This window comes from Mucilaginibacter sp. PPCGB 2223, from assembly GCF_001705515.1.
Classification (GTDB): domain Bacteria; phylum Bacteroidota; class Bacteroidia; order Sphingobacteriales; family Sphingobacteriaceae; genus Mucilaginibacter.
Genome location: NZ_MDJS01000001.1, coordinates 692,057 through 922,742, shown reverse-complemented (window position 1 = coordinate 922,742; position 230,686 = coordinate 692,057). Strand labels below are relative to the sequence as shown.

211 protein-coding genes and 3 tRNA genes (2 of these 214 cut by a window edge) are annotated in these 230,686 nt (G+C 45.0%); 91 read left to right on the top strand and 123 right to left on the bottom strand.

What is annotated here, in order from left to right:
* Positions 1–82: the beginning of a WbqC family protein gene (locus BEL04_RS03785; protein WP_066000374.1), read on the bottom strand. The gene continues 527 nt to the left of window position 1, outside the view; the window shows 82 of its 609 coding nt (coding positions 1–82); its start codon is at positions 80–82; its stop codon lies off the left edge, out of view.
* Between the two features lie 179 nt (positions 83–261).
* Here BEL04_RS03785 and BEL04_RS03780 point away from each other — a divergent pair, with 179 nt between their 5' ends.
* Positions 262–1,299, top strand: a complete 1,038-nt coding sequence (locus tag BEL04_RS03780) for a glycosyltransferase family 2 protein (protein ID WP_066000372.1) — start codon at positions 262–264, stop codon at positions 1,297–1,299.
* Here BEL04_RS03780 and BEL04_RS03775 read toward each other — a convergent pair.
* Positions 1,268–3,796, bottom strand: a complete 2,529-nt coding sequence (locus BEL04_RS03775; RefSeq protein ID WP_066000366.1) for a mechanosensitive ion channel family protein — start codon at positions 3,794–3,796, stop codon at positions 1,268–1,270. The two genes, BEL04_RS03780 and BEL04_RS03775, sit on opposite strands and share 32 nt — an antisense overlap.
* Positions 3,797–3,807: 11 nt before the next feature.
* Positions 3,808–4,227 (bottom strand): type II 3-dehydroquinate dehydratase, encoded by a 420-nt coding sequence (gene aroQ / locus BEL04_RS03770; protein WP_066003427.1) that lies wholly within the window; start codon positions 4,225–4,227, stop codon positions 3,808–3,810.
* 44 nt (positions 4,228–4,271) lie between these two features.
* Here aroQ and xerD point away from each other — a divergent pair, with 44 nt between their 5' ends.
* Complete coding sequence (gene xerD, locus BEL04_RS03765) at positions 4,272–5,195, top strand: site-specific tyrosine recombinase XerD (RefSeq protein WP_066000365.1); 924 nt, start codon at positions 4,272–4,274, stop codon at positions 5,193–5,195.
* Between the two features lie 5 nt (positions 5,196–5,200).
* On the opposite strand, the gene prmC is transcribed toward xerD, so the two are convergent.
* On the bottom strand, positions 5,201–6,091 hold the full coding sequence (gene prmC / locus BEL04_RS03760; protein WP_066000364.1) for a peptide chain release factor N(5)-glutamine methyltransferase: 891 nt from the start codon (positions 6,089–6,091) through the stop codon (positions 5,201–5,203).
* Between the two features lie 35 nt (positions 6,092–6,126).
* Between prmC and ribD the strand changes: the two genes are divergently transcribed.
* The 6 genes from ribD to cysC all read left to right on the top strand — a co-directional run bounded on the left by ribD (position 6,127) and on the right by cysC (position 11,384).
* A complete protein-coding gene (gene ribD / locus BEL04_RS03755) occupies positions 6,127–7,179 on the top strand; it encodes a bifunctional diaminohydroxyphosphoribosylaminopyrimidine deaminase/5-amino-6-(5-phosphoribosylamino)uracil reductase RibD (RefSeq protein WP_066000363.1) in 1,053 nt (350 codons plus the stop codon).
* The gene (locus tag BEL04_RS03750; RefSeq protein WP_066000362.1) at positions 7,169–7,783 is read left to right on the top strand and encodes a YigZ family protein; all 615 of its coding nucleotides are present in this window, start codon (positions 7,169–7,171) and stop codon (positions 7,781–7,783) included. The genes ribD and BEL04_RS03750 overlap by 11 nt, the downstream gene beginning before the upstream one ends.
* 69 nt (positions 7,784–7,852) lie before the next feature.
* Positions 7,853–8,137: a hypothetical protein gene (locus BEL04_RS03745; protein WP_066000361.1), complete on the top strand. Its 285-nt coding sequence runs from the start codon at positions 7,853–7,855 to the stop codon at positions 8,135–8,137.
* Between the two features lie 90 nt (positions 8,138–8,227).
* Entirely contained in the window at positions 8,228–9,577 is a 1,350-nt protein-coding gene (mgtE, locus tag BEL04_RS03740; RefSeq protein WP_066000360.1) for a magnesium transporter, read from the top strand.
* Between the two features lie 70 nt (positions 9,578–9,647).
* Positions 9,648–10,643: a biotin synthase BioB gene (gene bioB / locus BEL04_RS03735; RefSeq protein ID WP_066000355.1), complete on the top strand. Its 996-nt coding sequence runs from the start codon at positions 9,648–9,650 to the stop codon at positions 10,641–10,643.
* A gap of 222 nt (positions 10,644–10,865) precedes the next feature.
* A complete protein-coding gene (cysC, locus tag BEL04_RS03730; protein ID WP_066000353.1) occupies positions 10,866–11,384 on the top strand; it encodes an adenylyl-sulfate kinase in 519 nt (172 codons plus the stop codon).
* On the opposite strand, the gene BEL04_RS03725 is transcribed toward cysC, so the two are convergent.
* Genes BEL04_RS03725 through BEL04_RS03715 form a run of 3 tightly spaced genes read right to left on the bottom strand, consistent with a single transcriptional unit; the run spans position 11,385 to position 16,654 of the window.
* Positions 11,385–13,136: an OmpA family protein gene (locus BEL04_RS03725; RefSeq protein ID WP_066000351.1), complete on the bottom strand. Its 1,752-nt coding sequence runs from the start codon at positions 13,134–13,136 to the stop codon at positions 11,385–11,387.
* A gap of 9 nt (positions 13,137–13,145) precedes the next feature.
* Positions 13,146–14,120, bottom strand: a complete 975-nt coding sequence (locus BEL04_RS03720) for a type IX secretion system membrane protein PorP/SprF (RefSeq protein WP_066000348.1) — start codon at positions 14,118–14,120, stop codon at positions 13,146–13,148.
* Entirely contained in the window at positions 14,117–16,654 is a 2,538-nt protein-coding gene (locus BEL04_RS03715; protein ID WP_066000347.1) for a gliding motility-associated C-terminal domain-containing protein, read from the bottom strand. Before BEL04_RS03715 ends, BEL04_RS03720 begins: the two co-directional genes overlap by 4 nt.
* A gap of 167 nt (positions 16,655–16,821) precedes the next feature.
* On the opposite strand from BEL04_RS03715, the gene BEL04_RS03710 reads away from it, so the two are divergent.
* The 3 genes from BEL04_RS03710 to BEL04_RS03700 all read left to right on the top strand — a co-directional run bounded on the left by BEL04_RS03710 (position 16,822) and on the right by BEL04_RS03700 (position 21,164).
* Complete coding sequence (locus BEL04_RS03710) at positions 16,822–19,029, top strand: glycoside hydrolase family 3 C-terminal domain-containing protein (RefSeq protein ID WP_066003425.1); 2,208 nt, start codon at positions 16,822–16,824, stop codon at positions 19,027–19,029.
* Positions 19,030–19,118: 89 nt separating this feature from the next.
* Positions 19,119–21,068 (top strand): glycoside hydrolase family 127 protein, encoded by a 1,950-nt coding sequence (locus BEL04_RS03705; RefSeq protein WP_066000343.1) that lies wholly within the window; start codon positions 19,119–19,121, stop codon positions 21,066–21,068.
* Between the two features lie 23 nt (positions 21,069–21,091).
* Positions 21,092–21,164 (top strand) — tRNA-Thr (locus BEL04_RS03700).
* Between the two features lie 5 nt (positions 21,165–21,169).
* On the opposite strand, the gene BEL04_RS03695 is transcribed toward BEL04_RS03700, so the two are convergent.
* The 7 genes from BEL04_RS03695 to hemF form a co-directional block, all read right to left on the bottom strand.
* Positions 21,170–22,372: a DUF763 domain-containing protein gene (locus BEL04_RS03695; protein ID WP_066000342.1), complete on the bottom strand. Its 1,203-nt coding sequence runs from the start codon at positions 22,370–22,372 to the stop codon at positions 21,170–21,172.
* Positions 22,373–22,394: 22 nt separating this feature from the next.
* The gene (locus tag BEL04_RS03690) at positions 22,395–22,883 is read right to left on the bottom strand and encodes a hypothetical protein (RefSeq protein WP_066000341.1); all 489 of its coding nucleotides are present in this window, start codon (positions 22,881–22,883) and stop codon (positions 22,395–22,397) included.
* Between the two features lie 105 nt (positions 22,884–22,988).
* Positions 22,989–24,179, bottom strand: a complete 1,191-nt coding sequence (locus BEL04_RS03685) for a lipopolysaccharide assembly protein LapB (RefSeq protein WP_066000338.1) — start codon at positions 24,177–24,179, stop codon at positions 22,989–22,991.
* A gap of 2 nt (positions 24,180–24,181) precedes the next feature.
* Positions 24,182–25,225 (bottom strand): lipopolysaccharide assembly protein LapB, encoded by a 1,044-nt coding sequence (locus BEL04_RS03680; RefSeq protein ID WP_066000337.1) that lies wholly within the window; start codon positions 25,223–25,225, stop codon positions 24,182–24,184.
* A 92-nt stretch (positions 25,226–25,317) separates the two neighbouring features.
* The gene (gyrA, locus tag BEL04_RS03675) at positions 25,318–27,897 is read right to left on the bottom strand and encodes a DNA gyrase subunit A (RefSeq protein WP_066000336.1); all 2,580 of its coding nucleotides are present in this window, start codon (positions 27,895–27,897) and stop codon (positions 25,318–25,320) included.
* A 239-nt stretch (positions 27,898–28,136) separates the two neighbouring features.
* Positions 28,137–28,538, bottom strand: a complete 402-nt coding sequence (locus BEL04_RS03670; RefSeq protein WP_139112907.1) for a hypothetical protein — start codon at positions 28,536–28,538, stop codon at positions 28,137–28,139.
* A 4-nt stretch (positions 28,539–28,542) separates the two neighbouring features.
* On the bottom strand, positions 28,543–29,451 hold the full coding sequence (gene hemF, locus BEL04_RS03665; RefSeq protein ID WP_066000331.1) for an oxygen-dependent coproporphyrinogen oxidase: 909 nt from the start codon (positions 29,449–29,451) through the stop codon (positions 28,543–28,545).
* A gap of 126 nt (positions 29,452–29,577) precedes the next feature.
* Here hemF and BEL04_RS03660 point away from each other — a divergent pair, with 126 nt between their 5' ends.
* The 4 genes from BEL04_RS03660 to BEL04_RS03645 are packed head-to-tail and all read left to right on the top strand — an operon-like array spanning position 29,578 to position 32,380.
* Entirely contained in the window at positions 29,578–30,420 is an 843-nt protein-coding gene (locus BEL04_RS03660) for an ABC transporter ATP-binding protein (protein ID WP_066000330.1), read from the top strand.
* Complete coding sequence (locus BEL04_RS03655) at positions 30,417–31,226, top strand: hypothetical protein (protein ID WP_066000327.1); 810 nt, start codon at positions 30,417–30,419, stop codon at positions 31,224–31,226. Before BEL04_RS03660 ends, BEL04_RS03655 begins: the two co-directional genes overlap by 4 nt.
* Before the next feature lie 18 nt (positions 31,227–31,244).
* Entirely contained in the window at positions 31,245–31,628 is a 384-nt protein-coding gene (locus tag BEL04_RS03650) for a GntR family transcriptional regulator (protein WP_066000325.1), read from the top strand.
* Entirely contained in the window at positions 31,625–32,380 is a 756-nt protein-coding gene (locus BEL04_RS03645; protein ID WP_066000323.1) for a hypothetical protein, read from the top strand. The genes BEL04_RS03650 and BEL04_RS03645 overlap by 4 nt, the downstream gene beginning before the upstream one ends.
* A gap of 155 nt (positions 32,381–32,535) precedes the next feature.
* On the opposite strand, the gene BEL04_RS03640 is transcribed toward BEL04_RS03645, so the two are convergent.
* The 7 genes from BEL04_RS03640 to BEL04_RS03610 form a co-directional block, all read right to left on the bottom strand.
* Positions 32,536–33,804 (bottom strand): MFS transporter, encoded by a 1,269-nt coding sequence (locus tag BEL04_RS03640; protein WP_066000321.1) that lies wholly within the window; start codon positions 33,802–33,804, stop codon positions 32,536–32,538.
* A 104-nt stretch (positions 33,805–33,908) separates the two neighbouring features.
* On the bottom strand, positions 33,909–34,106 hold the full coding sequence (locus tag BEL04_RS03635; protein ID WP_066000319.1) for a cold-shock protein: 198 nt from the start codon (positions 34,104–34,106) through the stop codon (positions 33,909–33,911).
* A gap of 139 nt (positions 34,107–34,245) precedes the next feature.
* Positions 34,246–34,881 carry a peroxiredoxin gene (locus BEL04_RS03630; RefSeq protein WP_066000317.1) on the bottom strand — a complete coding sequence of 212 codons (636 nt, stop codon included), beginning with the start codon at positions 34,879–34,881 and terminating at the stop codon, positions 34,246–34,248.
* A 123-nt stretch (positions 34,882–35,004) separates the two neighbouring features.
* On the bottom strand, positions 35,005–35,496 hold the full coding sequence (locus BEL04_RS03625; protein WP_066000315.1) for a hypothetical protein: 492 nt from the start codon (positions 35,494–35,496) through the stop codon (positions 35,005–35,007).
* Between the two features lie 387 nt (positions 35,497–35,883).
* A complete protein-coding gene (locus tag BEL04_RS03620; protein ID WP_066000312.1) occupies positions 35,884–36,999 on the bottom strand; it encodes a hypothetical protein in 1,116 nt (371 codons plus the stop codon).
* On the bottom strand, positions 36,999–37,634 hold the full coding sequence (locus BEL04_RS03615; RefSeq protein WP_066000310.1) for an ATP-binding cassette domain-containing protein: 636 nt from the start codon (positions 37,632–37,634) through the stop codon (positions 36,999–37,001). Before BEL04_RS03615 ends, BEL04_RS03620 begins: the two co-directional genes overlap by 1 nt.
* A gap of 30 nt (positions 37,635–37,664) precedes the next feature.
* On the bottom strand, positions 37,665–38,660 hold the full coding sequence (locus BEL04_RS03610; protein ID WP_066000308.1) for a D-alanine--D-alanine ligase: 996 nt from the start codon (positions 38,658–38,660) through the stop codon (positions 37,665–37,667).
* A gap of 166 nt (positions 38,661–38,826) precedes the next feature.
* Here BEL04_RS03610 and BEL04_RS03605 point away from each other — a divergent pair, with 166 nt between their 5' ends.
* The 12 genes from BEL04_RS03605 to BEL04_RS03550 all read left to right on the top strand — a co-directional run bounded on the left by BEL04_RS03605 (position 38,827) and on the right by BEL04_RS03550 (position 47,879).
* Positions 38,827–39,591, top strand: a complete 765-nt coding sequence (locus BEL04_RS03605; protein ID WP_066000306.1) for a PASTA domain-containing protein — start codon at positions 38,827–38,829, stop codon at positions 39,589–39,591.
* Positions 39,592–39,593: 2 nt separating this feature from the next.
* Positions 39,594–39,899 carry a rhodanese-like domain-containing protein gene (locus tag BEL04_RS03600; protein ID WP_066000304.1) on the top strand — a complete coding sequence of 102 codons (306 nt, stop codon included), beginning with the start codon at positions 39,594–39,596 and terminating at the stop codon, positions 39,897–39,899.
* An 8-nt stretch (positions 39,900–39,907) separates the two neighbouring features.
* Positions 39,908–40,960, top strand: coding sequence for an endolytic transglycosylase MltG (gene mltG, locus BEL04_RS03595; RefSeq protein ID WP_066000301.1), 1,053 nt, complete (start codon positions 39,908–39,910; stop codon positions 40,958–40,960).
* Positions 40,960–41,367 carry a thioesterase family protein gene (locus BEL04_RS03590; RefSeq protein WP_066000300.1) on the top strand — a complete coding sequence of 136 codons (408 nt, stop codon included), beginning with the start codon at positions 40,960–40,962 and terminating at the stop codon, positions 41,365–41,367. Before mltG ends, BEL04_RS03590 begins: the two co-directional genes overlap by 1 nt.
* Before the next feature lie 10 nt (positions 41,368–41,377).
* Positions 41,378–42,343 (top strand): YihY/virulence factor BrkB family protein, encoded by a 966-nt coding sequence (locus BEL04_RS03585; protein ID WP_066000299.1) that lies wholly within the window; start codon positions 41,378–41,380, stop codon positions 42,341–42,343.
* 102 nt (positions 42,344–42,445) lie between these two features.
* Positions 42,446–42,530 (top strand) — tRNA-Ser (locus BEL04_RS03580).
* 318 nt (positions 42,531–42,848) lie between these two features.
* Positions 42,849–43,394 (top strand): RNA polymerase sigma factor, encoded by a 546-nt coding sequence (locus BEL04_RS03575; protein WP_066000297.1) that lies wholly within the window; start codon positions 42,849–42,851, stop codon positions 43,392–43,394.
* Complete coding sequence (locus tag BEL04_RS03570; RefSeq protein ID WP_066000295.1) at positions 43,384–44,169, top strand: HEAT repeat domain-containing protein; 786 nt, start codon at positions 43,384–43,386, stop codon at positions 44,167–44,169. The genes BEL04_RS03575 and BEL04_RS03570 overlap by 11 nt, the downstream gene beginning before the upstream one ends.
* On the top strand, positions 44,169–44,912 hold the full coding sequence (locus BEL04_RS03565; protein ID WP_066000293.1) for a hypothetical protein: 744 nt from the start codon (positions 44,169–44,171) through the stop codon (positions 44,910–44,912). Before BEL04_RS03570 ends, BEL04_RS03565 begins: the two co-directional genes overlap by 1 nt.
* A 46-nt stretch (positions 44,913–44,958) precedes the next feature.
* The gene (locus BEL04_RS03560) at positions 44,959–45,672 is read left to right on the top strand and encodes a hypothetical protein (RefSeq protein WP_066000292.1); all 714 of its coding nucleotides are present in this window, start codon (positions 44,959–44,961) and stop codon (positions 45,670–45,672) included.
* Position 45,673: 1 nt separating this feature from the next.
* Complete coding sequence (locus tag BEL04_RS03555) at positions 45,674–46,798, top strand: serine hydrolase (RefSeq protein ID WP_175403992.1); 1,125 nt, start codon at positions 45,674–45,676, stop codon at positions 46,796–46,798.
* A gap of 10 nt (positions 46,799–46,808) precedes the next feature.
* Entirely contained in the window at positions 46,809–47,879 is a 1,071-nt protein-coding gene (locus tag BEL04_RS03550; RefSeq protein WP_066000288.1) for a serine hydrolase, read from the top strand.
* Positions 47,880–48,098: 219 nt separating this feature from the next.
* On the opposite strand, the gene BEL04_RS03545 is transcribed toward BEL04_RS03550, so the two are convergent.
* From BEL04_RS03545 to BEL04_RS03535, 3 genes are read right to left on the bottom strand one after another with little or no spacing between them, the layout of a single operon-like run.
* Positions 48,099–48,914, bottom strand: coding sequence for an AraC family transcriptional regulator (locus tag BEL04_RS03545; RefSeq protein ID WP_066000286.1), 816 nt, complete (start codon positions 48,912–48,914; stop codon positions 48,099–48,101).
* A gap of 18 nt (positions 48,915–48,932) precedes the next feature.
* On the bottom strand, positions 48,933–49,661 hold the full coding sequence (locus tag BEL04_RS03540) for a glucose 1-dehydrogenase (RefSeq protein WP_066000284.1): 729 nt from the start codon (positions 49,659–49,661) through the stop codon (positions 48,933–48,935).
* A gap of 3 nt (positions 49,662–49,664) precedes the next feature.
* Complete coding sequence (locus BEL04_RS03535; RefSeq protein ID WP_066000282.1) at positions 49,665–50,657, bottom strand: SDR family NAD(P)-dependent oxidoreductase; 993 nt, start codon at positions 50,655–50,657, stop codon at positions 49,665–49,667.
* A gap of 397 nt (positions 50,658–51,054) precedes the next feature.
* Between BEL04_RS03535 and BEL04_RS03530 the strand changes: the two genes are divergently transcribed.
* The 8 genes from BEL04_RS03530 (at position 51,055) to BEL04_RS03495 (ending at position 55,909) form a co-directional block, all read left to right on the top strand.
* Positions 51,055–51,375 (top strand): helix-turn-helix transcriptional regulator, encoded by a 321-nt coding sequence (locus BEL04_RS03530; RefSeq protein WP_066003422.1) that lies wholly within the window; start codon positions 51,055–51,057, stop codon positions 51,373–51,375.
* On the top strand, positions 51,372–51,869 hold the full coding sequence (locus BEL04_RS03525; RefSeq protein ID WP_066000280.1) for an SRPBCC domain-containing protein: 498 nt from the start codon (positions 51,372–51,374) through the stop codon (positions 51,867–51,869). Before BEL04_RS03530 ends, BEL04_RS03525 begins: the two co-directional genes overlap by 4 nt.
* A gap of 34 nt (positions 51,870–51,903) precedes the next feature.
* Positions 51,904–52,338, top strand: coding sequence for a VOC family protein (locus BEL04_RS03520; RefSeq protein ID WP_066000278.1), 435 nt, complete (start codon positions 51,904–51,906; stop codon positions 52,336–52,338).
* A gap of 314 nt (positions 52,339–52,652) precedes the next feature.
* Positions 52,653–53,891 (top strand): hypothetical protein, encoded by a 1,239-nt coding sequence (locus BEL04_RS03515; protein WP_066000275.1) that lies wholly within the window; start codon positions 52,653–52,655, stop codon positions 53,889–53,891.
* Between the two features lie 267 nt (positions 53,892–54,158).
* A complete protein-coding gene (locus BEL04_RS03510) occupies positions 54,159–54,482 on the top strand; it encodes a helix-turn-helix transcriptional regulator (RefSeq protein ID WP_066000270.1) in 324 nt (107 codons plus the stop codon).
* A 1-nt stretch (position 54,483) separates the two neighbouring features.
* Positions 54,484–54,948: an SRPBCC domain-containing protein gene (locus tag BEL04_RS03505; RefSeq protein WP_066000267.1), complete on the top strand. Its 465-nt coding sequence runs from the start codon at positions 54,484–54,486 to the stop codon at positions 54,946–54,948.
* A gap of 6 nt (positions 54,949–54,954) precedes the next feature.
* Positions 54,955–55,341 (top strand): DoxX family protein, encoded by a 387-nt coding sequence (locus BEL04_RS03500; protein WP_066000265.1) that lies wholly within the window; start codon positions 54,955–54,957, stop codon positions 55,339–55,341.
* Positions 55,342–55,351: 10 nt separating this feature from the next.
* Positions 55,352–55,909: a DUF4256 domain-containing protein gene (locus BEL04_RS03495; RefSeq protein WP_066000259.1), complete on the top strand. Its 558-nt coding sequence runs from the start codon at positions 55,352–55,354 to the stop codon at positions 55,907–55,909.
* A 165-nt stretch (positions 55,910–56,074) separates the two neighbouring features.
* On the opposite strand, the gene BEL04_RS03490 is transcribed toward BEL04_RS03495, so the two are convergent.
* The 10 genes from BEL04_RS03490 to BEL04_RS03445 all read right to left on the bottom strand — a co-directional run bounded on the left by BEL04_RS03490 (position 56,075) and on the right by BEL04_RS03445 (position 81,864).
* The gene (locus tag BEL04_RS03490) at positions 56,075–56,932 is read right to left on the bottom strand and encodes a toxin-antitoxin system YwqK family antitoxin (RefSeq protein WP_175403991.1); all 858 of its coding nucleotides are present in this window, start codon (positions 56,930–56,932) and stop codon (positions 56,075–56,077) included.
* A 675-nt stretch (positions 56,933–57,607) separates the two neighbouring features.
* On the bottom strand, positions 57,608–58,009 hold the full coding sequence (locus BEL04_RS03485) for a lysozyme inhibitor LprI family protein (protein ID WP_066000251.1): 402 nt from the start codon (positions 58,007–58,009) through the stop codon (positions 57,608–57,610).
* Positions 58,010–58,020: 11 nt separating this feature from the next.
* Positions 58,021–66,798 carry a glycosyl hydrolase 108 family protein gene (locus BEL04_RS03480; RefSeq protein ID WP_139112906.1) on the bottom strand — a complete coding sequence of 2,926 codons (8,778 nt, stop codon included), beginning with the start codon at positions 66,796–66,798 and terminating at the stop codon, positions 58,021–58,023.
* Positions 66,799–66,965: 167 nt separating this feature from the next.
* Positions 66,966–67,766: a hypothetical protein gene (locus tag BEL04_RS03475; protein ID WP_066000244.1), complete on the bottom strand. Its 801-nt coding sequence runs from the start codon at positions 67,764–67,766 to the stop codon at positions 66,966–66,968.
* Between the two features lie 17 nt (positions 67,767–67,783).
* Positions 67,784–72,943 carry a hypothetical protein gene (locus tag BEL04_RS03470; protein WP_066000243.1) on the bottom strand — a complete coding sequence of 1,720 codons (5,160 nt, stop codon included), beginning with the start codon at positions 72,941–72,943 and terminating at the stop codon, positions 67,784–67,786.
* 80 nt (positions 72,944–73,023) lie between these two features.
* On the bottom strand, positions 73,024–74,559 hold the full coding sequence (locus BEL04_RS03465; protein ID WP_066000237.1) for a hypothetical protein: 1,536 nt from the start codon (positions 74,557–74,559) through the stop codon (positions 73,024–73,026).
* Between the two features lie 48 nt (positions 74,560–74,607).
* Positions 74,608–74,886, bottom strand: a complete 279-nt coding sequence (locus tag BEL04_RS23945; protein ID WP_139112905.1) for a hypothetical protein — start codon at positions 74,884–74,886, stop codon at positions 74,608–74,610.
* 155 nt (positions 74,887–75,041) lie between these two features.
* Positions 75,042–76,124 (bottom strand): DUF928 domain-containing protein, encoded by a 1,083-nt coding sequence (locus BEL04_RS03455; protein ID WP_066000235.1) that lies wholly within the window; start codon positions 76,122–76,124, stop codon positions 75,042–75,044.
* Between the two features lie 5 nt (positions 76,125–76,129).
* A complete protein-coding gene (locus BEL04_RS03450) occupies positions 76,130–79,042 on the bottom strand; it encodes a hypothetical protein (RefSeq protein WP_066000232.1) in 2,913 nt (970 codons plus the stop codon).
* 377 nt (positions 79,043–79,419) lie between these two features.
* Complete coding sequence (locus tag BEL04_RS03445) at positions 79,420–81,864, bottom strand: hypothetical protein (RefSeq protein ID WP_066000226.1); 2,445 nt, start codon at positions 81,862–81,864, stop codon at positions 79,420–79,422.
* A gap of 443 nt (positions 81,865–82,307) precedes the next feature.
* Between BEL04_RS03445 and BEL04_RS03440 the strand changes: the two genes are divergently transcribed.
* The 3 genes from BEL04_RS03440 (at position 82,308) to BEL04_RS03430 (ending at position 84,710) form a co-directional block, all read left to right on the top strand.
* A complete protein-coding gene (locus tag BEL04_RS03440) occupies positions 82,308–83,045 on the top strand; it encodes an SDR family NAD(P)-dependent oxidoreductase (protein WP_066000224.1) in 738 nt (245 codons plus the stop codon).
* A 153-nt stretch (positions 83,046–83,198) separates the two neighbouring features.
* The gene (locus BEL04_RS03435) at positions 83,199–83,615 is read left to right on the top strand and encodes a hypothetical protein (RefSeq protein ID WP_066000222.1); all 417 of its coding nucleotides are present in this window, start codon (positions 83,199–83,201) and stop codon (positions 83,613–83,615) included.
* Between the two features lie 3 nt (positions 83,616–83,618).
* Positions 83,619–84,710, top strand: a complete 1,092-nt coding sequence (locus BEL04_RS03430) for a serine hydrolase (RefSeq protein ID WP_066000220.1) — start codon at positions 83,619–83,621, stop codon at positions 84,708–84,710.
* A 259-nt stretch (positions 84,711–84,969) separates the two neighbouring features.
* Here BEL04_RS03430 and BEL04_RS03425 read toward each other — a convergent pair whose 3' ends face one another.
* On the bottom strand, positions 84,970–85,152 hold the full coding sequence (locus BEL04_RS03425; protein WP_066000218.1) for a hypothetical protein: 183 nt from the start codon (positions 85,150–85,152) through the stop codon (positions 84,970–84,972).
* A gap of 374 nt (positions 85,153–85,526) precedes the next feature.
* Between BEL04_RS03425 and BEL04_RS03420 the strand changes: the two genes are divergently transcribed.
* Complete coding sequence (locus tag BEL04_RS03420) at positions 85,527–85,736, top strand: hypothetical protein (RefSeq protein WP_066000217.1); 210 nt, start codon at positions 85,527–85,529, stop codon at positions 85,734–85,736.
* Here BEL04_RS03420 and BEL04_RS03415 read toward each other — a convergent pair.
* From BEL04_RS03415 to BEL04_RS03400, 4 genes are all read right to left on the bottom strand, one after another.
* Positions 85,733–86,581: a TIGR01459 family HAD-type hydrolase gene (locus BEL04_RS03415; RefSeq protein ID WP_066000213.1), complete on the bottom strand. Its 849-nt coding sequence runs from the start codon at positions 86,579–86,581 to the stop codon at positions 85,733–85,735. The two genes, BEL04_RS03420 and BEL04_RS03415, sit on opposite strands and share 4 nt — an antisense overlap.
* Before the next feature lie 9 nt (positions 86,582–86,590).
* Positions 86,591–87,628 (bottom strand): hypothetical protein, encoded by a 1,038-nt coding sequence (locus BEL04_RS03410; RefSeq protein WP_066000211.1) that lies wholly within the window; start codon positions 87,626–87,628, stop codon positions 86,591–86,593.
* A 95-nt stretch (positions 87,629–87,723) separates the two neighbouring features.
* Complete coding sequence (locus BEL04_RS03405; protein WP_066000210.1) at positions 87,724–89,082, bottom strand: glutamine synthetase family protein; 1,359 nt, start codon at positions 89,080–89,082, stop codon at positions 87,724–87,726.
* Positions 89,083–89,271: 189 nt separating this feature from the next.
* Positions 89,272–90,282: a glutamine synthetase beta-grasp domain-containing protein gene (locus tag BEL04_RS03400; RefSeq protein WP_066000208.1), complete on the bottom strand. Its 1,011-nt coding sequence runs from the start codon at positions 90,280–90,282 to the stop codon at positions 89,272–89,274.
* A gap of 479 nt (positions 90,283–90,761) precedes the next feature.
* Between BEL04_RS03400 and BEL04_RS03395 the strand changes: the two genes are divergently transcribed.
* On the top strand, positions 90,762–91,400 hold the full coding sequence (locus BEL04_RS03395; RefSeq protein ID WP_066000206.1) for a phosphatase PAP2 family protein: 639 nt from the start codon (positions 90,762–90,764) through the stop codon (positions 91,398–91,400).
* Here the strand turns inward: BEL04_RS03395 and BEL04_RS03390 are convergent.
* The 5 genes from BEL04_RS03390 to BEL04_RS03370 form a co-directional block, all read right to left on the bottom strand.
* On the bottom strand, positions 91,385–91,852 hold the full coding sequence (locus BEL04_RS03390) for a CYTH domain-containing protein (protein WP_066000205.1): 468 nt from the start codon (positions 91,850–91,852) through the stop codon (positions 91,385–91,387). The genes BEL04_RS03395 and BEL04_RS03390 overlap by 16 nt on opposite strands.
* Positions 91,853–91,863: 11 nt before the next feature.
* The gene (locus BEL04_RS03385; protein ID WP_066000204.1) at positions 91,864–92,781 is read right to left on the bottom strand and encodes a ribonuclease Z; all 918 of its coding nucleotides are present in this window, start codon (positions 92,779–92,781) and stop codon (positions 91,864–91,866) included.
* 24 nt (positions 92,782–92,805) lie between these two features.
* Positions 92,806–93,183 (bottom strand): STAS domain-containing protein, encoded by a 378-nt coding sequence (locus tag BEL04_RS03380; protein ID WP_066000203.1) that lies wholly within the window; start codon positions 93,181–93,183, stop codon positions 92,806–92,808.
* 62 nt (positions 93,184–93,245) lie between these two features.
* Positions 93,246–94,190 carry a phosphoribosylaminoimidazolesuccinocarboxamide synthase gene (locus BEL04_RS03375; RefSeq protein ID WP_066000202.1) on the bottom strand — a complete coding sequence of 315 codons (945 nt, stop codon included), beginning with the start codon at positions 94,188–94,190 and terminating at the stop codon, positions 93,246–93,248.
* A 92-nt stretch (positions 94,191–94,282) separates the two neighbouring features.
* Entirely contained in the window at positions 94,283–95,242 is a 960-nt protein-coding gene (locus tag BEL04_RS03370) for a PhoH family protein (protein ID WP_066000199.1), read from the bottom strand.
* Positions 95,243–95,433: 191 nt separating this feature from the next.
* Between BEL04_RS03370 and BEL04_RS03365 the strand changes: the two genes are divergently transcribed.
* The 3 genes from BEL04_RS03365 (at position 95,434) to BEL04_RS03355 (ending at position 98,071) form a co-directional block, all read left to right on the top strand.
* Positions 95,434–96,210 (top strand): S-adenosyl-l-methionine hydroxide adenosyltransferase family protein, encoded by a 777-nt coding sequence (locus tag BEL04_RS03365; RefSeq protein ID WP_066000191.1) that lies wholly within the window; start codon positions 95,434–95,436, stop codon positions 96,208–96,210.
* Positions 96,211–96,306: 96 nt separating this feature from the next.
* Positions 96,307–97,104, top strand: coding sequence for a S1/P1 nuclease (locus BEL04_RS03360; RefSeq protein WP_066000189.1), 798 nt, complete (start codon positions 96,307–96,309; stop codon positions 97,102–97,104).
* Positions 97,105–97,258: 154 nt separating this feature from the next.
* Entirely contained in the window at positions 97,259–98,071 is an 813-nt protein-coding gene (locus tag BEL04_RS03355) for a polysaccharide deacetylase family protein (protein WP_371327586.1), read from the top strand.
* A 91-nt stretch (positions 98,072–98,162) separates the two neighbouring features.
* Here the strand turns inward: BEL04_RS03355 and BEL04_RS03350 are convergent, their stop codons facing one another.
* From BEL04_RS03350 to BEL04_RS03340, 3 genes are read right to left on the bottom strand one after another with little or no spacing between them, the layout of a single operon-like run.
* Positions 98,163–101,276, bottom strand: coding sequence for an efflux RND transporter permease subunit (locus tag BEL04_RS03350; protein WP_066000184.1), 3,114 nt, complete (start codon positions 101,274–101,276; stop codon positions 98,163–98,165).
* Between the two features lie 20 nt (positions 101,277–101,296).
* A complete protein-coding gene (locus tag BEL04_RS03345; RefSeq protein ID WP_066000183.1) occupies positions 101,297–102,244 on the bottom strand; it encodes an efflux RND transporter periplasmic adaptor subunit in 948 nt (315 codons plus the stop codon).
* A gap of 1 nt (position 102,245) precedes the next feature.
* Positions 102,246–103,529 carry a TolC family protein gene (locus tag BEL04_RS03340; protein ID WP_256389275.1) on the bottom strand — a complete coding sequence of 428 codons (1,284 nt, stop codon included), beginning with the start codon at positions 103,527–103,529 and terminating at the stop codon, positions 102,246–102,248.
* 233 nt (positions 103,530–103,762) lie between these two features.
* Between BEL04_RS03340 and BEL04_RS03335 the strand changes: the two genes are divergently transcribed.
* The 5 genes from BEL04_RS03335 (at position 103,763) to BEL04_RS03315 (ending at position 108,348) form a co-directional block, all read left to right on the top strand.
* Positions 103,763–104,827, top strand: coding sequence for a M20 family metallo-hydrolase (locus BEL04_RS03335; RefSeq protein WP_066000179.1), 1,065 nt, complete (start codon positions 103,763–103,765; stop codon positions 104,825–104,827).
* 164 nt (positions 104,828–104,991) lie between these two features.
* Positions 104,992–105,174, top strand: coding sequence for a hypothetical protein (locus BEL04_RS03330; RefSeq protein ID WP_066000176.1), 183 nt, complete (start codon positions 104,992–104,994; stop codon positions 105,172–105,174).
* A 253-nt stretch (positions 105,175–105,427) separates the two neighbouring features.
* A complete protein-coding gene (locus BEL04_RS03325; RefSeq protein ID WP_139112992.1) occupies positions 105,428–106,015 on the top strand; it encodes a nucleotide exchange factor GrpE in 588 nt (195 codons plus the stop codon).
* Between the two features lie 129 nt (positions 106,016–106,144).
* Complete coding sequence (gene dnaJ, locus BEL04_RS03320; RefSeq protein ID WP_066000175.1) at positions 106,145–107,305, top strand: molecular chaperone DnaJ; 1,161 nt, start codon at positions 106,145–106,147, stop codon at positions 107,303–107,305.
* Between the two features lie 116 nt (positions 107,306–107,421).
* Positions 107,422–108,348 carry a hypothetical protein gene (locus BEL04_RS03315; RefSeq protein WP_066003418.1) on the top strand — a complete coding sequence of 309 codons (927 nt, stop codon included), beginning with the start codon at positions 107,422–107,424 and terminating at the stop codon, positions 108,346–108,348.
* 518 nt (positions 108,349–108,866) lie between these two features.
* Here BEL04_RS03315 and BEL04_RS03300 read toward each other — a convergent pair.
* From BEL04_RS03300 to BEL04_RS03260, 9 genes are all read right to left on the bottom strand, one after another.
* Positions 108,867–110,264, bottom strand: a complete 1,398-nt coding sequence (locus BEL04_RS03300) for a radical SAM protein (RefSeq protein ID WP_066000171.1) — start codon at positions 110,262–110,264, stop codon at positions 108,867–108,869.
* Positions 110,257–111,006, bottom strand: coding sequence for a prolipoprotein diacylglyceryl transferase (locus tag BEL04_RS03295; protein WP_066000170.1), 750 nt, complete (start codon positions 111,004–111,006; stop codon positions 110,257–110,259). Before BEL04_RS03295 ends, BEL04_RS03300 begins: the two co-directional genes overlap by 8 nt.
* Before the next feature lie 142 nt (positions 111,007–111,148).
* Positions 111,149–111,706, bottom strand: a complete 558-nt coding sequence (locus tag BEL04_RS03290) for a carboxypeptidase-like regulatory domain-containing protein (RefSeq protein ID WP_066000166.1) — start codon at positions 111,704–111,706, stop codon at positions 111,149–111,151.
* Between the two features lie 20 nt (positions 111,707–111,726).
* Positions 111,727–112,230, bottom strand: coding sequence for a hypothetical protein (locus BEL04_RS03285; RefSeq protein ID WP_139112904.1), 504 nt, complete (start codon positions 112,228–112,230; stop codon positions 111,727–111,729).
* 77 nt (positions 112,231–112,307) lie between these two features.
* Positions 112,308–112,892, bottom strand: coding sequence for a nucleoside triphosphate pyrophosphatase (locus BEL04_RS03280; RefSeq protein WP_254659522.1), 585 nt, complete (start codon positions 112,890–112,892; stop codon positions 112,308–112,310).
* A 75-nt stretch (positions 112,893–112,967) separates the two neighbouring features.
* A complete protein-coding gene (locus BEL04_RS03275; protein WP_066000159.1) occupies positions 112,968–113,480 on the bottom strand; it encodes an HAD family hydrolase in 513 nt (170 codons plus the stop codon).
* Between the two features lie 102 nt (positions 113,481–113,582).
* Positions 113,583–113,825, bottom strand: a complete 243-nt coding sequence (gene iscX, locus BEL04_RS03270; RefSeq protein ID WP_175403989.1) for a Fe-S cluster assembly protein IscX — start codon at positions 113,823–113,825, stop codon at positions 113,583–113,585.
* 21 nt (positions 113,826–113,846) lie between these two features.
* Positions 113,847–114,179 (bottom strand): 2Fe-2S iron-sulfur cluster-binding protein, encoded by a 333-nt coding sequence (locus BEL04_RS03265; RefSeq protein WP_066000157.1) that lies wholly within the window; start codon positions 114,177–114,179, stop codon positions 113,847–113,849.
* A gap of 20 nt (positions 114,180–114,199) precedes the next feature.
* Complete coding sequence (locus tag BEL04_RS03260; RefSeq protein WP_066000154.1) at positions 114,200–114,973, bottom strand: Rossmann-like and DUF2520 domain-containing protein; 774 nt, start codon at positions 114,971–114,973, stop codon at positions 114,200–114,202.
* 136 nt (positions 114,974–115,109) lie between these two features.
* On the opposite strand from BEL04_RS03260, the gene BEL04_RS03255 reads away from it, so the two are divergent.
* Genes BEL04_RS03255 through BEL04_RS03245 form a run of 3 tightly spaced genes read left to right on the top strand, consistent with a single transcriptional unit; the run spans position 115,110 to position 117,363 of the window.
* Positions 115,110–115,535, top strand: a complete 426-nt coding sequence (locus tag BEL04_RS03255; RefSeq protein ID WP_083227743.1) for a YciI family protein — start codon at positions 115,110–115,112, stop codon at positions 115,533–115,535.
* Positions 115,536–115,567: 32 nt separating this feature from the next.
* On the top strand, positions 115,568–116,593 hold the full coding sequence (locus tag BEL04_RS03250) for a N(4)-(beta-N-acetylglucosaminyl)-L-asparaginase (protein WP_066000147.1): 1,026 nt from the start codon (positions 115,568–115,570) through the stop codon (positions 116,591–116,593).
* Positions 116,594–116,622: 29 nt separating this feature from the next.
* Positions 116,623–117,363, top strand: a complete 741-nt coding sequence (locus BEL04_RS03245) for a copper homeostasis protein CutC (RefSeq protein WP_175403988.1) — start codon at positions 116,623–116,625, stop codon at positions 117,361–117,363.
* A gap of 5 nt (positions 117,364–117,368) precedes the next feature.
* Here BEL04_RS03245 and BEL04_RS03240 read toward each other — a convergent pair whose 3' ends face one another.
* Complete coding sequence (locus BEL04_RS03240; protein WP_066000141.1) at positions 117,369–118,001, bottom strand: MgtC/SapB family protein; 633 nt, start codon at positions 117,999–118,001, stop codon at positions 117,369–117,371.
* A gap of 90 nt (positions 118,002–118,091) precedes the next feature.
* Here BEL04_RS03240 and BEL04_RS03235 point away from each other — a divergent pair, with 90 nt between their 5' ends.
* Positions 118,092–120,137 carry a M13 family metallopeptidase gene (locus tag BEL04_RS03235; RefSeq protein ID WP_066000139.1) on the top strand — a complete coding sequence of 682 codons (2,046 nt, stop codon included), beginning with the start codon at positions 118,092–118,094 and terminating at the stop codon, positions 120,135–120,137.
* A gap of 129 nt (positions 120,138–120,266) precedes the next feature.
* Here the strand turns inward: BEL04_RS03235 and BEL04_RS03230 are convergent, their stop codons facing one another.
* The 12 genes from BEL04_RS03230 to BEL04_RS03175 all read right to left on the bottom strand — a co-directional run bounded on the left by BEL04_RS03230 (position 120,267) and on the right by BEL04_RS03175 (position 130,870).
* Complete coding sequence (locus BEL04_RS03230) at positions 120,267–120,947, bottom strand: lipid-binding SYLF domain-containing protein (protein ID WP_066000136.1); 681 nt, start codon at positions 120,945–120,947, stop codon at positions 120,267–120,269.
* 90 nt (positions 120,948–121,037) lie between these two features.
* On the bottom strand, positions 121,038–121,421 hold the full coding sequence (locus tag BEL04_RS03225; protein WP_066000133.1) for an SRPBCC domain-containing protein: 384 nt from the start codon (positions 121,419–121,421) through the stop codon (positions 121,038–121,040).
* A gap of 32 nt (positions 121,422–121,453) precedes the next feature.
* Positions 121,454–122,245, bottom strand: a complete 792-nt coding sequence (locus BEL04_RS03220) for a DUF4249 domain-containing protein (RefSeq protein WP_066000130.1) — start codon at positions 122,243–122,245, stop codon at positions 121,454–121,456.
* A 14-nt stretch (positions 122,246–122,259) separates the two neighbouring features.
* Positions 122,260–124,644, bottom strand: coding sequence for a TonB-dependent receptor (locus BEL04_RS03215; protein ID WP_083227742.1), 2,385 nt, complete (start codon positions 124,642–124,644; stop codon positions 122,260–122,262).
* A gap of 86 nt (positions 124,645–124,730) precedes the next feature.
* Positions 124,731–125,066: a SelT/SelW/SelH family protein gene (locus BEL04_RS03210; RefSeq protein WP_066000128.1), complete on the bottom strand. Its 336-nt coding sequence runs from the start codon at positions 125,064–125,066 to the stop codon at positions 124,731–124,733.
* A gap of 19 nt (positions 125,067–125,085) precedes the next feature.
* A complete protein-coding gene (locus BEL04_RS03205) occupies positions 125,086–125,559 on the bottom strand; it encodes a molybdenum cofactor biosynthesis protein MoaE (RefSeq protein ID WP_066000125.1) in 474 nt (157 codons plus the stop codon).
* On the bottom strand, positions 125,519–125,752 hold the full coding sequence (locus tag BEL04_RS03200) for a MoaD/ThiS family protein (RefSeq protein WP_066000123.1): 234 nt from the start codon (positions 125,750–125,752) through the stop codon (positions 125,519–125,521). The genes BEL04_RS03205 and BEL04_RS03200 overlap by 41 nt, the downstream gene beginning before the upstream one ends.
* A 9-nt stretch (positions 125,753–125,761) precedes the next feature.
* On the bottom strand, positions 125,762–126,715 hold the full coding sequence (locus BEL04_RS03195) for a GTP 3',8-cyclase MoaA (RefSeq protein WP_083227741.1): 954 nt from the start codon (positions 126,713–126,715) through the stop codon (positions 125,762–125,764).
* 90 nt (positions 126,716–126,805) lie between these two features.
* Positions 126,806–127,990 carry a molybdopterin molybdotransferase MoeA gene (locus tag BEL04_RS03190; RefSeq protein WP_066000120.1) on the bottom strand — a complete coding sequence of 395 codons (1,185 nt, stop codon included), beginning with the start codon at positions 127,988–127,990 and terminating at the stop codon, positions 126,806–126,808.
* A gap of 1 nt (position 127,991) precedes the next feature.
* Entirely contained in the window at positions 127,992–128,942 is a 951-nt protein-coding gene (moaCB, locus tag BEL04_RS03185) for a bifunctional molybdenum cofactor biosynthesis protein MoaC/MoaB (RefSeq protein WP_066000117.1), read from the bottom strand.
* Between the two features lie 2 nt (positions 128,943–128,944).
* Positions 128,945–129,781, bottom strand: a complete 837-nt coding sequence (locus BEL04_RS03180) for an MOSC domain-containing protein (protein ID WP_066000112.1) — start codon at positions 129,779–129,781, stop codon at positions 128,945–128,947.
* A gap of 33 nt (positions 129,782–129,814) precedes the next feature.
* A complete protein-coding gene (locus tag BEL04_RS03175) occupies positions 129,815–130,870 on the bottom strand; it encodes a HesA/MoeB/ThiF family protein (protein WP_066000103.1) in 1,056 nt (351 codons plus the stop codon).
* Positions 130,871–130,961: 91 nt separating this feature from the next.
* Between BEL04_RS03175 and cobA the strand changes: the two genes are divergently transcribed.
* Positions 130,962–131,693 carry a uroporphyrinogen-III C-methyltransferase gene (gene cobA, locus BEL04_RS03170; protein WP_066003405.1) on the top strand — a complete coding sequence of 244 codons (732 nt, stop codon included), beginning with the start codon at positions 130,962–130,964 and terminating at the stop codon, positions 131,691–131,693.
* A gap of 287 nt (positions 131,694–131,980) precedes the next feature.
* On the opposite strand, the gene BEL04_RS03165 is transcribed toward cobA, so the two are convergent.
* The 4 genes from BEL04_RS03165 to BEL04_RS03150 form a co-directional block, all read right to left on the bottom strand.
* On the bottom strand, positions 131,981–132,751 hold the full coding sequence (locus BEL04_RS03165) for a DUF4184 family protein (RefSeq protein WP_066000101.1): 771 nt from the start codon (positions 132,749–132,751) through the stop codon (positions 131,981–131,983).
* A 7-nt stretch (positions 132,752–132,758) separates the two neighbouring features.
* On the bottom strand, positions 132,759–133,103 hold the full coding sequence (locus BEL04_RS03160; RefSeq protein WP_066000098.1) for a DHCW motif cupin fold protein: 345 nt from the start codon (positions 133,101–133,103) through the stop codon (positions 132,759–132,761).
* Complete coding sequence (locus tag BEL04_RS03155; RefSeq protein ID WP_066000096.1) at positions 133,100–133,702, bottom strand: GNAT family N-acetyltransferase; 603 nt, start codon at positions 133,700–133,702, stop codon at positions 133,100–133,102. Before BEL04_RS03155 ends, BEL04_RS03160 begins: the two co-directional genes overlap by 4 nt.
* A 62-nt stretch (positions 133,703–133,764) precedes the next feature.
* Positions 133,765–134,388, bottom strand: coding sequence for a hypothetical protein (locus tag BEL04_RS03150; protein WP_066000094.1), 624 nt, complete (start codon positions 134,386–134,388; stop codon positions 133,765–133,767).
* A gap of 33 nt (positions 134,389–134,421) precedes the next feature.
* On the opposite strand from BEL04_RS03150, the gene BEL04_RS03145 reads away from it, so the two are divergent.
* Together BEL04_RS03145 and BEL04_RS03140 are read left to right on the top strand one after the other, a co-directional pair.
* Positions 134,422–134,643, top strand: coding sequence for a YdeI/OmpD-associated family protein (locus BEL04_RS03145; RefSeq protein ID WP_066000091.1), 222 nt, complete (start codon positions 134,422–134,424; stop codon positions 134,641–134,643).
* A gap of 5 nt (positions 134,644–134,648) precedes the next feature.
* Complete coding sequence (locus BEL04_RS03140; RefSeq protein ID WP_066000090.1) at positions 134,649–135,050, top strand: DUF1801 domain-containing protein; 402 nt, start codon at positions 134,649–134,651, stop codon at positions 135,048–135,050.
* Between the two features lie 38 nt (positions 135,051–135,088).
* Here BEL04_RS03140 and BEL04_RS03135 read toward each other — a convergent pair whose 3' ends face one another.
* From BEL04_RS03135 to BEL04_RS03105, 6 genes are all read right to left on the bottom strand, one after another.
* Positions 135,089–136,999, bottom strand: a complete 1,911-nt coding sequence (locus BEL04_RS03135) for a DUF294 nucleotidyltransferase-like domain-containing protein (protein ID WP_066000088.1) — start codon at positions 136,997–136,999, stop codon at positions 135,089–135,091.
* Entirely contained in the window at positions 136,996–137,694 is a 699-nt protein-coding gene (locus BEL04_RS03130) for a 3'-5' exonuclease (protein WP_066003399.1), read from the bottom strand. Before BEL04_RS03130 ends, BEL04_RS03135 begins: the two co-directional genes overlap by 4 nt.
* 98 nt (positions 137,695–137,792) lie before the next feature.
* A complete protein-coding gene (locus BEL04_RS03125) occupies positions 137,793–138,338 on the bottom strand; it encodes a hypothetical protein (RefSeq protein WP_066000085.1) in 546 nt (181 codons plus the stop codon).
* 285 nt (positions 138,339–138,623) lie between these two features.
* Complete coding sequence (locus BEL04_RS03115) at positions 138,624–139,166, bottom strand: DUF4142 domain-containing protein (protein WP_066000081.1); 543 nt, start codon at positions 139,164–139,166, stop codon at positions 138,624–138,626.
* A 61-nt stretch (positions 139,167–139,227) separates the two neighbouring features.
* Complete coding sequence (locus BEL04_RS03110) at positions 139,228–139,908, bottom strand: ThuA domain-containing protein (protein WP_254659521.1); 681 nt, start codon at positions 139,906–139,908, stop codon at positions 139,228–139,230.
* 175 nt (positions 139,909–140,083) lie between these two features.
* Positions 140,084–142,672, bottom strand: coding sequence for a phosphoenolpyruvate carboxylase (locus BEL04_RS03105; RefSeq protein WP_066000076.1), 2,589 nt, complete (start codon positions 142,670–142,672; stop codon positions 140,084–140,086).
* Positions 142,673–142,847: 175 nt separating this feature from the next.
* On the opposite strand from BEL04_RS03105, the gene BEL04_RS03100 reads away from it, so the two are divergent.
* From BEL04_RS03100 to BEL04_RS03085, 4 genes are all read left to right on the top strand, one after another.
* Positions 142,848–145,046, top strand: coding sequence for an FUSC family membrane protein (locus BEL04_RS03100; RefSeq protein WP_254659520.1), 2,199 nt, complete (start codon positions 142,848–142,850; stop codon positions 145,044–145,046).
* A gap of 73 nt (positions 145,047–145,119) precedes the next feature.
* On the top strand, positions 145,120–145,467 hold the full coding sequence (locus BEL04_RS03095) for a YciI family protein (RefSeq protein ID WP_066000069.1): 348 nt from the start codon (positions 145,120–145,122) through the stop codon (positions 145,465–145,467).
* Positions 145,468–145,549: 82 nt separating this feature from the next.
* The gene (locus BEL04_RS03090) at positions 145,550–145,909 is read left to right on the top strand and encodes a YciI family protein (protein ID WP_066003398.1); all 360 of its coding nucleotides are present in this window, start codon (positions 145,550–145,552) and stop codon (positions 145,907–145,909) included.
* Positions 145,910–145,959: 50 nt separating this feature from the next.
* Complete coding sequence (locus BEL04_RS03085; RefSeq protein ID WP_066000068.1) at positions 145,960–147,192, top strand: RNA polymerase sigma factor; 1,233 nt, start codon at positions 145,960–145,962, stop codon at positions 147,190–147,192.
* A gap of 456 nt (positions 147,193–147,648) precedes the next feature.
* Here the strand turns inward: BEL04_RS03085 and BEL04_RS03080 are convergent, their stop codons facing one another.
* Positions 147,649–149,001 (bottom strand): PhoH family protein, encoded by a 1,353-nt coding sequence (locus tag BEL04_RS03080; protein WP_066000067.1) that lies wholly within the window; start codon positions 148,999–149,001, stop codon positions 147,649–147,651.
* Positions 149,002–149,151: 150 nt separating this feature from the next.
* On the opposite strand from BEL04_RS03080, the gene BEL04_RS23940 reads away from it, so the two are divergent.
* Positions 149,152–150,009 (top strand): GH25 family lysozyme, encoded by an 858-nt coding sequence (locus BEL04_RS23940; protein WP_175403987.1) that lies wholly within the window; start codon positions 149,152–149,154, stop codon positions 150,007–150,009.
* Positions 150,010–150,054: 45 nt separating this feature from the next.
* Here the strand turns inward: BEL04_RS23940 and BEL04_RS03070 are convergent, their stop codons facing one another.
* Positions 150,055–150,267, bottom strand: coding sequence for a hypothetical protein (locus tag BEL04_RS03070; RefSeq protein WP_066000064.1), 213 nt, complete (start codon positions 150,265–150,267; stop codon positions 150,055–150,057).
* Between the two features lie 1,623 nt (positions 150,268–151,890).
* Here BEL04_RS03070 and BEL04_RS03060 point away from each other — a divergent pair.
* Positions 151,891–152,724 (top strand): oxidoreductase, encoded by an 834-nt coding sequence (locus BEL04_RS03060; RefSeq protein ID WP_066000062.1) that lies wholly within the window; start codon positions 151,891–151,893, stop codon positions 152,722–152,724.
* 73 nt (positions 152,725–152,797) lie between these two features.
* Here the strand turns inward: BEL04_RS03060 and BEL04_RS03055 are convergent, their stop codons facing one another.
* From BEL04_RS03055 to BEL04_RS03035, 5 genes are all read right to left on the bottom strand, one after another.
* Positions 152,798–156,538: a glycosyl hydrolase gene (locus BEL04_RS03055; RefSeq protein ID WP_254659519.1), complete on the bottom strand. Its 3,741-nt coding sequence runs from the start codon at positions 156,536–156,538 to the stop codon at positions 152,798–152,800.
* A gap of 71 nt (positions 156,539–156,609) precedes the next feature.
* Positions 156,610–159,318: a family 78 glycoside hydrolase catalytic domain gene (locus BEL04_RS03050; protein WP_066000057.1), complete on the bottom strand. Its 2,709-nt coding sequence runs from the start codon at positions 159,316–159,318 to the stop codon at positions 156,610–156,612.
* Positions 159,315–160,571: an acetylxylan esterase gene (locus tag BEL04_RS03045; RefSeq protein WP_066000055.1), complete on the bottom strand. Its 1,257-nt coding sequence runs from the start codon at positions 160,569–160,571 to the stop codon at positions 159,315–159,317. The genes BEL04_RS03050 and BEL04_RS03045 overlap by 4 nt, the downstream gene beginning before the upstream one ends.
* 161 nt (positions 160,572–160,732) lie before the next feature.
* Positions 160,733–161,767, bottom strand: coding sequence for a DUF6588 family protein (locus BEL04_RS03040; protein ID WP_066000052.1), 1,035 nt, complete (start codon positions 161,765–161,767; stop codon positions 160,733–160,735).
* Between the two features lie 171 nt (positions 161,768–161,938).
* Entirely contained in the window at positions 161,939–164,089 is a 2,151-nt protein-coding gene (locus BEL04_RS03035; RefSeq protein WP_066000051.1) for a gliding motility-associated C-terminal domain-containing protein, read from the bottom strand.
* A gap of 269 nt (positions 164,090–164,358) precedes the next feature.
* On the opposite strand from BEL04_RS03035, the gene BEL04_RS03030 reads away from it, so the two are divergent.
* Genes BEL04_RS03030 through BEL04_RS03020 form a run of 3 tightly spaced genes read left to right on the top strand, consistent with a single transcriptional unit; the run spans position 164,359 to position 171,162 of the window.
* Positions 164,359–167,052, top strand: a complete 2,694-nt coding sequence (locus BEL04_RS03030) for a Tat pathway signal sequence domain protein (RefSeq protein ID WP_139112902.1) — start codon at positions 164,359–164,361, stop codon at positions 167,050–167,052.
* A gap of 19 nt (positions 167,053–167,071) precedes the next feature.
* Entirely contained in the window at positions 167,072–167,872 is an 801-nt protein-coding gene (locus BEL04_RS03025; protein ID WP_254659518.1) for a rhamnogalacturonan acetylesterase, read from the top strand.
* Positions 167,869–171,162 (top strand): glycosyl hydrolase, encoded by a 3,294-nt coding sequence (locus tag BEL04_RS03020; protein WP_066000046.1) that lies wholly within the window; start codon positions 167,869–167,871, stop codon positions 171,160–171,162. Before BEL04_RS03025 ends, BEL04_RS03020 begins: the two co-directional genes overlap by 4 nt.
* 55 nt (positions 171,163–171,217) lie before the next feature.
* Here the strand turns inward: BEL04_RS03020 and BEL04_RS03015 are convergent, their stop codons facing one another.
* Both BEL04_RS03015 and BEL04_RS03010 read right to left on the bottom strand, forming a co-directional pair.
* Positions 171,218–171,601 (bottom strand): DUF3037 domain-containing protein, encoded by a 384-nt coding sequence (locus BEL04_RS03015; RefSeq protein WP_066000043.1) that lies wholly within the window; start codon positions 171,599–171,601, stop codon positions 171,218–171,220.
* Positions 171,579–172,376: a HipA family kinase gene (locus tag BEL04_RS03010; protein ID WP_066000038.1), complete on the bottom strand. Its 798-nt coding sequence runs from the start codon at positions 172,374–172,376 to the stop codon at positions 171,579–171,581. Before BEL04_RS03010 ends, BEL04_RS03015 begins: the two co-directional genes overlap by 23 nt.
* A 72-nt stretch (positions 172,377–172,448) precedes the next feature.
* Between BEL04_RS03010 and BEL04_RS03005 the strand changes: the two genes are divergently transcribed.
* Positions 172,449–173,213 (top strand): GDSL-type esterase/lipase family protein, encoded by a 765-nt coding sequence (locus BEL04_RS03005; RefSeq protein ID WP_066000036.1) that lies wholly within the window; start codon positions 172,449–172,451, stop codon positions 173,211–173,213.
* A gap of 57 nt (positions 173,214–173,270) precedes the next feature.
* On the opposite strand, the gene BEL04_RS03000 is transcribed toward BEL04_RS03005, so the two are convergent.
* From BEL04_RS03000 to BEL04_RS02990, 3 genes are all read right to left on the bottom strand, one after another.
* On the bottom strand, positions 173,271–173,597 hold the full coding sequence (locus BEL04_RS03000) for a hypothetical protein (protein WP_066000033.1): 327 nt from the start codon (positions 173,595–173,597) through the stop codon (positions 173,271–173,273).
* A gap of 78 nt (positions 173,598–173,675) precedes the next feature.
* A complete protein-coding gene (locus BEL04_RS02995; RefSeq protein ID WP_066000032.1) occupies positions 173,676–174,785 on the bottom strand; it encodes a bile acid:sodium symporter family protein in 1,110 nt (369 codons plus the stop codon).
* A gap of 66 nt (positions 174,786–174,851) precedes the next feature.
* Positions 174,852–175,199, bottom strand: a complete 348-nt coding sequence (locus BEL04_RS02990; protein WP_066000031.1) for an MmcQ/YjbR family DNA-binding protein — start codon at positions 175,197–175,199, stop codon at positions 174,852–174,854.
* Positions 175,200–175,223: 24 nt separating this feature from the next.
* Here BEL04_RS02990 and BEL04_RS02985 point away from each other — a divergent pair, with 24 nt between their 5' ends.
* Together BEL04_RS02985 and BEL04_RS02980 are read left to right on the top strand one after the other, a co-directional pair.
* Positions 175,224–175,550, top strand: coding sequence for a hypothetical protein (locus tag BEL04_RS02985; RefSeq protein ID WP_083227740.1), 327 nt, complete (start codon positions 175,224–175,226; stop codon positions 175,548–175,550).
* A 40-nt stretch (positions 175,551–175,590) separates the two neighbouring features.
* Complete coding sequence (locus BEL04_RS02980) at positions 175,591–177,255, top strand: beta-xylosidase (protein WP_066000029.1); 1,665 nt, start codon at positions 175,591–175,593, stop codon at positions 177,253–177,255.
* Here the strand turns inward: BEL04_RS02980 and BEL04_RS02975 are convergent, their stop codons facing one another.
* The 4 genes from BEL04_RS02975 to BEL04_RS02960 form a co-directional block, all read right to left on the bottom strand.
* Entirely contained in the window at positions 177,256–178,152 is an 897-nt protein-coding gene (locus BEL04_RS02975; RefSeq protein ID WP_066000027.1) for an AEC family transporter, read from the bottom strand.
* Positions 178,152–178,736: a TIGR00730 family Rossman fold protein gene (locus BEL04_RS02970; RefSeq protein ID WP_066000025.1), complete on the bottom strand. Its 585-nt coding sequence runs from the start codon at positions 178,734–178,736 to the stop codon at positions 178,152–178,154. Before BEL04_RS02970 ends, BEL04_RS02975 begins: the two co-directional genes overlap by 1 nt.
* A gap of 12 nt (positions 178,737–178,748) precedes the next feature.
* Positions 178,749–179,513 carry a hydroxypyruvate isomerase family protein gene (locus tag BEL04_RS02965; RefSeq protein ID WP_083227739.1) on the bottom strand — a complete coding sequence of 255 codons (765 nt, stop codon included), beginning with the start codon at positions 179,511–179,513 and terminating at the stop codon, positions 178,749–178,751.
* Positions 179,514–179,612: 99 nt separating this feature from the next.
* Positions 179,613–180,122 (bottom strand): YqgE/AlgH family protein, encoded by a 510-nt coding sequence (locus BEL04_RS02960; protein WP_371327577.1) that lies wholly within the window; start codon positions 180,120–180,122, stop codon positions 179,613–179,615.
* 182 nt (positions 180,123–180,304) lie between these two features.
* On the opposite strand from BEL04_RS02960, the gene pdxH reads away from it, so the two are divergent.
* Entirely contained in the window at positions 180,305–180,952 is a 648-nt protein-coding gene (gene pdxH / locus BEL04_RS02955) for a pyridoxamine 5'-phosphate oxidase (protein WP_066000015.1), read from the top strand.
* Complete coding sequence (locus tag BEL04_RS02950) at positions 180,949–181,446, top strand: NADH-quinone oxidoreductase subunit C (protein WP_066000013.1); 498 nt, start codon at positions 180,949–180,951, stop codon at positions 181,444–181,446. The genes pdxH and BEL04_RS02950 overlap by 4 nt, the downstream gene beginning before the upstream one ends.
* 17 nt (positions 181,447–181,463) lie before the next feature.
* Here BEL04_RS02950 and BEL04_RS02945 read toward each other — a convergent pair whose 3' ends face one another.
* The 5 genes from BEL04_RS02945 to BEL04_RS02925 are packed head-to-tail and all read right to left on the bottom strand — an operon-like array spanning position 181,464 to position 183,901.
* Positions 181,464–182,120 carry an aquaporin gene (locus BEL04_RS02945; RefSeq protein ID WP_066000012.1) on the bottom strand — a complete coding sequence of 219 codons (657 nt, stop codon included), beginning with the start codon at positions 182,118–182,120 and terminating at the stop codon, positions 181,464–181,466.
* A complete protein-coding gene (locus tag BEL04_RS02940) occupies positions 182,117–182,533 on the bottom strand; it encodes an arsenate reductase ArsC (RefSeq protein WP_066000011.1) in 417 nt (138 codons plus the stop codon). The genes BEL04_RS02945 and BEL04_RS02940 overlap by 4 nt, the downstream gene beginning before the upstream one ends.
* 3 nt (positions 182,534–182,536) lie before the next feature.
* The gene (arsN2, locus tag BEL04_RS02935; RefSeq protein WP_175403986.1) at positions 182,537–182,965 is read right to left on the bottom strand and encodes an arsenic resistance N-acetyltransferase ArsN2; all 429 of its coding nucleotides are present in this window, start codon (positions 182,963–182,965) and stop codon (positions 182,537–182,539) included.
* A 9-nt stretch (positions 182,966–182,974) separates the two neighbouring features.
* A complete protein-coding gene (locus BEL04_RS02930) occupies positions 182,975–183,547 on the bottom strand; it encodes a DUF6428 family protein (protein WP_066000007.1) in 573 nt (190 codons plus the stop codon).
* A gap of 15 nt (positions 183,548–183,562) precedes the next feature.
* Positions 183,563–183,901 carry a helix-turn-helix transcriptional regulator gene (locus BEL04_RS02925; protein ID WP_066000006.1) on the bottom strand — a complete coding sequence of 113 codons (339 nt, stop codon included), beginning with the start codon at positions 183,899–183,901 and terminating at the stop codon, positions 183,563–183,565.
* A gap of 151 nt (positions 183,902–184,052) precedes the next feature.
* On the opposite strand from BEL04_RS02925, the gene BEL04_RS02920 reads away from it, so the two are divergent.
* Complete coding sequence (locus BEL04_RS02920) at positions 184,053–184,853, top strand: hypothetical protein (RefSeq protein WP_066000004.1); 801 nt, start codon at positions 184,053–184,055, stop codon at positions 184,851–184,853.
* Here the strand turns inward: BEL04_RS02920 and BEL04_RS02915 are convergent, their stop codons facing one another.
* Together BEL04_RS02915 and pyrE are read right to left on the bottom strand one after the other, a co-directional pair.
* The gene (locus BEL04_RS02915) at positions 184,854–185,249 is read right to left on the bottom strand and encodes an orotate phosphoribosyltransferase (RefSeq protein ID WP_066000002.1); all 396 of its coding nucleotides are present in this window, start codon (positions 185,247–185,249) and stop codon (positions 184,854–184,856) included. It lies immediately after the preceding gene.
* Between the two features lie 15 nt (positions 185,250–185,264).
* A complete protein-coding gene (gene pyrE / locus BEL04_RS02910; protein ID WP_066000000.1) occupies positions 185,265–185,921 on the bottom strand; it encodes an orotate phosphoribosyltransferase in 657 nt (218 codons plus the stop codon).
* A 160-nt stretch (positions 185,922–186,081) separates the two neighbouring features.
* On the opposite strand from pyrE, the gene BEL04_RS02905 reads away from it, so the two are divergent.
* Entirely contained in the window at positions 186,082–186,561 is a 480-nt protein-coding gene (locus tag BEL04_RS02905; protein ID WP_254659517.1) for an NUDIX hydrolase, read from the top strand.
* Here the strand turns inward: BEL04_RS02905 and coaD are convergent.
* From coaD to BEL04_RS02890, 3 genes are all read right to left on the bottom strand, one after another.
* Positions 186,530–186,991: a pantetheine-phosphate adenylyltransferase gene (gene coaD, locus BEL04_RS02900; RefSeq protein WP_065999995.1), complete on the bottom strand. Its 462-nt coding sequence runs from the start codon at positions 186,989–186,991 to the stop codon at positions 186,530–186,532. The genes BEL04_RS02905 and coaD overlap by 32 nt on opposite strands.
* A 68-nt stretch (positions 186,992–187,059) precedes the next feature.
* Positions 187,060–187,605 carry a 16S rRNA (guanine(966)-N(2))-methyltransferase RsmD gene (gene rsmD / locus BEL04_RS02895; RefSeq protein WP_065999994.1) on the bottom strand — a complete coding sequence of 182 codons (546 nt, stop codon included), beginning with the start codon at positions 187,603–187,605 and terminating at the stop codon, positions 187,060–187,062.
* Positions 187,581–188,402, bottom strand: a complete 822-nt coding sequence (locus BEL04_RS02890; RefSeq protein ID WP_175403985.1) for a DUF3822 family protein — start codon at positions 188,400–188,402, stop codon at positions 187,581–187,583. The genes rsmD and BEL04_RS02890 overlap by 25 nt, the downstream gene beginning before the upstream one ends.
* Before the next feature lie 60 nt (positions 188,403–188,462).
* Between BEL04_RS02890 and BEL04_RS02885 the strand changes: the two genes are divergently transcribed.
* Positions 188,463–189,896, top strand: a complete 1,434-nt coding sequence (locus tag BEL04_RS02885; protein ID WP_065999990.1) for an ATP-dependent RecD-like DNA helicase — start codon at positions 188,463–188,465, stop codon at positions 189,894–189,896.
* Here the strand turns inward: BEL04_RS02885 and BEL04_RS02880 are convergent.
* The 3 genes from BEL04_RS02880 to BEL04_RS02870 form a co-directional block, all read right to left on the bottom strand.
* Complete coding sequence (locus BEL04_RS02880; RefSeq protein ID WP_065999988.1) at positions 189,878–191,215, bottom strand: sensor histidine kinase KdpD; 1,338 nt, start codon at positions 191,213–191,215, stop codon at positions 189,878–189,880. The two genes, BEL04_RS02885 and BEL04_RS02880, sit on opposite strands and share 19 nt — an antisense overlap.
* A 152-nt stretch (positions 191,216–191,367) precedes the next feature.
* Positions 191,368–193,425: a DUF1800 domain-containing protein gene (locus BEL04_RS02875; protein ID WP_065999985.1), complete on the bottom strand. Its 2,058-nt coding sequence runs from the start codon at positions 193,423–193,425 to the stop codon at positions 191,368–191,370.
* Positions 193,426–193,634: 209 nt separating this feature from the next.
* Positions 193,635–195,638, bottom strand: coding sequence for a DUF1800 domain-containing protein (locus BEL04_RS02870; protein ID WP_065999984.1), 2,004 nt, complete (start codon positions 195,636–195,638; stop codon positions 193,635–193,637).
* Positions 195,639–195,849: 211 nt separating this feature from the next.
* Here BEL04_RS02870 and clpB point away from each other — a divergent pair, with 211 nt between their 5' ends.
* The 6 genes from clpB (at position 195,850) to BEL04_RS02835 (ending at position 204,451) form a co-directional block, all read left to right on the top strand.
* On the top strand, positions 195,850–198,471 hold the full coding sequence (gene clpB / locus BEL04_RS02865) for an ATP-dependent chaperone ClpB (RefSeq protein WP_065999983.1): 2,622 nt from the start codon (positions 195,850–195,852) through the stop codon (positions 198,469–198,471).
* Between the two features lie 337 nt (positions 198,472–198,808).
* Positions 198,809–199,852 (top strand): NAD(P)-dependent alcohol dehydrogenase, encoded by a 1,044-nt coding sequence (locus BEL04_RS02855; protein WP_065999975.1) that lies wholly within the window; start codon positions 198,809–198,811, stop codon positions 199,850–199,852.
* A 287-nt stretch (positions 199,853–200,139) separates the two neighbouring features.
* On the top strand, positions 200,140–201,720 hold the full coding sequence (locus BEL04_RS02850) for a hypothetical protein (protein ID WP_065999973.1): 1,581 nt from the start codon (positions 200,140–200,142) through the stop codon (positions 201,718–201,720).
* Positions 201,721–201,956: 236 nt separating this feature from the next.
* On the top strand, positions 201,957–203,546 hold the full coding sequence (locus BEL04_RS02845; protein WP_065999971.1) for an FAD-dependent oxidoreductase: 1,590 nt from the start codon (positions 201,957–201,959) through the stop codon (positions 203,544–203,546).
* 129 nt (positions 203,547–203,675) lie between these two features.
* Positions 203,676–204,002: a phosphoribosylpyrophosphate synthetase gene (locus BEL04_RS02840; protein WP_065999969.1), complete on the top strand. Its 327-nt coding sequence runs from the start codon at positions 203,676–203,678 to the stop codon at positions 204,000–204,002.
* A 227-nt stretch (positions 204,003–204,229) separates the two neighbouring features.
* Positions 204,230–204,451 (top strand): (4Fe-4S)-binding protein, encoded by a 222-nt coding sequence (locus BEL04_RS02835; RefSeq protein ID WP_065999964.1) that lies wholly within the window; start codon positions 204,230–204,232, stop codon positions 204,449–204,451.
* On the opposite strand, the gene BEL04_RS02830 is transcribed toward BEL04_RS02835, so the two are convergent.
* Positions 204,452–205,042, bottom strand: coding sequence for a hypothetical protein (locus BEL04_RS02830; protein ID WP_065999962.1), 591 nt, complete (start codon positions 205,040–205,042; stop codon positions 204,452–204,454).
* 88 nt (positions 205,043–205,130) lie between these two features.
* Between BEL04_RS02830 and BEL04_RS02825 the strand changes: the two genes are divergently transcribed.
* Positions 205,131–206,759, top strand: a complete 1,629-nt coding sequence (locus BEL04_RS02825) for an ABC-F family ATP-binding cassette domain-containing protein (RefSeq protein ID WP_065999959.1) — start codon at positions 205,131–205,133, stop codon at positions 206,757–206,759.
* Positions 206,760–206,808: 49 nt separating this feature from the next.
* Here the strand turns inward: BEL04_RS02825 and bla are convergent, their stop codons facing one another.
* Entirely contained in the window at positions 206,809–207,687 is an 879-nt protein-coding gene (gene bla, locus BEL04_RS02820; protein WP_065999957.1) for a subclass B3 metallo-beta-lactamase, read from the bottom strand.
* Positions 207,688–207,799: 112 nt separating this feature from the next.
* On the opposite strand from bla, the gene BEL04_RS02815 reads away from it, so the two are divergent.
* Both BEL04_RS02815 and BEL04_RS02810 read left to right on the top strand, forming a co-directional pair.
* Positions 207,800–208,666, top strand: a complete 867-nt coding sequence (locus BEL04_RS02815) for an AraC family transcriptional regulator (protein WP_065999955.1) — start codon at positions 207,800–207,802, stop codon at positions 208,664–208,666.
* An 85-nt stretch (positions 208,667–208,751) separates the two neighbouring features.
* Entirely contained in the window at positions 208,752–209,171 is a 420-nt protein-coding gene (locus BEL04_RS02810) for an ester cyclase (protein ID WP_065999953.1), read from the top strand.
* Between the two features lie 57 nt (positions 209,172–209,228).
* Here BEL04_RS02810 and BEL04_RS02805 read toward each other — a convergent pair whose 3' ends face one another.
* The 4 genes from BEL04_RS02805 to BEL04_RS02790 form a co-directional block, all read right to left on the bottom strand.
* Positions 209,229–210,065, bottom strand: a complete 837-nt coding sequence (locus BEL04_RS02805; protein ID WP_065999952.1) for a polysaccharide deacetylase family protein — start codon at positions 210,063–210,065, stop codon at positions 209,229–209,231.
* A 64-nt stretch (positions 210,066–210,129) separates the two neighbouring features.
* Positions 210,130–210,480, bottom strand: a complete 351-nt coding sequence (locus BEL04_RS02800) for a DUF2200 domain-containing protein (protein ID WP_065999950.1) — start codon at positions 210,478–210,480, stop codon at positions 210,130–210,132.
* Positions 210,481–210,750: 270 nt separating this feature from the next.
* Positions 210,751–211,449, bottom strand: a complete 699-nt coding sequence (locus tag BEL04_RS02795) for a LytTR family DNA-binding domain-containing protein (RefSeq protein ID WP_083227737.1) — start codon at positions 211,447–211,449, stop codon at positions 210,751–210,753.
* Positions 211,450–212,469 carry a sensor histidine kinase gene (locus BEL04_RS02790; protein WP_065999948.1) on the bottom strand — a complete coding sequence of 340 codons (1,020 nt, stop codon included), beginning with the start codon at positions 212,467–212,469 and terminating at the stop codon, positions 211,450–211,452.
* 176 nt (positions 212,470–212,645) lie between these two features.
* On the opposite strand from BEL04_RS02790, the gene BEL04_RS02785 reads away from it, so the two are divergent.
* Both BEL04_RS02785 and BEL04_RS02780 read left to right on the top strand, forming a co-directional pair.
* Positions 212,646–213,962: a serine hydrolase gene (locus BEL04_RS02785; RefSeq protein ID WP_139112900.1), complete on the top strand. Its 1,317-nt coding sequence runs from the start codon at positions 212,646–212,648 to the stop codon at positions 213,960–213,962.
* A gap of 1 nt (position 213,963) precedes the next feature.
* Positions 213,964–215,187, top strand: coding sequence for a M28 family metallopeptidase (locus BEL04_RS02780; protein WP_065999940.1), 1,224 nt, complete (start codon positions 213,964–213,966; stop codon positions 215,185–215,187).
* A gap of 66 nt (positions 215,188–215,253) precedes the next feature.
* Here the strand turns inward: BEL04_RS02780 and BEL04_RS02775 are convergent.
* Positions 215,254–215,326 (bottom strand) — tRNA-Lys (locus BEL04_RS02775).
* 151 nt (positions 215,327–215,477) lie between these two features.
* Between BEL04_RS02775 and BEL04_RS02770 the strand changes: the two genes are divergently transcribed.
* The 4 genes from BEL04_RS02770 to BEL04_RS02755 all read left to right on the top strand — a co-directional run bounded on the left by BEL04_RS02770 (position 215,478) and on the right by BEL04_RS02755 (position 218,304).
* On the top strand, positions 215,478–216,038 hold the full coding sequence (locus tag BEL04_RS02770) for a hypothetical protein (RefSeq protein ID WP_065999937.1): 561 nt from the start codon (positions 215,478–215,480) through the stop codon (positions 216,036–216,038).
* Between the two features lie 80 nt (positions 216,039–216,118).
* Positions 216,119–216,967, top strand: coding sequence for a methylated-DNA--[protein]-cysteine S-methyltransferase (locus BEL04_RS02765; protein WP_065999936.1), 849 nt, complete (start codon positions 216,119–216,121; stop codon positions 216,965–216,967).
* A 5-nt stretch (positions 216,968–216,972) separates the two neighbouring features.
* On the top strand, positions 216,973–217,686 hold the full coding sequence (locus BEL04_RS02760) for a 2OG-Fe(II) oxygenase (protein WP_065999935.1): 714 nt from the start codon (positions 216,973–216,975) through the stop codon (positions 217,684–217,686).
* Between the two features lie 9 nt (positions 217,687–217,695).
* A complete protein-coding gene (locus tag BEL04_RS02755) occupies positions 217,696–218,304 on the top strand; it encodes an alpha-ketoglutarate-dependent dioxygenase AlkB (RefSeq protein WP_065999933.1) in 609 nt (202 codons plus the stop codon).
* Positions 218,305–218,308: 4 nt separating this feature from the next.
* Here BEL04_RS02755 and BEL04_RS02750 read toward each other — a convergent pair whose 3' ends face one another.
* Complete coding sequence (locus BEL04_RS02750; RefSeq protein WP_065999931.1) at positions 218,309–218,668, bottom strand: glyoxalase/bleomycin resistance/extradiol dioxygenase family protein; 360 nt, start codon at positions 218,666–218,668, stop codon at positions 218,309–218,311.
* A 111-nt stretch (positions 218,669–218,779) separates the two neighbouring features.
* Between BEL04_RS02750 and BEL04_RS02745 the strand changes: the two genes are divergently transcribed.
* On the top strand, positions 218,780–220,933 hold the full coding sequence (locus BEL04_RS02745; RefSeq protein ID WP_217493596.1) for a polysaccharide lyase family protein: 2,154 nt from the start codon (positions 218,780–218,782) through the stop codon (positions 220,931–220,933).
* Between the two features lie 71 nt (positions 220,934–221,004).
* Here BEL04_RS02745 and BEL04_RS02740 read toward each other — a convergent pair whose 3' ends face one another.
* The 3 genes from BEL04_RS02740 to BEL04_RS02730 are packed head-to-tail and all read right to left on the bottom strand — an operon-like array spanning position 221,005 to position 222,214.
* Positions 221,005–221,367, bottom strand: coding sequence for an iron chaperone (locus BEL04_RS02740; protein WP_065999929.1), 363 nt, complete (start codon positions 221,365–221,367; stop codon positions 221,005–221,007).
* Between the two features lie 19 nt (positions 221,368–221,386).
* Positions 221,387–221,662, bottom strand: coding sequence for a DUF1905 domain-containing protein (locus BEL04_RS02735; RefSeq protein WP_065999927.1), 276 nt, complete (start codon positions 221,660–221,662; stop codon positions 221,387–221,389).
* Between the two features lie 9 nt (positions 221,663–221,671).
* A complete protein-coding gene (locus BEL04_RS02730) occupies positions 221,672–222,214 on the bottom strand; it encodes a carboxymuconolactone decarboxylase family protein (protein ID WP_065999925.1) in 543 nt (180 codons plus the stop codon).
* A gap of 224 nt (positions 222,215–222,438) precedes the next feature.
* Here BEL04_RS02730 and BEL04_RS02725 point away from each other — a divergent pair, with 224 nt between their 5' ends.
* Positions 222,439–225,564, top strand: coding sequence for an AsmA family protein (locus BEL04_RS02725; RefSeq protein WP_065999922.1), 3,126 nt, complete (start codon positions 222,439–222,441; stop codon positions 225,562–225,564).
* A gap of 176 nt (positions 225,565–225,740) precedes the next feature.
* Positions 225,741–227,216 carry a hypothetical protein gene (locus tag BEL04_RS02720; protein ID WP_065999920.1) on the top strand — a complete coding sequence of 492 codons (1,476 nt, stop codon included), beginning with the start codon at positions 225,741–225,743 and terminating at the stop codon, positions 227,214–227,216.
* Between the two features lie 35 nt (positions 227,217–227,251).
* Here BEL04_RS02720 and BEL04_RS02715 read toward each other — a convergent pair whose 3' ends face one another.
* Genes BEL04_RS02715 through BEL04_RS02700 form a run of 4 tightly spaced genes read right to left on the bottom strand, consistent with a single transcriptional unit; the run spans position 227,252 to position 230,187 of the window.
* On the bottom strand, positions 227,252–228,556 hold the full coding sequence (locus BEL04_RS02715; RefSeq protein ID WP_065999918.1) for a DUF3570 domain-containing protein: 1,305 nt from the start codon (positions 228,554–228,556) through the stop codon (positions 227,252–227,254).
* Positions 228,557–228,573: 17 nt separating this feature from the next.
* Positions 228,574–228,795 (bottom strand): DUF4266 domain-containing protein, encoded by a 222-nt coding sequence (locus tag BEL04_RS02710; protein WP_065999916.1) that lies wholly within the window; start codon positions 228,793–228,795, stop codon positions 228,574–228,576.
* Position 228,796: 1 nt separating this feature from the next.
* Positions 228,797–229,756: an FAD:protein FMN transferase gene (locus BEL04_RS02705; RefSeq protein WP_065999914.1), complete on the bottom strand. Its 960-nt coding sequence runs from the start codon at positions 229,754–229,756 to the stop codon at positions 228,797–228,799.
* Positions 229,753–230,187: a thioredoxin family protein gene (locus BEL04_RS02700; RefSeq protein ID WP_065999911.1), complete on the bottom strand. Its 435-nt coding sequence runs from the start codon at positions 230,185–230,187 to the stop codon at positions 229,753–229,755. The genes BEL04_RS02705 and BEL04_RS02700 overlap by 4 nt, the downstream gene beginning before the upstream one ends.
* Positions 230,188–230,360: 173 nt before the next feature.
* On the opposite strand from BEL04_RS02700, the gene cls reads away from it, so the two are divergent.
* Positions 230,361–230,686, top strand: partial view of a cardiolipin synthase gene (gene cls, locus BEL04_RS02695; protein WP_065999910.1) — the 5' end (the start) only. It continues 1,144 nt past the right edge of the window; only the first 326 of its 1,470 coding nucleotides appear in the window; its start codon is at positions 230,361–230,363; its stop codon lies off the right edge, out of view.

Here is a 230,686-nt window from a genome sequence, read left to right as displayed (position 1 = left end):
CGGTTTTGCTTTTGTTCAGCTGTGAAAACCAGGCGACCGGCGGCAGGTAAAACATCGGCAAAATAGCTCCCTTATCGTGCATATATTTTTTTATGTTTGTAGACTAATTCGCAAAAATAGTCATTCAAAAAGGCTTTTATACTTAGGGTCGTTTTTTTGTTTGATGTTGCAATATAAAATACAAAAAATGATCGTTAAAGAAGCGCAATACAGGTTATGGCCGGGCCGCCGGCAAAGTGTTAAACCGGAGGTTACAATTCAATGAGCCTGAATTTACCAAGGGTTGCCGTAGTGATATTGAACTGGAACGGCAAAAATTATCTCCGCGATTTTTTACCATCAGTTCTGGCCTCAACGTATCCTAACCTTGAACTTGTGGTTGGCGACAATGCTTCTTCCGACGGTTCTGTCCGGTTTTTAAAAGATCATCACCCTTCAATTACCATTTTACAAAACGATCAGAATTATGGCTTTACAGGAGGATATAATCGCATATTAATCCATGTAGAAGCCGATTATTTCATCCTGCTCAACTCTGATATCGAAGTGGTTCCCGGCTGGATAGAGCCGGTGATTAAGTTAATGGAGAGCGATGAACTTATCGCCGCCGCTGCGCCAAAGATTAAATCCTTTAAAGAAAAAAACTATTTTGAGCATGCCGGCGCTGCCGGTGGCTTTATCGATAAGTTTGGTTACCCGTTTTGCGAGGGGCGTATCTTTTATGAGATAGAGGAAGACCGCGGGCAATACCAGCGCTCGAAAGAAATATTCTGGGCTTCGGGTGCTGCCTTGTTCATTAAAAAGAAACATTGGGATGATGTGGGTGGTTTTGACGAGCGCTTTTTCGCCCATATGGAAGAGATTGACCTTTGCTGGCGCCTAAAAAACATCGGTTTGAAGGTAATGTACTGCGCCGAATCGGAAGTGTATCATGTTGGCGGAGGCACACTCAATACTGAAAACCCCTTTAAAACCTACCTCAATTTCCGCAATAATCTCGTGCTGCTTAAAAAGAATTTACCCTTTTGGCGTGCACTCATTATTATTCCGATCAGGATCGTACTCGATTTTGTGGCCCTGCTGCGTTTTTTAAGCGAAGGCAAACGTAAGGACGCCTGGGCGGTAAGCCGTGCGCATCAAAACTTTGTGCGCAACCTGTTTAGTAAAAACGTAACCACGGTACGATCGCGTTACCGCAAGTATAACCTTACCGGCATGTACAAAAAGAGCATCATCATCGACTTTTTTGTACGTAAGAAAAAGCACTTTACTGATCTGTCGCCGGAGGATTTTTTGTAGGCCTCTGCAACTTTGCGATATTTTCAGGTGTACTGCTTTCAGGGAAATATACCTGGATGTCTCTTTTAGGATGCGGTATTTCTATGCCCTCTTTAGCAAATTCGGTATAGATCTGAGCCATGATATTGCTTTTCAGCCTTGCCCAGGTACTGATATCTGCTGCCCAGAATAATAATTTGAAATCGACCGCGCTGTCGCTAAAGTTGTGCAGGAATACCGCAGGTGCAGGGCTCGTCATAATATCGTCGTTGCCGGTTAATATCTTTTTAAGCAAGGCTTCAACTTTGGCCACGTCGCTTCCGTAAGCTACGCCTACAATAAGTTCGATCTGGCGGTTGTTATCGCTCAGTGTCCAGTTAACCACATGCTGCGATATCAGATCGCCGTTAGGTACAATCAGTTCAGAACCATCGCCACGGGATATTTTACTCGAACGGATGCCAATCTCGGTAATAGTGCCTGATTTGCCGCTTACCTCGATGATATCACCTACCTGAACCGGTTTCTCAAATGCGAGTATGATACCCGATACCAGGTTGTTTACAATGTTCTGCAAACCAAAACCGATACCAACGCCCAATGCGCCGATAACGATGGTCACCCTGTCCATAGGGATCCCGGCAGCTGTAATAGCCACAAAAAAACCGATAGTGAATATAGTGAGCCTGATGAGGAGGATAGATGAGCGTGTCTTTTTTGCTTTTGGGGTAAGCTTGGTTTGCTGCTGCCCGGTAAAATCGTAAAAATAGCTGATAACCCGCGCGAGAAGGCCAGATATCCAGATAACGATGATAAAGGTTAATATACTGCCGAAAGTAAATGCGGTACTGCTGAACTGATGTTTGTTACTTAAAAAATCATTGGCCTGATCATACAGATAATCGTCAATATTAAGGTTCTGCGCCAGTGCGATGAGCCACAGTATCACCGATACCTTTACCAGCACGTCTTTAAATTTCTTTTGTACTATTTTAAAGTCGAGATATGAGGTGAGGCTCTGGGTATCGGCCGATTTGTTGGCCTCCAGTTGCAGGAAAAGGCTTTCCATCAATATCTGTATCAAAATGTACATGCCCATAGCCAGGCAAAGATTAAATGCCGCAGTAGTACCGGTTATTTTGGCCAGGCTAAAACGACCAGTGATGTTCATGAGCGCCGAAATTGCGTTAAGCGCAATAAACACCTTCAAAACAACCTGCAGGTGTGGCGGATAGTCGTTTTTAATTTCCGCGTCATTCGTTGCGGTTTTCATTTCCTGCAGCAACCGATAGGCTGCATATATAGCGATACCTGACAGTATAAATAACAACCATCTGTCGGCATAAGGTATCAGTATCAGTAAATTGCTCAGGCTTAGTAAAACGGTTACAGGCATCAGTACTGCCCAGAACCTAAATAAAGGCTTCGGAAAGTTGTTGCTGATCAAAAAGCCCAGCGCGGCCAACATCAGCAATAAGGTGGTCTGTGCAAAAACCTGTGGCGGATGATCGTAAAAATATGTGCCGATAACCGCCGTTACTGCAATTGCTGAGGCAAAAGGATGTTTAACGATATAATGCGTCTGATCAAAAATAGTCTGGGCATTATCCTTTATTCGGGCGGTTCTTCGTTTGCTGGCAATGATCCAGCCTAAAAAGGCTATAAACAGGATAACAAAGCCCAGGTGCGGGTAGTAGTTTGCTTTGCTGGTAAAAAAGTATTTATACAATCGGAAATTAAGGCTGTACGAACGCGAAAGCGCTGTGTCGAGCCTATCCATTTTATGCATATCCCACAAAAAGCCATATTCATTCTCGGTAGCTTTAAGAGTAAACAAATGGATCTTAGTGTCTATACGATCGTCAAGATCGATGAGCAGGATAGAGAGTGTTGAGACACCGTTCTCTAAAAAACCGATCCTGATAATGGATCTTTTAGTGCAACTGTCAATTTTGGCCCACTTTTTTTCCAGTTCCTGCACCTGGAGGTAATATTTGACCTGTAGACTGCTATCGTCGGGCGCGGTGCGTAAAGCGGTATCTGCCTTGAACTTCGCCAGCGCTTCGCGCATTTTGTCGAGTTCATCACTGTACGTACCTAACTGTGTTTCCCAAACCGCCATCTGTTCGGTAATATGATCAATCATATCACGGATTGTAAAGAGGTAGCCCAGCGTAGTGGAATGATCGATGGTGCTCTTCATTAAGGCCATTCGTTTTTCCAGTTGGGGCAGGCGCTGGCTTATTTCGAGTGTATCAAACCCTTTCGAAAGATCGTTGCTGATCTGGTTGTATTGGGTGGTATAATCTTCAATCCGGCTTACTAAATCGTTTATCGAGCCATCCGTATGGCGGTATAAACGCGCCATCGAATCGCGTTGCAAAACCTTTTGCCTCAGCGAATCGCGAAGAGAATGTTTGTTGTGCCTTTTGGGCGTTTGCGTATAGCCATTGGTCGTGATACCTGCAAGCAGTATTACAATAATATTGACCGATATCAGCCTCAATAACGCGCGCATAATCAGTTAAATTAACTTTTGATAAAATTCTCTATTCCAAGCCGGTATGAATCTAAACCAAAGCCAGCTATCACACCTTTACAATTACTCGCCAGCATTGACGAATGCCTGAACTCTTCCCGTTTGTACACGTTAGATATATGCACTTCGATAACCGGCGTATTAATTGCGGCAATAGCGTCGGCAATGGCAATTGAGGTGTGGGTATAAGCCCCGGCGTTGATAACTATGCCGTCATAACTAAACCCAACCTGGTGCAGTTTGTTTATGAGTTCGCCCTCTACATTGCTTTGGTAATAACTGATCTCGACCTGGGGATATTGCTTGCGCAGATCAATTAAATAATCATCGAAACTGGCGCTGCCGTAAATAGATTTTTCGCGTACGCCAAGCAAGTTTAAATTAGGTCCGTTGATAATTTGTATCTTCATCTGCTCAAACATAGCTATAAAACATCAAATCTAAAACATCAATAGTGGACTGGCAGGCGGCAAAAAAGGGTTTTCGATCATATTTAAAACTGGAAAGGTCGCTTTCGCCTAACTCCATACAAGCGTATCTTGGTGATTTAGACAAGCTCATCCAGTTTGCTGACAGCAAGCCATCTAAGCTTTCGCCCCGGGCTATAAAACACAAGGACCTGGGCGAGTTTATTGCCTGGGTTAATGAATTGGGTATGATACCATCCACCCAGGCACGCATCATATCCGGAATTAAAGCGTTTTATCGTTATTTACTACTGGATAACCAGATCACCGACGACCCATCCGAACTTCTTGAAGGTCCTAAACTGAGCCGAAAACTGCCTGATACACTAAGCCTACATGATATAGACAACCTGATAGCCGCGGTTGATGTGTCGACCCCGGAAGGAATGCGTAATAAAACCATGATCGAGGTCCTGTACAGTTGCGGTTTGCGGGTTTCTGAATTGATTACTTTACGGATATCAAACCTCTATCTCGAAATCAACTTCATCAAAATAACGGGTAAGGGTGATAAGGAACGGTTAGTTCCTATAGGCTCGGAAGCTATAAAGTTTCTTAAAATATGGCTCGGCGAAATCAGACCGCATATCCCGGCACAGAATGGTGAAGAGGATATTGTATTCTTAAACCGCCGGGGCAAACGCCTTACACGTGTTTATGTGTTTATGATGATTAAAGATTTGGCTGCGAAGGTTGGGTTAAAGAAGAGTATCAGTCCGCACACCTTTCGCCACTCGTTCGCAACCCACCTTGTCGAGCGCGGCGCCGATCTGCGCGCCGTACAGGAGATGCTGGGCCATGAAAGTATTACCACTACCGAAATTTACACACACCTCGACAGGGAATATTTGAAGAGTGTGATTATTAGTCATCATCCAAGGAGTGGAGGGAAGAAGAAAAACGAGGAATAAAAGTTCTACTTTTGAGCCTTTATCATTCTATCCTTACCTCTCATATCTTTTCTTAACTCAATGTTTTTTAATAATTTATGATATAATATCTCAACTGTCTGTTTGCCTAAATTTTCATTGATCTCAAAAAATAACAAACCGCCCGGTTGTAATTTCTTCAAGGCAAAATCTGCAATTGCCGTATAAAACACCAGGGGATCGTTATCCGGAACAAATAACGCCAGGTGAGGCTCAAAACTAAGTACATTATCCTTCATTTCACCTTTTTCATGTTCAGTAACATAGGGCGGATTGCTTACAATAATGTCGTACAATTCAAAACCACCAGTTTTCGAGCTGTTCGATCTGGCCATATTAGGATTCAAAATATCGCCTTCGATAAATTTGACATCTACTTCGTTGAGTTGAGCGTTCAGTTGTGCGGTTTTAAGCGCTGCCGGCGAAATGTCCAGTCCGTTTACATCTGCATCGGGTAAATATTTCTTAAGGGTAATCGGAATACATCCACTTCCGGTTCCTATATCAAGTATATGCAGATCGTTTTGACTTTTGATCTTTAACTTTTTACTTTCCGAAAGAATCCACTCCACCAATTCTTCAGTTTCCGGCCTTGGTATCAGCACTGATGAGTTAACCTTAAAGGGCAAGCCATAAAACTCGGTATGTCCCAAAACATATTGTACAGGCTTGCCGGTTTTGAGTTCGGCTATGATTTGCTCCAGCAGTTGCCATTGTTCATTGTTTAATTCGCGATCGGTAAATGCGCGCAGCTGTGCTTTTGATAAATTAAATAAATCGCTTAAAACCAAATATTTAACAGTATTTAACTCATCTGCGTTATAAACAAATTTTAGCCTGTTCTCAAAAAAAGACAAAGCATTGGCAATGGTTTTCATACTGCAAAGAAACATAAAAGCATACCTTTGCAAAAATGACAGATCATAATAAATACATGCAGCGTGCGCTCGAACTGGCTAAACTGGGTAATGGTTTGGTGAGCCCGAACCCTATGGTTGGCGCCGTTGTCGTTTGCGATGATCAGATCATAGGTGAGGGCTACCATCAAAAATACGGGCAGGCACATGCCGAGGTAAATGCCGTTAACCAGGTTTTGAGCAATTTTGAAAATGCCGCCGATTTGCTTAAACGCAGTACCATATACGTCACGTTGGAACCCTGCGCACATTCCGGCAAAACACCTCCCTGCGCCGATCTGATCATTAGGGAGCAGATGCCAAACGTAGTAGTAGGCTGCCGCGACCCGTTCGACCAGGTGAACGGCAAAGGCATCGAAAAATTACTTGCAGCAGGTATAAATGTAACAGTGGGGGTGTTAGAAGCAGAATGCATCGACTTAAACAGGCGTTTTTTTACCCGTGTGCAAAAGCAACGTCCATACATTATACTCAAATGGGCACAAACCAGCGACGGGTACTTCGCACCATCAGATAACAGCCAGTTTTGGATAACCGGCGAAAGCTCGCGTAAACTGGTGCATCGATGGCGAAGCGAAGAGGACTCAATCCTGATCGGTAAAAACACTGCGTTAATTGATGATCCGCAACTAAACGTGCGGTACTCGCCCGGTAAATCCCCGAAAAGGGTAATTATAGATCGCAATCTCGAATTACCTTCCCACTTAAATATCTTTGACCAGTCTGTCGAAACTTTCGTTTTTAACACGATCAAAACTGATGTAGATGGTAATATCAAATATATTGCTCTTGAAGATTTCGACAATTTTGTACCACAATATATTTTATTCCAGCTTTATCTACAGGATATCCAGTCGGTTATTATCGAGGGCGGTGCTAAAACCCTGGAGAATTTTATCAGCGCTGGTCTGTGGGACGAAGCGCGTGTATTCACGGGTAAAAAAACTCTTAAATCGGGCATCAAAGCTCCTGATATTAAAGGGCATACAGTAAGTGTTGACCTGATAGGGGATGATGAACTCCGAATAATCAGACCTTATGCTGTTTGACGATACCTATCTCACCATTACCGCAGCTTGCGAAGGCACGTTTAAAGACAGGGGCAGCAAGTTTATCGCGTTTGCATATCCGATCAAATCAGAAGCAGAAGTAAAACCCATCTTAGCCAGGTTAAAAGCCGAACATACCAAAGCAAACCACCAGTGTTTTGCATTGCGCTTAACGCCAGATCGTTCGGTATTTCGGATAAATGATGATGGTGAACCATCTGGGACCGCCGGTCGTCCGATTTTAAATACATTGCTGTCTAAAAATCTAACCAATGTTTTAGTTGTTGTTGTAAGATATTTTGGCGGTACACTTCTGGGCGTGCCCGGATTGATCAATGCCTATCGTTCGGCAACCGAAGAAGCTTTAAAATCAGCAAAAATCGCCGAAAAAAACATAAATGATGTTTATGGCATCCGTTTTGACTATTCACAGATGAACGATGTGATGCGTATTGTCAAAAACGAAAACCTGGCAATCATCCATCAGCAATTTGATGCCGTTTGTGAGATCAGCGTAGAAGTACGAAAAAGCCTTACAGAGCGAGCCCTAACTTTGTTCAATGGCTTGCAGGGTATCAAAATTTCGTGGTTATATACTGCATAGGTATAAGGTCTCTGAAAATTTTTACTTATAGACATAACATTTACTACCTAACCTTTAAAAAATCATCCGATGAGCACGCTCCCGTTTGGCATTTACCTGGAGAAGGAAAAAAAATTTGAGTTTGATTTTGTTACTCACTTATTAAAGATCAGTTTTTTTAAAGAATCGAAATTGGCCAATACGATTGTTTCGCCCTTTCGAATGATTAAGAACGACGACAAAATGTTCCTGTTGATTCATGATTACGACCGTACCGGCGAACGTAAAATCATGATCGAATCAATAGATCAGGATGAATTGGTGATCAGCCACGACAATACATCGTACAAGCTGCAAAAAATCCGTACAAATTAATTGTTTATTTTTTAGTTGATTAGAGAATGAAGGGCGAATAATCGCCCTTTTTTATTGGTCTTTGGGGCATTATTCGTAACTTGGTCGGGTATGCAATCCTTTGAGATCAATAAGGCCGATCTGCTTCGTATTACCACTGCTTTGCAGGGTGACGATCAGGAGCTTAAAGAAGCTCTGGTGGATTATCATGCCTCGGAGATAGCCATCATCTTCGAGCAACTCTCAAAAGAAGAGCGGGAGCGTATTATCAATGTGTTGCCTGTTGAAACCGCGTCGGAGGTTATCTCCGAAATGGATGAGGAACATCACCCCGAAGACCTTTTATTCAATCTCGACCCTGAAAAACGTTCAGAGATCATCGAAGAACTGGAGTATGATGACGCAACCGACCTAATATCGCAATTAGAAGAGCATGAGCAGCATGAGATATTAAAGGACGTTGACCATGAGGATGCTACCGAGATCCGTTCGCTGTTAAGTTATCCCGAGGATACGGCCGGTGGACTGATGAACACCGACGTGATCTGCATCAATATCAACCTTGATAAAAAAGATGCGCTTGATGAGGTGATCCACCAGTCGGAAGAGATGGAGGAGTTTTACACCATCTACGTGGTTGATGATCACAAGATACTGAAAGGGATTATCTCGCTTAAAACCATTATCAAAGCCCGGCCCGAAACCAAAATCGCTTCCATTTATAACAACGATTACGTTTATGTTAAAGCCGATCTCGACCAGGAAGACGTAGCCAAGCTGATATCGCAATACAACCTGGCCAGTATACCGGTAGTGGATGACGATATGCGACTGCTCGGCCGCATTACAGTCGACGATATTATCGACGTAATGGAAGAGGAAAATACCGAAGACATCCTGAAGATTTCCGGTGTATCTGAAGATGAAGAACTGAGCGGTAACTGGAAGGACGCTGTACGCAGCCGTTTGCCCTGGCTCATCATCAATCTGGGCACCGCCTATCTTGCTGCATCGATCATCCGGAGCTTTGACAGCACGGTAGCCAAACTGCCTGTGATATCGGCATACATGACCATTATAGCCGGTATGGGCGGTAATGCAGCTACACAATCGCTTGCTGTGACTGTGAGGCGTATCTCGCTGAGCGACCTTTCGGATAAGCAAGCCTACCAAACCGTATTAAAAGAGTTTTTAGTAGGACTGATCAACGGTGCCAGCAATGGTTTTATCGTATTCCTCATCGCTTTATTTTACGATTCGAAGCCTATCCTCGGGCTGGTATTGTTTTTGGCCATGACCGGTAACCTCATTATCGCAGGGCTTACCGGAGCATCCATACCGCTGATCCTGAAACGTGTGGGTATCGACCCTGCAGTAGCTTCGTCGATCATTATCACAACATTTACCGATTGCGCAGGGTTTTTACTGCCGCTTTATCTCGCTACCAAGTTTTTGCTATAGAGACGTTACCGGCGCATTTGGAGATAGCGAACAAAATTTTATAAGTTTGACGCCATAAAAATATTTCACTATGACTGAAGTTAGACACGACTGGACGAAGGAAGAAATTACCGATATATACTATTCACCGCTGCTCGATCTTATCTATCGCGCAGCAACCATACACCGCGAGAATAAAGATTACTCAGAAGTTCAGATCAGCTCGCTGATATCGATCAAAACCGGCGGTTGCCCTGAGGATTGTGCGTACTGCCCGCAAGCTGCACGTTATAATACAGGTGTTGATGTGCATGCTTTAATGCCAAAAGATGAAGTATTGGCGGCTGCTCAAAAAGCCAAAAATGCCGGCGCATCTCGCTTGTGCATGGGCGCTGCCTGGCGCGAGGTACGCGATAACCGCGATTTTGATAAAGTGATCGATATGGTAAAAGCAGTTAACGGTCTGGATATGGAAGTTTGTTGTACCTTGGGTATGCTTACCGAAAACCAGGCTCAACGCTTAGCCGATGCCGGTTTATATGCTTATAACCACAACCTGGATACATCCGAAGATGATTACAAACGCATCATCACCACCCGTACCTATGACGAACGCCTCAAAACACTGGAAAATGTACGTAAAGCACATATCTCTGTTTGCAGCGGCGGCATTATAGGTTTAGGCGAAACTAATGAGGATCGTATATCGATGCTGCATACTTTAGCCAACCTGCCTCAACATCCTGAATCAGTGCCTATTAACGCTTTAGTTCCGGTTAAAGGTACGCCTTTGGCCGATCAGCCGCGTGTTTCGGTTTGGGATATGGTGCGAATGATCGCTACCACCAAGGTCATTATGCCTAAGTCGGTAGTGCGTTTATCTGCCGGCCGTACCGAGATGACTACTGTTGAACAGGCACTATGCTTTATGGCTGGAGCCAACTCGATATTTGCGGGAGATAAATTATTAACCACACCCAACCCAAGCTTTACCGACGACATTGCGATGCTCGAACTGCTGGGTTTAAAACCACGCGAAGCTTTCAAAAATGGCCGGCCAAAGCAAAAGGTAGAAGAAACAGTATAAATTTGTCAGATGATATAAAGAGGGTTTTGTTTTAATAGACGGAACCCTCTTTTAGTTAATCACTTTGTTTTTTGTTGCCTTTTACATGACAAATCTTATTGTCCTGCCAGCAACTGCATCTCCAAAAAAGATATCCGCAAAGAGGAAAGCAGCATCAAATAATTTCGGATTGTCGATTTTTTTGTATTTTTTTATTCTTTCCAATTATATCCGAACTTAACTATGATCATTCAGTTTTGTGGCTTATCCGGCAGTGGTAAAACAACTTTGGCAGAAAGGATAAACGCACTTTTAAAACAACAAAATATTAAATGTGAGATTATTGATGGGGATGTTTACCGCAAGGTACTTTGTGCCGACCTGGGTTTTTCTAAAGAAGACCGGAACGAGAACATCCGGCGCCTGGCATTTGTAGCAAGCAAACTATCTGCCCATGGTGTGATCACCATCATCTGCGCTATTAATCCTTATGATGATATCCGCCTGGAAATCACACAAAAATACCCGGATGTAAAAACGGTTTATATCGATTGCAACATCGATGAATTGGTTCGCCGCGATACCAAACAATTGTATCACAAAGCCCTATTGCCTGACGGGCATCCCGATAAGATCAATAACCTCACAGGTATAAATGACCCGTTCGACGTACCTTCAAAATGCGACCTGGTTATTAAAACGGATTTGGAAACGATAGAAGAGTCGGCCCAAAAGTTGCTTCAGTTTATTTTAGCACAGTAATTACTGGCTCAGTATCTTTACTTCGGTTCTTCGGTTTAGCTGGTGCTCCGCTTCGGTACAAGGCACGCCATTCGAGCATTTGTTCACCAGGCGCGTCTCGCCGTAACCTTTGGGTATCATACGGCTTTTATCGATACCCTTGCTCGCTAAATAGGCTACTGCTGATGCTGCCCGGCGTTGCGACAGTGCCATATTATACTCGTCAGAAGCGCGCGAATCGGTATGCGATGAAAGTTCGATACGCATAGTTGGGTGCTCTTTCAGTATTACGGCAAGTTTATCCAGTTCAACTGCGGCATCTGGCCGTATATTGCTTTTATCCAGGTCGTAATAAATATTGCTTAAAACAAAAATACTACCGGTTTCATAGGGCTTAGGTGGCGCAACGGTTTCGATTGTATCTGGTTCGGGATTTTTATTTGGTATCTTTTTGCGTTTAGGCGTTTTGTAACTAAAACTGTAAATGTCATCGTTCCCTTCGCCGTCTTCACGGTCGGATGAGAAGTAGCCGGTCAGCCCGTCTTTCGAAATATACCAGAAGTCGTCGCTGGTGCTGTTGATGGGATAGGATAGGTGTTCGGGCTTGCTCCATTGGGTCTTGCTGCCTTTTGCAAAAAAAATATCGTATCCGCCCATTCCGGGTAACCCTTTTGATGAATAATACAACACGTCGTCGCCGTTAACGGTCGGGAAAGCTTCCTCTTCTTTGGTATTGATGCCTTTGCCACAGTTAACGGGTTTTCCCCAAGTGCCATCGGCCTGCTTTTCGCAAAACCAGATGTCGGTTTTGCCGTAACCGCCATCCATATCTGATGTAAAATACATGAGCCTTCCATTATGCGATAATGCCGCGTGGCCAATGCTGTATTTGTTGATATTGTTGTAAGCGAAATTTTTAAAGTTGCCCCATTGGCCCGCTTTTCGGGTCGCCATGATCAATTGCAGACGCCGGGTATAGAGCCGTTGTTTTTGTGGCGAAAGTTTACCGTCGAGCAGTATGTCTTTCTTTTGGATTACCGTTGTGACCGTGATATACGCAGTATCTTGTGAGGCATTCAAGGCGATGGGTCCCACGTGATAATCGCCCGTAATGAGTTTGCTGCTTTTCAAATCGATAGGCAACTCTTTGAGTTTCGTGCCTTCGGTCTCGAACAATTTAAAATAGCTGTTGCCCGTCCATTGGTAAATGTACTTTTCGGCTTTGCTAAGGGTCGTCTTCCTGTCGGATGTAAAAATGAACGCGTTTGAGCCATAGTAGGTAAGCCCCCATTCGGAGTAAGAGCTATTCAGGCTTTGTTCGTTTTTCACGACCAGGTCGGTGGGCCTGGCAATCCACATTTTAGCCGAATCGCATGTAGCGAGTTTAAAAGGCAGGTCGGTAATATTGCCGATGGCCTCATAATATTTCTTGTAGATGTTCTTCGCGGCGTCGAAGTTTTTGTTGCGAAGTAATATCTCAGCATAATAATAGTTATCGATGGCAGGTGCTTTTTCGTCGGATACCACATCGGCATACCATTTCTCGGCTTGCTCGTATTGACCCATCTCGCGGTAGCAAGTGGCAATATGTTCGAGTAGAGACAGATCGTATTTCTTTTTAGATGATTCGATATCGAGATACAAATCCAGGCTTTTCGCGTATTCATATCGCTCAAAAAGCTTATCGGCCTGCTGGCGTTTGGTCAGTTGTTCCTGAGCGAAAACTCCGGTTATGATCAGTGAGCTGACAATGAATATAGTTATCTTTTTCATAGGCTCATCTTAAAAATAACGCGGACTTAGTATTCTGGGCTTTTTGCTCTTAAATGTAAGGCTGAGCGATAGCTCGTGCGTACCGCTTTGATAACCCGAGAGCTGACTGGTGGTAAAATCGTACGAATAACCAAACCTGAAAACATCATTCACTTTAAGTTCAAATATTGCAGCTATGGCGTCGCTTTTATCAAGCCCGTTTTGCAGATTAGTTTTATTCCAGATGGTGACGCCCGTACGGTAAGAGGCTCCGAGCCAGATAGTTTTATTTACCAACACAAACGCATTAAGGTCGAGGTTGGTCGGGCTTTTAAAATCTTCTTTAAACATCACAGATGGCTTCAAATCAATATTGTCTGAAAGCTCAAACAACACGCCGGCGGTTAAATAGGCATGCCTGGTTTCCCTGATCACGGCCGGGTTATCTACAAAACCCGCCGTGCCCGATAAAACATTTAATACCGATGCACCGAAGTAATAATTCGGGGTGTAGTAATAAATACCGATCCTGAAATCGGGTGTCAGCTTGCTTTCGTTACCCGAAGGAACCACACCGTCGCCCACATCTGTAGCATTAAATTTTGAACCATCCAAGCTATATTGTACCAGGCCTGTGGCAAGGCCAAAGCTTAATCGCCGGGTATCATTTTCATCCAATTTAAGGCGATAAGCATAATTAAAATACAATGACGAGGTGTTTTGCGGCCCCAGCCGATCCGAAGTAGCTATCGCACCCAGACCTATGTTGCTGTTATTAGTAAGGCCATCTGCTGAAACAGTGCTTGTTTTAGGCGCGCCATCAATTCCGGTCCACTGCAGGCGGCTGCTTAAATTCAGTGTCCAATCCTGCTTATAACCTGCATAGGCGGGGTTAACCGCCAGGCCGTTAAAAATATATTGACTAAACTGTACAGTTTGCTGCGCATAACTTTTAACAAGGCCAAAGGCCATGCAAGCAAGCAATATGTACCTTTTTACACTCATCGTTTTAAGTAAACCCAGCCTTTAAATGTGGTTATCGCACCAGATGGTTCTTTACGGTTCAGTATATAGTAGTAAGTACCCTCTGTCAGGCCGCTGCCATCCCAGTTGTTGATGTAATTATCGGCACGGTAAACTTCGTTACCCCATCGGTTAAAGATCAGCAACTGGCTGCCCGGGTAAAATTGCAGGTTTCCTATCACAAACTGATCATTTTTGCCATCGCCGTTCGGCGTAAAAACATTGGGGATATTGATAGAAGAGTTGATGACATGCACAAGTACCGTATCCGGGCAACCGTTACTGTTTGCAAACACAAAGGTATAAGTACCAACGGCGCTTAAACCGGTTACACTGGTTGTTGCGCTTGCAGGACTGGCTATGTTAGCTACGGATGGGACAGCGCCTACCTGCACCCAGTTACCGGTAGTATTTGCTGACAAGGTAACCGTGGTGTTTTGCAAAACCGTCTGATCGGCGCCTGCATTTGGGATAGCAGCGAAAATAGCGCTGTTGGTTTTGATGTTATTACAACCTGTGCCCGATGGAGCGGAATTACATTCGGCAGTTGGGTCGGTAGGCGGTGCGGCATCGGGATTGGTGGCGTCGGGATCGGTAAAATCGGCTGCTCTGAGCATACTTGCTGTAGTGTTCAGGCTTCCGCCGGATGGTATCCCGGTTACCTTACCGGTGATGGTAAAGGTACGAACGGCACCGTTGTTCATGTTTAAAACTGCATCGTAAGCTGTGTTTCCAACTGTACCCGATGTTAAAGATGACGTACCTGTAGTTGCAGTACTGATTACCGTTACGCCGGTAATCTCGGCCGGGAATGCAAAATGAAACTTAGCACTTGTGGCATCACTCGGCCCATTGTTGCGCACCACAACAGTATAAATTGCGTTCTGCCCGACGCAGCCTGAGTTAGATGTGATGCTTACAGTTTCGAGGTCGGTCTCCTGCAAAGTAAAATCTACCGTAGCTACAATTGGCGTACCTGCCGCATACGCCCAGGTATCCAAACTCTTTTCATTACCAAATTCGGTCGGACTGGAGCCTGGTGTTCCCCATTTATGGCCGTTCACCAAACTGCTGATACCCGTAGTATTTTTAACCGGGTTGGATGGTGTACCAACTACTGTGATAGGGCTATCGTCCCAATAAACCGTATAGTCGGGTGCCAGGTTGCCGTTTGTACGGGTCAGTAAAATGCCGTTAACATTCCGTTCTACATCAAAAAAAGGAAAATGAACCTCTGCTCCGTAAAGTGACAGTTTAATAGCGGCAGTATATTTTGCGGCGCTTGCAGGTACTTTATTGCCCAGGCCGTCAAGGCCATCCCAGTAAATAGTATTGGCACCGGCGCTCACTATGCCGCTTATTTGCCGGTCGATAGCATCGGTGAATACACCATTCCTGTTTACGTCGATAGCGACAATGTAAGTGCCGTTCGCGCCTGCGGTAAAACCGATATTACCGCCCATCGGGCTTGTACCCGCAACATTAGCCGTACCCTCAATACCTGTAAATGTCACATTACTTATTGTAGGTACAAAAGGCGGATTCAATAGCCAGGTTGTACCGCCGCCGGGTGTATTGGCTATGGTGGGTAGGTCGGCCGCCGGGTCGTTAAAAAATATCTTATGTGTAATATCTGTCTGTGTGTCGGCAATACGCGGGTCCTGCACGTTCGGGCTGGTTACATTATCGACACTTTTGTAGGATGCAGCGCCTGTGGCATCCCTGAAGCCTTTGTTATTTACAAAAAAGGCAAAACCATCACCAGCCTGGCCATTGTTATTCAATGTGTATTGATAACCGTCTTTAGTCAATATTTTTACGATGGCGTTAAACCCGATATCGTATGCGCCTAATAAGCCCGAAAAAATATTGGTATATACGCGACCGGTTAAAAACGATGTATTTGATGCATCACGTACCGAGATATCAAAAGCTGCAATATATTCGGCAAAGGGCTGTGTCCATGCGGCCGATGCCGGTAAGATGTTGGGTTGCACACCCGAAGGTGTACCATTGTTAGGCGAAACAAAATCAACTTCCCAAACACCTGCCTGGCCTGCCGCAACGGTGCGGGTATAAGGTGTATAACCGCCGGTGTTAGGTAACGGGCCTGCTAATTCCTGGGCGCGATTAGCTATCAAACCAACAGTAGCCGAGTTGCCGCTGGTATAAGTGGAGCCGTCGGGCGCGCGCAGATTGATGGTGCCTGAACCAATACCCTGTGCGCTCGAACCTATATTGAGCGTTTCGCCAACCTTAACGTAAACTTTTACCGTACCGATAGTAGGGAAGGGGAATGAGGGTGTTGCCGTATTACTTGAATACAGGTAGGCCCGGTTGCCTCCGTTTGCTGTAAGCTCTTTACTTCCTTCGGCAAAACAGAGCGTATTATTCAGTAAAACAAATAATACAATACATAGTAAAGGCCTTCCGTAAAAAGCAGACCTGTTTAATTTGCTTCCGCAATAAACTGATACACTGTTAATTAAATTCAGGGAGAGTAACAGTCTCGTCATGCGTAAATAGCTACAAATAAAAGTTGAAGATAAATAAAAACTATAAGAATTATTATTTACACACCAAATAGGTGTTTTTGTATGAAAAATCCATGAAAAAAATAAAATACAACCGATTGCATTATTCATTTTTTTATTTACCTTCAAATCACCAATCTGTAACCACCATGAAGACCACTCATTACAAAATTTTTTTATTATTTTTTTCAGTTGTTTGTGCGATATCGCTGTTGTCGCTCGTACCTAAAAAACGTTATGCTTACAATTTCCAGGATCCCTCGTTATCAGTAGAGACGCGGGTAAACGATTTGGTGTCCCGCCTCACACTTGAAGAGAAGGTGGCTCAGATGCTTAACTCGGCGCCTGCAGTCGACCGCCTGGACATACCTGCATACAACTGGTGGAATGAGTGCCTGCATGGCGTAGCGCGTACGCCTTTTAAAGTGACCGTATATCCGCAGGCCATCGGTATGGCGGCTACTTTCGATAAGAATTCCCTGCACACCATGGCCGATTATACTGCCGAAGAAGGTCGCGCCATCAATAATCAAAGCATTAAAGACGGCAAAAGAGGGATTTATTTAGGTTTAACTTACTGGACCCCAAATATCAATATCTTCCGCGACCCGCGTTGGGGCCGCGGGCAGGAAACCTATGGCGAAGACCCGTACCTTACCGGAGCAATGGGTAAGGCATTTGTAACCGGTTTACAAGGCGACGATCCTAAATATTTAAAAGCTGCGGCATGTGCCAAACATTATGCTATACACAGCGGCCCGGAGCCATCGCGACATGTATTTAACGTAGATGTAAGCGATTATGATCTGTGGGATACCTACCTGCCGGCTTTCCGCAATTTGGTTGTCAACGCTAAGGTAGCCGGCGTAATGTGCGCTTATAACGCCGTTAAAGGCCAGCCTTGCTGTGGCAGTGATTTATTAATGACCAGTATTTTGCGGAACGACTGGCACTTTACCGGCTATGTTACATCAGATTGTGGCGCTATTGATGATTTTTGGGAGCGGCATAAAACATCGCCCGACGCCGAAAGCGCCGCCTCAGACGCAGTACTACACGGCACCGATGTAGAATGTGGCAACCGCACTTACAAAACCCTGATAGCTGCTGTAAAAGATGGAAAATTACCCGAGAGCCAATTGGATATATCCTTAAAACGCCTGTTTACCATCCGTTTCCGTTTAGGTATGTTCGACCCGCCTGAAATGGTAAAATATGCGCAGATCGGTAATAATGTTTTGGAAAGCGCGGAGCATAAAGCTCATGCACTTAAAATGGCGCGGCAATCTGTTGTACTGCTAAAGAACGACAGCCATACGCTGCCGTTGAGCAAATCATTAAAGAAAATAGCAGTTATCGGGCCAAATGCCGATAACGCAAAAAGCGTGCTTGGTAATTACAATGGTACCCCGTCTGAACTGATAACTGCCCTGGCAGGTATCAAAGCTAAATTAGGCGCCAATACCGAAGTGGTTTACGAGCAGGGCACTGATTATGTAGGGTCGCCTGACGTTAAGCCTGATTTTGACGCAGTAGCCAACCGGGTTAAAGATGCAGATGCCATAATTTTTGTAGGCGGGATAGCACCGCAGTTGGAAGGAGAAGAAATGAGAGTAGCTAAGGCCGGGTTCAGCGGCGGGGACCGTACTTCCATTTTATTGCCGCAGGTACAGACGGACCTGTTAAAAGCTTTGAAAAAAACAGGCAAACCGGTTGTTTTTGTAATGATGACGGGGAGCGCCATAGCCGTACCATGGGAAGCGGAGAACCTGCCCGCTATCGTAAATGCCTGGTACGGTGGTCAATCTGCCGGTACGGCTATTGCCGATGTGTTATTTGGCGATTATAACCCTGCCGGACGTTTGCCTGTTACTTTTTATAAGAGCGATGACGACCTGCCAAAATTTGACGATTACTCCATGGCCAACCGTACGTACCGTTATTTCAAAGGGAAACCACTTTATGGTTTTGGCTACGGTTTAAGCTACACTAACTTTAAATATGATAACTTAACTGTTCCTGCAAGCATCAGTAAAAACGGCAAAGCTACAGTGAGTGTAAAGATCACCAATACCGGCAAAATGGATGGGGAAGAGGTAGCCGAGTTGTACCTCTCTCATTGGAATGTTAAAGCTCCTATACGCGCGCTAAAAGGTTTTGAACGCTTATTTTTAAAAGCTGGTGAAAGCAAAGTGGTTAAGTTCGAATTATCTGCACAAGATCTGTCGCTGATTGACGATAAAGGCCACGTGGTTACACCGGTAGGGAAGCTTAAGATCAGCATCGGCGGAAGCCAACCGGATGAGCAGACCGAAGCCAAAGGTAAAACCATTTCAAAGACAGTTACGTTGATTTAGAGGTGATTTCTGGTATGACGAGTTGCTTTATTTGTCTATATGACAATTATAGATATATTTGTTATAGCCAACCATAACCATTAAGCCCGATGTACAGATTACGCAGCGTTTTATTGCTCATTTGCGCCGGATGTGTGCACCTGGCTGTTGCCCAGAATAAGGACTATACCATTAAACCGGTATCGTTCACCAAAGTTAAGCTGGATGACGGTTTTTGGTCGCCACGGATAGAAACCAACCGCACGGTAACCATCCCGGCATCATTTGCGCGTTGCGAGAGCACCGGCAGGGTAAAAAACTTTGAAATGGCAGCGCAAAAGAGCGGCAAATTCTGCACCACGTACCCGTTCGATGATACAGACATCTATAAAACCGTCGAAGGCGCTTCGTTTTCGATGGCTGTACATCCCGATCCGAAACTTGATCATTATGTCGATTCGCTTATCGCGATAGTCGGTAAGGCCCAGGAGCCGGATGGTTATCTGTATACCGCGCGCACCATCGATCCGTTACATCCGCACCCATGGTCTGGACCGGAGCGTTGGATGAAAGAACACGAGTTGAGTCACGAATTGTATAACTCCGGACATCTGTTTGAGGCTGCGAGCGCGCATTACCAGGCAACAGGTAAGCGCAATTTTTTAAATATCGCCCTCAAAAATGCTGATCTGCTGGTACAAACTTTCGGCCCGGGTAAATTACATATGGAGCCGGGTCATGAGATCGTTGAAATGGGGTTGGTAAAACTTTACCGGATTACCGGCAAAAAAGATTATCTCGACCTGGCTAAATTCTTTATCGACGAGCGTGGAAAGCGAACTTACGATAAAAACAGTCGCGACGAGTGGAAAAACGGTATGTACTGGCAGGATGATGTACCGGTAATTAATCAGGACGAAGCCGAAGGTCATGCTGTAAGGGCCATGTACCTCTACTCGGGAATGGCGGATGTTGCTGCCTTAACTGGCGATAAGGAATATATAGCAGCCATTGATAAGATATGGGATAATATGGTCGGTAAAAAGATCTATGTGCAAGGGGGCATAGGCGCTGTACCGAGCGGCGAACGCTTTGGAGACGATTACCAGTTGCCAAATGCAACAGCCTATAACGAAACCTGCGCAGCGGTTGGCAACGTTTACTGGAACGAGCGGATGTTTTTACTGCATGGAGATGCGAAATACATCGATGTGATGGAAAAAGTCCTGTATAATGGTTTGATATCGGGTGTGGGTTTAAATGGTAATTCGTTTTTCTATACTAATGCTATGCAGGTAACCGGTACCCCGGGTAAAGGTGTTGAAACGGAGCGTTCGGGCTGGTTCGAGTGCTCGTGTTGCCCAACCAACCTGGCCAGGTTCCTGCCATCGCTTTCTGGCTATATGTATGCACAAAAAGATGACGATTTGTTCGTCAACCTATTCATACAAGGCGTGGCTAACCTCCAGATTAAAGACCAGGCTGTGAAGATCACACAGCAAAATAATTACCCATGGAGCGGTGCCTTAGCGTTTATTGTCGATCCGGCCAAAGAAGAGCAATTTAATGTGAAGATACGTATACCAGGTTGGGTACAGAACCAGGCTATTCCATCAGACCTGTACCAGTTCGAAAAATCAAAATCACAAAATGTTACTATCAAACTGAATGGTAAACCTGTAAAATATACCATGCAGAATGGTTACGCAGTGATCAGCAAAACCTGGCGTAAAAACGACAGGATAGAGGTTAATCTGCCGATGGAAGTTAAAAAAGTTGTTGCAAACCAATTGGTAAAAGATGATATCGGCAAAGTTGCACTGCAACGTGGCCCAGTTATGTATTGCGCCGAGTGGAAAGATAATACCACTAAAGTAAGCAGCATCAGCTTATCGATAAATACACCTTTTAAACCCGAATTTGACAAAACCTTATTCAACGGGGTTATGGTATTAAAAGGTGAGACCGACGCCGATAAATTAACCCTCATACCTTATTGCGATTGGGCAAACCGCGGGAAAGGGGAGATGCAGGTTTGGTTTTCGCAAAGCAATATGTAAATTAGTAACCTTTCCAGGCATTAGCCGACGTAGCTCAGCTGGTAGAGCAACGCATTCGTAATGCGTGGGTCGCAGGTTCAAGTCCCGTCGTCGGCTCTATATTAAAATAATTTGAGTTGCAATTCGGCAGGCGGTTTTGCTTTACCAAAAACGGTTCGGCCTCCGTATCGCCATGATTCGGCACGTTCTTTTTCAACCAACTTATCAAAATCCGCGTTGGGGATAAAATTCTTTTCGGCTTGCTGTGCTATTTGCGATAGCTTTTTGATGGCTTCCTGCTTGTCAGTCTGGCCGATTTTTGCCTTGCGTACTGCAGTTTGAAGCGTCGATATGGTTTCATCATAAGTTTTAACTGGTACCGGAAACGGATGCCCATCTTTACCGCCGTGAGCAAATGAAAACCTTGCCGGGTCGGTAAAGCGAGACGGGGTTCCATAAATCACTTCGCTCACCAAAGCCAGCGATTGTAAGGTTCTCGGGCCGAGTCCTTCAAGCAATAACAACTCCGAAAAATCTGCCGGTTTTTTTTCATGAGCCAGCCACAGTACCGAACCCAGGCGTTTCAGATCGACATCTTTTGAACGTACATCGTGATGAGCCGGCATCACCAGTTTTTTAATTTCATTAAGCATTATGTCCGGATATTCGCTGCTGATCTGCATAACCGAAGATCGGGCAGGAGCGGCCTGTTTATCGGCCATATTCAGGATCAAACCGGCATTTTTTCCGTAAATAGAGGTATGCGGATCATCGACAAACGACAGCAGATCCTGTGAGTGCCAGTGATAACGGCGTGCAGTCGAACTGGCGTCGCTCATGCCTTGTTGTATCACGGCCCATTGGCCTTCATCGCTCACGATAAAGTTGTGCAAATAAAGCTGAAAACCATCCTGAATCGCCGTGTTATCCACTTTAGCGGTGAGCTTGCTGCAACGTGCCAGGTATTCACCATCCAGACCCGTACGTTCACCAATGCTCATCAATTCGGCCGGGGTTTGTCTGCTGTATTTTCCCTTGCCGCCGCAGATGTAGATGCCCAATTCTTTTGAATGTGGGTTAACAGAACGTTTTAAGGCACCCATAACTGAGGTAGTTATGCCTGACGAATGCCAATCCATCCCCATAACAGCGCCCAGGCTTTGAAACCAGAAAGGATCGCTCAAACGGCTCAATACTTCGGCTTTTCCGTATTCGATGATTATTGCCTCAACGATAGCCAAACCTAATTTAGCCATACGCTCAGCAAGCCAGACAGGTACGTAGCCATAATGTAACGGCAGATCGCTATTACCGGAATACTTCATTTGCTAACAAAATTAGCAAATATTAATAAATAGAAAAATCAATATCCTGGTTAATTTTTACTTCGTATTGTACCAGCATTGCTACCGGGATAGTGTTTGTGCTAAAGTTCTTAAATGGTATTAGGTATAGCTTATCCGGGAAATGGCATGGGCCGCCGATACCGAGCATAATGTAAACGGGGATTTCTATCTCGTTTTTAAAGAATAAAAATTCCTTTTTGGTACAATATTCAATTTCGGTACGGTTAGTTTTGGTGTAATACTTTGGTTTAATGAAAAATTCATATTCGTTACCAAGTTGTGTAAAATTAAGTTCGTTGAATACGTTGTCGGCTGCAACTACGATATCGGGTACGGCTGTTAAGTAATATTTTTCACGAACAAAAAAATCAGTACAAACAAACTCTTCAAATAAGTCAGCCTCGGTAAACTCTGGCTTTTTGATTTGGCGTTTAATAGCTGGTATCAATGTCGGCAACATCACTAAAAGCATTATTAACAGTGCACCCATGGCATGAAAATACTAAAAATTGTAAATTTACTATTTCTTATAATTAATATTATGTTAAGTATAAAGAGAAAGAAATAGACCCGGCAAATATCCGGGTCTTCTCTTCTATTGTTTTAGTGCGTCTATTTTCTTTTGAGTCTCAGTGGCATCAGCCATTTTTCGTGTACCCAAATAGTATACTTTCAGGTTGTATAAAGCCTGATACGATTTAGGATCTAATTCGACAGCCTTCAAAATAACGGGTTTAGCCTTTTCAAAAAGAGCCGTTGCTTGCGCCATATCTGCATCATATTCTTTTTGTTTTGATACGGGGAGTTTTTGAGCAGCATTATATAATTTACTGCCTGGCTGCAATAACAATGCACCCAGGTTAAGGTTGGCTTCAAAATAGTTAGGATCGATCTCTATTGCTTTACGATACATTTCTTCGGCTTTTGCATCGTTATTGCTATTCGAATAAGTTAAGCCGGCATAGTAATACAAAGTTTTGTTTTTAGGATCCTTGTCGATAGCCTTCTGTATCTTATCTAAAACTTTTGCCTGGTTACCAGCCTGCAGATTTAATTCAATTTCCCTCCTCGACAGTTTGGTGTCATTAGGGAATTTCTCGGTTCCTTCGGTAATTATCTTAATTGCCGATGCAGTATCCTTTTTTTGTAGGTATATCAATGATAAATCCGCATATACATCGGGGTTTTTGGAGTACTTTGTCTTAATTAATTCACCGTAGTACTTAACAGACATGTCATACTTTTGCGCCGCTGCTGCAGACAGGCCTGTTAAATACAATGCAGTAGTATCGTCAGGTCGTGTCGAACGGAAATAATCAAACGCTGTGTAAGCGGCGTCATATTTACCTGCCTGATATTGTTTAATCCCGTCGTAGTATTTGTATTGACCAAGTAAATCGCTGGCTTCATCTATCGCCTTTTTATTTTCACCTTTGGTGTCTAATTCCTTGGCCTTCGCAACGGCCTCTTCCCCTGTCGCAAAAAGCGGGGTTGATACCGCCGGGTCTGTTTCGCGCAGCGCTAATGATGCGTATATCTCAGCCTTAACAGCGAAGGTAGCCGGAAGCGTGTTGGTTTTAGGATTTGCAGAAGCTTTATCAATTGAGGCTTTTGCGTTATTAAGGCTTGTTTTGGCTTTGTCGGCCAGCGGGCCGCTTTTCTGCCCGCGTAAAGCAGAATAATTACCGTATTCTTCGGTTGCGGTGTTCAACTCTCCTTTTTGAGCAAATGCTGTAGTTACTGTAACAAGGCCCAGTATACCAGTTGCCAGAAGTTTTATTTTCATGATTAATAATTAGTTAGCTGTTTTAATTTAATATTTACTTTGTTTAATTGGCTGTCGTTTCCTGTTTGCAAATATAACATTTGTAATGCTTTCAGGCACGCTTGGTTGTTCGGCGAAATTTCAGAAGCTTTTTCAAGCCAGCTTTTTGATTGGTTTATATCGGCCCAATAGTCTTCATGTTTTTTTACTGTTGTAGCTTTCCGTAAATATAGCAATCCTAAGTTAAAAACCGGTGTAAAATCCGTGCTACTTAGCTCAATGGCATTTTGGTACAGCGACGCGGCTTTATCAAAATCGTTCAAATGGTCGTAACAATTGGCGGCCATAAAGATCAGTTCGGCATCATTTGGCTCCTGTGCAAGCAACTCATCAACCAATGGCCGTAATTTGCCATAATCTTTACGATTATTATAGATATTGGCTTCTTCTGTCTGTAAATACCTGTCGCGCGGGTAGTCCTCTCTCCCATCTTTTATGATTTGCAGGGCCCTGGCGGTATCGCCTAATATTTTGTAGGTATTCGCTGCCGACTGGATATATTCTAACCGGGGCTTTCGGGTATGCAGTAACGTATCGTAATAAGTAACGGCAGTAGTATAGCTGCCTAATTTATAGTAAATATTACCCAGGTATCCGTCAATTTCTCTAAATGCCGGAACGTAATTCTTAGCCAACTTAAAGTCGTTGATTGCCGAGCGGTAATTGTTATGCCTATAACCATCAAAAGCTCTGCGTAAATAAACATTTGCAATACAGCCTTTGATGTAGTTTATTTCGGGATCAAACTTATATGCTTTATGATTATGAATGATCCTGTTTACCAGTTTGGTAGTCTGCAGGAAGAGCGTATCAGGCTGTTTTAGCTTGTTAAGCGAATCGATATATACGATGCTGGAATATACTACTGCTTTGTAAACGTTCTTGCCCAGGTCGAGCGAATCGGCGCGGGTTTTAAATGCGGCATCTACCGATTTTTTAGCATCAGAAAGATACTTCAGGTCGTTTTTTTTATAATAAAAGGCGATGTTGTTGATTACATCCTTCATTGCCTCCGTTTGAGCAAAGGCAACGGAGGATGTAAAACATATTGAAACTATCAGTAAAAAAACTTTACGGATATACATAGCCAAGCTATTTATTATTCTTTATCGTCAGCGCCAGCGCTTTCGGCGGGTGTGCCGGCCGAACCGGTGTCATCACCGCCGTTTTCGGGTTCTGTACCTTCAATGCCTTCCAGGTTTTCATCTTCTTCTTCGCGTTCAACCTGCGCCACCGAAGCAATACTATCACCTTCTTTAAGGTTGATCAGCCTAACACCCTGGGTTGCGCGTCCCATTACCCTCAAAGTATCTAACGCAATGCGGATAATGATACCCGAACGGTTAATGATCATCAGGTCATCTTTATCGGTAACGCCTTTAATCGCCACCAACGGACCGGTCTTATCAGTAATATTCAGGGTTTTAACACCTTTACCACCACGGTTGGTTACCCGGTAATCGTCGATATCGGTACGTTTACCATATCCGTTCTCGGATACTACAAGAACAGTAGTTTCCGGATCGTCGATACTGATCAGACCCACAACTTCATCCAGATCATCAGCAAGGGTTATGCCACGAACACCGGTAGCAGTACGGCCCATCGGTCGAACGGTCGACTCGTTGAAACGTATTGCCCGTCCCGAACGCAGCGCCATCACAATCTCGCTGTTACCGGTAGTCAGGTTAGCTGCAAGCAAGGTATCGCCCTCGTTAATGTTGATGGCGTTAATGCCATTGGCACGCGGGCGCGAATATGCTTCGAGCGAAGTCTTTTTAATGGTACCCTGTTTGGTACACATGATGATGAAGTTATTTTTAAGGTATTCCTGGTCTTTAAGATTAATGACCTTGATATAAGCCTTAATATTTTCTTCTTTCGGTATGTTGATGATGTTCTGGATAGCACGGCCTTTTGAGGTACGTGTACCTTCCGGGATTTCGAATACGCGCAGCCAGAAACAACGACCGGCTTCGGTGAAGAAGAGCATGTAGTTGTGGTTTGAAGCAATCAGCAGGTGCTCTATAAAGTCGGCATCGCGGCTGTTACTGCCTATCGCGCCCTTACCACCGCGAGCCTGAGTGCGATACTCGGTCAGCGGAGTACGTTTGATATAACCTTCGTGCGATATGGTGATTACCACGTTCTCGTCTTCGATGAAGTCTTCGGTCTGCATTTCGGCAGATGAGTGAACGATCTCGGTTTTCCGCTCGTCGCCGTATTTTTCGCGAACCTCGGCCAGTTCATCTTTGATGATCTGCATACGCAGGCCTTCATCGGCTAAAACAGTTTTCAGGTAGTCGATCAGTTTCATTAACTCGGCGTACTCGGCTTTGATCTTGTCGCGCTCCAGTCCGGTTAAACGACGTAATGTCATATCCAGGATGGCACGTGCCTGTATTTCGCTCAGGTTAAAGGTAGTCATTAACCCGTCGCGTGCTTCATCAGGTGTATTCGATTCGCGGATGAGTTTAATTACTTCGTCCAGGTGGTCAAGCGCAACCAGCAAACCTTCCAAAATATGGGCGCGCTTCTCGGCCTCGGCCAGTTCGAACTTGGTACGGCGGACAATCACTTCGTGACGGTGCTCTACGAAATGGTGGATCAGATCCTTCAGGTTAAGCAACATCGGGCGGCCATGCACCAGCGCAATGTTATTTACACTAAATGAAGTTTGTAAAGATGTGTATTTAAATAAGTTATTTAATACGATAGATGCGTTTGCATCGCGCTTGATCTCATAAATAATACGGATACCTTCGCGGTTCGATTCGTCGCGGATAGCAGAGATGCCCTCGAGTTTTTTCTCGTTAACCAATTCGGCAGTACGCTCGATCATATCCGACTTGGTGATCTGGTAAGGTATCTCGGTAACAATGATCCGCTCACGGTCGCCATTGTAAACTTCGATCTCGGCACGCGAACGTAATACGATACGGCCACGGCCTGTTTCGGCAGCTTCGCGCACGCCCTCAACACCGTAGATAATACCTCCGGTTGGAAAATCCGGGCCTTTTACGTATTTCATCAGTTCAGCTATCTCGATCTCGCGGTTATCGATATAGGCAACGGTAGCATTGATGACTTCGGTTAAGTTATGCGGCGCCATATTAGTGGCCATACCCACCGCAATACCCGAAGCGCCGTTAACCAGCAGGTTAGGGAATTTTGCAGGCAATACTGTAGGCTCCTCCAGCGAATCATCAAAGTTAAGCTGGAAATCGATGGTGTCTTTATTGATATCGGCCAGCATCTCTTCGGCAATCTTTTGCAGTCTTGCCTCGGTATAACGCATTGCCGCAGGGTTATCACCGTCTATCGAGCCATAATTACCCTGGCCATCAACAAGCGGGTACCGCAGGCTCCAGTCCTGCGCCATACGTACCATAGTGCCATAAACTGATGAGTCGCCGTGCGGGTGGTACTTACCCAGCACCTCACCCACTATACGCGCAGATTTTTTATAAGGTTTATTTGCGTTTAAGCCCAGATCGAGCATGCCGAATAAAACACGGCGGTGAACTGGTTTAAGCCCGTCACGAACATCAGGAAGTGCTCTGGATACGATAACAGACATTGAATAATCAATGTATGCGGAGCGCATCTCTTCATCAATATTAATCGGGATAATTCGGTCGAAATTGTTCGTCTGGTCGTTCTCGTTATCTTCAGCCATTTGTTATGTATTATACGCGCCGCTTTTATTCAAATTTAAATTTAGGTGTATTTTAAAGCGACCTGCGAAGATAGCAAATAATGTGGTATAGGGATACGCTGTTGATAAGTTTTGCCTTATAAATGATTACACAGATTTATTTGTGATTGCACGGATTGTTTTTGATTTCACCGACCGTCATCATAATCAATTAAATCGCTTTTTAAATCAGTACAATCATGAAAATAATCAGTGCAATCCTACCTGACCTTTTTCCATTGATCATCTACGACAGTGCCTCCCGGCAGCACAGCTTTCAGATGGATAATGCCTTTATCGATGGAATAGATATACGTTACAGTTTTGCCTACTGCCTGCGGTGTTTGACTATTGAAAGTGCAGGTTTCGAAACAGGTATCACCTTTTAAGGTATAATTGCCGGCTTCGTACTTTTCGGGTTTGCTGCCCTTTTCCAATACAAAGGCCGTAAAAGTTTTGTCGGTATATTTACGCTGCAGGGTATATTGCGTCGGCGGGCCTTCGGCTTTACCATTTGAAACGCCGCCATTGTATTGCCAGGTGCCTTTTAATGTGGTTATATCAGTAAATGATAACAATGCGATACATGCTATTATAAAGGATGTTAAAACTATTCTCTTCATATTGTCAGGTCCAGTTGATGCCTTTTTTTAATAAACTTAACGTCTTTTCTTCTTCCGACCCTGGCTGTGGATGATAGTTATATATCCATCGCGCCTGTGGTGGCAGGCTCATCAGTATCGACTCGATGCGGCCGTTGGTCTCGAGGCCGAATTTGGTACCGGCATCATACACCAGGTTAAACTCGGCATAGCGGCTGCGGCGCTGATACTGCCACTCCTGCTGTTGTTCGGTATATTGCTTATCGCGATTGCGGTTCACCAGTTCGGTGTAGGTTGGCAGAAACGAACGTCCAACAGCCTTCGAGAATTCGAAAATATCGTCCCAGCTATGTTGTTCTGTTGCTGTTATGCGATCGTAAAAAATACCGCCGATACCACGTGTTTCGTTACGATGCTTTATAAAAAAGTAATCATCGGCCCACTTTTTAAAACGCAGATAGTATTCGGGATCAAATCGATCGCATACGGCTTTGAGCTGGTTATGAAAAAAGCTTGCATCGTCTTCAAAAACATAATGGGGTGTTAAATCGATGCCTCCTCCAAACCATCGCATGGGCTGCTGCCCCGGGTCTGCTTCCAGTTCGAAGTAACGGATATTCATGTGGATAATGGGCACCAGCGGGTGATTGGGATGGATAACGATGGAAACGCCGGTTGCAAAGAAATCGTGCTGCTCAACTTTAAGCGCGTTTTTCATTACCTCAGGTAACTGGCCATGTACAGCCGAGAAGTTCACCCCTCCTTTTTCGAGGATATTACCGTTTTGTATTACCCGGGTTTTGCCCCCGCCCCCGCCATCTCGCTGCCATATCTCTTCTTCGAACTTTGCTTTACCATCAAGGTTTTCGAGGCCGGCACATATTTCGTTTTGTAGCTGCTGGTATTGGGCGGCTATTTCTTCCTTTGTTATCATCACTGCAAACTTAACTGAATTGCACGAATTCTGATCGCTGAAAAATATTTCTAAAATAATTTGGATTTATAATTTTCATATCTACATTTGCAGTGTACTATTTAACTAATACACTAAAACAATTATATGATTCAAATCAAGGACCTCAACTTCGGCTACTCAAAAAAAGCCCTGTTGTTTAAAAATCTGAATCTGAACTTATCCAAAGGTCACATTTATGGCCTGTTAGGTAAGAATGGTGCCGGCAAATCGACCCTGCTTCATAACATCACGGGCCTCACCTACCCCCAAAGCGGTTATTGCTTTGTTAACGGGTTGAGCAGCGCCGACCGATCAGTTGATTTTTTATCGGATATGTATTTTATCCCCGAAGAGATATTTATGCCCGCTGTAACGGCTGCACAGTTTGTCAAAAATACAGCTCCGTTTTATCCCCAATTTAACGAAGATCAGTTTTATGGTTATATCGAAGAATTTGAGGTGCCCAGGGAGGCTGTTTTGGATAAAATGTCGTTCGGTCAGCAAAAAAAGGCGATGATAGCGTTTGGTTTGGCAACCAACACCAGTTTGCTGGTAATGGACGAACCTACCAATGGCCTGGATATCCCATCGAAAGTGCAGTTCCGTAAAACCATAGCGTCGGTATTAACCGAAGACAGGTGCGTCATTATCTCCACTCACCAGGTGCGCGATCTGGATAGCCTGATCGATACTTTAGTTGTATTGAACGACCGAGAAATCGTGGTAAATGAGGCGCTGGATATGATTGCCGAGAAGTTATACTTTACCACATTAGAAAGCGACGATAAACAGGCTACGCTGTATCATGAAGACAGTATTCGGGGCAAGAACGCCATATTAGCCAATGCAGATAATCTTTACAGCAAAGTGGATATGGAATTGCTGTTCAACGCTATTGTCAGCAACAATCAATCAGTAATTAACCTTCTAAATACACCGACAAAATGAACCAGATATTTAATTTGAACCGTTTTGCCCTGCTTTTTAAAAAGCATACCGCCGAAAATTATAAAAGTTATCTGATGTCGCTTTTTGTGCTGATCGGGATATTATCGATCATCATCGGAACGGTAAATTATAAAAGCCTGCAACCGATGGATCTGAAACAGCAGATTGCGTTTTATGTTGGCTTTTTAATGATCTCCGGCACTATTTTTACCAGTATAATTTTTGCCAACCTGGGCGAAAAGCGCAAAGCCATAGCCGCTATAACCCTGCCTGCTTCGTCGTTCGAGAAGTTTTTAGTGAGCTGGCTCTATTCGTACCTTATATTCCAGGTGGTGTTCACGGCTGTGTATTACGCCATCATCTTAACGGTGATACGCCTGGGCAACTGGCCCGAAAGTATGGTACATGTCATCAATGTGTTTTCGGTTAAAGACAAGTTTTACATCATCTTCATCGCATACGCATTTTTGCACAGTATTGTAATATACGGTGCGATATACTTTAAAAAGCTGCATTTTATCAAAACCGCGTTCGCATTCTTCGTGGTTTTGCTGGTGATATGGTTTTTAAACGACCAGGTTTTGCAGCTGATGATCCACCATAAAATAAGTGGCAACCCACCGTTTACAGGGCTGTCTTTTGAGTACGAAGTTTTACCACAACCCTCTCCGGGTACTACACACACCTCTTACGCCAATATCGACCTGAGGTTTGCCGTAATGAAATGGGTACTGGTGCTTTTTGGTTTGCTTAGTGCGATGATGTGGTGCGCTGCCTATTACCGGTTGAAAGAAAAGAAAGTTTAGCTGCGGGAGAAAAAAGAAATGGAATTTAGAAACAACGAAGCCATATACCTGCAGATAGCAGCATTTGTGAGCGAAAAGATATTAAGAGGCATCTGGTTGCCCGACGAGAAGATACCTTCGGTGCGCGACCTGGCCATCGAACTGGAGGTCAACCCGAATACCGTAATGCGTACCTACGAGTTTTTACAAAGCCAGGAAGTGATCTTCAACAAGCGCGGCATTGGCTTTTTTGTAGCTACCGATGGTATACAAAAAGTAAAAGCTTATCGCAAAGAGCGTTTTTTGCAACAGGACCTGCCGGAGTTTTTCAGGAACATCTACCTGCTGGATATCACACTCGAAGACCTTCAAAACAGGTACGAGAAATTTAAGTTGGACAACTTTAAACACGAGCAACAATGAAAACAAGCAATATATTTATTTTAAGCGCCTTTCTTATTTTAGTAATATCACTGGGTATATACAATACCGCGTTAAAGGCCGAATATCAAAAAGGCACCTACCGCGATCCTTTAAAAGATTATGTAAGCTACAAGCTTGATGGCTTTGACGAAGTGGAGATCAATTCGGCAGGGATGATGCATGTGACTATTCAACAGGGGCCCTTTTCGGTAAGAAAAACGAAATACTCGCAGGACTCGGTAAAGATCACTAAAGTTGGCAGCCGTTTAATGGTGAATATCGATCTTGATGCACAGCCATCTGTGACAAATCCGGATGGAACAGTCCGCATGGGCTATAATGAACTGATTATTACATGCCCCAAGCTGAACGTATTAAAAACCGATACTTATTATACCATTAAAGGTGCAAAGCCGGCTACGATGAATTTTACGGCATCGTATAATGGATGGGATCCCAATTCAATTGTGTTATCAAAATTTAAACAGGATAGCCTGTCGGTAAAGGAAATTGACGGCATGGTTATTATTAGATCCTGTGACCTGGGATTCCTTAACGCAGGCACCGAAAAAGGTTCGTACCTGGTCATTGAGAGTTGCAACCAGATTAAAAAGGCTGATCTGGCGATAAACGGATCAAGCACATTAAAAATGAGCGGTGCGGGCGTTCAGCAATTAAATTTTGCTGCGGCAGATAGTGCACACATCAGCTTATCGGGCTCGGTACTAAATCACCTTATCACTAAAAAGTAAAAGGAGAACCAGGGTTATGAAAAAGGTATTTATCAGCGGGCTCTTAGTATTGTTAGTGATCACCTGCTCGTTCAGTATGGGTATGGCCTGGTTCAATTTCAGCAGAGAAATGGGCTATACCACGTTTTTAAACCTGTCGGTAAATGTAAAGCTGGCTATTCCTCAACATAATCCAGGTCTTTTCCAAAACTCTCTTTCAACTGGCTCAGGGCAAACAATGCGATCAGTGTTAAAATAGCCATCATAATGTAACCGCTGTTGATCATAGCCGGCCCCTGGCGTGGGTCGTTAGGCCCGCCGGGGTTGAATTGCTTCACAAAGAACAGGAAAGAGATAGAAATAGGAATCAAAGCTCCACGAACAAAGTTAGGCACTGTTGTAGTAACCGTTGCCCGCAGGTTGGTGCCAAACTGCTCTGAGGCTATGGTTACAAATGTTGCCCAGTAACCCACGCAGGTGCCCATAAAAAGGCATAACCAGATAAACTGCTTTTGTGTGATGCCGGCAGCATTTAAGTAGCACACCACGCTCACCACGGATATCAAGAGGAATACCAGCATAGTAAGCTTACGCGAACGGGTGATCTGCGACAGCAAGCCTGCAAATACACCACCGACAGATATACCGATATATGTCCACATGATACCTGTGCCCGCGCTTAGAGGCGTCGGCGCACCTAAGGCTTTACCAAATTCGGGCGAAAGGGTGATCAGGATACCAACTACAAACCATAAAGGCATGCCGATCAAAATACAGCAAAGATATTTCCAGAAGCGCTTGCCGTTATTAAACAACATCACAACATCGCCTTTTGATATCTCCTCGCTTTTTTCAACCTGTTTAAACATACCCGATTCGAAAGTGCCTAAGCGCAGCAGTAAAAGTAACACACCTAAGCCACCGCCAATAAAATAAGCTTTTTGCCACCCAAAATGCGCGGCCTGTGCAGCTGCGACTGCGCCAAACAAACCAATAATCGCAACTAATGAAGTGCCGTATCCGCGATTTTCCTTGCTCATGGTTTCGGTAACCAGGGTAATGCCCGCGCCAAGCTCGCCAGCCAGGCCGATACCGGCTATAAAGCGGATAAGCGCATAGGTGTTCACATCGCCAACAAAGCCATTAGCAAAATTGGCTATCGAGTACAATAAAATAGAGCCGAACAAAACTTTGATACGACCGAACTTATCCCCGATAATTCCCCAGATAATACCGCCTATCAGCAGCCCGCCCATTTGCACGTTTTGGATAAACAGGCCTTTCTCGAGTATCTGATCGGCCGGAACGCCGATGGCAGCCAGGCTGTCTTTGCGCAGAATGGAGAAGATCAGCAGATCGTAGATATCGACGAAATAGCCCAGTGCTGCTACAAGCACCAGGAATACAACGTTCCTCGAAATTTTGTTGGTAGTAGTATCGGTCATTTACGGGTTGATTATTGGTGGCCTAAAATAAACATTCGGCATAAAAGCATAAAAAAACCCCTGAAAAATTTTCAGGGGTCCAAATTCTATGGTTGATGTATCAATTATACCTTCTTTACATTCACTGCTTGCAGTCCCTTTCTGCCCTCTTCCACCTCATATTCTACGTTATCGTTATCCTTGATCGCATTTACGCCGCCTTGTACATCTTTAAAATGCACAAACAGATCTTTGCCTTCTTCGGTAACGATGAAACCATAACCTTTTTGAGTGTTAAACCATTTTACTTTTCCAGTTTTCATAATAAAAATAATAGTATAGTTATAAAATAATTAAGCTTAAACTTTACCGAACTGAAAAATGAAACTTATCAGAAAGGGAATCAGACAATTAAGCGTGTAAAATCAAAGATATAAAATTAACAATTAATTGCAAGAAAAATTATTTATTTGGTTGAGGCGTGATTCTGAGGTATGGTTTTACCGCTGTATAGCCCTTCGGAAACTTAGCCGGAATGTCTTCGGTTTTAATCGCCGGCACTACAACAACATCTTCCCCATCCTTCCAATCCACCGGGGTAGCCACGCTGTAATTGGCGGTTAGCTGCAGCGAATCGATTACCCTTAGTATCTCCTGGAAATTACGACCGGTTGATGCCGGGTAAGTAATGATCAGTTTTACAGTTTTATCGGGTGCGATGATGAACAACGAGCGTACGGTGGCATTTACAGAAGCATTCGGGTGGATCATATCATACGCTTCGGATATCTTGCGGTCGGCATCGGCAATGATCGGGAAGTTTACCTCAACGCCCTGGGTTTCGTTAATGTCTTTAATCCAGCCGTCGTGCGATTCGACCGAATCAACGCTCAGCGCCAAAACTTTAACATTGCGCTTGGTAAACTCATCTTTTAAAGCAGCCGTACGGCCCAACTCCGTGGTACAAACCGGTGTGTAATCGCCAGGGTGCGAAAATAATACGCCCCAGCTATCTCCTAAATAATCGTAAAAAGTAAGTTCGCCTTGTGAGGTTTTTGCTGTGAAATTTGGTGCGGTATCGCCTAATCTTAAACTCATGATATGGTTATTGTTAAATAATGTCGACTAATTTAATAGATTAAAACAAATCTACGTGCTATAAACGTATTTTGAAATTTTATTTTAAAAATATGAGATAAAACAAACAGAAGCGCAATTACTTTATTTTTTTGCCCGTTCGAGCAGGCCGTCAATTATAAAATCGATATTTAACAGATGCTGTGCGAGGTTTTGAATTTGGTTTTCAAGGTTACTGCCATCAATGCTTACCCAACCCTCCATTAAAGTAAGCGGCCCGAATGCGGTGCTCACATTTGGCCACTGATCTTCAAACTGTTTAAACTGCTTACGAAATTCATCAGCAAAATCGCGGCTTTTTAATTTATAAGCATTTAACTCCCTTAGCTTTAAGGCATGGATATTATAGTACAGTTTGTTTTTGCTGAGCGTTTCGTCATTTAGCCAGACCGAGAAAAAGATAGCGCTTTGAAACGGGATATCATCATCGTTTCTCCAGGAGGACTTTTGGATTTTCAGGGCAACCGAGTTGAGCCATACCCCTGCTTTCAGCTCAAGGCCTTTTTGTTTAAAGGTAGTAAGATCAAGGCCGCCCAGCGCTTTTTGAAAAAGTTTTAAATATCGATCCGTTAGCATTACAGGGTAGTATTTTATGGGTATTTTAAGTAGTTTTTGACTTTTAAATTTTGAATTTTGACTTCAAAACACATGGGTATTTATGGGTGTTTTTAATGAGCTTTTCGTAAAAACCCTCTAAATTTAACTCCCAAAGCACTTTTTACTAATTTCATACCCATCAATCACATGGGTATAACATGGGTATTGATGGGTATACCCATGTGTTGTTTTCTGCTCAATTTGTACTATGGTTTTCATCATCTAAACCATACAATATACACAAAATTAACAACTTATACAAATTAGCATTTAATGTGCTTCTAGTCTTGCCTCCCGCTTCTTGTCTCTTGCCTCTGATTACCCCTCCTCAGCCCACGGTCGGTGTTGTCACCGACCATCCGTAAACTACTTCTCCTCCCCCTTAACCACTATCGGCACCTGATAGTAATTATTGTAAAATATCAAAAAGCCAATCAGCAATATCAGCGGGACAATCACCCAGATCAGCTTAAACATAATGAGCCAGAAGATCAGCACAAACATGCCCGGCACCCATTGCATATATTTATCCATGTTTAAGCCAAACAGGTATAAAAAGCTGTGATACAGCAAAGTAACGCTGATACCGAAAGCAAATAAACCAACGGCCATCAGTGGTGAAAAACGGGTGAACAGCCAGACACCTTCGGGCAGCAACAACAGCAGGTAAACGGCCGCAAAAGAGTAAAACAGCTTAAAGCGCGAATACGGAAGGTTTCGCGAAAAAATAAGGAAAGTTTCTTCAAACTTGCGTTCTTCAAATATCACAATGGCATGCGCCATGGCAATGGCTAAAACTGCAATACCTGCCACACGTATATCGTGGCTCACATCGGCAAAAAGCAAAAATACGCCATTGATGATCAGGTACGATAATGCTTTGGTGATCAGATAGGTTAGTTTGAGTTTATCAAGCACATGATAGATGTACAGGCTGAAGTAAGGCTTTTTCCATTTAGCGATGATTTTGATAAGGAACGATTGCTTACTTCCGTCTATCAAACGATTTACCATTCTCACATAAAACCATGAACTTAAGCAAATTATAAAAACTAAATAAAGTACAATTGCTATCGCCGCTAAATAGTAATGGTGCCTTACAGCCACGCCGCAGCTTACCCCGGCATAAGCCAGCACGGGTAAATTAATGGTCGCCTGCACCATGGCCCAGCTGATAAGCTGTTTAGATTTTGTGTAAGATGTGCTGCTGTAAAAAAGGAAGGATTGTTGTACAGCAAACAATTGCCCGGTTACATAATGCCAGCCTTTAAGCGTATACAACAGCCAGATGCCGAATACAACGGCCATCATGGCCGGGCTGGTGATAAAAGCCAGCATCAGCGAGATGTGGTAGCCGATAACCTGCGAGGGTTCCACCAGCCCGAATAATACCAAAAACAGGAAAAACAGTATCCCGGCATGCACGCGGTAAAAACCGGCGGAGAATATTTTGAGCAGCACACGGGTTAATGGCGCATTCATCAGCCGATGAATTTGAGTGTTTGATCTTCAACCAGCAATTGCCGCGCTTCGGGTAAAATATCAGCATCCAGCGCCTGGTGAGATGTGAGCAGGAATGTTGTGCCATAATTGCGATGGCTGTCGCCTATCCAGCTGTACAAAATCTCCAGCGAAGCGGTATCGATGGTGATCAGGGGCTCATCCAGCAAAATTAATTTAGGCCGGCCTAAAAAAGCAAGCAGCAGTGATAGTTTTTTAAGCATCCCGCTCGAGTAAGTGCCCACTGGCCTGCCCACAAAGCCCCGCATCTTCATACTGTCGATCAGGCCTTGCTCCTGCCCTTTTTCGCCATCTTTGGCAGACACGAACAGATCGATGAGCTCGGTACCTGTAATAAACTCCGGGAACAAGGCTTCGGCCTCGCTAAAATTCACCAGTTTGCGGTAAGCAACGGCATCGTTTTTTAAGCTGATCGAGCTGTCCAGCAAGATATCACCATCGAAAGCCAAAATACCCGCTACCGATTTGAGCATGGTACTTTTACCCGAGCCGTTTACGCCTTTTACCCAGTAAATGCCGGGCTCGAGCGTCAGATCGGGTATCTTTAACGCCGGGTACGCGCCGTACGACTTTTTAAAGTTTTTGAAGCTTAACATTATCGATTAGATGGTTAGCCCAAGGCTTTGTTACGCGTTACGAATAGCGCCCATCACCAATGCATCATAAAACTCGCGGATATCCATACCGGCCGCCCGCACCTGCTGCGGTATCAGGCTGGCTTCGGTTTGCCCGGGTGTAGTATTGATCTCGATGAAATAAAAATCGCCGGTGTTCTCCTGCAGGATAAAATCCAAACGCGTCATACCATGGCAGTTCAAACGCAGGTAAACTTCGCGCACAATGCGGGCAATGGCAGTGTTTTGCTCTTCGGTCAAATCGGCAGGGGTAATCTCTTTCGACATGCCGCTGGTATATTTGGCTTCATAATCAAAAAACTCCTTGGTGCTCAATATTTCGGTAGCCGGCAAAACTACCAGTTCGCCATGTAAACGGGCTATGCCGATGCTAAACTCACGTCCTTTAATAAATTCTTCAACCAGTATCTGGTTATCTTCTTTAAAAGCTCTTTCCAGTGCTTCAGGTAAACCGGCAATATTGTGCACTTTACTCATACCTACGCTGCTGCCGCCGTTGTTGGGTTTGATAAACAGCGGGAATTTTAGCCGGTTAGCTACAGTAGCCACATCGTGCCCGTCGTGGTTAAACAGTTGCATCGATTTAGCCGTATGCAGCCCCTCAATCCCGTGTACAATAGCCTTGGTGTAAGCCTTGTTCATGGTAATGGCCGATGTTGTGGCATCGCAGGTATTATAGGGTACGCCCAGCATATCCAGGTAGCCCTGCAGCTTGCCGTCTTCGCCCGGAGTGCCGTGCACCGTAATAAAAGCAAAATCGAATTTGATTTTTTTGCCATCCAGCATCAGGCTAAAATCGTTCTTATCCACGGATACTTTCGTACCATTACCGGCAACATAAAACCAGTCGCCCCGCGTGATCAGAATAGTATAAACCTTATATTTTTCGGGTTTGAGGTTTTCGGCAATATATTTCGCGCTTTTGATCGATACTTCATACTCGCCGCTGAAACCACCGGCCATCAAGGCAACATTCTGGATACTCATAATTAAAATAGATGGTGTTAGTAAATTAGCTTAATGCTTCATCAAAGAAACATATTTATTAGCTATTGCCACAAATGTAAATGGAAATTGCCATGCTAATTTGAAATTTTTCAACTATGTTTGAGTGCTGATTTGAGTAAAATACAGCAAGCTTATATATTTTACGATGAGTAAATTTGTAGACTATCTTAAAACCAAACAGTTCTATATCAACCTGGGTGCGGCTATAGGCAGCGTAATCGTTATCATCACCATTATTTTCTTAAGCCTGGGCTACTATACACGCCATGGTTCGGGTATACCTGTGCCTGCATTAGTCGGTACAAATATTGATCAGGCTACCGCATTACTGGATCAGCAGGGATTCAAATACCAGATAGATTCGGTTTATGTAGCCGATAAGGCGCCGGGAACGATCATTATACAGGACCCTGATGCGGGCACGAATGTTAAAGAGAACCGCACCATATATTTAACTGTAGTTAAAAGCCTGGCTCCCAATGTATCTCTCCCCGATCTGACACAAGATACTTACAACACTGCAGTAGCGAACATCAAAAACTTCGGTTTAAAAATCGGCGATACAACGTACGCGCACGATATTGCCCGCGACCGTGTATTGCAGGTTAAATTTGCAGGACAGATTATTACTCCGGGCACCAAGATACCTAAGGGCTCGCGTATTGATCTTGTATTGGGCGATGGCAAAGGCGCAAGCGAAGTGATTGTTCCCGATTTGGTTGGGCAGGATTTTGATGCTGCCAAATTTGTGATCAGCAATTCGGGATTGGTACTTGGGACGGTAGATTACGGTGTAATTACCGATTCGACCAAAATGGTAGTAGAGTCGCAGGTGCCTGCTAAAGGCGATTCGACCAATAAAGTGAGTATCGGTACACGTATCAACCTCAAGGTTGTACAGAAAAATTAAGGATGGATATCACTGCCGACGAATTGAAGCAGCGGTTAGATGCCGGCGAACACCTGCATTTGCTGGATGTGCGCGACGAGCTGGAATACCACACCTTTAACACCGGTGCAATAAACATCCCCCTTGGCCGTTTAGCAACCAGTTTCGATGACCTGGAATGGGACCGGGACGAAGAAATTATCGTGATGTGTAAGATCGGGCTGCGCAGCAATACCGGTAAACAGATATTACAGCAAAACGGTTATACCAACGTACGAAATCTGAAGGGCGGTTTAATCGCACTTCAACGACTGAATACAAGCATTTAATACAGATTATGACTGGAAAGAAAAACAGCTCCGGCGGAGGCCGTAAGTTTATCATAGCCCTGGTGCTTATCATTATTGTGGCACTGGCAGGCACAGGTATATTTTACTACCTGCGCTATTTCGGGCCTAACGTAACCGGCAAACAGGAATATTTATACATCCATACAGGTGCTACTTTTAACGATGTTTATGCCGATATGAATAAAGAAGGTATGTTGCGAGACAGCGTATCATTCAGGGATGCGGCCATCAGCATGCATTATATCAATAACGTTAAGCCCGGCCGCTACCATCTGCACGAAGGGATGAGCAACCGCAAGCTGATCAACATGCTCAAATCAGGCACGCAGGAACCGGTGACCATCGCCATCAAAAACCTGCGGCTTAAAGAGGATTTTGCCGGCTTTATGTCGAAAAAGCTTGAAGCCGATTCGGCATCGATTATTCATTTACTGGATTCATCAGCATACGTACAGCAGTTCGGCTTTACGCCTGAAAACGTGTACACCATGATCTTGCCTAACACTTACGAGTTTAAGTGGAACAGTTCGCCGCGTAAAATATTCAGCAAACTTTTCGGCGAATACCAAAAGTTCTGGACACCGGAAAGAAAGTTAAAAGCATCCGAAATTAAACTGAACCCTATTAAGGTAACCATCTTGGCCTCGATCGTGGATGCCGAAGCTTTACACGACAGCGAAATGCCGACCATAGCAGGCCTATACCTTAACCGGATGAAAAAAGGCATGAAGCTCGAAGCCGACCCGACCGTGATCTTCGCCCTGCACGATTTCAGCATCCACCGGGTATTAAAGCACCAACTGGCTACCAACTCGCCATATAATACTTATATGTATACCGGTCTGCCGCCAGGCCCTATCATGATGCCGTCGCTTAACGCTATCAATTCGGTATTGGATTATCAGCATCACGATTACCTTTACATGTGCGCCAAACCCGATTTTTCTGGTTATACTAATTTTGCTGCTACGCCGGCTCAGCACCAGATCAATGCACGTGCGTTCCAGGAAGCGCTCAACAAACGCAATATCAAACACTGATGTTTGTCAACACTACAAAACTGCGTGTACGCTACGGCGAAACCGACCAGATGGGCTATATGTATTACGGCAATTATGCCCAGTTCTACGAAGTTGGACGTGTGGAGATGCTCCGCAGCCTCGGCCTCACCTACCGAGGTATGGAAGAGTTTGGTGTGATGATGCCGGTACTTGAGTTAAAATGCCGCTACATTAAACCAGCGTTGTACGATGAGGAGATCAGCATTAAAGTAATTATGGAAACCATGCCCGGGGTGCGCATCCATTTCAAATACGAATTATCCAACGAACAGGGCGAACTGATCAACGTGGGCGAAACCCTCATGGTATTTGTAGATATGAAGACCAAACGCCCCTGCATGGCCCCGCAATATTTTTTAGATAAAATGCGCCCGTATTTTGCGTAAGTTTGGGTAAATGGATTGGCTGCACCGGTTTTTATTAAGATTTAAATTCTATCAGTATTTTTTAGACTGGCTGAAGGTTATCATCATCCCAGGTTTCCGTCCGTTGCCCGTATACACGGTAGCGTCTTTCTTTTTTGCCGAAGTAAAACAGTATTCGCTGGTTAACAAGGCATCATCTTTAGCTTACAGCTTTTTACTGGCCATATTTCCGGGCATCATTTTTCTGTTCACGCTTATCCCCTACGTACCGTTCGATCATTTCCAGAAAAACCTTCTGGACTTGTTACAACTGATCCTGCCGAATAATGCCTATGTAGCCTTCCGGTCGACTATCGAGGATGTGGTAAAAAAGCAGAACCTGAGTTTGCTTTCAACCGGTTTTTTATCAGCTATGCTGTTTGCCACCAACGGCGTTAACAAACTGATGAGGGAGTTTAATAAATCGTCGCTTATTCAGGAAACACGGAGTTGGTATCGCCGCCGCTGGATAGCACTGGTGCTCACTGTATTGATCTCCTTATCGCTCTTTGTTGCCATTATTATCATGGTTATCAGTCAGAGCGTTATCGGCTATATCCAGTTTGCATTTAATTCCAACAGCCGGCTTTGGATCTACCTCATCACGCTGTCGCGCTGGCTGATTGTGATTGTTTTATACTGGCTAACCGTTTCTATACTATACCGCTACGGCCCTGCACATAAGCTGCGATGGAAGTTTATGACCCCCGGCTCTATTATGGCTACTTTCCTGGCCATACTAACTTCTTTAGGCTTTTCTTTTTATATCAACAATTTCTCGGCCTATAACAAAATATATGGCTCCATCGGTACATTGATCGTGGTGATGATCTGGCTGTATTTTAACTCTATGATCGTACTGCTTGGCTTCGAACTTAACGCCAGTATCGATCTTTCGAAACGTACTGTGAAGATTGTCAAGCCTAAGTTTAACACTTTCCGCTCGTCAAAAACTTAACAGTTGCTTAATAAACATACTGTAATGCAGGTGTTTAAACACCTGTTTAAAAAAGATAAAATCAAATTTGCCAATTCACCGTGGTTTTGTACTTTTGCCCCCGGAGAGTTGGCAGAGTGGTCGATTGCGGCAGTCTTGAAAACTGTTGACTGTAACAGGTCCTGGGGTTCGAATCCCTAACTCTCCGCTGAGCAAGGTACTCGCAAGTTGCGAAAGATTTTAAGCCCATTGTTAAAATATAACAATGGGCTTTTTTATGCTCAATAGTTAACTTTAGTTGTATTAATAAATTACTATATAAAAACCCAACAATAGATAGAAAAGTGCATTCCAAACTTTTCGTGTAGCATCACCTGATATATTAAGTGTGCATAAGAACAACTGTCGCTTTAATGACAGGTGCTTTTTCAATTATTTTAAAAAAAGCAAACAATTATTGTAACATTATTCAGGTCTTTACGATTAGAGTGTAAAAGAAAGTATATAAGCCATCGGATTACAACAAATGGTCAGAGAAGAAGAATTAATAGCCATGTGCAAGCGCGGGAAACCGACAGCTTATACTGAACTATATCATCAACATGCGACCGTGGTTTATAATTCAATAGTACGACTGATCGATCATACCGGTGAAGCAGAGGATATTTTACAGGATAGTTTTGTGGCAGCATTTCAGGGCATAGCAGGTTTTAAAAGCACCGGCGGATTCAGGGCCTGGGTGAAAAGAATAGCTATCAATAAATCCATAGATCTTGTCCGAAAAAGAAAACTAAGGTTTGTGGAACTGGAAGTCGGTCAGCTTTCTGAAATGGACGTTGACCCAGTTGATGAAGAACTGTTTGAATTTACAATCGATGCGATAGACAATGCTATAGCGACACTACCCGTCGGATACCGCACCATATTTAATTTGTTTGCCATTGAAAATATACCTCATGCTGAAATAGCAGTAATGCTGGGCCTGGAACCTACAACGGTAAGAACACAATATCACCGGGCTAAGCAAAAAATATTAAATACCCTTAAACAAGGAGGTTATTATGAAAAATAATTTGGAAAATTTCATATACAAGAACCGGGATACGCTCGACAATAAAGTGCCCCCGCCCCATGTGCTGGATCATATCCTGGCGCAAATGCATGCAGACAAAAAAGAGCGGCCTGCCGGTATTTTAATTTCATCCCGGGCTATCAGGTGGGCCGCAGCAGCCCTGATCCTGCTCATCGGCGCTGTCACTTTTCTCACGCTTCGTAAACCTGCACAAAATGTTGCAATAGCAGCTAAAACAACTATTATTCCTCCGAAAGCCGAACAAGCAACCCATAAAAGCGACTTAGCGACGGAAGGGACTCTTGAAGCAGTCGACAATGATTTAAAAAAACGTAAACAGGTGCTTGCAGCCGGGCTTAAAGCACAAAACTCCCCCTTAAAGGAACATGTAATCTTTATCGGATTACATAATATGGAGTCTTCTGCAAGCCGGATCAACGCGGTCGCAAGCCTTGATCAATTGAAAAATAAAGACAATGATGTGGTCAATGCGCTGGTACAAACCTTAAACAATGATCCGAACACTAACGTACGGTTAGCTGCACTGGATGGCCTTGCCCGCTTTTACCAGGAAAAACAGGTAAGAAAACAACTGGTCAGCTCTCTAAAAAAACAAAAGGACCCCATTGTACAGATCGTGATGATTAACCTGCTAACACGCATCAAAGAGTCGGGCATTCTCACAGAACTGGAAAAAATGGTTAATGACGAGAATACGTATAAAGCCGTCAAGGATTGTGCCTATTCAGGTATTCGGGAACTAAAAACATTATAATGAAAAAGCATTTCATCACCCTAGTATTCAGCCTTTTTGTAAATCTTGTCCTGGCACAGGAATATAAGATCAATAAAGCCAATGGAAAGCTAATGATCAGCCTTTCCGCGGTAACCGTCGAAGGTTATGAAGGCAAGCAGATCATTTTCAGCTCACTGACCAAAGATGCCCGGGCCCGGGGGTTACACGCCATCAACGGTTCAGCCTATACTGATAACACCGGCCTGGGTATCAGCGTAGTAGAAAAAGGTTCAACGGTTGAGGTGAATCAAGTAGCGTATAATGACCTTAACATTAAGATCTTAGTCCCTAAAAATGTTATTCTTTCTTTTGTAGGTCATGCCATCGCAACAGCAGGACCTGTAAAATTCAGGAACCTGCAGAATGAAATTGAAATTTCCGCAGACCATAATCCCGTCAGCCTGGAAAATGTCAGCGGGCCGATCATCGTCCGGACCCTTTACGAGCCTATTGAGGTTAAATTGACCAGCCCCATTAAAGGTCCGATATCCATCGTTTCTATTTACTCGACCGTCGAGCTTAGCGTCCCGGTTGATATAAAAGCCAATGTCAAATTGAGCAGTTCGCATGGCGAGTTGCTGGCGGCGCCGGAAATTAAAATAGTGCGCGACAGCGCAGCACCCGGAAGTTTGACCGAACTGAACGGTAAGATCAATGGCGGAGGCATCGATATTAAGCTGAGCTCCGCATACGGACAAATTTACCTGCGCAGGTCTCCATAGCGCAGGCTATAGTCAATTCATTCATTTATTATTTAAACTTTTTAACATGAAAAATTTATTCATAGGCATTTGCTGTGCCTTTTCCATTGGTGCTAATGCGCAAACAACCATCAATAAATCTTATCCGGTACAGCCAGGGCAACCGATAAATCTGAACTTTGATTATCCAGTAATAAAAATCAGTACCTGGGAAAAAAATGAGGTCTCGGTTATTGCCAGCGTCAAAATAAACAACGGTACCAATGATAATGCATTTGTACTTGATGAGCAAACCATCAATGGCGCAATAACCATAAACGCTCACATTAAAAACATAGAGCAATTGCCACACCGTTATGTTATTGTTCGTGACGGAAAAAAAACATTTTTCCAATCAAAAACCGAATTCCTGGAAGCGCAGAAAAGCGGTGGTGTGGAGCAAGCCTTTGCCGATATGGATATTGATATTGTCGCAGAAGTAAAAGTACCGGCACAGGCCGCAACAACCATTAAGTCACTTTATGGGATGGTCGAATTGACGAATTTTGCGGCTCCGGTTACCATTGATGCGACCTATGGCGGTATAGATGCGACCATCGTACCAAACCGTACCGGCAAGTTACAGGCAATCACCAATTACGGCCAAATATTAACCAATCTGCCTATGAAGCTGACAGATCATGCCGACCGGGATTTTTTCCATTCCATTACCGCGGAAATAGGGCAAGGTCCCGCTTACACTTTTAAATCTGCTTATGGCAAAATCTATATCAGAAAATAACATGAAAAGCGATTTAAAAATATATAACTGGCTGGCTATTGGCCTGATGGCATGCACAATTTACCCGGCAAATGCACAGCTAAAAACTTTTAGCGGACAAAATATGCCGGTCAAACGGTTAGAGCGGTTTATCAGTCAACAAATGGATTCTCTTGGAATGCCAGCTTTATCCATTGCATTCATCAGCAACAATAAAATTATTTATCACAAAGCATGGGGTATTAATGATGTCAATACCCGGACGCCGGTGAATGACGCTTCTATCTTTGAGGCGGCGTCGATGTCCAAAACAGCATTTACCTATTGGGTAATGCAAATGGCAGAGAAAGGCAAGTTAAATTTGGACACCCCATTATATCGCTACCTGCCTTATCCGGATATCGCGCAGGATAAACGCTACAAGTTAATAACTGCGCGGATGGTGCTGAGCCACCAGGCTGGGTTCCCGAATTGGCGCTATTTTGAAAAACCGGATTCAGCATTACACGTCAAGTACGGCGATCTTTGGCTGAAATTTACACCCGGCACCCAATTCGCCTATTCTGGTGAAGGTTATCATTATTTGGCTCAGGTTGTAGCCTATTTAAACCATGTTGATTTAAAAACATTGAATACGCTGTATCAGCAAGAGGTCTCCCGGCCGTTCGGACTCCAACACTTTTACTTCAGCGGAAACAGCTATATAACCCAACATAAAGTTAGTGGACATAGTAAAGGAAAAAGCATCGGACGACCCTGGCCCATATCCTTTCCGAAACAGGATTCAAGTTGGTTCGGGGCAGCAGGGGGCTTGCATACAGAATCAATGGATTACGCGCGTTTCCTGATTGCCCTGATGGAACATAAAGGTATCCGTAAAACCAGTTTGGACGAAATGCTGAAAGAACAGGTAAAGGTACCGCCAACCGATGACGCATTCACCAGTGGTGAAAAGGCATGGGGCCTGGGAATTGCGATCATGCCAACAGTTTATGGAACGATCTATGAACATGGGGGCAACAATGGTGATTTTCAGTCGGGTTTTAAATACTTAAAAGCCAGAAGAACTGGTTTTGTGTTTTTCACCAACTGTGACAAAGGAAGTATATTCAACAATAACCTAACCGCCTTTATGATGGCGCATTAGTTTAAATAGCATGAAAAATTTAAAACTACTGATTACAGTTCTGCTGTTGACAGGATTTGTCTGCGCTGCAAAAGCGCAATCGAAAAAAACAATTATTTATCCGGGTGTCAAATGGGAAAAGACAGTTGATTCCATTCATTGGGATAACAAGCATATGGCTGCGTTACTGAAATATGTTACTGACAGCACGCACATAACCGGGATGACGGTCATTGACGGAGGCAAGCAAATTTTTGAATATGGCGACCTGAAAGAGCTTAGTTATATCGCTTCATGCCGCAAAAGTGTCTGTGCTATGCTTTATGGCCCTTTTATCGAAAGTGGCAAGATCGATCTCAAAACAACGATCGGGCAACTTGGCATCGATGATATCGGCGGCTTGCTTCCTATAGAAAAGACTGCCACGATCGACGATATCCTTACTGCGCGCTCCGGCATTTTTCATCCGGCAAGCAATGGCGGAGATGCGCTTTACCTGGCACCAAAACGCGGCAGCAAAAAACCAGGCACATTTTGGTTATACAGTAATTGGGACTTTAACCTGGCAGGCTATATTTTAGAGCAAGCTGCGGGCAAAGAAATTCACCTGCTGGTTGATAGTATGTTGGCCAAACCCCTGCAAATGCAGGACTGGGATTTGAATGCGCAGGAAAAACCCCGGGGAGACACTACCCAATCCAGATATTTACCTTACCACATGTGGTTTTCTGCCGAAGATATGGCGAGGCTTGGCTATCTGATGCTGCGCAATGGAAAATGGAAAGACAAACAGGTGATCCCTGCCGACTGGGTGCAAAAGATCACCACAGAGGTTACCAGCAATAAACAGGCACGTGAAAATAAGGACGAATATTATTCCTTTGGCTATGCCTATTTATGGTGGACATTAGGTGCTCCCTACAACACCGGGCCATTTGAAGGTGCTTATACTGCCCAAGGTTCCTATGGGAACTTTATCACGGTATTACCTAAACTTGACTTAGTAATTGCTATTAAGACCAAAGCGGTCTATGAAAGGAATACGACCATACCGGAATATTTCAGGATACTTACGCTTTTGAGTAAAGCTTATCAGGATTAGGCTGCTGAGCAAGAATTATTAGATAACCTTTGGTAGCCTGCTGTTGCAAGTGAACTTAATTAAGGATTTTTATTCATTAATATATCTTTGATTACAATTAAAATCCCGTCAAGGTGTTCTAATAGAGACCCATTCACCCCGCTGAGCAAATTTTAGAACACATAAAAGCCTGTAGATATTATCTTACAGGCTTTTTATCTTATATCATGAAATTAATGGCTATTGTATATTCGACAGCAATTGATTTGGAGACCTGCCATACTTCTTTTTGAATACAAAAGAAAAATGGGACAAGTCTTCAAAACCTACTTCAAGGTAGACCTCAGTTGGCTTTTTCTTTTTTTCGGTTAAGTGGTAATACGCCAGTTCAAGTCTTTTATCTGTGAGCCATTTTTGAGGGGTTTCATTGAAAAGCTTCTTGAAATCCCGGTTAAACGTCGATAGGCTGCGGCCGGTCAGGTAACCTAATTTTTCCAGGGACATATTAAACATGAAATTCCGATGCATGAAATTAACCAGGTCAATTTTACCGGGAACATCAAAGTTTGCCAATATGCTGTCTACGCCCGGGTCAATAACCCGCAGGATGCTGATGGCCTCTTCAATTTTTAAAGCAGCCAGGCTTTCAGGAAACTCCCCTTCCACATTGAAATATGGTATCAGGGAAGCCAAGCAGCTTTCTAAAAGCGGGTGATTGCTGAAGCTGTATATTTTTTGTTTTGGCTGCATATTTTTGCTGACCCCGATCTTTTCATAGAACTTTTTCAAACGCTCGGTCGATAAATGCATCACCACGGTTTTATGCGGCAGGCCATTTTGGGGATAGTTGATGATCGTCGCCAGTTCGTTTCTTGGGATCAGGAAAATATCACCGGTTTTGAAATAAAACGTAGCGTCAGCCTGTACAATTTTTGTTTCGCCCGAAATGAACCAGACCAACATATGATCCTCGAACATCAGGTCTGATTTGAACAACTTGTCCTCGTAACAGGATAGTTTGATGTCTTTGGTTAAATATTTGGAGATATGTTCCATTGATCTAATTTAGCATTTTTAAATACATTGGCCGCCGTCGATCAGGTATTCGGCCCCCGTAATAAAGGCCGCGTCATCGCTGGCAAGAAAGGCAACCAGTTTGGCCACTTCAGCCGGCTGGCCAAATCTGGCCAATGGAATGGTGCTGATCATATGGTCTTCCAGAGTTTGATTCAAACCGATCTTATTCATGATTTCCGTAGCTACCGGACCCGGGCTCACCGCATTGACCCTGATCTTACGGGGTGCTAACTCCACCGCGGCGATTTTCATTACCGCGTTTAACGCTGCCTTACTGGCTGCATAAACCGAGGCTTGTGGCGGCGAGATATGCGCAGAGGTCGACGACAATAAGATCACCGAGGCACTTTCATTCAGACCAGGGATAAACTTACTTAACGTGAAATAAGCCCCTTTGAAATTCACGTTCATCACTTCGTCGAATATAGTTTCCGGCATGAGTTCTATCGTGGCAAATTTCATGACTCCCGCATTGATTAGCAGTATATCTATTTTACCAAACTTTTCGATCACCTCTTTTGCAAGGCCATCTATATCCAATAAACTTGATTGGTCGGCGATTAAACCGGTAACGCCCAGTTCTAAGGCAGCCTTTTCTACCGCTTCTTTTCTCCGGCCGGTAATGATCACTTCAGCACCGTTCGCCTTGAGTTCTTGGGCTGCCGCATGGCCGATACCACTATTGCCACCTGTGATCAGCGCGATTTTTCCTTTTAATTTTTTCATGGTTTATTGTACGTTAAAGGTGATACCGGTCATTTCCTGCGTTAGGTCCCAAAGTCTTTTGGCGTTGCTTTCGTCCAGGGCATAGGGTTGTACGCCACCGGTACCCGAGCCATTAGCTAATGCAGCGATATCGCCATCCTCGCAGTAAACGCCACCCAGGTTGTTGAGCAATGGGCTGGTTGCGCACCATAAGGTAGTAGCGGCCCCCTGCGGAATGGTTTTCAGGCCGGCAAGCACTTCAGGGCGTATATTTCCATATTCGTCCAAAAAACCCATTTGTTTAAATAGTCCTATATCGGCGTTCCTGGCCAGTTCAGTACCGGCAATAGAGCCCGGATGCAGGGCATAAGCCCGTATGTGAAATGCTTTTGCGCGGCTATCCAGTTCCAGCGCGAACAGGTTACTGGCCGTTTTGGATTGGCCATAAGCTTGAAGGGTATCATACTTACGCCGGGTAAAATTGGGGTCCTCAAAATCGAAAGGCGCAAAATGATGCCCCTGGGAAGAAACATTGACCACACGTGCGCCAGTTGCTTTCTTCAGTGCGGGCCATAAGCGGACCACCAGTTGGAACTGTCCCAGGTAATTGGTTGCCAATTGCGATTCGATGCCACGGCTATCCCTTTGCAAAGGCACCCACATGATACCGGCATTATTGATCAGTAAATGAAGTGGCCTGCCTGATGCACGGAATTTGGCTGCAAACGCATCAATTGTGTCCGGCTGAAAGAGGTCCATGGCCTCAATTTCTACGTTTGGAATGCCTTTCAGATTTTTCTTTGCTTTTTCAATATCTCTTGCAGGTACTATCACGGTCGCGCCCGCGGCGGCCAGCGCTCTGGTGGTCTCCAAACCGATGCCTGTATTACCACCGGTTACGATAGCGTTCTTTCCAGTCAGGTCGATACCTTCCATTACTTCGCTTGCAGTTGAGGCGGCATTAAATCCTGAGCTCAATGGGTGTTGTAACGCACCCTGATAATTGTTCTTTTCCATTTTTCTTTTGTTTAATATTATAGGACAAAAGTAGATGGATGCAGAAATGGAAATTTTGTTGAGCCTGTCAATTTACTTTGTTGAGCCTGCCAAGCCAATATTAAGGTTATTTTGTTCGCTAATATTTCTTTAACAACCTCTAAAATTCCCGCTGAGTGTTCTAATAGATTACCATTCACCCCGCTTAGCACGAATGGACGCCCCGGCAAATAGCCGGAGCATTTTTATTTTGCAGCGTTGCCAAACCACGCGGTTTAGTTATCCTAACAAATGTATTTACCACCAAGCTTTCCAGTCATTTTACCGTATATCAGTAAAAAAATGCAAATATATTTGCGCAACTCAAAAGTTGCATATATATTTGCAACCTGAAGGTTGCTTATTTAGTTATTATAAAATGAAACAGGATATATTTCAAGCCATTGCCGACCCTACACGCCGGGCTATTTTAGCGTTACTGGCCATTCAGGCGTTGACACCGAACGCGATGGCCGAAAAATTTGATATGACCCGGCAGGCAGTATCGAAACATATTAAAGTATTGCACGAATGCGATCTGATCAAACCCGAACAGAGCGGCAGGGAAATCTACTATCACTTTAATGCCAGGAAAATGCAGGAATTTGATCATTGGCTGGGCCAATTCAGGCAAAACTGGGAAACTCAATTTAACCAACTTGACCAATTATTAACAACAATTAAAACACAGAACTCATGAACAACGATTTGCTATTTGATTTTAATGTTGACAAAGCAGCGAAAACGGTTTATATAACCAGGGAGTTTAATGCCGGGCAATCGCTGGTATGGGATGCCTTTACCAAAGCCGAACTGTTGGACCGATGGATAGCGCCTGCACCAATGCGCGCCAAAACCAAGTATATGGATTTTAAAGTAGGCGGGCGTAGGTTTTATGCTATGATCAGTCCCGACGGGCAGGAACGCTGGTCGGTACAGGAGTATACCTCCATTACCCCGAAAACCAATTTTAAGATGTACAATACGTTTGCCGATAAGGACGAAAACAGGGAACTGCCGGGTTCGGACTGGGATCACACTTTTAGCGAACAAGATGGCAAAACAAAAGTGGTCATCACCATTTACAACGAATCGCTTGAACGGATGGAAAGAATATCGGAAGGTTTCAGGATAGGTTTTACGATGTCGTTAACAAACCTGGACGATCTGTTAGCCACTTTATCGCAGAAATAATAGATAGAAAAATCAATCATTTAAAACAAAAATTATGAGAGCAATTAATCCCTGGATCAACTTTAACGGCAATGCCGAAGAAGCATTCACCTTTTACAAATCGGTTTTCGGCGGCGAGTTTACAAAAATCACCCGTTTTAAGGATTTATCGGGCCCCGGGTTTCAGATAGCCGAAGATGAGGCAAATAAAATCATGTACATCGGCTTGCCGCTTGGCAAAAACAACGTGTTAATAGCCAACGATGTTCCCGGGTTTATCGGTCGTGTAAGCGAGAATGAAAACCGGTCGAAAATATACGTGGATGCCGAGAGCCGTGAAGAAGCAGATAAAATATTTAACGGATTATCAGCAGGCGGAGAAGTTGAAGGGCCAATTGGCGACAGTCCCTGGGGTACATACGCCGGAATGTTTAGAGATAAATACGGTATCGAATGGATTGTGGAATTTGACCCCAATTATAACGGGTAAGTTTAACCGAAGAAAAAGCGACCCTTACGTGTAATGTGACTTGGTTAAATCAATCCAATTGAATACTGCCCCGGCTTTGCTGGGGCATTGTTATTTTGCGGTGTTGGCTACCTCATCCCCACTCTGTGGCAAAATAAATGCAGGCTGTTTCGGCCGCTGTGCATTTTTACTTCAACCTATAGCCACCATAGTTTTGAGTTCAAAATGTACTATAATACTCTTTTTCTGTAAAGAATTTAGGATAAATTTGATATACGAAATATTTCGTATATATTTAGGTGCTCTTAGGATTTTCTGACAAAAAACCAACGACTATGAAAAAACTATGGTTTCTCGTATTATTCCCGTTAACCGTATCTGCTCAAAAAGCCGACACGCTACGTTATCTGCCCTATCTTCAAACATTGGTAAAAAACGGTAAACGACCTCTCGAATTTGTAAAAGAAAAATTATCGAGCCATCCATTGCTGATCTTTGATGATGGGCTGCATAGTGCGGCCGATCCATTTGTTTTTTATCAGCAGATAGCAAGCGACACTTCTATCAGCCGAAAGCTCAATATTTTTTTAGAAGTGGTTCCGAGCAATAGCCAAAAATATATCAATGCCTATTTAAACTCGCCGGTTTGTGATTCGACATTACTTTTTCGTGCTTTTCAAGACGACTATAGCACAGGTTTTCCATACCAAACGTATTTCGACCTGTTTAAAACAATCTATCATGTAAATCAAATACTGCCGCCAAACGAAAAAATCAAGGTCTACGCTGTTGGTTTTCCGGTATACTGGGGTGGAATAAACGACAGGCAGGACTTAGCCGCCTTTCGTGATGCATTGGCCGACTATGATTTCCATATGTATCAGACGATACTCAATATCATGCTTCATTTCCAGGGAGCAGAACGTGGCATATTCTTAACCAATACAAGGCATGCTTACAAGGCGATTAGTGCTAAAAACGGTCAACTGCAATGGAACTGCAATACTTATTTTAATGAGTGGAATCCAGGCAAAACTTATTCGATCCGTATTAATAATGCCACTTTGTTTATAGAATCCGTAAAGAAACTTGCTCCCGGCACATCCGTCTCTGCAGCAGGAACAGAACGATTCAACTATCATTTTGACCGGATGGCTAATGGATTGTGGGACTACGCCGCAGATAAATATAATAATTACCCTGTTGCAATTGATATCAATCATACCCCATTTGGCACAGATGCTTATGTAGGAAACCTGATGCTCAATGTTAAACCCGGTACCAAAATGGACGATGCGTATGACGCGGTTATATTTTTAAAACCTATCGAGCAAATGCAACAGACGGCGATCATTAATTATATATATACGCCCGAATTCATCAGTGAACTTTCCAGACGTTACCAATTACTTTATTCCCAGCAGGAAATCGACCAGCAGCTTAAAGAGGCGAACGTAAAAACCTTGCGGGAATTATTGATAAAAATGCACCCTTATTCCGCTGAGATTGTATTACCCCAAGTAACCCACCTCAGCGACATTAATCAATGGAAAAATTCTAAAATAACCCCTTAGGCACAGATATCAGGGAGTTGATGGCTAATGTCCAGATCGCCGATCTTTAAATCGGCCTTTGTAACGTGGAAATACGTTTAGCAAAAACTGTTTGCCTGTTTAGAGATTTTTTGATTGTTTCCTTACTTCCAGACGATGTAAAAGTAAAATTCTCATATCTTAAAAATAAGGCTTCCCTCCTTCTACATTTCTTCATTTAAAAAAAATCTTCAAATAAATTGTGTAGTTAAATAACTACATTTATATTTGTAGTCAAATAGCTACACAATGAATTTACGACGAGACGTTTTCCAGGCCATAGCCGACCCTACCCGTCGTGCCATACTGCTGTTACTGGCCACACAAACCATGACGGCCGGTGCCATCGCTGCCAATTTCGATACTGCCCGGCCAACGGTATCCAAACACCTGCAGATACTCACTGAGTGCGAACTGCTCGGTCAGCAGCAAAATGGCCGTGAGGTTTATTACCATATCAACGCCAAAAACATGAAACAGGTAGCCGACTTTATCGAACCCTTCCGCCAAATGTGGGACGACAGGTTTAACAAACTGGAGAGCATCATGAAAAATTATAAATCGGATAAATAGTATGGAACTGAAAACAAAAGTCGCCGCCGAAGACGGCAGGCAGGATCTGCTGATCACCCGCGAATTTGACCTGCCGGTCGGATTGCTTTTCAAAGCTTACACCGAAGCCGGGATCGTGGAGCAATGGATGGGAACCAAAGTGCTGAAGCTCGAAAACAAGAAGCATGGCGGCTACCAGTTCGAAACAACCGACCCGAAAGGAAACAAGCATGGTTTTAACGGGGCCATTCACGATTTTGTGCCGAACCAAAAGATCACCCGCACCTTTGAGATGGAGAACGCTCCTTTTGGCGTGCAACTGGAGTTTTTGGAATTCGAGCGCCTTACCGATGGCACCAGTAAACTGACTATCCATGTTGTGTACAGGTCGGCTGCGCTGCGCGATCAGATGCTGCAGCTTCCGTTTAAACAGGGTATCAACATGGCGCATAACCGCCTTCAGGAAATTGTAAACAAATTAAAATAACCAATTATGGAAAAGAGAAACAAAATTATTTATTGGGTTACCACAGCCTTTGTTGCTTTCGGTATGCTCACAAGCGGCCTGAGCCAGATACTTCACACCAAACAGATGATCGATCTGATCAGGCCTTTGGGTTACCCGGTATATTTCCTTACGATCATCGGCATCTGGAAAGTGCTGGGCGTTATCGCCATCCTGATACCAGGGTTTAAATTATTGAAGGAATGGGCCTACGCCGGCTTATTCTTTACCATGACCGGAGCGCTCGTATCACACCTTGCTGCCGGCGATAACGGCTTCAAAGAAATTATCGGGCCAATTATGCAAACCCTTTTTATTATTTTGTCGTGGTATTTCAGGCCGGTTAGCCGGAAGATTGTTCAACTTACTGAATAGGTAAAACAAGATGGAAAAGAACTTATCGCCACAACAGCGCGAAGAGCTGCTGGCAATATTAAAAACCCGTTTCGAAAAAAACACCGACCGCCATAAAGATATCGATTGGTCCGAAGTGCAGGCAAAGCTCGAAGCCAGTCCGGTAAAATTATGGTCGCTTAACCAGATGGAGCAGACCGGCGGTGAGCCCGATGTTGTTGCTTACGATACTGCAACAGGCGAATATACCTTTTACGATTGCTCGCCCGAAAGCCCGAAAGGCCGGCGAAGTTTATGTTACGACCGCGAGGCCCACAACGCCCGCAAGGAGTTTAAACCTGAGAATACCGCTATGGACGTGGCTGCGGAAATGGGCGTTGAGCTTTTATCCGAAGAAGAATACCGGCGGCTGCAGCAGTTAGGCAAGTTCGACCTCAAAACATCCAGTTGGGTTAAAACACCGGCCAATATCCGCAAGCTGGGCGGCGCCGTTTTTTGCGACCGCCGGTACGATACGGTTTTTTTATACCACAACGGCGCCGACTCGTACTATGCAGCACGTGGTTTCCGGGCTTCGTTAAGGGTTTAGCTGGATGGGATAAAATTTATATTTGGTGCTCATTGCTTAAATATAAGCATACCGGACTGACTTAAAAATGCCCAGTTTAGGCACAAGTACTCTACCCTCTCAGCCCACGCTGCATACTTGCGCCAGTTGAGGGAGGGCTTGCGGTAGCGTGGAGAACAAAATGGCTTATTTTTTAATTATGGTAATGACAGAAGCGGAGTGTATTATATCAGAATTGGCATCGTTAAAAAATTTACCTGCTATTTCAATTTTATAAGGTCCATTTTTATCAAAAACATTTGCTATTTTGATTGTATTATGATGTAGGGGTGGGTCAATTATGACCTTACCATTGATGACAATATCATAAGCTATATCAAGAGGAGGCGAATCAGCTGTTGTAATATACAAATCTTTTATATCGCTATAAGCGTGTTTGTTTTCCAAAATTATAGTGGAATCTCCTTTGCCTGTAATTGAATAAATTTGTGCACTAAACACATGCCCCGCTCTTAATTGAAGACTGTCCTTGACGGAATATCTTTCTATATAAAACTTCTCCCCAGTTATGTCATATGCAAAGTAGGCTTCTATCTTACCATTTTCGTAATAAAAAATTTCATCGCCGTACCGTTTACCGTAGAGGTAATTGCTGATATGCTTTAATTTCCCGCTTTCGTAATAGCCATATTGTATCCCTTCAAATTTATCGTTCTTTTTTTGTCCTTTGTCTTGCAGCTTTCCATTTTCGTAATACTTAAAAAATGCGCCATCCTCTGATCCATCTTTATAAGTTCGCTGCAATTTCAATTTCCCGTCTTCAAAATATTCGCTTTCAATGCCTTGTACTACATTATTCTTATATAACGCCCTTTGTTTTATTTGCCCATTCGGATAAAACGTAAAAAGCCACCCTTCTATCTTTCCGTTTACATACTCCGCTTTCAAAAGCATTTTACCATTATCGAAACTGCAATATTGTCCATCTACATTTCCCTGGCTATTTTCATGTTTAATTTCTCCAGTTTTGCTGAATATTTTCATATAGAAACATTCAATATTTACCCGGTTAACCCACGTCACAATTATTAATACACCTAAGCAAAGTATTAAACCAGTAATTAATCGCTTGTTCCTCATCTCAATCTTTCTTTTTTATAAACAAGGTCCTATACTGACCTTTTTGTTCTTGGTATTTAGTATTTTTTCTCATTTTACCTATTCCACTTGTATCGATGAAGTCATATATTTCTACTGTGTCGCCAAGCTGTTCAGTACCTTCGTTTGGTACCCCCCTCAACTGGCGCAAGTATGCAGCGGAGGAATGTGCGTGGCGTACTTGTGACAACTCTCACTTCATACCATTTTGGGGTTGAGTAGTATCACATTAAATAAGGACGGTAAGCCATAATAATTACGTGCACTGCTGTATAAATAATCTTCTAATCTATCCAGTTAACTACCGCAAATGTTATACAGTATAATTGCTCCTGGTTATGAAATTTATATTTGGTGCTCATTGCTTAAATATAAGCATACCGGGCTGACTTAAAAAATGCCCAGTTTAGGCACAAGTACTCTACCCTCTCAGCCCACGCTGCATACTTGCGCCAGTTGAGAGTCTTTTTGGCACAATGTAAATGCTTTAATACAAAACAGCCACAAGTGTATTATATTACTCGTGGCTGCAGGAATAGTTTGAAGATAGCTATTGCGCGCTTATAGTTTTTTTAAAAGCACCATTACTCTTTCCTTAACAAAATCAGATTTCTTATCTACAATTACCATCTCTCTATCTTGTGCTCCTAAGGCTTTTTCCTCCGGTTCTAAAGGAATATTTTTAAAATATTTATCCCTTTTAGACAACCAGGCAATTTGTTCGGCCTTTAATTGGGAAAACTGTGTTGGTGACATTTTTTTATGAAGTTTTTGATAAACTAAATTTAGCATATTGTCCATTTGTTGATAATGAACTTTAGTACAATCAAGCATATTCACTCCTTTGTCCAGACAAGCTTGATAAGATTTCTCTAAAGAGTCGATTGTTTTGATAGTTTGACCAAAACCTTTTTCTCCGAGAAACACCATGGACAATAATATTATAACTCCGATTTTTTTCATACATTGAATATTTAATCTTCAAATTTAATACCATTAACCCTATTTTCCCAGCCTTTTTTAAATTTCAATAAGGTTTTTTTCTTAAGTTCTACTTCTGTCGCCTGTGGATGTTTCTGTTTATATTTCTCAACGCTTTTATCGATTAATTCTTGATAATATGATAGCCTTCGCTGTTGTATCAAGTCAAATACCTGTCTCGCATCCATTTTATTTAAGGCGGCAACTTCAGAAGAACTTAACTTACTGTTTACCGTAATACCATCTGTCATTACAGCAAAAAGTTTTTCTATTTGTTTTACTGCACCACCTGATGTTACTGACCAATCATATATAGCAAACGCAACACTTCCATTCTCAAATTCATCCCCTCTTATCCGATCCCAGTAATGCTTTTTATATAATATAGAAGCTTGGGAATTAGTTAAAACCTTTAGATTGTCTATTGTCGGCTCTATACCTAAATCACTTTTTGCCCATTGTTTAAAATTGCTAAAAATAATTCCTTTATTTGTAGCCCCACCAGGATCCGCCGGATCATCTACATATCCGCCCTCATGATTAAATACTCTAGCCTGATATTTTGAAAAGTTGCTATTATTGCCACTACTACCTGAAGTATTTGCAGTTGAAGTATTTGCAGTTGAAGTATTTGCAGTTGAAGTATTTGCAGTTGAGGTATTTGCAGTTGAAGTATTTGCAGTTGAAGTATTTGTGGCTGCTTTTGGTTGATCTCTCTGGCCAACAATCAATACCTCATGAAGCATATTTAAGGGCTTAGTAGTAATCGTTACCGTAGGCAACGTAACAGGCGGTGCCTCAGCCTCATTTACTGTTTTTTCTTCTAACCCATCTACATCGACAGCGTCAATAGGTCTATTTCCGGCAAATTGGTAAGGTGTGTAATAAGCATAATCTCTTGTCAACGGATCAACGCTTAAAAACCTCCCAAGTCGTGGATCATAAATACGCATGCCATAATCTTGTTGATCACCATCGCCCTTTACGTCATTATCATTCTCTTTCCCATTAAATCCGTAACGGTAAGTACCACTATTGAAGGTCAGTCCTGGTTGCTCCATACCGAAAGCATAATAACTTTGGGCAGTCACCACATCAGCTAACAAATAAGCTAACGAAGGTGTTGACTGGTTATCGCTTACCTGTAAACGTCGGTCAGTTATGGTTACCAGTACGTTATCCAAATGGTTGGTTAACTGATATTGTTTCAACCCAAGTGTATTGCTACGGTCAGCTACTGTATCGTTAACATGGGTAAGGCTCAGGTCGACATTTGGGCGCCATATCCCCAACATACTGCTGCCATATAAATCCTGCTCGCGCCAAGTTATAGGTATAGTTGTACCAGAGGCAGGTGCATCGTAAAGCGCCAAGATATTACCTTGACCATCGCGCACATAATAGGTATTTGTTGTACCCGTTCCTTTACTTACCCGCTGGCCGTCAGTGTTATAAGCATAGTTTATATCGCTTAAATGTGCATGGGTAACCTGGTCGTACTTATGTATTCCCTGTATTTTGCCATAAACCGTCCAGGTAACGCCAGGAGTTAATATGGGGTCATCGCCTATTTTCTCACTGTGGTCTACTATCAGATTACCAATAGCGTCGTACTTATAATTACCGGTATCGCTTTGGGTTTTTAAGTCGTTAGTGTAGGTACTGGTTATATCATCGCTTACACTGCGCAGGCGGTTATCGGTTATTTTGCCATTGGCGTCAAGCGTGCTGGTATAATGATAGTGCAGTTTATCCATATCATCTGCCGCGCCGCTGTTGCCGTTGCGGTAAGCGCTTAAAATATTACCGTTGGCATCATAAGTAAATTCTTCGTGGTAGTTGGTGGTGCTAACCGGCGTCCACGCGTTGCTGGCGCTATCCAAACCAGTAAAGGCATTACTGCGTTTCAGGCGGTTTAGCTGGTCGTAACCGTAAACGTACAGGTATGGGTCGCCCAGCTTTTTAATATTTACGGTTTGCGCGGCTATGTTGCCGTTATACAATGGTGTAAAACCACTCGTGCTCTGTACGTTAGCAAATGGGTTACTGCCGCCAATCGGCGTATAATCGGCATTGCCAAAATAATGCAGGGCAAAGCCATAAGCATCGCGCGGCACGTTGTTATTGTTGCTGCCCGAGCGGCCATCGGTTCCCATTTCGGTATCGGGGTTAAGGGCGGTACCGTTCACGCCTTTCGGCCAGCCTTGCAGGGTGTAGGCATAATCGGTCCCCTGTACGCGGCCGTACCTGCCGCCCAACTCAACCCGTGCCAGCGGGCCATGCAGATAATACTGGTAAAAAGCATCCTCCCGGCTGTATCCGTGCATCAGGCGGCTGCCGCCATAAGGGTCAACCATGGCTTTAATACCTGTCCAGGCCGCAGTTATGCGGTTGTTAGCATCATAATCGAATTTGTAATAAAAGGCGTCGGGGTGGCCGTCCTGGTAGCGTACAAAGTTTACCTTACCGCTTACCAGGTCAAACTCGTAATCAATTTGTTTTAGCCCCAAACCGGCTATTTGCTGGTAAAGGGTGCTTACGTTGCCATCCAGATCGTAATTATAATAGGTAGCCTGGGTTACGCCGGTAGCCAGATCGGGCATATAGGCGCTGGCAGCAACACGCTTGCGCAGGTTATTTTGCGTAAGGCCGCTGGTTATACCGGTTATTGCAGATGGTGCAGGCGCATCGTAATAAGTATGCGTTATCTGCTCTTTACCAGCGGTACTGGAATTCCAGGTAACCATATCGGCATCTTTAATATAATCCGGGTGATTAGAGTCGGCAATAGGCTGACCTGTGGTAACGCTGTTTACGCCGGTTTTTTGTCCCACTTCGCTTATCCGGCCCAGCATATCATACTCGGTATAGCTATATTTATTGGAAGGGGTTACACCATCAAATTTGTATTGCTTATCGTTCTGGCTTATCACCAAACGGCTCAGCAAATCGTACCAAAAACGGTTGGTGCCGCCATCGGGGCTTTTTTGCTGCAATACCTGGTTGGTACTGTTATACGCATAGCTGGTGCGCAGGCCGTGGTTAGGGTAAACCGGGTTTATGCGGCTCTCCAAATTACTGCCGTCGCCGGTAAGGGTTATGGCATTGGGGTCGGTAGGGATGTTAAAGCGGTACCACAAATGGCTGCCGCTAACCTGGTTAAGGGTATTGGCATGCGTGGTAGCTATAAAGAAGCAATTATCGGCTGCGTTAGCGGCAATTTCGGCCGGGCTGAGCGCCGAGCTGTAAAAACGCAGGTGTTTGAGGGTGCCGATATCATTCTGCGTAAAGTTAACGCTGGTGGTTCCGGCCTGCATGCTCCATGTACCGCCAAGCAAGGCCTTATGGTCGACAACCGTGGCCGCTACGCCGTTTACATAAATAGCCGCCGAGCCGCCGCCGGTAAAATCGAGCGACTGGATCACGAGGTTCATCCAGGGGTTGCGTATCAGTTGGTTGCCTATATCAAGGGTATAGTGGATGGAGCTGGCCGTAAAGGTAACGTATTCGGGGTGCGCCGGGTCGATCGTGATCGGGTAAATGGATACGCCCATGCGGTTGTTAATGGTAACCAGTTGCAGCAAATAACGGTTAGTACCCGAAGCCCCGGATAGCAATGTGATTTGCGACGCTGTGGCAGGTGCCGGGTTATATATCCACATTTCGGTAGCCCCACCCGCAGCCAGGGTAGATCCCATCGATGTTACGGCGGTGTTCAGGTTGGATGTGGTTACAGGCATATCGGCGTTGCCGCTGCAATTGGCGCCTCCATACAGCCGGTATTGCTGCACACGGGCTTGTTCTGCAGTGTTCAGCAGGTCGACCCCTACCGGCGGAATAGTACGGATGAGGTTATCGGCCTGGTCGTAATAATAAAGCGTATAGTGATAAACCTGTGAGTGCGCTGCCAGGTTCACGCTCTCCTGCGCTGCCGAGCAGGTGGCTATGTAATCGCGTTTGAATTTGTCGCGCTGTTCGGCTATATACGTGTTATAGTCGCGCACGCCGTTGGCAATAGCAGATGCCATAGCATCTTTAACACAACTATAAGGATCGGCAGTTACTGCGGTATACGGCGGCGAATTACACAAAAGCGCATCGGGATGGCCATCAGGCGGTGCAGGCAACGCATCGAACGCGATGTAATCATCATAAGTAAGGGCAAAGCCAAACTTCTGGTTCATGTAATTGGTGAGGATGGTTTTGTAGTTTACGCTGCTTATGGTTAACGGGCTGGCAAAATTGCTGTTCATAGCAGCCTTGGCCGAAGCATATTCGCTCTGCGTTATGCAGCCTTTTGCCGGTACATCTAAAAACACCGGCAGTGTAATATCCTTAGCAAGCAGGTACCCGCAACTGCACGATGCCTGCAAGACGGACAATTGATCGCTGGTAAGCGTCATGGCGCTGCCATACGTACTCACCAGATAGTCGTAAAGGCTTTGGCTATGTGCGGTTGCTGCGCTGGTTAAGGTGCTCAAAAGATTGCAGATATCGGCATTGCTGTTGCTGATTGTTTTGCTGACATTTTGCTGTACGGTGGTATAAGGCACCGGCGCATCAATAAGCCAGGGGTTTAATTTAGGTGTAAATGTGCTGCTGCCCAGCGCGGTTTGTATCGCTGCTGCAAAGCTATTTGGCGAAGCGCTGGTATTGATCGTAGTACTCGAGCCAAACGGGTGCGTAATATCGCCTCCGCCCTCGCATACCTGTATCAGTTGCGCGCGCAGGTTATCGCGAGTGGTGGTTGTTGCCCCAATTTCGTCCAGGCCGGGGGTTAACGCTGTCATCCAGGTGTCGGCATTGCCGGTGCAGGTATTGTTTATCTGGGCGGTAAGTGCAGCGTTGTTATCGGCTGTAGCGCCGGCAAGAGTCGTCGGCATCGACGACGCCCCCGAATAAGGATCGGGGAAGCGGGGTGTTTTGAAAGCTAGTGTTTGCGAGCATGAGGAGGTAGCTGGTGGCGCATCAGGACATACATCGTATCCTGACGGGGGTATCGCATTTGCAACATTACCTATACACGAAAGTGTTGTTATAAAATTAGCACAGCCTTCGGGGCCCTCGTCCCATATTTGACTCAGATAAGAAATCGTATTCGAAACCGTCTGTCCTGCGGGTATAGTTAAGGTATACGGACCTTCTTGTACTGGAAAACCCGCGTTACTATTGGTATAGGTAACATCAAGGTGTATATCGTATCCGACAGGGTAAGGTATAGACATCGAAGTCTCAGCTTCTGTACTTCCGCCGCAATCAGTACTCCTTCCCGGGCCCGAATCCCCGTTGTACAATGTTATTTGAGGCAACGCGCCACCAACACTATTTGTAACACCAATGGCTGTACAATCTACCGATTTAATATGAATGGTTTCTATAGGTACTGTAGCTGGTGCGCAAAAAACGTAATAAGGGGTTGTAGCATCCAGAGATATTGTACTTGGTAGCCCTGCAGCACCAGTAGAATAATACATCTGTAAAGTTACGGGCTGATTAAGGGTGCCAACATATGATATCTTTATTGGTTGCGACCCAGGGCTACAGCTAAATGTACCTGTATATTTTTCTATAATAAAATCGGTAGGCTGTGGGCATGTTGATGATATTTGGGATGGATAGGGAGAACCAACCGGGCACGCGGCACTGCAAGTAGCATTACGTAGCTGATTATAATATTTTTCTTTTAACTCGAAATATATGTTGCGATACATTTGCCATTCTCTGTCGATAATGCGGCATGCCGGGGTACAATCGGTTATATCGGTTGATGTGGTACTTGATCCGTGGGTATTACAATATAACAGAAACTTAATATACCTTAGTACGTCGATATCGGGCATTGTTGTTGACCCTGTACTTGTTAAAACCCTGGCGGTATAGTGATTTAAATCGGCAACCATATCAGACAAATAGGTATGACCCCGTCCTCCGGCGGCAAAGAAAGGATCGAAATTAACAAGCTGCTCTGTGGTCGAAAAATCACTGTAAGTAATCCCTGTTGGAGCGCCCTGAATATTTTTGATATCGTTATCAGTATTTGCAAAGGTTTTTACCCTTTCGTCCCAATTTTCATACACGCTCATCGAATCGCAGAAATTGAGCTTGCAGATTTCGGGGTGATATGGCAGAAACTTCACCGCCCAGGCCGGGTTCCAGTATTTAACCAGCATTTGCAGGGTAAAAGCAGGATCGTAAGGTGTTATTGTCGAGCCGTCGTCAAGGGTTATTATTTCATCATCGGGCACGGTTGCCGGGGCGCTTGATGGATCGAATACACTTATAGAAGTCGTCGACGCATGAAAATGAAGAAACAACACATTGATATCCGTCTCGAGCGCCGCGCCGCTATTATCAAATAAGGCATATTGGCCGCCAGGCGAAACATCCTGCTCCATTACATTCTGTATGCTTGTACACGGCGACATATCGCAGGTTGATTGCAAGGCGGTACATTGGGTTTTTAAATTGTTGTACAGACTATCGGCCCAGGCTGTAAATTGCGCGCTGTTAACGCTTGCCCGGTCCATATTCATGGCGAGGCATTCCTGCCGTAAAGCGGGTATAAAGGTTGAGGTATCGCCCAGCAATGTCGAACAGGTTTTGCAATCACTATAGCAACCAGATACATCAATATAATTGAGGTATTTGTTTTTGATGTAATTAAACTGCGTGGATATTGCTCCCTGTGCCTGTCCCTGGGTAATAAAGTTATCGGTAAAATTATCTATAACCTCATTGTTAAATGCAAACTCAAAAGTAATGTGGTACTCGCCTATTGCACCAAATGTAACCGGGAAGCTATCTTTATAAGTTACGGTATCTGTACAATTTGATGTGGTCGACCCGATCTGTACAGGGAATGTTAAGCCTGGTATGATATTGTTACCACAATCATCAAACACTTTTATGGTTAGCTCATAATGGCAATTGCTGCAAATGTTAAATGCCCCTCCCGGGTAGTTGTCTACCAGTTTTTTAATGCTATAGCTCAAGGTATCGGTACCTGTTACCGATGCCAGGTAGGTTGTTGTAGCTGTTAATTTAGAGGCAGAAGCATCGTATACAAACTGTTCGGGCTTCAAAATATTAATGTGCTGTACCTGTATGCCCGATTTGGAAAACTGCAGGCTATCAACATTACCGGGCGACTCACCTGTTAAAGCCGTTGCAATAGTTTTACCGCTGGCGTTCAAATAACTGATGCTGATTTGCCCGTTAGGGTCGACCACCATATTTTTAAGATACTGCTGCGCAAAACCTACATCGTTACCAAACAACTGATCGAGCTCCCACTGCTCGGGCTTGCCGTAATAATACCTTGTGGCTTTACCCTGCAGGTTGGTTATTCCGCCGTCGAGACTATATGTCGGCTGAAAAATGGTGCCAACTCCACCCTGCACTTTTATCCTCCCGGTATTATCGGGCGTGTATTCGGTAACCGACAAGGGGTGCCTGTCGGCATCGGGGATATAGGCGTAAAAAGGTTTATCGGTTTTAAATGTGCTGTATTTTGAGTAATAGTTTGCAGCACCCTTTTTGGTAACGCTTCCGGTAACTGCCGGGTTGCTGTTTAATGTATCCGGGTTAAGGTCGCAGCCAGGTGCGGTTAGGGTACCTATAACATTGGCATAATTATAAGCATTACCCGCGCCATTTAAATTAAAATGAGGTACATAATGCAGGTAAGGGTTAACGCCACCGTCTTCCTTAAAAGGCGCAGGCAGTATACTTGCAGTGGCACGGCCAAATTGGTCGTATATGTTTTCCTGTACGACCCCTATATTATCCGAATTATTAATGGTTACTGTTTGCCGGCCGCGAAGTGTTCCATCAAAATAGCTCACCACTTCTTTCTTTTTGCCTTCTTCGGCAAAAGCTGCCGAATATTGCCAGTTTAAGGCCGACTCATTCCAGTTTAAGTATACAAAATTATATTGGTGGGTGGTTGCCGTACTGCTTACCTGATTCGTATATATCCAATTCCCTCTTATCCTGATACCGCCTGGGCCATAATGTACATGCCGCATTCTGAACAACAGGTAATCGTTATTATACATTAACGATAATGTATATTGATGGGCGACTGTGGTTATCCGGGTAGCATTGTTTAAAAATAGCTTGTCCAGATCGGCATCGGCTACCGAAGCGCCGGTTTTAAGGTTATCGATTACGGTTTGATTATCGCTGCCTTCATCAACAGTTGTCCATTCCAGGTCATACTCTTCAATCCCGGGAAAATAATCCCAGCTTAAATTTAACTGGCCCGACGCTTTAGACGAAGATGTACCTGCACCTATAGATGGAACCGGGGGGAAAATATTAAATGCTTTGGTCGCGGCAAAATTATACTGCCGATCAATAACCACGTTACCGCTAACCTCCAAAACCTGCGGAATAGTGGTTCCCGTCATATCCGGGCTTGTAGCACTGACTACTGTTACTTCAATTTTGTAAGCACCGGTAAAACCCGAAATATCACTAAAATCATATATATCAGTTGCTTTGTAGGTATGGCCGGCCCGTGCATCATAATTTACTTTTAATGTTTTAGTTATAGGCGATGAATTTGTGGCAACAGTTGGATGCAATGGGTCGGAATAATAGTTGATTGATACCACCACTTCAAAGCGGGTAGGCCCGCCGCCTGCTCCCCAATTTTTAATCAAAGCGTTATCGATCAGCCGCAGGCACACTGAATTTTTAATAGAATTTGTTGTGGACGCGCCGGAACTCCAATCAAACCCGGAAGCCGGATTGAGTTTATCATCCATGATTACAAGAGGATGCCCGCTGCCATAACCACTCAGCGCGCCAACGGTAAAGTTTGAATTTGACTCAATAGCACTGTATCCCTTGTTATAATAACAAACAGCACCCAATAGTAAAATCGTGTAAATTAAATTTTTGATCGATCTGTGCATCGCGTGATCATTAAAAATTATAATTGTATAAGTTGATAATCAGCATACTGAGCGGTCAGATTCCATTGTTTACCGCTTTTATATATCACTTTATTTTTGGTGACATAATCGTTCATGTCGGCCTGGTTATCTGATCTGGTAAACCTGATATCGATTATCTTATCTTTAGCTTTATTTAAAGGATCATGTATATTGGTAAGGCGTGTATAAACCCGGGTTAGTTTATTGCTTACCGTATCGTATGTTAAATTATATTCCTTACAACTGATGTGATATTCGTTAAGCATCGAAATAGTCTCCTCATTGTTCTTCTTTGTGCTGTGCAACTGATATTTTTCCGATCGCAGCGCCTCCTTGATCTGATCGATATTAATAATGCTTATTGTATTCACATGCTTTTCGGGTGACACCAGCACTCTTTTGGTTCTGTCATTGATGGTGATATAAGCTCCACCCTGGTTGATCGTCTCGGTCTCGCCTTCTTTATAGTAAAACTCATTTTTGTTTTTACACAGAATAAATGCTACCGCGTTCATTGTTTGTGTACTGTCTTCCTTATTTACTACAGTAATATTTCCGGTTATAGTGTAAGTTGGCCTGCCAAAATCAAGGTTCTTAGCAATATCTTCGAGCTTTCTGATCGATGCCTCATCATAAACCAGCGCAGCTGGCGGGATCGCTTTTTTTGCCTGTGGAGTTTCCCTGGGCTTAAAAATGCCTAATATCCTGGGATTGATGGCAAACGCCAATGCAGTTGCCAGCGTTAAAACCAGTATCCCACCGATAATGAAAACTTTATATTTCGATGTCTTTAACATAAGTATTTATAGAAATATCAATTTATTTTTTTGTACGATGACCTACTTTCTTTGAGTGTCATTACTCCTCTTTCAGTTTCTTTCTTCACCCTTACAAGCAAACCTTCATTATCGTATTCATAAAAAGTTGCAAAGCTGTTTTCGTCCATTTCGGCCATCAGGCGCATGTTTCTATAGTCATAAGCATAACTCTTCATATGCGCATCAAATGGGTGTATTCGTATATCATCGATGTACACCGTACCGGTCGGTTTTAACGAAATGGTTAAGGCACCTCCGGCAGATGCAGATGTTAAATCAATCGTGGCCTCAATCAGCTTCCAATCCTCAACTATAGCCTTACAGGTTGTTGTTACCAGATTGCCGTTAACCCTAAACTCTAAACTGGATGAAACTGACTTTTGGGTGGCATCGCCATCATTTACCCATGCATTAAAAATGTATTTTTTTAGTGGTGCCGGTTCAAATCCATTGGGGTAAAGCCCAAGGACGTTTCGGGTAATGTATTGGTTGTTGCTATCAAAATCGAGATAGTTTTGTGTTTTTTGCGCAACACTATGTACCATTGTCGACAGGGTGACGCCGTCCGTCGGTAACGCAGCGCTGTAGAATCCGCTATGTGCCACGGTATTGCTTTTCATCCTTTGTATGCTTAAGCCTGTTAACGTATTTAAGAACTCGCGCGAATGACAACCGGTATCAAGCGTAAAGGCATTATCTTCAAAACTGCTGGAGTAAATTTCACGGTTCATGGCATTTGATGCTACAGCGCCAGGCAGTTCACCATTAAAATCAAACTTGGCGGCACTGAATCGCCCAAGGGCATCTTTATTTTCGAGCTGCTGGCCATACTTATCATAAAGCGTAACTGTGTTAGCTGTTACCCAACTGGCAGCATTGCCACTGGCATCAGGTACCCATCCCGGTTGCCCTGAAACGTCGACACCGTACTTCCAGAACGAATAAAAACTGTTTATATAACCGGCATTGGGTATATCCAACCTATTGTTTGTGGCATCAAATAATTTGTTATAAACGCGGCTTTGCTGGTACACCAGGGTTTGATACGGCCTCCAGTTGCCCAGATAGCCTTCCACATAAGGGTTAACTATCTTAGCCGTAAAGCTGGATACGGTGCCAAGATCGCAAACATTGGGTGTGGTTCCATCAGCATATGTATAATGGTATTGGTAAACACCGGCTAAACTTCCAAAATCTTGTACATTGCTTGCGCCAGGTAAAGATGCCGTGGTAAAAATGGTGTTTATGCTGCTTGTACTGGCAATTTCGCTGGCTGTGTTTTTATATATCTCCAATCCAAATTGAGCCGGGGCATCCCATACCTGGCTTTCCATGCGAAGCACATGCGATCCGGCGGTAAGAGCCACGGGTACTACGTGAGAGTAATTTTGGCTGGCGCCGGTTAGAGGTACTCCTGCTACAGGAGACCCATCGACGTATATCGTCGCCGCACCATAACTTGTAAAGCCAAAATAATAGGTTTGTGTAGCCGGAATGCTTATACATGTCTCAAAACCTTGGTTGTACCCCGGATCTGTATAAAATCCGTAATAATCATAAGGACTTGGCAACGATATCCCCGACCGATAAGAAAGCCCGCAGTTAAAATGACTGGCATCATCTCCTACTGACCTGGTTGCACCCGTCGAACAATCGGCGCCACCCCAAAAAGTCGACTGATGAAGTGTGGTACTACCACCAGGGGTGAGTTGTATATAAGTACCAAAACTACCATTATCTGGAGCCAACTGGAGGTTTCCGGGTGACGAATGGGTAACGATCGTTCGGGTATCCTCCGCCGGCGTACATTCCTTATTTACCGCCCACTTTTCGTCATAAACCGTTGCCGAGGCGTTTATTGCTTTGAGCGTCGATGTCAAATCGCCCCCGGCGCCTATTTGTAAATGCGTACCCTGTATAGGATTGCTCAAACTTACTATACTGCCTGCGCTCGAGCTTAAATCGTTCCGATAGCCCGATCGCACAACTTTTGCCAATGCAATAGTTGTCGAAGGCTGGATATGGCCGTCTGCATCGATTAGCTTAAGCCCCGCCGGGGTTGAAGATACCCAGTAACGGTGCGAGGTTGTTGATGTTGGCGTTACATCATCCAATTCATCGCCAGGCTGCAAAAATGTGCTATAATTAGTAAACCCGCCAGTACTGGTTGTCGTTACATTATCAAGTAATACGCCTAAGTTCTTATAAGCTCCGCCCATTCGCTTATAAGCCCAGTATGCCGGTATGTTTAACGAATATATATCGTTATTAAACTCGTTTTGTGTGCTTGTAACAACCGGATCGCCCGTTAGCGAATCAAACGCGATATTACGCGTGGTAATACTCGACCCGTTCTGATGTTTTACGACGCTGGAAACTATGCCGTAGGATTGTATAACCTTTAATGCACAAGCCGATCTGAATAGCTTAACATCATCATTTGTACTAACGGGGAAATGCGGCGCAAAAACGCCAAAAAAACCAAATCCCGCAAAGTCAAAACCAACGTTTACATTAAGGCCCGTATTATCCGAGTCCTGCTGCCTGAAGTCGGTAAAAAACTCAACATCTTGTCCGAAGGTCACATTAGGGTGTACTATATTATCGGGTGTAATTACCGTAACCTGGTTACCGATTCCGCCGGTGTTGCCGTTAATCAGATAATTATAAGTGGTCGACGATATTTCTGAACCCGATTTATCCAGCACCCGCACCGACTTTACCTTAGCGTTCATATCGTTCAACTCAATACTGTATCCCTGCGACATACAGAGGTCTTCCTCTTTCGTAGTTGTTATAAACGAAAAATAGTTTTGGGGTTGATTGTGTACCGGGTATAGAGGTAATACATTTACCTTAACCGGGAAATCCTTGGTGGTGTAAAATTCGTTAATTACAGTGCCGCTGTTTTTAGCAGGGTCGGCCTCTCCGCTTTGATCAAGGTCTGTTACAGTAACTTTACTATACGTAACCGCAGGTGCCGGAAATAGCGACTCGGCGAACGGTTCCTCAATATGTAAATAATTAGTTAGTGCCCCCGGTGCTTCCTGTGCATACTCAACAGGTTGTTTAAACGGATTTTCGTCATTACCTATCGATGGTTCGTAGGTAGCTACCCCACTGCTTATGGTCTGATTGTTTTCAGTAGTGGTGTAATCATAAGCTTGTCCGTATGCCCCTGCGGTAACCCTCGTATCGCCGCCTTGCATACCCTGCCAGTTATCAAATATGCGGATCTTTTTAACACGTACGCCACCGCCTAACTTAGGCCCGTTGTTTTTGGTAAGGCGTACAAAGCTTTTATCCTTTTGCACTTGTGCAGCATATTTATTGCTATAGGCTTTTTGATAAAAGTTTTTAAGCAATTCGCTCAGGTTTTTTGCTGCTGCTACGGTGGCACTTATGGCTCCGAGCAATGATCCACCTACCCCATGCCTGGCGTTTTCAAATCCCGGATAAGCATACCTTGGATATTCGTTTTTCATGTGCTGCCATGCCGCCATGATAATAGGGTTTGCCGAAACACCACCTGTACTTAAACTGTGCATTTCGAGGTGCGCATAACCGCCACCCACCATTACTCTATCTATATGTGCATAACAGGGCACAAAATCATACTGATCTCCGGCTTCTGCGTCGTTAGGGGTTGAAACCTTTACCCGAAGTTTGGTGTATATATAGTCCGAACCATCCAGGTAGTTTTTCTCAAACCAGGGTGTAGCATCCACGGTACCAATTGGCGGACTCGTACTAACTGCTACACGTATTACCTGGGCGTCTCTCAGGTAAGTATCGCTGCTGGAGCTTAATAAGGAATATTTGGTCGAAGGATCAACACTTGCAGGATTGCTTATATTCTCCAAATCAAAATCCGACATCACCATCGCCCGCCGATTCTGAACATAAGCATAGTCATCCGACTCGTAACTTACATTAATTGTTCCGCCGGTGGGTAGTTCAATAGTGCTTAAGTGCCACAATGCAGCATTTTGATCGACAATTGATTTATTTTGATCGGTATACGGGAACTCATCGTTCTCGAGATTTTTGATGTTCTCACTCCTGTTTTTATAAACACCCCAGCGGTCGGTTACCAGGTTGTCATACGTAGGTGTAACACCGTTTGCAGTGGTGTTATAGCTAAATTTATACGGGTGATATTGGCCCTTACTGATGTTTGCATACTCAAACCAAACCTTGGTTAAGGTTAACTTACCTCCTGCATGCAGCGGATTAGTGGTACTTGCGCTGCCAAAATCGAGTGAATTGGGTATGCCGGTGCATAAAGTATACGCATAATCGAATTTAACTACCTTAATCGGTTTGGTTTTATCGGCTTTTGAGTACAGGCGTATCTCTTTAAGGCACCTTAGTTTGTTATTAGGATTAGCTCCTCCATGTGTCCAGTCGTTGGTTGGGTCTGTTCCGTCACCATCTTTTGCGCCCAGTGCATCGCTGCGTTCTTCAGTGATGAAGTACGCTATCTTGGTTTTTGTTTCGATAGAGTGTACATACCATATCTCTTTGGTACCGCGCACAATGCTGGCTTTATCATCGTCAGGGTCGGCAAGCAGGCCTTTGTTTAATGTTGATTCCTGGTAAGGGGTGCGCCATGCATAAGGTGTGGCATAGGCCATTTTTGAGTAATTAAATTTGATAGCCGTACCCAGATCGTCATCACTAATGCCATTGTTCGTTTTATCAACGTAATCGGGCGATAAGATAGCTGTTAATAAATAACTGGTAGCATAAGGAGGCTTGGTTTCTCTATGATAATAATCATCAACACTACCATTATTACGGTGTGCAATTTTTCCTGTTGTCGTATTCGCTACTCTAACCTGGTTTTTGTTATTTACCGTGTATGATGAGCCCACTGTAAACGAGTATTCGTCCTGCTGCAGGTTATAAACGGGTATGCCGTAAACCATGCGCTTACCACCATCATCGGTCACGGTTATTTCGGATATATGATGCGGTTTGCGTACCTGTCCGCCATCAGGATCTTTATTCGGGTCGTCATCACCCGAAGGATGAAAAGTATAATCTGTCCCGTCCACCCCATCAACCCGCGGCATAGGGGTAATTGTAGGTGCAACGGTCGCATCAAATGTGGATACATCATTAACCGGGTAGCTATAAATCACTTTATCCAATCCCGCCAGGCTTGCCTCTTTTGCTGTTAAATAACTTATGGTTGTACGGTTACGCTGGTGTTGGCTGCTGACTATTTTGTTTAAGACCGGGAAACACTGGTGTAAAAATTAGCAGCCTTTCTGAAGCCTGGAAGGGCGCTTTTACCGGCTATGCTTACTTCTACGGCATCAGTATTGCCCATATAACCTAATACTGGTGCATCCATCAGGTTTTTCTCGCCCACGGGCCTGAAATAAACATGCTGCGAATTGGGGTCTGTAGTCGACCGGCTTTGAAACTCCCCGTAGGTTTGATAGCCATTCTCGCTGGTCCATTTACTGCCAGTTGTCTTACTGGTTTGGTTATTATAAGTTAGCCCGCCATGTACCCCCACAGGGCTTAGGCCTATATCGCCTCCTAACGAGTTGCTGTCATACTCGTCCTGCACTTCATTATCAAAGTAAATGCCGGTGCCGCCACGGTATAACCTGAATTGCCCGCTCCCTGATTGACTGCTGTATGAAAATAAATCGGGCATTTGCACCGGTACGGCTAAATTCGGTATTGTTGGTATAATAGGGTTCTCGTTTTCGCGAATAAAGTCCATTAAAGCTGTAGGATTGGTTTTCCCAAGATCGGCATACAGAAAACCGTAGCCTGGGTTTATAGCTTGTTCGGATTTTACCTGGCGCACATTCTTATAACCGGTTAAACCACCGCCGCCAAATGAAAGAAAGCCTGCCAAGCCCAGATCGATGTTGTACGAATTATACGAAGTATGATAAGGAATTTGTACTTTAGGTGATATAGGTTCGGTATTATAAGTTATAGTAGAGCCGATTTCTCCCGGAATACTGAGCCCGGGATTAGCAGAAAAACTTAAGCCTAATGTCGCGCTTTTTAAACCCGAACGGGTATTCATACCAATTGACGTACTAAAACCAGATATTTCCAAGAGGTCTCCCACTACCTTTTGGCCTATGGGCATATCAAAAGCTGCTGAACCGCCAACGCCTTTTTGTGTATCAGATAACACGTCGAATCCCAAACCTGCCACTTTCGCATCGTCGTTTGAGCGCATAAGCGAAATACCGGCATTGACACCAAGCTCGGCTCCTATACCTGTATAATTATCACTATAAATTCCATACGTTAAAGTTCCGCCGATTGATGGATACAACGAACTTGCCGGAAGAAGGCTCGTTCCGCTGCCAAGCAATTCAAACTTAGCTGTAATACGGCCGCCAACGGTTTCTTTGGGCTTTGTCCAATGGTCGGTTTCAACTTTATCACCCAAAAAATCATCGGGCAGACCTCTAACCTGGCGGTTTATCGAACCGGGGTTAAGGCTCCAACCCAGGCCAACCCAGCTTGCTTCATCGTCTACCCCAACCCCCGAGGCATAATTCAGGTTGATGGGATAACCATCAATATCTAATAACGGTATGTTGTATTTAAAATCGCCTGATGATAAATCAACCATATCTGATACGCCAGCTGGCTGAAAACCTTTGGTTTCGGGCTGTACCGGCCCCGAGGTCAGCGCATAAGAAACAGATGGCGTTAAGATGTTAACACTAGTGATAATAAGTAATAATAAAGCGATCCTTTTACGTTTGGTATTTCTATATTTCATAAATATCCTACCTTACAGGTTTATGTTCTTCGGTAAAAAAAATTACAGTTACTTATCGGTTATTTTTAAACTATAACTTTTTTGGTTTATGTATTTGTCGTTATAAATCAGGTTGATGGTATCTGCCTGAGGAGCATTTCCGTTCTCAAATTCGAGCAGGTATTCATAAGTCCCGCTAACACCGTTTGCGACGGGCTGCACCATTACGGCGTAGTTTTTCTTTAACCCCTCGGCTATGTAAAAACAACTGTCCATTTTATAGTAAAGCGCCGTTTTTTGATTGCTGCTTTTCTCCTCTATCAATTGCTTATCTGGTATTAATCTCAATTTAAAACTCAGCAAATTATCATCTTTGCTAACAGCCTTAAGGTGGGTCACCTGTATGGTTAAATCACCATCTTGTACTTGTTTAAATGAAGAATCGCTACTTCTGCATCCTGCGAGTGACAGGCTAATCAAAATAAATACAATTGTATATTGCTTCATTTTGGTTCTATATATATAAATCGTAAACTATTAACCACACCGTTTGGCAGCCGTACTTTTAAAATATAATAAGCATTATCGTTAAAGGCATTGTTCTCGCTCAAATCGATATTTATTTTATTATCACCGCTTTGCAGCTTCAGTTTTGGCAAATGCTTTACCTTTTTATCCGGCTTATCAAGCGAGGATATTTCATATTTCAAATCCTGGCTTTGGTAAGGGTTTACTACAGCGAATTTCAATACCCCAGCGGCTATATAATAATTCCCTTTAGCAAGATCTTCAATATCCCGGTAGCCGTCATCCGATATTTTTTTTGTGCTGTCCTGACATTCAACCTTGAACGACCATACCGCTGTACGGTTAAGTACGGTTTGATCTTTATATGCGGTTACCTGCCATGCATACGTTTTGCCTTTCTCCAACTGTGGGGCTATAGACGGATACGGCAATACCGGCGACAGGATATTGGATTGGTTAATCACCGGCAAATTATAGTTTAGTGCTTCTGTGGGGTTTTGCCCGCTTTTTATCTCGGCCAATACCAATTGGTACATTGCGCCAGGGACACCCGGTATCAGCGGTTGCCAGGTTAACAGCGGACGCTGGTCGCATATCTTATCCTGGTCGTAAGGATCGATCAGGTTTAGCTCGGCAAATGGAGCCAGGGTGTAATCGAAGCATTGCTCAACCGGTAAATACTCATGATTAACATAATTTACCGTGAAACAATATTCATAATCACCTTCCGGGAAATTATGGTTAACGCTTACCAGCCTGCCCGTACTTGTATTGGCAAACTGTACCGATGAGTTATGTGCAATTGTAAAAGGCAATACATTATTGCCGGTAGCAATGTTAAACGCGGTAGTATTAATTATACAAACGGTGCCTGCCTTACGCTCCTTTACAACAACAGACAACGTTACACTCTGGCGGCCGCCAGTGCTGATGATGGCACACCTGAATAACCCGTCCACATTGCGCCCATACAACTCGGGGATGAATTGTATAGTGGTTTGCCCTAATGCCGGCAAACTGAACAGTAATAAAATAACAACGATATATCTCTTTAGCATTCCCTTTAGTTTTTAAAGTGGTATTTTAACGATAACTCAACCCTTGCCGCCGGGTACAGGTCGCCGTATTGCGGCGTGACCAGGTTTTTACGCAGATCGACAAACGTATTCATATCAAAATTCCTGGTGGCAAACAGCTGCATCATCTGCCTTATACCCGCCTGGCTTGCTATGCCCGTATTATTCAGATAAGTAAGGCCAGACGACAGGCTTAATTTATTAAACAACATATACTGGTAACTTACATCGGCGTTAAGCATGTTGCCTATCAGGCTGTTAGGTGTAAGCTCCTTGTTAAACATCATCGTACCTGTAAGCGTGTTACGGTTAATCACTGTGCTTTGAGTGTAGGTAGCTGTGATGAGGTTACTGGTAAGCGAAGGATCGGCCGCCGGCAACGCGCCGGTGCCACCTGTGGTCGAAGTTATTGCCGCAACTACATTGCTGTATGTTTGGTAGCCAAGGCTAAAATGACTCACGGTAAAGTTTTTACCTACTTTATAGTTGATGTTGCCATCGGCCTGTAGTTTTTGATAGCTGTATACCGGCGTGATCACCTCATCGATCTGTTTGCTGGTACCGTTAGCGGTATATTTTAAGCTTAGGTTGAGTTTTTTGCTCACTATATATCTGCTATCGAGCTGTAACTGGTAAGATCGCCATTGATCGGATGTGGTATAGCTGATCGGCATGGCACTCAGGTCGGTACGCAGGTTAAGCACCAGCTTATTTTTATTGAATGCCTTTTTTAAATTGCCGCCTAATTTTTTACGGGCTCCGCCATAGCCGTTATTACCGGGGTTTTGGTATCCCATGCCGGCATAATCAAAATAGATATTATCGCTCATATCAAGCTTTTTGATATCCAGATGCTGATTTACGTTGAAGCCTACAGCCTCGAAAAGATCATTTGTTGTATTAAGGTTAACGCCTGCTTTTTGCGCCAGGATAATATCGCTCCCTATCTGGTAATTGTTGTTGTACAGGGTGGTCGATTTGGACACATCAACCGTTACATGGCCTATGGCACCCATATTCATATCTTTACTTACCGTAAAAGCCACATTATTTGATGCCGAAGCAGATGTACCATAAGGCGCATTAGTGTTGCTGGTACCAAACGAGCTTGTTATTGCCAGCTTTACATTACCAAACACGCCGCGTTTAATTTGCGCGCCCAGATAAGTCACATCCTTTGGCGAATTATAAACCGAACTTTGATAGGCGGCATCTTTAGCCGAGTTCATATCGTTCGAACTGCCGTACCCGGCCGTTACCGGTATGGTGCCGAATTTATAGGTAATGTGTGTACCGCTTAAAAACATATCCTGCCCCTGGGTATTACCCGGAACCTGCCCGCCGAACGAGCCTATTTTAAGCGATTGCACATTGCTGAACAATGATTGGATACCACTGCCCGGCTTACGCGACACGATGCTGGATGCATATTCGGTGGCAGGTAAAGCACCGTTACTACCATCGAGCATTTTCTGGATTTGCATCATTTTGTTCACATCTACCCCACTGTTTTGTAATTGGGCCTTAATACGGGTTATGGTTCGTGCCGCGCTATCTATATCCTTGCTGGTTTGTGCCGGTAGCTGAGTATTGGCCTGGGCATTTTTTGTAAGTGATGCCTGGTTGGTTAGCAAACTGCCTTGTTTGGATGTCAGTATGTTGTTCGCGAGGTTTTGTAAGGCAATATCGTGATGGGCATCGTTCTCTTTAAGGGTATTGTTCACTACAGCAGCCATATCCAGGTCAGGGACAGGATCTGCCACATCGACAACAGCAGGTGCTTTTGCATTTTGCGGCGTTTTAACATCCTTTTGTGTTATTGCACGCAGTTTTTGCATTAACTGTTGCTTATCGAGCTTTTGAAGCTCTTTTAGCTTAGCCGGATCGGTCAGGTACGGCTGTAAAGCAGGTTCGGCCAATATTTTTTTTAATGCTGATGCCTGCTCGCCGGCCAATTTTCCTTTGGCGTTTGCTTCAAGTCCGGCTACGGGATGTAACGGATCGATATTATTTAGGCCTTCTTTACTAAGCCCGCTCTTTAACTCACCTTGCGCAGTTTGATTTGCCAGGCCCGTTAATGCTGATGCCGAATTAGCCTGATCGATATTGTTGAGTTGTTTGACAGGGCCCTTTTTTGCCTCCTCGCGTGCAACGGCAGTAAGCTTCTGCCGGATCTGGTCTTCGTTAAGGTTCAGCAGGTTGTTAATTTCAGCAGGGTTGTTTAAATATTTGGTCAGGGCCGCGTCGTGAATGCTCCCGGCCAGCTTTCCCTGCTCCGATTTAAGCTGATCCATCAACACCTTACGTGTATAACCGGCCATATCGAGCCCTCCGAAAGCTGTACGCCGCAAATCATAATACTGTTGCAGGTCGCTTTTGAACATCCCGGTGAACTGCCTGGGGTCGAAGTCAAATTTGAAGAGATTGTTAGTTAGCCCGTTAAGCCCCGAAAAGGTGGTACGATCGTTACTGAAGTTAACGTTGAGCGGTATGCCAAAGGCCTGTACCACACCCCTCACTCCTACAACATTGGCCCAACCCGGGAAGGCTGGTGATGTGCCCGATGCAGGTTGGTACCGCACACCTTCTTCAACACCAATATCAATAGATAACTTGCCGGGCTTGGTTTTATCCAGGCTTTTTGAAAAAGCATCTTTCACCTTACCAGCCTCAGTGCTTGCCGCCGGTTTTAATGCAGCTGCTTGTTTAGCAGGCGCCGAAAGCGAATTCTGCAAACCTGTTACCACTTTATTTGCAACAGGCGGCACCGATAGCTTTTTGGAGTTGCTATCCGCCTTAAGGCTAACACTATCGGCAGGCAGGCTCTGCGCATGCAGCACCAATGGCAGGCTGGCGGCACTCAAAGCTACAATAAAGCACTTAAGTAATGTTTTTATCATAATCAAACTGATTCAGTCACATTCAACGATATCTCCTTAGTAAGATCGCAAAAAAGCCTTAGCCGACGCCAAAGGCTCAGTTTCACAACTTATAAATCACATATAACATACCTGGTCTATCGTACCGATCTTTTTGCAAGAAAGGTAATCTTCAGCGTGGCGTATAGTCTATCAATATACAGTATCCCTGCAGATAACATATTAATAGAATACTCTTGTTATCCAGGATAAAAGCACAATTACGGGGAATAATTGCATCTTTAAGCCCTTATTTTATCCTAAAAAACACTTTGTGAATATATATATAATATTTCACTCAAACAAAGTTTGATGTGTTCTTTTTTAAAAAATTGAATTTGTATTTGTTATCCATATGATCATTGCTTATTATCCGCTTTACTTAGTTTTTCGATCTGTTTTTCAAGGGCGCTCAAACGGTCGTCCTGGGTTTTAACTTTTGCATTCAATTCGGTTACCTGTTTATCTTTATCTACCAGGTACAAAGTCAGCTCTTCAATTTTTTTAAGCAGCAGTTTATTCATTTCGCCCAAGTTCTGGCCGTCGCGTTCAACTTCAGCGGCTGATGGCATATCGGGCAGGTGCTGGTTTTTGTCGATATAGTTTTTCAGTTCGGGTAACGAGATTAAACTGTACGATGGCCTAAATACGTAATCGGGCCAGTTAGCGTGGAGCTTTACGGTCATGCTCTCGGCAACGACATCGCCCGCTACTGCGAATTTGTAACCGGCGGGCATGGTGCTTGTGCCTATCACCATGTTACCGGCGAAGTAGTTGTTATAGCCGGTGTTATCGTAGATACCCCAATTGCCAGTGGGGATAGCTGGTTGGCTGGTTGCAATATCCAAATAGACGCCTGTATTATTACTTGCTCGGCCAAGGCTGTATAAAAATGCACCAGCGGCATTTGTGATGGAACCTGTTCCTCCAACAGTACCTTTATAAACATAGGTATTGGTTAAAATCGCTGATAATGAATTGTTATTAACTACACTATTTATTCCTGTTGCTCCAGTAATTGTACCAGTTGCCGCCCCTCTTATAGTTGCCCCGCCTTGCATTCCGACAAGCGCGGACGGATCGGTCCAATTTTGTGAATTATCAGATCCAATAAAAGCTGCAGCGGAACTGGCAATAACAACACGTGGTGTCGATGTCGTTGTTTGACTACTTGTTATATTAGAAATAGTCCCCCAAAAAGTAGCCGCATAATTATTAATATTTTTTATAACTCGTATTAGGCCATCACCAGTATGAGGGATTTGTGCATCACCTAAATATAATGTACCGTTGCCTGATAAAGCGAGTCTTTGCGCATTGGCTGTAGTGTATGTCCCATTGTATGCACTTATCCAATTGTCGGTGGTCATGTTGGTAACGGATGCTATGGCTGTGATGATATGTGTTTCGGTATTAGCCTTGATCACATCCCCAATATTAAAATCGCTTATAAAATTAGTACCCACTCCTGTTACTGTACCGCTACCCGCGGTCACGCTTATAGTCCCCTGCCCAGTTAAAGGTTCGTTTATTTGAAATGGATAGGCCGGTGTTGGTGTACCTATACCTACATTACCCTGTACAATCAAACCATTAGCCGGTGCGGCATTGGTGCCTGCATAAGCCGAGCCGATGGTTAAGTTACCTGCCACATCAACCGTTGAGGCTACAGTTGGCAATGTTGCCGAAGTGTTATTGGGATTAAAGAGCCAGTGTCCGCTGTTATCGCTTACCAAAGGGTAGTTGCTTCCTTGAAACCACTGGAACCATTTACCCTGTTGTTGGTTGCGGCCGTTAAAATCGCCCCAGGTAGCTATACCTCTTTCGTTGTTGATCAGCCCGTCACTAACCGAAAAAAATGTCGATTCTGAGCCACTGCCACCCAAGGGTACGACACTGCCGTTTATTAACCAGGTTGGTGAGTTATTTAATGCTAAATTGTAAGTTGTGGTATTGGGATTAAGATCGGCTACGGACGAACCTGTTCCTTCCTCAAATTCATACCTTCTGATCAGCCCGCTTGCAGGTGGCGAGGCGGTATACGACCCTGAGTTATAGATCTGCGCTATCTCGTCGGTCGATCCCGATCCGGATGTTCGGGACAGTGCCCTGTTATAGATCAGCACCTGGTCAATATCGACGGGGGTCGTCACTGCAGTACCGTTATGAAAACTACCGGGACCGCCTAATGCAACGTTATACGAAGCTTCAAAGGTCATTGTTTTGTTCAGCGTATTATCAATATATAATGAACCCGACGCTCCGTTCATTACAAATATGAGATTATGCCAGTTACTGTCATTTGGTAATGTACCGAAGAAAATGCGTGTGCCTCCATAATATACGTAGTATGTGGTAGCAACCGCGAATATGGTTATGTATTGGGTGCTGCTCCCCCATGCCAGGAAATTGTAATTTGAATTGGCTCCTTTGTATACGCATGAAAATGTCATGGTAATAGAACTGCCCGAGGGCATGCCTGCATCTGTTGAGCTGAATGATTGGTTGGTGGCGGTAAACCTTATGGCATTGCTGGTTGAGCCAACCTGCAGCACATGATTTTTACCCTGGAACAAATTGTTCGATGAAGCTGTACTTCGCAAAAAACGGGCAAAGTTGTTAAGATCGGCCGTGGTGATGAAACGCAGCTCGGGCGCTGTATTCTGAATAACCAGATCTGCGGCCGGGGTTGTTGTACCGATACCGGCATTACCCGTTGCAGGGAAAGTATTGGTGGTTTGCGCGTAAGCCGATACCGCGCCGAATACCATCACCGAGATAACAATCAGGTTGATTTTTTTCATATATTATGTAAAAAGGTTTAGGACTTTTCCTATAGTTTATACGCAATAGTTCAGAACTAGTTATACAAAAACCAATTATTCTGCGAATAAATCACTGGTAAACACAACCGGAACAAATTATCCTGGGGAGGACGGGTAACTTTGCGAGTTGTCACTTGGTAAATTTAAAAAAATATTTTAATAATTCTATTCTTTATTTTTCAGATTTATGTCCAGTACCTTCCTTTGATGCTAATTTGGACACCTGTTTATGTCAGCGCATGAGCATTCAGATACGACACCTAATGTATCATTAAGAAAAGTTAAATTTTTTATTAAGCAGAAGTTTTTTTACGTAAAAACAATTATTCTTTTTAAACTTGCATTGTAATCGATTGCGATCGGATAAATCTTTTATTAAACGATTTTAGCAACGATTTTTCACGATATATATAATTTCAATAATGCAAAAAATAGCAATAGTAACAGGCGGCGCTTCGGGTTTGGGTTTGGCGGCAACAAAAAAGTTTGTGGCCAATGGTGTTAAGACTATTATTATAGGCCGCAATGAAGATAATCTAAAGAAAACAGCAGAAGAATTAGGTGACCTTTGCAGTTACATTGTGTTTGATTTGAGCAATCTTGATGGCATACCGCAGTTAGTTACGGGCATTCTTGCTAAATATGGCTCAATTGATATATTGGTCAACAATGCCGGCATTAACATGAAAAAAGCATTTACTACCGTAACCGACGCCGATTTTCAATTAATCATCCAAACCAATCTTAACTCGGTGTTCGCTTTGAGCCGCGAGGTTACCAAAGCCATGCTCGAAAAGCAAAAGGGCTGCATCATCAATATCAGCTCAATGGCGGCACAATATGGTATACCTCTGGTTATTGGCTATACAGCTGCAAAAACGGGTATCGAGGGTATGACTAAGGCCATGGCCGTTGAGCTTTCGCCGAAGGGGATACGTGTAAATTGCGTTGCGCCGGGTTTTATCAAAACCAACATGTCGGCCAAGGCATTGGATAGCGACCCCGAACGCAAACAAAAAGTAATGAGCCGTACCCCTATGGGCTATTTAGGCGAGCCGGAGGATGTGGCCGAAGCGATCTACTTCCTCTCGTCTGACGCTGCCAAATATATTACAGGTGTTATCCTGCCTGTTGATGGCGGTAACTCAATCGGTTTCTAAACAATCAGATTTACACAATAGCCAATAAAAAATCCTGCTATTGGCAGGATTTTTTTGCTTTGGCTTCCCTGCATTAAACCATGATCAATCGTGTCAGTCCATATTATATCATTTTTTGTTATATTAGTTTTTTTAACATAACCCATTATCACAATGAAATTACCCGATCTCAAAACTATTGCCGGCCTGTGCCTTTTATTTTTCGCATTTGCTGTTGCTCAGCCGGCCCACGCACAGGATAAGGCCGACATGCTGAAAAACTCCACACCCGAACAGCGCGCCAAAATGCAAACCGGTATGATGAAAACCAAATTACAACTGGATACTACTCAGGTTGTAAAAGTGCAGGCCATCAACCTGGCCGCGGCTCAAAAGATGGACCCAATTTTAAAGAGCGATGGCGGCAAACTGGCCAAACTGCGGCAGATGCGTGACATTGAAAACACACGCGATAAAGAACTTAAAAAAGTGCTTACGGATGATCAATACAAAAAATATGAGGCTGCCAAGGAAGAAATGAAGGAAAAGATGAAAGAACGTATGCAGGATTATAAGAACAGTAAATCGTAACAAATGAAAAAACGCCTTGCCTGCCTGTTGGTACTGCTTGCTATAACTTTATATACCCGCGCACAAAACAGGTTTGCCAAAGTTGATGCCTGGCTTGCTGCCAATACCCAGCAGATGGGTGGACGGGCCATTTTGCTGATCTTTAAAGATGGGCACATCGTTTATACCGGTGCAAAAAGCGATATGAGCGGCATGCAAAAAATGTTTGCACAAATGGTTGCCAAACGCACCGGAAAACCTGCTAACCTTCAAGACTATACTTCAACTACTCAACAACCCATTGCCAGTTGCAGCAAATGGTTGAGCGCGGCACTGGTAATGACCTTTGTTGAGGAAGGCAAACTGAAATTGGACGATACCGTTGGGAAATACCTGCCCGTACTCACTACGGCAGGCAAGGGCAGTATAACGCTCGAACAGTGCCTTTCGCATCGTACAGGTATTAAAGCGCCCTCGCTGATGGATGACCTGGCCGAGATGCGGAAGGAACAAAACATGGACGATGCCATAAAGGATATTGCCGCCATGCCCATAGAAGGTAAACCCGGAACGGTTTTCAGGTATAGCAATGTGGGCTTACAAATTGCCGGCGCTATTTTGGAAAAGATCAGTGGCAAACCGTTTGAAGAGTTGTTCGAGCAGTGTATAGCTAAACCGCTTGGCATGAAGAACAGCGATTTCGGCCATGCCAAAGTTGCTTTGCCTGCCGGAGGCGGTAACAGTACACCAGAAGATTACATCAATTTTTTAACTATGATATTGAACAAGGGCATGTTTAATGGCAAGCGCATCCTGAGCGAAAAAAGTATTCAACTGATGCAGGTTGACCGGATAGCTTTGAATAATACCAAAGTAGCCTACTCTCCTGCCGAGGCCGGCGATGTGGGTTACGGTTTTGGCGAATGGGTAAATAAAGGTGCATCCTTAACGTCGCCGGCGGTAATGGTGAGCAGTCCCGGTTTATTTGGCAGTTATCCGTTAATTGATAACCAAAGGCATTACGCGGCTTTTTTAATGACCTATTATCTCAGGGCTGAAGGCAAACAAAAACGTTATACGGAGCTTAAGCAATTAATCGACGAGGCGCTGCAATAGTGATTTTATGGGTTTGTTGTTTTTTTTTCTGATTGTTTGGGAAATTAGTTCAACTTCTTTAACCCATACTCGTTTTCTGCCGCGAAAAATTGCATAAATTAAAAGAATTTTATTACGGTAAGTTATCAATACCGCGATCAATTAAAATACTCGTCCGAATTTTGCGCGTTTTTTAGCAAAAAGCATAGCCTTTTAAGTGCGAAAGCCGGCAATTACACAGATTTGTGCATGCCGGCTTTCGCTATTAATGAGAATCTGTTTAGAGAATCTCTTTACTATGTTCGAGCCTAACGAGGTAGCCATCCTGATCAACCCCATATTCAGAGCTTAACTCAACCGGTCCGTTAGTAGTTGCGGTTTTGTTTTTCTTTTTGCGTGGAGTTAAAATAACCGGTAAAACACATACGGCTACAAACATCAATATTTCTAAAACGAGTATCATAACAAAAAAATTAATTGTTTTTTAGCTTTAGATTGAGACTTCAAAGTTAAAGCAACACTTCCCGTATTTCATAGTATTGCTGCACTTTTAGTATTTTCTACAATATAAATCACTATGCATGCATAATATTCAAAAAACATTCCAAACTCTTGTTTTATTGTTAAAATAAAGCGTATTGCTCAATTTATGTTGTAGTTGCCACGGTTCGGCTACTCATATTGATAGCCTTTATCAATATGAGTATACGGCATAATATACAACGAGACCGAATTAATATACACCGGGTTAGCAGAGTCGACGTCTTATCGGTGGCGCTCAAGCAGGTATGTCAATGGTATAGTTGTTGTGGCTTTATAAAAACAATGCATAAACCTATGAAACCGGCAGAGCCCATTGCATGCTATTGCTTTAACAAGCATTGTACGATATCTATCTTTAACAAGCTTAGGGCCCGGCCACGCTATGTACCGGTCGAAATAGCACTGCTTACCGATATGAAGTGCAATGAGTGCGGCGAAGCGCTGTACAACTGGCTCGAACTCGCCATTCATATCGAGGTACAGGAAATACTACGTGTAGCTTAACTGATAACGGCAGTATCGCAAATATATGTTGGCACAATGCCCGATGAGGTGATCCGGGTCTCGGCATCTTCGGCCAATGTGTTACCGGTAAATACCAGTACGGTATCAAAACCAAACTTGTTACCGCCTAAAATGTCGGTATGCAGGGTATCGCCCACCATCAGGATATCTTTTTTACCGATGGGCATTTGCTCGCGTACCAGGTCGTAAGCAAACATGAACATCTGCGAGTCGGGTTTACCAAAACGGATAAATTTTTTCCCCACAATGTTTTCCATCATGGTGGCGATCCCTCCTATTGCTATCGATACGTCGTTAATGTTCAGCGGGTACGCGGTATCGGTATTGGCAACTATGGTGGGTATGTTGCGCCGGCGAAGAATATTGATTGATTTATTCAAATCTTTAAACCAGTCGAAACCCTCGTCATCCAATAAAACCAATGCGTTCACCTGGTCGATATTGCTTTCGTCGACCATACTTACCGGTAAAGTATGCAGGCCCGACGTTTCGATATAGTGGGCAGAATTGGCCGTGCCCAAATAGGCCACAATGCCGTGGTGTACTTTTAGGTCGAGATATTCCTTGGCCAGCATACCTGATGAGATGATATGATCATAACGGATAGCCTTCAGGCCCATACGATGGAAAGATTCTGCAAGCTGAACAGGACTCCTCGATGCATCGTTGGTAACGATATAGTACGGTTTATTGTTCTCTTCGAGGTACTCGAAAGTTTTTTCGATACCCGGCACCAGGCCCATATAGTTTTTGATTACGCCGAAGGCATCAAAAAAGATCACTTTATATTCGTCGACAACCTGTTTAAAGTTTTGGATTTGCATGGGCTCAGATTAAGTTAAATTAAGGGCTTTGATCAGTTTCTCCGGATCGAATTGCGTATCGACAGATGGCAGGTAAATATCGTATGCTTCGGCCTGAAGTTTTTCGGCATATTGCTCATTAAAGAAATATTTGCCATCCTTGATAACATAATTGAGGATAAAAAAACGATAGGCCTCTTTTAGAAAACGTAATTCGTTGGCCGTTAACGGGTAAATTTTATGATACTCTTCCAGGAAGATGAGGAAACGGTCTTCCATCATGGTGGTAACCACGTAACTGAAGACTGTACGATCACCACGGTCAGATACTACCCTGCTGAAAAAATAAAAATCGAGCATGCGGTAGCTCATCCTGAACCAGTCGTAATCCCAGCGCGAGTAGAGCTCCATCCTGCTGGTTACCGAAAAGTTGCCGATATTCCAATCGATAAACACCGGGATGATCTCGAAGTTGGCGGTATTGCATTTGGCGCGGTTTTTTAAAAACTGTTCGCAATGGTGTTTTAGCATCGCACATTTTTGAGTGTCACCAAAGCGTCCGGGTGTTTTTTCGATCTGATCCAAAAGTGCATTAATGTCGGTGCGGAGTGTTTTTGATGATTTAGGGATCACGTTTTTAACGCGTGAACAGGCCTTATGAAAACGCGCAACTTGTTGTGCCAGTTTACGGATATGGAACTCCTCCAACCGTCGCGGCAAGCGTAATTGCACACGCGTTGGGTTATAAAACACTACCCAGGCATCGGTTTTACCCCATTTATACCTGTAAGTATACACCTGGTTGTTTTTTTGCAGGGAGCGGGATAGCAGGTTTTCAAAAGGATATAGCAAATTGGTTGACAGCGCGTTTATAATGCGGTGATCTTCTTTAAAGTGCTCGTATTTGCCGAAGTTGGACAGCTTGGCAACCACCACATCCTCGTCAACAAAAGTAACCCTGAAAACGTGGTTGGTTGAAACCATTGCGCTGATGTCTTCGATCTTACCAATGGCCTTTGACGCATCAAAACCATTCCAGGCTTTTTTTATAATGGCTTTATAGTTCATATAGATAGGATTTCACCGATTTTATTGGATTACACCGATTAATCAATGGAATCTTTTAAAATCGGTGTAATCATAACATAATCAGTGTAATCAAATTAGATGATCTCGAAATAACGTTTCAACTCCCAGTCGGTAACATGTTTGGCAAATTGCTTCCACTCCCATAAACGGGTTTGCGTAAAATGTTCAACAAAACCCTCGCCAAATAACTCCTTAGCTATGGCTGACTGTTGCATATCGGTAGCGGCTTCGTACAGATTAGGCCGTAATTTACCATTTTTGGTATCCTGGTAGCCGCTACCGATGGTTGGTGCAATATCCAAAGGCAATTTATTTTTGATGCCGTATAAACCCGAAGCCAAAGCAGCTGCGATAGCCAGGTACGGATTGGTATCGGAGCCCGGAATACGTGTCTCTAACCGCGTATATTTTTCCGATGGGTGTAACACACGTAATGCCGCAGTACGGTTATCGAAGCCCCAGGTGATGGTCGTCGGTGCCCAGGCGCCTTCAACAAGCCTTTTATAGCTATTAACAGTAGGCGCGTACATGGCTAATACATGCGGCAGGCAATATAACTGCCCGGCTAGGTAGTGCTTCATGGTCTCGCTCATGTCGTGCGCGTCGCCGGCATTATAAAATAGATTTTTGCTTTTGTCCTTCGTCCATAGGCTTTGATGGATATGCCCGCTACAGCCCGGCAAAGTATCGATCCATTTAGCCATAAATGAAGCCATAATGCCATGGCGGTTTGCAATTTCCTTCACTGCTGTTTTAAACAGAACCGCTTTATCTGCAGCCCGTAAAACCTCGTCGTGCAAAATAGCTGCCTCATAAACTCCCGGACCGGTTTCGGTATGCAGGCCCTCTAAAGTAACATCGAACTTTTGGAGCAGGTTAAACAGATCGTAATAATAACCGCTTTGCTGCGAAGTACGCAAAACCGAGTAACCGAACATTCCCGGCGTCATTGTCTCAATTTTTGTAAAACTTTTCTCCTGTAAAGTTTTAGCCGTTTCGCAAAAGTTGAACCATTCAAACTCTTGCGCAAACTCGGCATGATAGCCCATTTCCTGGCTTTGTGCCACAATCTTTTTCAACAAACTCCTGGGGCAGGTATGCAGGTCGCTGCCACCGGCTTTACTAAAATCGGCTAAAAAGAACGGGATATCATCCTCCCAGGGTACGGTGCGAAAAGTATCCAGATCGATACGGCAAGGCCTGTCGGGATAACCGGTATGCCAGCCGGTTATCGTGGTATTATCATAACATACGTCGCTACTGTCCCAGCCAAAAACCACATCGCAAAATCCATAGCCATCCTGTAAGCCGTCGATAAATTTTTGTTTATGAATGATCTTGCCCCGCAGCACGCCGTCGATATCGGCAAAGGCAAATTTGATCTTATCTATATCCTTCTCTTTGAGGTACTCAATAACCTGATCCTTAGTCATAACACTGTAGGTTTACAAACCAAAATATGATTTAGTAAGGTAAATATCCGCAAAATAATGCTCATTTGCGTTAATTCGGCCTGATATTAAAAATAAATCACAAAAAAATCCCCCGAAACTTTCGTCCGGGGGATCAAACATTTATAAACTATTTTTGCCGTTGCTGGTGTTGCCACCAACAACTACTGACTACAATTTAGCCGATTTAACGGTTTTAATGATCACGGCAGCAACTTTGTACGGATCGGCAGCCGAGTTAGGGCGACGGTCTTCCAGGTAGCCTTTCCAGCCCTTTTGTACAGTGTACAGCGGGATACGGATAGAAGCACCACGGTCAGATACACCGTAGCTGTAATCGTGGATAGAAGCAGTTTCGTGCTTACCGGTTAAGCGTTGATCGTTATCGGCACCATAAACGGCAATATGCTCGGCAACTACCGGACGGAAAGCCTCTAATATTTTGGTATAAACTTCTTTATCGCCGGCAGTACGCAGGGTAGTGTTTGAGAAGTTAGCGTGCATACCCGAACCGTTCCAGTCTAACTGACCTAATGGTTTGCAATGCCAGTTAACAGCAACACCATAGGTTTCGCCAATGCGCTCTAACAAATACCGTGCAACCCAGATCTGGTCGCCGGCTTCTTTAGCGCCTTTAGCAAAGATCTGGAATTCCCACTGGCCGGCAGCAACTTCGGCATTGATACCTTCCACATTTAAACCGGCATCTAAACAAGCGTCTAAGTGCTCTTCAACTATATCGCGGCCAAAAGCGTTTTTAGCGCCTACCGAGCAGTAGTAAGGGCCTTGCGGACCTGGGTAACCACCTGCAGGGAAGCCAAGGGGTTTATTGGTTTCCGGATCCCACAGGAAATACTCCTGTTCAAAACCGAACCAGAAATCGTTGTCATCATCGTCGATCAGGGCACGGCCGTTAGATTCGTGAGCTTTACCGGTTGAGTCTAAAACCTCGCACATTACCAGGTAAGCATCCCTGCGCTGCGGATCAGGGCAGATGAATACCGGTTTAAGGATACAATCAGACGAACCGCCTGGTGCCTGTTCGGTTGATGAACCGTCAAAGCTCCAATCCGGACACTCGGCTAATGTTCCGCCGAAATCCGAAACGATTTTTGTTTTGCTGCGAAGGCTTTGTGTTGGCTTGTAGCCGTCAAGCCAGATGTACTCGAGTTTTGTTGCCATTGTTTAATTGTTTAAGAAAGCTGATTCAAATATGTGTTTTTCGTAATGAAATATTTAATGATTGGCACGAATTAATGAAAAATTTTCTTTTTTTCATAATATTCTATCAAATTAATCTATTAAGTAGTGCATTTTGTTAAAAAATTAACTAAAATAGGTTAAAATCAGGCTGAAATTTTATCAAAATGGCAAAACTCAAAATTTTAAATCAGTAATTCGGGTAAGAATCATGATAATTGACAATTCTTTAAACAAACAAGCATTTACTATTTCGTAATTTATTTATTAAAGAAAAAAAAGCAAAAAATTACAATAATGATAAAAAATGCTCTTAAGAACTATAAAACCGAGTTGCAGTAAATCACTCTTTACTGCGCAGTAACATTAAATAAAAAAGTTATGGCTGGCGGTGTTTTTGGTTTATATTTGTTTGGGAGGGTTAAGCGGTATTTTACACTGGCTGGCTTTCTGTTTGCTATATGAAGAAATTTGCAGCTAATTTAGTTTCGATAATATTAATACCCCTAATTGCTCCATCCTACCTTTTCTGGATCATCTTATTTTATTTTCCGCAACTGACAAGGATAGTGAGCTTAACTGATAAGTTGCTTGCAATACTGTATATTTTTATGGCGACCACTTTTTTGCCATTCCTCATCGTTTTTATTTTATACAAAAGAAAGGTGATTACCGACCTGACCCTGCACCGGCAACAGGACAGGGTTATACCGCAGATATTCTCGTGTGTCATCTACGTTGGGATTTGTTTATTCCTGGTGTTTACAGAAGGGGCAACAAACGCGCTAAGCCTGAGCATGATAGCTATAGCCGTTTCGGTTATCGGTTTAACATTGATCACACCATTCTGGAAGATCAGCACCCATGCCTGCGGCGCCTGGGGCATATTCGCTATTGTTTTTGATCTGCAGTCGCGTTATCACGAACCGGCTTTTACCGTTTTATATTATATCATTCTGTTTTTAACGGTAAGTGTTTGCGCCGCAAGGTTATATTTAAAGGTACACACACCCATGCAGGTGATAGCAGGGAGTATTATGGGCGGGTTAGTGGGTTTCCTGCTATTCCATTACTGCCTGGTGCCCTACCACCTGGCATAAGGATGAACAGACAGGTTTGAATTAAAGTAGCGCTTGTCCCGGGTTACTTCCTCTCCCACCCAGTCGGGTTTTTCAAAGGCTTGATCTTCACTGCTCAGTTCAATTTCGGCTATGATCAATCCCGCATTATCGCCGAAAAAAACATCAACCTCCCAAATGTTACCGGCATATTGAATATCATATCGCACCTTACTGATGATATTATCGCAAAAGCCCGCCAATAACTCCTCAGCATCAGTGCGCGGTATCTCGTACTCATATTCGGTACGCGTGGCACCGTGCGATTGCCCTTTGATGGTAATAAAACTTTGTTGGTTCGCTATCCGGACGCGGATTGTTTTTCCTGGCTCTTTAACCATGTAGCCTTGCCTGAGCGAATTGCCGTAAGGCTTTGCGGCCACTTGCCACTTATCTGCATCAACCAAAAACTTACGTTCTATTTCTATTCCCATAACTCCGGGTATTATTCGCCTATAATAAACGTTTTACCTTCGATAGCCAGTTCTGTATCGGGGAAAACGGTACGGGCTTCATCAAGGAGTTCTGTCAATGTTTTATACCGTGCCGAAAAATGCCCGATGATCAGTTTTTTAGCATTAACGATTTTGGCTATCTGCCCGGCCTGCAAAGCTGTGGTGTGGTGTGTTTCGTTGGCACGGTCGAGCATATCGTGCGCAAAGGTAGCTTCGTGGTAAAGCAACTCTACATTTTGTATCTGGTTAAAATAGCTCTCATTATATAAGGTATCGGAGCAATAGGCATAAGCTTTGGGCGCTTCGGCATCGATAGTCAACTCCTTGTTGGGGTAAACGGTACCATCGGTAGCAAAATAATCGGTACCCCGTTTGAGCAGCGGATAGTAACTTACCGGGATATCCAGGGCCTCAACCTTTTCTCTGATGATCTTGCGTAAACGTTTTTTCTGCCTGAACAAAAAGCCGGTACAGGCAATGCGGTGATCCAATATGATGGTTTCGACGGTAATATCCTGGTTCTCTAAAATAACAGCGGGAGTCAGTGGATCGATGGCCTGGAAGATCAGCTCGAAATGCAGGGAAGTTTCGGAATATTTGAACTGTATGTCGATGATCTCTTTTAACGGTGCGGGGCCAAACAGCGTAATTGGCTTTTTACGCCCGTTTAAATGCAGTGATGAAAGCAAACCGATAAGGCCAAGGTAATGATCGCCGTGTAAATGGCTAATAAAAATGTAGTCGATGCGGCTTGACTTGATATCGAAACGGAGCATTTGCTGTTGCGTACCTTCGCCGCAATCAATCAGGTAATAGCGCTCATTGATATTAAGCGCCTGTGCCGTTGGATTTCTGTTATAGATTGGTGTTGCCGAACTGCTGCCCAGGATAGTTACATCAAACCTCATGTGTTCGGTTAAACGAATGGAATATTATCTTGTTTCTTTTTTGAGCTCTTTTTCTATTTCTTCCATAAAAATCAGGTCAATAGCTTCATCCGGGCTTTTTACAATCGATAAAACGTTATCCAGCTGCGAAATGGTGATCAACCGCGCAACCGAGTCGCTGAGTCCCACTAAAATAAACGTCCCATCGGAATTTTTACATAAACGATGACCGACCAATAAGCTGCTCAGGCCCGAAGAGTCGGCAAATTTGATAGATGAAAGATCCAGCACAATATTACGCTGACCCTCAGTATTCATCAAAATGAATTCTGATTTAAGTTGTGGTGTTATTGTCGAATTCAACTTCGATTCGTTCAATTTTACCAGAACATATTTTTCGTGTTTATCTACAGAAAATTTCATCGCTATGTATTGAAAGTCTAAATATAGGATTTTTTTAAGACTACAAATATAATACTATAGTATTAAAGTTTATTCAGTGCTTCAATCAAATTTTGCTCAACACGCTGTATTACATTGTTATTATCCGATCGTACGAACTTTTCGCCAATGATCTGCTCGTACAATTCGATATACCTGTCGGATATCGAAGCCACTTTTTCAGGCGTCATAACCGGTACCTGCTGTCCTTCTTTACCCTGGAAACCATTTTCGATCAGCCATTGGCGCACAAACTCCTTGGAGAGTTGCTTCTGAGGCTCGCCTTTCTGCTGCCGCTCCTCATAGCCTTCTTTATAAAAATAACGTGATGAATCGGGCGTATGGATCTCGTCTATCAGGTATATTTTGCCGTCAACCTTGCCGAACTCGTACTTGGTATCCACCAGGATCAGCCCTTGCTTGGCTGCCATTTCGGTACCACGCTGATACAAAGCACGTGTATAGGCTTCCAGTTGCAGGTAATCCTCTTCGGATATGATGCCGCGCGCCAGGATGTCTTCGCGCGAAATATCCTCATCGTGACCGACAGCGGCTTTGGTTGTTGGCGTGATAACAGGTTCGGGCAATTTATCGTTTTCGTTTAATCCTTCGGGCAAAGCAACACCGCAAACACTGCGTTTGCCAGCTTTATACTCGCGTGCAGCGTGACCTGCCAAATATCCACGGATCACCATTTCTACCTTAAAGGGCTCGCAAATGCGGCCGATAGTTACGTTCGGGTCGGGCACACTGATAACCCAATTTGGAACAATATCGCTGGTGGCCTTTAAAAAATTAGCAGCTATCTGGTTTAGTACCTGCCCTTTATAAGGAATTGGTTCTGGCAATACCACGTCAAAAGCCGAAATACGGTCGGTAACCACCATGGCCAGGTATTGGTTATTGATGGTATATACATCGCGCACCTTGCCTTTGTAAAAGCCGGTTTGCTTGGGAAGGTTGAAGTTGGTTTGTTTTATGGTATTCATTTAGTTGTGAGTTGTGAGTTGTGAGTTGTGAGTTGAAACGGTGCCCATTTGATATTACTGACAACCCGCAACCCGCAACCGACAACTCTAAGCTATTGTATATCTCCGTAAGCTTCCAATATCTTCCGTACCAGCTTGTGGCGTACCACGTCTTCGCCGGTAAGGTAAATGATATCGATCCCTTTAATATCGGTTAAAATGCGTAAGGCGGTGTGCAGGCCCGATTGTTGTTTCTTGGGCAGGTCTATCTGCGTCACGTCGCCGGTAACAATAAACTTGGCCGATGGCCCCATACGGGTTAAAAACATCTTGAGCTGCATATCGGTGGCGTTCTGCGCTTCGTCCAATATCACAAAGCAGTTATCCAGGGTACGGCCACGCATAAATGCCAGTGGCGCAATCTCGATGGTACGGTTTTCCAGGTAAACCTTTAATTTATCAGCTGGTATCATATCGTCGAGCGCATCATAAAGCGGGCGCAGGTACGGGTCGATCTTTTCCTTCAGGTCGCCGGGTAAAAAGCCGAGATTCTCCCCCGCTTCAACCGCCGGGCGGGTTAAGATAATGCGCTTGATTTCTTTATTCTTCAACGCGCGCACAGCGAGTGCTACTGCGGTGTAGGTTTTACCTGTACCAGCCGGACCGATGGCAAACAAGATATCGCTGGTGCCTATACCGGTTACCATCCGGCGCTGGTTGGCCGTACGGGCCTTCACCATAATACCATTCGGGCCAAAAACAATTACCTCACCCGTGGTCGATTTGTCGCCGCCATTTTCGGGCTCGGGGTTTTCCTGGATTTTTGATCCTAGTATACGGCCCAGCTCAATGGTATTCAGGCTTTCGTATTTCTCAACGTGTTGTATCAGTTTGGTTAGCTTGTCCTGAAACAAGGCTATTTCGTTATCGTCGCCCAGTGCCTTTATTTCGCTGCCGCGCGCAACAATTTTGAGCTTCGGAAATTGTTTCTTGATGATCTCGAAGTGATCATTATTCGGCCCCCAAAGTACTGCGGGATTAATTTGCTCAATGGTAGTTTTTAATTCGTTCAAGCTTTGTATTTTTTAGATGCTGTTTTTTATTTAAAGTAATTTTATTTTAATGGCAATGAAGCTATCATGAGCAATTTATAGGTATTTCGATTGGTAAGCGACGGCTCATGATGGTTTTATTGGATTAAAAATTGAATATTTGTAGCTGAATTAAGCGTTCACAAGATTAGCAATAATTATTAAAAATTTTAATGGCGATTATAACTTTAACTACCGACCTGGGCGACAAGGATATTTACCAGGCTGCCCTTAAAGGTAGTATTTTAAAGTTGATTCCGGGAGTTACTATCGTCGATATCACGCACTCGGTTGCCGCCTTTAATGTACAACAAGCTGCGTTTATTTTAAAAAACAGTTTTCATTATTTTCCAGATGGTACCGTGCACCTTATCGGCATCGATACCGTATATAACGAAGATACCAAATACCTTGCCATACGCTACCGCAACCACTTGTTTGTAGGCGCCGACAATGGGATTTTTTCGCTGATGTTCGACAGGGAACCCGACGAGATGGTCGAGATCAATATTATGCAGGATCTCAAATTTCTTCACTTCCCGCTGGCAGACATTTTTGTTAAGGCCGCTGTACGATTGGCGGAAGGCCGGCCTTTAAGCGAGATAGGCATTGCTGTAAACAGTGTTGAAAAGAAAATGAACCTGCAGCCGGTTGTCGAAAAAAACCTGATCAAAGGCTCGGTAATTTATATCGATGCTTTCCAGAACGTGATCACCAACATCACCAAAGAGTTCTTTAACCGTGTACAGCATGGCCGCCGTTTCGTATTGTACTTTAAACGCAACGAAACCATCACCCATTTAAGCTGGCATTATAACGAAGTGCCCGAAGGCGAAAAGCTCTGCCTGTTTGGCATTAGCGACCATCTCGAAATCGCCATCAATAAAGGTAATGCCAGCGGTTTGCTGGGTTTGGGTTTAGGCGATAGCGTGATCATCGATTTTCAGTAAATTAAAATAAACGTAACATCCATTTCGTCTTCTCAATGCGCGAAACTTAATTGTTACATCATATAGCCTATTAATAAAAATATTATTTTAGCATTTATGAACATCAAAAAACATATCCTTTTTATTGCCTTAGCAGTTTATCTCCCGGTACAAACCATGGCCTGGGGGCAGCTTGGGCACCGTGTTGTGGCACAAATTGCCGACAGCTATTTAACGCCAAAAACCCGTTTGGCTTTAGAAAAAATATTAGGTAACGAATCGCTGGCGATGGCCGCTAACTGGGCTGATTTTATTAAATCGGACCCGAATTACCGTTACCTGTCATCGTGGCACTACGTGGACCTAAAAGCCGGTGAGAGCTTTGCCGATGCCAAAGCATACCTCGAAAAAGATACTGTCCCGAATGCTTATAACAAGTTGAATTTCATGATCAGGGAACTGAAAACGAATAAATTGCTTTCGGCAGATAAAAAGCTGTTATACGTACGTATGATCATCCACATTGTGGGCGATCTGCACCAGCCGTTCCACGCTGGCCGGGCCGACGACCAGGGGGGCAATAAAATACAGCTGATGTGGGGCAACGAGCAAACCAATCTGCACAGTATCTGGGACACCAAACTTATCGAAAGCCAGCAATACAGCTATACCGAGTACGCCAATAACCTGAACCATACCACTGCGGCGCAGCGTGCCGAATGGCAAAAGGCCGACCTGGTGCAGATCATCTGGGAATCGAACCAGATTGCAGAATCGGTATATAACGAAGTGAAAGAACCTAATCAAAAGTTAAATACCTATAACTATGTTTTCGCTCACATCCATACTGCCGAAGAGCAGATGCTGAAAGGCGGTGTAAGGCTTGCAGGTATCCTGAACAGCATATTCGGATAAATAAAAGCATTAAATTTACAGGAGCCGTATCCGCAAATCAGCAGGGTACGGCTTTTTTACTGGTTGTGTATATGTTGATAAATTAACTATCGGCTAATAAAATGTTAGGTTAATTTAGCATCCTTATTTATACGAAATGAAACTAACCCGATCAATGCCTATAGCGCTGGTTATTATCGCGACGGCGCTAAGCCAGTCTTTTTCACAAAATGCGGCCGCTGTACTGGCACGCAAACAAGTGCCTATTTTATGCTATCACCAGATACGCGACTGGAGAGCTTCAGACTCTAAAACGGCCAAAGATTATATTTGCCCGATTGCCACTTTTAAGGCAGACATGAAAATGCTGGCCGACGAAGGCTACCACACCATTTTGCCCGATCAGCTTTACGCTTACCTTACCACAGGCGCAGCGCTGCCGAGTAACCCGATCATGCTTACATTTGATGATACGGATCTTGATCAGTATACCATAGCCGACCCCGAACTAAAAAAATATCATTTTAAAGCGGTTTATTTTGTAATGACGGTATCGCTTGGCCGGCCGCATTACATGACGCCCGAAATGGTTAAAAAACTATCAGACGAGGGCAACATCATTGGCAGCCATACCTGGGACCATCACCCGGTAACCAAATATTCGCATAACTCGGTTATGAAAATGGCCGCGGATAAAAAACATCCTAATGGCTACACTAAACCTATGGACGACTGGGTTACCCAGATTGATAAACCAACCAAGAAACTGGAAGAAATAACCGGTAAAAAGCTTGATTACTTTGCGTATCCGTTTGGCTTATGGAACAAAATGGCCATTGCCGAGATCAAAAAACATGGTTTTAAGGCAGCCTTCTCCTTAGCTGATAAGCGCGACGATGCCGACCCGCTGTTCACTATCCGCCGTATTATTGCCAGCGGTTTCTGGAGTGCGAAAACCTTGAGCAACAATATTAAACAGTCGTTTTGATTAAATAGATTTCACCGATTATCTGATAATGATTACACCGATCAATTGTAATGAAATCGGTGTAATCATTATCGAATCTGTGTAATCATTATTAAATACAATCAGGGTCTACCCTTTTTTCTAATTCGGCTCTTTTCTCCTCTTCACGTTCTTTGTCTTTACCAATCAGCTTCAACAACGTCGGTAATACGATCAATAATAACGGTAGCGCAAAGATCAATCCGCCTATCACAGCAATAGCCAGTGGCTGATGGAGCTGTGCCCCGGTACCGATACCCAACGCCAAAGGTAAAAGCGCGATGATGGCCCCGGTGGCCGTCATCAATTTAGGGCGCAAACGTGCCGCTATGGCATGGATAATGCTTTCCTGTGCGCTCCATTCCAACTCGCCGGTATCGAACTGATGATAGGTAAAGATGGCGTTTTCGGCAATGATGCCAATGATCATGATGATGCCGGTATAACTGCCCACATTAAGCGGCGTATGTGTAATCAGCAAGGCCAGGAAACATCCTGCCGCGCCAAGCACCGCCAGGAAAATGATGATACCTGCCGCCAGGAAATTACGGAACAACACCAGCAAGACGATAAATACCAGGATACTTGCCGTGATAAGAATGATGAGCAACTCCTTAAATGCCTGCTGCTGCTGGGCATAATCGCCGCCATACTCGATATGGTATCCTGCCGGCAGCGATAGTGTGCTTAATTTACTTTGTATCTCTTTTAAGGTACTGCCCAGGTCGCGGTTATCCAGGCGGGCGGTAATCACACCCATCATTTTCTGGTTCTCGCGAACAATTTCGGCAACGCCCGACTGGATACTGATATTGGCTAACGATGCCAGGGATTTTGTTTGCCCATTCGGTAAAAATACGTTTGCACCGCGTAATTGCTGAACCGAAGTTTGTGCCGCATTGGGATAGATCATCCGGATATTAATAGATTGTTCCTTATCAACAATACTGCTGATAACGTTACCATCCAACTGTGCCTGCAACTGGAACTGAAAATCCGACGGGTTCATACCAAACTGGCCGAGCCTGGGTACATCGGGGTTGACGATGATTTCGGGCCCGGCTATCGTGATCCCGTTAAAAACGTCCGCAGTACCTTTTACTTTTTCAACCAGTTCGGCAGCCTGTTGCGAAATATCCTGAAGCTTCGCCTGGTCGTCGCCATAAACTTTGATCTCGACAGGCTGCGCCGATGCCATCAGGTCGCCCAGCATATCCCCTATCACCTGGCCAAAATCGACGGTAAGTTGCGGTAAAATGGCTTGTATTTTTGCCCGGATATCATCCGATACCTCGTCGGTAGTTTTATCGCGTTTCTTTTTAAGTGTGATGAGGTAATCGCCGGTATTGGGTTCGGTAATAAAAAAGCCCATCTGTGTACCCAAACGCCGCGAATACGAGGCAACTTCAGGCGTGTGCAGGATGATGTCGTCGACCTGCCTCAGCATACGGTCGGTTTCGGCTAAGGTTGTACCGGGCGGGCTCTTAAAATCGAGCACGATAGCGCCCTCATCCATTGATGGTAAGAAACCCGATTGCAATTTGCCCGGAATGATGATAATGATTGTGATACAGATCCCGATAAACACAATACTGATGAGCGGCATACGCAAAAAGAACCTGATCCAGCCGTCTTTAACGGCATGCGGCTTGTGCTCTTTTTTAGGCTTAAGCGGGATAAAAATAAACAACATGGGTAACAATAGCCAGGTAACGAAAAACGAAACACTCAGCGTGATAACCATAGTAAAGGCCAGCACCTTGAAATAAGCGCCCGCCACACCACTCATCAGCACAAAAGGTATAAAGATGACGATGGTGGTAAGCGAGGAGCCTACCATAGACGAGAACAGGTAAGATATGGCTTTACGAACGATATGGTGCATACCCTCGCCGGGATGCTCCTCATAACTGCGGAAGATCTGCTCGACGACGATCACAGCATCATCGATCATCAAACCGATGGCTGCCGCTATGGCGCCTAAAGTCATGATGTTGATCGAATATCCCACTACCAGCAACGCAATAAGCGATAGGGCTAAAGTAGTTGGGATGGTGATCAGGATGATGGCGCTTGCCTTTACCGACCGGAGGAAGACGATGACCACCAGTATGGCCAGCACCAAACCAATCCAAAGTACATCCTCAATGCTTTTTACGCTATCGTTTACAAAGTCGGCCTGCTTATAGTACGGCCTGATATGCACGTCTTTAGGCAAAATCCTGCTTAGCTCCTCAACCTTTTTCGTTATGCCGTCGTTCACATCTATCAGGTTGGCTTCGGGCTGTTTAATCACCGCGATCAGGGGTACGTCCTGCCCGTTGGCATTGATGCGCACATATTCCTTTTGCTCGGTAATTTTGATATCGGCAACATCCTTTAAATAAATGGTACGGTGCGGGTTGTTGAGCACCACCAGGTTTTGCAGCTTGTCGATATTATCTACTGCGTTATTGGTCAGGTTAAGATAAAGCCTGCCATGATCGTTGATATAACCGTTTGATGCGAGGATATTGGCCTGGGTGATAGCGGTAGAAACCTGCGATGGTATGATGCCGAGCGCCGAAAGCTTTGCAGGCTGTAATATTACCTGGTACTCTTTGGTTTTGCCGCCTATGATCGCGATATCGGCCACACCCGGAACAGCTGCCAGGTACGGGCGAACCTGATATTGGGCGATCTTTTTCAGTTCGATACCCGATCGCTTACCTTCGAGCGAAAAGCCCATCACCGGTAAAATTGATGGGTTCATTTTCTGCACGTTGATCTGCGTGTTGGCCAGCAGGTCGCCCTTTACCTGTTCAGTTAGCGCCTGCACCTGCGCCATGGCCTTATCAATGTCGGTATTCCAATCCAAAAAGATATTGATCTCGACACTGCCACGCGATGTAGACGAACGGATCAAACTCAGCCCTTCAGTGCGCTTAATAGCGTTTTCGAGCGGGATAGTTACCGTGGTCATCATCTTATCTACAGGCTGCTGGCCTGCATCGGCAATAACTTTTATTTTAGGGAAGGTGATATCCGGAAATAAACCTGTTTTAAGGTTTAAAAAGCTATATACACCGCCCATAATGACGAGCACCAATAAACCCAGCAAAGGTTTTTTGTAATGATGGTGGAAGTTGAGCCCCCCTAACCCCCTGAAGGGGGAGTTTGTATGATTTATACGAGTTTGATCAGCCATTTCTTTTAATTTGAAGCTTGCTATTCAGCTCCCCCTTTAGGGGGCTGGGGGGCTATCTTAACTTTTGATGAATCGGCCAGGCCATAAGCGCCTTCCAAAATAACTTTGTCGCTGGTGCTGAGCTGTTTGGTTTGTATCTCCTGCAGCGAGTCGGCCGATATTTTACCTGCCGTTACCGGGATCTTGTAAGCCTTGCCGTCGGCGCCTAATTTAAACACCCAGAAATGTTCCTGCGTTTCGTCGGTTTGTACGGCCTTTACCGGTACGGCCAAACCCTGCTCGGGGCCTGATAGCGGCACCGTAACTTTCAGATTGGCACCTTCGGGTAAATTGGTAGCGGCAATCGGCACGATGAACGACTGTGTTTGCGAAGCCGGATCGGCAGTTGGTAAACCAGCCTGTAAGGTCTTATTCAGTTTTGTACCATCAGGCATAATCACCACACAAGGTGTACCCGCTTTAACTTTCGACAGGTACTCGACGGGTACATTCACCAGTAAAACCAGCGACGATTGCTGCGTCATAGTAGCCAGCACATCGCCCTCGGCAACATAATCGCCGTTTTGATAATTAACAGCGGTGAGTATGCCGCCCGTGCCGGCCACTACCGGTATAGGCGCACGGAACTTAGCCAATATGCCCGATTGGTCGATATTTTTCAATGCCTGCTGCTCTTTACTGGTAATGGTACAATATACACTTCCGGCTTTTACAATATCACCCATTTTCCAGCCCCGGTGATGGATATAACCGGCAATCCCAGCCCGGATAACTGCTTTTTGCTGATATTGCGTAGTGCCGGTAAAAGTGATACTGTTGTTAAAAGTATGCGTTACCGGGCTGCCTACAGTAACTACCGGCGTACTGGCTACGGCAGCAGCATCGTCGGCAGCCGGCGGAGCACTTGTACATGCAGTTATTGCAAGCAAAGCGCTTAAACCTAAGGTAAGGTGTATAGTGTTCTTCATTTTACCAGTTATAATAATTGTATTGGTTAGTGAGCGTGTACAGTTGTATGCGGGCGGTAATCAGGTTTTGTTTGGCGGTAGCATAATCCTGTATCGATTTCACGTATTCTAATATCGAGAGCTGCGCGTTCTGCAGTTTTTCCTGATCGAGGCGGATGAGCAATTCCTGCTTTTCGGTAAGTTGTCTGATCAAACCGATGCTGGTGTTAAACATATCAATCTGCCGTTTGATGCTTTGCAGGTAGTTTTTTTGCTGAACGGTAAAGTTATCGCGGGCGTAAATAATGCTTTGCTGGCTGATCTTAACCTGTGCATCGTTAATTTCTTTTTGTTTGCCATCGTACAAAGGGATATTAAGGTGCAAACCCGCCTGCATACCAATATTGTGGTAGATATTGGTGATATCCGAAGATAAGATACCTGTATTAGCTGCCAGGCTTAATTGCGGTTTGTATTTATTATTGAACACGTTTTGTTGAGCCACCAGTGCCAGGCTATCCAGTTTGAACTTTTGCTTGTAGTAATAAGCCTGTGGGTTTGGCGCTATGCTGATGTTGGGCTCGGCCAGTCTGGTCATGGCTGTATCGGTTATCACAGCCGTATTTTTTAATGTAAGATAGGCGTTTACCTCGGCAATGTGCGCCTGCGCAAGGTCGTTTTCGTGGCCGTTCTGCTCTATCTCCAGCAACAAATAATCGCTCTGCTGCAGTAATCCGCGCTTTACTAAAGCCTCGACAGTGGCTTTACGATTCCTCACTTCGTTTACAACCTGGGTGAGGTATTCTTCCTGCTGCTGAAACTGGTAAACCAGGATATATTGATCGGTAACGGCCTTACGCAAATCGTGCTCCAGCTGGGCTTTGGCGTTGCTGTTGATGGCCGCCTGGTTATTGTTTTGCTCCTGCAGGTTGTTTATAATACCTTTATTGAACAAGTTATAGGATACGTTCAGCTGCGTGGCATACAGGCCGCCGTTGGTCAGTGCAGGGTCGTAACCAAAAGACCCGTCTGGCGGGTTTGGCGAAATAGTAAAAGGGCGGCCACCGCCAAAATAAGGCACAAACAAATAATCGGATGTGAAATTTACCTGCGGCGCCTTATTCTGCGCGTTGATGAGCCGTGTTTGCAGGTCATAAAACTGTTGCTGGTTGATATTTTGTTTAATACCCGGATCATTCTTCAACGCATGATCGATAAAGTAATTTAAATCAAGCTGTTGGGCCCGCGCAGGCTTTATAAAGCACAAAAAAAGGAAGGAATATATAACGAATACGATTGTCCTCATTAAAACAGGATTGTGTTTATATATAGCGAAAATAACATTTAAATCTGTAGAAAAACTGAAACAAGCACATATTACCGATTGTAATTTTTCACATACAAATCCAGTGTCAACGCCTGTAAACATTTATCACACAGATATTACAATAATTACTTTAGGATGTTTTAAACCAGACTGGATAATCCTGATCAAATACCTAATTTTACCGGCAAATAAACCGGGACAAACCCGCCTATATGACCGACACCAGCAAACTGTTCGACGACGCACTTAATCTGCTTCAGCAACTGATCAATACGCCATCTTTCAGCCGTGAAGAATCGGCTACAGCCGAAATCATCAACAGCTTTTTAACCCAGCACGGTGTAAAGACACATCGCAAAATGAATAATATATGGGCCTATAACCTGCATTTTGATGCGGCTAAGCCCACGATATTGCTTAACTCGCACCACGATACGGTAAAACCCAATTCGGGCTATACCCGCGATCCGTTCGAAGCTAAGATTGAAGACGGTAAATTATACGGCCTGGGCAGCAACGACGCCGGCGGCAGCCTGGTATCGTTAATCTCGGCCTTTTTATACTTTTACGAGCGCGAAGATCTGAAATACAACCTTTGCCTGGCCACTACTGCCGAGGAAGAAATATCGGGCAGCAATGGTTTGGAGCTGATTATCCCGGACCTTGGTCCGCTTGATTTTGGTATCGTTGGCGAGCCTACCCAAATGCAGTTAGCTATTGCCGAACGCGGCCTGATGGTGTTGGACTGCACCGCGCACGGCCGTGCCGGCCATGCCGCGCGCGAAGAAGGCGTAAACGCGATCTACAAGGCCATGAAGGATATCGAATGGTTCAGGACGTACCGCTTTCCGAAAGAGTCGGAACTGTTCGGGCCGATCAAAATGTCGGTAACCATTATCAATGCCGGTTCGCAGCATAATGTAGTACCGGCAAGCTGCACTTTTACGGTAGATGTACGTGTAACCGATGCTTACCGCAACGAGGAGGTTTTAGAAATGATCAAAGAGCATGTGGATTGCGAGGTAAAAGCACGCTCTATCCGCCTGAAACCATCGTCGATAGATAAGAACCACCCAATTGTACAATCGGGCATAGCGCTGGGGCGCGGTACTTACGGCTCTCCTACCACTTCCGACCAGTCGCTGCTGGATATCTCATCGGTGAAGGTCGGCCCCGGCGATTCGGCACGCAGCCATACCGCTGATGAGTTTATCTATGTGGATGAGATCAGGGAAGGGATCGGGTTATATATAAAAATGCTGGAAGGGATTGTTTGAGGAAGAATCAAGAGTCAAGACTTTTCTCTGTATTTTTATTGGATAATAACCTTATTTTCAGTATATTTATCTGATATGCTATCGCAATAGTTGTTCTTTAAAGTATCAATTAGTAATGTCGGTTAGGACACCGGCATTGACATAGGTATACCTATGTTATACCTATGTGCCAGAAAGGTATTAAAAATGAAAAAAGTGCTCTATTGGCCCAAAAATTAAGAAAAGCCTTAAAAATCATAAAAATACCGAAGAATACCTATGTGCTAAAAGCCGGAAGCGCGGGGCTTAAAGCAAGAGGCGTTATGACTTATTTGAAAATGCCGACAATTTCCCCCATGCTTTCTTAATAGTGAAATGACTTCATGATCGCGTGATCTGAAAAATTCGAAATTAAACATCCCTTGTCTGCCGACAGGCAGGCGAATTTCGAAATAAAACCACTACTGTCACGTAAAGCTTGGTAAACCTGCCAGGCTTACTGTCAACCGCGGCTAATCGGACAGATTGTTTGCCAAAAATGATTTTACGCTGACAGCTTGTCGCGATTTAAGCAATGGCAAGGTAGTTGTTTTGCCCGATGTAATTATGAAGTTTAACGACATGCTAAAGAAAAAAAAGCAAGAACATACTCCGGAAAACGCAGAGGAAATTATGAGTGAGATACAGGATGTAAACGACGCCCGGGAGCCATTAAAGGTTGATGAAGATAGCAACCAGGAACCAGCAACCGAACAACAGCCATCTGCCGAAGAAAAGCTGAAGGAAGAGTTAAAAGAGGCCAACGATAAATATGTGCGCCTGTATGCCGAGTTTGATAATTTCCGCCGCCGTACAACCAAAGAGCGGACGGAACTATTGCAAACTGCCGGTAAAGAAGTGATTGTATCGATGCTGCCCGTGCTGGATGATTTTGAACGTGCACTGAAAGCGATGGAAACTGCTACCGACGTTATCCCGGTCAAAGAAGGCGTTGCGTTGATCCAGAATAAATTAAAACATATACTGACAGCTAAGGGGCTTAAAGAAATGAGCACCAAGGGCCAGCCCTTTGATGCCGAAGTGCACGAAGCGATAACCAATATACCTGCCGGCGACGAGCAAAAAGGTAAAGTGGTTGACGAACTGGAAAAAGGTTACTTTTTAAATGATAAAGTTATCCGCTTTGCGAAAGTGGTTGTGGGCGGATAATTTAATGATAGAAGGATTGAATGATCGAGTGATTGAACGGGCTCATCATCAACCGGAACCTTAATAAATTTATATTGATTAATTGAATGACGACCGATCATTCAGTCATTCAATCATTCAAAATTGAATATGGCAAAAAGAGATTATTACGACGTATTGGGTATTCCGAAAGGCTCGTCGGCAGATGAAATTAAAAAGGCTTACCGCAAAATGGCGATCAAGTATCACCCGGATAAAAACCCGGATGACAAACAGGCCGAAGAAAACTTTAAAGAAGCTGCCGAAGCTTACGAAGTATTGAGCAGCCCCGAAAAGCGCCAGCGTTACGATCAGTTTGGCCATGCTGCCAACGCGTCATCTGCCAATGGCGGCGGTTATGGCGGCGGCATGAACATGGAAGATATATTCAGCCAGTTTGGCGACATATTTGGTGGCGGCAGCCCGTTTGATGGTTTCTTTGGAGGCGGCGGCCAGCAACGCGGCGGCGGCAGGCGTGTAACCAAGGGCAGCAACCTGCGCATTAAGGTGCGCCTTAATCTCGAGGAGATAGCAAACGGTGCCGAAAAGAAGATTAAAGTAAACAAGCAAGTGCTTTGCGGCACCTGCGATGGTACGGGTGCAAAGGATAAATCATCGTTTCAAACCTGTAAAACCTGCGGCGGCTCGGGCGCTGTGCGCAGGGTAACCAATACCATACTGGGCCAGATGCAAACCACAAGCACCTGCCCTACCTGTAACGGCGAAGGCACACAGATAACTGCCAAATGTAATGTTTGCCACGGCGATGGCGTTGTACGCGGCGAAGAAACCATCTCCATCAATATACCTGCGGGCGTTAGCGAAGGCATGCAGTTGAGCATGAGCGGTAAAGGTAATGCTGCTCCGCGCGGCGGTATACCCGGCGACCTGATCATCCTGATTGAGGAAATACCGCACGAAACACTGAAACGCGACGGCAACAATGTAATCTACGACCTGCATATCAGCTTTATCGACGCCGCTTTAGGCACCAGCATCGAAGTACCTACTATCGATGGTAAGGCCAAGATCAAGATCGACCCCGGCACTCAGGGCGGCCGTATCTTACGTTTAAAAGGCAAGGGTGTACCTGAGGTGAACAGCTACCACCGCGGCGACCAATTGGTGCATATCAACATCTGGACGCCAAAAGCATTGAGCCGAGAAGAGCGCGAACTGCTGGAAAAACTGCAGAGTTCGCCTAACTTTAAACCCAACCCGGGCAAACACGAGAAGAGCTTTTTTGAGCGGATGAAAGAGTATTTTGAGTAAATAAAAGCAAGATTAAAAACTCAGGAATCAAGATTTTTTAGCCCGGAATTGTTATGGTTTCGGGCTTTTGTAATTTTTTAAAAAACTTTATCCGCAATTTTAATTTATATAGCTGCATGAACAACCGCATCGCCGTAATGGATCTTGGCACCAACACCTTTCATTTGCTGATAGCGGAAGTTGAAAACAGCACCGCCCGCGAGGTTTACCATACGCAGGAACCCGTAAAATTGGGTGAAGGAGGTATCAACAAAGGTTTTATACAACCTGAAGCGTTTGTCAGGGGCATCAATGCGATGTTGCATTTTGCCGGGCACATTAAAGCCAATAATGCAGCTACGGTAAAATGTATTGCTACTTCGATGTTGCGCAATGCAGCAAACGGCGCACAATTTATCGATGAGGTAAAAGCTCAAACCGGTATTCAAATTGAACTGATAGACGGGCAGCAGGAAGCTGCTTATATTTACGAAGGTGTAAAAGCTTCGGGATGCCTGCCGGATGACAACTCGCTCATTATGGATATCGGCGGCGGCAGTATCGAGTTTATTTTATGTACTGATGAGCAGATACTTTGGAAACAAAGCTTCGAGATAGGCGCTGCCAGAATGATGGACAAATTTCACCGGGAGGATCCGATCACCCCGGAATGCATCAACGAGCTTCATCAGTATCTCGAACAAACCCTACCCGACTTATTTAGCGCAGTAGCGCAAAATCCCGTTGGGAAACTCATCGGTTCGGCGGGTGCGTTTGAAACTTTTGCTGAAGTGATCGAACTGGAAAACAGGCGAATATTCGATATCAAACAAACGCATAGTTATGATTTTGATCTGCGCGATTTTATTGATACGACAGATATCATCATCCGCTCCAACTACCAGGAGCGTTCGCAAATGAAAGGCGTCATCCCTTTGCGTGTAGATATGATCGTTGTGGCGTCACTCATAACGCGCTTTGTGATGGATAAACTAAGGATCAGCAATGTAGGTATGTCGACCTATTCGCTGAAGGAAGGCGTGCTGGCAGGAATGATCACTTAAATAAGAACTTAACGCAAGTTGATACACCGATAAGCAATACCAATAAACTCGCTAAAAACCATATCCATTTTTTTTGCGAAATTGCGAATCCCCAACATATCAGAATATGGATTATCAATCCCCAGCAATCAACGATAGGGGCAAATTCTGAAAACTTGCTTAACCCGGTGTAAGCAATCATTATTAAAAGATTACCACCAATGATTCGGAAGTTTTCGTTTTGTTTTGGTGCAGATTCCTCCATTATATTTGGATTATAAAAGCAGATATGCAGGTTGAAAACCCAATTGCCAATACCAATATGGCGCTTAAAAACCAAAAACCACAGCTTTTTTTATAGCGTTCGATGAATGCGCTGACAATCCCCCATACCATGCACCCAAAAACATGCATGCCGATCAGTAGCATTAAGATACCCCAGCCATCCTTGGGGCTGGTAATTTTACATAGCACAGTATATATTATAACTGCCAATAAATTGTATCCTACAATCTGATAGTTTTGCTTTCTTGTGTCGTTCATACTATAATTTCAGTTCGCAACTGTTCCAGGTATTGCCTCTTATCGTCGCGGTAAAACAAATTCATGGTCTCGAACGGGATGATCTTCATATCCTTGTTCACGATATGCACGCACGATTTTTTGATGGCCCGCACATCAAAATTATGCGCATCGATAAACTGCATAATAATGATCCTGAAAAGGTTATCGTATCCCAGATTAGGCGCGTCAATATCAGGCAGGCAGCACATAATAGATTTCAGGTCTTCGCGAACGCTGTCGACCGAGTTGCCCGTGCTGAACATGTTGAGCAAATGCCCTTTTAGTTTCTCGTCCTGTTCGTATACGATCGTGTTCTTTGAATTATCCAGCAGGTCATCCGGATTGATCATCCGGGTAAGCGGGAAAACCTCATCGCCCAGTTTTAAAGCATAGCCCATTACCAATGCATCAGGGTTACAGGGTACAGGCAACAGATCATTAGCGTTAAAAATATCGGTTTGCTCCAGGATGGCCGACCGTACTTCGGTCAGGGTATAACGATCGGTCGATGAATTGTAGTTTTCTAACCGGCCGGCTTCCTGCGTCGGTTGAAAGGTTACCCCACGCACGCAGCGCTGTTTTAAAGCATAACGGATAATATCGCCTATCTCGTCGGTATTTAAACCCTTTTGCAGGGTAATTACCAAAGTGGTAGATAGGTTATATTTATTGAGGTGTTCGATAGCTTTGCTCCTAACTTCGCGTAGGTCTTCGCCGCGTAATTGTTCCAGGGCTTCCTTTTTAAAGGAGTCGAACTGCAGATAGATCTCAAAATCGGGTGCGTAAGTTGCCAGTCGTTCAACAAATTTTTCGTCTTTAGCAATGCGGATGCCGTTGGTGTTCAGCATCAGGTGTTTGATAGGCTTGCTTTTCGCGATGTCCAATATCTCAAAAAACTGGGGGTGAACGGTCGGCTCGCCGCCGCTGATCTGTACTACATCGGGCTTGCCCTCGTTGGCAACAACAGTATCGAGCATTTGCTCTATTTCTTCCAGCGTGCGGTGCCTGCCATAACTTGGCGACGACATGGCGTAACAGGTTGGGCAGCTCAGGTTACAACGGTCGGTAACCTCAACAACCGTAAGGCAGCTATGCTGCTCGTGATCCTGGCATAAACCACAATCGTAAGGGCAGCCATAATGGGTTGGGGTATTAAATTTAAGCGGCATTTCGCTGCGCTTGGCATAGTTGCGGCAGTTTTTATAATAGGCAATATCGGTAGCTATCAAAACTTTCTCGCGGCCGTGCTGCGGGCAATGTTTCAGCATGAATACCTTTTCATCTTCAAAAACTATTTTGGCATCAACGCGCTTTAAGCAGGTTGAACAAATGCTTACGGTAAAATCGTAATAAATATACGGACGTTCAGGCATGGTTATCGATCAAGGTTACAGGTCGGATAAATACTTTATAATAATACAAAATACCTGCTAAACAAACTAACTGGATAACTCCCAGTCCGAAATTAAAAAAATAGTCGGGCTTGATGAACTCGATAAAAAACCTGAATAGCAGATAGCCCGCCATAAAAATCTTGAAGCGGGAGCCGTTGGTCAGCTTAACTTTTTGTTCAGTAAGCCATAATGCGAGCCATAGCAGCAGCCAGAATAAAATTTCGTAAAGGTTTGTAGGATGCCTGCGTATGCCATCGCCAAAGTTGATGGCCCAGGGTAAGTTTGATGCAACGCCGTAGGTGCCATCTTCCAATCCTGCTAAAAAGCAACCCGTTCGACCAATGACCATGGCCAGTATCAACGGGTAAACCATCAGGTCGCCCGAAGACACGGTAACCCCGATTTGCTTTTTAGTCAGCTCGACCCCTATCAACCCGCCTAACATACCGCCTACAATGGTTTTATTACCCATAAAATAAACAACGCTGAATTGCCGGAGCAAGGTTGGATTTTCTAAAACACCCACCACATGCGAGCCAATGAACGCGCCTGCCGCTGCGCCTATAAAAATGAGCAGCCGGTTTTCGTTACTGATCGGATCCGGTGTGTGTCTTCGCAACCACGCATAGTAACGGTAGCCAATAAAATAAGATAGTGTTTCGCAAATAAAATGGATCGGTATGCTATGTGAGCCTATGGGGATATTGACGGGAAAGTGCAAAGTACTAATGCTTATCTGATTTTTTCTGCGTTTGTTCTACCTTTTTTGCCGGAAGAATGACCACTTCGCCCATCGTTTTCGAACTTACCTTTAATGCTATTGTATAAGAGGTTTTATGAAGATCGATTTCAAATTCCTGATATTATACAATACACTTACCGCTGGCTGAGACAGGTACTTTCAGGTTAAAAAAACCACTTTCGTCAGTTCTGGTGCCATATTGGCTGCCCTTTACTTTCACGGTCACTCCCGGCAAAGGTAGCTTATCACCGGCATCTGTAACACAACCGGTGATAATTTTGAAGTCCTTAACGCTGTCGGTTATTGAATTGGCCGGATGTTTAATTATCGGATGCTGTTCGGTTACGGGTTTTGCTCTTGCATCCATCCTGGTAAACGACCAAAAACCAATAAATGCTGCGGCAGCGAGGCTGATCTTTTTCCATGAGAATTTCGAAACGGACGGTGTACCGGTCGTTATAACAGTATTCAGAACATCCAATTGCTGATCATCAAATCTGCCACAGATACCCGAACCTGAAGACAGTTTTTCCAGTATTTCCCTATCGTCAAGCCTGGTAAAATCTATAACCGCCTTCTGGCAGCTTTGACAATATCGACCCTGTTCAACAATATCCATATTGGCCCAGTTTTGGGTACAAGGTTGCAGTATGGAGATGTGTTTGATATTGTGTTTCATCCAAATCGATTTGAATAGAATTAAAATTTAAACAATTGCCGGATCAAATCCAGGGTCGAGCGTTCTTTAGTTTCATTAACCTCTACACTTTGAACATATACACCACCTATTACACTGGTTAATTCAATCGGTTTATCAACTACGCTTGGCATATTGGATAAATCCTTTTTTAACTGAGCTACCTCCTCTTTGGATTCAAATTTTGCATTCTGTACGGAGAGGGTATCTTTCTTATTTCGTACAGAGGCGGCATGCACGGGTGTTTTAGCTTGCGCGTGTACTTTGATAAACGGTACACAACCTATGAAAAAAGCCGCGATACTAAATCTCGTCCACGAAAAAGAAGATGTTCTTTGTGGCATCAACCCGGCATTTACATTTTCCAATTGCCCGATTGCAAAACGGCCGCAGGTATTTCCTGATAAAGACAATGCTTCAATTATCTGTTGATTGGTGAGTTTGGTGAAGTCGGTAACCTTCTTCTGGCAGCTTTGACAATAGCGCCCCTGTTCAACAATATCCATATCCGCCCAGTTTTGAGTACAGGGTTGCGGAATAGATATGTGCTTTATGCCGTGGTTCACAACATAAAGCTACATTATTATTTTTGTAATTTAAGCAGTTGCTGATATAGTTTTTCGGTAGGTAAGCCAACTACATTGGTGTACGAGCCGTCTATCCTTTCGATACCGATAAGGCCTATCCACTCCTGTATGCCGTACGATCCGGCCTTATCCAACGGCTGATATTTATTTACGTAGTAAGCGATCTCCCCGTCCGTAAGGGGGCGGAAAAGTACTTCCGACACATCGTAAAACAAATTATATTGCTGGTTATATAAAATACAAACGCCGGTAATTACCTGGTGCTTGCGCCCCGATAAGGTTTGCAGCATGGCTATGGCATGTTCGGGGCTTTCGGGTTTGCCCAGTATCTGACCGTCGATGCTCACAATGGTATCAGCCGTTACTACCACCTCATCTTCAACCATCTCGTCAAAGGCATGGCATTTCTTTTCGGCGATGTGCAGGGCTATCTCTGTTGGTGTTAAACCTTCGGGGTACGATTCATCAACCTCCTTGAGCACCACGCGGAAGTCGATATTCATCAGCCTTAAAAGTTCCTGCCTGCGCGGCGATTTTGATGCGAGGATCACTTTGGGAAGGTTCATTGGTTCAGTAGTCATTTGTTCATTAGTTCTGGCATCCGAATATAAATAAAGCGATAAGACAAATGAACTATTGGCTAATGAACCAATAAACTATATGCTCATCGCATTCGTGCTCATCCACTTGCCCTGTATCTTCAGTACTTTTTCAATCACGTCGCGGGCACAGCCACGCCCGCCGTTGTACGGCGATATATATCTGGCTACAACTTTTACCTCTTCGGCCGCATCGGCAGGGCAAACTGCCAAGCCTACGTGTTTCATAATATCGATATCGGGTATGTCGTCGCCCATGTACAGCACGCAGGCAGGGTCGATGCCTTTATCTGCAATATAGGTTTTAAACAGATCGATCTTGGTATGGGCGCCAAGGTATACATCTGTTATGCCCAGGCTGTTCAAGCGGTGCCTCACTCCTTCTGATTTTGCCCCGGTTATTGCACAGACATGATAACCGCATTTTACAGCCAGTTGCAGCGCATAGCCGTCCTTGGTGTTAAAGGTACGGCATTGATCGCCGCTTTCGGTTACAAAGACAGAGCCATCGGTCAAAACACCGTCGACATCGAAAATTAAAGTGGTTATCAGGCTTAGCTTATCTAACATTTTGAATTAAGGAACAAAGAGCAAGGACAAAAGATCTAAAAGTCAGAATCGGACGGGTAGGAACAATCCTTATTCTTTGCTCTTTCATCCTTGGTCTAACTGCTATTGATTATCGCGCCACTCGTAAACCCAGGCCGATTGGATCTGCTCCAGGTGGCCTTCGTTGCACTCTTCGCGCTTGCCGGCAAAATTAGGCAGCGTTAAAACCCATTCTAAAAGATCGGTAAAGCGGATGCGGTATATCTTTGATTCGTCGAAGTCATCACCAAATTTTTCATATAAACCCATAGCGATATCTTCGTGATCGTTCCAATATATGGGGAGTTCAAATTTATTATCTATCATTTCTTTCAGGTTAGCGTTTGGTTAATGGCCCATGAATTGCGACTGATCAGGAATTGTGACCGCGATATCCCCATCGATAACAACACACTGGCACCCCAGACGGGAGGTAATGCGGGGGTTAACGGCACGATCGATAAAGTCTTCCTCCTTATCTGATATTTCCTGGATGTTGTTCATCCCATCGGTAACATATACATGGCAGGTACTGCAACCGCAAACGCCACCGCAGTTATGCTGTAATTCTATTCCGTTTTCGAGGCAGACATCCAATACCGATTCGCCTTCTGCAATAGGTAGCTCAACCGGATCGTGATCTTTCTCCTCAAAATTTATTTTTAGTGTAAAAACGTTCATTTGCTGCAAAAGTAACAAAATTACTCATCGCCTTTAAGTGCATTATCCATTTTGATAATGCGCTGACTGAGTATTTGATAAATATCCTGCAAGACAGGCTCAGGGCTTAATAACTGCATATGATCGTTCATGGTTTTCTGGTCGCGCCGCACTGCGGGCCCGGTTTGCACTTCGGCGGGCAGACTTTGCTGCACCTTTTCGGCTGTCTCTAAAATCAAGGGGCGCAACAGGTTAAAATCGAGCTGATGCTCGGCGAGCAAACCCTGTGCTATGGCATACAGTGCATTGGGAAAATTACAGGCAAAAACGGCTGCCAGGTGCAATATTTTACGTTGAGAGGAATTCACCCTATAAACATTTCTGCTAAGTGTATATGCCAGCTGTTCGAGCATAGCTGTCACCTGCTCATCGCTGCCTTCGATACACAGCGGTACTTGGCTAAAGTCGAGCTCTTTTGTTTTGCTGAACGTTTGCAAAGGATAGAAAACACCTCTTTTATCGCCTGGAAGCATTGGCGTGGCGCCCGAAGTATGCACGATTAGTTTTTGATAAACCGATAACTCCCGACAGATATCTGTAATAACGTCATCTTTAACCGAAATAATGAAAAGATCGGCCGCCGCGCCATCGATGTTTGACAGATCGCTGACCGGTTTGGCCCCAACATGATAGGCCAGTATTGCGGCATTATGTTGATTGGGGCTGTAAACCTGTATAATTTTGTGCCCGGCGTTTTTTAATGCCGCGGCAAGGTGTGTTGCTACGTTACCCGAACCGATGATGGTGATATGCATACCTGCAAACTTAGCAATTTAGGTTTAAACCAAGGTTTCGGGGTCGCAGGTGAAGCTTTCCCGGAAATTTTTTATCTTTAAATGATACCTTGTATTGAAAAATTAAACTAATTTCACCAAACTGACCCATATCAATATGAAACGGATAATTTTTATGTTGATGGCCGTTATGCTGGCCATCGGCAGTTTTGCCCAAAATGCTCCGGCAAAAACCGCTACCCGGCAATTTATGCTTATCGTGAGATTCCGGTCCGACTTTGTGCCACCGGCCGGCGATACCATTGCCAAAAACATCAAAGCCTGGCAGGATTATATGGGCGAACTGGGAAAAGCCGGCAAAATAGTCAGCGGTTTCAGGCCCGCGAATAACGGCGAAACCATCAGCGGAACTACCCAAACTACCAAACCCAGTCCGTACATTGCCAATAATGAGTTGGTAAGTTCGTTTCTCATCATCAACGCCAAAGACATGAACGAAGCAAGGGTGATTGCAAAAAAGTGCCCCGTTTTTGAATTTAATGGGAGTGTCGAGATCAGGGAGATACAGAATACAGCCAATTAATCACCGATCGCCTTTTTCATACCATCTACTCTATGTATAATCGCCGTAAATTTATTAAAAGCTCAGCTTTGGGTGCTTCCTTAGCTGCAATATCAACACAAAGTTTTGCTAAAGTACTTACTGGTGCCGATGTGGAACGTTCTGCTTTACCTGTTGTTATCTCTACCTGGCCGTTCGGCGTTGCCGCTAACGAGGAAGCCTGGAAAACATTGGTAAAAGGCGGCCGCGCCCTCGATGCTGTTGAGGCCGGTGTTAAAATACCCGAAGCTGATCTTAAAAACCACAGCGTGGGCAAAGCCGGATACCCTGACCGCGACGGGCATGTTACACTCGACGCCTGCATTATGGACGAACAAGGCAATTGCGGCGCTGTTGCGGGGATGGAGTACATAGCCCACCCCATTTCGGTAGCTCGCTTGGTGATGGAAAAAACACCGCATGTGCTGCTGGTTGGCGATGGAGCCACGCAATTTGCTGTTGAACAGGGATTTAAGAAAGAGAAGTTACTGACGCCCGAATCGGAAAAAGCCTGGCACGAATGGCTCAAAACTGCCAGATACAAACCCGAGATCAACAGCGAAACCAAAACATACGATCCTAATACAGCGCCGGGCAGCAAAGGCAATCACGATACCATCGGTATGCTGGCTATTGATACCAAAGGCAACATCAGCGGGGCCTGTACCACCAGCGGCATGGCCTGGAAGATACATGGCCGCGTTGGCGATAGCCCGATCATCGGTGCAGGATTATATGTAGACAATGAAGTTGGCGGGGCAACTTCAACCGGCGTTGGCGAAGAGGTGATACGCAATGTAGGGAGTTTTTTGGTGGTTGAGCTGATGCGCCAGGGCTATTCGCCCGAGGATGCCTGCAAAGAAGCCGTTAAACGTATCATCAGAAAGAAACCGCAAACTGCCAAAGAAATACAGGTTGGCTTTTTGGCGATCAACAAAAAAGGTGAGTATGGTGCTTATGCTATACAGAAAGGTTTTTCATTTGCAGTTTGCAATGCGCAAAAACAGGATCTGATCATCGACGGCAAGAGTTTTTATTAACATGAGTTAAAAATCAGTATATTTAACTGATGATCAATATCGAAGTTTGCGCAAACTCAATTACATCCGCCATAGCCGCCCAGCAGGGCGGTGCAACGCGCGTCGAGCTTTGCGATAACCTTAACGAAGGAGGTACCACACCGTCTCATGGTCAGTTTGTGCTCGCCAAAAAACATATCACAATCCCTATATTTCCGCTGATCAGGCCACGCAGCGGCGATTTCTATTATTCGGACGTAGAGTTTGAAGTGATGAAAGCAGATATTGCTCATTTTATTGGCGGCGGTTGTGATGGCATTGTGATCGGTATCCTTTGCAAAGATGGCACTGTAGATAAACAGCGTTGTTCAGAATTAGTTGATATGGCAAAGGCAGCAGGCATTAGCGTTACCTTTCACCGGGCCTTTGATATGTGCCGCGATCATTTTGAGGCAATGGAAGATATCATTAATCTTGGCTGCGACAGGATACTTACCTCGGGTGGTAAAAGTTCGGCTATTGAAGGGGTTAACATAATATCGCACCTTATCAAAGAGGCAAGAGGCCGGATATCTGTTATGCCCGGCAGCGGTATCAACGAGCATAATATAGCCGATCTGATCCATTATACAGGAGCCACCGAATTCCACTCAACAGCTAAAATGCGGGTGGAGAGCCAGATGGAGTACCAGAATGACCATATACTTTTTAATGGTTTCGGGGGCGAATTCATCCTGGAAATAACGGATAGCGAGCGCGTGAAAAGATTGCTTGCCCTTGCAAATGCCTGACGGTTTTACCATCTGAAAGAGCACACCTGTTTGTTATCTTTAAGCCACTGGTTGAATTTGTTCATATTTACTTCCCTCCCGGTAAGGTCAAACTCAAAACTGGTTTGTTTTTCAACTCTTGTTTCTTTGAACGAGTGTGTTTTAAGACTCCATTCGGCTATTCTTCTGAGCAACTCATCGCCGGTAAAATCACTTTCGAAGGTAATGGAGTAGAGCCTGTGCTGAAAACGGCTGTCAACCCAATTTTGTATGTACTGCAAGGCATATAAGATAAACAGCGAAACTATCAGTGTCAGCATCGATAACCAGTACTCTCCTATACCGATGAGCATACCCAAAGCTGCTGCAATCCAAATGGTGGCCGCAGTGGTGATGCCCGAAACCGAAGCATTATTCCTGAAAATAACGCCCGCACCTAAAAAACCCACCCCCGTAATAATATTTGCCGCTATCCTGTCGCGGTTATCCGTTACTCCCAGTTTGTACGAGCAAATGGTAAATATGGTAGCGCCTACGCAAATGAGCGCAAGCGTCCGGAAACCGGCAGGTTTGCGCCGCACCTCGCGTTCAAGCCCCACCAGGCAGCCAAATATGGCCGACAGGATGATCTTCAGAATTTCATCGCCATACATCATCATACAATATTACAATTTCCATCTTTTAGTTGGGCTTCGCATAGCACAAATAGCATAAATTTAATTATGTTTGACAGATAGTCAACTGATTTCATGAAACATTTAAACATTAAACTGCTTACTGCGGGTATATTGTCGCTTGCAATATATGGCTCTGCCACCGCTCAGACACACCCGGCAAACGACCCGGTTTTTCAAAACCTCGATAAATCCGTTAGTCCGGGCGCCGATTTCTTTAAATATGCCAACGGCGGCTGGATAAGTAAAAACCCTATTCCTCCCGCTTACTCAAGCTGGGGTATCGGTAACGTTGTGGGCGAAGATATCCGCACCCGTCTGCAAAAGATCAACGAAGACGCCATGAAGGCCAATGCGCCAAAAGGCAGCAGCACACAAAAAATAGGCGATTTTTATTACAGCGGCCTGGATTCGGCCGGGATAGAAAAGTTAGGCATTAATGCCCTGAAACCGCAATTAGATCAGATTGCCGCTATTACGGATGTGAACAGCCTGCTGAACGTCACCGCCACGCTAAGCACCATCGGCACACGCACCTTTATTGGTGCCGGTGTTGGCCAGGATGATAAGAACAGCTCAAAAATGATGCTGCAACTTAATCAGACCGGCCTGGGTTTACCTAACCGCGACTATTATTTTAAGACGGATGCGCGTACGGTAAAAATACGTAATGAATACCAGGCCAATTACCTGCCTAATATGCTTAAGCTTTCGGGCCTGAGCGATGAGCAGGCAAAGGCCGATGCCAAAAGCGTTTATGCCATAGAAAAATCGCTTGCCGATAGCAGCCGTAAACTGGAGGACCTGCGCGACCCGTATCGCAACTATAATAAAATGACGGTTGCCCAGTTCAATAAACTCACTCCTAATATCGACTGGAACAAGGTTTTTGCTAAAATGGGCATGCCTTATGTGGATAGCGTGATCATCGGCCAGCCCGAATATTACAAAGCGGTAAGCAAGGGGTTAAGCACTTTCCCTGTCAACGATTGGAAGGCTTACCTGCGCTGGAAGCTGATCTCATCGTACGCGCCATATCTGAACAACGCAATAGGTGCTGAAAGTTTTCATTTTACCGGGACCATTCTGCGCGGGCAGAAACAACAGCTGCCCCGTTGGAAACGCGTGTTAGATACCGAGAACGGCATTATGGGCGAACTGCTCGGGCAATTGTTCGTAAAAGAGTATTTCCCCGAAAAGGCCAAAGCACGATATGTGGCACTGGTTGAAGCTATCCGCGACTCGTATAAAGAGCATATCGAAAAACTCGATTGGATGAGCCCCGAAACCAAGCAAAAGGCCCTGTTAAAATTAAGCACCATCCATCCCAAAGTTGGTTATCCCGATAAATGGAAGGATTTCTCTAATTTACAGATCGATCGTACATCGTACGCGGCTAACGTAATGAATGCGAGGCACTGGCAATATCTCAATAATATCAATAAACTGGGTAAGCCTGTCGATCATACCGAGTGGAATATGACGCCGCAGACCTATAATGCCAACTACAGCCCGTCGAACAACGAAATAACCTTACCTGCCGCGCAATTCATCGTTCCGGGCATTAAGGACGAAGATATGGACGACGCCGTGGTTTACGGTTATGCTGCCGCATCTACTATAGGCCACGAAATCACCCATGGTTTTGACGACGAAGGACGGCAGTATGATGAGAAGGGAAACCTGAAAGGCTGGTGGACCGCTGAAGATTCGGTTAAGTTTACCAAACGCGCCCAAATGCTTGTCAATCAGTTTAACAGCTATAAGATACTCGATAGCCTGCATGTTAACGGCCAGGCCAGCTTAGGCGAAAACATTGCCGACCTTGGCGGTATTGTTCTGGGCTTGGATGCCTTTAAAAAGACACAACAGTATAAAGAAGGCAAAACTATCAATGGCTTAACGCCGATGCAGCGTTTCTTTTTAGGCTATGCCCTGGGCTGGTTGGGCCACGAACGCGATGAGGCACTGGCACAGCAGTTATCGACAGATGTGCATGCCCCCGGCTTTTTACGGGTTAACGCACCTTTCTCCGATGTACCCGAATTTTATCAAACCTTCGGCGTTAAAAAAGGCGATGCCATGTGGATCGATCCGGATAAGCGGGTGAAGATCTGGTAAGGTTTAGTCTTGAGCTCTGAGTCTTGAGCCCAGAATCTTTTATTATGTAAAGGGCCTATAATGCAAACATTATAGGCCCTTTACATTTAAACTCTTTTTGACTCGAGACTCAGAGCTCAGGACTCCGGGCTAATACAACCCTTCCAAAGTAGCCTTCAGTTCCTTAACAGAAGCTGTCGGGTTTTTAGACTGGGCGAATATGGTTGCCGATGCCGAATCCTTACCGTAGAATTCGGTGTTTGATTTAGCATCAACCGAAAGCGATGCGCCGTTTAAACTGATACCGGCAAACAAACCGCGACTGCGCGAATAGCTGTAAACTTCGGCCTGGAACTTATAATCTGTACTGGCTGTCGAGCTGCGCCCAACAGGGCCGGCCGCTACAGAAATATCCCCGCCTAAGGTAAAGCTCCCCCTGCCAATATTGGTTAACGTTTCGCTGTGTTTAATTACCAGTACCAGGTCGACAGACTGTACGCCGGCCTGCAAACCAAAACTACCACCTGTTAAAGTAACAAATACCGGGTCGCTCCATTTGCCGTCAGCACCTTTCGCCAGTGCTACGCCCTTGCCGCGTTTGCCGCCTACAACAAGGCCGGCGTTAATCATTTTCGGTATGATGATAATACCATGCGTATCTTGGAGCAACTGGTGCGGAATACTTTCCTTCATCTTCCCGAACTCGGCCAGTACTTCTTTGGAATCATTTATCTTGGTTTCAAGCTTTTGCTGTGCCATTGCCGGTAGGTTCAACAGGCAAATGCCAAGCAACATAGCTGCGGTTAGTTTCAAAAAATTAAGCGTTTTCATAAGCAGGTTTTTTTAGATTTTAATGAAAAAGCATTTCTGCTGTCATTCAATCTTAACAAAAACCGGGCCTTAGTGTTTACCTCTTACTGATTAAAAGGCGTCGAAAAAATCAATGATCGAACCAAAATAAGCATTGTCCCAACCTTCAGAAATATCATTAAAATCCTCATCAGGTATATTGGTATGACGCAGCTCGGCCGAGGTGCCGTCTTTATGCGGGTGCAGGATAATCGTTACGACAGATGCTTCAGACTGATCGCCAAAGTACCATTCCTGCACAATTTTTTTGCTATCGATAAACTCCAGGTTTTTACCTGCTATGCTCCCTTCCCACATCGAAAACTCCGAACCGGGTTCGGTACTCATTACGGCTTCCTCACCCGTCCACAACTGTATACTTAACGGGTTGGTAATGGCATTATACACGTCTTCGGGCGGGGCGCCAACTATGTAATATTTTTTTAAACTCTTCATCTTTAAGGCAAATATAAAGCTTAATTACCAGGTTAAGGTATTACAATACTTTTACGTTGCACGGTATGGGCACTAAAGTAGCCTAATGCCCCACCAAGAATATTTGATGGCGGGTTTGATGGTGTTGCCGAATTTTGAGGCGTGTTGCCTCCCTGGCTGCTTAAGCTGTTCCAGTAATTATACATATTGCCATCAATACACTCCATATCAACATCCACTTTATCGCCTTTCTTCAGATCGATATCGTGCTGGTAAAGCGTAGTAGATACCGACCGGCCATCGCTTAACTGATCGTTCTCGACAAATATCTGTTTTACCTGCACACTATTTACATACATCACAAAACGATATTGGTTAGCGATATTTGCCGGATCCTGGTAATTAACCACAACATTGATAACGCTTTTACTGCCAAACGTTTGACTGATCAGGGTAAGCGAATCCAGGTTGGTGGGGAACTGCATGGTCGACCCGCCATAATACGTTTTACCTTCGGCTTTAACGGTTAATACATAGAATATTAAAGCCCTTCCCTTAAAGTTATTGATGGTGTATGTTCCGGGCTGTGTTTCGGTAAATCTATAGGTGGTATTGGTATTATCATTCAAAGTAACTGTCGCACCGGTTACCGCCGGGTAAACATTGGCATTTCCGTAGGGCACCGATTTTGACAGTGTTACTGTCTGTGTGCCCTGATGATCGGTAAGATTACCCTCAATAACCAGCTGCGCTGCCGAACTACCCACATCCACGCTAATTACTTTCTGGCACGACAGTAGTACAATAGCCAACAAATAAAACATTAATAATACTCTGATATTCATTTGGTTATAAAATGTTATTTAAACTTAAAATTCCAGGTCACTGCTGGTATGATACCAAACAAACTGGTTTCTACGGCTTCGGTGTGCGATGGCTTGCCCGCGCTATCCTGAAATACCACACTATAAGGATTCATACGGTCGAAAGCATTATAAATGCTAAAGTTCCAACTCGAATGATAACGTTTATGTTGCTTCCCCTCTAACGTTACGCCCAGGTCAAGCCTGCTATCGGCCGGCAGCCTGTTGGCATTTCGTTGGTTATAGTAATAAGTAGTTAAGCCACCTATCTGATATTTACCTGCCGGATACGTTACAGCGTTGCCCGTACCGTAAACAAATACCGCCGATATCGTCACTCGTTTACTGAGGTTATAGACCCCCACGAGCGAAACATCGTGCGTACGGTCCTGCCGGGCCGGGAAATAATTACCGTTATTAATGCCATCTATTTTACGTTCGGTCCGGGAAAGTGTATAGCCTATCCATCCGTTAAACTTCCCATATTTCTTTTTCAGGAAAAACTCGGCGCCGTATGCCCGACCAACCCCGTAAAGTAATTGCGATTCTACGGTTTCGTTAGCAACCAGGTCGGCGTCGTTACGATAATCTACCTCGTTTTTTAGCCATTTATAGTAAACTTCGGTCGAAAACTCAAACTGATCATCTTTAAAATTACGATAGTAACCAAGCGATACCTGATCGGCTACGCCGGGTTTGATATTGTTACTACTCATTACATACAAATCGGTAGGCAGGCTCGATGTTGAGTTTGATAGTAAATGAATATTTTGTGAGTTATGATTATATGATGCCTTTACAGAACTTTGCGGGTTAATCACATAATTAGCTGAGATGCGTGGCTCGAGATTAAAATAAGTTTGTATGCTCTGTCCTGAACTATATGTCGACACATTGGTCAGCACGCCGTCGGCATTATAAGTATTGAAAGTGCCGGGGCCTACAAGGTTAAAAAAGTTTGCCCGAAGCCCGTAAACTATAGTCAGGCTATTTAGCGGCTGCCACGAATCGGATATATAAGCATTGGCTTCGTAAGCATGGCGGGTCTGGATTGTTTTTGAATTATAACTTGAAGTTTGCGTGGTTGAGATATTGCCGGGCATAATAGTATGATGCACCACGCCCGCTCCAAAACTTAGTGTATTATTGTTATTTAAAAAGTACTCATAATCCTGCTTAAGATTAAAATCCTCAATTTTCGATTGTACATTGATATTGCTTGTAGCCGAAAAATTATTGATCACATAATTGTAGTTGCTGTAGATAAAGGAAGTGTTTGAAAACAGTTTGTTGTTCAATATATGGTTCCACCTGAGGGTAGCCGTAGTATTGCCCCAGTTAGTAGCAAAATTATCTTTCAGCCCGATTGCATCTTTACCGAAATATCCCGAAAGATAAATAATGTTTTTATCGTCCAACTGGTAATTGGCCTTAAGATTCAGATCGTAAAAGTATAAACTGCTGCCCTTCAGTGTCGAATCGCCGGATAGCTTTAAAAAAACATCAGCATAGGTCCGCCTGGCGCTAAGCATAAACGAACCTTTGTTTTTAATAATCGGGCCTTCAAACTTTATCCGCGATGATATCAGGCCAATTCCTCCTTCAGCGCCATAGTCTTTATTGTTTCCGTCATCCATCCGCACGTCCAGAACCGATGATAAGCGCCCGCCGTATTGAGCCGGCATACCACCTTTGTACAGGCTGATATCTTTTACCGCATCGGAGTTAAAAGTAGAAAAGAAACCAAACAGGTGCGATGGGTTATAAACCGTAGCACCATCAAGCAGGATGAGATTTTCGTCCGATCCGCCACCGCGTACATAAAAGCCGGTATTGGCATCTCCGGTAGTTTTTACGCCAGGCAGCAACTCAATAGTACGGATGATATCCTTCTCGCCCATAAATACCGGCACATCCTTAATATCATTGGTATTTAGTTTATTTACGCCGATCTGCGGGTTCAACACGTTATCGCTCCGGCTGCTTTTATCGCTAACCACAATTTCGTTAAGTGCATGCCCCGATACCAGTTCTATGTTTATACGGGTATCTTTATGAAGGCTGATCTTCAACGAATCGGTTTTATAGCCGATATAGCTTACCAGTAAAATATGCTCGCCTTGGGTAATGGTGAGGGAGTAAAATCCAAAACTGTTGGTAATTGCGCCTTTTGATGCGGTATTTTCAATGCGGGCAGTTGCGCCGATAAGAACCTCGCCGGTTGCAGCATCTTTGATCGTGCCGCTGAGGGTATATTGTGATTGCGCAAATAAAAAGTGTGTTTGCAATAAAAACAGTAATAACACGCCCAATAGTTTCGCTATTGATAGAATGTTTACAAACTGCAGATATGTAATACGTTTAGGTAAAAGTGCAATCATTAAGCGCAAATAAAATGCTCCGGTTTTATAGCGTTTAAATATGCAGTTTATTTTACTAAGCGGTGCTTTTATTTTGCATGGTGCTACTAATCTTTTTTATCTGAATGGCCCAGGCTTTTACCCGGGTTAACCACATCGCGCACCAGTTGCTTTAGTTCTTTGATCTCAGGAAAACGCCCGGCCCGCTTGCGATCAAATATTTCCAAGTCATTTATCCTAATGGTATAGCGCCCGTTTATTTCGCTTGGCTGTAACAGCACAGCTTTGATATCGTCGGTAAACGTGGTCAGTAATTCCTGCGCCATGTACGACGCCCGGAGCATCCAGCCGCATTTCGGGCAATATTCTATGGTGATGAAGGGTTTGCCCCCTAACCCCCTAAAGGAGGAACGTCGATTCTTATTTTGAGAATTATCTTCCATAGCTAAAAAGTTCCCCCTTTTAGAGGGCCGGGGGGCAACAACTGCAATTACCGCCCCATTTTTTGCTGCCATCGGTAAAATACTCGCATTTCCATATGGTTGCTTCGTGTTTTATGCGATGGATAATGTACTGATTAGCCTCGTACGCTTCGTGGCGGTGTGCCGATGAAGTGATCACGATCACGGCGGTTTCGCCGATAGCTACTTTTCCGGTTCGGTGTTGGGCGACAGCTATTTTAAGCGGCCATTTGGCGTGAGCGTCGTTAATGATCTCTGCAATCATTTTTTCGGCCATTGCCTCATGTGCTTCATACTCCAGGTAGTCGACATCCTGCCCCTGGTTATGATTTCGCACTTCACCGCTAAACAACACCACTGCACCCGCTTCCGGGTGATGCGCCTGGGCTAAAAGAGCTACCACATCAAGCGGCGTTGCCGATAATGCCGGTATTTCAGCCTCCGCTGCTTGGAGGGAATATGCAGATCGTATCATTTGGTTTGATAGCGTAATCAAGGTCAACAAATTCGTTATGTACGGCGAAGCGGCTGATCTGTAAGATCCCCTCGGCCCCGGTATTTTGATTTGATAAATAGGCTTTCAACGAGGCGATATCTTTGATATCCCTGCTCAGCTCAAACTCTTTATCAAAATGGTCTTTTAAAACCGCGAAAACCTGTATCTTCATTTTATATTCTTATCCGCCAATGTGCATCATGCTCATCTCGCTGCCCGTAAAATGTAGTTCCTGCTTTTGCGACATGGCCTGTTGCAGTTTCTCTCCCAACTCCTGTTCATCTTCGGCTCCGCTTAGTGCGATAGCATGGTTATTACTCAAACAACCATAAATATTGCCTTCGGCATCCAGCCTCAGACGGTTGCAATCCTGGCAAAACGGTTCGGTATCATTAGCTATGATCCCAAAAACACCTCCTTCAGTCGTTTGCCAGTAATTAGCTGTAGATGAGGATTTCCTGTGTTGCTTACTAAAGTTGTATTCAGAGGCAATAACATTCAGTATCTCATCCTGCGAAAACAGGTATTCCTGCCCGTGGCCAAACAAATGGCCCATGGTCATTACTTCTAAAAAGCGTATCGCGATGCCCCGTTCAAAAGCATATTCCAGCAATGGTAAAACCTGGTCATCATTTTTACCTTTCATCATCACCGCGTTTATCTTTACATCCAACCCACAGGCCAAAGCTGTTTCAATGCCTTTTAACGTACGATCGAGCTGCCTGCGCCTGGTCATCCTGAAAAAGGATTCTTCATCCATTGCATCCAACGATACATTGACATACCGCAAACCTGCTGTTTTTAAGGCAGGTGCCATCCTATCCAGCAAAAACGCATTGGTAGTGAGCTTAATATCCGGTATGCCTAAAGCTTTAACACCTTTAATAGCCTGGGGTAGTTCGCGGTACAGCAGCGGCTCGCCGCCGGTAAACCTGATCGTTTGCAGATTGAGCTGCGCATGCAACCTGGCAATATGGTTCAGAAAAAACGAAGCAGATGGCTGCGGCTTCCGGTCGATTAACACCTCTTCTTCGGTGCCCATGGTACAATAAACACAGCCCAGGTTGCAGGTGCTCAGCAAGCTAACCCGTAAAGTTTTAAAACTACGGCCAAATTTATCGTTCAAAAGCATCATTTAAATTCAAATATACGATTGTAATACCAAACGCGTGCCATTAGTACCTTGTTTTGTTGAGTTGTGGGGTGAATAATTACATGGTATTGACTACAGCAAATAGCAGGTTACGACGCTCCCGTTGTTCAACTCTGCAACTTCAACCGGGTGGTGAGCCAAAGCATCGGCATGTAAACCAAGCCGGATATCGCCCGAACTGTTGATGGTGATGGCTTGCACCGAAGCCGGTTTGCCTGATATAGTTACCGGAAAGAATTCGTCGAGATTTGCGGTGTGGGTACGAGTGCCTTTAAAGGGTAATGTTAGTATTTTAGAGATGCCCGCTCCTAAACAAGCAACCAGATAGGTTTCGATAAACAGTTTAAACGTTACCATACACGATACCGGGTTACCCGGCAAAGCGAAAACCATGCCACCGTTAGGCATTTGCCCGCACCAGATGGGCTTGCCTGGTTTAATAGCTACTTTATGGAAGAGTTTTTTTACGCTAAGGTTTTCCAGCACCTCGGGCAGATAATCGGCATCCCCGGCAGATACGCCGCCGCAGGTAACGATGATATCGCACGATAGAGCTTCCGCCAAAGCGGTTTTCAATTGCATTTTATCATCAATAACGTGTTTGCAGATAGTTGGTCTGATGAGCCATTTTTTGAGCAGACTTTTAAGTAGGTATTGGTTGCTGTTACGGATCTGAGTGTCCGACACCAACATGCCTACTTCCACAAGTTCATTACCAGTCGTGAATAAAGCCACCTTAGGCAGGCTATGCACCTTAACACAGCTTTTCCCCAACGCCGCCAATATGCTAATGGCAGCGAACGAGCATTTAGTACCCTTAGGCAATATCAGCTCACCGTTTTGCATATCTTCTCCCTGCCGGGATATGCTTTGGTATAGCTTGATGTTTTTGAGGTCGAAATTCACAACATCGCCTGTTTGCTCAGCGTCTTCGCGCCTGATAACAGCATTGGCAGACGATGGCACTGGAGCACCTGTCATGATCTTATAACATGTGCCGGGTTTCAAATCTTCTTGACCCAATTCTCCTGCATAGATCACCTGCTGCACCTGGAATTCCCTGATACCGGCCTCCCAATCTGCAATATTGACCGCATAACCATCCATCGCGGCGCGGTTAAAAGGCGGGTAATCGCGGTCAGCGTAAATGTCTTCGGCCAAAATCCGGCCTTCCACATCGGCCAAAGCAATTTCCTCCTCGCCAAATGAACGCGATAAATTTCTGATGAGTTGTTGAGCTTCGGTAAACTTCAGCATATCAATGTCCCTCGCCCAGCATCATTTTCCGGGCATGAAAAACGGCCGGTAGTATTGCTTCCATTGATTCGCGCGCGCCGCCGGCACTTCCGGGTAAAGTAACAATCAGGGTCTGCGCTATCGAACCAGCTACTCCCCGGCTCATCATAGCTAAAGGTGTGCGCATTTGTCCGTAACCGCGCATAGCTTCGGTTATACCATCGGCGTGGCGTTCCAGTAGCTCTTCAACGGCTTCAACGGTATTATCGCGCGGCCCGAAGCCGGTTCCGCCTGTGGTAAATATAAAGTTGATATCTTCGGCAACCCAGGCTCGTATTTGCTGCTGTATCTGTTCCTTATCGTCAGGTAAAACCTGGTAATGCAACACGTTGCTGTTTACCTGTTTTAACATCTCGCAGATGATCCTGCCGCTTTTGTCTTCGCGCTCTCCGGCCGCTGTCGAATCCGAACAAACCAAAACCGCACAGCTCAAAGGTTCGGCGAAAAAACGCTCACGGTCACTCTTGCCGCCGCGTTTTTGTAATAATTTGATATGACCGATCTCCAGCTCTTTATCTACCGGTTTCAGCATATCGTATATCTCCAAAGCGGCAACTGATACGGCTGTCAATATTTCCATCTCAATACCCGTGCGCCCTATCGATTTGGCATCGCCTGTTATCACAATGCCCTGTTTACCAAAAACCGCTTCGTTAAATAATCCGGCATGCTTTTCCCTGTCCAGAAATTCAAAGCTCATATCCATCCCATCGATCTGCACCGGGTGGCAATGCGGCAATAACTGCGGGGTAAGCTTTGCGCCGATAAACCCGGCTGCGCGTGCCACATCAAATAGATTGCCTTTGGGCAATTGATCGTTTTTAATCAGGTCGACAGTTTGTTGTGTACAAAATATAATGCCAACAGCTTTGGCGGTACGCAGGGTAATTTGTTTGTGGGTGATATCGCGCATACTTATATGGATGCCAGTTTTAACGAATTTGGCATTTCTTTAATTTCTAAAACGGTTATTTCATCGCCAACACTAATTATTCCATCTCCCTGGTGAACAAAGTTCTGTCCAAAATACACATCATTATTCCGTCGGCGGTAGGTTAACAGGGTTTTTGTGGGTTCTTTGCTTTTCGCGATGGTGTCCTGATCGATAGTTGGTATCGGGCAACGGGCGCAAAGTTTAACGCCGTAAAAGCCAATGCCGTTAATGATGATATGGCCCATCGTATCCTCATCAAAAGGTTCGCCACCGGTAAAAACCAGGTTGGGCCTGAAACGGTTAACCGGTATTTTATCCGCTAAACGGTTGTTCAGATCATCCAGCGAAGATTGCCCCACCATCATGAACGGGTACGCATCAGAAAAAGAGGTGATCTTGTCTGCAGCGTATTTAGGGTTTACCCCGCGATGGCTGTCATCGGGCATATGCACCAGCCTGCAATTGATTTTTAACTTACGGCTAAACCATTGGTCGGTAGTTTCGCTTACATATTGTCCGGTAACGATATCGTCCCAAATTACAAACCTGCCTGTTTGATCTGTTTGTGGCTTAAAGGGCACCAATATTTCATCACCAGGATAATGGGCATGTTTAACCAGTAAACCGGTATCCGCAATACTAACTTTCAAAAGGGCCATTTCGGCGTATTCGCGCTGGCTCAGGAAACGGTTATTGTCGTCAACCAGCATCCATCGCCTGTCGTACTTAAAGCCCCTGTCGGTAACTTCGGCAGAGCTTAGTTCGATACCGCCAAGTGATTTGACGGGGTAAATAAATAACTGACTAACGCGTAACATGCTTTAAAGGTACAAGCTAAAATGATAAAAACCTTATTTCAGGGCAAGATATGCGTTTAGGCCCCCTCTCAGGCTAATGGCATTTATAAAACCGCTTTCGCGTAGAAACTGTGCCGCCGACCGGCTGCGCAGGCCCTGCAGGCAATACAGTATCAGTTTATCGGATTTTGCATACGCTGAGAAATCGTATCGCTTAAACTTAGCCATAGCAATTTGCTCGCCGCCAATATTAAACTCATCATGCTCCCAATCTTCACGTACATCTATTAACCGGTAGCTGTCCGGATCTAAAATTAAAAACTCGTCTACTGAAAGGTCTGTAGCCTCATTTCCGGCGGTAAACCGTTTTATGCTTATCTCCCTGCTTTTGGCGTTTTCACGATAAGCAATCGTGCGAATCCCGGCAGATAAAGCATCGTAACTCACTAATTTATTGATCAGTATATCGCTACTGCCGACAATGATTTTAACCACTTCGTTAGCCATCATGATACCGATAATACCGGTAACCACATTGTAAGCCCCAACATCGGCACAGGATGGCACAACTGTTTCGGCCTCCGGCTCGGGGAAAAGACAGCGCAATGTGGCCGATTGCCGGTAGTTAAAAACGGTAACATGTCCTTCAGTTTGATATATTGCCCCGTAAACCAGTGGCTTATCCAGGTATACACAGGCATCGTTAATGAGATAACGCACAGCAAAATTATCGGTACCGTCAACTATAATATCATATTCTTTAAGCAAATCCAACACATTATCCCGGGCAACCAGTAAACTATGTTCGTTGATCGTCAACAGGGGATTATGTTGCAACAGCCTTTGTTTAGCGATACTAATCTTTGATTTGCCCACATCATCGACGGTATAAAGCTGTTGGCGGTGGAGATTAGAAACCGATACCACATCGAAATCGGCAATACCAATGGTGCCAATGCCGCAACCTGCCAGGGTTAAAAGGCAGGGACAGCCTAACCCGCCTGCGCCAACGATCAGTACCCTTGCCTGAGTAAGTTTCTGCTGGCCATCCTGACCGATAAAACCCAATTTACTATGACTTTGGTAGTATTTATATGATAAATCCGTCATGTTGCGATCAAATACTGCACAAACCTATGTAAAAACGCAGGTTTATTGTGAATTAGTTTTTAAGTTAGCACGAATAATTGATATACCCACTATGAGTGATGCCATTATCCCCGAATTATATGTAATAGGCGCCGGCCCCGGCGACCCTGAACTGATCACCGTAAAAGGATATAAAACGCTGCAGCGTGCCAACGTTGTTTTGTACGATAACCTGGCCAACAAGGAACTTTTAGATATTACCCGCTACGATTGCGAGAAAATATATGTGGGCAAACAGCCTTACGGCGAATACACCCCACAGGAAGAAATACTGGAACTGATCAGAGAAAAGGCTTTAACCAAAGGGCTTGTTGTGCGGCTCAAAGGTGGCGATCCTTTTATTTTCGGCCGTGGTTATGAGGAAATACTGTTTGCCCGCGATCATGGCATCCGGACGTACTTTGTTCCGGGTATTACCAGCATGCAGGCCAGTGGCTTTTTAGATATACCTCTTACCCACCGCGCTGTAAGCGAAAGCGTTTGGATGGTTACCGGCACCAAAAAAGATGGCCGCCTTTCGGCCGACATTAACCTGGCCATGCAAAGCAATGCCACTGTGGTGATTTATATGGGCATGAAAAAGCTTGACGAAATTGCTCAAACTTATGTTGATGCCGGCAACGGGCACATGCCGGCGGCAATTATTCAGCATGCCTCGCTGCCCCATCAAAAATCGGTGCGTGGAGCGATCAGGGATCTGCCTAAACTGGCCACAGAAGCTCACCTGACTCACCCATCGATCATCATTATCGGCTGGGTAGCCGACGAGACATTGAGCTATTAAAAATCGGTTAAAGAAACAATTCGCAACATTAAATAAACTATTTTTCAAAAAACGAAACCTTTGGTCTCCGTCGTCGTATAACCCGGAAAAGCTGTTTTGTATATAAACAGCTATTACTTAACCAATTATCACGAACCATGAGACTCGAGGAATCAATTACCGGATTTGACACTTTGATGAGTATGATCTTGGGGCTACTTCTTATCGTTTGGGGGGTTGCCTTTTACATGTTTAGCCTCGATAAAAACCGGTTGGGATTTATGCGCAGGTTTACCCGCGACAAAACACTAATATTTTCTTCGTTCGGGCTGGTCGTGTTCGGCTCGATTATTTTGTACCAGGTACTTTTTAATTAAGATCACCGGCACCAAAATTATCCCGGCTATGAAACCTGAAAGAGTGGTCACTATCAGGTCAGGGTACTGTACATTATTTTCAAACAATATCCGCAAGATTATCGTCGCAGTCATTACCACGCAAACTGCTATCCAGTAATTGTAATTGATCTTGCGCATCACGGCTGGCAATGGCTTGAGTGTAAACAATACGGTTAATATAATTGCGCCTCCTGCCAGTGTGCTTAAATGTTGCACAACCTTATAAAGCGGCAAATGTACGCTCATTATTGCAACTACCCTTTTCATTCCCCATCTCACCACAAAATAACCGTTGAGGTGCGTAAAGCTATCCCAAAACAAATGGGATGCAGCGCCTGTAATAACAGATACGACAACGACAAGCATGTGCCCTCTGGAATACTGGTTCCAGTTGACACCCTGATAAGGTTTAAGACGTCTGTATAATGGCGACGGCAAGCTATCAATAAAACCGTCGCGGACAATATTGTGATAAACATAGCACAATATCAGCCCTAACGGCAGATCAAACCAGAGCAAACCCAACCAGGTATGGCTGTAAATGCTTAGTATCTTCATCCGTATAAAATACTCAAAGTCGGGCACCACGCTACCGGTCACCAGGCCGGTTAACGAAACCCACCGTTTCGACAGGTATCTCAAAGGTAAAACAATTGCAGGGTGGGCGAAAGTTAGCGGCATTCTGTATTTAAGTCAGCTTTAAAAAGTCCCCGTCGATGATCAGCAGTTTTACGCCGTTTCTGGAATACGACCGGTGTGTGCTCAATTCGTCGGACACGATATAGGTCATCCCTTTGGTCAGGACAAAGTTTTCGCCATCTATCATCTCGCTTATAAACTCTCCTTCAAGGCAATGCAGGATATGGCCCTTTTTGCACCAATGATCAGCCAGGTAACCGGCAGAATATTCCACCATTCGTACCCTTAAACCATCGTATTGTAAGGTACGCCAAAACGCTGTGCCGGTTTCGCCGGGATGTTCGGTCGGTTCTATTTTGCTCCAGTCGATCGTTTGAAAATCTATATGGCTCATATTAATTTAGCTTTCAATACTTCCTTTACGCCACTCTCCCATTCCTGTTTCAAAATACTTAAAACAATCGAATCGCGTCGCGTGCCGTCGCGCTTGATGCCGTTGCTGCGCAAAACGCCTTCAACGGTGCAGCCAATAGCTTTCATGGCAGCTATACTGCGCGAGTTGGCGTTATCGGCCCTGAACTCTACACGTTCCATCCCCAACTCTTCAAAGGCAAAACCCAATAACAGGTATTTGCAATGCCTGTTCATGCCAGTACCCTGAAACTGCTTGCCGTACCAGGTATAGCCCAACTGCAGGGTTTTATTGTTTAGCTGAATATCGTAAAACCGCGTTAGCCCGGCATAGGCATTCGCCTTTTTATCAAAAACAATAAAAGGATATTCGGTTCCGGTATCCCTTGCGGCTAATGCCCCTTTAACATAGTTTTCCATATTCTCCCGGCCTGCGCCGGTAATGCTCGAGTAGGTCCATATATCGGGCTCATTCAGCGAAAACGGCATCAGGTACTTAATATCACCGGCCTCAAGCGGACGAAGCAGAACGCGATCATCTTCTAAAATGTATTTTTCGGCCGGGTTAAAGGTTGCGCGCATGAGTTATAAAGTATCGTTCGGTTAAACCTAAGTATAAGTAAGTTTGTTAAAAATCTGAATAGCTAATCTGCTTTCCAACCATTTGTAGTTTTTGTATATCCAAAGGTATATTCTCTACCCGTTCCACACCAGTCAGCATTTTCTATCCATTCTCTTATAAACAGCCTTTTGGTATGTTCATTGTATTGCGGGTATGATATACACATATATCCATAACCAAATTTTTTATGCCAGGCTTTTAATCCGGTAACTTCCAGATGATGATTGTGTTTAAAGATATTATCATTAATCACAATGGTATTTCTTAATAATTTACTGTTCCAATTAGCATGTTCATTGATAAAGATACCAGCATGTTCAACCACTATGTCGGGTGGATAATACTGTTTTGTGGTATCTCCCAAAAATTGAGCAGTAAGCCTTGCTTCCTCACGTTTATAAATCATTTTAAAATCACGACCAATTAAAGGGTGAATAAATATTTTACGCTTTGTAGGTAACGTATCAAGCCTGGGCAAGAAATAATTATTCATGAAATTATACGCCCCGGCTGAATCTAATGGCTTAAAATCGGCCTTTATCCTTATCTTTTCCAATGTATCGCGCAGTTTTTCTTCACGAATTTTGTCGGCTGAATTACAACTGATGCAAACGATGATAAGGAGCAATATGAGAACCTTTTGCATATCGCTAAACTAATTATTTATATTTATACTATTATGCTGAAAAAAGGAGAACATATTGAGGGCACACCTGCCGAGCTGCAAGTTTTACTGGAAGGGGACGCCGAAGCTAATGCATTTTTTGAGACCCTCTCAAAATCGTACAAGCAAGGCTATTGCGATTGGGTTGGCTCGGCTAAAGCCGAAGAGACCCGTAAGGTACGTGCAGGTAAAGCCCTGACCATGCTGCGGAACAAGCAAAAGACACTTAAAACCTGATCAAAATGAGTATCGATGAGCATTTATCCCATCAGGATCCGCAACGCCAGCCTTTGCTAAGGGCATTGCATGAAACGATCCTGGCTAACGACCCGACCGTTACAGCTACCATTGGCAAAATGATGGGTAAGGAAATGATATTGTATAATTGCGAGATGTTCAAATACGGCCTGGCAAGCGTTAAAGATTATATGTCGCTGCATTGTATGCCGATTTATATGAATGCCCCCATGCATGTTAAATATGAGGCATTGTTACCTAATGCTAATTTTCAGAAAGGTTGTATTAATTTTAAAAATGAGGCCGAATTGCCGCTTGCCGTTGCCACCGAACTAATTACCGATTGTGCCAAAATCGATTTGAAGGCAATTATGGAAAAATACAGGGCTGAACGGAAGAAGAAATAAAAATCAGCCTGGCCCGCCTCCATCGAAAGGAAAGCTTTTTATCCCAGCAAACTACCGGTAAACTCCATCCTGATCTTAGCCTGGAAGCCCTCGATGGTTTTAAAGATCTCTTTAAGTGTTACCTGCTCAATTTTGGTAAGCGATGCCGGGTCGATGTAGTTGTCAGGCGCAGTATTATCATGCATTATCTGCGATGCCTGGTTTCGCAAGCGCATGCCCATCAGGTAATAGTACGATTGGATCAACTCGTGATACGCCACATCGGTAAACACGCCTTTGTCCTTCAATGCTTTCAGGCGTTCGCCGGTATTGACATCAAAAATTCGGTTCTTAAGGGCATAAACCCGTGCCAGGTCGACAATCGGTGTCATGGTGCGTTTAATATCGAACACCTCCTGACTGCCTTTGGTGAACGTTTTTATTTTTTTGAAGAAGGTAAGCGGCGGTTCGTACTGAAGCGCATTTTTGGCCATGTGGAAGAAGAGCTTTTCCATCGGTTTTTGCAGTTCTTCATCCAGGAAATCCTTGAGCTCTTTCATGATCGATTCTTCGCCGTAGATAGACCGGCAATCAAAAAAGGTCGAAAACTTGATCACGCTTTCGGGTACCGACTCAGCCATCCAACTCATGTAATTGCGCTTCCAGTACGATAAGGAATGCGTCCACTCGGGGTTTTGCGCCATGAAGCCGCCGGTACAGTAGCTAAAACCGATGTAATTTAACCTGTAGGATACCACACGGGCAAATTCAAGAAAATAAGCTCTTACCTCTTCGCGGTGTTCGTTAGCTTTATCCTCGTAAATAATGGCATTATCCTGGTCGGTCTTAAAGGTCTGTTCTTTTCGCCCTTCGCTGCCGAGCACCATAAAAACAAATTTGGCCGGGGGCGGGCCTTGCTGTTCTATCACGCCTTCTATTACTTTTTGTGCGATGGTGTCGGCTACGGTGGTTATTACCTGGTTCACAATTTCGGCATGCACGCCTCTGCCCAAAAGCTGGGTGACAATTTGCGGTACGGTTTCCCATTTGCGTTTCAACTCATCATCCGACAGGGCGAGCTTTACCGACTGTATGAACACCAGCGGCGACTGCGCCTGCTCGCTCAAAAGCTTGGTACGGCTGATAAAGCCATCGTATTTACCATCTTTTTTAATGAGCAGATAGCGTGTTTTGGTACGGAACATCATCAGGATGGCCTCATAAACATAAGCGCCGGCATCGATCGACACGATGGGATTATCCATGATGGTACTCACCGCCGCGTTTGCATCAGCAAGCTTGGCTATTACGTTATCTCTTAAAGTAATATCCGTTACATAGCCGATAATATTGTTTTCGCCGCCATCGTTCACAAAAATACAGCTGATCTTATGCGCGGCCATTTTTCGTGCTGCTTCATATATCGGCGTATCACCACTGCATGAGATCAGTTCGCGATATTCGATACTTTCAATCCGGCGCGAGTACAATTGCTCGGAAGCTATATAGCTTTCCTCAAAAGTAGCCGGGCGTTTAAAAAAATGCGCAAAATCATCGTTCAGCATACGTTTGCCAAACTCCGAGGTAAAGTATTGAAAAAAATCGTCGTACGTTTTACATAACACCCTGAAGTATTTGCGGTGCAGGAAATAAACGATCGTGCCCTTTTTTGCAATCACCGTACGAATGGATTGTTTGCGGTTTACCAGTACGGATATGCCGCCATAGCAATAGCCCTTGCCGTGCACTTCCAGTAACCGTTTATTTTGCGCGCTGTCGTAAAAAAACGACTCGTATTCGCCTTCGGCTATAATATCAATACCGCGCATTTTGGTGATCTCCTGCTGGTAGATAACCGTATCCTTGCTATAGCGTATTTCCTGCAATTGTTCTGCTATCTCCTCCAAAACATTTTCGGGCAAAATGTTAAAAGGTTCGGCGCTCTTTAAAAATTCGATCCTGCTATTCATAGCCAATAAATAATTAAAGCCATAAAAATTAACATCACTAATACGGGCACTCCACAGCCGCCTTTTAGCACCGGTTTCTGCAAACGCTCACGCTCAATTTGTTGCCGGGTTATCTTATCATCGTCGATGGCCTCTGTACGTTGCAGTTCAAAAAAGCATTCGGCGGTAGCCAGCGCATCCGTCATAGCGTTATGCTGGTTGCCCAATGGCTTATTAAACAGCAGCTCGTACAGTTCGCCCAGCTTCAGATAGTGCATCTGTGGGTTACGGACCATATTTTTGGTAGCCAGCATAGTGCAAAACATGGGCAACCTGTTCATGGGTTGCTCCATCTCCACCCTAAAAAAATCTACGCCGGTAATGTGGTAATCCAGTTCGACAAAATGCCCTACTACCAGTGGTTTGTATTTTTCAAGATCCTGGTAAAGCAATTTCATAACCTGCTTGCGCGAATCGCCGTGCTGCGATAAAAATTCGGCGCTCAAACCATGTATCTTGTAGGCTTGCTTACTGATTGCCAGGTCATTATTACTGACATAATGATCTTCGCGCTTTACTTCACGCCGGTGTTCATCATAAATTACCCACGAAACCTGTACAGCAGTGGGCCAGTTGGCGTTATCCGCATAAGGCAGCTTCCAGTTTTTGGGCAGGCCCGATGTTTCTGTATCGATAAACAGCGTATATTTTTGCACGGCTAAAAATAATACTTTGAAGCCAATAATTGTCAAGTTTGCCTCCAAACAAAAAAGGCCTCCTTTTGCAAGGAAGCCTTTTATCTTAATTTTACCGGTTAAAGTTTAAAACCATAGGCTATACGCAAGGCTGCCATGCCATAGTTATCGCTTTGGCCGCTAAAATTCTCGTAACGTACACCTATATCCAACCCACCGGCATTAGCATAACCTACACCTGGCGAAGCAATGAATTTGGTATTTTTACCATAATTTGTTTCAATACCGGCACCAAGTTCACCGCTGAAATAGATGTTCTGCCCGGCAAAAACTTTTAAACCCGCTTTGATAGGTATAATACCTAAAGCATCTGGTTTATAAGTAGTAGCGCCAACGGTATATTGTTTAGCAAATACATTGTAATAACCGGATGTTAACATGAACGACAGATTTGACCGGGTATCATATTGCAATCGGGCGGTACCTCCTAAAGCAAAGTTCGAGAAGTCGTGTAAATTTCCCGTTGGAATAGCGCCTTCAACACCTATGCCTAAGCGCCAGGTATCACCAGGGTTTGAGGTTGTGGTTTGAGCGTTTACATGTGATGCGAAAAGGATGGCCACAGCTGCAAATGCCGAGGTGATCCATTTTGTTGAATTTTTCATAATCGTTGTTGTTACTGAATAAAATCTGATTTTTTTACAAAATCGATAGTGTCAGAACAAAAACGTTACCATTTTTGCCAAAATCGGCAAAAAAAGCGCTTAATCGGCTATCAGTCAATACTTACAAAAGACCATTTTAACCGTATAAAAAATCTGGATTTTTTAAAAAGTGTAGCCAAAGCCGTTCAATTTTGTACCAAGCTGACGACACATTTCTCAATTTTTAAAGGCATAAAAAAAGCCCTCCATTTCGGGAGGGCCTTTGAAATATCTTTTAGCAGACCATTATTTTAAAGATGCCTGTACTTTTTTTGCTTCTTCAAGATGCTTTTCTATTTTATCGCTCCAGGCATCGGCTACTTTCCTGATCGCTGTATAGTTACTTTCTTTATTTTCTTTAAACAACTCGGCAGCTTCTTTGTGGCCATCCACCATCAGTTCGATATAAGCTTTGTCAAATTCGGCGCCGGTTTTTTTAGCGAGGCTGTCTAAAACTACCTTATCCTCATGATTTACTTCAGCTACTACGGTAACAAACTTTTGTTTTGCCAGGCTGTCTACATCGGCGCCTAAAGCTGTATGGTCGGTTATCATCATATCTGCAAAAGCGGTAACCTGGCTGTTGGTCGAGTTCTTTTTGGCTATTTTTGATGCTTCAATCTCGGTTAAACCAGCCTCGTGCGCTGTTCTGATAAAATTCAAACCATCTGCATTAACTTTAGTTTTTGAGGTATATGAGTTTCCTCTTTCTTCGGTACATGATTGTACTGCAAATGCAGCGAACAAAGCAATAACTATGACATTTAGTTTGGTGATATTAGATTTCATTGAGCTGTTTTTAATTCTGCGTCAAAATTAATTAAATATTGCATTTAGCATATAGGCAAGTTTACTTTTTTCGGCCCAGGGCGTATTTAATGCCGGCAACTACGTGCTGTTTAAAGAGAGGGTCGGTTGTATAGTCTTCTTTGGTGTGACCAAGGGCGGTGTAAAATACCCGGCCCCCTTCAAAGTTCTGATACCAGGATATAGGATGAACATCGCCGTTTTCACCTCCGGTATAGCTTTTCTCGTCAACAGTGATCAACGTTTTAATATCAGGGCTGATGTCTTTAAAATTATACCACTCGTCGGTATGCTGCCAGGCAGGAGGCAAGCCCTTGGTAGCTATATGCGGCTCGTTGGTTACATGTACAGTAGCCTGTTGTATTTTGGGGTGTTTGGTAAAGTATGCCCCAACCAGTTTGCCATACCATTCCCAATCGTACAGGCAATCGGTAGCTGCATGTATACCTACAAACCCGCCGCCGTTATGTATATATTTTTGCAATGCGGCTTTCTCTTCATCGTTAAAAAAGCCGCTGCCGGTCGGACTTAAAAATATAACCGCCTTATATTTTTTCAGGTTATCATCAGTAAATTTTAACACATCGGTAGTGGTATCGGTGTCGAAATTGTTTTCAATGCCCCATTGGGTTATTGCAGTGATCCCGTCGGCGATACTGGCATGATGATAGCCTTTTGTAAGTGAGAAAATAAGCACTTTATCCTTGGTTTTTTCCGCTTTCACTATTGAAAATACAAAAAATAACACAATTATAATCAGGTATTTATATTTTTCCATCTCACTTAAAAATTAAAGTAATTACTCCGATTGTTTTACGGCTGATACTTTGGGGTTAGTCGTGTAAAAACTGCACGGCTAACCTAATTGGCCGGCATGAAACTAACAAAAAATTTGATCATTAAGCTAAATTTCTGCCTGCATTAACAATGCCATATACCGTGCGGATGATCAGCTTGTTATACACCGGGTAAAACGGATCGTCATGCGGCAGGGTATTCAATTGCTGCAGGGCAAAGTGTTGCAGGATAACCAACGGCAACACGATCTTTTCCCGGATCGCAATCGAGCGCCTTTCAACCGGGAACTCCTGCATCAGTACGTTACTGCCTGTCAGTTCCAGCAGCAGGTCGCGGGTGAGATCGAATTCGTTTTTCAGCATCTTCCAGAAATCGCCAAAGGTTTTATCATTTTCCAGGTAAGCAGTGATCCGGAAATCCGACTTCGACATCGACATCATACAATTGTCGATCATCGTACGGAAAAAACCGGATGCTTTATATAACTCTTTCAAACCATCCCACTGGCCTTCGTCCTTCATCTGTTTCAGGGCCGTGCCCATGCCATAAAAGCCAGGTATATTTTGCTTTAACTGGCTCCACGAGGTTACGAAGCTGATGGCGCGCAGATCTTCGAGCTTTAACTCTGATGTAGTATTGCGTTTGGTTGGCCGGCTGCTGATATTGATACCCGAAAGCAATTTAAGCGGGCTCATTTTTTCGAGATATTTTAAAAATAAGGGATGATTACGCAGCTCCATAAATGCTTCGTGGCTTACCTCGGCCATTTGCGAGATGAGCGCTTTGTGGCTGTCGTCGAGCAAATCGTTATTGTCGGGGTTTAACGCCGAAACTATACCCGCGTTAACCAGTTGCTCCATATTAAAGCCCGCGGTATCCAGCGAACCATATTGCGAACTTACTGTTTGCCCCTGTACGGTGAGCTGGATATGGTCATTTGCAATTTCCTTGCCCATCGACGAGTAGAACCTGTGCGTTTTACCACCACCACGCGATGGCGGCCCACCCCTGCCGTCGAAGAACGCTAAAGTGATATTGTGCTTCTCCGACATAGCAGTCAATTCGACCTTCGCTTTATAGATCGACCAGTTGGCCATCAGGTAACCGCCGTCTTTAGTACTATCGCTAAAGCCGAGCATAATGGTTTGCTTGTTGCCGCGTTTTTGCAAATGCTCCTTGTAGAATGGATGTGTGTATAATCTTTCCATTACTTCGGCGGCGTGAGTTAAGTCGTTTACCGTTTCAAACAGCGGCATAAAATCAACGCTCAGCTCATCTTTCTTCCATCCCGACCATAAGAACAGGTTCATCAGTTGCAGGATATCCGAGGCTTGCTGGCAGTTGCTGATGATAAAACGCTGGCAGGCCTTCTCCCCGCTCCCTTTCTGAATGTCTTTCACGAGGCGTATAGTGCTCAGGGTATCTTTTACCATCGCGTCGGCATCATCCAGCGGGTTGTAATTAATCTCTGTAAACTGGATGGCCTTTAGCTTTTCTTCCTCGCTCATTTCAAAGTACCCGGGATTGACCAGGTTCTTCAGCGAGTTATTTTCAACACAGTACTGGTGCACGCTTCTTAGTACCCGGCTATCCTGCCTGATATCCAACGTGGCAAAATAGCAACCAAACAGTTTAACCTTACGGGCTAAACCATCTATTAAATCAACAAAAAGTGAGTAATGATCTTTTACCAAAACATTTTTCACTTCATCTAAAAGAGACAGTATTTCATTTTGCAGGTTTTTAGGCTTCGGATCGTTATAGGCGTCATCATAAAATAAAGCTTCAAGCTTGCTCATTGGTTCACCCACGCCACGGAAGGTGATACGTTTCTTCATAGCTTTAAACTCGCGGTAATAACACCTGAAAAGCAGTTTGCGCAGGTGCGCCGAAACAGCCTCGGTACTTTGTACGGTTACGTTAGGGTTACCGTCGCGATCGCCTCCGGGCCAAAAACCAAGCTCAATAACCTGATGATCGCCTTTACCGGTCAGGTCGAACTCTTCATCCAAACGGGTTTGAATGGCCGCCGCCGAAAAATAGAAGATATTTTCGAGGAACCAGGCCAGGCTGATAGCCTCATCAACCGGGGTTGGCGATGTTTTATTGAAGAAAGGCGTTTTACCCAACTGCTGCAAAAGCAGGTTGATGGTATTGATATCGTCGTGCTTTAAGGCTTCGCTCAAATCGGTCATGATACCTAATACCGGCCCGGGGTAAAACTGTGTAGGGTGTGCGGTTAAAACCAGTCGTAATGTAAAATCTTTGATTTTTTCGCTGATGGTCTGCCGCAGTTCTTCGCGGCCAGATGATGCGGTTTGTAATAAACTTTGTATCGTACCGCCATCGTCGTCATGTCCTAATTTGTTAAATGCGGCATCCTCTATCGAATCGAACAAAACCACCTGACGTTCAATATATTGTATAAAACGGAACAGGCGGTTCAGGCGCTCTTCCCTGTCGATATCGGGTACATATTTTTCAAAAAAAGTACGGATAATATCCAGTGGGGCTAATTGCTCTGCCGCGCCTTTTTCGCAATGCGAACTAAAAAAAGGCAGCAGGATACCGGTATCCTTTACCTGGTAAAACGGCAAGGTTAAAAACAAGCTGTTATACAACTCAAAGCGGGTTACAACTTCCTGGTTAAACGCGGTTTCTTTCTGGCTTAATTTCAAATCGGAAGTCATATAGTTTGTTTTGCTTAGTGTAATGTTTACGCCTTTATTTCAAAAGCTGAAAATAGTTAATTTTGTTATAATACAGCCACAAAAATGAAAAAAATCTACTAACTCTGTCTGTTTTATATTAAAGTAGTAATTTTTGGTTGGCTGTTATTCTTATAGCCGCTTTGCATATCTTCGTATGCCTGATCATATGAACCGCCAAACACGCGCCATACAAAGCTTTTTTTACAGCCAGTACTTTTCCGACGGGCTGCGTATCACACTTGGTGTGTTGCTGCCCTCTCTGATACTTTGGCAATTAGACCGCTTTGAGCTGGGATTAACACTTTCGTTAGGCGCACTTTGTGTTAGTGGTGCTGATAACCCCGGCCCGGTAATGCATAAGCGTAATGGCATGCTTATTTGCAGCGGAATGATGTTTTTGGTAGCGATTATAACAGGCTTTGCCCGGTTGGATGTGTATACGCTCGGCGCCGAGATCGTAGTGCTATCCTTCTTCTTTTCCATGTTCACGGTGTATGGTAACCGGGCGGCATCTGTTGGTACGGCCTGCCTGCTCATCATGATCCTGATGATGGAAAAGCAACTCAAACCCAACGAAGTATTGGGCTACAGTACAACAATACTGGCAGGCAGTATCTGGTATACGTTGCTAAGCATCACTTTCTTCAGCATCAGGCCATATCGCGCAGCACAACAGGCATTAGGCGAAAACATATTGGATGTAGCCAAATTTCTGCGACTGAAGATCGACTTCTATCATCCCGAAACGGATATCGACGAAAATTACCGTAAAGTAGTATCGCAGCAAATACATGTTAGCCAAAACCAGGATGCCGTACGTGATCTGCTATTTAAGAGCCGCATACTTGTAAAAGAGTCGACCAATGCCAGCCGGATACTGATACTCACTTTCGTGGATCTGGTGGATATGTTCGAAGAGATCATGGCTACGCATTACGATTATAATGTGCTTCGCGAAAAATTTGCTTCAACGGGGGTTTTAGATGATATCGCTACCCTGCTGCTGCACATTGCCGACGAACTGGATAACGTCGGCTTCGCCATACAATCAAATACCAGGTACAATCATTTAAAAGATCTGAACCCTGAGCTTGAAGCGTTAAAAGCAAAGATTGATGAAATAGGCGCCAACGATAAAGAAGTAAGTAACCTGGTGCTCAAAAAGATATTGATCAACCTGCGTAACCTCAATCAAAAAACGGTTAATATTTTCAATTACTATAATTCAAAATCGGCTGCCTTGTTGGAGAACCGGAGCGATGTGGAATATTCGCGCTTTGTTACCCACCAGGATTACGACCTGCAGTTATATGCCGATAACCTATCCTTTAGTTCTTCGATATTTAAACACTCGTTGCGGGTGGCCCTGGTGTGTTTGGTCGGTTTTATCACGGCCAAAACAATGCCGCAACTGCCTTACAGTTACTTTACTGCTAAAGCCGTAACACAGGGCCATCACAGCTACTGGATATTGCTTACCATTATTGTCATCCTCAAACCGGGTTTCAGTTTAACCAAAGAGCGCAACTTTCAGCGGCTAATGGGCACCATCAGCGGTGGCATCATCGGTATACTGATCTTAAAATTTATCCCGGGTTCAACCGCGCAGTTTATTATCCTGATGGTGCTTATGGTTGGCGCGTATAGCTTTCAGCGGTATAATTATATCGTCAGCGTAATTTTGATGACGCCTTATATTCTCATCCTCTTCAAATTTTTAGGCGTTGGCCATGTGGTGGAAGAGCGCATCGTAGATACGTTCATCGGCTCTATTATCGCGTTTATAGCCAGCTATATTATCTTCCCGATATGGGAGTTCGATCAGATCAAAAAAAACCTCGGCGATGTATTGGTGGCCAATGTGAGTTACCTGCTTAAAGTAGCCGAAACTTTTTCAGGGAAAGCAGTCAGCATAACCGAATATAAACTGGCCCGTAAAGATGTCTACGTATCCTCGGCTAACTTATCCGCCGCTTTCGAGCGGATGACATCCGAACCTAAAAGCAAACAGCGCCATATTAAAGAGGTTCATAAATTTGTGGTGCTGAACCATATTTTAACCTCGTACATCGCCAATATCGCATCCAATCTGATCAACAAGCCAAAACAGGTAGTACAGCCGGATAATCTGCGCCTGGTCAGGCGATCCATTAATATGCTGGCCGAAACTTCGAAAAAACTGGAGCAAAATGCCAATCTGCCTGCCGAGATCAATGCGCTCCCGGTTTTACCGGCCGATATCCAAAAGCCGGAAGTAACTTTAGATAGTCACTTATTAAAGCAGCAGTTGGAGTTTATTACCAAGGTAAGTACCGATATTGCTAAAATTACCGACGCCATTTTAGAAGATTAAAAATATTGCAGACCTCTTGTCCAATTTGAAGGCAGCCAGCCGTCAATGATGTATAAAACAAAAATTAAACATTATGAAAGACTTTGTATTGATTTTCAGAGGCGTAAACGACGATCCCGCCAATCAGCTATCGCAGCAGCAAATGCAGGACATTATGACCAACTGGCAAAACTGGATGGGTGGCATTGCGGCTCAAAACAAACTGGCAAGCAGGGGTTATCGCCTGGGCGACGAGATCAGCACCCTTAAACCCGGCAATGTAGTTACCGATGGCCCTTATGCCGAGATCAAAGAAATGCTGAGTGGCCTTATCGTAGTAAAAGCCGACTCGCTTGCCGAGGCTAAAGAGATTGCCAAAGGTTGCCCTATCTTACAAATTAATGGCAGCGTTGAGGTACGCAGTGTTATTGTAATGGGCTAAATCCAACTATTTTTGCAAAACGTTGTCCAATTTGGATTTGGTCGATCGTCAGGCAGATATTAAACAAAAAAAATTAAAGATCATGAAAGACTTTGTATTGCTTTTCAGAAACGCAGGCGAACCGATGAACACGCTATCGCCCCAACAAATGCAAACCCTGATGACCGACTGGCAAAACTGGATGGGCAGCATGGCCGCACAGGACAAGCTATCCAACAGTGGTTATCGCCTGTCGACCGAGGGTAATACCTTAAAGGCCAACAATGTAGTTACCGATGGCCCTTATGCCGAGATCAAAGAAATACTGACCGGTGTTACCATCATCAAGGCCGATACACTGGAAGAAGCCAACCAACTGGCCAAAGGCTGCCCTATTTTAAAAGTTGGCGGCAGCGTTGAGGTACGCGGCGTTATTGTGATGAACATGGACTACAATAAATAATGTAGCAACATACTAAAGAGCCTCTTAGCAAATTAAGAGGCTCTTGTTTTATGCAAAAAGAGAAAGAGCTTATACCGCAGCTGTATCGTACCGAGTTCAGGAAACTGGTTTCGGTATTATCGCGCTCGTTTGGTTTGGAGCATATTGAGCTGGCCGAAGATATTGTAAGCGAAGCTTTCCTCACAGCTGCCGAAACCTGGGGTATTAAAGGCATACCCAACAACCCGGTGGCCTGGCTGTACACTGTTGCAAAAAACACGGCTAAAGATCAGCTTAAGCGCCATAACCTGTTCGAAGGTAAGATCACCACGTACCTGCAGCAGGATCATAACACTGCTTACGAAACCGAGATCGACCTCTCTACCCAAAACATCCGCGACAGCCAGTTGCAGATGATGTTTGCCATCTGTCACCCGGTCATCCCGCCCGAGGCTCAGATAGGCCTTTCGCTGCGGATACTTTGCGGTTTCAGTATCGACGAGATTGCGGACGCTTTTTTAACTAATAAGGAAAACATCAACAAAAGGCTTTTTCGCGCCAGGCAAAAGCTCAAAGAAGCGCGTATCGCCATCGAAGTGCCGCCGGTTACTGAGATCGACAAGCGGATAGAAACCGTACTCACCACTGTTTATTTGTTGTTTAACGAAGGCTATTATTCGCAATCGCACAACGCCATTTTGCGCAGGGACCTTTGCCTCGAGGCTATGCGGCTTAATTATCTGCTTTTAGAAAACCCGGCAACCAATACGCCTGCCGTTAACGCGTTAATGGCCTTGATGTGTTTCCACTCCTCGCGCTTTGACAGCCGGTTAGACGAGCATGGCGAAGTAGTGTTGTACGATGACCAGGACAGCAGCCTGTGGAACCAGGAGTTGATAGCCAAGGGCAACTATTACCTCAATATGGCTGCCCGGGGCGATACACTGAGCACCTATCACCTGGAGGCAGGCATCGCTTACTGGCATACTAACAGATCGGCCGAAAAGTGGCAGCATATCTTACAGTTGTATAACAAGCTGTTACAACTCAGGTACTCTCCCATAGCGGCGCTTAACCGTACTTATGCGCTTTACAAGGTTTACGGCAAAGCCGCTGCTATCGCCGAGGCGGAGAAACTAAAGCTCGATAACAGCCACCTGTACCATTGCCTGCTGGGTAATTTGTATACCGATGAGGATAATCAAAAGGCAATTGAACATTACAACACAGCAATAAAACTTACCAAATCATCTGTTGACAAAAAAGCTATCAGGAAGCAGATGATTAAAATAGGCACGCTCTAAATCATTGTGCGCTCATATCCTCTTGAACCTAACATCTCATACGGCCGCAGGTCATATCCGTGGTAAAGCTAATTTTCAATAACGACTATTGATACTCAATATTTTAACGAAATTTTATTGGCATATTTTTTGTTGAATTTCTACTTTTTTAACAGAAGGTTAAAAATACAACATAAACAAATCCACAATGAATCAAATACATTGTCGCAATTGCAGATCAAACCGTGTTAATATTATTACCGGCGAGTTGAGATTACTCTTTGGGATGATATCAGGTATTGCCGGCGCGATATTATTGTATTTTACCATTAAACACTCAATCTGTATTATCGCGGCGTTACCTTTAAGTCTTTTTTCACTCTATTGTGTTTGTAAATATAAATATAGTAAAACGGTCAAATGCGTTTGCCGCAAATGCAATCACCAATTCTTTTACAGTTTGAGATAAATTTTAGCTTACAATAACTCCGTAGCCAAATTCGCCAGCTCGCTCCGCTCCCCTTTTTGCAGGGTGATGTGTGCGTAAAGCGGGTGGTTCTTGGCTTTATCTATCAGGTACGATAAACCGTTACTTTCGGCATCCAGGTACGGGGTATCTATTTGGTAAATATCACCGGTAAAAACAAACTTGCTGTTTTCGCCTGCGCGGGATATGATGGTTTTGATCTCGTGCGGCGTTAGGTTCTGGGCCTCATCAACAATAAAAAAGATCTTGGTGAGCGTGCGCCCGCGGATGAACGCCAGCGGCGCTATAGCTATCTTATCATTGGCCACCAGTTCGTCGATCTTGGCCTGCATTTTTTCATCCTCGTTAAACTGGTCCTTAATAAACTTCAGGTTATCCCAAATGGGCGCCATATACGGGTCGACCTTTGATTTAACGTCGCCCGGTAAAAAGCCGATATCCTTATTGCTTAACGGTACAATCGGCCGGGTTACATAAATCTGCCTGAAGTTTTTACGCTGCTCCAGCGCGCTTGCCAGCGCCAGCAGGGTTTTACCCGTACCGGCGTTACCTTGTATGCTCACCAGTTTAATATCGGGGTTTAGCAGGGCGTGTATGGCGAACGATTGCTCAATATTTTTAGGCTGGATATTAAAAACCGGCTGCTCAACCACCTCCTCTAAGCAGCGGGTATGGCTGTTATAAAATGCCGGTACCGACTTGCGTTTACCATGCAAAATATAAAAGTGATTGCTTTTCAGATCATCGCCCGCATTTATCGCCGCTGCATCCAAACTGCCTGTTTTGCTAAGCTGGGTAAGCAAAGTATCGGCAACCTTATTAATGGTAGCTTTGCCGGTATAAAGGGTTTCGAGGTTTTTTATTTTGCCCGTTTCATAATCTTCGGCATGCAGGTTAAGTGCCTTGGCTTTCAGCCTTAGGCAGATATCCTTCGATACCAGGATCACCTTTTTATCCGGGTTTTCATGCTGCAGGCTAAGCGCAGCGTTTAATATCCTGTGGTCAACCTTATCATCGCCAAAAACCTCCTCGGCATCGGTATCGGTTTTTTTATCTACAACAACCTTAAAATGACCTTTGTTAGCGCCGTTTAGCGGCAACCAATGACTAATGAGGTTATTGTGCGAAAAATCGTCCATAAGGCGGATGAAACTCCGGGCCTCGAAATTGCGGTTGTCGTTACCGCTCTTCATGTTGTCGAGTTCTTCTAAAACCTGTATCGGGATGGCAACATCGTGCTCGTGGAAATTTTGGAAAGCGTTATGATCGTACAATATAACCGATGTATCCAGTACAAATATCTTTTTCCGCCCATTGCCCTTAGTTTTACCCTCTTTGATCATAGGGTTAAAAGTAGAAATTTTGCATCAAACGCAGATAGTATTTTTTCTATTACACCGGCTGCGGCATCAGGCTATCGCGGCTGTTTTGCACTAAATATTATTGCAATTTGTATTAAATATAACTATATTTATAAATATCAATATGTTTTTATGATGAACACGCTCAAATTGGGCTCGACCGGCCCCGAGGTAGTTATGCTACAGCGCGCCCTTGCTTTTTTAAACCACAGCAATATCGTTGCCGATGGCAACTTTGGGCCCAACACACAGGCCGCGGTTGTACAGTTTCAAACCCATAATCATTTAACGGCCGATGGTGTTGCTGGGCCCAATACATGGGCGGTGCTGGATAGCCAGGTACCGCAAGGCATGGATATCTCTCACCACGATGGCCAGATCGACTGGGCCAACCTATCTTCGCACATCCAATTTGTTTATTGCAAATGCAGCCAGGGAGCAACCTACCGCGATCCGATGTTCGCAGCGAATATGGCAGCGTTAAGTCAAAAAAATATCATCAGGGGCGCTTATCATTTCCTTACCTTTCAGGATTCTGCCCAGGCGCAAATAGATAATTTTATGGCTTCGGGTGTTGATTTTTCGATGCCGGGCACCTTGCCGCCGGCTTTGGATATCGAATGGCAGGTTGGGGGTAGCGATGCCCAAACAGCGGCGCTTAACCAATATATAACAAATAACAAAGCCGCCTGTGCGCAGATCATCACCCAATGGCTGCAGGGTGTTCAGGCTATAACCAACCGTACCCCGGTTATTTATACGGCGAAAGGGTTTTGGAACGAATATTTTAGCGGTGTTACCAATTTTGGCGCCTACCCTTTATGGATACCGGCTTACCAGCCTAACCCGCCGGGCCTGCCACCCGGCTGGAACAACTACGCTATATGGCAATATTCGGGCGGGAGCCCTGTTATCGGCGCACCGGGCAATGTAGACCAGGATTTGTTTAACGGCGGAATAACCGGCCTGAAGAAACTGGCTTTGCTGTAGTACGATAGGTGAAATAGTAATTTGGAAGTTTTTGAACAGCAACGATTAGGAATAGTAAAAATTCTTGGTATGACCGTTAACGCCTGTTTTGCCGTTAGTAAAATATACGGCGGTTCCCTTTACAGATTTAGTTACCAGGGTAGCTTCGTGATAACTTGGCGACACTCCGCTTCTTACCCTGTTTTGACTTATTAAAGTTATTTCGGGCATACCCCAACTTTTTTTGACAGCGCCGCAATTGTTTTCTAAGCTTCTCATTTTGTTTCGTTTATGATGCAAATTTAACTATAAATAAAACAAGAAAAGCAGATATACCAATGTATTTATAGGCAAGTGTTAACAATGATGCGTCTGGCAGGATTAGTATGGCAAAGTGGGGCCTGGAGTAAGATTGCCCTAAAATGGAAAACGGGAGGCCGCGTCTTTCGATTTGATCTCCCGTTTCCGGCTTACAGTCTGCCGTAGCTTTCCGTAAGCAGCAAGCTTTTTGTTACCATGACCATGATGCGACCTTTTCGCCGTTATTGCTAACACCGCTGTCCGTCATCTCTTACTCCCCTCTTGTTCCCCTTTGCAGGTTATGTTTCCGGTTCGTAATACCCTTTTTGTGACATCGCCGCATTCATTTTTACTTTCCCTTTCGGGACTCTCTTTTTCCTGCTGCGACTTGATGATATTTCCTTTGATCTTTAGTTCGTCCGAAAACTCCCCCGATTCAATTTCTTTATCTTCTGTCAGGCTGCCAAAGTACGTCGTTCTTGTTGATTCTAATATATGGTGATATTTAACATCCGTCAATAAAAATCTGCCTGTTTTTATAAACAGGTTATCAACCTTTTATCGTTGGTTATCCACACCAAACTTTAATGATTTACCGGTTCAGTAGTGCGCAGCTGTACATTATTGCTTTGTTTTAAAACGATATCAACACTGGCATAATTCACAATTTGGTTAAGATATTGATAATCTGAGCATGAGTAAAACGCCTATTTTTGCAAATCCTACAAAAATTTGAGTTAAGATGCGGTGGAATTTGGGTTAAATCTCCATTATGTCATTGCGAGGAAGAGCGTGAAAGCAGTGATGACGTGGCAATTTGGGAGGACAAGTTGCCGACTTTTCTCAGGGATTGCTTCGTCCCTCGCAATAACATGGAGTAGAATAACTACGGGTGGAGAGTTTACAAGCAAAGAGAGAATCTTCTTAAAAAGCGAAAACGGAAGACGTCACTTGCGATCTGTGCTTCCGTTTTCCAACCCTGAGATTGGCCGTGGCCTCCCGCAGAGCATCAAGTTTTGTGTATCCTTAACTGTTGATCCGATCCTTCGCCGCCCTTGCAGGTTTTGCGATCTGTCGATCTTACGTCATTTCTGCTTCTCTCCGTAAAGTTTGGCAGCAATGCTGTATTGCCTTTGTCGACATCGCACACTCATAAAAACCTCTTACGAAGCTTCTCTTATTGAATGCGACTTGAATCTCTTTTTTGGGGTTTAGGTTTGTCCGAAAACGCTCCGTTTTCCAATGTCGATCTTCTGTCAGGCTGTCAAAGTACGTCGTTCTTGATGATTCTAAGATAGGCTGTTATCCCACCTTTGTCAACAAAAAAATGATGCTTTTTGTGAACAGGTTATCCACCTCAAATTCAACGTTATAAACATCTCGCAGCGCAGCAAAACGATAAAATTTGAGCGGTATGGCAGCTTTATTGCTGTTTGGGTAACAGATATTAACAATCTGATAATCAACACCCGAGGCCATACCGGGGCAAAATCAACCTTAAAAAATTCGCATAATCATCCAATCCTGATTAAATATTAATGAATTTGGCCTGACAAACAATTTAAACGGATACTTTTACTTTGCGAAAAAACTACAGATAGCATGAGTAAAGTATGGTTTATAACAGGCTGCTCCACCGGTTTTGGCCGCGAGTTAGCTAAAGAAGTATTGGCTTTGGGCAACCGTGCGGCCGTTGCCGCGCGCAATACTGCCGATGTGCAGGATATTGTTGCCGGTTACCCGGATACGGCCATCGCTGTAAAGCTCGATGTAACCAAACCCGATGAAATAAAAGCCGCCACCGAACAGGTTAAACAGAAATTTGGCCGTATTGATGTTTTGGTGAACAACGCCGGCATAGGTTATTTCGGCGCGATAGAAGAGAGCGAGGAGGCCGAGGTGCGCCGCATGTTCGAGATCAATGTTTTTGGGCTGGCTAATGTAACCAATTCGGTACTGCCGATTATGCGGGCACAGCGCAGCGGCCACATCCTCAACATTGCCTCGATAGGTGGTTTGGTAGGTTTCCCGGGAGTAGGTTTTTATAATGCGACTAAATTTGCGGTGGATGGCTATTCGGAAGCCTTAAGTAAAGAAGTAGCGCCGCTGGGCATCAAGGTGACCATCATCGCGCCAAGCGGTTTCCGTACCGATTGGGCCGGCCGTTCGGCCAACAACAGCCCCATCACCATCCCCGATTATAAAGATACTGCCGAAGCGAATAAAAACGCCATCCGCGGTTACAGCGGCAAACAACCCGGCGATCCTGTACGCGCCGCAAAGGCCATTGTAAAAGCGGTGGAATCAGAACACCCTCCACTGCGTTTACTGTTGGGCGTAGCAGCGCTAAAAGGAGCCCGCAACAAACTGGAGCAATTAAAAAAGGATTTTGACGCCTGGGAGGATACAACCAGAGGTGCTGATTTTCCATTATAGTGAGTGGTGAGTGGTCAGTAGTGAGTCGTTATTAATCTTTAAGGGACTTTATCAATTCACCACTCACCAACCTTTAATTCTGCCCTATTTCAACCGCATTCTTGGCATTTTCGATGATCTTCACCGGCCCCATTAAGCCGGCAGGCAACAGTCGTTTGTTTTCGAGCCTGTAAGGCGCGGTTGTCGAGGTAACGCGTTTGTTTTCGGGCAGGTTATGATCGCCTATCAAACGGTTGGCCCAGGTATTGGTTACCTCTACCTTCAGCACATTTTTACGATCTTTTAATGCTTTGGTAATGTCGACGCGGTAAGGCGGGGTCCACACGGTTCCGCAATGTATGCCGTTAACGGTTACATCGGCAATGTTGTACAAGTTACCCAGGTCGAGCCACACCCGGCCGTGCGAAAGGGTGTAGTTCCATTCAAAATTCTGCGTATACACCGCTGTACCCGAGTAGTTGATCACTTCGGGGTAATCGCTTTTACTCCAGTCGGTTAGGGTGGTAAATACCACCGGCTGTTCGGGGCCGCCAAGTTTAGGGTCGAACTGTACGCTCCATACGCCGTTTAGGGCTTTTATGGTGCGGTATTCGGGCCAGTTGGCGCCACGGTTGTTATCTTTTGATGATGGTTTGCGCAGCACGATGAACACCGAACCGTTAGGGTGAAAATTTAGCGTAAAATTGGTACGGCCGTTCTCGTGGCTCCAATCGTTCAGTTGGTAGGTTTCGCCGGTCATGGGGTCCCACAGCTCGGGTTCTTTATCGGATACGCGCAGCGAGATATTTACCGTGCGTTCGATATTTTGTTGATTAGCAATAAAATAGATATCAAAATCTGGAGCGGTGCGGTGCGTCCAGGCAATATCGGGCACATAATTATCCAAACTATCCGACGGGATGATATCCTGTTCGATACCCAGGCCATCAAACGTATCTTCTTTATAAGGCGCCTTGATCACCCTGCCCCAGTATTTTGGTTTAAGTACTGATGATAAACCCGGCGAGCCTATCGGCTGCCCGTTCATGATCACGGTGGCGCCATCACTAATGAGCTGTGTTAATTTATCCTGCACCTCGGGCGACATTAAACTGCCGCCATCAGGCGACATTTTGGTTGAACCGGGTATGATGAGCGCGCCATAGCTTGCACCACCCGGCAATTCGATGCGGCCGTTTTTAACTGTGGCCAAACGTAACAAGGCATCGCGGTTAAAGCTGTCGTAAGTATATCCTTTCAGCGGGTCGACCCAGTTTTGCGGCTCGGCCATATTAGCCGATGAGGTAACACCATCCGGGATGACGTGCATGGGCTGGCCTTCGTTTTTTAAACGTTTAGCTTCGCTCTCCACTACATCGTCGCCAAAAATACCGGGCAATATGTTTACGAGCCTGTCGGGTAGTATTGCCCTTCGCGGGGTTTCTTCGCCTGTAAATACGGCTATATCGGCCACCTGTTTACCCATTTGCAAAAGGGTTTGGCAGCGGGCAAGGTAATCAACAAAGGCCTTGCCGGGTTTCCACCAGGTTTGGTCGCGCTGAAAATACAGGCCAACGCCATCCAGGGTCATACCCGGCTTTTTATCGGGCCAGGGGTTTTGGTTAAACACATGTAATACAAACTTGTTGATGCCTAAGCCAAAATTACGGTCGGCCAGCGTTTTCAGCATACCGGGGTGCTCATCCCAAGCCATGCGTACCTCGGTAAAGGCTTCGGCCTGGATAATGTTCTTACCATAGATATGCCCGCCGGCAACGGCATCCAGAATATCGTTAGGCTTATCGTGCGTAGGGCTGCGCAGCCAGAACTCGCCCATCGGCAAGTCAACCTCCTTATAATGCAGCATGCCATCGCCGACCATAGTCGGGGCCGTAGATTCGGCGCTGAACTGAAAGCCTTTTTCGTGAGCCAGGGTAGCCATCGTTACATAAAACTTATCTACCAGCAATTCGCTGATGGTTTGGCGTACATCGTGCAAAAACTTTTCGGATACGTCGGCGCTTTGTACCGGTACACCGGCCATTGCGGGCAGGTATGGCATCATGTCGTAACCACGACGTTTTTTAAATTCATCGGCAAATACCGGCGACCAGTTCTGGCTGCCGCACTCCCAACTATCCACATGGAATATCTTCAGCACCCGTGCGGCCAGGTCGAGCCCGGCTTGCTTAACCGCTTCGCCAAACCAGCTGTTAAATTGCAGGCGGACAGCTTCGGGGTTAAATTTATCGCATTCTAAGCCCCTGCCTGCCCCGCCGGTTTCGTTCATATGCCCGGTCGAGGTATTACCCATGCGTAAAATAACCCACTGCCCGTTCGGCACGGTCCAGTTAAGTCGGCCCCTCGCGTCGAGGTACCTGGTAATGTCGATGATTTTGTTTTTAGGAACACATGCTGCGTCGGGTATCTCGGCTGTTGTAGTACGTTTAGCTACGCGCCAAACTTCGCCGTTTTTGCCCTCAAACTGGTTAATCCGCGCTTCGGACGAAAGCTCGATGCCGGTAAGCTTTAAGTTTGGCTTCCATTTGGCGGCTTCCAAGTCTTCTGCGCCGGGTTCGGTACCGTTCTTATCGTATACAAAGCGGTAATACATAGCCGTAACGGGCTTAATTGCGTAGGTATTAGGCGCATCGCTATCCTGCCAGCCGGCACGGGGCGGTTCTAACTGCGTATACCGCCTGAAGGTGCGTCCGTCATCGCTCACCTCGATAATGAGGCGCTGCGCCTCGTAATTGCCGCTGCTTGGATGAACTGTTAGCGAGCGGCAAGTAAAAGGCATATCAAATGCGTACTGTATCCAGCAGGCCGAATCGCTGCTAAAGCTTTTGCGGTTACCCGGTGTTGCTAAAAACTGTACATCAGCGCCTGCTTTATTGGTGGTAATATGTGGTTTACGATTTTGTGTATTGGTTTCCTGGCCAAAATCCAACGGGTAAGCGTAAACTGCGATATCCTTGTAATAACCGTTGGTGCTTTGTGGTTTCGGCAGGGTGTCGTTAAACATGGTATTACCCGGCACCAACACCTGCGACCAGACTACTTTCTGCATCGACATTTCGGGTGTTATCCAGGGCCCGCCTGCAACAGCAAAACCATCGCAATCGTGCATGGCCAGTTTAATGCCCAGCCTGTCGGCCTCGTTCATGGCGTATTTGACCATCTGCCACCATTGAGGGGTTAGCTGAACCACCGGTGGATTAACCAGCGGCTGGTTATTCTGCACGCCTTTAATCGTCATCAGATAAGCGCCGCCGATGCCGTTATCGCGCATGGCCTCTAAATCGGCAGTGATGCCGGCCTGCGATACTGCAGCTTGGTCCCAATACCAGAAAACCCAGGGCCTGGCACCTTCAGGCGGGTGCTGAAAGGCATTGCGCATATCCGAATTATCGGTTACATACTCGAGGTCGTTATGCTGGGTTTCGGTATAATGCATCACCCTGAAATGCTCCTTAACATGATGGCCGTGTTTATGCCGCGACGATGAGCCTGAACTATGCTTCCCTTTTTTTGAATTTTTACCGTGGCTTGTGCTGCTGTGCGACGACTTGCCCTTACTGCTGCCTGCAGTTTTTTTATGGCTACCGCCTGATGAGTTATGACTTGATTTTTTGCCTGAACTTTTTGAGCTGCCCGACGGCTTTTTGCCTGGTTTTTTATGCTGTGCCCCAGCCGGCTGAACGCCCATGAGCGCACATACTAAAAACAAAACCAGTAAACGAAAGATGTATTTATAGTTAATTAATGGCTGCATAATTGGTTGTATACCTTTACCCACCACCGGCTTGGCCCGGTTTCCCTTTTCGGCCGCCAATATATAAAAAGTATCGTTAAATGGTTAAAAAGGGATATAATTTAACATTTTAGAGGCGCAAATCAGAGAGCTTAATCTGTTACTTTAAAGTGATAGGCACCGCTGCCAATGTTGATTATGGCCTTGTTGTTCACGATAGAAACTTTTGAGATTGGCGTTTTATCGCCTTCCATAATTTTTGAACCAATTTTGGCCGGCAGGTAAATGGTGGCAGTAGTGTTGGCCGGGATGGTTACTGACAGATCAAAACTATCGGTGGTCTTTTTCCATTCGCTGGTAATCGTACCATAAACCGAGTGGTAACTACCCTTTGCAGAAGTAACATCACCCACCGGTTCGGGACGGATGACTATTTGCTGATAAGCTACTGCATTATCATCCGGGCGGATACCCGCCAAACCCGTATAAAACCACTCCATAATATGCCCTAACATGAAATGGTTATTTGATACCGATGGCAGAGCCTGCCACGATTCGGTTAATGCAGTGGCCCCTTTAGCCAACTGATAGCCATATCCGGGCACATCGCTGCGGTTGTTCATATCAAATATCACATCGCTGCGGCCTTCATCGTCCAACACTTTTAACAGGTACCTGAAACCGATATCGCCTGCGGTAAAACTGTTGTTATGATCGCGTATGTCCTTTACTATGTTTTCTACAACGGCTTTTTTGTATTGAGGTTCAACCAATTTCATATAAACTGCTACTGCGTTGGCTGTCTGACTACCCGTATCGTACTGTTTTGTCTCTTTATTAAAGAACTTAACGTTAAAAGCTGTTCTCACCTTGACCGCAAGCGAAGTATAATAAGCCGCATCGGCCGGTTTGTTCAACACCGCCGCTATTTTGCTCGTTGTCGTTAGATCGTAGTAGAACATTGCAGTAGCCGTTACGCCTTTTGATGTGAGCTGCGATACGCCCGGACGCCTGGGCCCCAGGTCGAACCAGTCGCCCAAGCCTTCGGTTAAGATACCACGGTCGGACAGTTTATCGAGATAAGTTAAATAGCGTTGCATCATTTCGTAGCTGTCGGCTAAAACCTGCTTGTCGCCATACCATTGATAAACATACCATGGCACGAGTATTGCCGCACTGCCCCACTCGGGTGAATCGCGGAAACCATCACCGAACACGGTAAACTCGGGCGCTATTTCGGGAATCAACCCATCGGGCGTTTGTGCGAACCGCATATCGTTCACACACTTCTTAAACAGGTTTACCAGGTCGTAATTGTATTGCAGTGAGTTACCCATCAGGTGATCCTGCTCCAGCCAGCCCAGCCGCTCGCGATGCGGACAATCGGTAAAAACGCTCACCATATTGCTTTTTACTGCCCAATCTATCAGGGTATTTGTTTTGTTGAACAAATCGTTCGAACAGCTAAATTCTCCTGCTTTATCGGCTCCGTTACGGATATGCAGCCCTTTAACGCTGATAATCTGCGGGGTGCCGTCGATCTGCAGGTATCTTAAACCATAATAAGTAAAACGGGGGCTCCAGGTTTCTTCGCCATCGCCTTTCAAAGTATATTTATAGGTATGCCTGCCTGTAGCTTTTTGATTAGCGGTACCATCGGCGTTGACCAGTTCGGCCGGGGTGATGATGATGGTATCGCCCCTTTTACCTTTGACCGTTATCTGCGGTATGGCCGACGAGTTTTGACCAAGATCATAAACATATTCGGCATCTTTAATCTTTGTAATGCTTTTGGCGGAAAAGCTCTGCATCACTTTTACCGGTTCTTCCATTTGCATGTTAAGCTGTCCGGGGCCCTCGGTAATTATTGCAGGTCTCCATTGACGATCATCAAAAACCGGCGTGTCCCAGCCTTTCTGTTCTAAAGTAGCATCATAATCTTCGCCGCCGTACATAGCCGAGAAGGTGATTGGACCGGGCGCAACGTTCCACGAAGGATCGCTGATAATATCGGATGATGTACCATCGGCATATTCGATCAGCAAGCGGCAAATCATTTTCGGATAACCATAGGCTACCGTTAACTTACGGTATCGCCCACTCGGTGTAAAGTAAAAGCCATTGCCTAACATTACACCGATGGCGTTTTGACCAGGTTGCAGCTGCCTGGTAATGTCGAACCCAACATATAATGCCTGCTTTTGATAATTTGTCCACCCGGCATCCATAAAATGATCGCCGATCTTTTCGCCGTTCAGGCTGGCCTCAAAATGGCCAAGACCCGAAATAAACAGGGTAGCGCTTTTTACCGTTTTATTTACATTAAATCTTTTGCGGAATATGGGCAAGATATCTTTTCCGGGAGATATCTTTTTGCCGCCCCTAGGTGTAATGCCCGGCAATATCCGGTTAGAGTCGGGCATAGTTTCATAAGCGATCCACTTAGCGCCTTTCCAATCGTCAGCAGTTAATAAACCCATCTGCCAGCCGGCAACTGTGCTCCATGGCGAAGCATGAGCTTTATTATCCCACACCATCACCTTCCAATAGTATTTTTTTGCTGATAAAAGCTTCATGCCCGAATACTTTACCTGTATCGATGCCGGTGATAAAACTTTCTTTGAGTCCCATATATTGCCGATGTTCTTTTCGAGCGATGCAGCATTGTCGGCAACTAACAGCCGGTAGGCAGTTTGTACGACTCCCCTGCTGTCCGATTGCAGTTCCCAGCTTAGATGGGGTGTTAGCGTTTCAATTATAGGATCAATTTTATACTCACAACGTGGATTAACCACTTTTACCTGCGAAAAAACAGGCGAAAGCGCCCCGGATACCAGGATAACGAACAAATACTTCCTCATGGCTTAGCAGGCGTTTTCAGGTATTGGTCGGCAAAATTCAGGTATTGCGCCCAGTCGAAATCGGTAACGTTATGTGTACCTGTTCGGATATGGTAAGCGATGCGCCCGATAATGGGAGTATTTACGGGCGGCATGGTTAAAGCAGGCAAGCCTTTTGTTCCTAATAATTTATAAACCGGGCTGGCAGCCAGGGCGCCCATAAACTCACCTTTCGGATTGGAGTTGAGATCGCCTTCGGCACTGGCGATATAGATGGGCCGGGGAGCCACCAGAGAGATAACCATGTGCTGGTCGAAAGGTAAAACAGAATCCTGGTCGGTATATTTTTTAAAGTTATCGCAAAACCAGAATGGAAATTTGGTCGACAAACGGCGTATCCCTTCGCCGGCGGTTTCGTGGAAAAGTTTCGCTCCGCCTGCACCCGATTCGTTGCTGATCACCAAAGCAAACCGCGAGTCGGTAGCACCGGCCCACAACGCTGCTTTACCCAATCGCGAAAAGCCAAAAACGGCCACATGCTTACTGTCGATAGCTTTATCGGTTTCCAGGTAGTCCAATATCCGGCTCAAGCCCCAGGCCCAGGCACTAACGGTGGCGAAATTATCCGGGCGGTTTTGCAATTCGGGATATAAAGGAAAAACGCCTTCATTCAAATTATGATCATGATCGGGCGCAATGTCGCCACGGTATACCGTGACCACGGCGTAGCCCCTGCCAATAATGGTTTCCAACGGCCACTGACTGGCATTAGTGCCCCGCATCGCTTCGGTAGCCCGGTTGTTTACCACATTTTTACCTTTATCAAACCAACTGGCCGAAAGTTTAATACCCGGGTCGGCATTGACGGCATGGTTACCATCAAAATTTAAGCCCACTATGGCCGGAACTGCTTTTTTAACATTGTTCGGGATGTATAACAGGATGTCCATCTGCGGGCCATCTGCTTTACCGGTAAAATAAACGGTGATTTGCTTACGAATAGCTTCGCCGTTTAAAGCTTTCTTATCTTCATCAAACACCCTGAAGCTCATGTTTGCCGGGCTGGCGGGCGATTGCCCGTACATTTCTTTTTTAAACAGGGATAATAATTCCGGCCGGCGTTGATTAAACCATTGTTTTGCCGTTGTGACCTTTTTGCCATTGCTCATGGTTAAAACGTCGGGCAAGGTATAGGATTGCTGTGCAAAAGCACACGTGGTACAAACCGCGATCTGGAAAACAAACGCGGCAAAGCTTTTGGAATATCTGCACATTAAAGTGTTGGCTAAGTTTATACAACAAATGTAAATATCCGCATAGTATACTAATGGTATTTATTTAGCTCATTCTTGTATTAAACTATCATCCCGATCAAAAACACAAAACCCCGGGTTAAAAACCCAGGGCTTTGCAAAAAGGTCAGTTAGTAATATTTTTAAAATCCCAAACCGATACCTGCGTTTGCAGATTGATAAGCGGCAAAGCTGTACGAAGCATATAATTTAAGTACCCAGAAACTCATCTGAAAACCAACATCTGCACGCGCACTATTAGTTGCCGCACTTGAGCCGTTAACAGTAATTGGGTCAGAATAGTTTGTGTAAACGGGTTGTCCTGTATTGGTAACACCGGTTACAAAAGGATAAGAACCTTTTAAACCAACATCGGTATTGCTTGATAGGTACCCAACAGAAACAAATGGTGTAAAAAACAATAACCTTTTAGAAAGAATAACCTGGGTATTCCAACCGGTAAAGTCGCCTTTTAATGATTGGCCCGGAATAGCTACGTTATCATTTTTACGAACATCCATAGGTTTTTCATAGCTTAAATGGGTATAGCCAATTGCCAAAGCCAGGTCGAACGGCAGGGTCTTGCTCAAATCGGGCGCAAAATTGTGCTTTAAACCAACACCGAACATCCCAACCGAACCTACGTCATCCGTAATTTTGGTAGTTGGTATAAAACGCACTGTAACATCGGTATTCTTAATTAAGCCTACCGTAAGCTGAATTTGCGGTGCTGGGATGTATTGTGTTACGCCGCCCGGCAAATTGGTCTTATAGGTATAATTAGGATCGGTAGGGTGTGCCGGGTCGGTTACCGTTATTGCAGCGCCGGTGCTACCTGTACCGCCAAAAGTCGGAGTAACAGATTGTCCTGCATTGGTTGGTTTAATGTTCGACAACCCAAGTGAGTTGATATCAAAATTTTTGTCAGCATCCGAAACAAAGCTTACGGTGGCGCTCACACGGATATTGAACCTTAATAGCTTTTGTGTACGGGCTGTATTGGTCCAACCGCCATTCAAGCTATTGCCAAAACCCTTAAATAAAGGATCGGTGTAGGCGTTCAATAATTTATTAACATCGCTCGGATTCCCTTTAAATAAATCATTAATCCCATCCTGCGCACTGGCTTTCATACTTATAAAAGCCGCAAATAAAATCAGAGTAAAGGTTTTTTTCATATGTGTAAAGTTAGAGGTGGTTTCAATTGCATTAACAATATTACAATTAAAGTTAGCGAATTCATATCAATTATTAGATGAATTATAAATATATGAGCTTAAAATACAAAAATGGAAATTTTATTAATTTTATTGATTTGATATTAATTAAAAAGAAACCCACCTCCTTATTCATCGTATTATAGTTATACTACCTGATTGGGATAAGGGTAAATTAGTATAGGTATCATACGCGTTGTATATCCAATAGTAGGTACCCATTGGCATTGGTTTACCCTGGTATGTCCCATCCCAGCCTTTATTAAGGTCGGCAGTTTCAAACAATTGCTGCCCCCATGGGCTGTATATTTTAAAATACTTGAGTTTGATTGATGCAGGCGCTTTAATTTTAAAAATATCGTTTACTCCGTCTCCGTTCGGTGTAAAGGTATTCAGGCTGAAATCGATAGCCGGCGGCGCGCCTATAGTAACCTTAACGGGATAGATTGTACTGCAACCTGTATTAGATACCTTGATATAATAAGTTGATGGCCTGGCGATTGCGGTAGCGTTAGTTAAAGGTATTGTGGCAGCAGCGTCGTGCCAATAACTATAGGTTAACCCACTTTGTGGCGTAAACGTGGTACTCAGATCTACCGTTTCGGGAAATACAACAGCCGGCGGATTTGTTATCGTGACAACCGGGACCGGCTTTACATCTACCAATACCGGCGCAATTGTTGCGCACCCTGTGCTGTTCACCGCTTTGATATAATACGTGTTGCTCGAGGTTATGTTATGAGGGTCGGTAACTGCCTGTGTGGCTGCCGCATCCGTCCAATAGCTCAGCGTAATGCCGGCATCACTACCTGCAGTTACTGCGGGTAGCGTCATATCAACTGTGAGGCACCCTGCAGGATTATTGATAACAAGGTTTGGAGGATCTACCACGGTAACCGAAACAGGGCTTACTACACTGCAGATACCACTTGTCGCCTTAATATAATACACCCCTGTAGTAGTGATCTTATCGGGATTCGACAATTTTTTTGTGGCGCCGATATCGGTCCAATAGGTAAAAACAAGTCCCGGATCGCTGCCCCTGGTCACGTCAGGCAAAGTAATATCAACAGGCTGTGATTTACAGGCGGGTGCCGGGTTATTGACAACGAGGCTCGATTGATTAAACACATAAGCATTAACCTGCTTAACAAACGAACATCCGCCTGGCGTTGTTGCTTTGATATAATATACCCCGCTGGTGAGTATACTTTGCGGCCCTACGATACCCTTGGTACATGCCGCATCAGAAAAATAAGTATACGTAAAGCCCGGGCTGCTGCCAGATGTGACAGATGTATCCGTAAGATCTATCCCATTGGATGAACATGTTGAAATTGTATCCTTTACCTTGAAAACTATCGACTCGACACCCTTTATTGTTGTATGAATAGTATCCTCGCAGCCTATCCCCGGAAACGGCACTATCCTGACAGAATACGTGCTCCCAATTGCCGGAGCCGGATCCAGATCGAGGGTACTTGCCTGCCCTATCACCGTAGAAAAATCGTTACCCTTATACCAAAAGTATTGTGCAAAGCCCGATGGCGCAACCAGTGTCACCTTCGAAGCAGTTGTTGTACAGAATGTGCTGCCCGATATAGGTGATGTACAGTTCTGGTTAATATCGATATATGCATAACCAAAGTGTCCGCCAAGGGTACAATTATTTGTTGCAAATTCTAAACGCAATGTTTTACCCGAAAAGCCGAGTAAATTAATTGTGACCGGCGACCAATCTTTATAATATACGCTATTCCCTGCATTTTGAAATCCGGGTAAACCTGACGATGCTACAAAATCAAAATTTCCACAGGTAATATATTGGTTATCCGTAACATCAAAAACCTTTGCGGTAAATCTTGGCTGCTGGTATGGGGCATGGCTTGGATTTTGAAAAACCACCGCATAGTAGTAAATAATGCTATAATCAGGATCGTTTGCCGGTACTGTAAATGTATAACTTAGTTGCTGCGCCTTGTTTGTACCTGTCGTATTATTGCCCAATCTCACGCAGGTACTGCTCCCGTTCGGACTAACGATCGGAAAGTGACCATAAGGATCGACCTGGTTATCTTTAGCATAAAAAAGCGTGTGTATATCACTAAAAATACCTGTTTGGTTAAAAACCAGGCTACCATCACTCGTGCTGGCAATACCCTTTGCTCCCTGCCAGTCTTTGAAATTACCATAATCAAAACCGATGTTCTCAGGGCATTGCGCATTTGCAATACTAACCAATAATATCAGTAGCCCTAAAATATAATACCGGGGGGTTATCATTGCTTATGACAAATAGCTTTATTTTTATCAACCGATAAATTTACTACAATTATTTGCTTTTCAGTTATTTTAACTTGTTATTCTTAACTTGTTTCATGTTATGCCCGTTACCTGCGCTTTAAAAACCCACTTGTTTTACAACAAAAATTTTACGCAGGTACCATAACACTACAGGATGCCAAACATGGTGCAGTATTTTACATTAGTTGCTGAAAACCAATATAAACACGGTTAAAACACCGAACATACAACCAGTATAAATTTTAACGATGATGAGCTTTACTACCTGCCGCAAGTTTTTTGCCTTACCGGCGATTTTTTTATTGTTAAACACTATTTTAACCAAGGCCCAGAACCCAACTGATGCCGTTAAATTAAGCTGGTTGAGCGGTACGCCGGTTATGCCGACAGGTGTAAGCTGGGGCGTGCCGTGGCCTCAGGGCAAAGTTAAGGCAAACACAGCTTTTACGTTGACAGCTGATGGTAAAATCATGCCGTTGCAAAGCTGGGACCTGGCTTACTGGCCGGATGGCTCTATCAAATGGACTGCCTTTGCAACAGTAGGCGATTCGACAAATAAAAATGTATCGTTAAATGCTGCTCCCGCAAAGGGAATGAAATCGATGGCCGCCCGCACCCTCGTTACCGACGATGGCAATACCATCCATGTTAACACAGGCCATCTGCAATGTGATATTGCCAAAAACGGAGAAATACTTATCCCTGCTATTACGCTAAATGGTAAGGCTATCGCAAAAAACGGTAAGCTGGAATGCATCCTTCAAAATCAATCGGATGCGGATATCAATACCAGCGCTGTTAAGCAAAGATACAGCAGCAATATATCAAACGTTGTAATCGAACAAATCGGACCGATACGCGCAGTTGTACGTATTGAAGGTAACCTAAAACTAAGTAACGGCAGCCGTACCCTGCTCCCGTTTATTGTGCGCCTGTATTTTTACCAAAACGTGGATAACATCCGGATCTTACATACCATGATATTTGATGGCGACGATCAAAAGGATTTTATCAAAGGTATGGGTTTAACTTTTTCGGTGCCTTTCCGCGAGCAGTTGCAGAACCGGCACGTGCGTTTCTCGGGCGAGGGCGAGGGCATTTGGGCCGAACCTGTACAGCCGCTTAACGGTCGCAGGCCAAGCCAGTATATCAATGATCAGGCACAAGGTAAACTCATCCCGAACGTGGAAACTGTTCCTGAAAATATCAAAACCTTATACCACGAAATGGCCAGTTGGAACGATTATAAGCTGGTGCAAAGCAGTGCCGATGGCTTCAACATCCAAAAACGCACTAATGGCGCCGGCAGCTGGCTGGATGTTAACGGTGGCAAACGTGCTACCGGTTTGGCTTTTGTTGGTGATGTCACAGGCGGGTTGGCGATGTCCTTAAAAAACTTCTGGCAATCGTACCCTGCAGCGCTCGAAATCAACGACGCACGTACTCCTGAAGCTAAAATACATGTATGGATGTGGTCGCCATACTCGGATGCGATGGATATGAGGCATTACGATACGGTAGCGCACAGCCTGGATATCACTTACGAGGATGTTCAGAAAGGCTTTAGCACACCGCATGGTGTTGCCCGTACCAGCGAGATCATGATCTACCCGTACACTGCCATACCCGACAACCAGCAACTGGCAGCCAATGCCGCTGCAACAAACAATACTGTATTGCTAACCACCACACCGCAGTACCTGCACAGCGTTGGCGCTTTGGGAATGTGGAGCTTGCCCGACCGATCGACCAAAGGGAAACAGTGGATAGAAGATCAACTGGATAAAGCCATCGCCTTTTACCAGGGCGAAATTGACAGGCGCGAATGGTACGGCTTTTGGAACTATGGCGATGTGATGCATAGTTACGACGCCTCGCGCCATACCTGGAAGTACGACATTGGTGGTTTTGCGTGGGATAATACCGAGTTATCGACCGATATATGGCTTTGGTATAGTTATCTCCGTACCGGACGCGCCGATATTTTTAAAATGGCCGAGGCCATGACACGCCATACCAGCGAGGTGGATCTATATCATTTAGGTCCGTACGCCGGATTAGGCTCGCGCCACAACGTAAACCACTGGGGCGATGGCTCGAAGGAAGTACGGGAGAGCCAGGCCATCTTACGTCGGTTTTATTATTACCTCACTACCGACGAGCGCACCGGCGATATCATGCATCAGTCGGCCATGAATGCCGATAGCGGTTTGGCGCATGTTGACCCGCTGCGCGAAATATTGCCGAAAGATAAGTATCCCACCCATGCGCGCTTCGGGCCGGATTGGGTTGGCCTGGTAGGCAATTGGATGACCGAGTGGGAACGTACAGGCGATATTAAATGGAAGAACAAAATACTGGTCGGCGTGAACGATTTTACGAAAATGACCTACGGTTTTTACTCGACCAAAGGCAAAGACGGCGGTATGGGTTATGACCCAAAAACCAACCACATTTACCAGATAGCCCCGCAAGACATCGGCAACCTGCACTTAGCCACGCTGATGGGTGGTATGGAAATGGCCTATGAGCTAACCCCGATATTGAATAACAAAGACTGGAACCGTATGTACCTGCAATACTGCTCGTTATATGGCGCTCCCGAAGAAGAAGTTAAAGCCGCATTTGGGGTAAGCATAAAATTAGGTGATAGCGCCGGTGATTATGCACGCCAACCAGGTTATGCTTACTACGTAACTAAAGATCCTAAATACGCCAAACGTGCCTGGGACGAGTTTTTACCATCGGGACAAGGGCGCTTTGGTAGCGGGCCTAACAAATTTGATTCTAAATTACTGAATGGCCCTGCGGTGCTTAAGCCATTGTACGAAATCAGGAATGTATCGACAAATGGCACATCCCAATGGTGTTTAAATGCGATAGAGTTACTGCAGATGGCCGGAGATGCCATGCCCGAGCATAATATCGCTTGGGATAAATAACGTTAACTTGATTATTTTTATGAACCATTCAACCGGAAGAAGCATGAAAAGCGCGTACAAGGTCGCTTTGATAGCAGCCATCGCGTTACTGTCATCGTTTGTTATTTTCAAGCCGGCCCCAAAGCCAACCTTGTGGCTCATCGGCGATTCTACAGTGCGCAATGGCACTTATGGGCGTGGTGACGGCGGTTTATGGGGCTGGGGAAGTTTTATCCAGAACCTGTTTGATACCACTAAAATATCGGTGCAGAACAAAGCCTTTGGCGGTACAAGCAGTTTAAGCTTTGTTACCGGAGGTTTTTGGGCCAAAGTTGAGCCCTTCATAAAACCCGGGGATTATGTGCTGATCCAATTCGGCCATAACGATGGCAATCCAACTACTTTGAAAGGCAATGGCGACGACAGTGTTGAGGTGACCAATCCTCGTACACAAAAAACTGTGATGGCTCATTCATTCGGTTGGAATATCCGCAGATACATTCGCGAAACTAAGGCAAAAGGCGGTATACCTGTCGTACTAACCTTGGTACCGCGCAATATGTGGAAAGATGGCAAGGTTGACCGTGTTGGTGCCGAATATGTGCAGATAGATAAAGAAGTGGCTGCACAAATGGGCGTTGAGGTTATTGATCTGAATAAGATCATTGCCGATAAATATGATGGATTTGGTGCCGACACGGTGATGGCCAGATACTTTACCCCTAAAGACCATACACATACTATTGAGGCCGGCGCCAAATTGAACGCTGCCTGTGTAGTTGAGGGGCTGCGTACTTTAAAAGGCGATCCGTTTAAAAAATATCTATTGAACAAACAATGAAAAATAGGTTCAGGTTAATTATTATATCAATCTGTTTAACAGTAGTTTATAATACATCATTTGCACAGGGTAGCGATACGCTGAAGTACCGGTTTTTAAAACCTCCGGCATCGGCACGTCCGCGTGTCTGGTGGCACTGGACGAAGAGTAACGTAAGCAAAGATGGCATCACCAAAGACCTGGAATGGATGAGTAAGGTGGGCATAGCTGGTTTTCAGCTGGCCGATGTTAACGCAGGCAGTGGTCAGAATACCGATACTAAAATCATATTCGGCTCGCCCGAATGGCTGAGCGCTGTACACTTTGCCGCAACCGAAGCCGAAAGACTTAGGTTGGAGATGGCCGTATTCAGTTCGGCGGGTTGGAGCTTAACAGGCGGTACCTGGGTAAAGCCGTCCCAATCCATGAAAAAATTGGTTTGGAGCGAGATGAATGTAATCGGCGGGCAGGCGTTTAAAGGCATTTTACCACATCCGCCAACTACTATCGGGCCTATTCGTAATTGGGGTAACAGCAATGGCTACTATGCCGATTTCGCCGTGATAGCCTTCCCTACTCCGCCTGATGAATTGACGATGGCGGATAACCAGCCAACCATAAGCGCGAGTAGCGCCGCGGACAGCTTCGCCCCTCTTTTAGACGATGACCTAAACTCATCAGTAAAAATAAAAACAGCGTCGGGCAAACCCGGAACAGCCTGGGTGTTATATACTTTTAACAAGCCATTTAAAGCAAAAGCGATAACCATAGCAGCCCGTAAAGGCATCCCGTTCGGGCGAATTTTAGCCAGTGAAGATGGGGTTAATTATAAGACATTAGTTGTTCTTCCCGGCAAGCAGGGCTATCGTGCAGGCGGAGTACGCACCTTTGCTTTCCCCGAAACCAGCGCCAAATACTTTAAACTGGAGATGACCAGCGCTGCTTATACACCCGGCGAAGTGATCGCACAAACAGAAACCAAGCCCGATAGCGTATATGAGCTTTGTGAGATGAAACTGTTTTCGGGAGGACGGGTTAACCGATATGAAGAAAAAGCCGGTTTTAACCAGTTGTTTGAGTATAGTAACACTGAAACGCCCACGGTCGGAAAGAATGCGATAATAAATCCCGACGACATTATCATCCTGACAGGTAAAATGGAAGCCGATGGTACACTACGCTGGAATATTCCGCCTGGAAATTATACCATTATGCGATTCGGTTATTCGCAAACCGGGGCAAAGAACCGGCCGGCAGTACCCGCCGCTTTGGGTTGGGAAGCCGATAAACTAAGTAAGCAGCACATGGAGGCCTACATCAACGGGTACACCCAACCGTTGAAAGAAGAATTAGGCAAATTATACGGCACCCGCTTAAATTATGTGATGATGGATAGCTGGGAAGCCGGCATACAAAACTGGACGGAGAATATGCCGCTCGAGTTTTTACAACGCCGGGGTTATGATCTGAACTTGTACCTGCCTGCGCTAACCGGCCGCATCGTAAAAAGCGCAGAGGTAAGCGACCAGGTTTTGTGGGACTTCAGGCGCACCCTGGTTGATCTGATAGCTGAAAATACATACGGCATAGTCACCAATTATCTTAACAAACAAGGCATAGCTGTGTATGGCGAAGCGGGCGGCGTATCACTGGAAAGTACAGAAGACGCCCTGCTCAACAAAAAGTATGTCAACATCCCAATGGGTGAGTTTTGGGTGAAAGACCTGCACCCATCATCAATGTATTATATGGATGTACGGGGCGCGGCCTCGGCGGGGCATGTTTACGGTAAGAATATCATCGCAGCCGAATCATTTACCGGCGGTAATTACGAATCGCCGTATACGCTCAAAAAAATTAGTGATTATTGGTTTACGCAGGGCATTAACCGCCTGGTTTTTCACACCTCGGCACACCAGCCGCTCGATACCAAACCGGGTAATGTAATGGTAGGCACGCATATCAACCGCAATATTACCTGGGCAGAACAAGCCAAACCTTTTATAGATTATGTATCGCGTAACTCATATATGCTGCAAAAAGGTTTGTATGTGGCTGATGTAGCTTATTTACTTAACGAAGGCGCGCCGTCCACCATGCCATTCTGGGGTGCGGGCATTCAACCTGCTTTACCCGATGGTTATCAATACGATTTTATTAATGCCGATGCACTGATCAGCCGGATGAGTGTCAATGCTGCCGGTAAACTGGTTATGCCCGATGGCATGACTTACAGTGTATTGGTACTGCCGCAAGCCAATGAATTAAGCCTTTCGACACTCAAAAAAGTAAAGGAACTGGCAGCAAACGGGGCAACTATCCTCGGCCCGCGACCCACAAAATCACCCGGATACAGCGGTAAAGATCAGACTGATGAAATAACCCAATTGGCCGATGATGTTTGGGGCGACTTAGATGGTATAAGCCGTACACAACGTACGGTTGGCAAAGGCTACGTGTATTGGGGTATCCCTTTAAAAGATGTACTAAAGTCAGCATCGGTTAAACCGGATGTGGAATTTGATAAACCTTTGGATAGCGATCTGAGCTGGATACATCGTCGCGATGGCGGTAACGATATTTATTTTGTGGCTAACCGTACGGATAAGCCTATAGATATTGAGGCCCGGTTTAGAGTAAGCGGCAAGGAAGCCGAATTGTGGCACGCGGATGATGGCTCAGTAAGCCCGGCAAGCTATACCATTAACGGCAATAAAACTATCGTACCACTGCATTTGGATGAACGCGAGGCTGTATTTGTAACCTTTAACAAGACGGCTACCGAAACTACCCGACAAGTAACTATATATCCTTACGAATTGGTTAAATATATTGGCGGAAAATGGGATGTAAGCTTTCCGCCGAAGATGGGTGCGCCGGCTAAAATAGAGATGCTCAAATTACAATCGTGGACGATGAGTGCCGACACCGGTATTAAATACTTTTCGGGAACGGCAGCATATAAAACTTTCTTTTCAATAAGTGAAAGGGTCTATACGTTGAGGCAAAAGGTGATACTGGATCTGGGCAAGGTTGGCGATGTTGCCGAAGTTTATGTTAACGGACATGAAGCAGGCACACTTTGGAAACCGCCTTACAAAATAGATATAACATCCTATATCAGGAGCGGTAACTATAATCAACTGGAAGTAAGGGTCACCAACGAGTGGACAAACCGCCTGATAGGCGACCAGCGGGCTCCGGAAGGCAAAAAAATATTGGATAGCTATACACCTCCTTTTGGCGGGCAATACCGGTTAACCGAATCGGGTTTGATGGGGCCGGTGGGTTTGTGGATTGAGAAGAAATAATTTGGTGTTTTGATAAGCATCGGCGCGTGCGATTCCGTCCCGTTGGGAGGGATCGTTATAACACCAATTCGCCAAAAAGCCTGTCTAAAGTTTCGGCGGCGTTAGCGCAAAAGCCCGGGTGTACTTTTGATGGCTGCACGATAGTGCTGCGGGTAGCGGTAAGCCAACGGAAACGTGAGGCTATATCCAACTGGGCTATCGGGCCGCCGGCTTTTTCGCCGAGGCAGATGCGTTGGATGGATTGAATATGTTCTTTGAGCTCGGTACAATCGATATCTTTCGCGAAAGCGCACAGGCGTTGCTCATCGATATTGAACTTTACCTGTAAAAACTTTTCTTTTTTACAGAACAGGATGACGCCCACGTTCATAAATTCCTCGCGCTCTACCCTGGGCACAACGCGGATAACGGCATATTCAAATAAGTGCTTCCCGTTCATGCTGTGCCTGGTTTACAAAAGTTTGCGAATGTGCTATACGTGTGATTAAAAACTCAATATAAGCGGCGCGATGCTGCTCCGGTGTATTAAAAGGCGCATCGACGGTGAGCCACTCATCGGGTATTAACCCAACAATGGTAGTTATCAATTCATTGGTCAATATGGGTTTAAACTGCTCATCGACCGTGGTCAACTGTGCAGCTTGTGGCAAAAGCACATGGTCTTTCACTAAGGCAAAAGGCTTAATGGCCTGCTCCTGCCAGCTTTGCCAGGAGTGATGAAAATACAGCGAAGCGCCATGATCAATGAGCCATAACTCCTTGTGCCAAAGCAGCATATTCGTGTTACGGGCGGTACGGTCCATATTCATCAGCAGGCAATCGAGCCAAACGATCTGTGATGCTAAAGTTTCATCGAGTTTGGTAACTGCCGGGTCGTAAGTAATAGCTCCTGAAAGATAATGCAGCGCGAGATTGAGTCCAACGCTTGCTTTCAGCAGGTCCTGTATCTCTTCATCGGGTTCGGTACGACCAAAGGCTTCATCAAGATTTGCGAATACGATCTCTGGAAGTTTTAAGCCTAAAGCACGCGCGATCTCGCCGCCAATTAATTCAGCGATAAGCGCTTTAATACCCTGCCCTGCTCCGCGGAACTTGATAACGTACAAAAAATCATCATCAGCTTCGGCAATGGCAGGCATCGAGCCACCCTCGCGCAAAGGCGTAACATAGCGGGTAACGTTAACAGTACGAAGCTCGGGTACAGTGTAGCTCATATTGCCGGTAAAAATAGAATGTATAGCTTAAATGAAAGAATTTAGTTCAATTAATGTAAATTGGTCTTACTTATGAAAAACAGAAACCTTGCCTTTTGGGGGATAGTTGCGCTTGCGTTATGTTCATTTGCTTTACGCGAAAAACCCAGTATCAATGTTGTTTTCATCGGCGACAGCATCACCCATGGTACTACTCAAAAAGATGAAACTCCGCCCAACTATACCGATAGCGCATTGGTACAAAGCGGTAAATTTAAAACAGTGCAGGTAGCTAACCAGGGTATCAGCGGTTACACTACAGTGGATTTTTTACCGGCGACACATAAGTCGTACCCCAAAGTACGCGCGGCAGCAGATGCTTTTTATACGGATAAACAAGCTATGCTTGTATTTTCGATCATGCTGGGTACTAACGACAGCGCCATCAAAGGCCCTACCGGTTCGCCTGTTTCACCGCAGGACTATCATGCTAATTTAAAAACCATAGCCGATAGCCTGCTGGCCGCCTATCCTACTTGTAAGATCGTGATCAACCATCCTATCTGGTACAGCAATAATACTCATAATCGTGGCGCGGCCTATATGCAGGAAGGGCAAGACCGGGTATTACTTTATCACAAAGAGATCGATGCGTTGGTGAAGGAATACGCCAAAATCAATCCCCATCACGTTTATTTAGGTGATACCAAAGGCTATAAATATTTTGATGAGAACCACCTCACCGATTTTAAAGCTGAGAACGGACTGGATGGTGTATTTTACCTGCATCCCAATAAAAAGGGTGATATTACATTAGGAAAATTTTGGTGCGATGCCATTATCAGGGCATTAAAATAAAGAAGCTCCCCGTTACATTGGGAAGCCCTTTCATTATATATGATTGTTCGGTAATAACTACCTACCTATTCTTCGGCTGATGCGGTTTTCGCGGTGATTTAAACGTGCCTGATCGCGGCGGGTTAAATGGCCATGATCGCGGGCTGCCATACGGCGTTCTTCGCGGCGTACGCTGTGGTCTTCGCGATGTAAACGGGCAGCTTTAGTGCGGCTGATCTCGCCTTCGCGTACTTCGTGATGGATACGCGCATCCTGACGGGCAATGCGGCTGTTTACCTCGGCGCGACGAGGGTGTGTACGGTCGAACTGGGTTTGTGCAAAAGTTGTAGTACTTATTCCGAATAAGGCGATCATTAAGGAGATGCCTAAAATTTGAGCTTTCATAATCCTGTTTTTTGTAATTATGACAAGCTGCAAATGCGGTAGTTTAATTTAAGACCTGATAGATTTAGTTAAAATATGTTAAATAGGCTTTTCCGGGTCAATTTCGCCTTTCGGGATACGGCCGTGCCACCAGGTAGCCAGAGATGAACCACTGATATTCATCAACGGGCCAAAGATAGCCGAGGCCAGCCCAACCGTGCCTATTCCCCCCAGCCCTAAAGCCAGTCCGGAAGCCAACCCGCTGTTTTGCATACCCACTTCGAGCGATATAGTGCGGCAATCTTTCTCCTCAAAACCTAAAAGTCGGCTAAACCAATAGCCCAGGGTATAACCCAGCATGTTGTGGATCAGCACGGCAAGCATCAGCAAAGCGCCAACTTTTAACAGGGCGTCGCGGCCACTGGCGGTAATTACCATAATGATGAGCGCAATGCCTATCATTGATATCATCGGCATAATCTTATCGAGCCACTTGAGTTTACCACGCACTAAAAAGTGGAACAATAAGCCTGCCAGTATCGGGAAAATCACCACCTGGGTGGTATCCCAGGCCAAAGCCCAAAAACTCACCTTGATAAGCTTACCTGCCAGTATGCGCATCAATAAAGGTGTAAACAATGGAGCCAGTAATGTTGAAACGGTAGTTACTGCTATTGACAGGGCAAGGTTGGCACGGGCAAGGTACGACATAACGTTAGATGCCAGTCCGCTCGGGCAGCAGCCTACCAAAATAACCCCGGCAGCAATTTCGGGCGGAAAGCTGAAAACACTGACTAACAGGAAGCCGATGAGCGGCATCACGGTGTAATGGCAAATCACGCCTACCAATATCTTTTTCGGCATTTTAAAAACGGTGGCAAGCTCGTTCATACTCAATTCACTGCCCATACCGAACATGATGATCTGCAGCAGCGGGATAATTAGTTTGGATAGTTTAAAACCGTTAAAACTTACAAAATGCTGCGGGTAATACATCGTCAAACTCACTGCCGCGAAAATGATGAGCGGGAAAGAAAACCCTTTTAATTTATCGGCTTTTTGAAAAACCAATGCCAGCGACAGGAAGAACAACATTAGCAACCAACCACTTATTTTAACACTATCTTCAATCTGAAAGGCGATATAGCCAAAAAACAAAGCGATTGAAGGTATAAAATAGCGTGGGCGGATGATAAAGTTTTTGGCCATCGGTAAAGAAAAATAATGGTTGATCGGCCTGCAAATTAGTATTTTCCGGATGAAGTAGGAAATCGGTTACAAGCCCAGACCGGCTCTAACCTTGGTCGGTAGTTTAGAAGTGATCAGATTGTACGATTGCCTGGCGTAGTGCTCCCACTCTTTTTTACTCAGCAGGTTAATATCATCAACCTTTACCCATTTATATTTACCGATATATGCTGCTGCGCTAAAGCCATCGCGTGCTATCATTTCCTCAAACTCTTCATCGGTAACTTTAAAAGTTGCCGATGGCGGTACAGCATCTGGCGATGTGACCACGAACATTTTGCCGCCCACATTAAAGCATAAATGATCTTCCCACTTAATATCCTTAGTAACACCCGGAAAACTATCGCAAAAGGTTTCTATATCTTCAATCGTCATCCAACAAATTTACTAATTTTAACTATGGCAATTGATATGGACACCGTAAGGCAGATCGCCTTCTCGTTTGGCGATGTGGAAGAGACAGATCATTTTCACTTGCGGGCGTTAAAGGCCAATAAAAAGATCTTCACTACACTTTGGCAACAGGAGCAACGCATAATGGTTAAACTTTCGCCAACGGATCAATCTCTTTTTCATCCATACGATCCCACTATCTTCTTCCCGGTACCCAATAAATGGGGTTTACAGGGTTGCACTTTTGTCGACCTGACCAAAGTTAGGAAAGACATGTTGCGCGATGTAATATTTTTAGCACACGAACGGGCTTTTCTTAAAAAAGAAAAGTAAAAGTGTATATTAGACAATTCATAAACCAATACCTCATATCTTGAAAAAGCTTGCTCTATTTACGCTGTCGCTGGCTGTTATTTGCCGTGTACAGGCACAAACTCCGGCTACTGTCAATATCGATCTGAAACAAACCATAGCACCTATGAAACCCATTTGGGCATGGTTTGGTTACGACGAGCCGAACTATACATATATGAAGGATGGCAAAAAATTGCTTTCGGAAATAGCAGCTTTAAGCCCGGTACCGGTACATGTGCGGGCGCATAACCTGATGACGTCGGGAGACGGGATCGCTGCGTTGAAATGGGGGTCGACCAATATTTATACCGAGGATGCCAAAGGCAATCCGGTTTACAATTATCATATCGTCGACAGTATTTTTGATACGTATATCAAGCGGGGTATGAAGCCCCTGGCGCAGATTGGTTTTATGCCCGAAGCACTGTCTACGCATCCCGAGCCTTACAAACACGAGTGGAAACCTGGCTTGTCCTATACGAAGATCATGACCGGCTGGGCATATCCGCCAAAGGATTATAACAAATGGCGCGACCTGGTTTACAATTGGGTTAAGCATTGTGTGAACCGCTACGGGCAAAAAGAGGTTGAAAGCTGGTATTGGGAAGTTTGGAACGAGCCCGACGGCGCTTATTGGAAAGGCACGGTGCAGGAATTTTACAAGTTGTATGATTATGCTGCAGATGGTGTAAAACGCGCCTTGCCCACAGCAAAAGTGGGTGGTGCCGATGCTACTGGTGGTGCGATGAAATACCAGGCTAACTTCATCAAACATTGCCTGCGCGATACCAACTATTCTACCGGCAAGATAGGCTCGCCGCTGGATATTGTGCTTTTTCATGCGAAAGGATCACCCAAGGTGGTTAACGGCGTAGTAGTGATGAACGTGAAACAGCAACTGCAAAACATCAACAATCATTTTAAAAATATCCGTTTGTTCCCCGAGTTGAAGAATATCCCGGTAATTATCGGCGAATCTGACCCGGAAGGCTGCGCAGCCTGCGGCATGGCTACCAATCCCGAAAACGCTTACCGTAACGGTACCATGTATTCGAGCTATACCGCGGCAGCTTTCGCGCGAAAATATGAGTTGATGGACGAGTACGATATGAATTTATTAGGCGCCGTGAGCTGGTCGTTCGAGTTTGAAGGTCAGCCCTGGTTTGCCGGCTTCCGCGACCTGTCGACGAACGGTGTAGATAAACCGGTACTCAATGTCTTTAGGATGTATGGGATGATGAAGGGCAATCGTTTAAAGGCTGAAGATAACCGCATGTATCCGTTAAAGATGGTATTGGATTCGAGCGTGCGCGGCGCACAAACAGATATTGGCACCCTGGCTTCCGCCGATGTGCATACGGCCGCAATAATGGTTTGGAACTACCATGATGAGGATAAACAATCATCGGGCGAACCGGTAACGGTCAACATCAAAAACATTCCGTCAGCAAAAGCTACGGTAACCCAATACCGGATCGATGATCAGCACAGCAATTCGTACGAAGTTTGGAAAAAAATGGGTTCACCTCAAAACCCAACACAGGCACAAATAAGCGAATTGGAAAAAGCAGGGCAATTGCAAACAATGGGGCCGCCAGCTAAAATGACTGTTGTTAATGGCAGTTTACCCGTAAAATTTACACTTCCACGGCAAGGGGTAGCATTAGTAAAACTGGATTGGTAACTACCTGGTGATATAATACCACCCGGCAGTCGTCAACAACGACAGGATAATACCAATACCGATAATAAGGTTAGATAATTTGGGGTTCAAATCATATTCGTCGGCAACAACACCCGCAGTTAAAAGCGTGGGCATAGCAGCTTCCATAATGGCAACTTGAGGTGTAACGCCTTTAAATCCAAGGCAAAAAAACAGGCCAAATACCAAAGCGGGCGCTAATATGAGTTTATAGGCAAGCGTAACTGAGATATTTTTAAACTCGCTTAACCAGCCTTTAAATTGTAATTGCAGTCCTATTGAAAATAAAGCTAACGGTGCAACTGTTGTCGCAAGCTTATCAAATAACGGATCGACAACAGAGATATCGATAAAATGCGGCAATACCAAGGCGCCGACACATCCCAAAAACGGAGGAAAACGCAATACCCGTTTAAGCACAATTCCGGCCGACAGTGCCGACTTTTTTGAAGCGTTAATAGCCACAACTACACCTGCAGTAGATAACAACAGAAACGTTATCTGATCGCAGATAATGGCGATGCTGATGTATTTTTCGCCAAGATAGGCCGCAATAAGCGGGAAGCCCACGAACGAGGTATTGGCCAAACCACTCATCAGGCGCAAACTACCTTTGGTTGGCTGATCGGCAGGTTTAAGTTTGGTATAGATGGTCACCAGTAGCCAGCCGCCGAGCCATACAATAACAGGTGCTAAAATCGGCGCGAGCAATTCGCGCGACCAAACAATATGCGGCAGATATTTAAACGATACTGCGGGAAGGGCCAGGTAAATGATCCAGGCGTTGATACCCCGGTGCGCATCCGCCGGTAAGGTTTTTGACGCACGGAAAAGCATCCCCGCGATAATACATATCGCTATGAGTATAAAATTTACCATCAGATCAGGTTGCGCTCTTTAAACCAGACATCGTCGGGGTTAGCATCAAATTTCGACATCAGGTCGACCAGTTCTATCGGGTCGGTTGAAGTGAGTACCAGTTCGCGGTTAGCCGGTTTTAAAAAGCGCTGTTCAACCATCACATCCATCTGCTTCAGTAAAAAGTCGTAAAAGCCGTTAACATTTAATATGCCAATTGGCTTTTTATGGAGTCCAAGCTGTAACCAGGTTAACACTTCAAAAAATTCTTCGAGCGTGCCAAATCCTCCCGGAAGGGTAATAATCCCATCGCTCAGATCGCTCATCAGTTGCTTGCGCTGATGCATGTTATCAACAATATGCATTTGTGTCAAGCCCGTGTGGCCAACCTCTTTATCCATTAAAAACGTTGGGATAACTCCGATCGCTTTGCCGCCGCGGTCCAGCACGGCATCGGCCATTAGTCCCATTACTCCCACTTTGCCGCCGCCAAAAACAAGTGTTACATCACGGTTTACCATTACATCAGCTAAAAGCCCGATGGCTTGTTTGAGGTTTGGGTCGCCATTATAATTGGCCCCGCAGAATACACAGATAGATTTCATATTGAATGGATGTTATATATCGCAAATTTGAACTGCCTTTGCCAACGATGCTATTTTATTTGCTTGTGTTGGAATAAACTCCTGCGCGACAAAACCTTTAAACCCTGTATTTTTTATAGCCCTCATTATCGCAGGATAGTTTAATTCCTGGGTTTCATCAATTTCGTTACGGCCGGGCACACCGCCGGTATGGTAATGAGCAATATACTGATGGTTTTCAAGGATGGTGCGGATGATGTCGCCTTCCTCTATCTGCATATGGTAAATATCATACAGTAGTTTAAAGTTATCGGATGCGAGGCGCTTTGCCAGTTCAACGCCCCAGGGAGTTTTATTGCACTGATAATCGGGATGGTCTGTCTTCGCGTTAAGCAGCTCCATTACCAAAACCACTTTGTGCTCTTTGGCTACCTGCAACAATGGCTTTATTCCTTCAACACAATTGCGCAGGCCAGTTTCTGCATCTATGCCATTACAATTACCACTAAAACAAATCAGGTTGGTGTAGCCTGCCGCCGCCACAAGCGGTATCATTCTGACATAGTTATCGAAAAGCTGCGCGTGATATTGCCGGTCGTTAAACCCTTCGGTTAAACTGATCTCGGCGCCATTGCACATTGGCGAATAAAGGTCATGCTTTTTTAATATGGGCCAGCCTTCGGGGCCAACCAGGTCGATACCCGTTATGCCGATCTGCCTGGCTGCAATGCAAAGCTCATCGAGGCTCATATCCGGATAACACCAGGCACAAACAGAATGGTTGATGTTTTGGTTCATTAGTTTATTAGTACTTGCATTGCGGATGCAAAGTAAGCAAAACAAAATTATGATCAATAAAACCCGGATCGATAAGACTAAAAACTAATGACCAATAAACTAATTTAAGGTAGGATTCTCAGGAAAATTGGCGATATGCGCGTAACGCTGGCCGAGGCTAACCACGGTTTCTTTCCAGAGCGTGTCCTCGTTATGGCTGAACAACAGGTCGGGGCTGAATTTATCGGTCACCATCCAGGTATCTTCCTGTAACTCGTCATCCAACTGGCCTTCGGTCCAGCCTGAGTAACCGATAAAAAAGCGAATGTCGGCGTCGGTTAACTGATAATTATTGATCAGACCTTTAACCATCTCAAAATCGCCTCCCCAGTAAATACCATTGGTGATCTCGATACCGTCCTCAATTTTTTCGGGGCAACGGTGTATGAAGTGCAGGGTATTGTTGCCTACGGGGCCGCCTTTATATAGCGGGATCTCGGCATAAGCAACATCAGGCATAATGTCGCTCAGTACATATTCGCTGAGTTGATTAAGCACAAAACCCATCGCTCCTACTTCCGAATACTCGGTTAATAAGATCACAGATCGTTTGAAATTCGGATCCATCATAAATGGCTCCGATATCAATAGTCTGCCTGCAGCCGGGGTAATTGTACTTAACATCTATCTGCTTTACGTATATAACGTTAACACCGTTGTCAAAAATATGTTCGGTTTAACATAAATTGAAATTTTTATTCAAAAATTTAACATTAAAATTTAACGCCTTGTATTTGTACCTTTGACGGCAAATGGATCAGACAACAATTCAAAACCTGCGCGAAGAGTACAGTGCATCTACCCTATCAGAAAAAGAGGTAACGAAAAACCCTATAAAACAATTTGAAAAATGGTTTAAGCAGGCGCTCGAAACAAATGCCGAAGAAGCAAATGCTATGACGCTTGCTACCGCCACCACCGACGGACGCCCTTCGGCGCGTATTGTATTGCTTAAAGGTTTTGATGAACGCGGCTTTGTGTTTTATACCAACTATCTGAGCCGCAAAGGCAGGGAGATGGCAAAAAACCCATTAGCTACGTTGTTGTTTTTCTGGCCTTCGCTCGAGCGGCAGGTGCGCATTGAAGGTACGGTCGAAAAAGTGAGCCGCGAAGAGTCGGAAAAATATTTTTATACCCGGCCGAAAGGCAGCCAGGTTGGCGCGGTAGTTTCGCCGCAGAGCCAGGAAATTGAAGGCCGCGACATCTTAGAGAAAAAATGGGCCGACCTGGAAAAGGTATATGCTGACGAAGATGTACCTAAACCGGCACACTGGGGCGGCTATGTTGTTAAACCTACGCTGATCGAATTCTGGCAAGGTCGCCCAAGCCGTTTACACGACCGGATCGTATACAAAAAGGCAGATAAAACCAACTGGAAGATTGTTAGACTTGCGCCATGACGTTTGAAGACATCAAAACTTTATTGACCGGTAAATTTGGTGAGGGCGTTGTTTTGGGCGAAGAAACAACAGGCTTACAAAAAGCTTTATTGATTAAACCCGATCGCATAGCCGACGTTTGCCTGGAACTGCGGGATAACCCCGGAACTTATTTCGACTTTTTATCTTGCCTTAGCGGGGTGGATTACGGTATTACCGAAAATCGCTTCGGTGTGGTTTACCATCTTTCATCTATTCCATACAATACACAGCTGGTTTTAAAAGTAAGTATCCCAAACGACCGGGCCTTAGATAATCTACCTTCCTTTCCAAGTGTATCGGCAGTATGGAAAACTGCCGATTGGCATGAGCGTGAAGCTTTTGATATGGTGGGCATCTTTTTTGAAAATCATCCCGACCTGCGCCGTATTTTATTGCCCGATGACTGGGAAGGTTACCCGCTGCGAAAGGATTACCAGGAAGCCGAAGAATATAAGGGTATCAAGATTAAGTAACCCGCATTGCACCGATTTTAGATTGATTTCACCGATCTTATCCGAATCAGGTTAAATGCCGGTATCGCTAAACATGCGCCTGCAATTGTAGCCACAACATAGATCCATAGATGTTCGGTATGGCCTGATACAATTGCCGGTGCGATGGAGCGGGCAGGATTCATAGATGCCCCGCATACCGGCCCGGCAAAAAAAGCCTCCAGCCCAACCACAGTTCCTATGCCCAAACCCGCAAATCTTCCTGTTTCTTTACTGCCATGAGCAAAAAGTAACACGGCAAACATCAGTAAAAAAGTAAGCAAAAGCTCGAATAAAAAGGACTGTATCTCTGTACCCGATGGCATAGTTGCTCCCAGCAATTGGTTTGCCGGGAATAGGAGTTTAAGCAACACGCTGGCAAGCAACGCGCCGGTTAACTGGCTGATAATATACGCAGGAAGTTTTTTTATACTGAAATGCCCTGCCACCGTAAAGGCAATACTTACCGCAGGATTAATGTGTGCGCCCGACTTGCTACCGAATATATAGATCATGACAGCTACTATTACACCCCATGTTATTGAAACACCGGTATGAGTAACAACGCCATCGAATTGCTGCCCGGCAATAATCGCGCCGGTCCCGAAAAGCACCAGCGCGAATGTACCTATAGTCTCATACAGGTAGTTTCTCATTTTAAATGAGCCTGCACAAAGTCAAACGAGTAAGTTTTGATCATCTCTCTAACCCGCCTGAACTCGTTCATGATTTCGTCGTTTGTACCCTTCGCCTTAGCGGGATCAGGAAAATTGAAATGAAAACGCTCGGCAGTAGTTGGGAAATACGGGCAATTCTCTTTGGCATTATCGCAAACAGTAATCACATAATCAAACGGAATATCGGTGTATTCGTCGACGTTGTTTGAAGTGTGTTTGGAGATATCAATATGGTCTTCGGCCATTACCTGTATGGCTTTGGGGTTAACGCCGTGCGTTTCAATCCCTGCGCTGTAAACTTCGGCTCTATCGCCTGCAAAATGTTGTAAATAACCATGGGCTATCTGGCTACGGCAGCTATTGCCGGTGCATAGTACTAATATTCGTTTCATAATTTATTTAAGATCCTTTTTCATGGCTATTGCCGAAACCGGGCAGACGTGGCTAAACTCAGACGACCGCTGTACTGCTACAGGGATAGCCGCTCTTTCTATTTGTTTGTAACCTTTTTGTTTAAAGTATGCGGGCGCGGTTTCGGTGAGCAGATAGATGGCTGCAAGGCCCCTCACCCCTGCCGATGTTTCAACTTCATTAAGCAATTGATTACCTATCCCATTATTACGAAAGGATTTGCTCACGGCTAACGAACGCAGCAACCCATAACTGCCATAAATCTCCAAACCCGCAGAACCAATTACCCGGCGGTCATCCAAAATCACCACGAAGTTGCCGAGGTCTTCGGGTAAATCTGCAAAGGGCAAACCTTCGGCCTGCAACAATGCAATTATCTCGTTTCTGTAGGGCGTTGCCCTTTCAATCTGCATATTCATCAATTAACAACAACCGCCACCAGGTTCGCAACAGGCAGATGCAGCGGCCAGGTTCTTCATTTCAACTTTGGGTTTTAGCGCCGTCTTTGCTGGCGCGCAACAGGCTTCGTTTTCGGCTGAGGCAGTACCGCAGGAGCCGCCTCTTTCAATGGCTTTGCATTGCGTTTTATCGGGTATTAAGTCAACAATCAGGCTATTTCCATCGACTGATAGGTTATTGGGGTACATCTGCCGCGTATCAAATCCCGGATTGCCGAACTCGATTTTCACAGTCGCCATCGGATTAATACTCATGGCCTCTTCCACCACCCGGATAATAGACAAGGCCTTGCTCACTTTCATCGGGTTTTCGGCACTTTTGGAAGCCGGCTCCCATAGTTGAACAATAACTTCGGTCCAGGTATTGAGTTTGCCGCCGCAATCTACTGATATGATGGGCGCTTGTTTAATTTCGGTAATATGGTAAGAAGGGTCTACCAATTTATCTTCGGCATATTTAAACTGCAGGTGTTTATCAGTATGCAGCAATAACTCATTTTTAAAGGATTGCCAGTTCGTGGCCACTGCGTTATTCATAGCTATAAATTTAAATTAACAACAACTTTGGTTTGACGATGCGGTCTGCAAATCGCCGAAAAGGGTATTAAAATCCGAATTGAATTCTTTAAAGGCTTCCCAGTTGATACAATAGCATGACTTTTTACCATCTATGGTTCCTTTAATCAGCCCCGCCCCCATCAACTCTTTTAAATGCTGCGATACGGTGGCCTGTGCCAATGGCATTACTTCTACAATTTCGCCGCAAATACAGGTGTTACGCTCGGCCAGTACCCTTAAAATAGCTATCCTGGCCGGGTGCGACATGGCTTTCGACATATCGGCAAGCTTCTGATCAAGCTCTGTGAACTCCGTTTTTTTATTGACCGCCATTACCTTAAATTATATATCGTAAATATACGATAATAAAACTGAACTTCGCAAATTTTATTTCAATCTTTAGACTTGGCCCTTTCCTTAATTGACCGAAACACACGAACCTCGCTTATAAATGCCTATATTAGATCGATACAACTAACTCTGAATGGTTAAACTCCTACCCTGCTTATCGATTTTATTTTTCTTTACCTGCCCGGTAAGTTCAGCTCAAACTAATACGGATAGCGCTCAACTGGCACGAACGGCCTTTATTAAAAGTCAGACCGTTAAGGCCGACTCGTTAAATGACCTGGCACTGAAGCTTGCACAGCCCGGCGCCTCTTTTAATGACCTGGGCAAAGCCATCGATCATATCATGGCGGGCCTGCATATTTATTCAAAATTCAGGGATAGCGTAGGGTTGCGCGAAACCTTCGACCACCTGGGTTTGGTTTATCACCTCCAAAAGAAATTTACACAGGCAAAATGGTTCATCCTGCAGTCGAACGAAATTTCAAGAGAGAAGCACGACACGCTGAATATTATTTCATCGCTGCTCGCATTGGCATCGGTAAAGCAGGATATTAAAGATTTCACCCTGGCGAAGCGTGACCTGGATGAGGCGCTCTCTCTGGCTAAAACACAATCTAAAATAGATGAACAAATAGAAGTGCAAAAGGCCCTGGTGAAGTATTATACACAAGAGGGCGATGCACAAAAGGCTGCCGGTGCGTTCAATCGTATCAAATACCTAAATGATTCTGTTGCAAGGGCGATAGCCGGGCAAAAAAATGCCACAGTACTAACACAAAATACTCGTACGGATAGTTTACACCATTTCAGCACCACGTTAGACGAAGAGGATGCTGACCGCAAAAGCTTTGTGATTATTGGCATCACTTTAATAACCGCTGCCCTTGCGGGTATTTGCGTATTGCTTTACCGCCGCAGCAAATGTAAAACGTAATTACTTTAAAACTTCGGCCAGGCGGGAGGTTTCATGATCGGCCAGTTTTTGCAGGGGGCCGCTGGCCAGCATTTTCATCATCATATTCAGATCGGCCGAGATACGGTAAGTAACTTCCGTCTGATCTCCGTTGGGAGTTACCAGCCATTTGAGTTCCATTTCAAAAGGCGGAGCCTCGGCAGGGATGATCTGTATCGATTGATTGGGTATCAGTTCTCCAACCTTTAAAGCCAGTTTAGCCATGTTTTGGATGGTAAAGCGCGCTTCGGTAGCTGTCGACGACCAGTTGTATATGTTTTCGGGCATCAATTGCTGATGGTTGTTCAAATCTGCTAAAAAACTGTATACGCCGGCAACGGGTTTGCCGATTGTTTTTTTACTCTCAATAATGGTCATAATTGGTTAGTGTTATTAGTCGGGCATAACTTTCTGCGCCCAAACTGATGGATTTTCGCGCCATTGCTCCAACAACTTCACGTCCTCTTTCGAGATATACTGGTTTTCTTCGGCATATTTGATTAAGGCGTTGTAATTGGATAAAGTAGCAAAACGGCAGTTAGCCTTTTTAAAATTCTCGGTAGCAGCGTCAAACCCGTAGGTAAATATGGCCACCAGTCCGGCAACGTCGCATCCGGCCGCGCGCAGGGCCTCAACAGCCTGCAAACTGCTTTTTCCGGTCGAGATCAGGTCTTCAACAACAATAACTCTTTGGCCAGGAAACACATCGCCTTCTATTAAATTACCGGTACCGTGTTCCTTTGGTTTGGCGCGTACGTAAACAAATGGTAAACCCAGCTCTTGGGCAACCAAAACCCCCTGCGGGATACCTGCCGTTGCTACGCCTGCAACACAGGCTACGGCACCAAATTCGTCCTGAACTAACGAGCTTAATTTCTGACGGATGTAGGTACGTATGGCCGGGTGTGACAATGTAGTACGGTTATCGCAATAAATCGGCGATTTCCAGCCCGAAGCCCACGTAAAAGGACTATTAGGTTGTAATTTAATTGCTTTAATTTGCAGCAAAAATTCGGCAACCTGTTGTTCGATCTCAGTTTTATTAAACATGGCTCAAATTTATAGAATTTATATCAACCAAAAGGTTCTTTTAATAACAGAATCAGCTCCAAAAAGCTTAAAAAAATATCAACAGATTGACCATCAAAACTTTGATCTGAAAATTATTTATCCACTTATTTTAGAACATTACCCTGGCCATAATTTTTTTGTGATTTGTACCGATGCCAAAGCTTTCTTTAAACAAATCACCCAAAACGTTACGGTTATCAAAGCGGCCGGCGGTTTGGTAAAGAACGAGCGTAAAGAGTATTTGTTTATTTACCGCAACGATAAATGGGATTTGCCCAAGGGTAAAATTGAAAAGGGCGAACATATCAGAGAATGTGCCGTGCGCGAAGTTGAGGAAGAGTGTGGTATCAAAGTAAAAAAGCTGGGCAAAAAAATAGGCAAAACTTATCATGCCTACGTTTACAAAGGCGAAGTAGTGGTTAAAAAATCGTATTGGTATAAGATGAGGTGCGAAGGGTTTGATAAATTAAAACCGCAAAAAGAAGAAGGTATTACCGATGCCCGCTGGCTGACACACGAAAAAATGGGCATTGTTACCAAAAACACCTTCCCCTCTATTACCGAGGTAATGGAAAAAACGGGATTGATTAAAGGAACTGCAGAGCCTCTTTCGGAATAAACTGATCGGCATTGCCGTTAAAACGCAGAATTTCGCGCACGATAGTAGAGCTAATGGATGAATAGCCCGGCTTGCTGACGATAAATATGCTTTCGATATCCGGCTCGAGCGCATGGTTCATCTGGGCGATAGCCTTTTCATATTCAAAATCGGATACGGTACGTATACCGCGGATCATATAAGTCGCCCCGATCTGCCGGCAAAAATCAACCGTTAGGCCTTCATAGGCAATCACATGTATTTTGGGCTCGGTTTCGAATACGGCGCGGAGCATAAGCTCGCGTTTTTCGATACTCAGAAAACCTTTTTTTGTACTGTTTACCCCTATGCCGATATATACTTTATCGAACAGGTTTACCGAACGTTTTAAGATATCAACGTGGGCCTTGGTAACCGGATCGAACGAACCTGGAAAGAGTGCGATTTTCATGCAGGTATGTTTATGAGATCGAAATTACGCAAATTATGTTGTAAGGTTGAAATGTTACAAGGTTATTTCTATTGATCAACATTGTTCCTAAAAAACGAAAATGACGAGTGCCCGTATTTGCGCTGCTCCATAAAAGCCGGGTGCTGGCTTAGGTTCTGCATGCTTTGATGCTCCACGATCAGCATTCCGCCGGGCAATAACATATCATTTTCGAACACGAGTTTGGGAATATCGGGAATACGGTTCAGGTCGTACGGTGGGTCGGCAAAGATCATGTCGTACTTATCCGTCTCCATTTCCAGGTATTTAAAAACATCAGCTTTAAATGTTTTGATCTGCCCGAGCTTATGCTGGCGCGACATATCATTCAGATAATGGATACATTGCACGCTACGATCGATCGATACAACGATTTCGGCATCGCGCGAAGCAAATTCCATCGAGATATTCCCGGTGCCGCTAAAAAGATCAAGCACTTTAAGGCCTTCAAACTCTATCTGGTTATTCAGAATGTTGAAAAGAGCTTCCTTTGCCAGGTCGGTTGTAGGGCGTACGGGCAGATTATTCGGCGGATTAAGCCGCAGCCCTCTTAATTTACCACCAATGATTCGCATAATGATAAACCGGCCAGCATCAGAATCTGGTGTGAGATGAAACCTTCGGGCAGCGTAACTACATGATTTTGGTTAAAATATACCTTAGGCAACAAATCGTTGATGCGGTGTATCTTCCTGTCGGCGATGCTGATATCGCCACTCAATATTACCGAAGTGGCATCCAGATTCAATCCAAGTTCGTTGGCAACCATAATGGTATAATACATCACTTCATCAGGATTGCTGAACTCGAAGGTGTTATAAAATCTCAGCCTACCCTCGTTACAGTACAACAACTGTAAAAAGTCTCCTTCGATATGAATATACAACGGCTGGTTATAAGGGCGTGAGAAGTTTACCCCGGCTATCCAGGCTTTGCCGGCAAAATATACCAGATCAAGGTTAAAGTTTGCAGAAACAGCTGCAGCGGTGGCCGGATCTATCTTAAAAACCACATAGTTTTGTGCATCAAGCTTGTTGACCAAAAGTACGTCATCAGCGTCTTTATCCAGGAATTGCCCGTACTGGGTAAGTTTCTCGCGCTCAAATAACTCGTCCGGAACTATCGTAAAAGATAATGACTGGATGCCGATCTTTACACTGTTATAGTCAGCGGCTAATATCTGTTTTAGCGAAGCAGGTGTCACCAGTTCGTCAATGGGGTATTGCTCTCCCCAAACCAGCACTTTGCCCGACTCCAATTGTATAACAGAAAATGAAAATGTATCGCCGGTGATCAGGATAAGCAAGCTATTGCCTTGTGCTTCTTCAGGATTAAACTCCGGATCGTAATAGTTGTACCTGCTGTTGCTCATTGTAACAAAAGTAAAAAAAATATATGTCTGTTTCAGGCTTTTTATACGCATTTTTGGAGTGTGAACACCGATACAGAACTGATATCAAAATCGTTTCCGCATACGCCTACCGGGCAGCAACTCGAGCTCTTTAAAAAACTGCACCAGTTTTTAACGCGCGACGATGGCGACGAATGTTTTATATTGAAAGGCTACGCCGGTACGGGTAAAACAACCGTGATCAGTACGCTCGTAAAAGCTTTACGGCAGTATAATTATAAATCGGTATTGCTTGCCCCAACCGGCCGTGCGGCAAAGGTGATCACGGGCTACTCGGGTAAAAAAGCCTTTACTATCCATAAACGTATCTATCGTAAAAAATCGGCTATGAGTGTCGATGATTCTTTCAGCATCGGCGATAATATGGCAACCGATACGTTGTTTATTGTCGATGAAGCATCGATGATATCCGACGAGGTGAGCGGCAATAATCATAAAAGCCTTTTGCAGGATCTGGTCAATTATGTGTACAACACCAAAAACTGTAAACTGATGCTGGTTGGCGATACCGCGCAATTGCCACCGGTAGGGTCTGTCGCAAGCCCGGCATTGGAAGAAAAGGTAATGAAAGATCAGTTCGGACTGGATATTTACAGTTTTGAGCTGACTGACGTGGTGCGGCAGGAGAAAGAATCGGGTATATTGCTCAACGTTACCGGGATACGAAACCTGATACGAAAAAATAAGAACCAGATACCGCAAATCGCCACCAAAGGTTTCAAAGATGTGTACCGCATCAATGGCGACCGGTTGGAGGAAGGACTGAACTATGCTTATAATAAATTTGGGATGGACCGCACGCTGGTCATCTGCCGGTCGAACAAAAACGCCAACCTGTATAACCAGCAAATACGCGGCCGTGTACTGTTCAGGGATGAAGAGATTACCGGCGGCGACCAGGTGATGGTGGTGCGCAACAACTACTTCTGGCTCAAGGAAGAGGAAGAGAACAGCACCGGTTTTATTGCCAACGGCGATATTGCCCGGATACGTAAGATCCGCAATTTTCAGGATATGTATGGTTTCAGGTTTGCCGACGCGCAGTTGGAATTTACCGACTACGCCGAAGACCTGACCATCAACTGCAAGGTGATGCTCGATACCTTGTATTCAGAATCGCCCGCCCTGGCGCCTATCGATCAAAAGCGTTTCTTTTTAGAAGTGATGAAGGATTACGAACATATTGCCAATAAACGCGTAAAGTACAACGAGTTAAAAACCAACCCTTATTATAACGCGCTGCAGATCAAATTCGCCTATGCGGTAACCTGTCATAAGGCACAGGGCGGGCAGTGGGACGCTGTATTTGTGGACCAGGGCTATCTTACAGAAGATATGGTCAATAACGATTTTCTGCGCTGGTTTTACACCGCCTGCACACGCGCTACAACAACTTTGTTTTTAGTGAATTTCAACCATCGGTTTTTCCCCGACGGTCAGGAAGCTATCGACTGATTAAGGCTGATGGTAAAAGTAGTACCCTGTTGCTCAACACTTTTTACTTTCACCTCGCCGCCGTGTTTGGCGATGATTTGCTTTACAATGCTCAGCCCCAACCCTATCGATTCTTCGCCGTGAAGCCCCTTGCGGCTCGCTTTCGAGAAGCGGTCGAAAATATTCGGCAGCAAACTGTCCGGTATGCCCACGCCAAAGTCTTTTACATCAATTAAAGCCGAACCGCTTGCATCCCGTAAGGATACCTCAATACCTTCTTCTTCGGCCGAAAACTTAACTGCGTTACTGATCAGGTTATCCATTACCCGGTGCATTTTTTCTTCATTTATCCAGGCAAAAACTGGCTTTTGAGGACCGTAATAAATAATTTTCGGTTTAGTACCACTGTACATCCACTCCTCAACTATTTGAAGTAAAAACTGATTCAGATCTGTTTTACGCACTTCAAACTCGCTGTCGATATCGTTACGGGCGACTTCTATCAGGTCGTTGATGATCAGCTTAGCCCGCTCGCACGAAGCCTTGATCATTAATATGTTATCGTCCTGATCATCATCGAGTTTACCATCCAGCTGCATAATACCGGCTATCGATTCGATCGCCGCAAGCGGGTTCCGCAGATCGTGTGCCACAACACCCAATATCTCATCTTTAAGCTGATTGGCCATTTCAATCTGCGTATTTTTTTCGCGAATGATTTTAAGCTGTATAAAGTGGTTGGCCCTGTAGGAGAACACATAGCGCGAAATGCTAAAAAATGCGATCAGCAATATGGCCGACATAAACTGGTTGAGCATCAGTTGCCGCGCATCAGTTACATAGTGTGGCAGTAATAAGCTAAATATGACGGTTATGATCAAACCTATTAACAAAGATTCGTAATATTCGAACACAAAAAATACCCCGGCAATCATCAACGTGATCATGTATAGCGTTACCGTATTTTTAGGGTTATGCATAGACAAAATACTTCCCATCATTCCGGCCGCAATGATATATGAAGCGAAAAGAATACTCAGCAACTGGCCAAGGAACAGATATTTGGGCGTTTGCCTGAACTGTCTGATCATTACAATGGCCAGTAAAATAAAGATCGGTGTAACTGCGATGTGGATATTTACCGAAAGGTCGAACTCCTGAACATGCCTGACCTGATCGGGCTTAAGGCCAAAAATATACGGCGATAGCTTGAACAGCACATCGAACACAAAAAATACGATGCCCATGGAGCGTACAGCTTCAAGGTTTTGACGGATATAATCGGCTCGGAACAGCGACCTGTTAGGATTGCTCAGCCGGCTGAAAAATTTAATCTTCAATGTATTAAGGGGTGTGTTCGAGGGCTAATATACGATTAAAAAAAAGAGGGAAATAAAAAAAGTTAGAAGTTAATAAATAGTTTACACAGTTAAAAGGCCCCGGGGTGATCAAAATCCGGGGCCTTTTAGCCAATAGCGTTATTTTCTTATGGTTATCTGCGCTGGTACTCAGGCGAACCAATAATAATCCCCACTACCTGTGCCAGCATATTAGCGTTATTTTTAGTGTTTTGTGCAGATGCCATAACCTTTGGCGGCGGCACGGCATCTTTCTTTTTGGTTAGTTCTTCGCTACCCGGCACCGCGTCCATACCCGAGAAGGTTGCCGGCGGTGGTGTGCTTGTCGCGATAGGTGTTTTGGTAACCGCATCATTTACTTTATTAGCTACATCCGGAACCGTCAATAAAGGCGATAATTGCTTGATCGTTTTATCAAGGTCGCGCTCCGGCATCACCAGTTTACTGTAAGTGATCAATGCTGCTTCGGGGCTTTCGGGCTCGTGATGATTATTGAGCGCTGCAAGATTAACGGTAACGCCCGGTATGCGGCCGCTGGTTAAGGCCAGGCCAAAGTTCATTCGGTTAAGCAAGGCGCCGGTATTGATCCAGTATTGCCCCCTGTCGGGGAAACCCGTTGGCGCCTGGTAGTAATAGATCTTCTCGCCCATGCGCGACATCCAGTTAAACAACTGGTATGGCTGTTGGATATCGGCATTTAAGGCCCTGACTGAACTAACCACCAGCTCGAAAGGTGATTTGATTTTTTCGCGCTGTACCTTTTTGCTCCAGAATTCGGGCGAACTTACCATCGTGATCAGCACCTGTTTGATGTCGCCGTTTTGCTCGGTAAAGGTTTTAGCCATTTTATCGATGAGGCTTTGCGGCGGGTTATCGCTCACAAAACGCACGGCAAGCTTTTTCGAGATAAATTTAGCTGTTGACGGATGGTGCGCCAGCATTTCCAACAGGTCGACCCCTTCCTGGTAACCGCCCTTGGCCGGGAAAGTATGGCCCAGCACAACTTTTTCGCCCATATCGTGGCGGGTTGGCGTAAATAAAAAGTCGCCGTCGTGTACATAGCCTTTGGCTTCCAGGTTATTCACGCCTACTTTATCAACCAACCCTTTCATATTGCTGCCGTAACCATAACTGCTCAACGGGTACATGGTCCAGCCGGTTAAAACACGGGCGGCCTGGGTAACATCTGTTTGGGTGTAACCGCCGTCTACACCCAAAGTATGTAGTTCCATCACCTCGCGGGCATAGTTTTCATTCAGCCCGGTTACATTTTTTGGCGCATTGGGCTTTGGTTTTGGCGGGGTTGGTGCCGCGGCCGACATCATCATCATATCCATACCAGCGTTTGTTTTCGCAGGTGCTGCTCCCATCGCCATATCTGTTGATGCAGCGGATTGAGTTGGTTTTGCCTTAGCTTTATCCCCGCCCATCATCATATTATTGGCTGGCGGTGCAGGTGCGCCCTGGCTTACCAGGTTATCTAAAAAATACAGCATCGCCGGCGATTTTGCCGATGCCAGCAACAATTTATCAAACTCACCTAAAGCATTCGGCCGTATCACATCGCGCTCGTAAGCGGGTATAAATTGCGCGCACTCGCCTTTGGTGAACGATACGTTAAAATGGTTGAACCAAAAATCGCTCATCACTTCCTGCAACTGGTTATTGGTATAAGCCGCACGCAGGATGTTCTGACTGATGAATTGTTTATACAATTCCTGATCCGACCGCAGGCCCTTGCTCTTCATATAAGCCTGTATCTTATCGTTATAAGCTTTTTTATCGACAGCCTTATCCACCGAATCCTTGCTTATCGCGCTATCGATAATAGCCATGTGCACTACCACAAACCCCGGTGGAAATTTTTGCAGCACTTCGCTATTGCTCAGATTGATCGCATCATAACTGGCTAATCGTTTGTTTAACGAATCATCGGGCGCGTCGGCATTCAGTTGCTGCTCGAACCATTTCTCGAGGCCCATGTTTACCACTTGGTCAACCTGGCCCGGTGTGGCGCCGTAGGTAAAACGGTTGAGCAGTTGCGCTGCTGCCTGCCTTTCGGTGAGGCCGCCTTTTTTGTACGGAAATTTGTAGCTTTTAACTGGTAATTTCGTTGCTGTTAAAAACGAAGCAAGCACGAATCCGCTTACGCAGATAACGGCAGTCAGCAATAATAGTTTGATGGTTTTCATGGTAATGGTTAGCTCTGCGGGGGTACCTTTTAGACCATAACATTAACTCAGGGTTTAATGTTTAGTTAAGCAGATTTCATCAAATTTTCATTTTGCAATTTTTGTAACCAAAAAAGACGAATACGTCGGCAAAACATGGGTATTTATGGGTATTTTTTTATATACCCATTGTCAATTTTGTAATGATCAATAATTTAGTGATCATCCACCTACCTCCGCTGATATTCCGGCGAGCCAATAATTATCCCCACCACCTGCGCCAGCATAGTATTATTTGCCGCCGGCTGAATTTGCGCTCGGGCATAGATCCTGGCAGGATCTTTAGGCTGTACATTTTGCTGCATCATGTTATCGCTCATCATCGGGTTGGTAACGGCAGGTTTATTAGCCGCCTGTGCTGGTATTGTATTTGCAGCGGCATTGTTAACTGTAGCCGCAAGGTCGGGCTGGTTTAACAGTGGAGTAAGCCGTTGGATGGTTTTATCAAGATTACGCTCGGGCATCACCAGTTTACTGTATATTGCCAATGCCGCTTCGGGGCTTTCAGGCTCGTGATTATTATTTAGTGCTGCCAGGTTAACCGTAACACCCGGGATACGCCCGGTGGTTAAAGCCAGTCCAAAATTCATGCGGTTAAGCAACGAACCGGTATTGATCCAGTAAGTACCCCTATCCGGGAAACCGGTAGGTGCCAGGTAATAGTATAGCCTCTCTCCCATGCGGCCTACCCAGTTGTAAACCTGCATCGGTTGCTTAATATCTGCATTGAGCGCCCTCATCGAGCTTACGGCCAGTTCAAAGGGCGATTTAGTCTTTTCGCGCAAGGCGTCTTTGCTCCAAAACTCGGGCGAACTCACCATCGTGATCAAAACTTCTTTGATATCGCCGTCGTGCTCCATAAACGATTTGCTCATCTTATCCAGCAAACTTTGCGGCGGATTGTCGCTTACAAAACGTACAGCGAGTTTACGGCTGATGAATTTAGCTGTCGACGGGTGGTGCGCCAGCATTTCCAGCAGGTCGACACCTTCCTGGTAGCCGCCGTTCTTCCCAAAATGATGGCCCAAAACTGTCTTTTCGCCCTTATCGTGCCTGGTCGGGTTAAACAAAAAGTCGCCGTCGTGCATATAGCCTTGTTCCGCCATAACTTCATCACCCTGTTTTATAAATTGTTTCCTGATGCCATTATTGTTTACATTATCCTCTCCTTCCGGGAAGTAGGTCCAGCCGGTCAATACCCGTGCTGCCTGCGTCACATCGCTTTGGGTATAACCGCCATCTACGCCGAGTGTATGCAGTTCCATTACTTCGCGGGCATAGTTTTCGTTTAAACCGCTTACATTGCGGCGCACTAATGGTTGAGGTGCGGGTGTAAGGAGTTTTTTCTTTGCCGAATCGGGCATATCCATCAGCATCATATTATTGGTGGCAATTTCCTGCGGCTGTGGTGCAATTTGCGGCTGTTTTCTTTCGGGTGGCGGGCCTACGCTGTTAAAGTTATCCAGATAGAAGAGCATCGCCGGCGACTTAGCCGTACCCAGCAACAACTCGTCAAATTTACCGAACACATGCGGGCGGATCACATCGCGCTCATAAGCCGGTATATATTTGCCCGGCCCGTTTTTAGCAAACGACACGTTAAAATGATTAAACCAAAACTCAGTGAGTACTTCCTGCAACTGGTTGTTGCCATAAGTTGCCCGTAATATCTTCTGGCTCTCAAATTGCGTTAATAATTCTTGTTCGGGCCGGTAACCTTTAACTTGCATAAAAACCTGTATCCGGGCGTTAAATGCTTTTTTATCCTTAGCAACATACAACGAATCTTTACTTACATACCCGGCCTTAACTGCGTTGCGGTACATAGCGCCCCTTTCGGGGAAAACATCTACAACCTGCTCATTAGTATAATTTAAAGCATCATACAATTTTAAACGGTTATTCAGCGAATCATCCGGCAAATCGGCATTCAACTGGTGTTGCAGCCAGTTTTCGAGGCCCATTTTTATTACAGCGTCAATTTCGCCCGGCGTGGCGCCATAGGTAAAACGGCTCAGCAAATGCGCAGCGGCCTGCCGGTCGGTTAGCCCGGCACTTTTATAGGCCAACTTAATTTTTTTGGTGGATAATGCCGTGCTGGCAAAAAACGATGAGAACAAAATAGCGCAGGCACCAATAAAAAAGGCCAGGCTAATGTATTTTACTACCCTCATATCAGTAATTGATTAGACGTCTGTTTATTAAGACCAGCAAACTTGCAAAAGGTTCAAGATAACAAAAAATATTGACATTTAACACTTTTCCCCGTCTGATTTGTTCCTAAATTTATACCAGCGCGCTTGACAATTAGTCACCCCCAACCGGTTTCGGTATGACTTTTTTTCAGTTTAAACAGCTTGGCAATTGTTTTGACTAACAAACGATATGAATTTCAACAATTTTACCATAAAAGCACAGGAAGCCATACAAAAGGCCTCCGAGATTGCCGTTGGCAACCAACAACAGGCAATTGAAAACGCACATATACTAAAAGCGCTGCTCCTGGTTGATGAAAATGTAATAACCTACCTGTTGAAGAAACTGAACGTCAACATCAACAGGCTCAACGATTCGCTCGACCAGCAGATAGCCGCTTTCCCGAAAGTTAGCGGCAGCGAAGTATATTTATCTTCGGGTGCCAACAGCGCTCTGCAAAAAGCGCAGTCGTACCTAAAAGAATTTAAAGACGATTTTGTATCGGTAGAGCATATTTTACTGGGGATACTTTCGGCCAGTGATAAAGCCGCTACGCTATTGAAAGATTCGGGCGTTAACGAAAAAGATCTTAAACTGGCCATCAAGGCACTGCGCGGCGACAACAAAGTTACCGATCAGAACGCCGAGGCTACCTATAACGCCCTAAATAAATATGCCCGTAACCTTAACGAATATGCGGGTTCGGGCAAGCTCGACCCGGTTATCGGCCGCGACGACGAGATACGCCGTGTGATCCAGATCCTCTCCCGCCGTACCAAAAACAACCCAATTTTGGTTGGCGAGCCGGGTGTTGGTAAAACGGCCATTGCCGAAGGTATCGCTTTCAGGATATTAAAGGGTGATGTCCCCGAAAACCTGAAAACCAAAACCGTTTACTCGCTTGATATGGGCGCGCTGATAGCGGGCGCTAAATACAAAGGCGAGTTTGAAGAACGTTTGAAAGCCGTTGTTAAAGAAGTTACCCAGGCCGATGGCGAGATCATCCTCTTCATCGATGAGATCCATACCCTGGTTGGCGCAGGCGGCGGCGAAGGCGCGATGGATGCCGCAAACATCCTGAAACCTGCCCTTGCCCGTGGTGAATTACGTGCCATAGGGGCAACTACCCTGAACGAGTACCAAAAATATCTGGAAAAAGATAAGGCCCTCGAACGCCGTTTCCAAAAGGTGATGGTTGACGAGCCGGACACTGCCGACGCGATATCTATATTGCGCGGTTTGAAAGAAAAATACGAGGCTCACCACAAAGTGCGTATCCTCGATGAAGCCATTATTGCTTCCGTCGAGATGTCGCAGCGCTATATTTCCGACAGGTTCCTTCCCGATAAGGCTATCGACCTGATGGACGAAGCCGCCTCAAAACTCCGCATCGAAATGGACTCTGTTCCTGAAGTTGTGGATGAACTCGAACGCCGTATTATGCAATTAGAGATCGAGCGCGAAGCGATCAAACGCGAAAAGAACGATCGCCGGGTTAAAGAGCTGAGCGAAGAGATCGCCAACCTCTCGGCCGAACGCGATTCGCTGCGTGCCAAATGGCAGGGCGAAAAAGATGTGGTGGAAGGTATCAACGCCAAGATCGAGCAGATCGAAAACTATAAGCTCGAAGCCGACCAGGCCGAACGTGCCGGTGATTACGGTAAAGTAGCCGAATTACGCTACGGCCGCATCCGCGAAGCACAGGAAGAGGTCGAAAAACTGAAAGCCGCTTTATTGGAGAATAAGGACGACTCGCGCATGCTGAAGGAGGAAGTTACTGCCGACGATATTGCCGGTGTTGTTTCGCGCTGGACGGGTATCCCCGTGAGCAAAATGATCCAGAGCGAGCGCGAAAAACTCCTCCACCTGGAAGAAGAGCTGCATAAACGCGTTGCCGGCCAGCAGGAAGCTATTGAAGCGATAAGCGATGCCATACGCCGCAGCCGTGCCGGTTTGCAGGATAAAAAGAAACCTATCGGTTCGTTTATCTTCTTAGGTACCACAGGTGTTGGTAAAACCGAATTGGCCAAGGCTTTAGCCGAGTATCTGTTTAATGATGAGGGCGCCTTGGTGCGGATAGACATGTCCGAATACCAGGAACGCCACGCCGTTAGCCGTTTGGTAGGCGCGCCACCGGGCTATGTGGGTTACGATGAAGGCGGGCAGTTAACCGAAGCCGTACGCCGTAAACCATACAGTGTTGTTTTGCTGGATGAGATCGAAAAAGCGCACCCGGATGTATTCAACATACTATTACAGGTGCTGGATGACGGCCGTTTAACCGATAACAAAGGCCGTGTGGTGAACTTTAAAAACACCATTATCATCATGACATCAAACATCGGTTCTGACGTGATCCAGCAGAACTTCCAGGAATTGGATGAGCGCAACCACGACAGCATAGTGGCCAAAACCAAGAACGAACTGTTCGAGCTATTGCGCCGTACCATCCGCCCTGAGTTTTTGAACCGGATAGACGAGATCATCATGTTCACTCCGCTTAGCCGCGATGAGATAAGCGATATCGTAAAACTGCAATTCAAACAGTTACAGGATACTTTACAGGAAATGGGTATCAGCATCGATGCAAGCGAAGAGGCATTGGATTGGCTGGCACAGCTGGGTTACGACCCGCAATTCGGCGCCCGCCCGCTAAAACGCGTTATCCAGAAAAAGATACTCAACGAGCTATCGAAACAGATCCTTGCCGGTAAAATAGATAAAGACAGCAAGATCAAACTGGATGCTTTTGATAACCAGTTTGTGTTTTTGAACGAAGCGCCGGCAGCGGTGTCTTCACCGACAACTTGATACATACAAAGCCCGTACACTAATTTGTACGGGCTTTTTTTTGCTCTACCGCGTTAGGGACAGCAGCGGATACCGGCCTTGCGGCTAAGGCCTGTGCAGTATGAGCGGATGGCCCGGCCGCAGGTAACGCCCAAAAGATAAACTTCCTAATCAATATCTTAATACAATTAAACCCTCCAACCCTTCTCAGATTTAAACAAGTATTGCTATTCATCCAATCCAACTATCCCCCATCAACCAATTGTCAAATTTCTTAAACTTAACACTCCCCTAACCTGTTATAAAGATATTTGTTGCAACAAGTAATCGAATCACCTTTAACTTAACTAAAACACTTATGATACCTGTAAAAGGCTATGCTGCACAAAGCCCCACAACCGATTTAGCGCCATGGAATTTCGAACGCCGCGAAGTCGGCCCGCACGATGTTCAGTTTGATATTCAATTTTGCGGTGTTTGCCATTCCGACCTGCATCAGATCAAAAACGACTGGTTCCCCGGCATATTCCCGATGGTGCCCGGCCACGAAATTGTTGGCCGCGTTGTTAAAGTAGGCAGCCATGTTAACAAATTCAAGGTAGGCGACCTCGCCGGTACCGGCTGTTTGGTCGACTCATGCCGCACCTGCGAAAACTGCCGGAACGACCTGGAGCAATACTGCTTAAACGGCAACTCCCAAACTTATAACGGCCTGGAACAAGATAAAAAAACGCCAACCTACGGCGGCTACTCAAGCTCTATCGTGGTTCATGAAGATTTTGTACTGCACATTTCTGATAAACTTAACCTTGCTGCCGTTGCGCCGTTGCTATGCGCCGGTATCACCACCTACTCGCCCCTGCGGCACTGGAAAGTAGGCAAAGGCCACAAATTAGCCGTTTTAGGTTTAGGCGGCTTGGGCCATATGGGCGTTAAATTCGGTGTGGCCTTTGGTGCCGAAGTTACCGTACTGAGCACATCGCCATCAAAAGAAGCCGACGCTAAAAAATTAGGCGCGCACAATTTTGTGGTAACTACCGATGCCGAACAGGTAAAAGCAGCTAAAGGCACGTTCGATTTTATTTTGGATACCGTTTCCGCCGATCACGATCTCAACATGTACCTGCGTATGCTTAAAACCGATGGTACACATATCTGTGTCGGTGCACCGGATAAGCCGGCCACAGTATCTGCATTTAGCCTGATGGCCGGCCGTAAAAGCCTGGCGGCATCGGGTATTGGCGGCCTGGCCGAAACCCAGGAAATGCTGGATTACTGCGCCGAAAACAATATTGTTTCGGATATCGAGATGATCGATATCAAAGACATACACACAGCTTACGACCGTATGCTGAAAGGCGATGTACGCTATCGTTTTGTGATCGATATGGCGACACTGTAAAGATCTTTTCTTTATTAATTTTTATTGTTTAGCCCTTCCGGAGAACTCCGGAAGGGCTTTTTAATCGAATATAATTTAACTTCTGACTTATTATTACAATCATTTAATTCAGCGAATTAAACCTTGTATCTATCTGATTTTAAGGGTATAATTGACAATTATTATTATCAAACGGGATGAATATTTAATTTATTATTTGGCCAATATCCAATAACTATCGTTCAAATTAAAAGCCAAGGTTTGTGCAGTTCTATTAACCAATTAATTTTTTTACCAAACCTACTTTTATGAAAAAACCAGTAATTTTTACCGGGGCATTGCTCCTGCTTTCGAGCGCGTTATGGTATGGTTGCCAAAAGCAAGCCTCCTTTACCGAAACTACTACAGGCACCACAGGCACCGTTGCCACGCCTTCCTTCACCAACAAGGTCACCGGCGGCTCATCCCTGGTTATTGAGGGCTTAAACGGGGATATTACCGCCAACGAAACAAGCGCTTTTCTCACTTACGTGAATGCCCTAACCGCACCCGCAACAAACGATCAGAACACCTGGGTATTCGGTAACCCCGCTTACCAGACCGAGGCTTGCGGTCTGATGTACGATGCTACGGGCAACACATCCATTTTGAACAAAATGATCTACTTTTGCGATGCAGCTTTAGCCGGACGAAACGACCTGGCAAGCGCAGCCAACGGCGGCCAGCGCACGCTCTGGACAGGCAACATCGAACCGGTATGGCCAAGCAGCGCCCCGACCGATAGCCCGCAGACCGCTGGTGTTGAACAAGGGCAGGTCATATCGCACATGGCCTTTTGCGCCAAACTCATCCTGCAGCATTCGGCGTTATGGAGCACCACCGTTCCGGATGGCGACCCGCACGGATACGGTGCCACGTATAAAGCGCGTGCGCTAACCTACATCGCGCAAGCCGATTACGTGATCGATAACTGGATAACCCCGCATTTTGTGCGCACCAGCGATAAAAAACTGTACTTTCCGCCGGCGCCAAACCCATACAAACCCGGCGACCCAGCGCCGTGGAACCAGATGTTTATGGTGACCAATGCCATGATCAGGCTGGTGCAGTGCCATTTAATTTTAGCTGATGCACCATCGCGGATAACGCAATACGATGGCGTTGTTCAGGCAAATGTAAACTGGTTCACCTCAAACCTCACCGCCAATACCGCCCCCGACGGCGCCTCCTGCTGGAACTGGAAATACGCCCTTGGCGGCAGCACCGAAGACACCAATCACTTTGCCTATGATGCCGAAGGTTTATGGAACGCGTACGACAGTGGCCGGTACGGTGTAACGCTTACGCAGATCAAAAACATGGCTAATACTTACTTTGATATTGTATTGGCTACTGTTACCAATGGTATTTACGCCGGCAAGGTAGACGGTACCACAGGCACCGGCAACTCGGGCGGCGACGATTATGTGCGCTGGCAATACTATTACCTGGGCGACATACGGCAGGACAGGTATTTTTACGAATCGAACATTGATATTGCCAATAATAAATATGCAAATTCGGCACAGATCACCGCAGGCATTTTATGGCTCAAGCACCGCCGCTTTGCAGCAGGCGATGGAGATGTTTACCTGTACCAAAACTGCAATTACGGCGGCTGGAAGGCAACTTTTGATGTGGGCAACTTCCTCGAAGCCGACCTGATAGCCAAAGGCGGCGTTAATGATGATGCTTCATCCATCAGGATACCACCGGGCATGCAGGTGATTTTATACACCAATAACAGCTACGGAGGCACGGCGCTTACTTTAACTGCCGATGATGCCTGTTTGAGCGATCATAGCTTTAACGATGCGACTTCATCGTTAAAAGTTAGCCTCCTACCATAATCCTACCTGCATCTATCTGTGTTAAAAAGGTCATCGGCTAAGGCTGATGGCCTTTTTTTGTATCCGTCTTAACAAAAACTCAATAATTATTTATTATTAAAATATTTTTTAATCAAAAGAATATAGCTTATATTTATCACACGTACCGCCGTAGTAACTCCCCAAGGGCTGATCTTCTGTTCATATTTATTCACCTAAACCATGCCCTGCTCCGGGCAATAAGCGGAGTTATATGTATGAAAGAAGAAACTATCGACATTGCTATCATCGGCGGCGGCGTTTCGGGCGTGTACAGCGCCTGGAAACTCAAGCAAAAGCCTGAGAACAAAAACAAAAAGATCGTCGTATTTGAAGGCAGCGACCATATTGGCGGCCGTTTATTATCTGTACAGCCGCCGGGTATACCTAACATGGTTGCCGAATTGGGCGGCATGCGTATCCTCGAAAACGCACAACCGCTGATCGTAAAACTGATCAAGGACCTGAACAAAGGCTTGCCTAAAAATAACCAGATAGAGCTTTACCCTTTCCCTGTCGATCAGCCGCAAAACCTCGCCTATCTTCGCGGCGAATACCTCCGCCTGTCCGACTTTACATCCGAACCTAACAAAGTACCCTATCAGCTTACCTTCCTTGAGAAAGGCAATACGCCGGGCAGTGTCATCGTAAACGCCATTGAACAAATTGTACCCGGTATAACCGACCCCGATTTAACCGAGGACGATCGCCGTAAAATGGCTCAGGAAGCCTCGTTTGCCGGCGAACCTTTATACAAGCAAGGCTTTTGGAACGTGCTGTACCGCGTCATCAGCGGTGAGGCCTACCAGTTCGGCATGGATGCCGGCGGGTACGACTCTACCCTGCTCAACTGGAACGCCGCCGACGCTATCCCATGGTATCTAACTGATTTCGGTATCAACCCGGTATACAAAGGCTTTAAAAACGGCTTCCAGCAGGTACCGCTTACCCTTGCCGACTTTTTTGAGAAGATCGGTGGTGAGATCCGCCTGAAACATAAACTGGAAAGCTTTGAATATGTAAGCGGTAAGTTTCACCTGGTGGTGAACAGCAAAGTGGTTGTTGCCAATACACTTATCCTGGCCATGCCACGCCGCTCGCTCGATCTGCTGGCCCCAACCTGCCCTCCGCTGCAAAGCATCGAGCAGCTCACAGGGAGCGTAACGCCCCGTCCGTTGTTTAAATTGTTCACTACTTATTCGAGTCCGTGGTGGCTGGCTGCAGGGTATACTGCCGCTAACGGTACCTTTGTTCCGGTTAACTCGGGCCGCAGCGTAACCGATCTTCCCGTAAGGCAAACCTATTACTGGCCCAATAACGATGGCTCGCCGGCTGTAAAGGGCGAAGCGATGCTGCTGGCAAGTTATGACGATGGCAACAACATAGGCTTTTGGGATGGCCTTCGCCCGCAACGGAGCCGGACATGGGAACATAACCTGTCGCACCCTAAAATAGATAACCCTTTTGTCGGCGATGCGCCGCATACCAAAGAGAACGAGGCCTGGCACCAGCACCAGGCGCCGGCCAAAATGGTGGCCGAAGTTGCCCGCCAGTTACAACTGATGCATGGCCTGAGCCATACACCGATCGTTAATAATGCTGCTTTCCGCGACTGGGGCGAAGATCCTTTCGGTGGCGGCTGGAACAGCTGGAACATCGGCGTAAAAAGCTGGGAAGTGAAGCATAAGATCACCCATCCCATCGAAGTAATGCCCCTGCACATCTGCGGCGAGGCCTACTCCGATTACCAAGGCTGGGTTGAAGGCGCCCTGCAAACCGCCGAACTGATGCTGGCGAAAATATCATAGTTCCTCTAAACCTTTCTATAACAGCGATCCCGGTTGACTTAAGTCAATCCGGGATTTTTGCTTTTTATAATCGCAAACAAGACCTGTTTTTTAAGGTTATTATTAAACAGTGAACTTAATAATACTGCTATGAAAAGCTATGAAACAATGGTCGATGCTACGCAGGACCTGAACAAAAGAGGTTATACCGCCAATTTAACTTTAGACGGCGACACCATAAACGATAACTCCAGTCACATCCAGATGAGGGCCGACGATTTCGAGATCAAGGAATTTTACCGTTTCGAAGGCGCCACCAACCCTTCGGACATGTCGATCGTCTATGCTATCGAATCCGACAAATATCATTTAAAGGGCGTGCTGGTGAACGCTTACGGTACTTATGCCAATAACAGTTCGTCGGCTATTGAAGCCAAGTTGAACCACCCGCAGATCGAGGCGTCGAATCATCCGTAAGTTGGGTTTGCCATCGGCAGGTTTGTTTTGTCAAAAGCGATGGTATTGTGCGATAACTCCCTATGGGAGGGTGTAGGGAGGGGTTTGTTGCACATGTCCACTGCAGAATAACCCCTTCCCGCCACTTCGCAGTCATTCGCACCCTTCCCCAAGGAAGGAGTTTTTCCAGTATCGGTTGTCGGCATTCATTATTGGAAAAGATCAGACTAAAACTCTATATTCGCTTTATGAGCCTGTTAGACAAAAAGTACAGCAACGACGATATCACCGTGTTCTGGCAACCCGAAAAGTGTATCCACAGCGGCAATTGTGCCCGCGGCTTGCATAAAGTGTTCGATCCAAGGCGGAAACCCTGGGTAATCATGGAGAACGGCACTACCGAAGATATCGTCCGCACGGTGCAAAATTGCCCGTCAGGCGCGCTATCTTTTGAGTATAAAAAGCAATAGCTATTTGATGCGATCCTTCGCGAGCTGGGTCAGAAGAGTTTTTGCACGTGAGTTAATCGCTGGTCCGCCGGCAACATTCATCATGATATGCAGTTGCTCGGCCAGCATTTCGCCTATCCAATCGTAACGTTTACGCAGATTAAATAATAACTGGCTGGCAAAAACCTTAATCGCGATGGGCGATCTGGTGTCGATCAGCAAATCGAAACAATGCTCGGCGGCCGGCTCCAAATCAATTTCAGCCATCTTGTCTTTAATGATCGGATCAGCTTTCGGCTCGGTCAGGTGAATTAACGCTTTGAGGTAATGCCGTTGGCAACTCCTGTTCTTAACTTTAAGGAATTGTTCTGCAAGGTGTTCCACATCATCCAAAAAACCCAGGGTATCAATCAGTAGTAAATTCTCCATTATCCACGATGCCCGGAAAGCTACTTCTTTTTCGTGGTAAAAGGTAATATTCATCAGATCGCGGAGGCTGAATTTCAGCTCGTGCAATATCGCGGTAAGCGCAAGCACTTTGGTTTTGCCGATGGTACCCGCAATCTGCTTTAAAAGCCCGTCGCGGTTAATTTTAGTGATTTGATCTGCCATAATGAGATAGCACCTTAAAGTTATGGCTTAACTTCCTGATAACAATGCCTTACTTTAATTTCCGGCCAAAAAACCGTACCTTTGCGGCATGATTACCGTTTCTAATCTTTCGCTGCGTTACGGAAAACGCACACTTTTTGAAGAAGTAAATTTAAAGTTTACCCAGGGCAATTGTTATGGCATCATCGGTGCCAACGGCGCAGGTAAATCAACATTTCTAAAAATACTTTCGGGCGAGATCGACCCGACAAGTGGCAGCTATAGCTTCACTCCCGGTGAGCGTATGGCGGTTTTAAAGCAAAACCACTATGAGTTCGACGAGTTCCCGGTAATCGAAACCGTGATCATGGGTTACAAGGAGTTGTACGCCATCATGAAAGAGAAAGACGCTATTTACCTGAAAGAGGATTTTACCGATGCCGACGGTGAGCGTGCCGGCGAGCTCGAAAACCTGTTTGCCGAAATGGATGGCTGGAACGCCGAAAGCGATGCCGCAACCATGCTGAGCAATTTAGGTATCAAAGAAGAGTATCATACCAAACTGTTAAAAGAGCTCGATGGTAACCAAAAAGTGCGTGTGTTACTGGCGCAGGCCCTGTTCGGCAAACCTGATATCCTGCTGCTGGATGAGCCTACCAACGACCTGGATATCAACACCATCAGCTGGCTGGAAGATTTCCTTGCAGGATACGAGGCCATTGTACTGGTCGTATCGCACGACAGGCACTTTTTAGATACCGTTTGTACCCACGTAGTGGATATCGATTTTGGTAAGATGACCATTTACACCGGTAACTATACTTTCTGGTATCAATCGAGCCAGTTAGCATTAAAACAACGTAGCGAGCAAAACAAGAAGCTGGAAGATAAAGTTAAAGAGTTGCAGGAGTTTATCCGCCGCTTTAGCGCCAACGCCTCCAAATCAAAGCAAGCCACCAGCCGTAAAAAAGCTTTGGATAAGATCAACCTCGAAGAGATCCAGCCGTCAAACCGTAAATACCCGGGTATTATCTTCAATAACCTGGGCCGCGAGGCCGGCGACCAGATCCTGCAGGTTGAAGGTTTGAGCAAAACGCTTAACGGCGAGCTATTATTCAGCGATATCCGTTTGATGGTGAATAAAGGTGATAAGATCGCTGTCCTGTCGCAAAACAGCCTGGCTACAACGGCCTTTTATAATATCTTAACCGGCCGCGATACCGACTACAAAGGCGACTTTAAATGGGGCGTAACCATCAAAACCGCGGATATACCAGTTGATAACTCGGAGTATTTTAAAGGTAAAGACGAAAACCTGATCGACTGGTTGCGCCAGTATGGCGAGGGCGACCAGGATGATCAGTTTATCCGCGGCTTTTTGGGCCGTATGCTCTTCTCGGGCGAAGAAGTATTGAAAAAACCGAGCGTATTAAGCGGTGGCGAAAAAATGCGCTGCATGTTCAGCCGGATGATGCTGCAGCAAGCTAATGTATTGCTGTTTGACGAGCCGACCAACCACCTCGACCTCGAATCGATCACGGCGCTGAACAACGGTATGAAAGATTTTAAAGGCACCATCCTGTTCACTTCGAGCGACCATGAGCTGACCGAAACCGTTGCCAACCGCATTATCGAACTCACACCCGGCGGCGTTATCGATAAACTGATGACCTACGACGAATACATCAAAAGCGAAGCCGTTAAAAAGCAACGCGAAGAATTATACGCGACAGCGTAATAATATACACCGTTTAAACAGAAAGGGCCCTCTAACCGGGAGCCCTTTTTTATTTTTCAGCCAACCGCTTCTCATAAGCTTTTTGCAGATCGGCCAACTCCGCATCATATCCTTTCTGATCAAAAAATGTTTCGGGGTTATAAGCATCACCGTCTTTACGCTTTTTGTGCAGATCGAATTGACTGGCATGCGAGGCGAGCCATATATCGAACTTGATATCTTTCATTGCCGTTAAAGTATGCGCATAATCCTTACCCACATTTGGATAAGCGGGCATCCCGGCAAGTTTGGTTTCGCTTAAAACAGTCGGCATATTGGCTATCAAAACCCGGTACGAGCGTTTATCATCCTTCACATCAAACAAAAAACTACAGGCACCTTTGGTGTGGCCTGGATGGTGCAACACTGTAATCTGTGCATCGCCTAACTTTATGCTCTCCTTGTTGTGCAATACTTTATCAGCTTTTACCGATTCGAACAAGGCACCTCTACCGCCGAATATAAAATCGGAGTTGCCACCATCGGCCATTACAGGCGCATCACCTTCTTCTACCATCAATTTTGCACCTGTCATTTTTTTAATTGCGGCCATAGCCCCGGCGTGGTCGTAATGCGCATGGGTCATCAGCAGTATTTTGATGTCGGTAAATTTAAAACCTAAGGCTTCCACATGTTTTTTGATCATCGGCGCCGAATCCTCCAGCCCGGTGTTAATCAGGATATGTCCCTGAGGTGTAATTATCAGATAGCAGGCCAGATCATAAGTGCCAACATAATACAGGTTACCTGCGATGCGGAAAGGCTGGTAATCGCGCTGCCATATCTCCTGCACGGGCAGCTGGCTTTTTTGTGCATCTGCGCTTAAACTGAACAAAGATAAACAACTGATAAGCAGGGTTATTTGAAATGATCTTCTGATGAATAACATTGGTAAAAGCATGTAGCCTAAGGTATGGTTTTTTTGATATTTAAATGATAGGTACAAAGCACCAAAACCCGATATTTGTTGCGCTGCCTGTACAATTTTAAGCCGTTTACCTATGCATATTTTTAATTTACCCCAGGATATCGTTGCCGGGAAAGCCAATTGCCATGATGATATATTCATTCATCATTACCGCGCCCCTGCCGGTTCGTTTAAAGGAAAAAGCATATTGCATACCAATGCCATCAGCCTGGTCATCAGTGGCACCAAAACCATGCATTTTGCAAACAAAACGGTAAACATCCGCGAAGGTGAGTTTCATTTCCTGTCGGCTGGTAATTGTATCGTTACCATGGATGTGCACGATAATATGCCGTTTGAAAGCGTGCTGATATTTTTCTCCAACAAAACCTTAGGCGATTTTCATCTTAAATACCAGGACAGGATAGCCGATATCAAACAAAATAAAAAAATTAGCCCGGAGCCCTATATCGCATTAAAAAAGGACGATGTGGTGCTTCATTTTATTAACTCGCTTAAACTGCTTTTAAAATCCCGGCAAACGGTTTCGCGTGCAATGCAGTTGCTGAAATTTGAAGAGTTAATGCTGCACTTGCTCGAAACCTGTCCCGATAAAGTTTTATCGTTCCCGCTCTCGAAAAATAAAGACCTCGAAGACATGGAGATCAAAAAAACAGTCGAGCTCAATCTCACATCAAATATCAGCCTCGGGGAACTGGCCTTTATCTGTAATTTAAGCCTCTCGACGTTTAAGCGGCGCTTTATCAATATCTATGGCCTGCCGCCCGGCAAATGGCTACTGCAAAAACGCATGGAGCTGGCGGGCGAACTGATCCTGAAAAACGGCGAGCGCCCCGGCGAGGTTTACCACAAAGTGGGCTACGAAAATCATTCGAGCTTCTCACAATCGTTTAAGCAGCATTTCGGCGTAACGCCTAAAGATTACGCTGAGGCTGTTTGACCGTTTACCCATAGTTTTTGGATGTCCGGCCTTAACCCGGTTTGCTTACTGCTGCCGATGTTTGTTGTGAACAAAAGCAAAAGAAATGAATTATCCAACCGAACAAAACAAAGCCATCGTAGGCCGTTTTAATGCCGAATGCATCGAACAAGGCCTTCCCGCATCTTTTACAGAATTATTGGCGGACGACGTGATCAACCATGCGGCGCCTGCAGGTGCGCCAAACGGCGCCGAAAGCTTTTATTATTTTTTAAACGAGGTATTGCGCAGGGCTTTCCCGGATTTGAAAGTGGAGATACACGAACAAATAGCCGAGCGCGACCTGGTAACCACCCGCAAAACCATCCGCGCCACGCATAGCGGCGAAATATTCGGCATTGCGCCGACAAACAAAAAGGTTGAGATCAGGGTAATCGACATTATCCGGCTGAAAGACGGGCAATACGCCGAACACTGGGGACAAAGTAATTTTGCGGATATCCTGAAGGAGATATCAGGAAAGTAACCCGACTTAAAGTAAAAGCTCCTTCGCCCGCAAACGAGGGGCTTTTACAATTGCCTGTTATTTAACAACTGGGGCGGGTTCCGGTTTGGCTTTCGCGTTGGATACCAATCTGAGCTGTGCCCGGCCGAAATCGTGTTTAATGTTATAGTCGAGTGTTTCGGCGGTCCAGTACCCGCAACTTAAAATACGCCGGATGGTCATTAAAGGATCGTTATGATCGCGTGGTAAACTCAGCTGAAAAGCTGCTTTAAAACCATAGCTACGCAGTTTAGGCAACCCGGCCGAACTCCATTCGCCGAAAGGGAACGCAAAATAATTAACAGGCTTGCCGGTTAGTCTTTCGAGTTTTTTGGTGGGGGTGCCGATCTGCGGTTCCCAATCCTTGTCGGTATACTTTTTAAAGTTGGTATGGTCCTGCGTATGGCAGGCTATCACGTTCCCTTCGTCGGATAATTGCCTGATCTGGGCACGCGTCATGTAATATTTGTTTTTATTGATATTGGTGAATACGATAAAATATACACCTTTAAACCCATATTTCATCAGTTCGGAGCGTGCTACCGTGAACTGGTCGCCATCGGTATCGTCAAACGTGAGCATAACAGGTTTGGCAGGCAGCGGCGTGCCTTTGGTGAGATAATCAAATAGCTGATCGGGCAAAATGGTATGATAACCGCTATCGGCCAGCATCTTGATATGCGCCTTAAAAGTCGCCGGCGGGATGATGTAATCCTTATCCACCTTTTTATCACTTTTACGCCAGTCGCGTATCTGGTGATAGCATAGTATAGGCACCTGCTTACGCGATAACACCTCGGCGCTGTTAATGGTTTGGGCTTGGGAGGCGTAAGATAAACTATAGAATAAGGCTAAAGCGATAAGGTATTTTGCCACGGATGTGATTGGTTTAGCAGAGATAAAAATAGCAGAAAATTTAGTTACTAAATTAAACTGTGACTTACTTCCGTAAAATTTTATCCATCGCCTTGCCTTTTGCCAACTCATCAATCAGTTTATCCAGGTAGCGTACTTTTTGCATTATTTTATCTTCAATTTCCTCGACACGGTAACCGCAGATCACGCCGGTAATTTTAGAAACATTCGGGTTTAATTGCGGCGCCCGGGCAAAGAAAGTTTCAAAATCGGTTTTATTGCCGATGATATTTTGCAGTGCCTGCTCATCATATCCCGTTAACCAAAAAATGATCTCATCTACTTCGGCTTTTGTGCGGCCCTTTTTCTCCGCTTTATTGATATAATGCGGGTAAACGCTTGCGAACGACATTTTATATACGCGGGTGTTATCCATAATAAATGTATTTGAGTATCAAAGTTAGATTTTTTCACATCATCTGAACTAAACCACAGGTTGTTGGATTACGTCAATTTTCTAACGGTACTCAACATTTCCGCGACGACGGCTTAAACCTTTAATCTTAAAGCTTCATAAAAAAAGCCCTTAACTTTCGCTAAAGGCTTTCTGCTTTTTTCAGTGACCCCGCTGGTACAAATGTCGAACTCTTTTATTGAGGATGTAAAGAAAATCGTCGCGTTAAAAAATAAATCGTAACAGCTAAAATTAACGTAAACTCTTCATCAGGTTTTCGCGATAAACTTTCCCTACGGGCAATTTTCTGTTAGCCAGGGCTACTTCGTTACCTTCCAAATATTTAACCGCTTTTAGCGATAATAAATAGGATTTATGTATCCGTATAAATTTATTTGCGGGCAATTGTTCTTCAAACTGTATAAGCGTTTGCTTAGACATAACCCGGTCGCCATTGTTCCGGTAGATAAAGATATAATTGCCATAAGCTTCCACATATTCAATTTCTTCCAGAAATATCTTAGTTAGTTTTTTATCAGATTTGACCATCAGGAAACCTTCATCATAGACCATTTTATCAGTCGCAGCTGAATCTTGGTTCCTGTTCATTACCTTTTCAGTGGCCTGTACAAAGCGCGGGAAGGAAAATGGTTTCAACAGGTAGTCTGTTACCGAAAGCTCAAAGCCTTCTATTGCGTATTCCGGATACGCCGAAGTAATGATCACAGCCGGATAATTCTTCAGGGAGCGCAGCATTTCGAAGCCTGTCAGGCGTGGCATATTGATATCGAGAATGATCAGATCAACCTCTTTCCTATTCAGGACTTGCATGGCTTCAAAAGCATCTTCACAGCAGGCAATCAGTTTTAAATAGGGTATCTGCTCAGTATAAGTTTTGAGTATGTCACGGGCAATGGGTTCGTCGTCAACAATAATGCAATTGATGTTCATTTAGGTTAGATCTATTTCAAGGTTCACTTCGTAATGAGTATTCTCTTTTACTGTTTTCAGAATATATTGTTGCGGATATATCAAATCTAAACGTTGTTTAACATTATGCAACCCCAGCCCGCCTTTGGATTTATTTTGAACGGGGATGTAATCCGGGTCAGTTGAATTTTGAACATGGAGGTGTAAACGATTACCACTGATGTTAAAAGTGATATATACGAAGGCCCGCTGACCTTGTGCCGCTGAAAAATGTTTGAAGCTGTTCTCAATAAAAATGATCAGCAATAGTGGTGCAATATACTGATCTGTATAATCGCCGGTAATGTCCAGCGCAATATCAGTCTTTTCGCTCAGGCGTATCCTTTCCAATTCCACGTAATTTATAATGTAATCCAGTTCCTTTTGCACTGCCACATAGTTCTGATTGGTATCATACAGCGAGTAACGCAGCAATTCAGATAATTTCAGCATCAGATCCGGGAGTTTTTTTGATTCAGCTACCGATAGGCCATACAAATTATTTAAGGTATTGAACAAAAAATGTGGGTTAAGCTGGGCTTTCAAGTGCCGCAACTCATCGTCTTTTCGTTGTTTGTCGCGGATAAGTTGGTCCATGCCGATTTTGAAGAACGAGGCAATCACGGTAAAAGCGAACATACTGAAGGTGATATGTTCATTGCGCCAGTCTACATGGTCTCGGATAGCAAAAAGCAGGCCCACGCCGTTGAGTATATAAGGCAGGACATATATGAGCGATGTTACCTGCACCAAATACAGCGTAATACCCAACAGCCACTTACCGCGTCTGAAAAAAGGAAGTACTAAAAAATTTTGTGCGTAAGAAGGTATCGCCAGTTCCAATGTTTCCTGCAAAACCAGACAAATCAGTGTTGCACCCGTCATCCGGTTAGGATATTCTTTCAGTACAATATAGAGGATGAAAACAATGACCCAGAACGCTAATTGGGTGTAAACCTTATAAGGCCAGGTAAATAATCGTGTCCAGTCAAATTGTTTCATTATCCAAAGAAAACATAAGCAATAGCCTAAACCAAATTTTGGTGATAAACGTATCCTTTTTGATGATGAACGTTTCGTCACCCCTGCCAATACGTTCATCATCAGGCTGCTGATGTTCAGCACTTATATTTTTTGAGGTGTTTGAGCAGGGGTACTTTTGGGTAAATCAAAAAAACATGAAAACTTTAATCACTTCCTTTATTGTATTATTAACGTTGGTTAATTCAGCTTTTGCCCAAACCGACACGCTTCAGGCCACCTTATTAAAAGACATCCCGGCCTGGATGAGCGAGTACCATGTGCCCTGTGTCGGAGTCGGCCTGGTCGAAAATGGTAGAGTCAAGTGGGTCAAAAACTTTGGCAATTTACAACAAGGTCATCCCGCGCCAAACAATACTTTGTTCAATATTGCTTCACAAACCAAGCCGGTTACCGCCATGCTTACCCTGAAGTTGGTTGAAATGGGTAAATGGGATTTGGATGAGCCATTGGCACATTACTGGATAGACCCGGATATATCGGGAGACCCTTATTTAATGAAACTAACCACCCGCCTGGTATTGAGTCATCAAAGCGGTTTTCCTAACTGGCGCTTAGATAATGGAGGTACCAAACTTAAATTCAATTTTGAGCCGGGTACCGCATCTGGTTATTCGGGTGAAGGCTTTGAATATTTGCGCCGTGCACTGGAGGCAAAGTTCCATAAATCCCTGGCGGTGCTGATGGATTCGCTGCTGTTTAAGCCTTTGGGCATGAAAGATACTTATTACTGGAGCGAAAACCTGGATACCGCGCGTTTCGCCATGTGGCACGATGGGCAGGGAAAACGTTATACCACTTCGATCCAAACCTCGGTAAGTGCTGCCGACGACCTGATCACGACCATTGCGGACTATTGCCGCCTGGGGACCTATGCCATGGAACTGGCTAACGAAGGCGGCGCGGTTTATGCCGAAATGGTCAAACCGCAGAGAAGGACCAAACCCGGCAATGCCTCCGGCCTGGGTTGGGGGCTAGTGGATAATCTGCCAGATGGCGGTTACGCTCTGCAGCATGGTGGGTCGGATATCGGTGTGCGGACAATGGCTGTGTTCCTGCCGAAATCAAAAAGTGGTATTGTGGTGATGACTAATGGAGACAATGGCGGTTTCATTTGCGACCGCATTATCAAACGTATGCTTCCTTACGGGGCGCAGGTACTAGCCAGCATGAATAAAGGCGCCGGCAACCATATGAGGATTGCGATAGCCGACCAGTTACTCCAAAGCTATACTGGCACTTATAAACAAAGTAACGGCAAACTGTTGAAGATTGAAAAAGAAGGTAACGCGCTAAAGGTATCCGGCGACGGGCTACCAACCGCTGTCGTATATCCTGAGTCAAACAATAAGTTCTTTTTGGATGGTTACGATGTGCTGCTGGAATTCCCTGATGCGAATTCGCTGGTCGTTTTTGAAAGTGGTAAACTGGTACTAAAAGTTAACCGTAAATAAGATGAAAATGTATATCGCCATATTATGGATCTGTTTTGCCTTTACCGCACAGGCACAAGCGATCAAACAACTCAAACAAGACATGTACGGCATAGCCTCGGATGCAACAGAAGGCCGTTTTACCGGTTCACCGGGTTACCTGAAAGCCGCACATTACGTAGCCGCACAGTTAACGGCTGCGGGTATTAAAACCACATTCCAGGCTGTGCCTTTTTTGTGGGATAACTATGATGGAAGTTCCATAACGATAAATGGCACTTTATATTCCCACAAAGGCGGTAATTTTATTGTTCTGCAATACTCGGCTCAGGTAATTAACGAATGGCTGGTTTTAAAAGCAATGCCCGATTCCCTCGAAACTGCTGCATTGATAAAGCGGAAGGCCGGCGTGGTCCTATTGCCAAATGCACAGCAAACTGGCGACTGGGAAACTACAGTGATCAGGCAATACCGTTTTGGCTATATGCATTATGCGGCTGATGGTGAACCTCCTTATACGAAACTAAGCATCGTTATGGTCAGTCCGGCTTTAACCGGGGAAATAAACAATGACACAAAACCCGTGATCGATATCAGGTATGAACGGGACCACGTCAGGGGTTATAACGTCATCGCGAAAATCCCGGGAACAGATCAAAAATTAAAAAATAAAATCATCATCGCGGGCGCGCATTTGGATCATATCGGCCGATTGGGAGCTCACATTTATAACGGAGCCAATGATGACGGAAGCGGCTGTGTAGCACTTATGGCCACCGCCAGATTGCTAGTCAAACATCCGGTCAAAAGGCCAACCACATTCGTGTTTTATTGTGGTGAAGAATTGAACTTGATGGGTTCCCGTTATTTTATGGAACACCCGCCTGTTCCGGTAAAAAATATCCTGATGAATATCAACCTGGAACAGGTGGGCAGCAAGCATCGTTCTTTCCAGGGAATATGGGCAGTCACTACACCGGGGTTTGAGCAGGATTTCTATCATTCCGGGAAGGATCTTCCTATGTCAGATTTGAAATATTCGCCAGCAGATAGCCTGTTAAACGAGATTGCCAATACGGATACGTACAATTTTCTGAATAAAAATATACCCTCCGTTTTGCTGTCTTCCGGCGGTTTTGATGAACACCATTCACCCTTAGATAAAATTGGATTGATTGATTTTGGGCATTTGCAAAAAGTTGCCCTGCTTTTAAATAAATTTATTACCAGGTTAGGGAATAACTGACCACAAAGGCACCTGATTGAATTAAATGAAAAAAGCACAGTAATATTGAGTACTACTGTGCTTCTGTGACCCCGGAGAGATTCGAACTCTCGACCCAATGATTAAGAGTCATTTGCTCTACCAGCTGAGCTACGGAGTCGTGGATTGGGGCAGCAAATAAACGAATTTTTATTTTGAGTGCGAAAAATTTTTAAAGGCCACATTGTATAAAATGCCCGGAAGCAAAAAATAAGATATTAAATTTATGGCATGGAAATAGCATAAGTTTACTCACACTAATACGACAGCCCATGAGCCTGTTAATCATCCGTAAATTCGGCCTTAAAAAAGCAAGTTCTGATCTTAAAGGAAACTTTAAAAAACTATCGAACGAGGGTTTTGAGAAGATATTTAACCAGATAGACCAGTTAGGCATTAAAAAAGGTGTCGACCAGATGGGTATCGATAAATTTGTTAACCAATGTGCCTTATTGGCAGCAGGCTCGGGTGTTATAACCGGAGCTGGCGGCCTAACCACTATGCTGATAGGCGTACCGCTTGATATGGTGAATCTGATCATCCAGCAATTCAGGGTTACTATGGCTGTCTCCTATCATCAAACCGGCACATACAAATTAAAGTTCGACGATTTTTTTAACATTGTAGCGGCATCGCTAAAAGTAGATGCCGGTATAACGATCACCAAAAACATGATGGAAGAAGTTGCCGAAAAGCTGCTGGTCAACATCGGCTCAAAAACCGCCGAAAGATTAATTCCGGTTGTGGGCGCAGTTATCGGCGGTTCGGCAAACTATTTGTTCATTAAACGCGTGGCGGCTTCGCTCAAAAAAGCGCCCGCAGCTGCCATCTGATCCCGTGTTAAAACACAGCAAGTTTCGGATTTTATGGCAGGCCCGGGGTGTGCAAATTTGTATGATCAAAACAACAGCAAATGAGCACACAACAAACCATTAATTATAACCGCATCGCCGAAGCTATCGGTTATATCAGCGAGAATTTTAAACAACAGCCTAACCTGGATGATGTGGCCGAAAAGGTTCACCTGAGCCCCTTTCATTTTCAACGGATGTTTACCGAATGGGTAGGCACCACGCCTAAAAAGTTTCTGCAATACACCAGTATCGGCTACGCCAAAAAGGTATTGAAAGAAAACCAGGCCACGCTTTTCGATGCGGCCTTTGAAACGGGTTTATCCGGCACCAGCCGCCTGCACGATCTGTTCGTTAACATCGAAGGCATGACGCCTGCCGAATACAAAAACGGCGGCCGTAACCTGGCTATCAATTACAGCTTTGCCGAGAGCCCGTTCGGTAACCTTATCGTAGCGTCGACGGATAAGGGTATTTGCTACATGGCCTTCAACGATGATGAACAGCAGGCACTGAACGACTTGGTAGCCGATTTTCCTAACGCCACGTTTACCCGCAGGCTGGATATGGCGCAGCAAAATGCCTTGTTCATCTTCCAGAACGACTGGAGCAAGCTGAACCAGATCAAACTGCACCTGAAAGGAACGGATTTCCAACTGAAAGTTTGGGAATCGCTGCTGAAGATCCCGATGGGAAAACTAACCACCTACGGCAACCTGGCAAAGCAGATTGAGCTGCCTAATGCGTCGCGGGCGGTTGGTACGGCCATAGGCAGCAACCCGGTAGCTTTTTTGATCCCATGCCACAGGGTTATCCAGTCGACAGGTAATTTTGGCGGGTATATGTGGGGGCCAACCCGCAAAACGGCGATCATCGGCTGGGAAGGCGTCAAAGTAAACGAGCTGAGTTAGAGCACATGCAAAATATCCATCAAAAAATAGCCTCCTGCAATTGGGAGGCTATTACCGAAGCTATGCATCGAAACGGTTACGCAATTATCCCGCGAGTTTTAACGGGCGCTCAATGCGACGGATTAAAAGCAGGTTATGATCATCCAAACTCCTATCGTAAAACTGTAATAATGGAGCGCTACCGTTTCGGGCTGGGCGAATACAGGTATTTCGATTACCCTCTACCCGAAATCATACAAAACATCCGCGAAAGCGTTTACCCAAAACTTGCCCCGGTTGCCAATACCTGGATGCAGGTGCTGAATATTGATACCCGTTACCCCGATACTTTTAAAGAACTGCAGGCACAATGCCATGCCGGCGGGCAGTTAAAGCCAACACCGCTAATATTGAAATACGGGCCGGGCGGCTTTAATACCCTGCACCAGGATCTGTACGGCGATATCTATTTCCCTATCCAAACGGTTTTGTTTTTAAACCGGGCGGATGAGGATTATACCGGCGGCGAGTTCGTACTGGTGCAACAAACGCCCAGGGCGCAATCAAAGGCCATCGTACTCAAACCCAACAAGGGCGATATGTTGATCTTTACCACTAACTTCAGGCCGGTAAAAGGCAGTAAGGGGTATCACCGGGTGAATATGAAACACGGCGTAAGCGAGGTGCGCAGCGGCGAACGGTATACCTTAGGGGTGATATTTCATGAGGCGCTGAGTTAATTTTATAAGATGGATTTATTCGACAATCAAAACGACGGGCTTAAAAACCTGTTGCCATGCGATGGCACGGTGAACTATTACGGCAAGATATTATCGCAGGCCGGAGCCAATGCATACCTGGATACGTTGCTCAATACCATTGCCTGGAAAAACGATGAAGCCGTTATTTACGGCAAGCTGATCATCACCAAACGCAAAGTGGCCTGGTACGGCGACCGGGAGTTTGAATACACCTACTCAAATACCACCAAGCGCGCCCTGCCCTGGACAAAAGAACTCCTGGAACTTAAGACGCTCGCCGAACAATTAAGCGGCGAGCGTTTTAACTCGTGCCTGCTTAATTTATACCATAACGGCGACGAAGGCATGGCATGGCACAGCGATGCTGAAAAAGACCTGAAATTGAATGGCGCCATCGGTTCGATGAGCTTTGGCGCCGAAAGGAAATTTATGTTCAAACATAAGCAAAGCAAGCAAACCGTATCTGTGCTATTAGAGCATGGCAGCTTGCTCGTGATGAAAGATACCACTCAAACGCATTGGCTGCACAGGTTACCGCCAACTAAACTGGTGGCGCGGCCGAGGGTGAATCTGACGTTCAGGACGGTAGCAAGGTGAGGATTTATTCATTAACATATTTTCCAAAAATCAGCGTATTGCCGTCGTGGTCATCCACTGCAAAATCGCGCATACCGTAAAAGCGGTCGCCGATCGGAAAACTGATCAGCGCACTGCGCCGGTTAAGCTCATCAAAGTACCCGTCCACCTCGTCGCAATCAAAACAGCAATGGCCGCTGCCGGGTGTTTTATGCAAACCGCCGTTATCGGGCCCGCTGATATAGATCAGCGTATCGCCCAATAACAACCCCGCGTAGGCGGGCAGTTTAAAATCAACAGTAAAGCCCAAAACGGCTGTATAATATTGAAGCGCCTGCTCAAAGTTAGAAACGTGGATGACAGGTGCGGTACTTAATATCTTCATATAAACGTACTAATTAAAACTAATGTAACAATTTAAACACAGCGGCATAGTACAGGATGCTGATCTGAAAACAGCCGGGTACATTTAACCCACAAACCTAAAATACCCATTATGCAGAAAACATATACTTTTTTATTAGCGGCAGCTATGATGGCTTTTTTGCCGGCTGGCAGTTTTGCACAAAGCAAAAAGGGTTCTGAACCACCGGTTACAGTTACCGACGACGGCCCGACCTACACTTTAAGCAACGGTTATCTAACCATTAAGGTAAACAAACGCAGCGGCGATCTTACCTCGGTCAAAACACCCAAAACAACTACACCGAACATCGAACTGATGGGTTATGTATCGGGCCACCACGCCGGTTACTGGGAACAAAGCCCGGCGCTTGCTGCCCGCGAAGTTACCGCCATCACTATCGACCCGGCAACCGTCAACGGCGAGCGTGCCGAGGTATCGGTAAAGGGCTATTCGGACGGAAAATCTATCTTAGGTAAAAACCCCACGGCCGCAGGCCAGGGCGGCGGCTTAATTGCCGACCTGGAGATACGTTATACTTTAGAACGCGGCGCGCATGGTTTGTACACTTATGCTATATTCACTCACCAGGATACTTACCCTGCGGGGTCGGTGGGCGAATCGCGTTTCGGGTTTAAATTATCGGCCCAGGTATTTGATTGGCTGTCTGTAGACGATCAGCGAAACTTTTTGATGCCTACCGGTAAGGACTGGGACGCCGGCGAGGATCTGAACATGAAGGAATCGCGCCGTTTAACCACAGGCGTATACAAGGGCCGTGCCGAGCATAAATACGATTATTCGGCCGACCAGAGCAAGATACCGGCTTTCGGCTGGTCGTCCACCAAAGAAAAAGTAGGGCTGTACATCATTAATCCATCTTTCGAATACCTGTCGAGCGGGCCGTTGCATTTTGAGCTCACCGGGCATATTGACGATGGCGACGGCGGCGACCCTACCCTGCTTGATTACTGGCGCGGTACGCACTACGGCGGCAGCGAACTCCCTTTTGCCGATAACGAACCCTGGACAAAGGTGGTTGGGCCGATATTTATTTATGTACCTACCGGCAACGATCCAAAAACCTTGTTTATCGATGCTAAAAAGCAAGCGACAGCCGAGCAGGCCCGTTGGCCTTACAATTGGGTAAAAGGCGTTGATTATCCGCTGGCTGCCGAGCGCGCTACTGTAAAGGGCAAAATGAAGGTGATCGACCCGCAGAGCCCGATGACCAAATTCGACAATCTGCTTGTGGGCCTGTCTTTCCCCGACCAGGCGCCGGTACCGCGCAGGCCACGCGTGCGCGACACAACAATCGTGCTGACCAGGACCGTACCCGATGAGATACCCCCGCCGCCGCCTGCTAAAGCGACTCCGGACACTGCAAATCAGCCCCGCTTACTACCAAACGGGAAGCGTGCTAACCGGGGTACTTATGTACCACCCCGTCCGGCAGGCGCGCGAAATTTTGCTTTCCAGCCACAATCTTTAAACTGGCAGAACGATGCCAAACACTATGAGTTCTGGACCAATGGCTCTGCGGACGGTTCGTTCACGATACCGAACGTAAGGCCCGGAACATACCAGTTACATGCCATTGCCGACGGCGTATTGGGCGCGTATGACGCTACAGCTACTGTAACCATTACTCCCGGTCAGAAACTCGACCTCGGCACTATCGAATGGAAACCGACGCATTTCGGCCGGCAGATATTCCAGATCGGCACGCCGAACCGCAGCGCCAAAGAATTTTACAAAGGCGACGACCACTGGCACTGGGGCATGTATATTGAATATGCGAAGTATTTCCCCAATGACGTGAACTTTACCGTAGGCAAATCCGACCCGGCTAAGGACTGGTACATTTACCAGGTACCGCACGATATTGATAACAAGCCCGATGGCCGCGACCAGGGCCGCGCTACACCCTGGACGATCAACTTTACCATGCCGAAAGATGCGCCGACAAGTGGCAAGGCTACTTTACGCTTCGGTATATCAGGTTCGGCGGCACGTTCGCTGGGCATATCGGTTAACGGTACCGAGGTTGGCCCGGATACCGATATCGGTGGCGGCGGCGCCAGCATGATGCGCGATGGCATTGAAGGCACCTGGGTGGAGCGCGATTTTAATTTCGACGCTTCACTGTTGAAACCCGGCCAGAATAAGATCGTTTTAACTATCCCTGCAGGCCCAGTCGGCAGTGGTATTTGTTATGATGTGATCAGGCTGGAAGTAGCGAAGTAAAGACTTGAATATCGAATAACGAACATTGAATAACCAATATCGAAGTGTCTTTCGATATTGGTTATTTTGGTTTACTTCTTTTTCTTTTGTGCGATTTCCGCGACCCTGAATTTGACGATATCACTAATCAGCTCCACAGGCAAAGGCTGATCAAACGGGAACTGGATAGATCCCTTAGCGAACTTATAAGCTTTTAGCCTGCCGGCGAAAGCTTCGATGGCCGAAGCACGAGGGTATAAACCAATATGATTAGTATGTGCCGCGTACCAAACCAGCATGCCGCTTTTTTGCTTAAAGGCCGGCAAACCGTAGCTGATGACTTCGGCGGCGTCGGGCGCAAGCGTTTTCACCAACTGTCGTAATTGCTGCAACTTGGTTTGTACTTCTGCCGGGAAACTGGCAATATAAGCGTCGGTATTTTCGGGTTTGTTCATATTGTTTGAGAAGCTTGTCTTATTTAATTCGTTCTTTCAAATGCACGGTAATGCTATCGCCAGGAACCTTCCCGGTTAATTTAAGCAGTTCTTTTTTAATTGGCAATTTATGCCTGCCATCACCCAAAGCCATAAACGAACTTTGAAATGAATGCCCATCAACGGTGCCATTTACTTTTACCAACCCCCTGGTGCCAAAAAACGAAACCGATTGGGGCCAGATAACATAGGTCCACCCTCCCTTATTAGGACTCTTTTGCAGGACTGCAATAAATTGCTGATCAATTGTATTCATATATAGCTGCTATTTAACCGGTTTTGCCGCCGGAAAATCGATCGGTATTTTAGTTAAGCGGTACGCGTAGTTAGTGAAAGTCATGAGGTTGATCAATACCATCAGATCCATCAGTTCTTTTTCGTGATAACCATACTCAAAAAATTCGTTCAGCAAATCACCGGCAACCTCGCCCCTGTTTTCGATTACCGATTTGATGATCTTATAAATAAGCTGCCACTCTCCTTTTTGATAAGTACCGGCACGCAGGGCAAGCGTTTCATCCTCCGTCCAGCCAAAGCGCATGGCACTTGCCGTATGCGATGCCAGGCAATATTCGCATCCGTTAAGCTGCGAAACGATCAGGTAAACTGCCTCGCGTTCCTTGCCGTGGAACGAACCCTTGGCCTGCGCCTGTACATAAGCCATGTACGAGTTAAGCGCGTTGGCCGAATAGCCGATAGTAGCGTACAGGTTCGGCACCTTGCCGGTAGCTTTGGTCAGAAAATCGAATGTTGCCTGTGCTTCGGGAGCAACCTCACCGTGCGACGGTACTTTAAATATTACGGCCATATATTAAATTAGTTATGCTTAAAGTTAGCAATTTTCAATATCGGATAGCAAGTTAATAATCTTTAAAAATTGCCATATAATTAAAAAACCAAACAATAACTACCAATTTTAATTAGCAAAGGTTAAATATTGATATAAAACAGCTATTTAGTGGTGATATTGATTATTTTAGCCTTACGAAGGATAACAATCGCGTTGTTTTTTTGCAGATCAGTATAAGAATTATGAGCTCATCCATCACAAAAAAAATATTTAAGACGCTTAAGATCATTACCATTACTGTTATTTGCCTGTTCATCCTGATCTTCACCCTTCCCTATCTTTTCCCGCAAACGGTAAACAATAAGATCAAGCAATGGGCCAACGGCAGCATCAACGGTAAGATCGAATTTTCGGGCACGCGCTTATCATTCTTCAGGCACTTTCCTAACCTTACGCTCACACTATCCGATTTTTCACTGAAAGGCAGTGCTCCTTTCCAAAACGACACGTTGCTTGCTGCGAAAGAGGTTTCGCTGGATATCAACCTGTCTACCCTGTTCCGCGATAATCTCACCATCAATAAAATTTACTTTACCCAGGCGCTGATCAATATCCAGGCAGATACCGCAGGCCACGTAAACTATAACGTTTATAAAGCTAAGCCATCGCAAACCAATACCAAAACAGATACAGGCAGCGTATCGTTAGGTATCGACCAGATACTGATCGAGAACAGCCGGCTGGTATACAACGACCGATCGATACCCATGCAATTTGTGGCCCGGGGTTTTAACTACACCGGTAAAGGCGACTTAAGCAAAGATGTTTTCGACCTGCATACGCATACCGAAATGGCTTCGGTTGATTTTGCTTACGGTGGCAAACAATACCTGCAGAATAAAAAACTGAATGCCGACCTGATCACCAAGATCAACACCAAATCGCTGGAGTTCCTGTTCCAGCAAAATAACTTATTGATTAACAAGCTGCCCGTACAATTTATCGGCCGTTTCGGCTTTATCAAAAACGGCTACGATATGGACCTGAACATCAATTCGCACGAAAGCGCTTTACAGGATATGCTGACGGCCCTGCCTGCCGAATACTTAAAAATGCTGGATAAAACCGAGGTCGGCGGTATCGGCAATGTAAGTATGCGTGTTGCCGGCAAATACATTGCCGCCGATAGCCTCGCGCCCGATCTGAGCCTGAACGTGCAGGTGCGTAACGGCTACATTAAAAACCCACACGCTCCGGAGCCCATCCGTAACCTGTATCTTAACTTCAGCACCAAACTGCCCGGGCTCGACCCGGATAGCCTGAACGTGAACCTCGATTCGCTTTACATGACGATCGGTAAAGATCACCTGAGCGCCATTGTGAAAGTCAAAGGTATGAAGCAGCCGGACATCTATTCGCGCATTAATGCCGAGATGGATGTGGAAAAATGGAACAAAGCTTTTGATGTAAAACCGGTAGAATTGAGGGGCAAATACACATTACATTTACTGGCACAGGGCAAATATGCTACCGCGATAACTCATCACGGAAAAAAAGCCGATACCACGGTAACCAGTATCCCGAAATTCAACTTCCGGTCGACTTTTAGCAACGGCTTTATCAAATATGCATCGCTGCCCGAAGCGATGCGGAATATCGGCTTTGATATCAATGCCTCCTGCCCGGATAACGACTATAAGCACACCAGCATCGAGATACAGAACATCAATGCCAATGTGCTCAACAATTATATCAAAGGTTATTTTAAGGCGAGCGCCGCGCCCGGTTATCCAATGGTATCTGATCTGAAAGCCAGCTTTAACCTGGCCGACGTTAAAAAGTTTTACCCGCTGGATAGTATGTCCATTTCCGGAATGTTGTTAGCGGATGTGCAGGCCAAAGGAAAATACCTTCCGGCGAAGCACATCTTCCCGGTCGTTAGGGCCAATATCGGTTTGCAAAATGGCTCAATACAAACCAGGTATTACCCGCACCCTATTCAGAACATACAGGTGAGCACCAATATAGTTAACAGTACAGGGTCGCTAAAGGGGATGCAGATTGATATCAAACCTATTTCGTTCACTTTCGAGGGTAAGCCTTTCTTTTTCAAAGCCGATCTGAAAGATTTCAGCAACATCAATTACAACATCGTTTCGCGCGGCACGCTGGATATCGGTAAGATATACCAGGTATTCGCTGTAAAGGGCTATAATGTTAACGGCACCATTCAGGCCGACGTATCGCTCAAAGGCAGCCAAAAAGACGCCGTAGCAGGTAACTATGCGCAGCTAAACAATTCGGGCACATTAAAGGTAAAAGATGTTACCGTAACATCGCAGCTATTCTCGTTGCCGTTCCAGATCAGCGATGGCAGCTTTAGCTTTAACCAGGATAAAATGCAGTTTGATGCGTTCAAGGCAACATACGGTAAATCTGTGATCTATCTCAACGGATCGCTGAGTAATGTGATCGATTACGCTACCCGACCAGGCGCTATACTGAAAGGCGATTTTAACTTCGGCAGCGGCGGTATTGTGGCCGACGATTTTATGGCTTTCGCCGGAACGCAAACCACTACCGGCACCAAAAGTACTTCGACACCCGCAGGTGTGATTATGGTGCCAAAAACGGTAAACCTTAACCTTTCGGCTGATGTTAAAAAGATCAGGTATGATGGCTTAAATATCAAAGATGCTAAAGGGCAGTTAACTATCGCCAACGGCAATATTATTTTAAAGCAAACCGGTTTTAATATTATTGGCACGCCTGTTAGTATGGATGGCAGCTATACGGCGATTAATCCTGTCCGCGCAGCATTCAGCTATCACATTAACGCCAAGGATTTCGATGTTAAAAAAGCTTATAACCAGATCAGGCTTTTTCACGATATGGCCAGTTCGGCGGCCCATGCCGAAGGTTTAATATCGCTCGACTATAAGCTTTCGGGCAGATTAAACAGCAACATGATGCCCGTTTATTCGTCGCTTAAAGGTGGCGGCGTGCTATCGGCACAAAAAGTTAAAATGCGTGGGTTCAAACTGTTCGGCTCGGTAAGTAAAACAACCAATCATAAGATCGATACCGGCGACGCTTCCAAAGTCAACATCGAAACCACCATAGCCAATAATATCATCACCATCAAACAAACCAAAATGCGTATGGCCGGTTTCAGGCTCAAGTTTGGCGGCCAGGTAAGTTTTGACAACAGGCTGAATCTCGATTTCCGTCTGGGCCTGCCTCCATTGGGTATTCTGGGTATCCCGATGCATATTACCGGTACCGAAGACAAACCTAAAATCCGTTTGGGCCACGGTAAAAAAGGAGACGAGTTGAAAGAAGTAGCCGATACCACAGACGTCGACTAACTGCAAACTCTTCTGCGGCGCGCCCAAGCATTAAAACCTTTATGATATTTCTAATATCTAATAGTTTTAATTATCCGCTATTATCCTAAACTTGTTTAAGTTAACGTATTTTTTATTTATTTAATTATCGCGAACTTTTATTGTCGCTGATTGTAGATTTGTGTAAATCTGCTTCTATGTTTAAGAAAATCTACGTTATCCTTTTATGGCCTTGCCTTGCATTCCATTTAAAAGCCGCTCCCCTATCTTTCAAGCCGGATAGCGTAACGACTATCTTAAAACTAAGCAACCAGAATCTAAAAGAACGGAGGCTTATTAATTATATCAGAAGCATCTGGCAGGAGGGCCCCGCCGTAAACCTGGATGGAGCTAAAACCGAATTTGATAAATTATTGGTGGATTATAACATGCCGAATAAAGCCGCCTTTAATTATTTTATCGAAAGCATCTGCCAAAACAGGGTGCTGCATATCAAGGAAGCCGAAAATTGGCTGGTACGTGCGATCGACGAAGCCGAAAAGGCTGATGACCACTATTTATTATATACTTTTTTTACACATCTGGGCTTTCTGCAAACTTATGCCGGTAATACCATCAACGCGGTATCGAGTTTCAGGATAGCTAAAAAAGAGGCCATAACACTTAAAGATGCCTACCTGGAAGTACTGATCGACATTAATATTTCTGACATATATTATCGCAATAACCTCTACAATCAATCCCTGTTTTATTTAACGCAGGCATTATGGCTCATTAACCAGCACCGGTTACACGAACAGCGGCTTAAAAATGCTATATACTATAATAAAGCCGAGAATTATTTCAGGATGAACAATATAGATTCGCTGAAGAAATATAACGCAATGCTCCATGATGCCAGCAGCGGCACATTCAGGCTATATGGTTACAGGAAACGCACCGATTATTATCTGCAATTGTTGTATCACAATTACCAGCCGGCGATAAAGGCGATCACCGCATTACAGACAGATACCCTGTACCGGTATGATGACACAGACGAGCAAAACCTTGCCGATGCTTATTATAATGAGGGTATTTTAGATTCGGCTAAAAATATAGTTAACCGGTTACTGGCTAACAAAGCACAAAACAACCACCCCGAAATCAAACTGCACCTTTACCGGGTTTTAGGCGGGATAGCTGAACAGCGAGGTGATTATAAACAGGCTACTTATAATTTTAAGATGGCCATGCTGCAATCCGAAGACCATATCAGCAGGCTGACACAGGTTGGCAATATATCTGCCGAGATCAAAACCGACGAGATGGAAGGCACCTACCTGCATAAGGAAGAAGTTTACCAGCGGCAGCGCTTGTGGCTTATATTGCTTGTGGTTGTGGCTATATTCATCATCGTTACCATTGCGATGTTTTACCGCAACATTAAACAAAGAAGGTATTACGAAAGGTTGCTGTTCACATCGCACCAGGAAGAACTGGCCTTTATTAATTCGCACGAGGTACGCCGCCACCTGTCGAACATATTGGGCATAGTTGATATTTTGAAACAAAGCGATGATAAGTGTGCCGACTATCTGCAAATCGAAGACTATTTAATGACAGCCGCTCAGGAACTCGACACATCCATCAAAAACATATCCGAAAAGCTGGACAGGCAGCACGAAGCTTAAATTATCGGGTATACAACACTGCATACCCGGTAATTTTATTTAAACCCGAGGCTCACCGATATCACATCCGATACGAGGTCGGTAGTTTGCGAATAGTGGCCGTAACGTATCTCGAGCTCATGCAGGTTTTGCCAGCCGAAAACACCTTTTGGTGGCGCTACCCTGAAACCAAGGCCATAAAAATTAGCCGAGAATTTTGAATAGGCGTAGTTGCTGGTATAATATTCGTCGGTTGGTTTATGGGCTTCGTAAGGCGCAAAATATTTTGCTGCAGTTTGATCGTAATACCTGTAGAACGGCGATATGGAGAAGAAAGGCGTTATTTTATAAGGCACCTCGATATTGGCCGTGTTCGATTTAATGCCCCAATCGTCAGTATAGTACCGGTAATACGAGCGGATAATGATATTATCACCAAGAAAATAATTCAGCCTGAACCCAAGCGGTAATTTGGCGCGTGTCGATGGCAGGTGCTCAATGGTATCCTTACCCGTTGTAAAATATACGCGATGGAACGGCAGGCTTAAAAATCCGTCCTGCTTCACCAGGTCGACCATAAACGCTACCTGGAGGCGCGAATTAATCATTTGCGAGTAGGATAACGAGCCGGTATAGGTATTGCGCGGACTGGTCGGGATGTTCGATTCGTGGCTCCCGCCCCCGCTTGTAGTGGTTATTGTACGGCCGCTCGCGGTAGTGGTGATGACCGTGCCGTTTGAAGTAACTGTTGTTGTTTTGGGGATCAGTTCGGATGGATAGATCAGCGTAACGTTATCCAGGTAAGCCTGCATCTTAACGGTAAATTCGCCATTGTTATGGTTCACCTTGCGCGAAAAGTGTACATCTGCACCGAACGAATTATAGTTATACTCGGTAGATAGGTAGGTACCTATCCCAAAGCTTCCCTTCTTGCCTTCAACCGTCCAGTCGAGCGATGGATAAACCCGCGTTCCATCCTTTTTTGAAGCGCCGGTAGCCGATACATAGGCCTGCGATGCCGAAGTATGCACATCAAACCCTAAACCTGCCGAGAGCGTGTTTTTCCGGTTACTTTGCCCGTACCACACAAATTTCAGGTCGATGCCGTTTGAAATATCGGTTACCTTTTCGGTACCGATGCCACCGGTAACCGGCGAATGGTCGCCGTTTTGGCTGTAATAGCTCGATACCAGGTTTACTTCGTCCAGCTTAAGCTTATGCGGGTTGTAGCCTGTATCGGTAGTTTCGACCGGTGTATATAAACTAATCGGTTTGGTACGAGCTGAAGTATCCTTTACCTGTGCAAAGGTATGCTGGCATATCAGGGCAAAACCCACAGCACTCAGAAAAACTTTCTTCATGTTAAATACTGTTAGGCTTAATTACAACCACAACCACCACCGGTTTTTCCGGCATTGGCACCCGACGCAGCCTCGCGGTACGATTGGAAATTCAATTCGTTCTTCTCGGCCTTACGGTTCGCCAAGGCCATTTCCGAGTCGTTTAAACGGCTTTTCTGGTATTCTTTAAGGTGCGAGCACGAGGTAATACCGGCTGCAAGTACCAGGAAGAAAAATACATAGATCAATTGCTTTATCATATCAGGGGAGGTTTATATTAATATTATTTGAAGTGTACAGCCGGTTTTCATCGTCGATGATAATGGCCTCAATATCTTTCATCTGGTTGATCATATCCAGGCCGGTTTTAACGCCCATAATGGTAACGGGTGTCGCCATTGCATCTGCTATTTCGGCATTGGTTGATATAATGGTAACGCTTTTAATACCGCTTACCGGCAAGCCTGTGCGGGGGTTTATGGTATGTGAGTAACGCTTACCGCCTATTACCGCAAACTTTTCATAATTACCCGATGTAGCCACCGCCAGACCGGTAATATCCATTTGCGAGAAGATCTGCCCCGACGAATCGGGGTTGGAGATACCGATGGTCCACTGCCGGCCATTAGGCTGCAGTCCCCAGGCCGTCAGGTCGCCCGAGGCGTTAACTACGCCGCTTTCAACACCACGGGCAATCATTACGCGTTTGGCCATCTCGGCAGCATAGCCCTTACCTATCCCGCCGAAACCTATGCGCATGCCTTTCTCGCGTAAAAAAACGGTACAGTTATCCTTATCCAATATTACATTGCGGTAATTGATCAGCCGCACCATTTTTTGCGCGGTCTCTTTATCCGGTAACGAGGTCATCTGCTCATCAAAGTTCCACAGGCGTTTATCTATCGATCCGTAGGTAATATCAAAAGCGCCCTGTGTTACAGCCGATATCCGGAGCGAACGCTGTATGAGGTTAAAAGTTTCGCGGCTAACCTTAACCGGGGCAATGCCTGCATGTTGGTTAACCTGGTTGGTTTCGCTGTCGTCGCTAAAAGTGGTGAGCAGCTTTTCAATCCGGCGTATCTCTTCTACCCCGGCATCGATACAGCTTTGCGCCCAGGTTTCATCATCGGCAACAACACTTAGTTCGAAGCGGTTGCCCATGAGCTTCAATACCCGTTTGTAAACGGATAATAAACTTGTATTTGGTTTGGTGATGATCATTTTTCGAACGATCTAACCTGTGCGGTAAACTGCTCCGGCGATTCATTGGGGAAACCGTCCCAGGTTTTCAATATTTTCCCCTGGGCATCTATCAGCAACGTGAACGGAAATTTTCCTTCGGGGTTATATTTGTCGGCGAGGGCCTCGTTGCGTTTTACCTGTTCTTTATCCAACTGGTTCTTTTTCTGCCGCGGAAAATCGGCCCGAACCAATACCAGGTGATCGGCGGCATAACCGGTAAAAACATCCGACTCCAGGATTTCCTTACGCAGGCGTATGCAGGGCCCGCACCAGTCGGAGCCTGAAAAATTAATCATGATAAGCTCTTTTGACTTTACAGCTTCAGCAGTCGCTGTATTGATGTCGCCGAGCCAGGTTACCGGTTTTATTGCTATCAGTAAAAAGAGAAATAACATGGATAGAAATTTCATATCGAATTTGTGTTTAAGCTACAGTTAGTTATCAGGGTAACGCAAATTTTAAACCAAAGGTATTTTAATCACATGAAAAACACATGAATTGTTGCAATACCCATATCCCGTAACAATATGCCAACTTTATTCGCTATTTTGCGTTATCTGATCAATAACAACCTTTGCACAAAATGGGGCAGGAAACTATCGGGTTCGATCTGTTATTAGCAGGCGAAATTGCTTACGGCATTATCATTATTATCACCTGCCTGCATGTTATCTATAATACGCCATCCACAACCAAAACATTGGCCTATATCCTTGGCGTGATATTTTTACCGGTGATTGGCATTGGTACCTACTTTATGTTCGGCGCCAATTATCGTAAAAACAAGCTCTACAGTAAAAAAATAGTAACCGATAACCGGATGCTGAGCGATATCCGCAGGCAGATCACGCTCGAATCGGAAAAAGCGTGGAACAGCGGCGAGCCTGAGGTACAAAAGCACAAGAAACT

Coding starts and splice junctions, on each gene's coding strand:
- BEL04_RS03780 (WP_066000372.1), top strand. CDS start 262: ATGAGCCTGAATTTACCAAGGGTTGCCGTAGTGATATTGAACTGGAAC.
- BEL04_RS03775 (WP_066000366.1), bottom strand. CDS start 3,796: ATGCGCGCGTTATTGAGGCTGATATCGGTCAATATTATTGTAATACTG.
- aroQ (WP_066003427.1), bottom strand. CDS start 4,227: ATGAAGATACAAATTATCAACGGACCTAATTTAAACTTGCTTGGCGTA.
- prmC (WP_066000364.1), bottom strand. CDS start 6,091: ATGAAAACCATTGCCAATGCTTTGTCTTTTTTTGAGAACAGGCTAAAA.
- ribD (WP_066000363.1), top strand. CDS start 6,127: ATGACAGATCATAATAAATACATGCAGCGTGCGCTCGAACTGGCTAAA.
- BEL04_RS03750 (WP_066000362.1), top strand. CDS start 7,169: ATGCTGTTTGACGATACCTATCTCACCATTACCGCAGCTTGCGAAGGC.
- BEL04_RS03745 (WP_066000361.1), top strand. CDS start 7,853: ATGAGCACGCTCCCGTTTGGCATTTACCTGGAGAAGGAAAAAAAATTT.
- mgtE (WP_066000360.1), top strand. CDS start 8,228: ATGCAATCCTTTGAGATCAATAAGGCCGATCTGCTTCGTATTACCACT.
- bioB (WP_066000355.1), top strand. CDS start 9,648: ATGACTGAAGTTAGACACGACTGGACGAAGGAAGAAATTACCGATATA.
- cysC (WP_066000353.1), top strand. CDS start 10,866: ATGATCATTCAGTTTTGTGGCTTATCCGGCAGTGGTAAAACAACTTTG.
- BEL04_RS03725 (WP_066000351.1), bottom strand. CDS start 13,136: ATGAAAAAGATAACTATATTCATTGTCAGCTCACTGATCATAACCGGA.
- BEL04_RS03720 (WP_066000348.1), bottom strand. CDS start 14,120: ATGAGTGTAAAAAGGTACATATTGCTTGCTTGCATGGCCTTTGGCCTT.
- BEL04_RS03715 (WP_066000347.1), bottom strand. CDS start 16,654: ATGACGAGACTGTTACTCTCCCTGAATTTAATTAACAGTGTATCAGTT.
- BEL04_RS03710 (WP_066003425.1), top strand. CDS start 16,822: ATGAAGACCACTCATTACAAAATTTTTTTATTATTTTTTTCAGTTGTT.
- BEL04_RS03705 (WP_066000343.1), top strand. CDS start 19,119: ATGTACAGATTACGCAGCGTTTTATTGCTCATTTGCGCCGGATGTGTG.
- BEL04_RS03695 (WP_066000342.1), bottom strand. CDS start 22,372: ATGAAGTATTCCGGTAATAGCGATCTGCCGTTACATTATGGCTACGTA.
- BEL04_RS03690 (WP_066000341.1), bottom strand. CDS start 22,883: ATGGGTGCACTGTTAATAATGCTTTTAGTGATGTTGCCGACATTGATA.
- BEL04_RS03685 (WP_066000338.1), bottom strand. CDS start 24,179: ATGAAAATAAAACTTCTGGCAACTGGTATACTGGGCCTTGTTACAGTA.
- BEL04_RS03680 (WP_066000337.1), bottom strand. CDS start 25,225: ATGAAGGATGTAATCAACAACATCGCCTTTTATTATAAAAAAAACGAC.
- gyrA (WP_066000336.1), bottom strand. CDS start 27,897: ATGGCTGAAGATAACGAGAACGACCAGACGAACAATTTCGACCGAATT.
- BEL04_RS03670 (WP_139112907.1), bottom strand. CDS start 28,538: ATGAAGAGAATAGTTTTAACATCCTTTATAATAGCATGTATCGCATTG.
- hemF (WP_066000331.1), bottom strand. CDS start 29,451: ATGATAACAAAGGAAGAAATAGCCGCCCAATACCAGCAGCTACAAAAC.
- BEL04_RS03660 (WP_066000330.1), top strand. CDS start 29,578: ATGATTCAAATCAAGGACCTCAACTTCGGCTACTCAAAAAAAGCCCTG.
- BEL04_RS03655 (WP_066000327.1), top strand. CDS start 30,417: ATGAACCAGATATTTAATTTGAACCGTTTTGCCCTGCTTTTTAAAAAG.
- BEL04_RS03650 (WP_066000325.1), top strand. CDS start 31,245: ATGGAATTTAGAAACAACGAAGCCATATACCTGCAGATAGCAGCATTT.
- BEL04_RS03645 (WP_066000323.1), top strand. CDS start 31,625: ATGAAAACAAGCAATATATTTATTTTAAGCGCCTTTCTTATTTTAGTA.
- BEL04_RS03640 (WP_066000321.1), bottom strand. CDS start 33,804: ATGACCGATACTACTACCAACAAAATTTCGAGGAACGTTGTATTCCTG.
- BEL04_RS03635 (WP_066000319.1), bottom strand. CDS start 34,106: ATGAAAACTGGAAAAGTAAAATGGTTTAACACTCAAAAAGGTTATGGT.
- BEL04_RS03630 (WP_066000317.1), bottom strand. CDS start 34,881: ATGAGTTTAAGATTAGGCGATACCGCACCAAATTTCACAGCAAAAACC.
- BEL04_RS03625 (WP_066000315.1), bottom strand. CDS start 35,496: ATGCTAACGGATCGATATTTAAAACTTTTTCAAAAAGCGCTGGGCGGC.
- BEL04_RS03620 (WP_066000312.1), bottom strand. CDS start 36,999: ATGAATGCGCCATTAACCCGTGTGCTGCTCAAAATATTCTCCGCCGGT.
- BEL04_RS03615 (WP_066000310.1), bottom strand. CDS start 37,634: ATGTTAAGCTTCAAAAACTTTAAAAAGTCGTACGGCGCGTACCCGGCG.
- BEL04_RS03610 (WP_066000308.1), bottom strand. CDS start 38,660: ATGAGTATCCAGAATGTTGCCTTGATGGCCGGTGGTTTCAGCGGCGAG.
- BEL04_RS03605 (WP_066000306.1), top strand. CDS start 38,827: ATGAGTAAATTTGTAGACTATCTTAAAACCAAACAGTTCTATATCAAC.
- BEL04_RS03600 (WP_066000304.1), top strand. CDS start 39,594: ATGGATATCACTGCCGACGAATTGAAGCAGCGGTTAGATGCCGGCGAA.
- mltG (WP_066000301.1), top strand. CDS start 39,908: ATGACTGGAAAGAAAAACAGCTCCGGCGGAGGCCGTAAGTTTATCATA.
- BEL04_RS03590 (WP_066000300.1), top strand. CDS start 40,960: ATGTTTGTCAACACTACAAAACTGCGTGTACGCTACGGCGAAACCGAC.
- BEL04_RS03585 (WP_066000299.1), top strand. CDS start 41,378: ATGGATTGGCTGCACCGGTTTTTATTAAGATTTAAATTCTATCAGTAT.
- BEL04_RS03575 (WP_066000297.1), top strand. CDS start 42,849: ATGGTCAGAGAAGAAGAATTAATAGCCATGTGCAAGCGCGGGAAACCG.
- BEL04_RS03570 (WP_066000295.1), top strand. CDS start 43,384: ATGAAAAATAATTTGGAAAATTTCATATACAAGAACCGGGATACGCTC.
- BEL04_RS03565 (WP_066000293.1), top strand. CDS start 44,169: ATGAAAAAGCATTTCATCACCCTAGTATTCAGCCTTTTTGTAAATCTT.
- BEL04_RS03560 (WP_066000292.1), top strand. CDS start 44,959: ATGAAAAATTTATTCATAGGCATTTGCTGTGCCTTTTCCATTGGTGCT.
- BEL04_RS03555 (WP_175403992.1), top strand. CDS start 45,674: ATGAAAAGCGATTTAAAAATATATAACTGGCTGGCTATTGGCCTGATG.
- BEL04_RS03550 (WP_066000288.1), top strand. CDS start 46,809: ATGAAAAATTTAAAACTACTGATTACAGTTCTGCTGTTGACAGGATTT.
- BEL04_RS03545 (WP_066000286.1), bottom strand. CDS start 48,914: ATGGAACATATCTCCAAATATTTAACCAAAGACATCAAACTATCCTGT.
- BEL04_RS03540 (WP_066000284.1), bottom strand. CDS start 49,661: ATGAAAAAATTAAAAGGAAAAATCGCGCTGATCACAGGTGGCAATAGT.
- BEL04_RS03535 (WP_066000282.1), bottom strand. CDS start 50,657: ATGGAAAAGAACAATTATCAGGGTGCGTTACAACACCCATTGAGCTCA.
- BEL04_RS03530 (WP_066003422.1), top strand. CDS start 51,055: ATGAAACAGGATATATTTCAAGCCATTGCCGACCCTACACGCCGGGCT.
- BEL04_RS03525 (WP_066000280.1), top strand. CDS start 51,372: ATGAACAACGATTTGCTATTTGATTTTAATGTTGACAAAGCAGCGAAA.
- BEL04_RS03520 (WP_066000278.1), top strand. CDS start 51,904: ATGAGAGCAATTAATCCCTGGATCAACTTTAACGGCAATGCCGAAGAA.
- BEL04_RS03515 (WP_066000275.1), top strand. CDS start 52,653: ATGAAAAAACTATGGTTTCTCGTATTATTCCCGTTAACCGTATCTGCT.
- BEL04_RS03510 (WP_066000270.1), top strand. CDS start 54,159: ATGAATTTACGACGAGACGTTTTCCAGGCCATAGCCGACCCTACCCGT.
- BEL04_RS03505 (WP_066000267.1), top strand. CDS start 54,484: ATGGAACTGAAAACAAAAGTCGCCGCCGAAGACGGCAGGCAGGATCTG.
- BEL04_RS03500 (WP_066000265.1), top strand. CDS start 54,955: ATGGAAAAGAGAAACAAAATTATTTATTGGGTTACCACAGCCTTTGTT.
- BEL04_RS03495 (WP_066000259.1), top strand. CDS start 55,352: ATGGAAAAGAACTTATCGCCACAACAGCGCGAAGAGCTGCTGGCAATA.
- BEL04_RS03490 (WP_175403991.1), bottom strand. CDS start 56,932: ATGAAAATATTCAGCAAAACTGGAGAAATTAAACATGAAAATAGCCAG.
- BEL04_RS03485 (WP_066000251.1), bottom strand. CDS start 58,009: ATGAAAAAAATCGGAGTTATAATATTATTGTCCATGGTGTTTCTCGGA.
- BEL04_RS03480 (WP_139112906.1), bottom strand. CDS start 66,798: ATGGATGATAAACTCAATCCGGCTTCCGGGTTTGATTGGAGTTCCGGC.
- BEL04_RS03475 (WP_066000244.1), bottom strand. CDS start 67,766: ATGTTAAAGACATCGAAATATAAAGTTTTCATTATCGGTGGGATACTG.
- BEL04_RS03465 (WP_066000237.1), bottom strand. CDS start 74,559: ATGAAATATAGAAATACCAAACGTAAAAGGATCGCTTTATTATTACTT.
- BEL04_RS03455 (WP_066000235.1), bottom strand. CDS start 76,124: ATGCTAAAGAGATATATCGTTGTTATTTTATTACTGTTCAGTTTGCCG.
- BEL04_RS03450 (WP_066000232.1), bottom strand. CDS start 79,042: ATGATAAAAACATTACTTAAGTGCTTTATTGTAGCTTTGAGTGCCGCC.
- BEL04_RS03445 (WP_066000226.1), bottom strand. CDS start 81,864: ATGAAAAAAATCAACCTGATTGTTATCTCGGTGATGGTATTCGGCGCG.
- BEL04_RS03440 (WP_066000224.1), top strand. CDS start 82,308: ATGCAAAAAATAGCAATAGTAACAGGCGGCGCTTCGGGTTTGGGTTTG.
- BEL04_RS03435 (WP_066000222.1), top strand. CDS start 83,199: ATGAAATTACCCGATCTCAAAACTATTGCCGGCCTGTGCCTTTTATTT.
- BEL04_RS03430 (WP_066000220.1), top strand. CDS start 83,619: ATGAAAAAACGCCTTGCCTGCCTGTTGGTACTGCTTGCTATAACTTTA.
- BEL04_RS03425 (WP_066000218.1), bottom strand. CDS start 85,152: ATGATACTCGTTTTAGAAATATTGATGTTTGTAGCCGTATGTGTTTTA.
- BEL04_RS03420 (WP_066000217.1), top strand. CDS start 85,527: ATGAAACCGGCAGAGCCCATTGCATGCTATTGCTTTAACAAGCATTGT.
- BEL04_RS03415 (WP_066000213.1), bottom strand. CDS start 86,581: ATGCAAATCCAAAACTTTAAACAGGTTGTCGACGAATATAAAGTGATC.
- BEL04_RS03410 (WP_066000211.1), bottom strand. CDS start 87,628: ATGAACTATAAAGCCATTATAAAAAAAGCCTGGAATGGTTTTGATGCG.
- BEL04_RS03405 (WP_066000210.1), bottom strand. CDS start 89,082: ATGACTAAGGATCAGGTTATTGAGTACCTCAAAGAGAAGGATATAGAT.
- BEL04_RS03400 (WP_066000208.1), bottom strand. CDS start 90,282: ATGGCAACAAAACTCGAGTACATCTGGCTTGACGGCTACAAGCCAACA.
- BEL04_RS03395 (WP_066000206.1), top strand. CDS start 90,762: ATGAAGAAATTTGCAGCTAATTTAGTTTCGATAATATTAATACCCCTA.
- BEL04_RS03390 (WP_066000205.1), bottom strand. CDS start 91,852: ATGGGAATAGAAATAGAACGTAAGTTTTTGGTTGATGCAGATAAGTGG.
- BEL04_RS03385 (WP_066000204.1), bottom strand. CDS start 92,781: ATGAGGTTTGATGTAACTATCCTGGGCAGCAGTTCGGCAACACCAATC.
- BEL04_RS03380 (WP_066000203.1), bottom strand. CDS start 93,183: ATGAAATTTTCTGTAGATAAACACGAAAAATATGTTCTGGTAAAATTG.
- BEL04_RS03375 (WP_066000202.1), bottom strand. CDS start 94,190: ATGAATACCATAAAACAAACCAACTTCAACCTTCCCAAGCAAACCGGC.
- BEL04_RS03365 (WP_066000191.1), top strand. CDS start 95,434: ATGGCGATTATAACTTTAACTACCGACCTGGGCGACAAGGATATTTAC.
- BEL04_RS03360 (WP_066000189.1), top strand. CDS start 96,307: ATGAACATCAAAAAACATATCCTTTTTATTGCCTTAGCAGTTTATCTC.
- BEL04_RS03355 (WP_371327586.1), top strand. CDS start 97,259: ATGCCTATAGCGCTGGTTATTATCGCGACGGCGCTAAGCCAGTCTTTT.
- BEL04_RS03350 (WP_066000184.1), bottom strand. CDS start 101,276: ATGGCTGATCAAACTCGTATAAATCATACAAACTCCCCCTTCAGGGGG.
- BEL04_RS03345 (WP_066000183.1), bottom strand. CDS start 102,244: ATGAAGAACACTATACACCTTACCTTAGGTTTAAGCGCTTTGCTTGCA.
- BEL04_RS03340 (WP_256389275.1), bottom strand. CDS start 103,529: ATGAGGACAATCGTATTCGTTATATATTCCTTCCTTTTTTTGTGCTTT.
- BEL04_RS03335 (WP_066000179.1), top strand. CDS start 103,763: ATGACCGACACCAGCAAACTGTTCGACGACGCACTTAATCTGCTTCAG.
- BEL04_RS03330 (WP_066000176.1), top strand. CDS start 104,992: ATGTGCCAGAAAGGTATTAAAAATGAAAAAAGTGCTCTATTGGCCCAA.
- BEL04_RS03325 (WP_139112992.1), top strand. CDS start 105,428: ATGCTAAAGAAAAAAAAGCAAGAACATACTCCGGAAAACGCAGAGGAA.
- dnaJ (WP_066000175.1), top strand. CDS start 106,145: ATGGCAAAAAGAGATTATTACGACGTATTGGGTATTCCGAAAGGCTCG.
- BEL04_RS03315 (WP_066003418.1), top strand. CDS start 107,422: ATGAACAACCGCATCGCCGTAATGGATCTTGGCACCAACACCTTTCAT.
- BEL04_RS03300 (WP_066000171.1), bottom strand. CDS start 110,264: ATGCCTGAACGTCCGTATATTTATTACGATTTTACCGTAAGCATTTGT.
- BEL04_RS03290 (WP_066000166.1), bottom strand. CDS start 111,706: ATGAAACACAATATCAAACACATCTCCATACTGCAACCTTGTACCCAA.
- BEL04_RS03285 (WP_139112904.1), bottom strand. CDS start 112,230: ATGGATATTGTTGAACAGGGGCGCTATTGTCAAAGCTGCCAGAAGAAG.
- BEL04_RS03280 (WP_254659522.1), bottom strand. CDS start 112,892: ATGACTACTGAACCAATGAACCTTCCCAAAGTGATCCTCGCATCAAAA.
- BEL04_RS03275 (WP_066000159.1), bottom strand. CDS start 113,480: ATGTTAGATAAGCTAAGCCTGATAACCACTTTAATTTTCGATGTCGAC.
- iscX (WP_175403989.1), bottom strand. CDS start 113,825: ATGATAGATAATAAATTTGAACTCCCCATATATTGGAACGATCACGAA.
- BEL04_RS03265 (WP_066000157.1), bottom strand. CDS start 114,179: ATGAACGTTTTTACACTAAAAATAAATTTTGAGGAGAAAGATCACGAT.
- BEL04_RS03260 (WP_066000154.1), bottom strand. CDS start 114,973: ATGCATATCACCATCATCGGTTCGGGTAACGTAGCAACACACCTTGCC.
- BEL04_RS03255 (WP_083227743.1), top strand. CDS start 115,110: ATGAAACGGATAATTTTTATGTTGATGGCCGTTATGCTGGCCATCGGC.
- BEL04_RS03250 (WP_066000147.1), top strand. CDS start 115,568: ATGTATAATCGCCGTAAATTTATTAAAAGCTCAGCTTTGGGTGCTTCC.
- BEL04_RS03245 (WP_175403988.1), top strand. CDS start 116,623: ATGATCAATATCGAAGTTTGCGCAAACTCAATTACATCCGCCATAGCC.
- BEL04_RS03240 (WP_066000141.1), bottom strand. CDS start 118,001: ATGATGATGTATGGCGATGAAATTCTGAAGATCATCCTGTCGGCCATA.
- BEL04_RS03235 (WP_066000139.1), top strand. CDS start 118,092: ATGAAACATTTAAACATTAAACTGCTTACTGCGGGTATATTGTCGCTT.
- BEL04_RS03230 (WP_066000136.1), bottom strand. CDS start 120,947: ATGAAAACGCTTAATTTTTTGAAACTAACCGCAGCTATGTTGCTTGGC.
- BEL04_RS03225 (WP_066000133.1), bottom strand. CDS start 121,421: ATGAAGAGTTTAAAAAAATATTACATAGTTGGCGCCCCGCCCGAAGAC.
- BEL04_RS03220 (WP_066000130.1), bottom strand. CDS start 122,245: ATGAATATCAGAGTATTATTAATGTTTTATTTGTTGGCTATTGTACTA.
- BEL04_RS03215 (WP_083227742.1), bottom strand. CDS start 124,644: ATGATTGCACTTTTACCTAAACGTATTACATATCTGCAGTTTGTAAAC.
- BEL04_RS03210 (WP_066000128.1), bottom strand. CDS start 125,066: ATGGAAGATAATTCTCAAAATAAGAATCGACGTTCCTCCTTTAGGGGG.
- BEL04_RS03205 (WP_066000125.1), bottom strand. CDS start 125,559: ATGATACGATCTGCATATTCCCTCCAAGCAGCGGAGGCTGAAATACCG.
- BEL04_RS03200 (WP_066000123.1), bottom strand. CDS start 125,752: ATGAAGATACAGGTTTTCGCGGTTTTAAAAGACCATTTTGATAAAGAG.
- BEL04_RS03195 (WP_083227741.1), bottom strand. CDS start 126,715: ATGATGCTTTTGAACGATAAATTTGGCCGTAGTTTTAAAACTTTACGG.
- BEL04_RS03190 (WP_066000120.1), bottom strand. CDS start 127,990: ATGCTGAAGTTTACCGAAGCTCAACAACTCATCAGAAATTTATCGCGT.
- moaCB (WP_066000117.1), bottom strand. CDS start 128,942: ATGCGCGATATCACCCACAAACAAATTACCCTGCGTACCGCCAAAGCT.
- BEL04_RS03180 (WP_066000112.1), bottom strand. CDS start 129,781: ATGTTACGCGTTAGTCAGTTATTTATTTACCCCGTCAAATCACTTGGC.
- BEL04_RS03175 (WP_066000103.1), bottom strand. CDS start 130,870: ATGACGGATTTATCATATAAATACTACCAAAGTCATAGTAAATTGGGT.
- cobA (WP_066003405.1), top strand. CDS start 130,962: ATGAGTGATGCCATTATCCCCGAATTATATGTAATAGGCGCCGGCCCC.
- BEL04_RS03165 (WP_066000101.1), bottom strand. CDS start 132,751: ATGCCGCTAACTTTCGCCCACCCTGCAATTGTTTTACCTTTGAGATAC.
- BEL04_RS03160 (WP_066000098.1), bottom strand. CDS start 133,103: ATGAGCCATATAGATTTTCAAACGATCGACTGGAGCAAAATAGAACCG.
- BEL04_RS03155 (WP_066000096.1), bottom strand. CDS start 133,702: ATGCGCGCAACCTTTAACCCGGCCGAAAAATACATTTTAGAAGATGAT.
- BEL04_RS03150 (WP_066000094.1), bottom strand. CDS start 134,388: ATGCAAAAGGTTCTCATATTGCTCCTTATCATCGTTTGCATCAGTTGT.
- BEL04_RS03145 (WP_066000091.1), top strand. CDS start 134,422: ATGCTGAAAAAAGGAGAACATATTGAGGGCACACCTGCCGAGCTGCAA.
- BEL04_RS03140 (WP_066000090.1), top strand. CDS start 134,649: ATGAGTATCGATGAGCATTTATCCCATCAGGATCCGCAACGCCAGCCT.
- BEL04_RS03135 (WP_066000088.1), bottom strand. CDS start 136,999: ATGAATAGCAGGATCGAATTTTTAAAGAGCGCCGAACCTTTTAACATT.
- BEL04_RS03125 (WP_066000085.1), bottom strand. CDS start 138,338: ATGAAAAATTCAACAAAATGGATCACCTCGGCATTTGCAGCTGTGGCC.
- BEL04_RS03115 (WP_066000081.1), bottom strand. CDS start 139,166: ATGAAATCTAATATCACCAAACTAAATGTCATAGTTATTGCTTTGTTC.
- BEL04_RS03105 (WP_066000076.1), bottom strand. CDS start 142,672: ATGACTTCCGATTTGAAATTAAGCCAGAAAGAAACCGCGTTTAACCAG.
- BEL04_RS03100 (WP_254659520.1), top strand. CDS start 142,848: ATGCCTGATCATATGAACCGCCAAACACGCGCCATACAAAGCTTTTTT.
- BEL04_RS03095 (WP_066000069.1), top strand. CDS start 145,120: ATGAAAGACTTTGTATTGATTTTCAGAGGCGTAAACGACGATCCCGCC.
- BEL04_RS03090 (WP_066003398.1), top strand. CDS start 145,550: ATGAAAGACTTTGTATTGCTTTTCAGAAACGCAGGCGAACCGATGAAC.
- BEL04_RS03085 (WP_066000068.1), top strand. CDS start 145,960: ATGCAAAAAGAGAAAGAGCTTATACCGCAGCTGTATCGTACCGAGTTC.
- BEL04_RS03080 (WP_066000067.1), bottom strand. CDS start 149,001: ATGATCAAAGAGGGTAAAACTAAGGGCAATGGGCGGAAAAAGATATTT.
- BEL04_RS23940 (WP_175403987.1), top strand. CDS start 149,152: ATGATGAACACGCTCAAATTGGGCTCGACCGGCCCCGAGGTAGTTATG.
- BEL04_RS03070 (WP_066000064.1), bottom strand. CDS start 150,267: ATGAGAAGCTTAGAAAACAATTGCGGCGCTGTCAAAAAAAGTTGGGGT.
- BEL04_RS03060 (WP_066000062.1), top strand. CDS start 151,891: ATGAGTAAAGTATGGTTTATAACAGGCTGCTCCACCGGTTTTGGCCGC.
- BEL04_RS03050 (WP_066000057.1), bottom strand. CDS start 159,318: ATGAGGAAGTATTTGTTCGTTATCCTGGTATCCGGGGCGCTTTCGCCT.
- BEL04_RS03045 (WP_066000055.1), bottom strand. CDS start 160,571: ATGTGCAGATATTCCAAAAGCTTTGCCGCGTTTGTTTTCCAGATCGCG.
- BEL04_RS03040 (WP_066000052.1), bottom strand. CDS start 161,767: ATGAAAAAAACCTTTACTCTGATTTTATTTGCGGCTTTTATAAGTATG.
- BEL04_RS03035 (WP_066000051.1), bottom strand. CDS start 164,089: ATGATAACCCCCCGGTATTATATTTTAGGGCTACTGATATTATTGGTT.
- BEL04_RS03030 (WP_139112902.1), top strand. CDS start 164,359: ATGATGAGCTTTACTACCTGCCGCAAGTTTTTTGCCTTACCGGCGATT.
- BEL04_RS03025 (WP_254659518.1), top strand. CDS start 167,072: ATGAACCATTCAACCGGAAGAAGCATGAAAAGCGCGTACAAGGTCGCT.
- BEL04_RS03020 (WP_066000046.1), top strand. CDS start 167,869: ATGAAAAATAGGTTCAGGTTAATTATTATATCAATCTGTTTAACAGTA.
- BEL04_RS03015 (WP_066000043.1), bottom strand. CDS start 171,601: ATGAACGGGAAGCACTTATTTGAATATGCCGTTATCCGCGTTGTGCCC.
- BEL04_RS03010 (WP_066000038.1), bottom strand. CDS start 172,376: ATGAGCTACACTGTACCCGAGCTTCGTACTGTTAACGTTACCCGCTAT.
- BEL04_RS03005 (WP_066000036.1), top strand. CDS start 172,449: ATGAAAAACAGAAACCTTGCCTTTTGGGGGATAGTTGCGCTTGCGTTA.
- BEL04_RS03000 (WP_066000033.1), bottom strand. CDS start 173,597: ATGAAAGCTCAAATTTTAGGCATCTCCTTAATGATCGCCTTATTCGGA.
- BEL04_RS02995 (WP_066000032.1), bottom strand. CDS start 174,785: ATGGCCAAAAACTTTATCATCCGCCCACGCTATTTTATACCTTCAATC.
- BEL04_RS02990 (WP_066000031.1), bottom strand. CDS start 175,199: ATGACGATTGAAGATATAGAAACCTTTTGCGATAGTTTTCCGGGTGTT.
- BEL04_RS02985 (WP_083227740.1), top strand. CDS start 175,224: ATGGCAATTGATATGGACACCGTAAGGCAGATCGCCTTCTCGTTTGGC.
- BEL04_RS02975 (WP_066000027.1), bottom strand. CDS start 178,152: ATGGTAAATTTTATACTCATAGCGATATGTATTATCGCGGGGATGCTT.
- BEL04_RS02970 (WP_066000025.1), bottom strand. CDS start 178,736: ATGAAATCTATCTGTGTATTCTGCGGGGCCAATTATAATGGCGACCCA.
- BEL04_RS02965 (WP_083227739.1), bottom strand. CDS start 179,513: ATGAACCAAAACATCAACCATTCTGTTTGTGCCTGGTGTTATCCGGAT.
- BEL04_RS02960 (WP_371327577.1), bottom strand. CDS start 180,122: ATGATGGATCCGAATTTCAAACGATCTGTGATCTTATTAACCGAGTAT.
- pdxH (WP_066000015.1), top strand. CDS start 180,305: ATGGATCAGACAACAATTCAAAACCTGCGCGAAGAGTACAGTGCATCT.
- BEL04_RS02950 (WP_066000013.1), top strand. CDS start 180,949: ATGACGTTTGAAGACATCAAAACTTTATTGACCGGTAAATTTGGTGAG.
- BEL04_RS02945 (WP_066000012.1), bottom strand. CDS start 182,120: ATGAGAAACTACCTGTATGAGACTATAGGTACATTCGCGCTGGTGCTT.
- BEL04_RS02940 (WP_066000011.1), bottom strand. CDS start 182,533: ATGAAACGAATATTAGTACTATGCACCGGCAATAGCTGCCGTAGCCAG.
- arsN2 (WP_175403986.1), bottom strand. CDS start 182,965: ATGCAGATTGAAAGGGCAACGCCCTACAGAAACGAGATAATTGCATTG.
- BEL04_RS02930 (WP_066000007.1), bottom strand. CDS start 183,547: ATGAATAACGCAGTGGCCACGAACTGGCAATCCTTTAAAAATGAGTTA.
- BEL04_RS02925 (WP_066000006.1), bottom strand. CDS start 183,901: ATGGCGGTCAATAAAAAAACGGAGTTCACAGAGCTTGATCAGAAGCTT.
- BEL04_RS02920 (WP_066000004.1), top strand. CDS start 184,053: ATGGTTAAACTCCTACCCTGCTTATCGATTTTATTTTTCTTTACCTGC.
- BEL04_RS02915 (WP_066000002.1), bottom strand. CDS start 185,249: ATGACCATTATTGAGAGTAAAAAAACAATCGGCAAACCCGTTGCCGGC.
- pyrE (WP_066000000.1), bottom strand. CDS start 185,921: ATGTTTAATAAAACTGAGATCGAACAACAGGTTGCCGAATTTTTGCTG.
- coaD (WP_065999995.1), bottom strand. CDS start 186,991: ATGAAAATCGCACTCTTTCCAGGTTCGTTCGATCCGGTTACCAAGGCC.
- rsmD (WP_065999994.1), bottom strand. CDS start 187,605: ATGCGAATCATTGGTGGTAAATTAAGAGGGCTGCGGCTTAATCCGCCG.
- BEL04_RS02890 (WP_175403985.1), bottom strand. CDS start 188,402: ATGAGCAACAGCAGGTACAACTATTACGATCCGGAGTTTAATCCTGAA.
- BEL04_RS02875 (WP_065999985.1), bottom strand. CDS start 193,425: ATGAAAACCATCAAACTATTATTGCTGACTGCCGTTATCTGCGTAAGC.
- BEL04_RS02870 (WP_065999984.1), bottom strand. CDS start 195,638: ATGAGGGTAGTAAAATACATTAGCCTGGCCTTTTTTATTGGTGCCTGC.
- clpB (WP_065999983.1), top strand. CDS start 195,850: ATGAATTTCAACAATTTTACCATAAAAGCACAGGAAGCCATACAAAAG.
- BEL04_RS02855 (WP_065999975.1), top strand. CDS start 198,809: ATGATACCTGTAAAAGGCTATGCTGCACAAAGCCCCACAACCGATTTA.
- BEL04_RS02850 (WP_065999973.1), top strand. CDS start 200,140: ATGAAAAAACCAGTAATTTTTACCGGGGCATTGCTCCTGCTTTCGAGC.
- BEL04_RS02845 (WP_065999971.1), top strand. CDS start 201,957: ATGAAAGAAGAAACTATCGACATTGCTATCATCGGCGGCGGCGTTTCG.
- BEL04_RS02840 (WP_065999969.1), top strand. CDS start 203,676: ATGAAAAGCTATGAAACAATGGTCGATGCTACGCAGGACCTGAACAAA.
- BEL04_RS02835 (WP_065999964.1), top strand. CDS start 204,230: ATGAGCCTGTTAGACAAAAAGTACAGCAACGACGATATCACCGTGTTC.
- BEL04_RS02830 (WP_065999962.1), bottom strand. CDS start 205,042: ATGGCAGATCAAATCACTAAAATTAACCGCGACGGGCTTTTAAAGCAG.
- BEL04_RS02825 (WP_065999959.1), top strand. CDS start 205,131: ATGATTACCGTTTCTAATCTTTCGCTGCGTTACGGAAAACGCACACTT.
- bla (WP_065999957.1), bottom strand. CDS start 207,687: ATGTTATTCATCAGAAGATCATTTCAAATAACCCTGCTTATCAGTTGT.
- BEL04_RS02815 (WP_065999955.1), top strand. CDS start 207,800: ATGCATATTTTTAATTTACCCCAGGATATCGTTGCCGGGAAAGCCAAT.
- BEL04_RS02810 (WP_065999953.1), top strand. CDS start 208,752: ATGAATTATCCAACCGAACAAAACAAAGCCATCGTAGGCCGTTTTAAT.
- BEL04_RS02800 (WP_065999950.1), bottom strand. CDS start 210,480: ATGGATAACACCCGCGTATATAAAATGTCGTTCGCAAGCGTTTACCCG.
- BEL04_RS02795 (WP_083227737.1), bottom strand. CDS start 211,449: ATGAACATCAATTGCATTATTGTTGACGACGAACCCATTGCCCGTGAC.
- BEL04_RS02790 (WP_065999948.1), bottom strand. CDS start 212,469: ATGAAACAATTTGACTGGACACGATTATTTACCTGGCCTTATAAGGTT.
- BEL04_RS02785 (WP_139112900.1), top strand. CDS start 212,646: ATGAAAACTTTAATCACTTCCTTTATTGTATTATTAACGTTGGTTAAT.
- BEL04_RS02780 (WP_065999940.1), top strand. CDS start 213,964: ATGAAAATGTATATCGCCATATTATGGATCTGTTTTGCCTTTACCGCA.
- BEL04_RS02770 (WP_065999937.1), top strand. CDS start 215,478: ATGAGCCTGTTAATCATCCGTAAATTCGGCCTTAAAAAAGCAAGTTCT.
- BEL04_RS02765 (WP_065999936.1), top strand. CDS start 216,119: ATGAGCACACAACAAACCATTAATTATAACCGCATCGCCGAAGCTATC.
- BEL04_RS02760 (WP_065999935.1), top strand. CDS start 216,973: ATGCAAAATATCCATCAAAAAATAGCCTCCTGCAATTGGGAGGCTATT.
- BEL04_RS02755 (WP_065999933.1), top strand. CDS start 217,696: ATGGATTTATTCGACAATCAAAACGACGGGCTTAAAAACCTGTTGCCA.
- BEL04_RS02750 (WP_065999931.1), bottom strand. CDS start 218,668: ATGAAGATATTAAGTACCGCACCTGTCATCCACGTTTCTAACTTTGAG.
- BEL04_RS02745 (WP_217493596.1), top strand. CDS start 218,780: ATGCAGAAAACATATACTTTTTTATTAGCGGCAGCTATGATGGCTTTT.
- BEL04_RS02740 (WP_065999929.1), bottom strand. CDS start 221,367: ATGAACAAACCCGAAAATACCGACGCTTATATTGCCAGTTTCCCGGCA.
- BEL04_RS02735 (WP_065999927.1), bottom strand. CDS start 221,662: ATGAATACAATTGATCAGCAATTTATTGCAGTCCTGCAAAAGAGTCCT.
- BEL04_RS02730 (WP_065999925.1), bottom strand. CDS start 222,214: ATGGCCGTAATATTTAAAGTACCGTCGCACGGTGAGGTTGCTCCCGAA.
- BEL04_RS02725 (WP_065999922.1), top strand. CDS start 222,439: ATGAGCTCATCCATCACAAAAAAAATATTTAAGACGCTTAAGATCATT.
- BEL04_RS02720 (WP_065999920.1), top strand. CDS start 225,741: ATGTTTAAGAAAATCTACGTTATCCTTTTATGGCCTTGCCTTGCATTC.
- BEL04_RS02715 (WP_065999918.1), bottom strand. CDS start 228,556: ATGAAGAAAGTTTTTCTGAGTGCTGTGGGTTTTGCCCTGATATGCCAG.
- BEL04_RS02710 (WP_065999916.1), bottom strand. CDS start 228,795: ATGATAAAGCAATTGATCTATGTATTTTTCTTCCTGGTACTTGCAGCC.
- BEL04_RS02705 (WP_065999914.1), bottom strand. CDS start 229,756: ATGATCATCACCAAACCAAATACAAGTTTATTATCCGTTTACAAACGG.
- BEL04_RS02700 (WP_065999911.1), bottom strand. CDS start 230,187: ATGAAATTTCTATCCATGTTATTTCTCTTTTTACTGATAGCAATAAAA.